Raw genomic sequence first — 230686 nt, 5'->3', positions numbered from 1 at the left:
GGTCATGAGTATTGTGCTTTATGATATACCTGTTGGTATTTTAGCGATTGGCATTCTCTATGCGTTATCGGGCATTTTCACGACGATTAAAGCAAAAGCAAAAGGGGCTGTCCTAGATAACTAGTTCAAACCCTGTTTTGCATAACCATTGTAAAATAAATAAAACTATTGAAGTGTATAAACCATTGGAATATCTCTACAATTTGATGTTTGCCAAGGCAGTGAGCAAGACCCTCGAAATAATCCTTGACCCATCCTCAAACCTGCGTATAATGCGTCCCAGTCGAAAGGGAAGTGGTGAGGAAGCTTAAGCGATTAAGTTATTTCAAACTAATTAAAAATACTTCTTGACTAAATAAATAAAGGGTCTATAATACGCCCTCATCAGACGGACTGGCAGTGAGAGATGTGTAGATTACACATTAATAACCCAGTTAACCTGGCGAAACAAATTATAAAAAGTCTTGACAATTCAAATCATTATGATAAGATAGTCGGCTCGCTAGATAGCTTAACCGGACACGGAAAAGGCAGATAGCATCAGTAATACCCTATATATCGATGACTGGACGACAGTGATTGAAACTATTTAAAAGCATAACTAAAGAACAACTTGTGTGGATTTTTGCTGATTCAGAATGCTAAAAAATAAAGTTGGTCGACTATCTTTTCGGTAGAACACCAACTATAAAAATTATCATTTAAGACAGCAGAAAAACTCAAAGTTAATTCATTACGAACATAATTACGAGCGATTTTGCCAGATTAAATGAGCCAAGATTAGAAGTCGTCTTACTATTTATAGTGAAGACTTCAAGCAAGATTAAACTGAAGAGTTTGATCATGGCTCAGATTGAACGCTGGCGGCAGGCTTAACACATGCAAGTCGAGCGGAAACGATGATAGCTTGCTATCAGGCGTCGAGCGGCGGACGGGTGAGTAATACTTAGGAATCTACCTAGTAGTGGGGGATAGCTCGGGGAAACTCGAATTAATACCGCATACGTCCTACGGGAGAAAGGGGGCAACTTGTTGCTCTCGCTATTAGATGAGCCTAAGTCGGATTAGCTAGATGGTGGGGTAAAGGCCTACCATGGCGACGATCTGTAGCTGGTCTGAGAGGATGATCAGCCACACCGGGACTGAGACACGGCCCGGACTCCTACGGGAGGCAGCAGTGGGGAATATTGGACAATGGGGGGAACCCTGATCCAGCCATGCCGCGTGTGTGAAGAAGGCCTTTTGGTTGTAAAGCACTTTAAGCAGTGAAGAAGACTCTTCGGTTAATACCCGGGGACGATGACATTAGCTGCAGAATAAGCACCGGCTAACTCTGTGCCAGCAGCCGCGGTAATACAGAGGGTGCAAGCGTTAATCGGAATTACTGGGCGTAAAGCGAGCGTAGGTGGCTTGATAAGTCAGATGTGAAATCCCCGGGCTTAACCTGGGAACTGCATCTGAAACTGTTAGGCTAGAGTAGGTGAGAGGGAAGTAGAATTTCAGGTGTAGCGGTGAAATGCGTAGAGATCTGAAGGAATACCGATGGCGAAGGCAGCTTCCTGGCATCATACTGACACTGAGGCTCGAAAGCGTGGGTAGCAAACAGGATTAGATACCCTGGTAGTCCACGCCGTAAACGATGTCTACTAGTCGTTGGGTCCCTTGAGGACTTAGTGACGCAGCTAACGCAATAAGTAGACCGCCTGGGGAGTACGGCCGCAAGGTTAAAACTCAAATGAATTGACGGGGGCCCGCACAAGCGGTGGAGCATGTGGTTTAATTCGATGCAACGCGAAGAACCTTACCTGGTCTTGACATACACAGAATCTTGTAGAGATACGAGAGTGCCTTCGGGAATTGTGATACAGGTGCTGCATGGCTGTCGTCAGCTCGTGTCGTGAGATGTTGGGTTAAGTCCCGCAACGAGCGCAACCCTTGTCCTTAGTTACCAGCACTTCGGGTGGGAACTCTAAGGATACTGCCAGTGACAAACTGGAGGAAGGCGGGGACGACGTCAAGTCATCATGGCCCTTACGACCAGGGCTACACACGTGCTACAATGGTAGGTACAGAGGGCAGCTACACAGCGATGTGATGCGAATCTCAAAAAGCCTATCGTAGTCCAGATTGGAGTCTGCAACTCGACTCCATGAAGTAGGAATCGCTAGTAATCGCGGATCAGAATGCCGCGGTGAATACGTTCCCGGGCCTTGTACACACCGCCCGTCACACCATGGGAGTTGATTGCACCAGAAGTGGTTAGCCTAACTTAGTGAGGGCGATCACCACGGTGTGGTCGATGACTGGGGTGAAGTCGTAACAAGGTAGCCGTAGGGGAACCTGCGGCTGGATCACCTCCTTATAGACAGCATTCGCTCAGCAAGAATTCACAACAAGTTGTTCTTTAGTTTAAGCTTACGTTTTAGGACGTATTAGGGTCTGTAGCTCAGCTGGTTAGAGCACCGTGTTGATAACGCGGGGGTCAGTGGTTCGAGTCCACTTAGACCCACCATTATTAATGTAGGTGAAAGAGCCCTAAGTAAATCCGCTTTAAGGGATTTCCTCTTGCGCTCGGATCGAAGCAGTGCTTCGATTGTATCCTCGCTCAGGGCCATAGCTCAGTTGGTAGAGCGCCTGCCTTGCACGCAGGAGGTCAACGGTTCGACTCCGTTTGGCTCCACCACTACATACAGCTAAGCTTAGCGTGCTAAATAAAATAGGTATCAAATAGAAACAAGTGATTTGCACACGATTACTTCTTTCTGTTTTATACAGAAAACTATGACTCGACGAGAGCATAGGAACTATTTAAAAACATAGATATGAGTCTGGGTTAGGATGAGCGTATTCACGCGCCCATCTTAACCTTAATAACTCACCTCTTAACGACATTGTTTGTTATCCCAGGGGTGAGTTATTAAAAAAGTAAAGAGAACTGAATCAAGCGTATAAACATAGGTGATATCGTTATCATAATTAGATTGTATGACACATAGAAGTCGAAAGACTACTTGGGGTTGTATGGTCAAGTAATGAAGCGCACATGGTGGATGCCTTGGCAGTCAGAGGCGATGAAAGACGTGACAGCCTGCGATAAGCTTCGGGGAGGCGGCAATATCCTGTGATCCGGAGATTTCTGAATGGGGAAACCCACCTACCATAAGGTAGGTATCCTAATTTATTAGGAAGCGAACGAGGGGAAGTGAAACATCTCAGTACCCTTAGGAAAAGACATCAATTGAGATTCCCCTAGTAGCGGCGAGCGAACGGGGAGAAGCCGATTAATGCTAATGTAGAAGAACAGCGTGGGAAAGCTGACCATAGTAGGTGATAGTCCTGTATTCGAAACATTAGCGTTAACATATTAAGTAGAGCGGGGCACGAGAAATCCTGTTTGAAGATGGGGGGACCATCCTCCAAGGCTAAATACTCCTGACTGACCGATAGTGAACCAGTACCGTGAGGGAAAGGCGAAAAGAACCCCTGTGAGGGGAGTGAAATAGAACCTGAAACCGTGTGCGTACAAGCAGTGGGAGCCCACTTGTTGGGTGACCGCGTACCTTTTGTATAATGGGTCAGCGACTTATATTCTGTAGCAAGGTTAACCGTTTAGGGGAGCCGTAGGGAAACCGAGTCTTAATAGGGCGACTAGTTGCAGGGTATAGACCCGAAACCGAGTGATCTATCCATGAGCAGGTTGAAAGTGCCGTAACAGGCACCGGAGGACCGAACCCACTGTCGTTGAAAAGCCAGGGGATGACTTGTGGATAGGGGTGAAAGGCTAATCAAACTCGGTGATAGCTGGTTCTCCCCGAAAGCTATTTAGGTAGCGCCTCGGACGAACACCATTGGGGGTAGAGCACTGTTTCGGCTAGGGGGTCATACCGACTTACCAAACCGATGCAAACTCCGAATACCGATGAGTGATATCCGGGAGACACACGGTGGGTGCTAACGTCCATCGTGGAGAGGGAAACAACCCAGACCGCCAGCTAAGGCCCCAAATTCCTAGTTAAGTGGGAAACGAGGTGGGAAGGCATAGACAGCTAGGAGGTTGGCTTAGAAGCAGCCATCCTTTAAAGAAAGCGTAATAGCTCACTAGTCGAGTCGGCCCGCGCGGAAGATGTAACGGGGCTCAAACTAGGAGCCGAAGCTGCGGATTTGAATTTGTTTTCAAGTGGTAGGGGAGCGTTGTGTAAGCCTGTGAAGGTGTGTTGTAAAGCATGCTGGAGGTATCACAAGAGCGAATGCTGACGTGAGTAACGATAATGGGTGTGAAAAGCATCCACGCCGGAAGATCAAGGGTTCCAGTCCAACGTTAATCGGGGCTGGGTGAGTCGACCCCTAAGGCGAGGCCGAAAGGCGTAGTCGATGGGAAATCGGTTAATATTCCGATACTTGTTTATGATGCGATGGAGGGACGGAGAAGGTTATGTCAGCCTGGCGTTGGTTGTCCAGGTGAAAGGATGTAGGTTTATAGCTTAGGTAAATCCGGGCTATTCTATACCGAGATCTGATAGCAAGCTGTACATGTACAGCGAAGTGGCAAATACCATGCTTCCAGGAAAAGCTTCTAAGCAATAGTTATAAACGAATCGTACCCTAAACCGACACAGGTGATCAGGTAGAGAATACCAAGGCGCTTGAGAGAACTCTGCTGAAGGAACTAGGCAAAATGGTACCGTAACTTCGGGAGAAGGTACGCTGTTGGTGGTGATAGGACTTGCTCCTTGAGCTGCTGGCAGTCGCAGATACCAGGCTGCTGCAACTGTTTATTAAAAACACAGCACTCTGCAAACACGAAAGTGGACGTATAGGGTGTGATGTCTGCCCGGTGCTGGAAGGTTAATTGATGGGCTTAGCGTAAGCGAAGGTCTTGATCGAAGCCCCAGTAAACGGCGGCCGTAACTATAACGGTCCTAAGGTAGCGAAATTCCTTGTCGGGTAAGTTCCGACCTGCACGAATGACATAATGATGGCAGCGCTGTCTCCAGCAGAGACTCAGTGAAATCGAAATCGCAGTGAAGATGCTGTGTACCCGCGGCTAGACGGAAAGACCCCGTGAACCTTTACTACAGCTTTACATTGAACTTTGACCTGACTTGTGCAGGATAGGTGGGAGGCTTTGAAACCGAGACGCCAGTCTTGGTGGAGCCATCCTTGAAATACCACCCTGGTCATGTTGGGGTTCTAACTCAGGTATCACAATACCGAGGACAATGTATGGTGGGTAGTTTGACTGGGGCGGTCTCCTCCTAAAGAGTAACGGAGGAGTACGAAGGTGCGCTCAGACCGGTCGGAAATCGGTCGAAGAGTATAAAGGCAAAAGCGCGCTTAACTGCGAGACCCACAAGTCGAGCAGGTACGAAAGTAGGTCTTAGTGATCCGGTGGTTCTGTATGGAAGGGCCATCGCTCAACGGATAAAAGGTACTCTGGGGATAACAGGCTGATACCGCCCAAGAGTTCATATCGACGGCGGTGTTTGGCACCTCGATGTCGGCTCATCTCATCCTAGGGCTGAAGCAGGTCCTAAGGGTATGGCTGTTCGCCATTTAAAGAGGTACGCGAGCTGGGTTTAGAACGTCGTGAGACAGTTCGGTCCCTATCTACCGTGGGCGTTGGAAATTTGAGAGGATCTGCTCCTAGTACGAGAGGACCAGAGTGGACGAACCACTGGTGTTCGGGTTGTCATGCCAATGGCATTGCCCGGTAGCTACGTTCGGATGGGATAACCGCTGAAAGCATCTAAGCGGGAAGCCCACCTCAAGATTAGATTTCCCTAAAGAGCCGTTCAAGACTAGGACGTTGATAGGCAGGGTGTGGAAGCACAGTGATGTGTGTAGCTAACCTGTACTAATTGCTCGTTTGGCTTGACCATACAACACCCAAGTGGTTTGTATCAAGTCTAATTAATCTATCTTGTATAGCCCAGGCTATAGAAACAGACAGAAACATTTCGATATCACCGTTAACCTTGATTCAGTTAGGGTAAGTGGTACTTATCAAAAGTCACACAAACAGACTCATATCTAACCCCCTTTGCTGACGACAATAGCGCGATGGCACCACCTGATCCCTTCCCGAACTCAGAAGTGAAACATCGTTGCGCCAATGGTAGTGTGGTTCGCCCATGTGAGAGTAGGTCATCGTCAGCTCCTTATTCCTGATTAGCCCCTTGATACGTTAGTATCAAGGGGCTTTTCTTTGCTTACGATATAGACTTATACTATTCAATTGATAAAAATTATTTTTAAAAGCTTTGAACTATAAAACATAGTTTTTTTTAAATCAAGGATGAAAAATGGATAGTTTTTTGGTTTCTTTAGTTGTAGGAATTAGTAGCAGCCTTTTTGCCACAGCTTTATTTATATTAGTTAGTGAGTTTTTTAGGAGAAAAGTTTTGCCTTGGTATGGCGACAAAATATATAGAGGAGTAAGAATTGATGGAGACTGGGAGGTATGCGAATTTAAGGGAGTAAATCTTAAAGACCTCAAAGATAGTGATGGTTTTATCAAGCTATCCCTTAAGCAAAGTGGTGATGTTGTTGAGGGTATATATTCTCATAAAGGAGGTGATGAAGAAATTGATCAGTATGTGCTTCAAGGTCGTATTAGGGATATGTACTTTCTTGCTACAGCAGTCCCAAAGTCTAATCGACATGTAGATGCTATTACATTACTTCTTTATATAACTAATAGTAAATCGCGACTAATTATGACTGGAGGGCTTACTCATAAAAGTACACCAGGTAAGGTTGACTGCACGTTAGGTGTTGAGTTTCAGTGGAAGAGAACCTAAAAATCCTATACTCTACAATACTTATCACATATTAATTTTATCTATTTTCTGTAATTGAATACATCGGCTGTATTGTATACATAATTTTCTCAATATTTATAAGTTTAGAGATTAATTTTCTACGTGAAAAATTCGAAGTGTTATGTATTTATCACAATTCTAATTCCTAAAACAACTCACCCATCTCAAACTTTTCTTCAAAATCAAATCCTAGCTGCTCATTTTTACGCAGCCGCATGAGCTCGATACGTAGTTTACGTCCTGCGATAAGCCTTAGCACCTCGCGTTGCTGCTCTGTCGTCATATCATGCCATCGTTGGCGCTCGGCTCGACTGCGCAGGCATCCAAAGCAATAGCCTTTTTTATTGCTTTGACAGACACCGATACAAGGGTTGTCAATGTCGAACAGCTCAAACTGTTGATTCATGGCGACTCCATTGCGATTACCGTCATTCCTTTGACTGGTACCGGACGATTATGACCATATTATTATGTCGCAAATATTGACTAATAGTGTGCCGTTTTATTGTTATTATTTTTGTGCATCGGGTGCTATGCTTAGCGTCACTGGTCTATATGAGACAATCATAACAAAATTAATAAGTGAGATGATACGTGAACCTGATTTATATCCATGGACTGGACAGCGATGCAAACTCGACTAAAGGGCTGCTGTTAGAAAAATATTGCCAGCAGTATCATCCTGATATCAATGTACTGCGTCCTGATTTGAATAAATCACCTGCGCAAGTGCGTGAGCAGTTATTGTCATTGGTAGAAGAACTAAGCAGTAGCAAAGACCAACAGACGGGATCGTCCAACACGGTATTGGTCGGTAGCTCATTGGGTGGGTATTTTTCTACCTTAATCAGTAATCAAATAGATTGTCCTGCATTGCTGCTAAATCCTAGCACGCAGCCTCACGTTACGCTACAGCGCTTTTCTGATAATTCAGCATCAAATCAAGATAGTAGTGATGAGTCATCGGATAATAAAGTCCTGCATACGACGGCAGGCGGTTGGCGTATTACGCCGTCAGATTTGCAATGGTTTGCAGATCATCGGATATCTCAAGTTATTTATCCCAATAAAGTTGCTGTACTGCTGAAACAAGGTGATGAGCTATTAAACGCTGAGTTGTCTCAGGCCTTTTATCAAAGTCAGGGCGCATCAGTAACCGTACAAGCAGGAGGAGACCATCGCTTTAGTGACTTTGGTGAGCAGCTACCGATGGTGATAGAGATGCTACGAGAGTTAGTAAGGTCTTAGATAGACGACATTATATGACGTGAACGATGGACTATTGACCTTAACGTCGCTGTTTTTGGTTATAATGGTTTTATAGAGTTAAACGCACATGAATAGTTAAGGATGCATTTGTGAGTCAATATAATGCGCAATCGTTAGAAGTTTTAGAAGGGCTGGAACCCGTACGTCGTCGCCCAGGTATGTATACCGATACTACGCGACCAAACCATTTGGCGCAAGAGGTCATTGATAACTCGGTGGATGAAGCGTTGGCGGGTTATGCCAAAACCATCAAAGTGCAGCTGCATAGTGATGGGTCGCTGTCTGTCGAAGATGATGGGCGCGGTATGCCAACCGATATTCACCCTGAGTTTGGTCAATCAGGGATTGAGTTGATTTTGACCCGTTTGCATGCGGGTGGTAAGTTCTCGACTTCTAATTATGAAGTATCGGGCGGTCTGCATGGTGTAGGTATCTCTGTCGTCAATGCGCTATCTACGCGCGTCGAAGTGACGGTATGGCGTGATAGCACCCAGTTTGATATGGCGTTCGAAAATGGCGCAGCCGTGACGCCGTTGACGGAATCAGTCAGCTCAAACAAACGCAAACGTGGTACCAGAGTGCACTTCTGGGCAGATGGTAGCTTTTTTGATACGCCCAAATTTAATGTTAAACAGCTCAAGCACAACTTGAAAGCCAAAGCGGTTTTGGCCGCGGGACTAACGATTGAGTTCACCGATGATATCAATGATGAAAAGGTCGTTTGGCAATTTACCGATGGGGTTGTCGAGTATCTAAGCGAGCAGCTAGACGGTCTTGAGACACTACCTGAAGCACCGTTTTATTATAATTATGATGCAAAAGCGGGCGAACGTGCGGGTGTGACCTTTGCCTTGTCTTGGCTGCCTGAGGGTGGTACACCGATTCAAGAAAGCTATGTCAACCTGATTCCGACAGCGCAGGGCGGTACCCACGTCAATGGACTGCGTACAGGTATCCTAGAAGCGTTGCGTGAGTTTTGTGATATTCATAATTTATTACCACGCAGTGTGAAGCTAACCGCAGAAGATGTGTGGGATGGGGTGAACTATATCTTATCCCTGAAGTTTTCTGAGCCGCAGTTTTCTGGTCAAACCAAAGAACGTCTCTCTAGCCGCGAAGCTGCAGCCGCTGTACAGACCTTGGCAAAAGATGCCTTTAGCTTGTGGCTAAATCAACATGCGGATATGGGCACGCAGATTGCTGAATTGGCGATTAATAAAGCAGGACGTCGCCTAAAGTCAGCCAAAAAAGTCGCTCGTAAGAAAATCACTCAGGGACCAGCGTTACCGGGAAAATTGGCGGATTGTCGCGGTGATTTGCGCGATGGCGCAGAGCTGTTCCTAGTAGAGGGTGACTCGGCAGGCGGTAGTGCTAAGCAAGCACGTGATCGTCACTATCAAGCGATATTGCCACTGCGGGGTAAGATTTTGAATACATGGGAAGTCTCTTCGGATACGGTACTATCAAGCCAAGAGATTCATGATATTGCTATTGCGATCGGTGTGGATCCTGCCTCTGATGATCTGTCCGAGCTGCGCTATGACAAGATATGTATCTTAGCAGATGCTGATTCTGATGGCCTGCACATTGCGACGCTGATCTGCGCGTTATTTGTGAAGCATTTCCCTGCGCTAGTGGATGCCGGTCATTTATTCGTTGCCATGCCGCCGTTATACCGTGTCGATGTGGGTAAAGAGGTGCATTACGCGCTAGATGAGCCAGAGCTTGCGCATATATTAGCCAAGGTACCGGGCAATAAAAAAGCGCAAATCACCCGCTTTAAAGGACTGGGTGAGATGAGTGCTGAGCAGCTACGTGAGACGACGATGAGCCGCGATACGCGCCGCTTGGTGCAGCTTGATATGGACGATATGGTACTGACCAATGGCATCATGGATATGCTACTCGCGAAAAAACGTGCCGCTGATCGCAAGTCATGGCTTGAGAATAAAGGTAACTTAGCCGATATTGCGTTATAGAGTTACAAAGTTTTTAAACGATTTTCACACAGGGATAAGCGTTAAGCGTTATCCCTTTTTTATGACTAAAATCTAGTCAAGCTATACAGATAAAGCAAAATATAAATAATAAGTTAGTCCGCTCAGGTTAATGCTATGATGGGGTATTCTCATTGTGTAGTGCTATTATGTCCTCAAACCCAAAAACCAGTCCCACTGCTAAACCTACTGCGAACAGACGCTCTAAAGTATTGCCTGAGCTTAATAAAAAAGATCTGGGCAACTTAATCCCTAAGCGCGGCGGTAAACTGACTCCTAAAATAGGTCGTATGCTGATGAAGTCGGCGGGCTGGAAGACCGTAGGCTCTATCCCTAATATCTCACAAGCGGTGGTCTTGGCTGTCCCTCATACCTCCAACATCGACGGGATATATGCGCTACCTTGCTTGTTTGCACTGGATCTCAAAATCAGTATTATGGGCAAGCATACGCTGTTCAAAATACCAGTGCTGGCGCAGCTCATGCGCTGGCTTGGTATCATACCTATTAATCGCGAAGCCAAAGGCTCAGTGCTACAAGCGAGTATCGATAAGTTTAAAAATAATAAGACTTTGTTTTTGGGTTTAGCGCCTGAAGGCACGCGCAAATATACTGACAGCTGGAAAACTGGGTTTTATTACTTGGCAGTAGGAGCCAATGTACCTATCTTACCAGTAGCGTTAGATTATAATACTAAAGAAGTGCGATTTTTGGAGATGGTTTACCCGACGGGTAATATCGAAGAGGATTTGCCAAAGATTTATGCCCAGTACGGCGGGGTAATGCCTTATCATCCTGAGCGGCTCTCACAGCCGCTACAAGATGTTAATCAAGCCTTCTTTAAAGGATAATCGTAGAGTATAGCAGGTTTAGAAATTAGGCTGTCCGTTCGAGGCGCTCACGCCGCCATCGACAGGCAAATTAACGCCCGTAATCATCGCCGCATCTTCGCTGGCTAAAAAGGTAATCGCGGCGGCGATATCTTCAGGAGTCACAAAGCGTCCTAGAGGGCAGCGTGCTAAAAATTTATCGACCTTTTCTTGATCTTCTCGCATGTCTTTGGTCATGTTGGTCTTAGTCGCGGTAGGGTTGACCGCATTGACGCGCACACCATCAGGGCCATGATCCATCGCTAACGTACGTGTCAAGTTGGTGACGCCTGCTTTGGCAGCGTTGTAAGCGGCCATGTTCCAATCACCGCCGATACCTGAGAGCGATGAGACATTGACGATATTGCCTTGTGTCTTGATGAGATGCGGCATTGCAGCCTGACAGACATAAAAAGTACCATTTAAATTGACATCAATAGCTGCGTGCCAATCCTCACTAGATAAGTCCGTTATTTTGCCTTCCATACCTTTGCCCGCATTATTGACGACGATATCGAGCTTTTCAAACCTCTCAATCACTCGTTTTACCATTTCTTGTACTTGGCTTTGTACACTAATATCACAGGTGATGGTCATGTAGTTGTCGGTATGAATCCATGTATGATCTTCTGGAAACTGTTTTGCGGTCTCCTCTAAAGTTTCAGAGGTTCGTCCCACTAGTACCACAGTCGCGCCTTCATTAGCGAAACGCAGAGCAGTGGCGCGTCCCATACCTGAGCCGGCTCCAGTGACAATGACGGTTTTTTCTTTAAAACGCTTCATAATGCTCAATCCTTGTTATTATATAGTGCTTATTAAAATTCGATAAACGTACCTGACATTGATACGTGAGCGCAGCTTATAATTATAAGATCTACGCACAAGCATTGCTGCTTTGATATCATCATAACAAGTCATTACGTTGAAAGCGACTGCGTCTGATAGTGCTTATGTAGCGTAATTTTACATTCGTAAAAATGTTGAAATGCTGATGACTATGTTTATAAATATGCCACCATTTTAATCAGCCAAAATGTCATTCATCACATATCATAAGATTATAAAGGGCTAGAATCTGTGTCTCATTCGTCTACTATAATATCCGATGGGGGCTACCTTGCTAGTGAGCTGGCCTGTTACTTACAGACAGCAGCGGTAGACATCGCTCTGGCTGATATGCAGACTACTGAACAGCAATATGATGCTCGCTATAGCGCACGCTCGTATCATTACCAGCTCTCGTCGGGCAAGCTGCAACTGCTGGCACTGACATTATACTTGCCAATGAGTACAAGCTCAGCTGATATTGAGCGAGCACGTATGACTGCTATAAAAGCTGCGCTGGCATGGCATAAATCTTCATTGTCTCAAAATGAACATGTTGCACAGACTCATGATATTTTGGTTTTCGATATTCAGCTGACTGATAATGTAGTAGATGGTCATAAGAAAAATACTGATAGTCAGGACAGCAAGCAATTAAATCACTTGCAACATGCTTTTGGTGCTCGTTATTTTTTGGAGGACTTGGTTGTAGACATGAGTGAGGGCGGGCAGCAATTGCAAGTCTTCAGCTGGCATGACTGGCACTCAATACTGGTTGCGGTACAGACACCCTGTGAGTTATGGCGGTTTTTGAATTATCACTTAGAGCAACTACAATATTCGGTTATCAGTCATGTCCCAAGTTTTGTATCAGAAGAAATGCTAGTCGCTGAATTTTTGCAAAGCGCCTCTTTATTCACACCTGCGATCACAGTAGACAATGCACTTATCAAGTACGACATTCAGGACAAACCTAATCCAGCGTTGGTGGCCATGGCGCTTGCATATAAGAATCAGAGCACGACTGCGCAGATGTACCAACAGCATATGCAGCAGGCAGCCACGCTATGGTCACAGCTCAGTACACAAATGATAGCAGCATATGCTGATAAGCAGACATCTAGTAATGACCAAGAATCATCAACTGAGCCGTTGGGGTTTCGTTGGCAGCAGCAACTATTAGATGAGTCTTTATTTTCGCGTCATGAGCTGATCCGTACGCTATATAGACATCCTAAGCAAAGTAAGACGCTGCAACAAGATGGTTATATCGTACATCAGCATTCCTACGAAACCTTGGGGCGGCATTATGTACTGATATTCTATGGACAAAACGCTCAAGCAAAGAATAGCAAAAATGTTATTCAACCGAATCTAGCAAAAATTGCACAGGATGTTGCGACTCGATTGCCAATAGCAGAGCTGCATCATATCGTTGTACTCGGTATCGACTTTATTACTGAGGCAAATGAAACGTTCATCGATATTGATGTGTGGATTCAGTCAGTGGACGCGATGACGCAAAGAGAGCGACAGCTAACCAAGCAAATACAACAATTAAAGAGCAAAAAGTCGCATCAAAATACGAAAGAGGTAGAGAAGCAAACTGCTCAAAACTCTGAAAGTCATCCTCAATCTGACAAGTTGCCTCAAGTACGTCTAAGCCTTTCTATACCAGCGCGAAAGAAATAATAAGCATGTAACATATTTTGAAAATCGAGCTGAGTATTCTGCTAGAAGCTGCTGTAAGTCTAACTTATACTGACACTCACAAAAAAAGACAGCCTAGGCTGTCTTTTTCTTATCTAAGAGTAGGTAATTATTGATACTTATTTATTGATGTCATCGTTAAGATCATTACCAGGAAGGATTTGATTACTGTTATAGATATCATTGGTATCAGTATCTACGCGAGGAGTGTCAATCACATCAGTGCGCAAATCAGTCGTTGACGTGCTAGCAGCTGAAGGTGTGTTGTCACGAACTGAATCAGCAACTTTTTCTTGCGTTGATGAGCTTGGCTGCAGCGTGGATTTTGCTTTTGCTTCGTCGCGCTCACGATCCATTTTATCTTGCATTTTACGTAGGAAACGTGCGGCTGCTTCTTGACCACCAAGACCAAATGATAGGGCAAAGGCGACGGCGACGGCACCTAGCGTTAGACCAAATGCTAGATTCACGATTGAATCTGCAATACCCATTGCTTTTAGACCCATAGCAAGTACAAGGCCCATAATCAATACACGCACAATGTTTGCTAAGAATTGTGAACCTTGTTCAGAACGCTCAACAACACCTGCAATAATATTGGCAAGCCAAAATCCGATGAACAGGATAATCGCACCTAAGATGATGTTAGCGCCAAATGCGATAAACATCGTAATAATAGCTGAGATAGGCTCGAAACCTAGTAAATCAGCAGCTGCGATAGCAGCAAATAGCATAGCAAAGAAGATAATCGCATAAGCAACTAAGTCAGAGATTCTCTTGTCACCCATAGTCTCTTGCAAGCCAACTTTGGCAGGCATTTGATTGATTTGAGTGTTTTCAAGCAATCCTTTGACGATATTTGCAACCATACGTACAACATAAAAAGTCACAAATAAGATAGCCACTGCCATGAAGATGTTAGGCAATGCTTCCATGATTTTATTCAACATATTGGTCGCAGGGCGAGCAATAACGTCGATTTTTAATGCGTTCAAAGCAGCAATAATCGTTGGGATAATAACCACTAAAAATGCTAGCGAACCGGCAATATTAGGTAGGCTGTTTTGTTCACTTAAGCCAGCTTTCGTCGCTAACTCTTGAACATTAAAAGTAGAAACAAGGTTGGTCACAATGCCGCGTACGACTTTGGCAATGATATAACCAACAACAAAGACCACACCAGCGATTAGGATGTTAGGGATAAAGCTGAAGATTTTGTCGACCATATTAGTCAATGGTGCAAACAAACCATCAAGCTCTAGCTGACCGAGTACCATGGTCAAAACAACCAATAGGATGAACCAGTAGACCATATCAGCGATGGTGCTGCTCATCGGTTTTACGCCTGCTTGTGTGCTTAGACGCTCGTCCATTGTCGTTTTAGAAAGTGCCGCATTGATTGTAGTGCGTGCGACAGTGGCGATAACCCAACCAATTACACCAAGCGCGATCGCACCGATGAGGTTAGGGATAAATGCCAATACTTGATTAACCATATTTGCAAATGGTGCCGAGATTGAGTTTAAGTTTAGTTGGCTAAGCGCCCCTGAAATAGCAATGATAAAGATAAACCAAAAAACAATCTTGGAGATAATTCCCTCAAGATCGTAAGTTTTACCGGTTGAAGAGTTCATGCGTTGATTAAGATTGACTTTAGAGAGCACACCGCGGACAAGTGCTGCGATACCAAGTGCGACTAGCCAACCAATGATAAATATCAAGATAGCGCCAATGATAGAACCGATAGGCCCACCAAGATAACCGTTAAAAGATGTATACATTGGGTTCATCTTATCCTCCTTGAATCATCCTATAGGTAACACTCAAAAGTATTGTGATTACAATCACTGTTGAATGAGACAAATATACAGATGGTTTATTATAAATAGTGTCTTTAAATTATAGTGTCTTTAAATTGAGTTATGGGAAGATATTATCATTTTCGAATAAAGGTAATTATCAAAAGTATCAGGCTGGTTTTTAGTTATCGCTTTGCTACTGACACTCATATATCAATGATAAATACCAACATTCGATTACTTATCTCCTTACCCAATCTAGCTTAGCCTATGTATTGATGGATTTAAAGATAGAAAGCTTTACCTGCCACTATATTTGTGTGATAACTTGTTATTATAATAGGAAATATTAACACAGACTGTACATTCGCCCGATAATTTCATGTAAAGCGTGGTTCCCAAAACTAAGATTTGTTATTATAGAGCAATGTGACATCTCGCCACTATTCTTACAATCAGAGAGTAATCTATGAAAAAAATCACTACTTTAAGCATTAGTGCCCTTGCTAGTGCTATGTTGTTAATGACAGGCTGTAGCACCAATAACGGCAGTCAAGAAACAGCTGCTCAAAGCGTTTCTATCACAGAGCAAAGCTCAGCAAGTGAAAAAGTGGGCTATAGCTTAGGATTCATGATGGCAGAAGGCAATAAAGAAGCTGTCAAAGATTTGAACCTGGATACTTTTGAAAAAGGTTTCCGTGATGGTTACGAAGGCAATGATTCAGCATTGACCCAAGAGCAAATGCAAGAAGTATTGATGACGTATCAAAAAGAGCAAGAAGAGCAGTTCGCAAAAGACATGCAAACCAAAGCAACAGAAAATAAAACTGCTGGCACAGCATTCTTAGCAGAAAATGCGAAAAAAGAAGGCGTGAAGCAAACGGATTCTGGCCTGCAATATAAAGTATTGAAAGAAGGTACAGGTAAATCGCCAAAAGCAACTGACGTGGTGGAAGTGAACTACGAAGGTAAATTGATCGATGGTACTGTATTTGACAGCTCATATGAGCGTGGTGAGCCAATTGAGTTCCCACTAAACCAAGTAATCGCTGGCTGGACGGAAGGTCTACAGTTGATGAAAGAGGGCGGCAAGTACGAGTTCTATATCCCATCAGACATCGCCTATGGCGAAGCGGGTAACGCTGGTATCGAGCCAAATAGCACGCTTATCTTTACGGTTGAGCTATTAAAAGTAAAGTAATGCGCGGCTGAAGCATTCATCTATAAAAAAAGCCTTCATAATGATTATGAAGGCTTTTTTATGCGCAGAGGTTTTATATCAGTTTGTCTATAAATTATAGGTTTTTTTGAAAGACTTTAGAGTTGCGACCATTGTGGTACTTCTCCAGACGTGCTGCTGGTAAGGCACTTGCCTCAACTTCCGCAAAGCCTTGCTCAACGAACCAATGGGCGGTACGCGTGGTCAGTACAAACAGTTTATGTAGACCATGACTGCGTGCTTGCTGCTCTAAGAATGCCAGCAAATCAGCACCGCGGCTACCATTGCGATATTCAGGACGTACGGCAACACAAGCGACTTCTGCGGACTCTGCGTCTAGCGTATGCAAGGCTGCACAACCCAAAATCATACCATCACGTTCGATGACGCTATAGTTGTCGATTTCTTGCTCTAAGCGTTCACGTGAGCGGCTGACTAAGATACCTTGCTCTTCTAGAGGGGATAACAGCTCGATAAGGCCAACGACGTCATCGATATTGGCACGGCGAATTTCTTCGTAAGGATCATGGCTAATTAGCGTACCAGAACCGTCACGAGTGAATAATTCTTCTAATAGTGCACCGTTTTTGGCATAGGAGATGATATGCGTGCGATGGACACCTTGACGGCAAGCCAAGCTTGCGCAGTTCAAGAAATAATTGATTTCACAGTTCAAATCACGGTCACGTAAGAAGCGATCCACTTCGTTAGGAATCATCTCATGTAGCAAACGATCACCATCATTGATACCTGCTTCTTCGCCCAAAAATATCAGCTTATCAGCACCCAGCTCTACTGCGGCGCTAAGTGCAACGTCTTCAGCGAGCAAATTAAATACTTCACCCGTCGCAGAATAGCCCATAGAGCCCAAAATCACGATATGGTCATGCAGTAGATTGTTTTTGATGGCTTCAACGTCAATAGAGCGCACTTCACCCGTCATTTGATAATCAATGCCTTCACGAATGCCATAAGGGCGCGCCGTGACAAAATTACCTGAGATGGCGTCAATACGTGAGCCGTACATCGGTGAATTGGCCAGTCCCATCGACAGCTGTGCTTCGATCTGTAAGCGAATCGCGCCAACCGCTTGTAGGATAGCGGGCATTGCAGCACGCGGCGTGATACGAATGTCTTGATGCAGCGGAGATTCAATATTATCGTCTTTTAGGTTTTTTTCGATCTGCGGTCGCGCCCCGTGTACCAGTACCAGCTTGATACCCAAACTATGGAGCAAGGCAAAGTCATGAATCAGCGTGCTGAAGTTAGGATGATTGACCGCTTCACCGCCAAACATAATCACGAAAGTCTTACCGCGATGCGTATTAATGTATGGGGCAGAGTTACGGAACCAATGGACGTATTCAGGGTTAATCTGTGGCATGGAACTAGTAGTCATAATGGGAGCAGTAGTCGTTAGAATAAGAAAAAGGGCGTAGCAAAAAAATGCCTAACGCTAAAGATTTACCATAGCAAAAAACGCGGTTATGAGCTATCTTTTATTTCAGCTGTGTTGAGGTCTTTTTATTGCCCATCGGTGATATACACAACCTCAACACGGGGTTAATGTACCCACAAATGCTTTTTGCTATGCTAAGCGCTATTGCTTTACTGTCAATGAACGAAGATAATCAATAAAAATAATGAATCTGATTCTTTTAATTATTGACTATGTGTTAAGAAAACTCAGTTTTTGCCATCTGTGCTTTACCGATATATCAATCAGGGATAATGAGAACTATGAAAAAAAGTAACCAATTTGCTAGCCCATTTAGTGCTTGGAGCGGTCATCGCTTATTTCACGTTGTTGCCGGTACGCTCATCGGTGCGATGGTAGTCACGCAGGCATCTGCCATGCTGCCAACACCAGAGCAAGCAGTTGATAGCTCAATGGCAGTTCAAGCCAATACAAATGCGAGCAGCAACTCAAGTGCTCAAGCGGTTAATAGTAAAATTACCGCGTCGTTGGTCAGTGTTGATGCCAATGGTCAAGAAGTACTCGTCCCTGTCGATACAAATACTCGTTTGCAATCAGGTAACGTATTGGAGTATCAAGGCTACTTTACCAACACCAATGCCGATCGCGTCCGTAAGATGACGGTCACCATGAGTATTCCGGATCAAGTAGAATTGCTTGGTACAGTGGCACCTGAGTTCCCATATGGGAGTGTCGATGGCAACAACTTCGCCCGTATGCCACTACGTACCAAGGTAGACAATCAACTACAAGATGTGGCACTAAAATACTATAAAGCGGTTCGTTGGGATCTTGAAGGTGTTGGTTTGAACGACACCGTTGCAGTGAAATATCGCGCGCGCGTAAAGTAACGCTAAGACTTTCATAGTAAAAAATTCGTCAGATAATGATGTTTATTATTGATAAAGCACCACCGTTTATAACGGTGGTGCTTTTTTATGCATTGGATCTAATGTCGCTTAACTCTTGTGATGAGTACGCAATAAATTTAATTAAAGCGTCGCATATTTGCTAGAAGATTTCTCTCGAATCAGCTGTTTGATGGCGTTGATTTGTGGCGTTGTGGCTTGTGCACCTGCTTCTATCAGCGTACGACGCTGCCTGGTATCTATTGAGCTATTACGACCGACATTAGGCGTAATGACAATGTCCGCGCGATCTCGTTCGCGGCTTATTGATGGGGAGCGATTGGTAGGGGATACGATATTGGTTTCGAGAAAGCCCCAAAAGTCGCTTAATGAGCTGATGGTTATTGCTCTATTATCAATAGGGCCATTGACTTGAGCGGCAGTCACATCAACAGCAATAACAATATCAGCGCCCAAGTCGCGTGCGCTGTCAACGGGTACGAGGCTGACCACGCCACCGTCAATATATTTTTTGCCGACTTTTTCTGGAATACGCGGGGCAATAAAAATATTGGGCACGCTACAGGATGCTTGGACAGCAAGCCCTGCGTTACCTGTGGTAAAGACGGCTTTTTTTAGGGTGTTTTTTTCTGCTGCAACGGCGGCAAAGGTAATTGGAAAGTCTTCTATGACTTGTCCGCGAACTTTTTCATTCACAAAGTTTTTGAGTTTGATGCCTTCGACAAAGCCTTGATTGGATAAGGTAAAGTCTGTCAACTGGCTATCGGTGGTGGTCAGTGCCAACTGCTCAAGCTGTAACGGCGCGTATCCACTGGCATACAGGCTACCGATTAAACTGCCGACACTCGTGCCGACGATCAGGGTAGGTTTGATGCCATTCTCTTCCAATGCCTTTATCACACCCACGTGGGCAAACCCTTTGGCACCGCCGCCACCCAAGACCAATGCGACGCTAGGTAACTTCACGATAGGCTCTGGCGTTTTAGGTGTTTGAGCAGTGGGTGTTAGGGTGCTGCAAGCACTGACGCATAACCCAACTATGGCAAGCATGCTAAGACGTAATATACTTAAACCTTGATGAGACGGTCGATATAGAGCAGAGTCTGACATAAAAAACACCTTATAAAATGACCGTAGTTTATAAAAACCATGATGCAGAAAAACCATGTTGTAGAAAATAAGACAGCTACTATTTATATAATAGATGTAAACAAGTTGTCTTAAAGGGTTTTGCAGTCATGACGGAATAGCTTAGCATAAGTCATTGACTGTTCAGCTATAATGAGATGAATCGATGTTTATATTTTGCTGTTTTTACGGGTCATTTTATGACAATCTTTCTTAGGTGAGTTATATTTAAAACAGCCGATGACATAGATAAAAATAATAAATAACCTTGTTAGGATCTTTGATGCCAGTATCGATGAATGTTTCTTCAGCCAATTCAGCAGACCATATAAGGCCTGACTTGCCACTCTCGGCGTTAGATATGCCAGTGACAGCGTTGGCAGGTGTTGGGACAAAGGTAGCGGAGCAATTGGCACAATTGAATATTAAGCGGATATTTGATTTGCTACTGCATTTGCCGCGTGATTATGAAGATCGCAGTCGACTGGTATCAATCGCAGAAGTGGCTCACGGACAGTCGGCTATGATTACCGGACGTGTGGTCCATGTCGATACTAAACGTAGCGGCATGACCGTAACTGTGAACGATGATACGGGCACCATAGCTTTGCGGTTTTTTAAAGTCTATCGCGGCCTTGCGCAGACCATGAATGTGGGGACGCGATTACAGCTGTTTGGTGAAGTCAAAGTCAGTCGTTACGGCAAACAAATACACCATCCTGAATATCAAGTTATCACAGATAATATAGCTACGACTGATACGGGTCTACAGCCCATTTATCCGAGTGTGAAAGGCTTACACCAAAATAAACTACGCACTTTGATCAAGCTGGCCCTGCAAACGGTTCGTAGTCAGGGTCTACCGATGACGTTGTTTACGAAGGAGGATTTTGCCGTCGTGGCTGACTTACCATTAGTACCTTTTGAGCCAGCCAAATCTTTACTGCTAGAGACAGAGTTTCCAGAAGATATTTTTTCGACATTGGCGCGAAGTGTGCCTGATCATGTGATTGGCAATAGTGTGAATAGGCCTACTGCGTCCGTTTACAACGTCAATAATGATAGCCATAGCGCAGCTGCTCGCATCGCTCATAGCAATGTTTATAACTTAACGATATTTGAAGCGCTAGTACTGCTACATACACCGCCCACCTACACCAACGCAAGCCAGCAATACAAACTGTTGACCCAACTGACTGCGCGTACTCACGCTGCCTGTCAGCGCTTGATTATCGAAGAGTTGACCGCCCATCAGCTTAGCCTGTTGTACCGTCGTCAGCAGCTGCATCAGCACAAAGCACCCAAATGTACAACCCACAGTCCGCTAGCTGATAAGCTGTTTGGTGCATTGCCGTTTGATCTAACAGGTGCACAAAAACGAGTGATGAAAGACATCACGACTGATATGGCAACCTCTATCCCAATGCTACGACTGGTACAAGGCGATGTGGGCGCTGGTAAGACTTTGATTGCCGCAGGAGCGGCGGGTTATGCGCTTGATAGTGGTTGGCAGGTGGCAGTCATGGCGCCGACTGAGATTTTAGCAGAGCAGCACCTCGTGAACTTTAAGCAATGGTTTGAGCCGCTAGGTATCGGTGTTGGTTGGCTCGCGGGTAAGCAAACTGCCAAACAGCGCCGCGAAGCATTGGAAGCGGTTGCGGAAAACACGGTACAAATTGTCGTTGGTACGCATGCCTTGTTTCAAGAGCAAGTACAGTTTGCCAAGCTAGGGCTCGTCATCATTGATGAGCAGCATCGATTTGGTGTTGAGCAGCGTATGGCATTGACCAATAAAGGCGTGGCCAATAGCACACCGCATCAGCTAATCATGACCGCTACCCCGATTCCACGAACGCTTGCCATGAGCGTTTATGGCGATATGGACACCTCCATTATTGATGAGTTGCCGCCGGGACGTACCCCCATTACCACAGTGACCATCGATCGCAATCGCCGCGATGAGGTGATCGAACGCATTGCCGTGAATTGCGAAGCGGGCAGGCAAGCATATTGGGTGTGCTCCTTAGTAGAAGCATCTAGCGTGCTCGATGCACAAGCAGCTGAAGCCACGTATGAAGATTTAAATGAGCGCTTAGACATTCGCATTGGCTTAGTACACGGCAAAATGAAATCTGCGGATAAACAAGCCATCATGCAGGCGTTCAAGGCGGGTGATTTGGATTTGTTAATTGCCACAACCGTGATTGAGGTGGGGGTTGATGTGCCTAATGCGTCGCTCATGGTGATCGAAAATGCGGAGCGTCTAGGGCTTTCACAATTGCATCAGCTTCGCGGGCGCGTCGGGCGCGGCTCAACTAAGAGCTTTTGTGTGTTGTTATACCAAAAACCATTATCAGAAACAGGCACAGAGCGTTTGAACGTGCTACGTGATAGCACTGATGGTTTTGTTATCGCTCAAAAAGACTTAGAGCTGCGCGGGCCGGGTGAACTGCTCGGTAAACGCCAGACAGGCAATGTTGGCTATTATTTGGCTGATCTTATCCGTGATGAGCAGTTATTTGCGATTGCGCAGCGTTTGGCCAAGCACTTGATTGCAGACCCTACCAGAACAGCGGATGTCAGCCAATTGATTCACCGCTGGATGCCTGAGGCGAGTCGTTATACCAATGCCTAGTTCATACATCAGTGAGGTAATCAGTTATGTAGTTAGTGCGGGCTTTCGTCATGACATTGAATAACATAAGATCATCCTGATACTGAGAGTAAAAAAGAGCAAAAAAAGAGGACAGCCATTGCTATCCCCTTCTATTTATTACAGCCAATTGCTACACCGTTTAAGCTATTTCATTTTTTTTGCTTTTTTCAATGCTTTCTTAAGCGCTTTGAGGTCTTTATTTTTTTGCTTAATCTTTGCTTTGGTGTCTTTAATTTCTTGTTTGAGCTTTTTTACTTCTGATTTATTAGCCATGATGGTTTCCTTTATTAATAGATTTAGAACCATAATGACAAATCCCCTCATAAATACAAGCCGAAACTGTAGGGCATCTGTATCGCTGGGTTTTATGACTAATGATTTTGAGAGGCGTTGTCTTATGTCATGCCATTCATCATCACGGTATGTTTGGTCATGAGTATTGACGATCTAAATGTGAAATAGCACGCTGTGAAGCGTTTAAGCCTAGAATTGATAGCGTCATATACCTACATCATCTGCTTTTATTTAACACTCGTATCATCGTTTTTAGTGATAATATCTTGATGAAGTTCAATATCTTAACAGCATCTTATGCTGGGTCGGCGGCTGACTATGCGGATACTTAACAGGATTGACCCCATTGAGCGTTAGTCTACAATATTAAAAGCGACTATCAACAAGATCTGCCTGCCCCACTTTGTTTCCTTTATACCTTTTACGGCGCTAGCGAGTACTGTGCTTATTTATAGAGACCGACTATGAGTGACTTTAAAGACCCTGATAATAAGCAAGAACCGACTAGCGGACAGCAAACCAATATTGAGACACCTCAACACGCTGAGCTACCACCGTATCGTCAATCTGATGCCTCATCTAAAAACTCTCCTGCAAAAATGCCACTATGGTTGTTGCCAGCATTGGTTGCGGTGCTGGTGATTGGGGTTATGCTTGGTAGATATTGGGGTAGTAGTGCAGACGAGTTACGAGAGGAGCCAGTCGCCTCTAGTGGTGTGGCAGGTGGCAATGAAGCTGATAGCACTGCGAGTACGGAGCAGTCTGTTTTGTCAGTAGAAACCGTCAACCCAAGCCAAGATGATATCGGTCGCACACTTAGCGCTGATGGCACCATCAACGCCAAAGATATCGCTAGTGTCAGTGCAAAAGTCAGTGGTGTGGCCATCGAGCGTGTATTGGTCGAAGAGGGCGACCGCGTGAGAGCGGGGCAAGTGCTCGCCATGTTTGATACCGATGCGATGGAGCAGCAAGTGCTGCAAGCTGAGGCCGATGTGGCAGAGGCAGAAGCCACCCTTGCCAATGCCAGTGCCGATGCCGCACGGGTCCTACCCTTGATAGACATCGATGCCATTAGTAGGCAAGAAGCCGATCGCTATCGCACCTCTGAGGTGCGTGCCCGCGCAGCGTTGCAAGCATCCAAAGCCCGTTTAAGCAATCAGCGTTTGACCCTTGATAATGCCACAGTAGTTGCGCCTGTCAGCGGTATTATTAGTGAAAAAATGATCGAGGTTGGACAAGTTGCAGGTGGTGAGCCATTGTTTACGATTATCAAAGACGGCATATTGGAATGGCGCGCTGAGTTAGATCCCAAGCTTGTCGGCGATATCAATATTGGTACACCTGTACGAGTCGCTCTACCCGGTGATGATAGTGTGATGGGACAGGTGAACCGTATCGCACCGACGGCAGATAATAATCGCCAAATCACGATTTATGCGAGCCTCGCGGCTAATTCAAAAATTCGCGCTGGCATGTATCAGACAGGCGAGTTCCTACTCGGTAGTGCCAGCACTCAGACGATTCCTAATAGCGCTATCGTCAGTAACGACGGTTATGACTATGTGATGATGGTCACACAAATCCGCACCGACCACGCAGCGCAAAAAATAGGCCGTATCAAGCAGCAGCGTGTGAGTTTGGGTGAGCGTCTCAGCGATAGTGTGGCGGTCACAGAGCCATTGCCAAGTGACAGCCGTATCGTAAAGCAAGGCGGTAGTTTTTTAAACGATGGCGATTTGGTGCGTATCGTTAATGGTGTGGGCCAAGGCAGTACCGCCGTCAATACAGCAGCGCAGGCACAATCATGAGCCTAAACGTCTCCGCTTATTCGATCAAAAATCCGCTCGTCGCAATCTTGCTATTTGTGCTCCTGACATTAGGGGGTATTTATGGCTTTATGAAAATGAAGGTGCAGCAGTTCCCTGACATTGATTTGCCTGCCGTGGTGGTGACCGTCACCCTGCCTGGCGCGGCACCTACCCAGCTCGAAAACGACATTGCCAAGAAAGTCGAAAATAAGCTGACCAGTATCGAAGGTGTCAAGCATATTCGCACCACCCTACAAACCGGCGCTGCCACCATGGTCACTGAGTTTGTCCTAGAAAAAGACATCCAAGAAGCGGTTGATGATGTGCGCTCAGCCGTCGGTGAGGTGCGAGGGGATCTGCCAGCCGCGGCCAATGATCCGATTATCACTAAGGTCTCAACCGCAGGGTTTCCGGTGGTGACTTATTCTGTCGCCGCAGAAAACATGAATGTGGCAGATCTGTCTTGGTTCGTTGATGATACGGTCACTAAGCGGTTATCTGATATCCCTGGTGTCAGTACCGTTAGCCGTATCGGTGGCCTGCAGCGTGAGATCACCGTAGCAGCGGACCCGATTGCGCTCAGTGGTTTAAAGTTTCCTATCTCTCAGCTATCGCAGCAAATCGCTGGGATTCAGCAGGACAGCTCAGGCGGTGAAGCCGAGGTCGGTAAAACCACGCAGACGATCCGTGTCCTTGGCGCCGTTGAGCGAGCGAATGAGCTTAACGATGTACAAGTCGCAGTTCCCACTGGCGGGACGCAAGCGCTCGGACGGATGGCACAAATCACTGATGGCGCCGCTGACCCAAGCTCTATTGCTAAGCTTGACGGTAAAACAGTAGTGGCATTTAATATCACTCGCTCGCGCGGTGCCAGTGAGGTCGATGTCATGGCGCTGGTTGATGATGAGCTTGCCAAGCTGACCGCTGATACTGGCAATATTAGTATCGAAAAAGTCTATGATCGAGCGACACCCATTGCTGAGGATTATGAAGCCTCTCTACGGATGTTGATCGAAGGTGGCATTTTAGCGGTCGTCGTCGTATTTTTATTCCTGCGTAATATCCGTGCGACCATTGTCGCCGCTGTTGCTTTACCTTTATCGGTGATTCCTACCTTTTTGGGCATGTATCTCTTTGGCTTTAGTCTCAATATTATCTCCTTACTGGCCTTATCACTCGTCATTGGCGTACTGGTCGATGATGCGATCGTTGAGGTCGAAAACATCATACGACATTTGCGTATGGGTAAAACCCCTTATGAAGCGGCGATGGAGGCGGCTGATGAGATTGGTCTGGCAGTGGTTGCTACGACCTTTACTTTGATTGCTGTGTTTTTGCCGACGGCCTTTATGGGCGGTATTGTTGGGCAGTTCTTCCGTCAGTTTGGCTGGACAGCGGCTTTATCGATATTTGCGTCCTTGATGGTAGCGCGACTGATCACGCCGATGATGGCAGCTTACGTACTGCGACCAGAAAAAAATCGCGTGGAAAAACAAAGCGCGCTGATGGATTGGTATCTTAAGATTGTTTCATGGACCTTACGACAACGCTGGATCACCATCGGCGCAACTTTGGTGCTGTTTGTCGCTTCATTGATGCTGGTGAAGTTGCTACCAACTTCCTTTATTCCTGACAATGATATCGATCAGACGCGTGTTGAGATTGAGCTGACGCCAGATGTGGCGCTCGAAGATACCGAGCGCGTGGCAGCGATGGCCAGTGAGCGTATCTTGGCCATGCCCGAAGTGACCAATATCTTTACCTCGGTAGGGGAGGCGCAGGCGTCGATGGGTGCGTCGGACGGTGGTGGCGGTAAAGCTGAAAACATCGCGGGCTTAGATATCGTACTTGCCCCACGTGCAGAACGAGGTACCAAGCAAGAGATCGAACGTAAAATTAGCCAGCTCATGACCGAAGTACCCGGTGCTCGCTTTACCGTTGGACTATCGAGCGGCGGGGAGAGTGGTTATAATTTTTCATTAACCAGTACCAATCCCCAATTGCTCGAGCAGACTGCACAAAAAATCATGACTGAGATACGAGGTTTGCCAAGTGCAGGCGCGGTGACCAGTGATCGCAGTTTGCCGCGTCAAGAGCTCACGGTGACGCCAGATAGACTAGCAATGGCTGACAAAGGGGTGACGACGCAAGACATTGCGACCACGTTGCGTGTGGCGACTGTTGGCGACTATGAGCAGCGTTTATCTAAGCTCAATCTTGATACGCGTCAGATTCCTATCGTGGTGCGTCTACCCGATGTCGCCAAGCAAAACGTCAGTCAGTTAGAAGGCTTATATGTGCCAAGTACCCTACCTGCTGGGCAAGGGGTACGGGTGGGCGAAGTGGCGGCGCTAGACTTTGGGACAGGGCCTGCGCAGATCAGCAGGCTGGATCGGGAGCGTGCGATTAGCATCACAGTGCAACCAGCAGATGGCGAGCTAGGTGATCTAGTACAAGCGGTCAAATCCGTGCCAACGATGCAGCAATTACCGCCTTCGATTACCATCATTGATCAAGGTCAAGCCGAAAATATGGCGGAGCTGTTTAGTGGGTTTATCATTGCGATGTCGGTGGGTGTGGTCTGTATCTTAGGCGTTCTTATTTTATTATTTGGCCGTTTATTACAGCCATTTACCATTTTGATGGCACTGCCGTTATCGATAGGCGGCGCGTTTGTGGGTTTGGTCATTACCAATAGTAGTCTGTCGATGCCGTCGATGATTGGCTTTATTATGCTTATGGGTATCGCAACCAAAAACTCAATCCTACTCGTCGATTACGCGCTGATTGCTCAGCGCCGCGGGCTGGCGCGTTTTGAGGCCATTATGGATGCCTGTCGCAAGCGTGCGCGGCCTATCATCATGACCACCATTGCGATGGGTGCAGGCATGTTACCCCTGGTCTTTGGTTGGGGTGATGCCGATCCTACGTTTAGGCGACCGATGGCGGCCGCCGTATTGGGCGGGCTGGTGACCTCAACGCTACTCAGTCTGGTGGTCATTCCAGTTGTTTATACGTTGATGGACGATGTGTCAGGATGGTTTGCCAAATGGCTGGTGCCACATGGGAAGAAGAGAAGACCACATATTTAACATACTGCAATACACAGTCATCATGATGATAATACACCCCATACGTGACTACCACGTATGGGGTTTTTTGATACATCTCACAACCAAACTGCTATAGAACGTGTATGCCTTTTTACTTATCGTTTAATTGTCTGATATATCAATGCGTTATAGTAATGACATTATCAAACAATATCTTATGATTTGTCGTTAGGAGGCACTCATGACGCTAACTGCCATCATTTTCAGTATGGTCGCCGCCTTATCACTAACCAGTTGTGCAACGCGGCAGGCAGCCAGTACCGACTGGACCCCATATCTCAAATCCATGCAAAAAGGCTGTGATTATCCTAACCCGACAACCAGCAGCTTACCCATACCTTATCAGCAATCGATTATCGATACCGATACACGTATCAAACCTTACAATTCGTCTGATGAGGAGCAACTGGAGCATTTGGACGAAACCATCACCACTTACACGCTAAATAACGCGACCGCCTTTGGTAAACAGCTCTCAAAAATTGAATATCTCAGCGGTTTTGAATGGTCGCATTTAAAGCTGTATTTTGCCAATAACCCACAGTCGCTACGCAGTGAATTCACGCTGCCTGTTGATAAACATGATATTAACACCGTAACCAAAAACGACAGTAGTGGCTATCAAGTGACGGGCGAGGGCTACAAGCATTTAACCTTTGATAAAAAAGACAACAGCATTACCTGTGGGTTTGGGGTGTAGCGAAGAGCAAGGTTTTTAGTGACCGATATATTTGAGCGTTTTCATACGTAAAGACTTAAGCCTCAAGATAGCAGTGCTGTTATCTTGGGGTTTCTTATATATAGAGATGTACTTTATTCAAAAAAACAAGCAGGTCATTTTCTTAACATGAATAAAATTCATCTTATACTAAGTTTATATCGTTTTTATTCATGTTAAAGATTTGCTTAAATACACCCATACAGACATTCAGTGTTATCTCAATTTGTAGGGTAGGAATCACCATGACTAAGCCTTTTGCATGTTCAATCAAGCACATTCGTTTTGATGAAAACTATCAGCCTGCCAGCAGCACGCGCATGACGACCAACTTTGCCAATCTGGCGCGCGGCGAGCAGCGTGAAGACAATCTGCGTAAAGCGTTGACCATGATTAACAACCGCTTTAACGCGCTGGCACATTGGGATAACCCCAATGCCGATCGTTATTCGGTCGAAGTGGACATCGTGTCTGCCAACATGGATATCGAAGGCAATGGCGATGCGTTCCCTGTGATTGAGATGCTGCAAACCACCATCGTGGACCACAAAGAAAACAAGCGCATCAATGGTATGGTCGGCAACAGCTTTTCTTCTTATGTGCGTGATTATGATTTTAGCGTGGTACTGCTAGAGCACTTTAACAAAAATCCAAATGCCAAAGCGCCTGACGACTTTGGCGACTTACACGGCAAATTGTTTCAATATTTATTGAACTCAGAGGCCTACAAAGCCAACTTTAACAAACAGCCTGTGATTTGCTTGAGTGTCTCAACCAGCAAGACCTATTACCGCACCACCAATGTGCACCCTGTGCTGGGCGTTGAGTATCAGCAAAACGAGTACTCCTTAACCGACGACTATTTTCACAAAATGGGCTTAACCGTGCGCTATTTTAAGCCTGAGGGCAGCGCGGCGCCACTCGCGTTTTATTTTGCGGGCGATTTGACCAGCGACTATACCGACCTTGAGCTGATCAGCGCGATCAGCACCATGGAGACGTTCCAAAAGATTTATCGCCCTGAGATTTATAATGCCAATTCAAGCGCAGGTCAGGTCTATCAGCCAAGCCTAAAATACCAAGACTATTCGCTCACGCAGATTGTCTATGACCGTGAAGAGCGTAGTCAGATGGCGGTCAAGCAAGGCAAATTTACCGAAACGCATTTTATCAAGCCTTACCAAGATATTCTTGAAGCATGGGCGGCCAATTACGCTGTAAACGAGAACGTCGCTTAAAAAATCCAAATATAAAAGCGCACGCTATAACACCTAAAATAGAGACATCTGAAATAGAGAAGATAATACGACATGACTTTATTATTACCAACATCGACCGCTGGCAGCTTGCCAAAACCCTCTTGGTTGGCAGAACCTGAAAAAATTTGGTCGCCGTGGCAACTTGACGGTGAAGAATTGCTTCAGGCAAAACAGGATGCGCTGCTAGTATCGCTACAAGAGCAAGTGCAAGCAGGCGTCGATATCGTCAGTGACGGTGAGCAGACCCGTCAGCACTTTGTCACTACCTTTATTGAGCACTTAGACGGCGTGGATTTTAACCAGCGCGAAACCGTGCGTATCCGCAATCGATATGATGCCAGCGTACCGTCAGTGGTGGGTGCCGTGAGCCGCCAAAAACCTGTGTTTGTAGAAGATGCCAAGTTTTTACGTAAGCATACTGACAAGCCGATCAAATGGGCATTGCCTGGGCCGATGACCATGATTGATACGCTGTATGACGATCATTATAAAAGTCGCGAAAAGCTGGCGTGGGAGTTTGCGACGATTCTTAATCAGGAAGCCAAAGAACTAGAAGCAGCAGGCGTGGATATCATTCAGTTCGATGAACCTGCATTTAATGTATTCTTCGATGATGTCAACGACTGGGGTATCGCTACGTTGGAGCGTGCTATCGAAGGCCTAAAGTGTGAAACAGCGGTGCATATTTGTTATGGTTATGGCATCAAAGCCAATAACGACTGGAAAAAGACACTGGGATCAGAGTGGCGTCAGTATGAGCAAGCCTTTCCTAAACTGCAGCAGTCCAATATCGATATCGTCTCATTAGAATGTCAAAATTCGCATGTGCCCATGGATTTGATAGAGCTCATTCGCGGTAAAAAAGTCATGGTTGGTGCAATCGATGTCGCCACTAATGATATTGAAACTCCTGAGGAGGTAGCCGATACGCTACGCAAGGCCTTACAATTTGTCGATGCGGACAAGCTGTATCCCTCGACCAACTGCGGTATGGCGCCGTTGTCTCGTGAGGTGGCACGCGGCAAGCTACATGCGCTGAGCGCTGGTGCGGCAATCGTGCGGCAAGAGCTGAGCGTTTAGCAAAACTTAACAAGTTTTGTCTTGTTTAAGCTTATGAGTGGCCTCAGTTAACAAGGTACTTATAGATTTAACGTTTCTCAGGATTGCAGTAATGATAAAAGATATGATTGAAGCCACTGATTTTAGAGATGCCATGGCGCTATTGCCCACGGCGGTCAATGTGATCACCACCAATGGTCCGTCAGGCACTCATGGGTTTACTGCCTCGGCGGTATGTAGCGTCACTGATACACCGCCGACACTGCTGGTATGTATGAATCAAGCCGCTCGCTCACATGGGCATTTTGTGGATAATAAAGTCTTGAGCGTCAATGTGCTTGGTGCCCAGCATGAACACTTATCCAATGCTTTTGCTTCTAAACTAAGCTCAGATGAGCGCTTCGAGCAAGGAGTTTGGACTGAGCTTGTGACAGGCGCGCCTATCCTGAAAGATGCGCTAGTGAGCTTTGATTGTGAGATTGAGCACATTCAAGAAGTGGGTACGCATAGTGTGCTGATGTGCCGAGTGGTCGCTATCAAACCTCCAGAATCCCCAAGCGGGCAAGATGAGAGTTTAGTGTATTTTAACCGTGCTTATCATTACGTCGGTCAAGTTGAGCTTGTATAAGTCATAACTGGCATTAATATAGAGCACTTGCTCAGAAAATAAATCTATATAAGAAGACACTATCCCGTGGAACTACTCATTTTTTTAATCATAGGTGCACTAGCAGGGTTTGCGGCCGGGCTTTTCGGCGTGGGCGGTGGCACCATTATCGTACCGCTGTTATTTATTGTCTTTACCCAAATGGGCTACGATGCCGATACCATTATGCATCTGGCTTTGGGGACGTCGCTTGCGACCATCATCGTCACTTCGATCAGCTCGCTGATGGCGCATAATAAAAAGGGCGGCGTCATGTGGCCGGTCTTTAAAAATCTAGCACCTGGTTTGGCGCTAGGGTGTTTTTTGGGAGCAGGGATAGCAGGGCAAATATCAGGGTTATATCTGCAGCTGATTGTCGGGGTGTTTTTACTGTGGGTCGCTTATAGAATGTTTACCGCTGGTAAAAGACGTACACATATGAGTGATGCGAGTCATACGCCTGTGGTATTACCGTCTAAACCCAAGCAACTTGCGGCAGGTGGTATTATTGGTGTGGCTTCGGCCATTTTTGGTATTGGCGGTGGCAGCTTAACGGTGCCGTATCTTACCCGTTATAATGTGGTTATGCAAAAGGCGGCAGGCACGTCGGCGGCGTGTGGTTTGCCTATTGCCATTGCTGGTGCGCTCGGCTTTATGTTCTTTGGTATGCAGCAGCAAGTTGATGTACCTAATACCATTGGCTTTGTGCATATTTATGCCTTTTTGGGCATTGCGAGTATGAGCTTTTTTACCGCTAAAGTTGGGGCAAAAGTTGCTCATATGCTCTCACCGCCACTGTTAAAGAAGTGCTTTTCGGTATTGTTATTCGTAGTGGGACTTTATTTTCTTTATAAAGGATTGTTTTGAGGGTTTGGAGTAGTGTGTTTAAAAGATTAAGTTCATGAATAAGCTAGTGCCTAATGTTGCCAATCACGTCTAATTTAATGGTCTACTATCTACTATAAGTGGTCTATTAATAGGTTTGAAGGGGTAGATAGCTGGTTTTTTTTGAGTTATAGTCTAATGAAGTTTCTTAAAATGAATTCACCAACATCCAGGTGTATTTATAATATAACTAGAAAGGAATATATACAATGAAAGTATGAAAAACAGGAGGTTAATAATGACTGTTAGAAAGTATAGTGAATGCAAGGATATTTTTTGGGACGAGAGTTCTTTTAACTACGCTTTAGATGAACTGCATATTTGGGATATTGAGAAATACTGGAGTCTAGAATATTTTTTAATTAAATTGTGTGCAAGCTTACAAGATAACGAGGTATTGGACAGAAAGTTCGCGGCAGATTTGTACTATCTTGGTCATAGCATAAATGACTTGATAACAAACCAAATTCATCCTTCAGAATGTTACATATTAGAGAAATTTAATGAAGACGAGGCATGCGAATGTCGTGACCGTTTTAATCATATTATGAGAATACTTTGGGGACGAATTCCCTTTGATTTTCATGACTATATGATAACTAGTAACACACTTATTCAAAAAGAGTTGAACTTAAGTAAGTGAAATTTATTATTAGACCTATCGTAAAAGTACTAGCTGTTTTACGAAACTCCCTTCTATATTGAGCTATTTTCGTAACACCATAAAAAATAGTTTAACAGTTATGCGCTTATTAAAATCGTATCTAATATGGTTAGTTCGACGCCTGTATAGCCCACCGATCATGATCAGAATACTTACGGTAAGTACACCATGAAGTGCACTACAGGTATCACAATAATTCAAAACTTTGACATCATTAGCTCGCACCTTAGCTTTCGAGTCCTCACTAGGGAAACAAACCTTTAACAGCCGTATTCTGGCTTCTTTCACTGATTACTTTAGATAAGCTTTAGCACTCTCCACCCAAGCAAACGCTTCTAAGATACCCATCCATTGATCGTCCAATCCTGCTTTTAGCAATAATGGCTCACCCGTAATCGGGTGATTGAGCGCCAACGCCTGAGCATGTAGCAGCATCCGCATACAGTCATATTGGGTGCGAAAAAATCGCGTGTGCCGTATGTCGCCATAGCTCGTATCACCGATGATGGGGTGAAAGACATGCTTCATGTGCCGACGCAGCTGATGCTTGCGTCCCGTTTCAGGGGTCAATTGCACAAGGCTATAGCGGCTGGTATCGTGCTTTTTTGAAACTGCGACAGGCAGCTCGATCTGTGCCAAGCATTGCCAGTGAGTTACCGCCTCTTGAGCAGGCTTGTCCCAATCGGCAAACTTATCCGCAATCGCATCGGGCTGAAAACTGAGTGCGTAGTCAATCGTGCCTTTATCTGGTATGAAGCCGCGCACGACTGCCAGATATTGCTTGGACACTTCATGCGCAGTAAACGTCTCAGTTAAGGTGCGCGCCACCGCTGAGCTTTTGGCAAATAATAATACGCCCGATGTCGGCCTATCCAAGCGATGTACGGGAAACACATGGCAGCCAACCGTATCACGGGTCAGCTGCATGGCAAAGCGCGCCTCGCCTTTATCCAGCCAGCTGCGATGCACCAGCAGCCCCGCTTCTTTGTTAATTGCGACCAAATACTCATCTTCGTAGATGATGTCTATGTCGTTTGCAACACTGCTTTGGATTTCCATACTCATATTACTCATATTGACGATATGGTAATGATATCAGCTATTGATGTTTTTCTGTTTGACTATGCAAAAACCTAGTACAGCGCCCTTTTTTCATTATCGAATATTCCATTATCAAATAGCTGCGTTCAAAATAATACGCCATTTCAAGAAACGCCTCTTTAGATTTCGCGCCTTAGGTATTATGATTGATAGTGTTAATGACAAATGTTGGCACTAAGTTTGCATCGATAAAATTGCAAACTAAAATTCATTAATTACTAAAGGTGTCTTATGACTAAAGTTCTCATTGAAGTTGATCTTACCCAATCCCCTTATGATAATGAAAACATACATAACCGCTGGCATCCTGATATACCGATGGCAGCGACCGTCAAACCAGGAGAAGATTTCATTTTGGAGTGCTTTGACTGGACTGGGGGACAGATATTAAATAATGATAGCGCGGAGGATGTGAGGGATGTAGACCTAACACAGGTTCATTTTTTGTCCGGACCTATTGGTGTAGAAGGGGCTGCACCAGGAGATTTACTAGAAGTTGATATTCTCGATATTGGTACTTTGGCAGGAAGCGAGTGGGGATTTAATGGGTTTTTCTCTAAGCAAAATGGCGGCGGATTTTTGACGGAGCATTTTCCTGAAGCACAAAAATCTATTTGGGATTTTAATGGTATTTATACCAAGTCGCGCCATATTCCTGGCGTGGAGTTTGCTGGCATCATTCATCCGGGGCTAATTGGCACATTGCCTTCCAAAAAAATGCTGGATGAATGGAATAGACGCGAAAAAGAGTTGTACGATACCGAACCTGATCGCGTCCCAGCACTGTGTAATTTGCCCTTTGCAAAAACGGCGCACATGGGCAGAATGACGGGTGATGACAAAGAAACAGCAGCGGCAGAAGGGGCGCGCACCGTACCGCCGCGTGAGCATGGTGGCAATTGCGATATCAAAGATTTAACGAAAGGCGCGAAGGTGTATTTCCCCGTATATGTCGAAGGAGCAGGACTGTCTGTCGGTGATTTGCACTTTAGTCAAGGCGATGGTGAGATTACCTTTTGCGGGGCGATTGAGATGGCGGGCTGGATTCATTTGCGTGTCAAGCTTATCAAAGATGGCATGGAAAGATACGCAATCAAAAACCCAATTTTTAAACCCAGCCCATTGACCCCAAGTTATAAAGACTATTTGATCTTTGAAGGTATTTCGGTCGATGAAAGTGGCAAGCAGCATTATCTAGACGTTAATGTCGCCTATCGGCAAGCCGTTCTCAATGCAATTGAGTACATGAAAAAATTTGGTTATAGCGGCGCACAGGCTTATTCGCTGTTAGGCTGCGCGCCTATACAGGCACATATTAGCGGTGTGGTAGATGTGCCCAATGCTTGTGCAACATTATGGCTACCGACAGAGATATTTGATTTTGATATCAATCCAGGCGGAGAAATGCCCAAGCGTCAGCCAAAAGACGAAGCAGATTTACCATTGGCCAAAAACCCGCCTCAACTTAAGCCTTTTGAAAAATAGAGTCTACCCGATAATACGAAATATGGAGATTTTGTGATGCCCATATACGACTATAAATGTCAAAAACATGGTTTATTTCATGAATTGGTAGAGATGAGTGACTCTGGAGAAAACAGACCTTGCCCTGAATGCCAGATACCGTGCCTGCAGGTCATCGTTGTTGCACCTAGCTTTTTAAATATGGATAGCCATAAAAGGCAGGCGTGTGCGTGCAACGAGCGTGCGCAACATGCACCACTAAAAAGCAGTCAAATAGAACATGCGCTATCAAGGAGCAATAAATTGCTCCTTCCTGATGCGTCAATGAGTAAAAGCAGTCGAACCTTAATCAATAACGACGGCACAAAAACTTTTATTGGTCAAAGGCCATGGATGATCAGTCACTAGAGGTTTGCTAGGGTTTCTTGAGCTGTGCTGATCATAAATAATCTGTTTTTGTTCGGCGTTACTCAAGCCGCTTTGCCTACTTCTAAGACCATAAAAAACCCCTGCTAAAGTTACATCAACTTTAGCAGGGGGTAATAATGGAATCAACAGTATGATACTTTATTACTCAGTATGATACTTTATTACTCGCAGACACACACGGTCAGCGAGTAATCACTGTTATTCCACCGTCACAGACTTGGCAAGGTTACGTGGCTGATCAACATCCGTACCGCGCATTACAGCCACATGGTAAGACAGTAGCTGTATGGGTACGCTGTAGACGATAGGAGCAAGCGTCTCGCAAACTGCTTTAACATATACTACATGTAGGCGGTCTTCAGCATTGATGTAACTATCTTCACTGGCAAAGACAAATAGCTCGCCGTGACGGGCGTGTACTTCTTGCATGTTGGCTTTGAGCTTATCGAGCATACTGTCTTTGGGTGCCAGCACGACGATTGGCATGTCTTTGTCAACAAGCGCTAGCGGACCGTGTTTGAGCTCACCTGCGGCGTAACCTTCAGCGTGGATATAAGAGATTTCTTTGAGCTTCAATGCGCCTTCTAGAGCGATAGGGAACTGTAGACCGCGCCCTAAAAATAAGCAGCTTTTCTTATCTTCAAAGTGCTCCGCCATCGCTTTGATCGGAGCATCAAGGTGCAAGCTGGCATAGAGTTGACCGGGCAGCTTTTGTAGCTCGCTAAGTAAGATGCTTAGGTTTGCGCTGTCGATACGCTGCTGCACTGCGCCTGTTTTTAAGACCAATAGCATGAGTGCGACCAGCTGGGTGGTAAAAGCTTTGGTCGATGCTACACCAATCTCAGGACCTGCAAGGGTCGGCAAGAATATGTCTGTCTCGCGAACCAAGGAGGAGGTAGGCACGTTACATAGTGCTAGACTAACCAGTCCTGCTGGATTTTGTTTTTTGATCTCACGCAGGGCTGATAAGGTATCGGCTGTTTCACCAGACTGAGAGATACAAATCACCAGCGAGTTGTCGAGTACTACAGGATTGCGATAGCGGAATTCACTAGCAACCTCAACAGAGCAGGATAGGCGCATCAAGCTCTCAAACCAATATTTAGCAACCATCCCCGCATGATAGCTAGTGCCGCAAGCGATGATTTGTACATGCTGTACGCCTGATAATTGCGCTTCATTGCGTGCTAAAAAGTCATCACGCAGGGCTGATGCTTGGCGGTTATCAATCGCCATCTCAAGCGTACGCGCGACTGCATCTGGCTGCTCATAGATTTCTTTGAGCATATAGTGCTTGAACTCGCCTTTGTCAGCATTATGCTGCTTGGCATCGATTTCATGCACTTCGCGGCTGACTTCCTCGCCATCGACATAGACTTTAATACTGTCACGGGTCAATTTGGCAATATCGCCTTCTTCTAGGTACATAAAGCGGTTGGTGACTGGCAGTAGTGCCAGCTGATCTGAGGCGATAAAATTTTCACCAATACCAACACCGATGACTAAAGGCGAGCCTAAACGTACCGCGACCAGCTCATCTGGCGTATCCACGTGAATGATGCCTAAAGCAAATGCACCATGCAGCTTAGGAATCACTGCGCGTACCGCTTCTAGCAAATCATTGGTTTGCTCATAAATGTCATGAATCAGATGCGCCACCACTTCGGTGTCGGTCTGTGAGGTAAACTCATAGCCTTTAGCGATGAGCTCTTTTTTGAGTTCAGCGTAGTTTTCGACGATACCATTGTGAACGACGGCAATCTTACCAGATACGTGCGGATGTGCATTGCGCTGTGCAGGTTCGCCATGCGTGGCCCAGCGAGTATGAGCGATACCAATATGCCCATCAAAAAAATCGGTACTGGCTTCAACCGCATCGACCAAGGCTTGAACCTTGCCCACTTGGCGCTCACGATGTAATTCACCATCACGAATGACGGTTAAACCAGCCGAATCGTAGCCCCGATATTCTAGACGCTTAAGACCTTCAAGCAAGATATTCGCAATATTGCGTTCAGCAACTGCGCCAACGATTCCACACATGGCTTTTCCTTAAATTTGTTTTTTAATAATTCAATATATGATGGTACAAGACTAGTAAGTGTCGTTAGCTACCAATGCTCAGTTATTAGCTCAAAAGTATGATGAAGCAGTACCACCAAGTTTGCCGTACTGCTTAGGTTTACTCAAGAATGACGGCGATTGATCAAACTTTCGATAAATCAGTTATTTTTTAGTCGGTCGTTGAAAGTCGTTTTTTTGTACCTGACGAGCTCGGCCAAATGCTAAAGCACTACTATCAACGTCTTTGGTAATGACAGAACCTGCAGCGATGGTAGCCGTGTCTCCGATGGTTACTGGCGCGACTAGGCTTGCATTGGAACCAATAAAGGCATTATCTCCAATGATGGTCTGCGACTTGTTGACACCGTCGTAATTACAAGTAATGACACCTGCACCGACATTGACGCCTGTGCCGACAGTTGCATCACCGATGTAGCTTAGGTGATTTACTTTACTGCCTTGACCGATTGTTGATTTTTTAATTTCAACAAAGTTACCGACTTTGCTGTTGTCAGACAATACCGTATCAGGACGCAGGTGTGCAAAAGGTCCTATGTCGACACCAGCTCCGATGTCAGCGCGATCAATCACACAGTAAGGCTTAATATAACAAGCATTACCAATCTGAGCGTTTTTGATGACGCAGCCTGCTTCAATATAGACATTGTCGCCTAAAGTGCAGTCGCCTTCAAATACCACATTGACGTCAATAAACACATCTTGTCCGGCAGTCAATGACCCGCGAATATCCACGCGCGTGGGATCGGCAAATTGAACGCCTGCTTCTTGTAGGTCGGCGACTATCTTGCGTTGCCACGTGCGCTCTAGGCTTGCGAGTTGTTGGCGGTTATTAACCCCTTCAATCTCAAACGTATGCTCAGGCTCAATCGCCGCAATCGTAATACCATCAGCGACGGCCATTTTGACGATGTCAGTGAGGTAATATTCTTGTTGCGCGTTATTGTTAGAGAGCTCTGGCAAATACTTATGCAGTAGGGCGTTGTCTACGCAATAGATACCACTGTTGATCTCTCTAATATTTTGCTCGTCAGCACTGGCATCTTTTTGCTCAACGATGGCTTCAATGTTGCCGTTTTGGTCACGTTTGATACGACCCAACCCGAACGGATTATCGACAGTCAACGTCAGCATAGACATACCATCAGTATTGGCAGCTTTTAAAGCAGCTAATGTCTGGCAGCTGACCAATGGCACATCACCATACAGAATGAGACTTTTCCCTGATTTCGGTAAATCAGACAATGTTACTTTGACCGCATGACCTGTTCCTAATTGCTCAGTTTGCGCAACCCAAGTAAACGTCGACTGTGTATATTGGTTGGTAATCTCTGACTTTACTTGATCGCCGCCAAAACCATGGACAATGATGGTTTCATCAACAGTGAGCTGATGACAGGTATCCAATACATGAGCCAATAATGACTTACCAGCTAGGGTCTGCAAAACCTTTGGCTTTGCCGACTGCATACGTGTGCCTTTACCGGCCGCTAAAATAATCACAGAAAGAGGAGATGTCATAATAAGCCTACAAATGTAACAAAATATAATGTTGAATTATAGCGTAAAAACTTGCACAAAAAAAATTATGACGTGCAAGCTTTGTAACTTGAATACCCAAAACTTAAGCAAGCAAAATCAAATACGTAAGATGGCTAAACCGAAGTAGGGCGTGTTGAACATTCGCAAATAGGCACTGCTGATCGCTAAAATTGTTCCAGACAAGGCACAAAGCGACGATAATGCAGATGCCTTAGCGAGATTTGTAACGCAGTATGGGGCAATTTTAGCATCAGCCCGCAGGGACAGGACTCTTTTTTGCCGCTTCATCGTTAAAAATAAGCGCTTAGAATGACTAAACTTATTATTTTTAACATCGAATCGCCTAAAAAATAGTCGCTGTCAGTGCCATGGTCGAATGTTCAACACGCCCTAATGATTTCCGCGGAATAATATTAAAAAGACATAAACATCATCACAATGATGTAAATAATCAACCAAATCACGGCTGCCATAATCCCTGCAATAATGTCATCCAACATTACCCCAAGGCCACCCGCAACCTTTTTGTCTGCCCAACCAATCGGTGGTGGCTTTAAAATATCAAATACGCGAAATAGGATAAAAGCAGTCGGTAGCCAGCCCCAAAACATCGGCAGCATCATTATCGACAAGGTATTTTCAGACGTAGGAAATACATATGATAATATATAAGATAACGGCAATAGGGTAATCCACATGCCAGCCCATTCATCCCACACAATATGCGGATCATCGTGTACTTGCATCAACTCAGACGTACGCCCGCAAATCCAAACACCAACCAAACACGACAAAATTGTCAAGATTAAAAAAGGAACGAAACCCAAGCTCATCAGTGGCACACCCACAATCAGACCACCAACCGTGCCCCACGTACCGGGCGCGCGTCGAGGTAGGCCGCTGCCCAAACCCAGTCCGAGCCAATAAACCATGCGGTCAAGCATACTGGCACCGACTGGTAGAGGTGGGCAGTCATTTGCTTGTCGGATATCAGGCTTAGATAGGTGTTGATCAGTCATGGATTAGCCTGTGAAATGTTGATAACCGGTGAGATTAGGCCACGTAGAGAAGGGGGCAGATTGAGTCGGCGTGACTGGCTGATTTTGATAAAACAACTCAAGACGTGAGTGATTAGGCGATTTGGCATCTGTCGCAATAGAATCTGCGAGCGCAACGATTTCTCCAATACAAGTGATAGGCGTATTAGAAGTAGGTGGTTCAATATGTGCAGGCAAGGTAAACGCCAATTCGTAGTCATCGCCACCCGCTAATTGACATAACAAACGCTCAGATAACTCTACCGTGGCTAGTGACTCGCTACTCGGTAATTGATCTAAATGAATACGCATACTGACTGAGCTTTGCTGACAGATATGTCCAAGATCTTGATAAAGACCGTCAGAGATATCGATCATCGCGGTGGCACCAGTTTTCGCTAATGCTGCACCCAAAGCGATGCGCGGCGTCGGCATGTGCAAGCGATGCGCCAGTTCTATGCCTTGTGCGCTGTCAGGATGCTGTAGCGCATAAGCGGCATCACCAAGGGTGCCTGAGACATAGATTTTATCACCAACTTGTGCCCCTGAGCGATAAACAGCTGGTGTGTCTGCGGCAAGCAATCCTTGCGCACTGACACTCAGCACTAGGCGCTCACTGCGCGTCGTATCACCACCAATCAGCGTTACGCCAAACAGCTGGCAGGCATGAAACAATCCTTTGGCAAATGTCGTGAGCCATTCATGATTCGCTAGACGCTCAGGCAATGCCAACGCTAGCAAAATACTATGTGGGGTAGCGCCCATCGCTGCAATGTCTGACACATTGACCGCGACCGCTTTATAACCAATTTCAAACGCAAGCTTATCTACTTGTGCAAAGTCAGCATGAAAGTGACGCCCTTGAACCAGTGTATCAATACAGCTCACCAAGCGTGATCTTGCTGGCAATGCCATCACAGCCGCGTCATCACCGATACCTTTTTCGATATCCGTTAATGGCGCATGCGTGGCCTGCATCTGTGAGAATATACGCTCAATCAGCTCAAACTCGTTCATAACTAGTCTTAGTCTTTGGTATCGTTAGCGTTTTTCTTGCTCGCCTTGAAGTCACTGATATTGGCACTGGCTTTACTGGCACTACTGCGTTTAACGTTAGCTTTGTTAGCACTGATACGTGGCTTGTTTGATGCAGTTGGTGCATTATCGATCGCGCTTTCTGTTTCAGCAGCCGCTTCGATATTGTCAGCTACCGTTACTTCAGCCGAACTCGCTTCAGCTTGTTTAGCCGCCGCTTTTTGTGACGTACGTAGATTGGCATTGGTATCTGCTTGTACCTCTAAAGCACGCAGCTCGCCAGCCATTTTATCCAGTACCGCATTAATCAGTTTGTGAGCGTCAGTCGCGCCAAAGTGATTATTTAGCTTCATTGCTTCATCGAGTACAACCTTATATGGAATCTCCATACGGTTTTGTAGCTCGTACGCACCAATAAGCAAAATAGCATGTTCAACCGTATCTAACTTATCAACCTCACGATCGAGATACTGACTGATAAGCGCATCTAACGCTTCAATTTGCTCTGGGATATCGCGCATCATTTCGTGATAGTAGCCGATATGGACGGTGTGCATGGCGTTGGTTGCGCGCGTGCGAGCCGCGATATCATGCGGCGCATTGTCTTTCCAGCCAAGCTTGCCATCGACATCAAAGCGGCGGTCGGTGATGAGCCACTCGTATAGACCTTGCATAGCAAAGCGGCGCGCCTTACGGATAGCAGTGTGACTGGTCTTATAAGAAGACTCACTCATATCGAAGGTTTGATCACCTGCACTACTGCTCGCTATACGGGTAGCTTCAGCTTGATTGGCTTGTGCGGTTTTCGCAGCGCTGATAGCGCGCTTGAGTTGGTCAGTCATAGGGGGTCTGTACCTAAATTTTTGAGATGATACCCAGTCAAAATATAAATTAACAAAGTAACTTTTTAGCTTTGTTTATTCAAAATTTTAAAGGGTATAGAAATACGGCGAAAATTCAAAAAATAGCCAGTGTGTTGATAGCTGGCCTGTGCTATAGAATGCTGCTATTACTCAATAGCAGCACCAGTTAGACTAATAAATTTGAGCCTTAAGGCTTAAGCTTCATCGATATCTTCGTCGATGTCTAGCTGTGACAAAACAGCGATCATCTCTAGCACAACCATCGCAGCTTCAGAGCCTTTGTTGCCCGCTTTTGTACCAGAGCGCTCGATAGCTTGCTCGATGCTGTCAGTAGTGATGATACCGTTGGCAACAGGGATATTATAATCCATTGCAACAGCGCTCAAACCTTTGGCCGACTCGCTGGCTACAATATCAAAATGTGGGGTGCTGCCACGGATGATTGCACCCAATGCCACAATGGCGTCAAAACGATCTGATTCCGCAGCGCGCTGGGCCACAAGTGGTAGCTCGAATGCACCAGGAACGCGGATAACAGTAATGTTACTACCCAATACGCCATGACGAAGTAGGGCATCAATCGCACCATCAACCAATGACTCAACGACGAAACCGTTAAAGCGACCGACAACGATACCAATGCGAGCATCAGCATTTTGATGTAGGTTACCATCGATATGAGTCACGTCGTTACGCTGCTGTTGTAAGTTCGACATAAAAAATCCTTTGCTTAATAAGCGTTCAATTAAAATATAGGCGTCAATAAATAGCTAAATAGTCTGATGCGTTCAATCGACTTGGCCGCCTATTGTTTTGGCGTTGCTCTAGTTAATTGAACGAAAATAAATGGTTAGCGCTATGATAGCATTTTTTTGGGTGTTATTTGTATTTTACGAGCGTACTAAAGACGCATCTGTATCCCTTGCGCTGCCATATATTCTTTGGCCTCTTGCACCGTATACTCACCAAAGTGAAAAATACTGGCGGCAAGTACGGCATCGACGCCGCCTTCTAATACGCCTTCTGCCAAATGTTGCAGGTTACCAACGCCGCCTGAGGCAATAACGGGTACATTAACGCGGCTCGTAATCTGCTGCATGAGTGCCAAATCGTAGCCTTTTTTAGTGCCATCACCGTCCATCGAGGTGACTAGTAATTCACCAGCGCCCAGTTCAGCCATTTTGCTCGCCCAAGCGACGGCATCGATACCGGTTGGCTTACGGCCACCATGGGTGAAAATCTCCCAACGCGGCACAGTAACCCCATCGACGTTTATATCGGCGACGCGTTTGGCATCGATGGCCACAACGATACATTGGTTGCCAAACTTCTGCGCAGCTTCACCGACGAACTCAGGCGTAAATACAGCTGCTGAGTTAATTGCCACTTTGTCCGCGCCAGCATTGAGCAAATTACGGATATCAGCGATTTTTCGCACGCCGCCGCCTACGGTGAGTGGCACAAAGACGCTCTCCGCCATACGCTCGACCGTATGATAAGTGGTATCGCGCTCGTCATTAGTCGCAGTAATGTCCAAAAAAGTAATCTCATCAGCGCCTTGTTCATTGTAGCGGCGGGCGACTTCGACAGGGTCGCCTGCATCTTTGATATCGACAAACTGTACGCCTTTGACCACGCGGCCATTGTCAACGTCCAAGCAAGGAATGATACGCTTTGCTAACATAGGGTCTTTCACCTTATAATCAATTCATAGGCGCTAGTCTAGCAAAATCACTGCTATTTCAGGCAGGTTTTCGCAAGATTATTACGCTTTTCACTGTCGTTTTATCGTGCGCGGTACAATTGCTGTCATTACCGCATCAATTTATTCTATCTAACCTCTTTACCCAATTGCTATAAGTGAGATGTCATGTCCGTCTATACCCAGTTAACCGATGATCAGTTTGCCGCCTTTTGCCAAAGCTTTGGCGTGTCATTCGCTCGTGCGGTACCGATCACCCAAGGTATCAAAAACTCAAACTGGTTTATTCAAACGACGGACGATGTCGATGGCGCGCATGCTTATGTGTTTACTTTGTTTGAAGAGCGCCCGCCAGAAGACATCGAAAAAATGGCAGTGATATTAAATCAACTAGATGGCAAGCTGCCGGTCGCTGCCCCGTTGGCACTGGTAGCATTAGGCGCTGATGATAACGCTGATACGAAAAAACGCTATGTCATTCATTATGAGGACAAAGCAATCACCTTGGTGCCGTGCTTGTCTGGCGCGCATCCGCAAGAGACCACGCCTGCGATGTGTCATGAGATTGGCGCGGCGTTAGCGATGCTGCATGAAACCCTGCAAGCGCTACAACCGGCACAAGACTACGGCGTGCCCCTCTATCCGTGGAGCGAGGTGCGCGACCGTGAAATGCAGTTTATGCCCGGCGATGAAGCCAAGCTCATGCGTGATATTTGGCAAGCTTACTCAAACCTACCCCTGACCGACTTACCAAAAGGCTTGTGTCATCTCGATATGTTCGCTGACAATACGCTATGGGACTTGACTAAAGGGCAGGAAAAGCTAACAGGTCTATTGGATTTTACTGAGGTCAGTGTCGAGCACTATGTGATGGATATCGCCATTACCATTAATGATTTTTGTACCACGTGGGGCGTTGCAGAACAAGGCGAATCCGTTAACTTTGACCGCAGTAAAATGGCAGCGTTCTTACAAGGTTATGAGTCGATCCGCCCGCTAAATAACGACGAAAACCGTGCACTACCTGTTATGCTAGCAAAAGCGGCCGTGATTTTTTGGTTATTGCGCCTCAATGTGATTCACTACAACCGTACCGAAGGCCGTACGGGTGATAATATCATGGTTAAGAATCCTGACTTGATGAAACGCTTGGCCGCTTATCATTGGGCGCATGTTGAAAAGTCGCAAAATACTGTATTTGTACTATTAACGAAACCAGACAATCAAATAGTCGGCGTGTTTAGCAGTATCACGCAAGCCGAGCAAGCGCAAGAAACATTAAATAGTAGTGAGTTTGCAATCAAAGAATATACGCTAGATCAATTATCGTAAGCGTTGCTTATTCATTTATTTTAGTACCAATGCTAGTACTAATTTTAGCACCAAAACCTTAGAGGCGACCCTATGACCGATCAAGTTGATAACTGGCACAAACTGGCGCGCTTTGATACCAATATGCAAGGAGAGCTGCATGCCAATCTATTACGTAATAACGGCATAACCGTGTCCTTGCAGCCGCTAAGCGCGATGCCAGGGATGAATTCAGGTATTGTGCTGTGGATACAAGATACCGAGCTGGCGCATGCCAAACGTATCTTGGACAGTATCGATACCGAAGGCGCGACGCCCTATGAGATGTTTGATGAAGGGGCAGAAAATGGCGCAAGCGCGACTGTACATCCTACAAAAAACGACGACCATAACGACAATCATGATGGTGATCTATAAATGTGTCAACTCTTAGGAATGAACTGTAATACCCCAACAGATATTGGCTTTAGCTTTGCAGGATTTCGCAAGCGCGGCGGTATGACGGACAGTCATGAAGATGGCTTTGGTATAGCGTTTTTTGAGCGCAGCGAATGCAGCAATAATGACAAAACCAATGATGAGACGGCAAATGACTCAACGGGTCTGCGTCTGTTTCATGATAATCGTCCAAGCCATTTATCGCCAGTCGCTGATTTGGTTAACAACTATCCAATCAAAGCCATGAACGTCATTGCGCATATTCGTAAAGCGACGCAAGGGCAGAACTGTTTGGCAAATACCCATCCATTCGTCCGTGAAGTCTGGGGCGAGCAGTGGGTATTTGCGCACAATGGACAGATGAATAGCGAATTTATCAAACGCTGTCAGCGCTTGCAAGACAACGGCAATGCCGCACATTGTCAGCCAGTAGGCAGTACTGATTCTGAAATGGCATTCTGCTATTTGGTCAATCGTCTAAAGAGTAGCTTTAAATCGCGTCCTGATGACAAGACGCTGTTTAACTTTTTGACCACGCAATGTCGCTATCTATCGGCCAATGGGCTGTTTAATTGCTTAATATCCAATGGCAGGTGGCAACTGGCGTATGCAGGTAGTTTGTTGTTTTATCTCACGCGCAAAGCGCCATTTGGTGAAGCCAAGCTCGCTGATGATGATATGGCGATTAATTTTAGCGATGTCACCACCGATACCGATAAGGTGACGATTTTGGTGACCGTACCATTGACTGAAAATGAGAAATGGCAGCAGCTCGCCGTCAATGAATGCTTAATATTTCAAGATGGTGACGTCATTTATAAAGACAGCCCAAGTCAGCGTAAATTTTTAACAGTGGACGAAGGCATTGCGATTGCACGGGAAGTTGGGGCGAGTGTTTAGAGGTCAATGGATATCTAACGTTGTTTAAATATAAGCCCCACAACACCGCTTAAATTTCTCACCAGAGCCGCAAATACACGGTTGCTTTTGCGTCACTGTCATCGCAACCGTCGGATCTAAAAAGTACCAGCGTGCATCTTGATTAGTTTTGTTTGTAACCTTTACGAAAGCAGACAACTCGTGGTGCGCTTGTATTTTTCCTGCTAAATCATTTGCATTATCTTTGGTATTAAAATAAGCCTTAAACTCAACCTGTGCATGTCTTTTACCAAGCTTTGGCTTGTGTTCTACAATCTCTAATCCTGCCCAGTCGGTCTCCATCGCCCAACTTTTAATTGCCTGAACGTCAAGCAAGCCTTGCTGCGCAGGTACTGTGGTCTTGACGATATAGTCTGGTTTAATCAATACAAAGGCACTATAGCGCGTACGCATGAGCCGTTCGGCTGTTTCCGCTTTTATATCATCTACTTCTTCATTATAAAAAGCATCATGATAGGGCTGACAGCAGTCTTGATAGGAAAGAGCCGCGTTTGCCGTCTCTGCTGTTGGATTGATTTGGCACGGGCAAGTATGTAGGGAAGGTTGCATGTTTTACTCTAATTTTTGTTTATGCTTAATGATCTTATGATAACTTTATTGCAGCATGCTTTTTATCAACTCTGGCAAGATACCGACTTTGAGCTGCGCCCATGCAGAAGGGTCGCTCAGTCGTAACCAAAACATCTCAAAAGGCGGGGCGACATATACCAGTAGAGCAAGGATAGTGTATAAGAGCAGGTACCACCATTTGTCTTTCGGCTGATAAAACTTCATCGCCGTACCCGATGAGCGCTTCATTTTCATATTGGACAAATTGACGCTATATAGCTCGTCCAATGACAAATGCACCATCGCGCCACCAAATAAAAACAGACCATAAAACCAACTGGTTGTCAGTGGTAGGTGCAGACCATAATAGCTTAGACAGGTTAACCCCAGTCCGAGTATCGCCATATAGGGCACAGAATGGATAACGCCGCGATGCACCGTCATGGTGGTAAAGATATGAAAGATCACATAACGCATAAAACCATACCCCGCGAGCCATAATGCGATCAATGCGAGCAAACTCAGATCGCTACGCCAATGCATGACCAGACCAAAAGCAAAGACAAACGAGGTGATATTAAAACCGAGCTTAATCGGTGTTGAATTATCTGAATCCAAATCTGGTAGTAATCCACCGATAGTACCAAGCGCCACGCATACTAAAAACCCTGAATCATCAATCAAGCCTGCCTTATAAACCGTCAAACTCAGAGTGCCGCTGACCATAAAAGCGACATTTAAGTGGGTATTAAAATTTGCCATAAAACTCATTCATCCATAGCGCTCAAAAAGTCCTTTCGAGCGGTGCATCTAGCTGTAAAAAAGCGCCCCATGATACCATAGAGTAGCCAGACATCTAACAGAGATAGCCTTTAAGAGATAGCGCTTATGCCTGCCAGTGATTTACCTACCAAACCTGATTCTACCGCCTGTATTGAGCCGCCGTCTAAAATAGAGGGCACACTTGATAACAGCTTTGCTGAGATTGATTGGCAAGCGCCGTGGCTGTTGCACATTACTCAACAACATTACTTGAGCACCACTATTGAGCGCCTTAGTAGACCAAGTCAGCAGATGAATAGCTTAAGTGAATCGGATAATTTAGATGAGCAGTATGTAGATGCTTCTTACATCAGCACGCCTGACACGATTGCCAACGTCTTAAAAACGGCGATGCAGCAGCAGGCCAATCATTTAGAACAGCCATTACCGCAGACCAAACCTACCCATAACCAAACGCCTCAAACGCTACAGTTTGTCTCTCAAAATGCATTGCCTGAAGGGGAGGCTTACGAGTATTTCATCGGTACAACTGGCAACATTCCGACGCGTGACAACTTGCATGACCTATTTAATGGCAGCATTTGGCTGACCTTTCCTAAGACCAAAGCAGTGCTGAATTATTACCACATGCTGGAAATCGCCAAACAAGGCATCAGTGAGCGCCGAGGGCGTGTGCGCGACACTATTACGGTGTTTGATGAGAATGGGGCAGTGCTGGTCACTGCAGACCCTAATATTGGTGAGGCATTGGTTGATTTCGACTGGCAGTCAAGTTTGGTGAGACCCCGTGATAAATGGGACGATCCAACACAGCCTGATGACAGCGCTCAGGCAGCCGTGTATATCTTTGGGCATGCCTTGCTAGAGCAGTTACTCTATCCGCGCAAACCCTTATGTGCGCACAGCATTGTCATCCATGTGAGCCAACGTTTCTTTACCCTACCATTAGCTGAGCGTATACGTTTTTTGGATGACAAAGTTGCCGAATACATGGACACATTATTATCAAAAGATGAGGTGACACCGCGTCAGCTTGCGCCATTGCCAATCTTAGGTGTGCCGCATTTCTGGGCAGAAAATGCAGTGCCTGATTTTTATGAAGACAGCTATGTATTTCGCAGTGGTCGACGCCAAAAAAATAAAAAGGAATGAGTCACTCAAGATTGGCTAGCCAAACCTTTGGTACGTTTACGATTGTGCCACGATTTGACAACGTCCAGACGTTAACAAAGCCTCATATGTTTGTTATGGTAAAAGGACGTTTCTGTTAAACAGGAAAGAGATGGTTATCTCTTTTGTTAACACAGAGTCACATCAGACCGTTTTATTAAACTGCTCTGCTGATTAAAGATATATCGATCATCTATTGAGCCACCCGTTATACATAAACTTATAATAATTTATGTCTAGGATCTATAACAACGATAAGGAAGCTATCATGAGTGATATTTTTAATGTAAAAGACACCCTTTCAGTTGCTGGCAAGGAACATGCCTACTACAGCCTGCCCAAACTTACCGAAACTTACGAGCATATCAAAACGCTACCATTTTGTATGAAGGTCGTGTTAGAGAATCTACTGCGTAACGAAGACGGTGGTCAGTCAGTCGGCAAAAACCATATCGAAGCGGTTGCCAATTGGGATGCAGGCGCCGAGGCGTCAAAAGAAATCGCCTTTATGCCAGCGCGTGTGGTATTGCAGGATTTTACCGGTGTGCCCTCAGTCGTTGATTTGGCTGCGATGCGTGATGCAGTGGTCGAGCTTGGAGGTCGTGCTGAGCAAATCAACCCCTTTATCCCCAGTGAGCTGGTCGTTGACCACTCGGTACAAGTGGATGCTTATGGCCGTGAGGATGCGCTGGATCTCAACGAAAAGATTGAGTTTAAGCGTAATAATGAGCGTTATGAGTTCTTACATTGGGGCCGTAATGCCTTTGAGAACTTTGTCGTTGTCCCGCCCGCGACCGGTATTGTGCATCAGGTCAACCTTGAGTATTTAGCGCGCGTCGTGATGGCAGCGGATGTTGATGGCGAGCTGATGGCGTATCCAGATACGGTATTTGGTACCGACAGTCATACCACGATGATTAATGGTATTGGCGTACTGGGTTGGGGTGTGGGTGGTATTGAGGCCGAAGCGGCGATGCTGGGTCAACCGTCATCTATGCTGATTCCGCAAGTGGTCGGCTTTGAGCTGACTGGCGAGCTAACTGAAGGTGTTACCGCGACCGATTTAGTATTACGTGTCGTTGAGATGCTGCGTGCACATGGCGTAGTGGGCAAGTTCGTCGAGTTTTATGGCGAAGGCTTGCACAGTATGCCACTTGCAGATCGTGCCACGATTGCTAATATGGCACCAGAGTACGGTGCAACTTGTGGTATTTTCCCAATTGACCAAATGGCGATTGATTATCTGCGTCTATCAGGTCGCGAAGAAGCGCAGATTGAACTGGTCGAAAAATATGCTAAAGCGCAAGGTTTATGGCACGATGCCGATACGCCAGCGGCGACTTATTCGAGCAAGCTAGAGCTCGATCTGTCCTCTGTCCAGCCAGCACTGGCAGGCCCTAATCTGCCACAGCAGCGCATTAACTTAGCGGATATGCACGAAAAATTCGGCGAAACGCTTAAGAAGATGACCAAGGACCGCAAGGCAGAAGTTGAAGGCAAAGTACGCTTTGATCAAGAAGGCGGCGAGCAAGAGCAAGCGGAACACTTGGCAGCTGAACCCAACATCGACGTTGATACCGAAACTGACGATAGCAAAGGCTACCAGCCAGCCAATAACGTGTTCTCAAGCGTTAATATTGACGACAAAGAGCACAAATTGCGCGATGGTTCCGTGGTGATTGCCGCTATTACCTCTTGTACCAACACCTCAAATCCAGCCGTTATGATTGGTGCTGGATTGGTCGCCAAAAAGGCCGCTGCCAAAGGCCTCAAAGCCAAGCCTTGGGTTAAGACCTCATTGGCGCCCGGCTCAAAAGTAGTGACGGATTACTTAGAAAAAACCAAACTGATGGATGAGCTAGAAAAAACAGGCTTTTATCTCGTTGGTTATGGTTGCACCACGTGTATCGGTAACTCAGGGCCGCTTCCTGATGTGATCGAAAAAGGCATCGAAGAGAACGATTTAGTCGCCTCAGCGGTGCTCTCTGGTAACCGTAACTTCGAAGGTCGTATTCACTCACACGTCAAGGCCAGCTACCTAGCATCGCCGCCATTGGTTGTCGCTTATGCCTTAGCAGGTACAGTCGATATTGACTTGACTACCCACCCACTCGGTCAAGATCAAGACGGCAACGATGTGTACTTAAAAGACATTTGGCCAACGTCAGATGAGATCAACGAGCTGATTGCCAATAATATCGATGCTGATATGTTCCGTAAAAACTATGGTGAAGTGTTCGATGGTAGTAAAGAGTGGAACGCGATTAGCTCAGCCGATAGTCAGCTATATCCATGGGATGAAGGCTCAACGTACATCAAAAACCCACCGTTCTTTGATGGTATGACCATGGAGCCAGAAGGTATCCCTGATATCGAAGGCGCGCGTATCTTAGGTCTATTCGGTGACTCAATCACCACCGACCATATCTCACCTGCAGGCAATATTGATCCAAATTCACCAGCAGGTAAGTACCTGCAAGAGCGCGGCGTCATGGAAGCGGACTTCAACAGTTATGGCTCACGCCGTGGTAATGATGCAGTCATGACCCGTGGTACCTTTGCCAATATCCGTATCAAAAACCAAATGATGGGCGGCAAAGAAGGCGGTTATACCTATTACTTCAAAGATGACAAGTCGACGCTACAAGATGGCGAAGAAATGGCCATCTATGATGCAGCGATGAAGTATAAAGAAGATAAGCGTCCACTCGTCGTCCTCGGTGGGGCGGAGTATGGCTCAGGCTCTAGCCGTGACTGGGCAGCGAAGGGTACGATTTTGCTTGGTGTCAAAGCGGTACTCACCACCTCATTCGAGCGTATTCACCGCTCAAACCTCGTCGGTATGGGCGTGCTGCCATTGACTTTCAAAGATGGCGAAGACGCTCAAACCTACAAGCTCGATGGCTCTGAAGTGCTGAGCATCACTGGCCTAAACAATGGCGAGAGCAAAACCGCTCAAGTCACTGCCACCCGCGCCGATGGCTCGACTGAAACCTTTGAGGTCAATGTCGGTCTACAGACACCAAAAGAGCGCGAATACGTACGTCATGGCGGCGTACTGCACTATGTATTACGTCAGCTAGCGGCGGAGAGTAAGAGCGCTGCTTAGTGGTTCGTTAGACTTACAACGAAAAAGCCCAGTCTCCTTAATGTAGGGGATTGGGCTTTTTTATGGGTAGTTAGATTTTATAGAAAGTAGCTTATTTGGACATTTATAGCAGCTTTTTTAACCCTTCTCAGTCAATAGCTTAACCCCCAAACCAATAAAAACCACGCCGCTTATTTTATTTAACAGAACTTCGATAGCTGGGTTTTTTCTTAAGTTGGCACTAAATCTTGATGCCAATAAAGCAAGGCACAAACACCATACAAAGCCCGTCAGCGCAAAACTCAATCCTAAGATCAGAAATGACAAGGCGCTATGAGCATAGCTAGGATCGATAAACTGCGGAAAAAATGCGAGGAAGAATAGCGCGACTTTTGGGTTAAAGACATTGGTTAATACGCCCTGTTTGTATATTTGCCAGTGCGCTATAGAGTTGGCAGGTGCAGATGGGCTGCTTTTTGGTAAATGATTTGCCAGTAAAGAAGGCTGCTTGCTCATCAGCATTTTTATACCCAGATAGCATAAGTAGCTGGCACCGATATATTTTACAACCGTAAAGGCCAGAGGCGAGTTGATCAAAATGATCGATAGACCCAATGCGGCGAATACCGTGTGTACCAAGATGCCTGAAATGATACCGAGGACAGAATAAAACCCTGCTGCGCTGCCATGTGAGACGCTGCGGGTAATGATATACATCGTATCGGTGCCTGGAGTGAGATTTAACAAAATCGCCGCCAAGACAAAGCCCAGATAGTTTTCGATACCGAACATGGCTCATACTTCCTTGTGATAGCAATAATAGGGGAGTGTTTTATTTATCGTTTATTTCGTAGTTTACCTGGTATCGGTCGTCATGAGCAGCTCATATCGATGATTTTTATAAACGACAAACGAAAAAAATCCCAGTCACTGGATGATGACTGGGATTTTTTAGTGTTCGCTTATTAGTCTAACCTGATGCTAAGCAAAAGTGCTAATAAGTGACGCCGAATAGTGGCGTCCCCAGGGGGATTCGAACCCCCGTTACCGCCGTGAAAGGGCGGTGTCCTAGGCCTCTAGACGATGGGGACGCATAGAGTGTTATAACCTATGGTTATAACGGTACTTCACAATATCAGAGCGCTTATTTATTAATAAGCCTTGCCTAGGTGCTGACATTGTTCTCAAAGCAATATTTATCCGTTGAGCGATAAATAGTATGGTGGAGCTAAACGGAGTCGAACCGTTGACCCCTTGCATGCCATGCAAGTGCTCTACCAACTGAGCTATAGCCCCTCGCTAAGAGTGTGCGTATTTTAGGTAAGACCAGCAGTCTTGTCAACCGATATTTTTAAAAAAATGCATAAATATGCAAAAAAAAGCGTTTTAGCCTATTTTAAAGGCCCAAGAAGTCCAAATTAGCGTAGATTTTGCTTAAGCGCGATCTCTTTAATGGCTTTATCGGTATAAAACTCTGCTTCGCTGCCATCAGACAAAATAATCGCACAGCATTCGGTTGGCACATATTGACCGCCTTTTTCTCGGATCGTTCTGATACTTTTGACCCCAATGATGTCATATTTGCCTAATTTATCTAGATTATGCTTGGTATAACCGCAGTAAGTGCGGTATATCCATTTTAAATCTTCAAAATCCCGACCTGTGGTTTGGGTAAGGTTTGTCTCAAAAAGCTCTTTTACGATGGCATCGTAGTATTTTTGCGCTTCTTTTAGAGTGTTAAACACATAATCTTTGCTTTCTATCGTGACGGTTTTGGCGGCCATGTTTATTTCCAATTAAAAATTTGATGATATGGAAGTAGCCGTATTGACTAACAACAAAAAAAGGGTCAGAGATGGCTTGACCCTTTTACATTCGACAAGTTTCGCTAATTAACTGTTTAGTAGATAAGTTATTCAGCTTCTGAATTACTCAGCAGCAGCCAAAAAATCTGGCAACTCTGCCGCCTGCTTCTCAAGTTTTTTCAGTTTCTTTTTGCCAAGACCGCCGAGTACATCAACCGCATGGCGCAAGCGCGTCAAGGTCATATCCGCACCGATAATCGCCATCGAGTTCATAACGGGCGTCGATGAGGTGCTACCCGCAATCGCGATAAAGAACGGCGCCATAAAATCGCGCATCTTGATATCGAGGTGAGCGGCGAGGCCTTTTAGCGTGGTATAGATGTTTTCCTCCGACCACGTCGGCAGGGTCTCAAGCTGCCAAAGCGCCAGTTGTAGCAGCTCGATGATTTGCTCAGGCTCAAGCGATTTATGGGTGAAGCTCTCAGCGGTGATGTCTGGCAGGTTTTGGAAATAAAAGCCGCCCCAGTTGACCGCGTCAGACAACAGCTCGATGCGTGGCTGAATCGCAGCGGCGATAGCGGTCAGCTTGTCACTGTTACTGGCCCATTCAAGGATTTTATTTTTTAGCTCTTCAGGGCTAAGCGCACGTAGCCACTCGCTATTGACCCAGTTAAGCTTTTCGATATCGAAGATAGGACCACCAAGCGACACACGCTGAATATCAAAGCTTGCAATCATCTCATCTAAGGTAAATTTCTCAGCATCATTGGGCATGGAGTAACCCATACGACCCAGATAGTTGAGCAACGCTTCAGGCAGCACGCCTGCATCACGATAGTAAGTGATAGAGGTTGGGTTTTTACGCTTAGACAGTTTTGATTTGTCAGGGTTACGCAGTAGTGGCATATGGCAGAGTGTTGGCATTTCCCAACCAAAATAATCATACAGCAGTTGATGCTTGGGCGCAGAGTTCAGCCACTCTTCACCGCGCATGACGTGAGTGATTTCCATCAAGTGGTCATCGACGACGTTGGCGAGATGATAGGTTGGCATACCGTCGGTTTTTAGCAGTACTTGCATGTCGACTTGGGTCCAAGGGAACTCAACTGTACCGCGTAGCATGTCTTGTACCTGACAGGTGCCTTCGGTCGGCACGCGCATACGAATCACGTGTGGTTTGCCCACGCTTACTAATTGCTCGGTTTTTTCTGGAGCAAGATGTGCGCAGCGACCGTCATAACGCGGCGTCTCGCCATTGGCCATTTGCTCAGCGCGCATGGCATCGAGCTCTTCAGGGGTACAAAAACAGCGGAACGCATGGTCTTTTTCTATGAGTATCTCGGCGTGTTTTTTGTAGATATCACTACGCTCGCTCTGACGATAAGGGGCGTGCGGGCCGCCAATATCTGGACCCTCGCTCCAGTCTAGGCCAACCCAGTGCAAGGCATCCAAAATCATTTGCTCTGATTGCTCAGTCGAGCGCGTCTGATCAGTGTCTTCGATACGTAGGATGAATTCGCCGCCATGTGCTTTGGCAAAAGCCAAGTTAAATAGGGCAATATAGGCAGTACCTACGTGTGGAAAGCCCGTGGGTGAAGGTGCGATACGCGTGCGTACAGGGCGCTTGCTGTCAGTAGAGGTTTGCATGATAAAAGTCTCAAAGTTTACTATCAATATAGGCTATTAGTATAAATAGCGATGAAAGATATGAAGAGGGTGCTAAGAAATAGCGTAAAATATAGCGCTAGTATAACAGAGACATGTGATATTTTTAATGAAAAGCCCTTCTAGTGCTTGACTACCCGTGTATCCTTGCGATAATAATGCTAGGCAAGTCATAACTTGTTTATTTTCATCCAATTACTGGCCAGTATGGTCGTCATCTATTGAGTTGTTTGTGTCCCTATCAAAGTCTACGCCAAAATCGAAAGCCAGTCTTGCTCCCACTGACCGCACTGAATCAGCGCCCAGTCCATTCTCTAATGAGGATGTCACCATGCAAGATGAACCCCTAAACCCGACTCAATCCGATAGTGAGCGTGATATCACGTCTGATGAATTAAGTTTTGTCCATGATGCGGTACTGCTAGAGGAGACCGTCGCTGCCGTGCTAGGGGTAAAATCCCTACCCAAGCAAAAAGACGGCGACCAAAATGGCTTAAATATAAGCGGTATATACGTTGATGCGACCTTTGGTCGTGGCGGTCATAGCAGGTTACTATTAAGTCAGCTTGCCGATGACGCCACACTGATTGTCTTTGACAAAGATCCGACAGCCATTAGTGTGGCGCAGGAATTGGCAAGTAAAGACAGCCGTGTGCATGTGGTTCATGACAGCTTTGCAACGTTGACAGATAGTCTGGCTGCTATGGGCATTAGTGAAGTGGATGGCTTGATGGCGGATTTGGGTATTTCATCACCGCAAATTGATGATGGTAGCCGCGGTTTTAGCTTTATGCGCGATGGGGCAGTGGACATGCGTATGGATACCAGTCGCGGCCAGTCAGTTGCCGAGTGGCTTGAGCAGGTTGACGATGAGACATTGGCCAATGTGCTTTATGAATTTGGTGAAGAGCGTCATAGTCGCCGTATTGCGCGCGCTATCAAACAGATGGAGAGCTACGAGTCTACGCTTGAGCTGGCAGAGGTAATCAAAGAGGCGCATCCCAATTGGCAACGCGGTAAGCACCCAGCCACGCAAAGCTTTCAGGCCATGCGTATTTTTATTAATAATGAGCTGGGCGATGTTGACGAATTTTTAGCGCAAAGTATTGCTATCTTGAAGTCAGGCGGGCAGCTTGCGGTCATTAGCTTTCATTCATTAGAAGATCGCCGCATCAAGCAGTTTTTGCAGCGACATAGCAAAGGGCAATATCCAGAAGATGAAAATCTACCGATGCTGCCCAATCGTCCGCGCTATTTTAGCAAGCCAAAACGCGTTGGCCCCAGCAAAGCTGAAACGAGCCAAAACCCGCGCGCGCGCAGTGCATGGTTGCGTATGGCAACTCGCACCGACACAGAGTATCAGCAGACAGTCGCGCCATAAATCATGGATGAAAACACTGAGTAAATCGCATATGATTGCTATTGTTTGTCTGAATGATGCATAAATGTCTTAATCGCTACGCCACTGTTAAAAAGCTGTAAATATTGTCTGTTAGGCTCAGCAAATAATTTTCCGTCATTTATTAGTTGAGAGTGTCTGAGATATCAAGCAACTCAATCATTCTTTACTCTAAAATAACGTGATTATTTATTCGACCTATTCGACTTTGCAAGATAGCAGGTTTAGTAAGACAGCAGGTTTTGATATGACATATCGCTATAGCGGTAGGCTGTTGCCGCTATAAGACGGTCATCTTTGGTTTTATTTTTATCAATGGTATGGCTGAGCAATGATGCGTTCATTGCTTGCAGACCATTATCTACTTTATCGTTTACGTTCACTTTTTGAGATCGTCATGGCAATATCTGACAAACCTGCAAACCGCCGCGCCGTCGCGCCCTATAACACCGATATCGGCGAGCTATTCGTGCGTCGGTTCAATGTGGTGAGCATTTATGTGGTCGTATTACTGCTCTTGGCAGCCGCAATCGTATGGAGCGGCATCAAGACTGCCGAAGCCGTTCAGCAATATCATCAGGATTATAAAACCTTGCAAGACATGAAAAAACAAGAGCGTAAGCTACAAATAGAACATCAGCGTCTATTGATTGAGCAGCAAACTTTTAGCGCCACGCCGCAAATCGCCAGTCGTGCAGTGGCGGAATTGGGTATGTACTCACCGACACTAAAGGATAAGCTGATTATTCAGCCTGGTGTCGCCACCGCCTTGGCACCAGTAGTCTCTGATGACGACGATGAGTTAGATTTAGATGTGGTCGGACCACGAGCCTCTACCGATATCTCCCCTGAAGAACCGGTAGCGGAGGCAGGACAATGAGCGACAAAAAACCTAAATCCACATCAGCAAAAAATACCAGTAAAAAACCAGCCAGTGGCAAGGTGACCAAACCATTACGCCGTGCGAGCGCTGCTAAATCTGGACAAACGAGTGATAAAGCGGCAGGCAGTCGTAAAGCCAAATTATTTGATCGTATCAAAAAGAGTGACACGAAAGGGACGCATGCTAGTGCCAGAAACCCAAAGAGCAAAAGAGGGTTTTTAGGTAAAGCCTCTGGCGCCTCGTCTCGTGGCGGCTTTGAGCAGGACAAAAACCGTTTTCGTACCGTTTGGGGTTTGGCGCTGGTTATATTGGTGCTATTGATTGGCCGTGCCTACTATATTCAGGTGGCCAACGCGCAGTTTTATCAAGACAAAGGTAATGAGCTCATTACCAGTGAGCGCACGCAAAAATCCTATCGCGGTATGATTACTGACCGTAATGATTTACCACTTGCAGTGAGCGCACCGCTGGCGACCGTGTCATTTAGCCCGCATGATTACGCGAGCGAATACTACGAGCTCAAACGTATTATCTTGACCAATCCTAATAGTCCACAATTGCAGGCGCGTATGCAAAAGCGTTTGGACAATATGGATCTGACGACGCTGGCTGCGGCTGCCAACATCTCTGTCGATGAGCTAAAAAAAGCCACGGCAATCGATGACAGTATTGATGTGACCGATGAAGCAGCAGTCAAAGCGGCGCTGCCCTCTGGTGCAGGCTCGCATTATTTACCCCTTCTCAATAAAGTCACACCTGAGATTGCGCAAAGTGTTAGCTCGCTTGATTTCCCTGGTGTCCATGAGAAAAATTTCTTTCAGCGTTATTATCCGCAGCCGCAATCTAACGCGCAGTTGTTAGGGTTTATGGGGCAAAACGCCAACGACCCTGAGGGTGGTTACGAAGGACGTGCTGGTATTGAGCGCCAGTATGAAAAAGATTTAGCAGGCGACGATGGCAAAGTGCTTGTTTTAAAAGATGCCAAACAAAACAGCTTAAAAGAGATCAAGCAACTTGAGCCTGAGATACCAGGCAAAGATGTGGCGCTGACGATTGATTCGCGGTTGCAATACTTGCTCTACAAAGAGCTAGAAAAAGCAGGGCGTCTGCAAAAAGCGCGCTGGTCGACGGGTATGATCGTCGACGTACAGACTGGTGAAGTACTGGCGCTCTCCACATGGCCATCATTCAACTCAAACAATCTCAATGAGATGACCGGTGAAAACCAGCGTAACCGTGCGCTATTGGATGTGTTTGAACCCGGTTCGGTGATGAAGCCGTTCACCGTTGCGGCAGCCTTAGATTCAGGCAAATATACGCCGACCACTTTAATTGATACCAATCCTGGCTCAATTCGCGTGCGTGGCTATACCATCCGCGATCATAATAATTTGGGCATGATCAACATGGCGACGCTATTACAGAAGTCTAGTAACGTGGCTTCAACTAAGATTGCGTTGTCGCTACCGCCTGATGCCATTACTAATATGCAACGACAGTTTGGCTTTGGTTCAAAAACGCCTTTACAGTTCCCAGGTGAGGGCAGTGGTCTGATTGTGACGCCAAAAGAGAAAGAAACCTCACGCCGTGCGACAGTCAGCTATGGTTATGGTTTACAAGTGACACTAGCGCAGGTAGCGCAGGCTTATTCAGCCCTCGCAGCAGGTGGCGTGATGCACCCGTTGACTTTGATCAAAGATGACAAACCGCAACCAAGCAAGCGTATTATGGCGCGCGAGCAGGCGATGTCTATTGTACAGATGCTTGAGAGCGTGACCGAGGCAGGTGGAACAGCTAAAGCTGCCGCCATTGACGGATACCGTGTGGCAGGCAAGACGGGTACCTCGCGCCGTATCAACCCAGAGGGTGGCTATTATTCTGACCAGTATCGCAATGTCTTTGCTGGTATGGCACCAGCGTCTAATCCAAAGCTTGTGGGCGTCATGCTCATTGAAGATCCGCGCGGTCAGATTTATGCGGGTCTAACGGTCGCACCTGTGTTCCACAACGTGATGAAAGAAGCGTTACGATTGTATAATGTGCCTTTAGATAAGCCGCTCAAAACAGAACCACAGTAGGCGTTCAATGATTTTAAGTAGTCAGCTCTTTAAGGGCTGATTTGTATTAACTGTTTAGGATTTGCTCATGACCATGCCTACCTTATCGCCAAATAGCGCCACTGTTACGACGGCCACTCTACAGCAGCTTATCCATACTAGCGATAATAGGCTGGCGCAACAGCTAACCGCGATGATCGCAGCATCGGTTCAACAGGCGTCGAGTCAGTCAGGGGCGGATCAGATTCAATCAATTGCTCATATTCCTTTTCAGCAGTTCCAACTAGACAGCCGTCAACTATCCAATAATGACGTATTCATCCTTTTAAAAAGCCACAATCCAAATTACCAAAAGAGCCGAAATTATTTGCTACAAGCCGCTGAGAAGGCTGCTTTTGTCCTCTCAGAGATGGATCCTGCTGCCTTGATTAGCGAAGCAAATACCCCTCTGAAGATGGATGGTGAGTCTAACGCACAGCAGCAATTAGCAGCGCTGCCGTGCCCAATCTTATACGTTCCTAATATTCGTGATTTCTTAGGCAGCTTAATCCAAGCATATTTGCAATATCAGCAGCCAGTGACCCTGCCAAAGGTAGTCGCTGTCACGGGAACCAATGGTAAAACCACCATCAGTCAATTGGTGGCACAGCTGACCCAATTAACAGGCATGAGCAGTGCAGTGATGGGTACGGCAGGTAATGGTCGCCTTGGCGCTTTGGTGCAAGCCAGCCATACCACTGGAGACGCTTTGGCTGTACAGCAGTTTTTATATCAAATGGGTACCGAGAATGCTGAAATATTGGCATTAGAGGCCAGCTCTCATGGTCTGGATCAGCAGCGTTTACAAGGCGTGCCAGTTAGCATTGCGATTTATACCAATCTGAGTCGTGACCACTTAGACTATCATGCTGATATGGAAGAATACGCGTCTGCCAAAGCCAAGCTATTTGATAAAGCTCACTTCCCAGATTTGACCCATGCCATCATCAACGTCGATGATGAACATGCTCAGATTATGTTGGATACAGCCACTGCTAGTGATTTGACGGTATGGACGTACAGTCTAGAGCCTGCAACATCTGCTACTTTTGTCGCTGCTGATATCGAGCCAAGTCTACAGGGCGTCAAGATAAGTCTGCGTACTGACTTTAATGATAAAACAGTTGGTGATGAGAAAACGGATATTATCGAGATTGTCAGTCCATTAGTCGGTCGCTTTAATGTTGCCAACTTGATCGCAGCGATGGCGGCAGCTGCGGCGCTCGGTGCTAAGTCAGACATCAGTACCGAGCATATTGCGACGACTGTTCCTAAGCTACAAGGTGCAGTTGGGCGTATGCAGCGCGTGCCATCGAATGATGGCTGTTTTATCGTTGATTATGCACATACGCCAGATGCCTTAAGTCAAGTGCTGGCGAGCCTGAAAACTCACTGTAAAGGTCAGCTATGGGCAGTGTTTGGTTGTGGCGGCGATCGTGATGCAGGTAAGCGCCCACTGATGGCGCAAGCGGGCCTCACAGGTGCTGATCAAGTTGTCTTGACCGCTGACAATCCACGTACCGAAGACCCTAATGCCATCTTACAGGATATGCAGGCTGGGATGAGTGCTGAGCAATATCAACGTACGCATATAGAACCTGCTCGCCAAAAGGCCATTGAATATGCCGTCAGTCAGGCAGGTCCAGACGATATTGTCGTCATCGCTGGTAAAGGCCATGAGACCTATCAAGAGATTAACAATGTCCGTTACGATTTTGATGACCGTGTGATTTTGCAGCAGGCGTTAGCGCAAGCGGGCCGTATATAGTCGAGTGATTATCGATACCCCTATTATCAAAAAATTAAACATTAAATATAAAAATTGAGTAGTCATTATATAAGGTAACCATTATGACAGCCGACAACGATAACACCATCCAGTCGCAAGGGCTTTATGTCTGGCAAATGGATAATATGCTCGAGGCGACAGCGTCGCTCGATGGTCACTGGCAACTGCCACAAGACTATACAGATGCAGGCCAGCCAGCCCTAGCCAGTCAGCGTATTGCGACCGACACTCGTACGATAAAGCCTGGTGATATCTTTTTGGCGTTACGTGGTGAGAACTTCGATGGTCATGACTATATCGATATGGCAGCATCAAAAGGTGCCATTGCTGTCATTGTGTCTCGTCCTATCTTATCTGAGTCAAATGCGATTCCGCAGCTGGTTGTCAGTGATACCCGTTTGGCGTTAGGGCAGTTGGCAAGCTATCGTCGTCAGCAGCATAAAGATCTGACCGTGATAGCGATTACTGGTTCTAGCGGTAAAACCACCTGCAAAGAAATGCTAGGCAGTATTTTTGGTCGATTGGCACCGACATTGATTACTCGTGGTAACCTCAATAATGATTTGGGTGTGCCAATGATGCTGCTTGAGTTATCAGACCATCATCGCTATGCCATTTTAGAATTGGGTGCCAACCACATTGGTGAGATCGCCTATACGACTGAGATTGTGCGCCCTGATGTGGCCTGTATCCTAAATATTGGTACGGCTCATCTGGGTGAGTTCGGTAGCCGTGAAGGTATTTGCCAAACCAAGGCGGAGATTTATCACACCTTAACGGATGCGCAGTTTGCGATTGTTCCTGATAAAGACGATTTTACCAATCAGTTACGCCGCATTGCTGAAAAGCACACGTCACATGTGATTGGGTTTGGTAATACCGATGTGAGCGCAAGCCATCTAGATGTAGAGCCTGAGCGTAGTGAGTTTAAGCTACATATCGGTAATCAGGTTCATGATATCAATTTGCCATTAGCAGGCGAGCACAATGTCAATAATGCTTTGGCTGCTGCAGCCTGTGCGCATGCATTAAATATCAACGTCAGTGATATTGTTATCGGCCTTGAAAACGCGCGTCCAGCCAAAGGTCGTCTGAACAGTCAGATACTGGGTAAGCACCGTCTGATTGATGATACTTATAATGCCAACCCACACTCGGTACGCGCCGCTGCCAAAGTATTGGCTGCACAAACGGGTACGCAAGTGATGGTGTTGGGTGATATCGGCGAGCTAGGAGAGGCGGCAGTTAGTGAGCATCAAAGCCTCGGCCGTACTATCGCGACCACAGGTATCGATGTGCTGCTCTGTGTTGGCGAATATGCCAAGGCCACCGTTGCTGGTGCGAAAGAGGTTGCTGATATCAATGCTCAGGCATTCGCAGACAAAGACAGCTTATTGCAGTATTTGCAGCCGTATTTACAAGCGCACCAAGCAAAACCTTGTACGGTGTTGTTCAAAGGCTCGCGTTCCATGACAATGGAAACACTTATTCATGCGCTAGTAGAGGAGTAGGCGGTGTTAGTTTGGTTGTTTGGCTGGCTTGGCCAGTATTATACACCGTTTTCTGCGGTTTCTTCGTTGACGTTGCGAGCGCTGCTTGCGGTTATCACAGCGCTTGTGTTTAGTATGTTTTTTGGCGGGCGGGTCATTCAGCATCTGCGTGCGCTCAAATACGGTCAGGCCATTCGCAATGATGGGCCGCAATCGCATTTGGTCAAGACCGGTACGCCAACCATGGGCGGGGTATTGATTCTCAGTGCTATTGGGGTATCGACTCTGCTATGGGCACGTTTGAACAATCCTTATGTGTGGATTTTGCTCGTTGTTATGGTGATCTTCGGTGCTGTAGGGTGGGCGGATGATTGGCTCAAAATCAAGTATAAAGATCCCAAAGGTCTGATTGCGCGCAAGAAATATTTTTGGTTGTCGATGGGCGCATTATTCGTCGGCGTCTCTTTATACTACATCGCCACACTACAGCCGGATATCAATACGACTCACGAGATGCAAGATCTGTTGGTGCCGGTTTTTAAAGATTGGATGATTCCATTTTCGGCAGTACCTTTTGGTATTGGTTTTATTATCTTTACCTACTTTGTGATCAATGGTGCGTCCAATGCGGTTAACTTAACTGATGGCCTTGATGGCTTAGCAATCCTACCAGTAGTGCTTGTCGCAGCAGGCTTGGGTGCGATGGCTTATGTGTCAGGCGATGTGCGCTTTGCGGATTATTTGCACGTTCCGTATATTCCCTATAACTCTGAAGTCATTATCGTTTGTGGCGCCATGGTCGGGGCGGGTCTTGGCTTTTTGTGGTTCAATGCGCATCCTGCACAAGTATTTATGGGTGATGTGGGCGCGTTGGCACTGGGTGCGATGCTCGGTACGATTGCCGTGATGACGCGACAAGAGATTGCCTTTGCCATTATGAGTGGTCTATTTGTCGCTGAAGCGCTATCAGTAATGCTGCAAGTTGGCTCTTATAAATTGCGCAAAAAACGCGTTTTCCGTATGGCTCCGCTACATCATCATTTTGAAGAAATTGGCTGGAAAGAAACGCAAGTGGTGACGCGGTTTTGGATTATCGCCATCATTCTCGTCATCCTTGGGCTAATGACTTTGAAGCTGCGTTAGAAAAACAAGCCTCAAACATACCTAACTTTCCTGCTTAGAAGCCATCTCGATGATTATTGAGGTGGCTTTTTATCGTCTAAGCAACACGAAATTTGTTAAAATGTGGGTCATATTGCTATGACGTTGAGATACCTGTGTCCTTATTTATTTGTCCCCTTTGCCAGTCACCCATGCAGCCTGCAGCCGATACGTGGCGCTGTGACGGTAGTTTGCACCCCAAAAACACCTCACACCCTTTTGATGTGGCTCGCCAAGGTTACGTCAACCTGTTGCCTGTACAGCAGAAGAAATCAAAAGCACCTGGCGACAGTCAAGAATCTATCAATGCCCGCAAGCGATTTTTGAACCATGGGCACTATGGGCCGTTACAGAATCTGATTAGCCAAAAGATGGCAGCGCTACTGTCAAAAAGTGAGGCCATAGAGGAGCAGGATACTCAGTCTGTGAATTGGCTTGATATTGGCTGCGGCGAGGGCTACTACACGCAGGCAATGGCACAACTTGGCTCAGGTATTATTGATAACTTACTCGCAGCGGATATCAGCAAACCTGCATTGGTGGAATTGGCTAAAGTCAGTAAGGCGGCAGGTCGTCTTTGGTATCAGCGCAATAATACTAATGCTGCCAAAACAACGGTGATTTATCCGCTAGTGACCAGCGCCGCGCATCTACCGTTACGCTCTCATAGTGTGACGGGTATTAGCAGTATTTTTAGTCCTATTTTACCTGAAGCGTTCGCTGAGGTATTGGCCGATGATGGTTATTTAATCATTGCCAAACCAGATGCCGGACACTTGGCGACGATGCGAGATGCCTTATTCGATGATGTGCGTGAGCATGATTCTGATAAGTTTTTACACGAGTTGGCGCCATACTTTACGTTGATGGGGACTGACCATGTTAGTACAGAGATGACATTATCAGCGGATGATTTGGCTGATTTAATGACCATGACCCCGTATGCCTACCGCGCACGTAGTGAAAAAAGACAAGCGTTACTGGAGCTTAGTAAGCACGCGCCATTTAATACAGAGGCCAAGTTTGTGGTTTATATTTTGCAAAAAAAGGCGTCCAGTTGAGAGCCTTTTAATATTTTTGTTACGGCATCCACTAATCAGTATTCTTGTAGTAGCTAACCGCTACCAAAGGCAAAATACTCTCGAAACCATGCATTGTAGCGAATAGACAGTGGGGTTGGGCTGGCAAGCGTGATTGGTTGCGTATAACCTTGATGGAGGGCAATGGCGGCTGCGCGGATGGTATGAAAGTCGCTGGTGACAATCGCAATCGGTACCTCTTTATCAATACCATGCTGTTCAAGTATGATTTGGCTGTACGCCAAATTCTCCTCAGTACTGGTACTTTTCCCTTCTTGATAGATACGATCTAGTGGAATGTCATGGGTTTGCGCCAAGTAAGTCGCCATGATGTCCGCCTCACTGCGCGTGTGCTCATAGCCCACACCGCCACTGGTAATAATCAATGCCTGTGGTTGCTGCTCAATCAGTGTTGCTGCCGTATCCAAGCGACTAGCTAAGGTAGGGGTCGGCTTGCCATCGACCGTCCCAGAACCGAGTACAATAATAGCTGCTACAGGTGGCAAATCTTGTCTGCCCTGGGCAATCTGCTGCTGCAATGAATAAACAAATACCAAAAAGCTTATGAACCATAACCCAAACGCTAGCCACAATCCGTACCAAATACGTCGCAGTAAAGGATTCTTAGCAAGTATTTTTATAATTAAAGGAGCACCTAGTCCATGCCCTACAAAAACCACGCCTATCAAAAAAGGCAGCACTGTACCAAAATTAACCTTATCTACGGCCATCAGAGCAGTACAGTCAATGATGAGTATGGATCCAAGCGCTATCAATACGATACGTAATAATCCAAACATAAATTTTTTATCCTGTCAGCACTGATAGATCAATCACGCTTTCTATATAAGTGTCAAACATTCAGCATCAAATATTAAACGCTACAGCCACATCAACAGCGACCAAAAGCGTTATACATACTTCTAGGTCTGCCCGTCTATTTACACCAGTGGCACAACTATACAACTGTCTGCAGTTTAGTGGACGAATATGCCAAATAAAGGTAACAATCGCAACCTTTCTTCAAGTTTCATAAAGCTACTTAATACGAGAACCAGTTATCATTTTCTTTGTCGATAGAGCGATGCTTTATCGTGATACTTCATAAGGTATCTTTAATCATCATTTATTAATATGAATTACATTAGGAAAAAACAATGAAAAAGATAATAGTAAGTTCGATTTTAGCCGCTACCGCTTGTTTATCTATGGTTGGTCAAGCCAACGCTGCACCTGACTACTCAAAATCTCATGCCGCTCAAGTACAGCATCAAAAGCATGATGCTAAAGCCAAAGTAGGTAGTAAACATAAAGTTGTCAAAAACAAGGCAAAGGTATCACAGCAAAAAGCAAAAATAGTGGCTGCCAAGCATAAAGCACAAGAAAAGCATCAAGACAAATATCAGGGCAAATATAAAAACGATAAACAAAGCAAAAACGACTACAGACACCGCTCTTAAAAGTGATATCTGATTATTTAAAAATGACGCCCTAAGTAGGCGTCATTTTTATGTGCAATGGTTTGGCTAGTAGTTGTGATATATCCGGTCTTGTATCTCTATTTGAAGAGATATTACGGTCTAGCAGGTATGCAAAACGCTCACACCTTAACGTTTCTTAAACTTTCATCAAGCTACTTAACATAGGAACTGGCTATGATAAGAGACAGTATTAACATCATCTGCGCGCGCTAGTTATCTCAAATAGTGCTTTTCAATCAAACCAGTGGTGTTAAATATTCATTGACTGTCCTAAATAATCATCTTAAAAATCGACTGAGAGCGCCCATGAGACAAACCTTGTTCGTACTATTTATCACCTTATTCAGTGTAATAGGCTACTCAGCCAACGCGATGGTACCAAGCATTGCTTTTGCAGAAGCAGTAAACGCGACTCCAAAACCAGTCATGTCTGCTGAAACGAAAAAAATCAGACGAGACTGCCGCATAAATTTGGGGTTGAACAAGTTACATATGAATCTAAGTGACAGTGAAAAAGAAGCAATAAAGAGATGTATAGGCAGTAAACAGCTGTAGATTTAGATATTAGCAGCAATAGAGCAGTGATATGAGCCAGCAATATTCTTTATTGGTGGTTTTTTTTGATAGATAGGATAAAAATCACCATTTAGGCAGCATTAGACGATCAGACTGACAGTCTTACTGTTAAGGTGTCTGGATTTTATTTAGGATAGAGTATGACAGTACAGAAAAACTAGTGCGTTTCTCAGAATAGATAAGATTGGCGGTGAAGGAGGGATTCGAACCCTCGATACGCGATTAACGTATACACACTTTCCAGGCGTGCGGTTTCAGCCACTCACCCACTTCACCGTTTTTTGAACGCCTAAGTATAGCGGATACCATTTAAAATGTCACGACTTGCGCGCTATCTTTCTTTATTGCTAACTGCCTGCTAGGATAGCAGATACGCAATGATGAGTATAAATGGTTGAAGATTGAATGATAAGTTTCCGTGAGCGCACATATGGGCTTAAACACAGCATACTAATGACTGTCATGACAGTTGCAATAGGTATCACTCAAGCGCATGCTGATAATTTCACGCAGTGTAGCCAATCTTTTTATGGTGGTATCTATCCTGAATTTACCAACACCAAGCTGAGTAATAAGACACAAACACTATGCATGGATGGCTTTGCCGTTATGTACTCTGGTGTATCACGGACACCGCTGTGGTCAGCAGAACATCTAGATCGTGCGCGTCTGCAGCAAGCCAAACAGATCGACCGTGAAGATAGCTTCCATGAAGAAAGCAAGCTCCCAGAATCAGCACGCGCGTCATTATCTGACTATTCAGGTTCTGGTTATGATCGCGGGCACCTAGCACCAAATGCCAATATGGCAACGCGCAGCCAACAGTATGATAGCTTCAGTCTGGTCAATATCGCGCCGCAGTCGCCGCGCAATAATCGTTATATTTGGCGCAATATCGAATCGGCTACTCGCTATTTGACCCAGCAATACGGTGAGGTTTATACCATTACTGGCGTCGCATTTACCAATACTAAGACCAAGCAGCTTGCCAATCGTGTGCTTGTACCCAGCCATTTTTTCAAAGCAGTGTATATACCCGCGACCAATCAGGCAGGGGTATATTACGCACCAAATGACGAATCTGAACGCATTGATGTTATTAGTATCGATGAGCTGACCGCTGAAACCGGTATCGATGTCTTGCCGATGTTGGACATTCAAACTAAGCGAGAAGCATTGGATTTGCCATTGAAGGCAGGGGAGAGTTCAGACACAACTGATGCGCCAGCTCAGGAGCCGGATTGGATGCTATTCGTCTGGGCTATTTTGGAGTGGTTACTTTCGCAGTTAAAGGCATAGAGCAAAACGTAGAATACTTTTTGAGTTTTAAATACACCATAAGGATGCACACATGATTGACCCATTCGCCAATGATCACCAAAGCATGCAGGTTGGTGATCTTGTTATTGAAAACCAAAAGGACAAAATCATCATCTATGGTGATCTAGACCTGACTTTGGATGCATCCGGATATGAACACGCTCAGCAATTGCATGAGCTAATGAGTCGGGTCATAAACATATTTGAAAGTAAAAACCTTTATAATAATAATGATGATAAGTCAAAGGAAAATGATGACCAATTGGGCAAAGATATCGACAATCCCTTCTTGTAAGTCTTTGATATGGTTTTATTTTATAGAAATAATAAAGTATAAAAAAATTACTAGGCAAAGTCGGAAAATTGATTATAATGAGTCAAGACATCGCTTATGTCGCTCAAAATCTTTGACAAAGAGTTATGAGCAATATCGATAACCTACGCTTTATAAGTAGAGAGTCGCAAAGCTTGTAATAAAAGATTCTAGCAAAGGATAAGCATAGGACATCAGAAACATAATGTTTCGAGCAATCATTGTATGAAGGGAGTCAATCTATGAAATTATTTACAAAAACCACGTTAGCCGTTGCTGGTATTGGTATTGCTAGTATGGCATTTGCTGCTGACCCATTAGCCAATACGACTTGGCAGACATATGATGAAGGCAAGCCAAAAGGTACGGTAAAAATTACTGAGTCAAATGGGGTACTGACAGGTACGCTCATTGCTACTAACTCAGCCAAAGGCAAAAAGCATATAGGCAAGACCATTATTAGAGGTCTAAAATCTGATGGTGGCGGTAAATACAGCGGTGGTACGATTACTGATCCTGAAAAAGGCAAAGATTATCGTATGACGGCAAATCTAAGTGGTAATACTTTGAAGCTAAGAGGCTATATTGGTCCATTCTCTCGTAGCCAAGAGTGGAAAAAGAAATAAGTCGATCAAGTAGTTTTTTATCAGATCTGTACTTAATAGATAAAATCCCGCACTACCGAAAGGTACTGCGGGATTTTTTATGTTTTATATTTTATTGTGTCAGTAAGGGGAGGTTACTCAATAAAATAATAAACGCTGACACTACGGTAAGTAGTATCAGCGTATCGAACGATAGGGTTTAGACTATTAAGAGATCTTATCTGATAAATTCTGGATAAGCTTCCATACCACACTCTGCAATATCAGCACCTTCGTACTCATCTTCTTCAGAGATACGGATACCGATGACAGCTTTGATGATGACCCAAACGATGAAGCTTGCAACAAATACCCAAGCAAAGATGGTCGCAGCGCCTGCAATCTGACCGATAAAGGTAGATGCTGGGTTGGTAATTGGTACGATTAGTAGACCAAACAGACCAACCACGCCATGAACTGAGATTGCACCCACTGGATCATCAATTTTGATTTTATCTAACGCTAAGATTGATAATACGACGATGACACCAGCGGCAACACCGAAAAGAGTGGCTTGTAGCGCAGAAGGGGTTGATGGCTCTGCAGTAATGGCGACTAGGCCGGCTAATGCACCGTTTAGGAGCATGGTTAGATCCGCTTTACCAAAGATGATACGAGCGATTAACAGAGCGCCTACAGCACCGCCAGCAGCAGCAGCATTGGTATTCAAAAAGACCATGGCAACAGAGTTGGCACTGGCGATATCGCCAAGTTTTAGTACTGAACCACCGTTGAAACCGAACCAACCCATCCATAGGATCAGCGTACCAAGCGCGGCTAGTGGAAGATTGGCGCCAGGAATCGCACGTATCTCACCGTTAGGACCGTATTTACCTTTACGGGGTCCTAGGAGTAATACACCTGCTAGAGCAGCAGCAGCGCCCGCCATGTGTACGATACCAGAGCCTGCAAAGTCAGAGAAACCCATGTCACCTAGGTTAAATAACCCAAAGACATCGTTGCCGCCCCAAGTCCAACTGCCTTCTAATGGATAGATAAAGCCCGTCATGACAACAGCAAATAATAAGAAAGCCCATAGCTTCATACGCTCAGCAACAGCACCTGAAACGATTGACATACAGGTTGCTACAAAGACAACTTGAAAGAAAAAGTCCGAGGCTGCAGAGTAGACGGAGTCACCACTAAAGCCATTTTCGGCAGAGGCTGCTAACGCGTCTTCTACCAAGGTGTCGCCGCCTGCAATTCCGCTCAAGAACAGATCGCCACCATACATAATAGCGTAGCCGCATATCATGTACATGATACTGGCGGTTGCAAATAGCGCGACATTCTTAGTTAAGATTTCGACCGTGTTTTTTGATCGGACCAATCCGGCCTCTAACATAGTGAAGCCAGCTGCCATCCACATGACCAACGCCCCACAGATCAAAAAGTAAAACGTATCGAGCGCATACTGGAGCTCAAAGATTTGACTTTCCATTTAAATTCCCCTTGAATTTACAATATAGATATCGGTATGACCGATAGATAAAAATGCAGTAAGAGCCTTTCTCTATAAATCGATGTTTATAGATATGGCCTCAAATCTAGATAGCATCAGGTCCGGTTTCGCCCGTACGGATACGAATGACTTGCTCAAGCGCAGTGACGAAGATTTTGCCGTCACCAATCTTGCCAGTGCTAGCGATACGAGTGATTGCTTCAATAGCAGGTTCAACCATCTCGTCGATCACAGCGACTTCGACTTTTACCTTAGGTAAAAAGTCCACCACGTATTCTGCGCCGCGATAGAGCTCTGTGTGACCTTTTTGACGACCGAAACCTTTGACTTCAGTGACGGTAACACCTTTAACACCGATGTCAGAAAGCGCTTCACGCACATCGTCGAGCTTAAACGGTTTTAAGATCGCAGTGATTAGCTTCATAAAAAATTCCTTATTTGTGTGATGCCGCAGATTGATAGAGGCATTATGGTGCATCGTCGTATCTCTGCTTTGCTTACGGTAAGTTATTCAAGAACTGTGCCAACCTACTCAAGGGGGAGGTAGAATTGGGTTTATTTATTCAAAAATAACCGCGGTTGCAACAGAGTATATGGGTGACGATGTAATGATGAGAGCCATCATTATAAACATAGTAAAAGCGAATTAACCTTTAGCGTTTGGTTAATGAAAACTTTATTATAACCAACTTTTTAGGTGCTTGGGGAGGCTATCCCTCTATTTCATGTGACGATTTGCTAACTTGAGTTTAGTAATAAAATGAACGTTTGATGACAGCTGATTAAAGCTAAATAGAGGAGAGGTCGCGGTAAGCGGCAGAGACCAAAAGAGTCATTGGTGCTCTGCGCTTATATAGATAGGCTATGTGTGTAGATAAAACGATGCTTAAGCCTTAGGAAAAAGGAGGTATGGTGTTTTGGTGTTGCCTAATAACTTCTTAGTATCGCTGCCTTGTAGCAACTCACGTAAACGCGATTGGCCAAACGCGCCTGTTATGAGTAGGCCGATATCGTTTTGGTTTTGGTAGTAATTTAAAGCCGCCGCAACATCACGGCAGTCTAATAATGTTTTTTTAGATTTGATACCTGCTTGCTTGAGCTTCGCGTATGCTTCACGTAGGGCGTCACAGTTATCAGAGGTTTCTTTACCGATCATGACAATATGAATGGTCAAGGCACGCACGAGCGGGGTTTTACACAACCAATTAAGTAACTTATGGCATGTTGGACTGTTGTCAAAAGCAAACAAAGCGGTAGTAGGGGGCAAAAATGGTGCATGTGTCACCAAAATGGGGCAGTGGCTGACTCTAATCAGTTGTCCTAATGTCGATTTGCACGTGACATGATGACCGATGACGATCAATTGTGCCTTGTCATCGACGTAATCGATACTCTGGTTCAGGTTTTCATGACGATGCAAGGTATAAGTTTTAAGCTTATGAGGCTTTTGCTCGCAATACGTGGTAGCTTGAGACAGTAATAGTCTGCCCTGTGCTTTTAGCTCACAGTTGCCCAAATGCTCTTTGGTTGTGAACTGCTCAAGCAAGGCATTTTCATCATCGATATTGAGACAACCTGAATAATTGATTGCAGCTTTTTGCTGTAAGCTTGGGACTGAATGCAGCAGTCCTACAGGCGCGCGCAAGCGAATAGAAGCCCACATGCTGGCCTCTAATACAGCTTGAACATGATCAGGACAGTCCAAGCAAGCAATGACACTATCTGGTTTTAAGTTACTCATAAAACGGCCACATCATTCTAATCATCAAAATCAGCCACTCAGCGTAGGGCTAAGGCATCACGTACATACCCAACTCTTTTGACCAACGCAGCTGTCTATTTATCCATCGATTCACAAATCACTCATCGATTCACAAAACCTTGCCATACATCAATGACAAGTTAGACGTAGATTTGCTTAATCTAATAAGCCAATATCTCGGCGATCGTGAATAGAGAAGCGGTCAATAAGGGTTCGACTCGCATTGTTGAGTCCTACCACTTTGACATTAATACCTTCACGTTGCAAGCGCATGACCAGCTTGTCCAAGGTATCAACAGCACTGATGTCCCAAAAATGTGCATGGCTGACGTCAATTTGAATGCTGTCTACCGCTTCTTTGGTATCAAAGCTATTCAAAAACTGTGTCGTAGAGGCAAAGAACACCTGTCCTTGAACATAATAATAACGGGTATTGCTACTATCATCGTACTCACTGAATATGGTTAAGAACTGACCAATCTTATTGGCAAATGCTAAGGCAGATAGCAACACGCCAACACCAACGCCATAAGCTAAGTTGTGCGTAAAGACAGTGGTCAATACCGTCGCTAGCATCACTATATTGAATGACATCGGATGGGTTTTGAATTCGCGAATAGATTGCCAGTTAAACGTGCCAATCGATACCATAATCATGACAGCAACGAGAGCTGCCATCGGAATTTGGCTGACCCATTCACTTAAGAATACCACCATGATAAGCAGTACTACACCTGCGATCAAGGTAGAAAGGCGCGTGCGTCCACCGGATTTTACATTAATCATTGACTGACCAATCATCGCACAGCCTGCCATACCACCGAAGAAACCTGACACCACGTTAGCTATGCCTTGACCACGGCACTCTTTGTTCTTATCACTTGGCGTATCGGTCAGCTCATCGACAATCGTCGCAGTCATCATAGACTCTAATAAACCCACAATGGCAAGCGCAATAGAATAAGGAGCAATAATCAACAATGTATTTAGGTTCAATGGAATATCAGGCAACAAAAACACAGGCAACGAATCTGGCAAATCACCCATGTTACCGACGTTACGAATATCAAGATTCATATACATGGCGACCGCTGTCAAACCAACGATACAAATCAATGGAGAGGGAATCACACGGCCTATTTTAGGGATAAGTGGAAACAGATAAATAATTGCCAAACCCACAGCCGTCATGATATATACCGTCATACCGACACGCTCAGTCATGGGATTTAATTCTGGTAACTGGGCGGCGAATATCAATATTGCCAGTGCGTTGACAAAGCCAATGACGACTGAGCGCGAGACAAAGCGCATCAAATTACCAAGCTTTAGGATGCCCATGACGACCTGAATGACGCCGCACAATAAGGTCGCAGCCAGTAAATAGCGCAAACCATGATCGGCAACCAAATCAACCATGACTAAGGCCATAGCACCCGTTGCTGCCGAAATCATACCTGGACGACCACCGACAAAACTGATCACCACAGCGATACAGAATGAGGCATATAGGCCGACTTTTGGATCCACACCTGCGATAATAGAAAAGGCAATGGCTTCTGGAATAAGCGCCAAGGCGACAACCAAGCCCGATAAAACGTCACCGCGAACGTTGGAGAACCACTCGTCACGCAAGTTATCAACAAAAGATATCATAAGTAAACTACATAGGGTTAGAGGCAAAAAAAGTAATCATTACTCATTTATAAAATGATCGTGTCACTAAAAATAGCTATTCATTTTTCTTTTACGTCAACATGCACAGGTCATGTTGCCGTGTTGGAATGTGAAAGGTCAATCATAAGTATGTCTACTGATTTTTTTGGTATCACAAATACGCTCATCAATATTCAAAAAGATGATAAGAGCAATAAAACTACCTAAAATATGGTTTGAACCAGATTGCTTAAAATAGGCTATAAAAAAGGCCTATCGTAAGACATAGAATCAGCAATCACTTGCTGCAGTAGAGGGTAATCAATAATCTGCCAGAAAAGAATGCGGGTCTGACATCCCATTGTGACACTTGAATCATTGCTAAAGAGACGTGACAATAGCGCGATTAATGTGACAACATGATAAACTAAAATGCTTGGGTGAACTGCTTTATCATATAGCAATGTCACGCATCAATTAAGTTAGCTATTATAGCATTAGCCACTGAATATAAAAATAGGCGAATAATAGCACAAACACATAAAAAATCAGTACCGAAATCTGAACGATACCGTTATGATGCTTGTCATCTCGACGGTGTCATTTGGAGTCGCTATCCGCATCAGTGTGCTTGATGACATCTCGCTCGTTCAATAGAAGGAATAGATATGACCGCTCATAACGCAACAGAAACCTTGATCCACAAGGGTAATGGTCTACAGGTCGTGGTTGGTTTGGGACAGTCTGGGTTATCGGTCGCGCATTATCTTGCCAAACAAGGCTATCAAGTGGCGGTAACAGATGCACAGGTCGCGCCTACACTGGCAGCACAACTGCCAGATGAGATTGAGGTTCGTCAGTTTGGTAACATTGATGCAGAATTATTGCAGCAAGCTGCCCGCATTATTATCAGTCCTGGTATCTCGCTTGACACACCTGCCATTGCAGCAGCTCGTCACGCAAATATTCCCGTCGTCAGCGACATTCAGCTTTTTTGTGAGGCTTGTACGGTGCCGATCGTGGCGATCACAGGCTCCAATGCCAAAAGCACCGTGACCACCTTAGTGGGGCAAATGGCAGCAGACGCTGGTATCAATGTGGGTGTGGGCGGCAACATAGGGATACCGGCACTCACTTTGCTGGATAATACGAACATGGAGCTGGCGGTGCTAGAACTATCTAGCTTTCAACTAGAAACCGTCACAAACTTGGGGGCAAAGGTTGCTACTGTCCTCAATATGTCGCCAGATCATCTCGATCGCCATGGTGATATGCTGGGCTACCATCAGGCCAAACATCGTATTTTCCAAGGCGCTAAGTCCGTCGTCATCAACCGTGAGGATGCACTCACCCGTCCATTGGTTGCAGACAATCTGCCAAGGATCAGTACTGGCATCCATGCGCCTGACAAAGGACAGTACGGCCTGATAACAGATGGGGAAGGTCAAACATTTATTGCGCGTGGTACAGAAAGGTTACTGTCCGCAGACAAACTGTTGATGAAAGGACGTCATAATCTGCTAAACGCGCAAGCAGCTTTAGCGCTCGGTGAGCTTGCAGGTTTGCCCCTTGAGAGTATGCTCGAAACGTTACAGCAATTCACAGGTCTTGAGCATCGCTGCCAGTATATAGGGAGCTTTGCTAATATCGACTATTTTGATGATTCTAAAGGCACCAATATTGGCTCGACCATGGCTGCTATCGAAGGGCTAGGCGCGGTCTATGCACCAAAAGATGGTAAGCTATTATTGATTTTGGGCGGGCAAGGTAAAGGTCAGCAGTTTGGCGAGTTGACGCCCTTTATCAATCAGTATGTCAGCCAAGTGCTGTTTATTGGTGAGGATGGCAAGCAGATTGAGCAGCATTTACGCGCAACGAAATTAAGCGACGATGTGGCATTGCATCAATGCCAAACATTAGAAAACGCCTTTGTCACTATTCAGCAAGTCACTGCCAGCAGCCTATCGCAAGTGCAAGCGGTATTGTTGTCACCTGCCTGTGCCAGTTTTGATCAATACAGTGGTTATGCGGCTCGCGGTGAGCATTTCAGTCGATTGGTTGCTCAGTTAGACACGGCACAATCAGATAGCACGATTATCAGTTAAAAGTTTTAAATGGCTATGGGCTCGAACAGATTAGCTTAGATAGTGTAGTAGCATGTGAGTTACTTATTAACCAAAGCAGCATTTCTCGTATAAATGATTGTTTTGCTTATAAATTGCTGCTACTGTCGATCGTAATGACTCTGGTTGCTAGATAAATGATTGCTCAAGCATTTTTTGATGATTGAGGGTTTTTATCATCGTCTATCTAGTAAGATTTACTTTATGATTTTTTAAACGGTGGCGTTTCATAGACGTCGTGTTTTTTCGTTTGTTAGTGTATATAAAATTATGGCGCTCTCTTCTTTTTTTCGTTCTTCGCCCAAAACCAAGCAAGCCTCTGGCTCAGATGGTGTGCTTTCTATGCCATCAGCGCGCGCAATTTTACTATCGAGCGTAGGTTGCATGATGGTACTTAGTCTGCTGATGGTGGCTTCTGCTTCTATTCCTTTTGCGCTCAGTCGCGGTATGACGGAGCTGTATTTTTTCAATAATCAGCTACTTTACATGACGATTGGGTTAATCGTCGCCATTATCCCTTATTATGGTGTGTCGTTACGGACGCTATATAAGACTGAAACGCAGTTTCTTTTGTTGGGTATTACTGGTATTTTGCTGGTGGCAACGCTGTTTAGTACACCCATTAACGGCTCTAAGCGCTGGCTCACGCTGGGAGGCTTTAACTTTCAGGTAGCCGAGTTGGCTAAGCTTGTCATGATTGTGTTTGTCTCTGATTTTGTGGTGCGCCGCTCTTTTGAGGTTCGTAATGGCCTAGACGGCTTTTTACGCATTATGCTAGTGGTGGTACTGATAACGATACTGCTATTGTCGCAGCCAGATTTTGGTTCTTTTGTCGTTATTTTGGGGACGCTATTTGCGATTTTTTATATCGCTGGAGCACCTTATAAGCATTTCTTAGCATTGGGTGCGGCAGCCGTTGGTGGCGCAGTGTTGATGGTGACCACGGCAGAGTATCGATTGGTACGTGTGATGTCGTTCATGGATCCGTTTGATGATGTGCAGGATACCGATTATCAGCTGGCACGTAGTCTGATTGCTTTTGGCCGTGGACAGTTTACCGGGGTTGGTTATGGCGAAAGCGTGCAAAAACTGTCGCATTTGCCTGAGGCGCATACTGACTTTTTATTGGCGATTACGGGTGAAGAATTGGGTTTTGTTGGTGTCAGTATGGTATTGATACTTGAAGCATTGATTATCGGTAGTGCGATGCGTATCAGTTACAACGCGCTAAAACGTCGCCAAATGCGCATGAGCTATACCGCGTTCGGTATCGGTGTGGTGTTTATTGCGCAGACGATTATTAATGCGGCGATGAACATGGGTGCCATTCCTACCAAAGGTCTCACCATGCCATTCTTTAGTTATGGCGGTTCTTCAATGTTGATTAGCTTGATGATGGTGGCTTTATTATTAAAAATATATAAAGAAAGTCCTGAGATTGAAAAGAGCCAATGCCGCTACTACTAAAAAGTTTAAATTAGTCTATACATTCTATGATCAAGCACTAAAAAAGCGCCGCAAACAGTGGCGCTTTTTGCTATCTATTTTTTTTGTGAGTTGCTTTTTAGTTATCTTCAATAAGGCGAATTCAACTGCTGCTTCCCTCGTAGCGGCGTATTGTCCCATTGAGCAATTGCTTGCTTGAGCATATTGGCTGGTGTGTCGATATCGACCTTTGGTTGCTGGAGTAGCTCTAATCCATGAGTAATGAGACGGCTTGGGTCTGAGGTATCAATTGGCTGCGCAAGATTTTGCTTAGAGAGCTTTTGACCGTCAGCATTATTGATTAATGGTAAATGATACCAATGGTCGATGGTTGGCAGTTGTGCCGCCTGCATGATACTGATCTGTGCTGTGGTCATGGGTAAAATGTCCAAACCACGCATGATATGAGTTACCTGTTGTAGGCCGTCATCAATGCTGGCTGCCAGTATATAATTGATCATACCGTCTTGACGACGAGCCACCATATCTCCTAGTGTCTGCTGCGGATTGTCCCATTGCAGTCCTTGGATACCATCGTGAAAGCCAATTTTATAGTCTGGCAGCTGTATACGTAATTTATGCTGTTGCCTATCAAGGCCAGATGCAACACAGCGTCGTGGGTAACGCTGTCTGTTTGGCTGCGTTTGATTGCATGGTTGTGTTAAGTTAGCATTATTGTGATGTCTATTAATTTCCTCTTGCGCCCAATATTGCTCTAGGTATTTGCGTGAGCACTGGCAGCCGTAGGTCAATGGGCGTAACGATGAAGACAAGTATTCGTTATAAATATCAATACGTTCAGACTGATAAATGACATCACCGTCCCAGTGCAACCCAAGCACCTCTAAGTCCATCAAAATCTGTTCAGTAAACTGTCTATCACAGCGCTCGGTGTCGGTATCTTCGATACGCAGCAGCCACTGTCCACCGAGCGATTTGATATGGCAAAAGCTTGCAAGTGCCGTGGTCAAAGAACCAAGGTGCAACTCACCCGTTGGTGAAGGGGCAAAGCGGCCAATAGGCTGGGATGATTTGGTGTGAGATGGCGTATCAGTAGGAATAGTTTTCACAATAAATGGCTATCGATAAAAATAATACAGATAGAATAATAAAAATCAGGTCCAAAAGATATTTATTAAATGAGATTGTTTCGTGAGGAAAGGCAACATTTCACCAACGCTCCCTCTACTCAACACAGAGTAGGGGGAGCGTTTGCGTGAAGAGGCAGTCATCTAAACGGTCGTCTAAAATGCAAAAAGCGACCACTCATAGGGTCGCTTTGTTTTACAGTCATCTTAGTTCTATCTGATTTAAGCGCCTTGGTTTTGGCGTTCTTTAATCTCAGACAAGGTCTTGCAGTCGATACATTGGGTTGCGGTTGGACGTGCTTCTAGACGGCGCAAACCGATTTCTACGCCACAAGTTTCACAAAATCCATAGTCATCATTTTCGATTTCCAATATGGATTTGTCGATTTTGCGGATAAGTTTGCGTTCACGGTCACGTGTGCGTAAAGCAAGGGCAAACTCTTCTTCTTGAGTGGCACGATCATTGATATCAGGCATGGCGCTTGATTCGTCTTGGATGTAGCTTTTGGTACGATCCGCTTCGCCAATCAGTTGGTTTTTCCATTCCAACAAAATCGCCTTAAAATGCTCTAACTGTGCATCAGACATATACTCTTCGTCTGGGGCTGGCACATAAGGAGTAAACTTGACTTCACTTGGATTTGTGGTCACGGTGCTCATATAGGTATCCTACTTTTTCAAATTAATTCAATAAAACGACGTATCAAAAGACAAGACGTTATCAGTTTTACAAACGCTATAATTTGTCCTTTTATCAAACGTTTTACCACTTGGTAACACAAGTAACACAGCTGATCAAATAATATCGTTATGCTGGTCTATCGGTATCGACACACCATTGCTTAGGTATACTGCGATGCAAAATTTTCGTTCAATAGCATGGCTGCAATCATGTGGTAAATGACTGACTGTGAAAAACGATTTTAGCTACTATATTGCTGACTAATGTGAGATATCAGGTCATTTCGCTTCATTTTACAAGTTGTATCATTGTTTTTAATAATAATGAAGTTATTTTTTATCCTGATCTCATTTTTGCTTAATCTACTCTCTAGTGCCACTTCAGTTAATAGGTGCTAAATCCTTGACGTGTAAGCGCTATAGCTATTTTATGCACCAATAAATATGGGCATTAAGTATCCAGTCTTTCAATCCAGCTTGCAACCTTTCCATTGTTGGCTAATTGCAACCAGCGGTAACCAGGCAAGCAAGCTTCATCGTAAGCAAAATCATGCGAATAAGGTTTAAATTGATAGCAGGTAGATGGTGTGCTATAAACAGTCACACCTTGACGATGACGAATCTGCTCTTGGTGAGTATGACCGCTAATGATTACCTGTAAATGCTCAAAAGGCGCCATATACTCCCAAAAAGTTTCAGCGTTTTGCGCCATATGGGTGTCAATCCAGTCAGAATCTACTGGGATGAGGTGATGGTGTAGGGCGATAAGCGCAGGCTTATCACATGCCTCAAGCCGTTTGCATAACCAATCAATATCTGTAGTGGTTATCTCACCTGCCACTTTCCCTGTGATAGACGAGTCTAATAACAGTAGCTGCCAGTGATCACTCTCAATGATGTGCCGACTGAGTAAGCGTGAGTCAGCAGGCTGGGCAATGAGTGTCCGCTGAAAAAACGGCAAGTCTTCACCATTCTCATCAGTCACATCGTGATTGCCAGCGATACATACAAAAGGAATTTGAGTTGCCTGTAGTACGGCAAAAATATGGTCATAGGTGGCGGGCTTTACTTTACTGACCAGATCGCCAGTCACGATAATCAAATCACAGCGAATATCTTCACTCAGTGCTTGCTGCAGTACAGCTTCAAAATTACGCTGACAATCACCCACTTCATTGACATGACTACTGTCAGTATCAGCAGCGACAGGCGTAGATAGATGCAAATCAGTGATTTGTAAAATATTTATCTGTTCATCGGACGTGCTGATTTTATTGACGGGATAGTTCGGCATTGGGTCGGTCCCTTATCGAATCAAAACAATGGTCATTGTGAGAACGAATATGGATAAATGATCTACTATTTTCAAAATTATATTAGGGCGTGTTGAACATTCGACCATGGCACTGACAGCGACTATTTTTTAGGCGATTCGATGTTAAAAATAATAAGTTTAGTCATTCTAAGCGCTTATTTTTAACGATGAAGCGGCAAAAAAGAGTCCTGTCCCCTGCTTTTATCGTTGGGACTGATGCTAAAATTGCCCCATACTGCGTTACAAATCTCGCTAAGGCATCTGCATTATCGTCGCTTTGTGCCTTGTCTGGAACAATTTTAGCGATCAGCAGTGCCTATTTGTGAATGTTCAACACGCCCTAATCTATTATTAACACTAATTAATGACGAGTCATATAGTGAATCGGTACAAATAATGGCAAAGCAAGTTTATAACATAAAGCCAATGAAAGCTCTAGTGATATCAATGAAATAAAGTTGACTAAAGCAGATGTATAATGCTGCTATAGCCTATATATCAGCACGCTAGCGCGCTGACCGAAATTTTATTTTGGCTAGCTTCGAAATCATTAGCGCGATAAAAAACAATATCGCTAATATCAATACGATAGAGAGTCCAGTCTGGATATCTAGCCAGATACTTCCCCACACGCCAAGCGTCACGCCGAGCTGCGCAATGATAAACGCTGTGATCACCATTTGTTTTGGTGATGAAGACCATAAGCGTGCCGTTAGTGCAGGTAATACCAATAAACCACTGATCAATAAGCTTCCAACAGCTTGTAGCGCAATCGCACAGAACCCTGCAAGAACACCCATAAAAAATAGTCGCTGGCGGGTCGGGTTAATGCCTTGAATGCGAGCTAATGCTTCATGAGTTGCAAGTTTTATTTGAGCGGGCCAAATATACAATAGTAGCCCCAACCCAGCCAGTACACTACCAGCGAGTAGTGGCAAATCCGCCCAGTCCAGTTCAAGTAAATTGCCAAATAAAAACCCCAAGACATTGGCTTGTTGATTGGTCAGCTGCGTTAAAGTCAATAGCCCCAAACACAACAGCGTGACGGCTACCACCGCAAGCACGGCATCAGCTGGCAGACGGTCATCATCCATCAGTACCAGACACAGCACCACCGCTGCACTAACCAATGCCACACCTATACCCATGGGCAACTGCCACCAAGCAGCAAGTGCGACTCCAAGCAAGGTACCATGTGCTAAAGCATCGGCAAAGAATGCCATGCGTCGCCACAAGACTAAGCATCCTAAAGGCGCTGATAGTAGGGCTAAAATACTGCCAGCGATCCAAGCAGGTGCAATAATGGCTAACCAAGCGGTCATAAGAAGTGTCCGTAAAATTTTTATAAGAAAAGTTAGTGCTGTCTATCGGTCTGGTAACGCTGGCTTTAACGAATTTGATGTTAGCTATTTTCGATTTAGTTCATCATTGTTTTTGGTCATTATCGTTATAGCTCGCTTGGTGCATGATGCTCGCAAGCATGTGGCTGATGCACATATGGCTGCTCATAATGATGACCAAATAGCTTTTGAAACTCAGAGCTCATAGCAAGCTCGCTTGGTTGTCCTTCACAGCAAATGTGCTTGTTGAGACAAATGACACGGCGACTGCCTTTCATTACCCAGTGCAGATCATGTGATACTACCAGCATCGCACAGCGCAAAAACTCCGGCAACTCATCGATAAATTGATATAACCAAACCTCGGTATCAGGATCGAGACCCTGCATCGGTTCATCTAGAATAAGTAAATTGGGCTTATCTAATAGCGCCCTTGCCAGTAGCACTCGCTGCGTCTCACCACCTGATAATTGCAGCATTTGTCGTGACAATAAATGCGTTAGTGATAAATTATCAAAGATAAACTGTCGCTGCTCAGCGGTAAGGCGTCTCTTATCTGCTTGTCCCAACAAATCGCAGACGCGCAGCGGCAATATGGGTGGCACAGCGAATCGCTGCGGTACATAGCCAAACTGTAGCTGTTGATGAGCTGTGATACTGCCTTTTGTGGATTCGATCAGACCCAAAATAAGCTTGACCAACGTTGACTTACCCGCACCATTAGGTCCGATAATACTGACGGTCTCATTGATTGCAATATCGATATCAATATGTGAGAGCAAACGTTGGTGGCCGATATGGTAGCTGACGTCGTTCAAGCTCAGCAGTTTGCCAGCTTCATTCGTGGTACTACTATTCACAATAGCAGTAGTCGACTGGTTAGAGGGTGAGGTAGACAGGCTCATAGGATAACAACGAATAGGTAAATGGATAATACAAATAAACAATCAAGGACAGCGACGTACTTTTCAGGCAACCAAAGAGCCTCAATAAATCTTACTGGCAAACTTGGCAACGACCACTCAGCTCAATAACACTACGCTCAACCGTAAAACCGACATCTTGTTCAGCGAAACTCATCATTTCTTGTACTGGTAAGCTGCTACATTCTTGAACTCGCTGGCACTGATCGCAGATTAAAAAGGCAGCTGTGTGCTGTGCTCTGGGATGGCAGCAAGGAACATAAGCATTGATAGACGTTAATTGATGAATCAACCCTTCACTTAGTAAAAACTCTAAGCTGCGGTAAACCGTCGGCGGCGCAACATTTTTTGGCGCTCGCTTTTTGGTTGATGGTTTTTCTACAGATTGCTTTGATAAGCCAGATGCTTTTAGCGTATCACTATCATCCATCTCAAAGAGGCGCATTTGCTGCAATTGCGTGATTAAGTCATAAGCACCAACAGGTTGATCAGACTCTAAAACCAGCTGATATATTTGCTGGCGCAAAGGGGTAAAACGTGCCCCACTTAGACGACAGTGCTCTTTTGCTGCTGCTAAGCGTTCAATAACGTCATGCGGAGTCAAATCTTGCACATCATGTAAATGTTCGCAATTCGATGAGGTAGTAGACATAGTACAGGCTCCCAAAATAGCATGGTAATCGCATGACGTTTTTTATGATAGCGTTTTCTATTGTTATAGTATAACATAATAAACGTGAAATCGAATCAGTTGTCTCACATCGCTTATATATATTGATCATTTTTTATCCAATGATGCGGCACGACACTGTGACTCATAACTTTGTTACTCATTGATTAAAGAGCTTACCATGAACTCTGCTTTTACTTATTTACGACGCTCAATCATTACGTTACAGCGCTTACTGATTACAGGATTGGTAGTCTTAGGCTCTTTTACATTAAGCGCGCACGCAGCAACGGTCAGTGTCAGCAATCATCCCATGTTTTTACTCAGTCAAGCCGTAACGGAAGGCACACCTTCTGCTAACCAAATTTTACAAGCTGGCGATGTGGGGCATCATGGCAGTATTAGTCCAAGTGATAAGAAAGCCATTCAAGACAGTAAATTTGTGGTTTGGTTTGGTCCCTCATTAGAAAACAGCCTGACTGGCAGTTTAGAGATGGCACCTAATGCCATTGACTTATTTGCTTTTGATGCTTTTACTCGGCATCCTCTTCGTGATATTCAAGGAAAGCCTATTGCGGGCACGTTTGATCCACATATCTGGCTCGATCCTGAAAATGCAAAGGCCATTACTCGTGCCTTAGCTGTTATTCATAGCCATGCCAATCCAGAGTATAAAAGTACCTACCAAGCCAACGCCAAAAAATTTGCACAGCGTATGGACAATGCTGTAGCGAAAATACAGCAATCCACACAAAAACAGCGTCCTTATTGGGCCTATCACGATGCCTATCAATATATTGAAAATGCCACAAAAATAAAGCTGGCAGGTAGCTTAAGCCCAGACCATCACCTTGCTCCAAAAGCAAGTCAATTGCGCTGGCTTAATGATAATCGTCCAACCAAACAAATGTGCTTAGTCAATCAGAGCACCGCTAGCAAAGGATTGCTTGTCAAATTGCAGCCTATCAATACCACTGTCCAAATCGAAGACATGAGCGATAGCGAAGACTTTGTAGAAGGATGGACAGAAATGGCTCAGCAAATCCACCAATGTATATCCTAGAATAGGAATCTATTCGTTAGGGTTGTTCTATAAGCTAAAGTTTTAAAAAGAGTGAGACAGCTGTTTTTCAAGTATCTGGTACGGCTACGTAACATAGCAATACTAGTGGGTTGCGTTAGGTGACTGATAAAAGTCATATTTTACTTGCTTAATAGTGGCTGTCTCCTTATAATAAGTGGCGTTTTATTTTGGTTTAAAGATAATGCCTGTAGAGTAAGTCATTTACGGATAAAAGTGATGTAAGTATGCTATATTATCCCAATGCTGAAAGGCTATAGGAATATCGATGACCAAGCCTGCCAAACGCACGCAAAAAGATAAAATAGGCATCTATATCAAACGGCAAGCATGGATATTGTTTATCCTTATCATTATTGCTTGGATTATAGATACGATTTGGTTACGTAGTGAGCTTACTGTAGCAAAAAGCGCCGCCATTGGTGCGCTGCTCAGTTTTACGACTCAAGTTGTTTTTGCTTTTTTTATCTTTTGGTACACTGGATATCGCGCGCGCCAACATATCGTTAGCCAGCTATATCGAGGTCAGATGGCTAAATGGCTATTGACTGTGTTTGGTTTCGCACTAATTTTTATTACCGTACAACCCCTATCGGCACCTGCGCTATTTATCGGTTTTATGGTAATGCAAATTAGTCACAGTTGGATGTTGTGGCATATACGCTAGCGCTAATAAATGATCACTACATAGATAATTTATTCATAGTAATGGCAAGTCACCCTGCCGTCCAACTTCTCTATGACTAGTTCAAAAAGTCAAAGTACAAAACTGTCCCATGACAGCACCATTGATTATAAAAATCGAAGTATGAGCCTTTATATGAGGCGTAGTATGCAACGACACAATGATAGGGTAGAGTCAATTTAGCTACTAATATCATTGATGATTAAATTTTTACAGTTTAGTTATGGACGACTAACTATATTAGTAGCCGTTATTGTCAGCTAACTTATTCATACATTGGATAATAAAATCATAATTGACTTTACACGAATACTACGCTGCATTAATATAGACAGCTAAATATTTTGTTTATAAGCGCTGCACTAAGCGCCGGTCGTAAAAAACGGCCAGTAGACAAGCACATATATAATAATTTTGCGTATACATGCAAGGGCTATTACTGAGTTATCATAAGCCCTTTTTTGATAGCTAAAATTTATGTCAAGTTATCAAATATAGCATTAGTAATAGAACTATGGGTTGGATGTTGTTGGTTACATGGGTGCTTTTAGTATGATTTATTTGTTTGCTTAATTGCAGGGCAAATAGAAATAACAAACCCCATCAGATGACAACCATATTTTTGGTAGTTGATTAAATCGTTGATTAATAAGAAGCTTACATTATGGCATCCGAGCAAACATCATCAGAATATATCTCTCACCACTTAACGAATTGGACGTACGGTTATCTGCCGGGCGAAGGTTGGAAAGTCGCTCATACTGCTGAAGAAGCAGCGCAAATGGGCTTTAACGCTATCCATCTTGATTCTATGCTCTGGTCAGTGGGTCTGGGTATTTTATTTTGTACCATCTTTTGGATGGTTGCCAAAAAGGTTACTTCAGGCGTACCAAGTAAAACTCAAGCAGCGGTTGAGATGATCGTTGAGTTTGTTGATAACAACGTTCGTGATTCTTATAGTGGTACATCAAAATTGATCGCGCCATTGGCGTTGACTATTTTTGTTTGGATCTTCTTGATGAACTTGATGGATTTGATCCCTGTTGATTTTATTCCAGGTTTAGCTGGCCAAGTTGGCGCTGCTATGGGTCATGATCCCCATCATGTTTTCTTTAAGATTGTTCCAACGACTGATCCTAACATCACGCTTGGCATGTCGTTCTCTGTCTTTGCACTGATTATCTTTTATAGCATTAAAGAAAAAGGGTTGGGCGGCTTTATCGGTGAGTTAACACTGCATCCATTTAGTGCCAAAAACCCAATCGTACAAGCGATTTTGATCCCGATCAACTTCATCCTAGAAGCAGTTACCTTAATAGCAAAACCTGTATCACTCGGTTTGCGTCTGTTTGGTAACATGTATGCTGGGGAATTGATTTTCATACTGATTGCTCTAATGCCGTTTTGGATTCAATGGGCGTTATCGGTACCGTGGGCTATCTTCCACATCTTAGTTATTACACTTCAAGCGTTCGTATTCATGATGCTGACGATAGTTTATATGTCGCTTGCATCATCAACTGAACATTAATTAGACATTCAATAGGTAAATGAGGATACATCAATGGATCCAGTATTAGGTGGTTACACAGTTATCGCAGTAGCACTACTTATCGGTCTTGGCGCACTTGGCACAGGTATTGGTTTTGCTATTCTAGGTGGTAAATTCTTAGAAGGCGTTGCTCGTCAACCAGAGCTTGGCTCACAGTTGCAAACTCGTATGTTCATCGTAGCAGGTCTTTTGGATGCTATTCCGATGATCGGTGTTGGTATTGCTATGCTATTGTTGTTCGCTAACCCTCTAGCAGGTTAATCCGAAAGCTCAGTTGTACATGTTTGGTGCTCAAGGGTTTTCTATTAAATATAGTCAAGATTTGACTACCAAACATGATCAATGAAACTGGTTTTTCATTAACAAAGAGGTGATCACGTGAATATCAATTTTACCCTCGTCGGTCAAGCCATTGCTTTTGCAATATTTGTGGTTTTTTGCATGAAATTCGTGTGGCCACCACTTATCGGTGCCATCAATGAGCGTCAGCGCAAAATCTCTGAAGGTTTGAATGCCGCAGAAAAAGCAAAAGCAGATTTGGCAACCGCGGAGCAAAATGTCCAGCAGGAACTTGATCTTGCAAAGACCAAGGCTGCCGCTCTAATCGAGCAAGCAAACAAGAGTGCCAATCAGCTCATCGAAGATGCAAAATCGCAAGCCCAAGCGGAAAGCGAGCGCATTCGTCAACAAGCGCAAGCGTCTATCGACCAAGAAATCAATCAAGCGCGTGAATCATTACGTGCCCAAGTTGCTGAACTGGCTGTACTTGGTGCAGAGAAGATTTTGCAAGACAAAGTCGATGTGCAAAAACATGCCAGTATGTTAGACCAACTGGCGGCGAAGCTGTAATTGTGAGGATATAATGGCTGACTTATCAACCTTAGCACGACCGTACGCTAAAGCCGCGTTTGACTATGCCAATGAAAACGGCGCTGTAAACGAGTGGGAAGATTTCTTACTTGTCGCTAGCACTGTTGTCAATGACAAGTCGTTCAGTACTTGGCTAGACAATCCAGCTGTTTCTGCTGAGCATAAGTCAGCTGCTTTGGTCGATCTTTATGGCTCACAAGTAGCCGGTGATAGCGACTCTGCTTTTAAACAGCTACTGGGCGAGAGCAAAGGTTCTCGCTACGGTAACAGTATTAGCTACCCTAAAGTATCACCCCAGCTCAATAATTTTGTTAAGCAGTTGGCGCAACAAGAGCGTCTGGCGCTGCTTCCTGAAGTTTATGAGCATTATCGCCGTCACAAGGCAATAAGCTTAAAGCAGCTTGACGCATATGTGACTTCTGCCTACCCATTGACCCATGAACAGCGTCAAATGCTGCAAACGCGTCTTGCTACATCACTAAATGCAAGCATAGTCATTCATGAATCAGTGGATCCAAGCTTATTGGCAGGCGCTACAATCAAAGTCGGTGACAAAATCATTGATGATTCGATGCGCGGCAAGTTACAACAGTTAAAAACACAGCTAACTGCCTAATGCCATTTATCGACGCAGTCATATAATGTCTGCGTGACAGTAAGAGCATTTGAGTCAGTGGGCGGGTTATCATAAATTAAAGGAAACAAGGCAATGCAACAATTGAATCCAGCGGAAATCAGTAACCTGATTAAGCAGCGTATTCAAGACCTTGATGCGGGTGCAACTGCAAAGAATGAAGGCACGATTGTCAAAGTATCTGACGGTATCGTGCAGATTCATGGTCTTGAAGATGCCATGTACGGCGAAATGATTGAGTTTGAAGGTGAAGTCTACGGAATGGCGCTTAACTTAGAGCGTGATTCTGTTGGTGCAGTAGTACTAGGTGACTTCCTAAAATTACAAGAAGGTCAAAAAGCCTATTGTACTGGTCGCATTCTTGAAGTACCCGTAGGTCCTGAGCTGCTAGGCCGTGTTGTTGACGCTTTGGGTAATCCTATTGATGGCAAAGGTCCTATCGATGCCAAGATGACTGACAAAGTTGAAAAGATCGCCCCTGGTGTTATCGATCGTCAGTCAGTAGATCAGCCAGTGATGACTGGTTATAAAGCCGTAGATACTATGATCCCAATCGGTCGTGGTCAGCGTGAGCTTATCATTGGTGACCGTCAGACTGGTAAAACAGCAATGGCTATCGATGCGATCATCGCACAGAAAGCTTCAGGCATTAAGTGTATATACGTGGCTATCGGTCAGAAACGTTCGACCATCGCTAACGTGGTACGTAAGCTTGAGCAAACTGGCGCACTAGAATACACCACTGTTGTGGTAGCTTCAGCGTCGGAGCCTGCAGCACTACAGTATATCGCGCCTTACTCAGGTTGTACGATGGGCGAATACTTCCGTGACCGCGGTGAAGATGCACTGATTGTATTCGATGATTTATCAAAGCAAGCCGTTGCTTATCGTCAGATTTCACTATTGCTACGTCGTCCGCCAGGTCGTGAAGCCTATCCTGGTGATGTATTCTATTTACACTCACGTTTACTTGAGCGTGCATCACGCGTAAACGCGGATTACGTAGAAAAGTTCACTAACGGTGAAGTGAAAGGTAAAACTGGTTCTTTAACCGCACTACCAATCATCGAAACACAAGCTGGTGACGTATCTGCATTCGTACCAACCAACGTCATTTCGATCACTGATGGTCAGATCTTCCTAGAGTCTAGCTTATTCGCCTCAGGTATCCGTCCAGCAGTCAACGCTGGTATCTCGGTATCGCGTGTTGGTGGTTCTGCTCAGACTAAGATCATCAAAAAGCTCTCTGGTGGTATTCGTACCGCACTGGCTCAGTATCGTGAATTGGCAGCATTTGCTCAGTTTGCCTCAGATCTTGATGACGCCACTCGCGAACAGCTTGATCATGGTGAGCGTGTGACTGAATTGATGAAGCAAAAGCAGTATCAGCCAATGTCAATCTCTGAGCAAGCAGCGGTTATCTATGCATCAAACGAAGGCTTTTTAGCTGACGTACCAGTCGAGAAGATTGGTTCTTTTGAGGAAGCCTACTTGCGTTATATGCATGATGAACAAAGTGAATTGATGCGTGAGATTGATGACACTGCGAACTACAATGATGATATCGCAGGTCGTTTAAAGTCAGCGTTAGAGACCTTTAAACAAAATCACAGTTATTAATTTAACGGGTTAAGCCGAAGTGGTTATGACTGTCGTTAGAAAAGTGGCGCGTTGTCTGACTAGATATTGGCGCCACTGTCTTAACCATGACCGGTATTAGATCGCGTAATGCCACAAGATATAAAATGTTATTCTATAAAAGTGATGTTGTATATCAAATGATTGTTGCATGCGCCAATGCTTTTTAACCCTCTTATATTGGAATCATTATGGCAAGCTTAAAAGAGATACGTGCCAAAGTCACCAGTATTAAAAGCACCCAGAAAATCACTCGTGCCATGCAAATGGTAGCAGCGAGTAAGATGCGCCGTGCTCAAGAGCGCATGGAAGTGGGTCGCCCGTATGCTGATAGTATGCGCCGGGTTATTTCACATTTGGTGCATGCCTCATCAGACTACAAACATCCGTATATGGTATCGCGTCCAGTCAATAAGGTTGGCTATATTGTCATCACCTCTGACCGTGGCCTAGCGGGTGGTTTGAATATTAACTTATTCAAAGCTTTAACTAAAAGTATCCAAGATTATCAAGATCAGTCAGTACAAGCTGAGTTTGCAGTCATCGGTGCCAAAGGTGTCAGCTTCTTCAAAAACTTTGGTGGTAATGTTACATCGGCTGTGACCGATTATGGTGACAAACCAACGTTTGAGCAATTAAATGCACCGGTTCAAGCCATGCTTGAGGACTACAGTAACGGTAAACTTGACCGTATCTATGTGGTCTATAACCGATTCGTCAATGCGATGACTCAGAAGCCAACTGTTAATCAGTTGGTACCTCTACCAGAGCAGTCATTTGGTGATGAAGACAGTGGTCTACAGACAGAACTTAGCTGGGATTATATCTACGAGCCTGACATCAAGACGTTGATTGATGAATTGCTTGGTCGCTATATCGAGTCGATTGTTTATCAAGCGGTAATGGAAAACATTGCCTCTGAGCAGTCGTCACGTATGGTCGCGATGAAAGCGGCAACAGATAATGCTGGTGACCTTATTAACGATTTACAGTTGGTTTATAACAAGCTGCGTCAAGCGGCGATTACCCGAGAAATCTCGGAAATCGTTGGCGGTGCTGCTGCTGTTTCATAATTGACTACACCTATATATAGAAGTTCAAGGAGAACGCAATGAGTAGCGGTCGTATTGTACAGATTATTGGCGCGGTTCTTGACGTTGAGTTCAACCGTAATGAAGTTCCTCAAATTTTTGATGCCTTGCAAGTAGATGGTACCGAAACCACCCTAGAAGTACAGCAACAGCTAGGTGATGGTATCGTACGTACTATTGCAATGGGTTCAACCGAAGGTTTAAAGCGTAACCTACCTGTTACTAATACTGGTGCACCGATTTCTGTGCCTGTAGGTACTGGTACGCTAGGTCGCATCATGGATGTTCTTGGTCGTCCTATCGATGAAGAAGGTCCTGTTACTGCTGATGATAAATGGTCTATCCACCGTGAAGCACCAAGTTATGCTGAGCAATCAAACAGCACTGAGCTACTAGAGACGGGTATTAAAGTTATTGATCTACTTTGCCCGTTTGCTAAAGGTGGTAAAGTTGGTCTGTTCGGTGGTGCTGGTGTTGGTAAGACCGTTAACATGATGGAGCTGATCAACAACATCGCTCTAAAACATGAAGGTTTATCAGTATTTGCTGGTGTTGGTGAGCGTACTCGTGAGGGTAACGATTTCTATCACGAAATGCAGGAAGCTGGCGTTGTAAACACTGAAGACTTTAGTAAGTCTAAAGTAGCAATGGTATATGGCCAGATGAATGAGCCACCAGGTAACCGTTTACGCGTTGCACTGTCTGGTTTGACCATGGCTGAGTACTTCCGTGATACCAAAGATCCTGTTACTGGCAAAGGTCGTGACGTACTGTTGTTTGTTGATAACATCTACCGCTATACACTAGCGGGTACAGAAGTATCGGCACTACTTGGCCGTATGCCATCAGCGGTTGGTTATCAGCCAACACTCGCTGAAGAGATGGGCTTACTGCAAGAACGTATTACGTCAACGCAGTCAGGTTCGATTACTTCAGTTCAAGCCGTTTACGTACCTGCAGATGATTTGACCGATCCATCACCTGCTACAACGTTTGCTCACTTGGATGCAACAGTCGTACTAAGCCGTGATATCGCATCACAGGGTATCTATCCTGCGGTTGATCCATTAGATTCGACGTCGCGTCAGCTAGATCCACAAGTTATCGGTGAAGAGCATTACAACGTTGCTCGTGGTGTTCAGGAAGTATTGCAGCGTTATAAAGAGCTTAAAGACATCATTGCTATCTTGGGTATGGATGAGCTATCAGAAGAAGATAAATTGGTTGTTTATCGCGCTCGTAAGATTCAGCGCTTCTTGTCTCAGCCATTCCACGTCGCTGAAGTCTTTACGGGTGCACCTGGTAAATACGTACCACTACGCGATACCATTGCTAGCTTTAAAGCAATCATCTCAGGTGAGTATGATGACCTGCCAGAACAAGCATTCTACATGGCTGGTAGCATCGATGAAGTTGTTGCTAAAGCTGAAAAAATGAAGTCTTCTGCAGCGTAAGTTGTATGAGCATGAGTTAATGAGTAGGTATAATATAAATTTTATATCTACTCTTTAGTAACGCATCGCAGTGTTTACTGTTTTTTGATTGCGCTTTGATGGTAAGGAGTTAAGTATGGCAACGTTACAATGTCGCGTCGTAAGTGCTCGTGAAGAGTTGTATTCAGGCGAAATTAGCATGTTAATAGCTACTGGTACCGAAGGCGAGATTGGTGTATTGCCAGGTCACACACCGCTGATTACTTTGCTAAAACCGGGTGCAATGCGAGTGCAAAAAGCAAACGGCGAAGAAGAAATCATTTATGTTTCAGGTGGTGTACTAGAAGTACAACCAAAAATGGCAACTGTATTGGCTGATACCGCTATGCGTGCGCACAATCTTGACGAAAGCAAAATCGTTGAAGCACGCAAAAAAGCAGAGCAAATGCTGGTCAATCAGTCTGATACACTACAAACCAATGCAGCTTTAGCGTCGCTTGCAGAATCAGTCGGACAATTACAAACTATTCGCAAGTATAAAAACCGCGCGTAAAGCAGAGTTTTGGTTAGATATTTTTAGCTTGGATTCTCAAGCAACAATAAGACAGTCCTTTATGGACTGTTTTTTTGTGCCTATGGATTTTTTATTGTCAGTCTTTTTTAAGCTAAATTCACTAAATTCAAATAGATGAATCCATCATTCATGTCTTCTTTAAAATATAGCCACTCATCCATTGTCACATAAAATAATATGAGAATTTGTCCAAAAGTGACTGGCGACAATCGTAATATGTCGTTATATTAGACAATGAAACATTGTAAATAGGGAGTGATGATTGAGCGCATGTAAGCTTAATGTATCACTCATTTTGACAATTTATATGTATTTAGGCAGTGATTGGCAAATCAGAATAAAACGATTAGCCAGTAGAGGATAAATCACTTTATTCTTGGACGTAAACTAAAGTTTTATTCGGTATAGTTTATAGGTTTTGTTAACGACTATCAGCTATAGTATAGCAAGCGATAGGTTTAATAGTATACTGTGCTGCTAAGTTTGTAACAGCTATACGAACATCGATTGTGCCACTTTATGGTGCTATTAATTTTTACCGCTCTTACTTTTACTGCTTTTAATTTAGATGTATTAGAGGATATAACAATGACAACGACTGAAGAAGACAACACCCCCCGAATCTTGATTGTTGAAGATGATGAGCGTCTGGCCATGTTGACTCAAGATTACTTGGTCAAAAATGGTTTAGAAGTAGCAATTGAAACTGATGGTAACCGCGCTATTCGCCGTATCGTCAATGAGCAACCAGACATGGTCGTACTTGATGTTATGCTTCCTGGTAGCGATGGTCTGACCGTATGCCGTGAAGTGCGTCCGCATTATCAAAATCCAATTCTGATGTTGACTGCCCGTACTGAAGACATGGATCAAGTACTCGGCCTTGAGATGGGTGCTGATGATTATGTTGCCAAACCCGCCCAGCCGCGCGTACTATTAGCTCGTATTCGTGCGTTATTGCGCCGCTCAGAAAATGCACCATCAGAAGATGTGCCACAGCGTCTAGAGTTTGGTGAGTTGGTCATCGATAACGGTGGTCGTTCAGTCACGCTTAGTGATGAGCTGGTAGATTTTACTAGCGCCGAATATGATTTATTATGGTTACTTGCATCGAATGCTGGTCGCATTTTATCGCGTGAAGATATCTTTGAGCGCCTGCGCGGTATTGAATATGATGGTCAAGATCGCTCTATTGACGTACGTATCTCGCGTATCCGTCCAAAAATCGGTGATGATCCAGAGAACCCAAAACGTATCAAAACAGTACGTAGTAAAGGCTACCTGTTCGTGAAAGAAGGTAACTAGGTCGAACTGATTCATATAGTCATGAAATATTGAGAATCACTTCACAAAAAAACCAGCCATTATGCTGGTTTTTTTGTGGCTAAATTTTAATTTTTAAACTTAAATGCGGTGTTATGTGGTTTAATTAAGCAATTATTATAGACGCTGATTAAATACATAAACTATTTGCACGTTTTTTATGGAACATAATGGTATATGAACTTGAGTATATTATTTGGCGTTTAATCATTCTATTCTACAGAGCTTGATATTAGTAATATAGCAGTGCTCATAGGCTATAAGATATCAGCAGTTTTTATTTATTAAGTTGGTCACGGCACGTATGTCATTAGTCTCTTCTTTAAAACACAGTATTTTTGTTCGTATCTATGCTGGACTACTCATAGTCTGTTTGTGCGTAGCATTGTTTGCGCAGTTATTGATGGGTACTATCAATAAGGAGCGTGTACAGTCCTACCGTGAAAACATGGCAATGGGGGCTTTTCATTTGGTGAGCGAAGGTATTTCTCACCAAAACACTGCAGAAGAGCGTGAATACTGGTTGTCTGATGCAAGTAGTTTGTTCGGGGCAAATTTTAAAATCATACCTATTGATGACATAGATTTTACCGCAAGCGAGCTACGACGCTTTAAAAATGATAATACTGTCGTTCGTTACGTCGAACAGCCTGTGTATGCAGATGTTTATTATCGCTTGCCGGATAATGAGAATGTCCTAACAGCACGGATATCGGAGGTTACGGAGCAGCAAGTCAGAGCAATTGCTGTCTTTTTATTGGACGATTTGTCTTATGAAGTCACCTTGTCTGATAAACGTGCACGCTTGGCCGAACTTGAGGAGAAATTTTCTTTTCCTCTGGCATTTGTGCCTGTTAACACGCTCGATTTAGATTCAGATCAAATGTCACGCCTACGCCGCGATGAAGTGGTCATCTCATTACAAGACCCTAATAGTAGTACCAGTAGCTCGGCCATCAAGATAGTGGTTCCGTCTGAAATCAATGATATGGCAGTCTTGATAGGGCCTGTACCCTTATTTAACTGGTTTCCACTTAATTTGATTATTAGTATGATCCTGATTAGTATGTTTTTAATCAGTTTGGGTGTTTATGCGCTTATTTTCCCACTTGAGCGCAAGCTACAGCTGATTCAAGTTGGTGTTAATGAGGTGAGTAAAGGCAACCTTGATATTCAAGTACAAGTCATTGGTCAAGATGAGATCGCACGTTTATCAGCCACCTTTAACGCAATGACGTCACATATAAAGCGTTTGATTGAGTCGCAACGAGAGCTCACGCGAGCCGTATCACATGAGCTTCGTACGCCAGTTGCTCGTATTCGATTTGCGGTAGATATGCTGGCTGATACTGATGACGAAGATTCACGGTTTATGCAGCGTGACTATATCGATGAAGATATCGAATCACTTAATGGCTTGATTGATGAGATTTTGACTTATGCCAAGCTCGAAGAAGGCTCGCCAAAATTAGATTTAGAACCAGTAAATCTCAGAGAGCTGCTACAGCAGATTGAGCGTGAGACCAATGCACTAGGTAAGCCGATTAAAATAGTGACCAACTTGCCAAATGCGAAAGTAACCGCGATTGCTGATCGACGCTATCTGCACCGTGTGATTCAGAATCTTGCAGGTAATGCTTTACGTTATGCTGAAACTACTATTATCGTGAGTGCTGGTGTTAAGAAGGGCAATGCTTTCGTTAGCGTCGAAGACGACGGTCATGGTATTCCTGAGGCTGATCGTGAAAAAGTATTTATACCGTTTTCGCGCTTGGATGATAGCCGTACACGAGCATCAGGCGGCTACGGCCTAGGTCTGTCTATTGTATCGCGCATTGCCTTTTGGTTTAATGGTAGTATGAAAGTAGATGAGAGCCGAGAACTTGGCGGCGCAAGATTCGTAATGACATGGCCTATCAAACCATTGACACAAGTTTTGGCTGCTGATGAATTGACGCAAGAAAAAAGCGAACGCGATTTTGATACTAAATAACAATGCTGAACAATGATGACAAGTAAAAAGTTGTCATCATTAAACGAACCTGATTACCAATATTTTGATAATCAGGTGTCATGCTTGCAGCAGCTTATTCTAGGATAGTTTGACAATACAGGAGGCAAAGGATGCCATATTTATTTGGTGGCTTGGTGCTATTGAATGCGATTACGCTGGGTTACTACTTGTTTCTAAAGCAGCCATCAACAACCCAAACGCTAAAGACAGCCAAAGAAGAAATTACTCAGCCATTAGCATTTACTAATAGTGCTGAATATATTCCGCCTATCATTGGTAGCAAAGATTAATTTATCCACGCAGGGTTTGTCTGAGCTATAGTGTTAAGAGTTGTCTGCATTCGATGTAATACTATCGACTGTAGATGTGTCATCGACTGCATCAGCAGCCAAAGTATTGTCTCCAGCAACTTTAGAGAGTAGAGGTATACGCACACATACTTGCAACCCACCATCGGGATGATTGATGGCCTCAACTGTGCCATGATGTAATCGTGCAATGCGGTCTACAATGGCTAGCCCTAGACCGCTACCTTGGGTAGTACGTGCGGTCTCCCCACGCTCAAATGGCTGCATGATACGCTCCAATTGATCCTCTGCCACACCGTCACCGCAGTCACGCACACAAATCATCAGTTGCTCTTGTGCTTCTTTATTGACAACGTTCTCACTGACGACATCGCTATCTTCTTCTTCAACCGTTTCTATAAATGTTGGTATCACCGTGGCTGATAGATAAATCGGCGGTTTGCCATAACGATTGGCGTTATTGATCAGGTTGATGATGAGACGCTTGATGGATAAGGGGCGTACAGGAATGACCTTGTGACACTCTGATTGATAAACGAACTTCATGGGTGCGAACTGCACCATGATCTCATTAAATATCGTGTCCAAATTGGTCAAGCTAACTGGCTCATCGGAGCCGTCTTTCATAAATGAGATGAACTGCTCTAAAATCGCATCCATATCCTCAATGTCGTAAATTAGCCCTTCACGAAAAAAATCATCTGGTAGCATCTCAGCAGTCAAACGCATACGAGTCAATGGCGTACGCAAGTCATGTGAGATACCAGCGAGCATGATGGTTCGCTCTTTTTGGGCTTGATTTAATGTTGTAAATAGACGGTTGAAAGCCATGTTTACTTGACGTATCTCGGTAGGGCCTTTTTGCGTTGGCAGTGTGGTCGCATGACCCAGACGAATATAGTTAGTCGCTGCACGTTGTAGATAACGTAAAGGGCGGTTCAATTGCCTAGCTAACAAAATAATCGTTAGCAGCGATAAGATAGGCAAACCAATCAAAAACAATATGAGCAATGTTGGGCTGTACTGCGAGTAATAAACCACTGGCTCACGAATCCAGAAACTGTCATCGCGGCTGTCTTGTACCCAAAGCTGCGGTGTTGGTTTGAACTTGAAATAAACTTCGACAGGTCGACCCAGCTGTGCACCAATCTCATACTGCAGCACATCAGTAAAGAAGCTCACAAATGCTTTGTCAGCCACCTCTGGAAAGTCACTGGGGTTGTTCACCACCACGACATGAGAATGTTGATACACCCATTGGCGGATATCAGGACGATATTGCCAGTCTTCGTTTACGCTATTGATTAATCGCAGCTCACTTGTCAAATAACGCGCATGGTTTTTGAGTTCTGGCAGATAAAGACTGCGCCAAAAGAATAAAATCGACAAACTCACACTTATGAGAACAATAAAAGCGACCATCAAGGTTGTCAGCCAAGTATTGGAATAAGAACGTGGCAGCCAACCTTTGCGACGGGGCTTTGAGTTTGGAGTAATCATATAAATCCAGCAGATTAAGAAAATGTCTGATTAAATTTGGTTTTGAGTTAAGCCGCAATTGTATTTTGGAGAAAGAGCAGGTTATTTCTAAACATGGCGGCTGAGAGTAGGGTGTGCCAGTCTATTTCAACACACCATAGAATAGCATAATCGATGAATCTTACTGTGACGCTATTCATTTAAGCAGTTTGTTATGTGCCTCTCCAATATTTTAATAATACCAAATCTAAAGCGCGGTATATTTTAGTAACTGATTAAAATAGAGAGTCCTTAATAATTGTATAAAACGTACGGTTATGCTCGATTATGTTTTACATAGACGGGTATTTAAGCTATTGTTAATAAATAATTAAATAAGCACAGTTTATGTTTTCAATAAATCAAGACTGTGATATAATTATGCCCTTTTTGGTATACCTGCGAAAGAGAGAATTCACATGGTTGTTATTCGTTTAGCACGGGGCGGTGCCAAGAAACGCCCATTTTATCAAGTAGTTGTTGCTGATCAACGCCGCGCGCGTGACGGTCGCTACATTGAAAACATCGGCTTTTTTAACCCACTCGCTAAAGAGTCTGAAGAAGCAGTACGCCTAAACATGGAAGCGTACAATGCGTGGATCGCAAAAGGTGCACAACCTTCAGATCGCGTTGCTTCATTAGCAAAAGCTTACAACAAGTCTGCAGCACAAACTGAAGCAACTGCTTAAGTTTCCGTTGTTATTGAGTCGCTCGTAGTCTTATTACAAGCTGATTCAGTAGACTTTAGAACACATAGCGTAACTGGTCTGACCAGGGTGCGCCATTAACTGTTTATCGCTTTTGACACAATTGTTTTTGCAATTGTTGTTGTAATCATTGTTAGGTTAGCTGCTATGTCATCCACTCCAAACGCTAGTGATCTCATGAAAATTGGTCAACTCAAGAAGCCCTATGGCATCAAAGGTTGGCTTTGGGTATTTAGCGATACGGATGATCGTACAGCAATATTCGACATGAAGCCGTGGTGGATGAAAACTGCTACTGGCATGAAACCTTTGACTGTGAAAGCTTGGCGTGAGCAAGGCACAGGACTTGTGGCTCAATTTGAGCAGATTCCTGATCGCAATGTTGCTGAGACCATGAACGGTGTGACCGTTTGGGTCGAACAAAATGTCTTGCCGGAAACAGCTGAAGACGAATATTATTGGTCGGATTTGGTCGGTATGCGCGTGATGAACGAGCAGAACGAGTATTTAGGCAATATCACTGAAATGTTTGAAACTGGTGCCCATGACATCATGCGCGTGGCAGCCAATTCAGACAGTTTGGATAATGAAGAGCGCCTAATTCCATGGCATAAGCAAACGGTGATAGAAGTCGATACGACTGAAAAAACCGTACTTGTGGCATGGCCAAGTGATTATTAATATTGCCTCTGGTGATATCGCTTCTGGCTTTTTAGTCAGAATTTATTATCAGAATTTATTAATAGTCACACCGATTGTTTTAGCCTCAATGTAAGTAGACATCAGATGTATTTTGCCGTCATTAGTATTTTTCCTGAGATGTTTGCCACGATTCGTGAGTTTGGAATCACGGGACGGGCAGTGACTCAGGAGCAAGTTACGATTGAATGCATTAATCCACGTGATTATACCACTGATAACTATCGCCGTATTGATGAGCGCCCTTATGGTGGCGGTCCTGGGATGGTGATGATGGCTGAGCCATTGTCAAAAGCCATTGAGGATGCACGCTTGCGTGCCAAGGAATACGGTTGCCGTGTCGATAGTGAGCATTGTCCGGTGATTTATATGTCACCGCAAGGGCAAACGCTTAGTGAGAGTAGTGTCGTCGGTATGACTTATTATGATGGCATGATTTTATTATGCGGTCGTTATGAAGGCATCGACGAGCGCCTACTGTCACAATATGTCGATATGGAAGTATCATTAGGCGATTATGTGTTGACTGGTGGTGAGCTACCAGCAATGGTGCTGATGGATAGTGTGATACGTCGTTTGCCCGATATCATGGGGGATGACAAGTCAGCAGAGCAGGACTCGTTTGTCGATGGCTTGCTTGATTGTCCACACTATACCAAGCCGCATGAGTTTGCGGGTATGGCGGTTCCTGAAGTGTTACTGTCAGGACACCATGCCAATATCGCTAAGTGGCGTTTTGCTCAGCAAGTCAGTCGTACGCAAACGCGTCGTCCGGATTTGTGGCAAGCGTTTACTCCGACGGTAGAGCAAGCGAAATGGCTTGAAGCACTAGCAAAAGCAGATAAAAAGTAGGTTGTTGATACCTGACTTTATCGTCATTAAGCTTGATAAACAGTTAACAAATAGAATTTTGAGCAATAATAAAACGAGTCATCGCATAGTGGCCGTTGGTTATAACCCATTTACGTTGTGTCTTATTATAAAGAGATACAATTAATTATTACAAACAGGTGATATGCGTAAAGCCTCTATTATCTAATGTGAGGAGATAACTCTCATGAGCAACAAGCATCCATTGGTTCAGGTCATCGAAAACGCTCAATTGCGTGAACACCCAAACTTTGCACCCGGCGATACCGTTGTGGTACAAGTAAAAGTACGTGAAGGTGAGCGTGAGCGTTTACAGGCTTTTGAAGGCGTTGTAATTGCTAAGCGTAATCGCGGTCTAAACTCAGCGTTTACCGTACGTAAAATCTCAAGCGGCGTTGGTGTTGAGCGTGCATTCCAGCTGCACTCACCACTGATCGATAGCATTGAAGTGAAACGCCGCGGTGCTGTTCGCCGTGCGAAACTGTACTACTTACGTGAGCGTTCTGGTAAATCAGCACGTATCCGCGAAAAACTTGCGCCACGTCCAGCTCAGAAAAAGACTGACGCTGGTGTACCTGATGCCGTTGATACTGCACCTGGTATCTAAGTACAAGTTTGCCGTTTTGAGTTGATTGTATGGTTTTAGAATTGACTCAAATAAGGTAATAGTAGATACAAGCCCTTATTCATAGGTTTATTTATAAATAAGCGGGCCATACCAAAAAAGACAAAACCCCAATCTATGCGAATGCTAGATTGGGGTTTTTGTATGTGCGCGCTTATCAATTTAAATTTGCTGGGTGTTAACTGGATATTCACAGCTGATAGATACTATGCCTTGTCATTAGTCAAAAAGCCTTACCAGTAAAGTAGCCAAAAACTATTCAGTATGGGGTGTTTCAATTCGGCTGGCTTGCTCTTTAGATTTGCTGTATTTGCGTAGTCTGATATATAAGGTTTTGGTGACGGTAGCAATGAGCTTTTGCTGGTCGTCGACGATATCGACTTGGTATTCCCGAAATACAGCTTCACCGTCTTTTGCCAACTCTTGAATGGTAATCACCTCAGTGCTAGGTATTTTCATTCGTGCGGTGACTTTACTATTACCAGGGGCGATAAAATCAATATTTGAGCTTTTGTCCCAGACCACATAGTTGCTACCTAATTGATGCATCAGCATGAGCATATAGAAGGGATCTACCATGGAGTATAAACTACCACCGAATTGAGTACCGACGATATTTTTGTTGAGAGTGGTCAGTTCCATGCTGACCACGCACAATCCCTGATCGAGGCTGATGTGGTCGATTTTGATGCCTGCACCGATATAGGGCGCGTAAGTATTGAGTCGCAGCTTTAAAAGATGCGGGGTCAGTAGCGGCATGATACTTTGCTTGGCTCGACGCTTCAAAGTCTCAAAATTGCTGGGTAGCACACTCATAAATCTATCCTGTTGCTTTTATTGATTTTTCAGTGATATGGGTAGCGCTGTTTCTTAGTGCTTGCTATTAGACGATAAACGACAAAGACATTTATCATAGTTAAAAATGACTGCGCTCGCTAGTTTCAAAGCGTAACTAAGCATAGTCTTTATAGTTATCGCAAAGCAATATTTAATATGACTATCTTTAGTATTTAGTTATATGATAAAAAATGTTTAGATGTCAGTTATTCTTAAGAAAATTGGCCTTTAATTTAATTTTATGTCCAAATTAGCGCTGTTTATTCCCAATAGTTTCCTAGTAAGTTTATTATTGTATCCAATGAAAACTTTAATTTATTTTTTATAACGATACATGTAGTCTTTTTAATTCATCTTAAATTCGCATTTCCTTATGTCTTAACATACAATGGTTTTCCGCTTATCATGACCGATTGGTCATTTAGCTAACGCCAAACCAAAAAAGTATTCAATCAAAACCTAATCGACACAAGGAAATGTGATGAGTAACCCTCAGACCCCCTCTTCAGGGTCTAATCCGCCGACCTCGAACGTAAACCACGACAGTCAAGTACAAGGCAGTTATGTAGATTTGCATAAGCCCAGTTCTAGTTTTGACAGTCGTGATGCTTATTTAAACCATGAATTACAAATCATGCAGCCGAAACGCTGGCGTCCTAATTTACCATTCCGTGATTACCGTTTTGAATACGAAGATACTATTCCAGCAATGGCCGCGACCATCGGTAAAGTTGTTATGGTGGGCGCCATTGCAGCAACCTTTGCAGGTCCACTCGGCTTAGGTGATGCGTTTGTTTTAGAAAACGTGCGCTACGAGCTATTGATCGTCTCCTTCTTTATTATCTTATTTTCGGGCTTTCTATTGCCAACGGCCAACCTTGCAGGTACTCACGGCCCACTTATTCCTCTGATTCCTATTGTGGTAGCAGCTGGTGGACACCCGATGGCTTTTGGTTTGCTTATCGGAGCTTTTGGTCTGCTCCTTGCGATTAGTAAAGGGGGGAGTTTGCTGGCTAATTTGACCAGTAAAGGTGTGTGCGGTGGCCTCTTGATTTACTTGGGCTTTATTGGTACCACTTCACAGGTCAAAAATCTCTTTGCTTGGGCAGAAGGGATTGGCATGTCGCATATCGCTTTCTTTATTATTTTGGCGACTATCCTGCTGTATGCATTGCTTGAGCATTGGCAAAAACGCTGGCTCGCGGTTCCGCTAAGCTGTGTGTTGGGTGGTGGTCTTGCCTTTGCATTGGGCGCACCTTTTGAGTTCAAAACAGCACCAGGTCTACCAAACATGAATCCAATGTATTGGTGGGGCGAAAACACAGGTTGGATGTTAGGTCTGCCGACGATTGAAAGCTTCGTTGTAGTATTGCCGTTTGCTATTTTGGCCGTGGCAATGTGGTCACCAGATTTCTTAGGCCATCAGGTATTCCAAAAAATCAGCTATCCTAAACGTACTGAAAAAGTGCTTATGGATATTGATGATACGATGACTAGCGCTTCATTTCGTCAGGTAGTCGGCTCTGTATTGGGCGGCTCCAATTTTGCGTCATCTTGGGGAACGTATATTGTTCCTGCGGCGATTGCTAAACGTCCAATTCCTGCCGGTGCTTTATTGACGGCTCTATTTTGTATTATCGCAGGGGTTTGGGGCTATCCAATGGATTTAGCCATCTGGCAACCAGTGATGTGTGTGGCCTTGATCGTTGGGGTGTTTATTCCATTACTAGAAGCTGGTATGGAGATGACGCGTGAAGGCAAAACCACGCAGTCTGCTGCGATTGTGGTGTTTGCCTCTGCATTGGTGAATCCTGCCTTTGGTTGGTCGCTCACGTTGTTGCTTGATAATTTGGGCTTGATTGGCTCTAAAGAACGTAGTGCCAACTTGACTAAGATGAGCCGCTGGATCATACCGGGTATTATGTTTGTGGTACTGACAGGCGTCATGGCTATCGTCGGTATGCTGCCGGGTATCCCAGCATTGATGGCTAACTTCCGTCATTAGTAGTATGTGATTGCATAAACGATAATAGAACAAACTAAGCCGGCGAAAGCTGGCTTTTTTATGGGTAGCGCTGCGATAATAATTGGCTTGTAAAACAATGACTCCCGCCCCATAACTAGCAGTATTACTAAGGTTTTTAAGAGCAATACATTCTATGGTTAATGTCTCAGAATCGAGTCCTGTCGATGATAAAAAAGCCCGTCTTAAGCATTTGATTAAACGCCTGCCTAATTTACCAGGGGTGTATAAGATGCTGGGTAAGAACGGTGATATATTATACGTTGGTAAAGCTAAGTCGCTAAAAAGTCGGGTAAATAGCTATTTTGCCAAAACGATAGATCATCCAAAGACACGGGCGCTAGTGGCGCGGATTCATAATATTGAGACCATTATCACGCGTAGTGAGACCGAGGCGTTGTTGCTCGAGCAGAACTTAATTAAAGAGTATCGCCCGCCTTATAACGTCTTGCTACGTGATGATAAGTCGTATCTATACGTGTTTATCTCAGCGGATAAGCCTTATCCACGTTTGGCGTATGGACGCGGCAAAGGCAATCATCAAAAAGGTCGTTTCTTTGGCCCATTTCCCTCTGCCCATGCAGCAAAAGAAACGCTGGTGTTGATGCAAAAAATGTTTCAAATGCGCCAATGTACCAATACCTTTTTTAAGCAGCGCCAGCGCCCTTGTCTGGAGTATCAGATTAAGCGTTGCCGTGCGCCTTGCGTAGGATTGGTATCGCCAGAAGAGTATGCAGAAGATGTGAATAATACCATTCGCTTTTTGAAGGGCGACTCTAGTGATATTCATAGTACGCTGATCGAGAAAATGGAAGGCGCTGCCGAAGCGTTAGATTTTGAAAAGGCGGTATTGTACCGTGATCAATTGTCGATGCTACGTGAAGTGCAGGCAAGGCAAGCTGTCTACACGGTGCAAGGTGAGGCAGATGTGATAGCCATTGCCAGTCAGGCGGGCATGACTTGCGTCAACGTGCTGACCGTGCGCGGTGGTCGCGTGTTAGGCGGTAAAAACTATTTCCCTGATGTGGACAGTAGCGAGCCGCTAGCAGATAACCTATCAGCTTTTATTACCTCGTTTTATTTTCAGGTGACGGACGATCTGCCAGCAGAGATTATATTAAGCCATGAGATTCCTGATCAGGTAGCAGTAAGCGAAGCACTAGCAACGCATTTTGGCAGCAAAGTAGTCATCAAAACCAATGTGCGTGAGCATCGCTCAGAGTGGCTGGACTTAGCAACACTCAATACCAGCAATGCCCTAAAGACTAAGCTTAGTGATTATTTAGAGCTGCACGCACGCTTTGGCGCACTAAAAGATGTATTATCAGATGTGACAGACAGAACGGTCGATCGCATTGAATGTTTCGATATCTCTCATACCATGGGTGAGGCGACCATCGGTAGCTGCGTCGTATTTGATCAAGGCGGTGCGCGCAGGCGTGACTACCGTCAATATGCCATTCATGATATCCAAGGCGGCGATGACTATGCAGCAATGAAGCAAGTGCTGACAAGGCGATATAAGAAGCAGCCGTTGCCTGATTTGTTGCTTATCGATGGTGGTAAGGGTCAGCTGAGTATGGCAAAAGAAGTGCTGGTTGAATTGGGCATTCTTGGTGATACGTTGCTCATTGGTGTTGCCAAAGGGGAAGGGCGTAAGGCGGGACTTGAAGTCTTGCACTTTTTGGATCATGAGCCATTAGATTTGCCCATGGATAGCAAAGCATTACATTTACTGATGCATATTCGCGATGAGGCGCATCGTTTTGCGATCACCGCGCACCGCAAAAAACGCGACAAGCGCCGCTCCTCATCGGTACTTGAGGTCATTCCAGGTCTGGGTGAAAAACGCCGCCGTGATTTACTCAATCACTTTGGCGGTATGCAGCAACTGCTTGGCGCGTCACAGCAAGAGTTGGCAGGCGTACAAGGGATTGGCCCTGTACTGGCAAAGACGGTTTATAAAGTATTACACGAGTAGATTTGTAACGCTAAAACGATAGTAAATAAAAAAGGGTCAGCTTTGATAAATATACATATCTGAAGCTGACCCTTTTTTTTGAGTCAATCAAATACTATTGGTCAGTCTTCTCTACTTTATAGGTCGTAAATTTGAAGCTCAAATCACTTTTTTCATCGTGCATTTGCTCAGATTCTTCTGCTACTTTGAAGCGATCTGGTAGCTCAGGATAGAACGCATCGCCATCCGTAATATCAGTATCTACGTGGGTCAGCTCAATGCGGTCGGTATACATCAGTGCTTCGCTAAAGACGCGCTCACCGCCAATCACCCAGATCGTCTCCAGATGTAGCCCATGTGCCAAACTTGCGGCATGAGTAAGGGCATCATCTAAATTATGCACCACATGCGCGTATTCATGTCCGACCAGTCCTTGCTGTTCTGCATAGTCCATTTGGGTAGAGATGATAAAGCACATACGCTTTGGTAAAGGCTTGCTACCCATGGATTCAAATGTCTTGCGACCCATGATGACGATGCCCTGAATATCGCTACTCGAGGCCGTATTTTGCGGGTCACGTGTGGTCATTTTTTTGAAGTGCTGCAGGTCTTGTGAGATATGCCACGGCAGCTCGTTGTTTTTACCGATACAGCGATTGCTACTTATGGCGGCGATTTGGGCAACTTCAGTGTGGGCATAGCTCATAATGGGTCCTTTCTATTATATTTTTAAACGTCTGTATTTTAACTCACAGACTTATTTATTATCGTGCATGAAACATATTTTAAACGGCAACTTTGGCTTTGATGGTCGGATGAGACTCATAGTTATTGACGCTAATATCGTCGTATTCAAAGGCAAAAATATCTTTCACCTCTGGGTTCAGGGTCAATGTTGGCGGTGTATATAGCGAACGTGTCAGTTGTAGCTCAGCCTGCTCGCGGTGGTTTTGGTAAATGTGGCAATCACCACCTGTCCAAACAAATTCACCAACTTCTAGGCCGCAAACCTGCGCGACCATATGCGTCAATAACGCATAACTGGCAATGTTAAAGGGCACACCTAAAAAAAGATCAGCCGAACGTTGATACAGCTGGCAAGAGAGCTTACCATCCGCCACAAAAAACTGAAACAGTGTATGACACGGGGGTAGTGCCACTTGCTCTGCCTCTCCTGGATTCCAGCCAGAAACAATCAAGCGGCGCGAGTTGGGGTTGGTCTTGATTTGCTCAACGACCTGTGCGATTTGATCGACACCATCATCGTTGTAGCTGCCGTCCGCGTCTTTACTTGCACCATAGTTACGCCATTGATGACCGTAGACAGGGCCCAGCTCACCTTCAGGACGATTGAAACGTGCGGTTTGCTCCGCTGTCGCCCACTCATTCCAGATACGCACGCCATGGTCCTGCAAATATTGAACATGGGTGCTGCCACTCAAAAACCATAGTAGCTCATAAGCAATGGACTTAAAGTGGACTTTTTTGGTCGTCAATAATGGAAAACCTGCCGCTAAGTCAAAACGCAGCTGCGCGCCAAAATGACTCAGCGTACCCGTACCCGTGCGATCGCCTTTTTCAGTGCCATTGTCTAAGACGTGGCGCAGCAAATCAAGATACGCTTGCTCGTTGTTACTTTGGGTGCCATTGCTCATAAAAGTGCTCTTTAATTACTGCTGACAGCGTCCACAGATTAGGCTAATAATCCACATAGAAGCTGTCATTGTTAAAAGTATTGCTAGGGTAGGCGTTATGAGGCGTACCCTCTTATTCAAGTGATTAATCGTTTTATCGGTAAGGCGATAGCCTTAGTAAGCGGCATGCTTACCCCAATCGTAGATGCCGCGCTTGTAAGCGTAACCGATTAAAAACAGACCAATAATAATCATAGGCGTGCTCAATATTTGCCCTTTGGTCACCCAGCCTAACAAAATAAACCCTTGGTCAACATCAGGCTGACGGAAGAACTCAATGATGAAGCGGCTCAAGCCATAGCCCAGCATAAAAACACCAGTTACTGCCATGCGCGGACGAGGCTTTGATGAGTACCACCACAGGAACAAGAATAACAGCAGACCTTCAGCAAAGGCTTCATACAGCTGTGACGGATGACGAGGCAATAAATACTGACCATTGACCTCGGTCATCACCTCTTGTAGCGCAGGATTGGCTTGTAGCTGCTGCATATCAAAGCCAGCCGCTTGGGGAAAGTAGGTGAGCCAATTGTAGCCACCATCAGAGACACGGCCCCATAACTCGCCATTGATATAGTTGCCAATACGCCCAAACAATAAGCCCGTCGGCACGCAAGGCACGATAAAATCGAGCACTTGAAACGGAGTCTTTTTATATTTGCGAGCAAAGTACAGCATCCCAAGCATGACACCAATCAGGCCACCATGGAATGACATGCCGCCTTCCCAAACCTTGAAGAGGTAGGCTGGGTTTTGTAGCAGCTCGCCAAACTGATAAAACAACACGTAACCGACACGGCCACCCAAGATAACGCCCAGTGCACCAAAGAACACAAGATCTGAGACCATATCTGTTGTCCAGCCCTCACGCTTGGTGCTGCGATACCATGCCAGACCGTAAGCGGCAGCAAACGCCAATAAATACATGAGGCCATACCAGTGGACTTCGACGGGCCCAAGTGCCAAGGCGACAGGATCGTACTGAGGATGAATCATCATAAGAGTGTCATAATATCGATAATAAAGTGCTGACTATAATAGCAAATTTCAAGCGCTGGTCATACACAATTGCTATCAAGGCAAGCACGCGGTATTGACGATTTAGGGCATTGATTTGATGCCCTAGATATGGATGATAGAAGAGAGGCGAGCGGTTTAGACCGATCATAAAGAGTTTCTCATGATGCACAGCGTAAGATAGAGACACAATTATCAGTGGCAAAGAGCAAGCATGACTATCTAAGTATGAGAAAGAGTCATCAAATGGCGACCAAATCTTGTACCTTGTTGTCGACCATCGTATCGCCTGCACCTTGAGAGATGACCTTGCCACGCGAGAGCACGGTGTAATTGTCAGCAAGCTCTTCGGCAAACTCATAAAACTGCTCAACCAGTACAATCGCCATGTCCCCTTTGTCAGCCAAGTCGCGAAGCACACGACCGATATCTTTGATAATAGACGGCTGAATACCTTCGGTTGGCTCATCCAAAATAAGGACAGACGGCTCGGAGGCGAGCGCACGAGCAATGGCAAGCTGCTGCTGCTGACCGCCAGACAAATCACCACCGCGGCGATGTTTCATCTCATCAAGCACTGGGAAAATATCATATAAATGCTTGGGTACTTGCTTGGCTTTAGCGCGTGAAAACTTTGCCATACCAATTAAGATATTTTCTTCTACCGTTAGTGTCGAAAAGATATCACGTCCTTGCGGCACATAAGCCAAACCTGCTCGCACGCGCTGCTCGGGGGAGAGTTTGCTGATGTCTTGGTCATTGAGCAAAATTTGTCCTGATTTGATCGGTAATATCCCCATCAGGCATTTGAGTAACGTGGTTTTGCCCACGCCATTACGTCCAAGTACCACACTGCACGCGCCTACAGGCGCTGTAAACGAGACATCTCGTAAAATATGACTGCCGCCGTAATATTGATTGATACCATTGACTTGTAACATGACGGTCTCCTAATCTTTCAATGATTTTTAATATTTGCAGGGTTTCGCATTTGCATAGTTTCGCGGTTTATGGGCTAATGATGTACTGAGTCATTGTCCAACTATCGACCCAGATAGGACTCAATCACCGCTTCATTGGCTTGCACTTCCGCCAAGGTACCTTCGGCCAATATCGCCCCTTGAGCCAATACGGTGACTTTTTCACTAATCGCATCGATAAAAGTCATGTCATGCTCGACCACCACTAAGGTATGGTTCTGTTTGAGGCGCAGGCACAGCTCGGCAGTATGCTCAGTTTCGGCATCCGTCATACCAGCCACAGGCTCATCGAGCAAAATGAGCTTGGGGCTTTGCATCAACAGCATACCAATCTCTAGCCATTGCTTTTGACCATGAGAGAGTAAGCCTGCTGGCTTATTGATTTTGTCCGTCAAGCGGATTTGCTCAAGGGTCGAATTGAGGGTATCGCGCGTATCGGCATCGAGTTTGTTGAACAAGCTTTTGACCACGCGCTTGTCTTTTGGCGCAGCAAGTAGCAAATTATCCATTACCGTAAAATTTTCGAACACGGTGGGTTTTTGAAACTTACGCCCGATACCCGCTTCAGCGATTTCTTCGGTAGATAGGTTGGCAAGATTATGCGTTTGACCAAAAAACACACTGCCTTCGGTAGGTCGAGTTTTACCAGTGATGACATCCATCAGCGTGGTTTTACCCGCGCCATTGGGGCCGATGATACAGCGCAGCTCACCTTCCTCAATATAGAGCGACAGATTGTTGAGTGCGCGAAACGAGTCAAACCAAACGCTCACCTCTTCTAGATATAGCGCAATGCCATGGCTAAAATCGACGCCTGCTGGCTTTGGGTGGCTGCGACCCGTACCACCATGAGTACGCCCATACTCATGGTTCGACTGCTCAGATGGTGTTGATTTATCAGTTAGCATTACTGTTTCTCCTTTTTGAAGCGATCGAACAAGCCCATGATGCCATTGGGCAAAAATAAGGTGACTACAACGAACAGCCCGCCCAATATCAATAGCCAAAACTCAGGATAGGCAACCGTGAAATAGGTTTTTACTGCATTCACCACACCTGTTCCCAAAATCGCACCCACCAAGCTGCCTCGACCACCAGTGGCTACCCAAACGGCCATCTCAATTGAGTTCACAGGGTTCATCTCACTTGGATTGATAATGCCGACTTGCGGCACATAGAGCGCACCTGCGATACCAGCAATGACGGCGGACAATACCCAAGCGGAGAGCTTGTACCACAGCGTGCGATAGCCTAAATACTGCAAGCGGTTTTCGCTATCACGAATTGCGCCTAGCACTCGCCCGTACGGCTGATTCATCAAATAACGCAGACCCATGTAAGAGAGGAGTAATGCCAAGGCGGTAACAAAACACAGCATAGAACGGGTTGAGGCAGCAGTAATGTCATAACCTAAGAGGGTAGTAAAGCCCGTGAATCCATTATTGCCACCAAATCCTGTTTCGTTACGAAAGAACAGTAAGGCGGCGGCATAGACCATGGCCTGAGTGATGATAGAAAAATAAACACCTTTGATTTTTGAGCGGAAAGCAAAAAAACCAAAGATAAAGGCAATCACACCTGGCACCAAAACCACCAATGCCATCGCCCACCAAAAATGCTGCGTGCCGGCCCAATACCATGGCATCTCAGTCCAGCTCAAAAAGCGCATAAAATCAGGCAGGCCATCGCCAGCAGTCTCACGCGTTAAGTACATGCCAAACGCATAACCACCCAGTGCAAAATATAAACCATGCCCCAAGCTCAAAATACCAGCGTAGCCCCAGACCAGATCTAGTGCCAAGGCCACCATTGCCAATGCCATGATTTTGCCAATCAGGGTAATCCAGTAGGCAGAGAGATGAAAGGGTGACGTCTCTGGCATTAAGTGTAGCCAAGGGAGTATCAATAGCACGGCAAAACACAAACCGATTAAAATGGCGCTGCGCCTTGTATCAGACAGTAATTTGGTCAGTATCATAAGAGTCTCCTTATTCGACAAAGCGGCCTTTGAGGGCAAATAAACCTTGTGGCCGCTTCTGAATGAACAGAATCACAAGAACCAACAACACAATCTTGGCTAATACCGCGCCAATGCCAATCTCAAGCACCGTACCACTGACACCCAATCCCAAGGCGGCCAAAACCGCGCCCCATACTTGTCCGACCCCGCCAACGACGACGACCAAAAAGGTATCAATAATATACGTCTGACCCAGATCAGGACCCACGTTGCCCACTTGAGCAAGCGCGCAACCAGCCATGCCAGCCAGTCCAGAGCCCAAACCAAATGCCATCATATCGATGCGCGCAGAAGGGATACCAACGGCACGTGCCATTTGACGGTTTTGAGTGACGGCGCGTATAAATAATCCGAAGCGAGTCTTATTGAGCAAGTACACCAGTAGCGCCACGACAATGACGGTAAATACGATGATGGCAATACGGTTATAAGGCAGTACCAAACTTGATGAGACTTGATAGGCACCGCTGAGCCACGCCACATTGCTGACTTCAACGTTTTGCGCGCCAAAAATCATCCGCACCAATTGCATTAAGATTAGACTGACGCCAAAGGTTGCCAATAGGGTTTCTAGTTCACGACCATATAGCGGACGAATCACAATGCGCTCAATAATCATACCGATGATGGCACTGACCAAAAATGCAGCGGGAACCGCCGCAAGCAAATACCAGCCAACCATATCTGGCAGATAAGCTTGAAATAAGTTTTGCACCATATAAGTGGTATACGCACCAATCATAATCAGCTCACCATGCGCCATATTAATCACGCCAAGCAAGCCAAAAGTAATCGCAAGGCCAAGTGCCGCGAGCAATAAAATGCTGGCGGTACTCATGCCAGTGAAAATATGACCTGTCCATGTGCTTATCTCAATACGGCGTGCCACGCTATCTCTGGCATCACTGAGCGCCGCCTCAAGCGTCGGATCCAAGTTGTCAGATGCAAGGGCAGATTCAAGATCAACCAATACCTGCGGATTATCGCTATCAGCAAGTAGGTTCACAGCCTCAATCTGAGTGGGTAAATCGCCATTTTTGAAATCAATACGAGCCTGTAGAGCCGTTAGTGCTTTTTGAACGTTGGCATTGTCCTCATTTGCGGCAGCGGCTGTGATAATGGCTGGATCGACTTGGTCAATGTTATCTGCCAAAATCTCCACAGCCTGCAAGCGCTGTGCTGGCTTGTCAGATTCGAGCTTTACCTTGGCCTGTCCAAAGATAAGCGCCGAGCGTAAGGTATTGGTCAAGGTGACTTGGGACAAATCGCTTGGCCAATCAGACGTTTCGGTTTTGTCGGGATATGTGAAGAGCTGATCCTCTGCATTGAGCAAATACGTTTGCCCACGGTTGCCTTGATACAGCTCATCATTGGCAATCAACTCGACCAGATTGTCCAAACTCTCAACCGATCCTGGCCAAGCACTTAGCATGGCTTGGCGCTGACTAAAATCGCCCGCCACAAATTGTTGAATAGCATCGCCTGATACTGCCGTCGTAGGCTGTGTCGGGGTAGTCAATGACTGCTCATTATTGGTGCGCAGCGTGTCACTACCATCGGTCATCGACTCTGAGGTCACAGTGGCGATATTTGCCGATTGAGCATCGTCATCTGCATGAACGATGGTGGTGAAGGCCGCTAACAGTAAGGCGATTAATACCAGCAGCCGTCGCGGCACAACCATTGAGATACTAGACGCGTATGTCTTTGCTAATGCTTGCTGATCATTGTTGCTTTTGGATAATATCTGCCCCAACAATGGGCGTAAAGTATGGTGCTGCATGTGCGGCTCCCTGTTTTTACAGACAACAAATCCTTGTCCTCTATTACTCAACGCAGTAAGTCATAGAAGCCGTGATAAGGTTTGGAGGTACTTAAAATTTTGAGAATAAGTGCTGAACTTCAAGATAGCGGGTAGGCGGTGGCTCGTTCATTGATATAGTCTATTGGTCGACTATTCATACTTGCTACCACCAAGCGCTTTTCAGCACCTATTTATTGAGGGAGCCATTTATTTCGGGATATACTCGCTCCATGGCTGCGCTCGGATGACCTCTGGTGTTTTAAAAATCGTATCAAACTGACCATCGGCGCGAATTTGACCAATCATGACAGGCTTCCATAAGTGATGGTTTTCTTCATCCATCTTGAGGGTGTAGCCAGAGGGCGCATCGAATGTCTGTCCAGCCATGCTAATACGGACTTTATCAACATCGGTGGTGCCAGCATCTTCCACGGCTTGTTTCCACATATTGATACCCACATAAGTGGCTTCCATAGGATCGTTGGTCACGACCTTATCGGCATTTGGCAGGTTTTTGTCCAAGGCGTACTGCTTATAGCGTTTGGTAAAATCGTTATTGACGGGATTTTTGATCGACATAAAGTAATTCCATGCCGCCAAGTGTCCTTGTAGCAAGCTGGTATCGATACCGCGCAGCTCTTCTTCGCCAACTGAGAATGCCATGACGGGAATATCCGAGGCTTTGATACCTTGGTTGGCAAGCTCACGATAGAATGGCACGTTTGAGTCGCCATTGATGGTAGAGATCACCGCCGTCTTTTTGCCTGTTGAGAATTTTTTAATATTCGAGACGATGGTTTGATAGTTGCTAAAACCAAATGGCGTGTACTCTTCCATGATGTCTTCATCAGCCACGCCTTTTGATTTCAAAAATGCCTTTAGAATCTGGTTGGTGGTTCGTGGATAGACGTAATCGGTACCCAATAATACAAAGCGCTCTGCACCGCCGCCTTCTTCGCTCATCAAATACTCAACTGCTGGAATGGCCTGCTGGTTGGGCGCCGCGCCAGTATAAAAGATGTTTTCTGATTGCTCTTGTCCTTCATACTGAACGGGATAAAACATCAAGCCGTTGAGCTCTTCAACCACGGGTAAGACAGACTTGCGCGAGACCGAGGTCCAACCACCAAAAATCACATCGACTTTGTCTTGAGTGAGCAGCTGACGCGCTTTTTCGGCAAACAACGGCCAGTCAGAGGCAGGGTCAACAACGACAGGCTCTAATTGCTTACCAAGCACACCGCCATTGGCATTGATTTCGTCAATGGTCATCAGTGCGGTATCTTTTAGCGAGGTCTCAGAGATGGCCATGGTGCCAGATAGCGAGTGCAAGATGCCTACTTTGATCGTGTCGCCATCAGCGGCAGGAGTGGTCGTTGTCTCTGTTGTGGTTTCAGTCGTTGTCTCTGTCGATGTCGCAGTTTCGGCAGGCTTTTGACAGCCAGCTAGACTGAGGCTACCAACGACGGCAATCGCTAATAATGAAAAACGTGTTTTGATTTTGCCGTGTAGGTGAGCGTCAACAAACTGAGGATTGGCTAAAGTGGGTAACGAAAACATGGACATCTCCTAAATAGACACAAAAGATAAAGTATGGCTCCTGAACAGTTATTAAGCGTTCAAGTTCCGTGCCAAGTCAAAAATGCCAATAATCGTATAATATTTGAGCAATAAAAAAATATTTTCTATGATTTTCGTTAATTTAGTGCACGATTGTTAATAGAGCGCACCATAACGGGGAAGGAGATAAAAAATTGGTGCAATGTAAAAACAAAGTCACGCCATAGAGAAGAGCTTATGTAAGTACAGAGGTTGCGAAAAGCGCTTATTGCTAAAAATCTGCAAAACGGCTACGGTAATGCCTATAGAATAGACATTATTTCACATACGTATCTCATGAATAGATTACGCTGACGCCATGATTAATCACACCCCCAAGGAAAGATATATGAACGCATACTCAACCCAGTGGTCTGGCCTAACGGCTCATGCTCGCACAGCAGCACCGCGTCCGAACCGTGCGCGCTTTATCGTTTTGCCGTTTGTGCTTGGTGGCAGTACGGTATTAGGCTTACCCGTTGCCCAAGCGGCAACGAGTAGTATCGAGCAAGTGATTGTCTATCAAGGCTTGGCAAGTGTGACACGCTCATTGCCCATTACTGGTAGCGGTGAGCAAACCGTGGTATTTTCGTGCCTATCACCTTATATGGATAAAGAAAGCCTCAGCGTGCAGGCGGTGGGTAATGTCAATATTGGTGAAATCAGTATTGAAGAGTTAACAGGAGAGCAAGCAATCCAGTGCCAATATCAAGGCGATGCCGAGGTACAAACACAGCAAAATACTTTAGCTAGTATTAATGCGGAATTAGAAGCGGCGCGCTTAGCAAAAACCTATTTGCAAAATTTGACTAAGGCCACGCAAGTCAATACCGAAGGGACTATTGCTAGCAACGCACGCGATATAGAGGCGCAAGCGACCCGTATTAACCAAAAGATTTTGGACATTCAGCAGCGCCAAGCACGCGCCCAAGATACACTGAATCAGATGATGGCAAGCAGTGTCACGTCAACTGCGAGTAATGTGACCCAAGTGAGTGTACGCACTGCCAGTCGCGCGCCAAGTAGCATTAAATTGCATTATCAAGTGCAAGGCGCAGGGTGGGAGCCTACGTATCAGGCGCGTCTCAATACCAATAGCGAGCAGCTAAATATCATCGCTTCTGCGATTATCGCCCAACAAACGGGCGAGAATTGGACCAACGTTCCTGTCACTCTCAGTACAGCCAACCCCAACCAGCGCGCGACAGGACGACTGCCTCATGTGCCGCGCCTATCACTTTATGAAGAAAACCAAAAAGTGCATCGTGTAACGCCTATGGAAGAGAGCTTACCTGTTGTAGTATCTGCCAGAGAAGGTTATAGCGACGATTCTAGAGCACCAAATATGGCACCACTGCCGAACTTTACGGTCAGTAGCCAAAATAAAAACGGTATTATTGAATATCGCTTGCCGCAGCGAGTGACGATACCCAGTGGTGGCAGGCGAGTGCGTACTGTCATTGGCGAGCAGTCTGGCAGCAGTAAGCTGTGGGTTCGTAGTACCCCGAGCGTTGAGACGGCCGCTTATTGGTACGCATCAGCACCATTTCTGACGCCAGAGTGGGTGGACGGCTCACTACAGCTGTACCGTGATGACAACTATGTTGGACAATCGCGCTATAACTATCAAATGCTAAAAGAGCAAGGGATTGGTTTTGGTCGTGATCCTAGCATGATGGTCAAAGCGCTAATTAATGAAGACAAGCAAGGGGAAAAAGGCGTGCTCAACCGCACCCAAACCTTAACAACCACCCAAGCCTATGAATTTACCAATCAGCATAACCGCACTGTGCGCCTGCAAGTATTGGGGAGCGAGCCTATTAGCCGTGATGACAGTCTCAAAGTCGCCGTCACCCACACGCCGCCTGTCACCGAGCGTAATTGGAATGACAATCAAGGCATGGTAGCGTGGGAGTTCAACGTGCCGAGTAAACAGTCACAGGTGATACGTACAACATCCCAAATCAGTTACCCTGCCAATAAGATATTGACTGGTGATCGATAAATGATACTTGCTCAGCAAATCAGTTTTAAGCGATGATGTTTATTTTTACCAAAAATCTCGCGCCCCATAAACGTTTATCAAAGGAATACTATGTGTATTGTCGCCATTGCTTGGCAGTTGTTTGACGAGCTGCCATTAGTGCTATTGTCTAATCGCGATGAGTTTTTGCAGCGTCCGACAGAGAAGCTGCATCAATGGTCTGATCAGCCGATTTATGCAGGGCGTGACCGTCAAAGCGGCGGTACATGGCTAGGTATTCATCAGCAGTCGCTAACAGATACAGTAGGCGAGGATGACACTATTTATCAGCAAAATGGACGCTGGGCGGCCGTATTGAACTTTCGGGACGGTGTGCAGGCAAGTGCCAATGAACGTTCGCGCGGTGAGTTGGTAACGCGTTTTTTGACCAGTACGCTCAGTCCGATGGCGTTTGCACGACAGATTGATTTGCGCAATTATGCAGGCTTTAATCTGATCGTCGGTGACGCTCGGCAAGCAGTCATTGTTAATAATCGCGGTCATGCCCCCACGCCGCTACATACAGGATTGCATGTGATTTCAAACGGTCAGCCAGAGGACAGCTGGTTTAAGACTGAGCGGTTGCGTGGGCGTTTACGCCAAGAGGTGTTGCCATTGATTGCCGAGGACAGCGCGGCTAGCTACTGGCAAGCAGCTGCATTCAATGTGTTGTCAGATAATACCAAGGCACCGGATGATCAGTTGCCAGATACAGGGATGAGCACTGAGCTTGAACAGACCTTATCCTCTGTTTATATTGAGCCTGTAAGCTTTGGCAATGCTGACACCAGCAAGCCTACTTATGGAACACGAACCCAGAGTATTTTGACCTTGAGCAAAAATGGCGGGGTAGATTCAGAGATCACCGCTCACATTGTCAGTCGAGAGTATCCACATTCAGTGGCTAGTGAGTAAAAACTTATTATTCAATGTCAGTGATAACTTCTACTGATTTCACGAGAACCTATACATCATTATTAAAACCATTCACACAAAAAAGCCTGCATCATTGGATACAGGCTTTTTGTAATATGACAAACAATAAAAGTACGTTTTACTGATTAAGACTGAATCAAATGATTGCTTTGCTCAGGCAAGATCAGCTCTTGCTTTAAGGGTAGCTCACGTACCAGCTCTTGTAGGGCGCGACGATACACGCCTCGTTTGAAGTGAATCACTTGTCCGAGTGGATACCAGTAGCTGACCCATTGCCAATGGTCAAATTCAGGTTTCCCTTCATCAAAGCGGATGTGTTGGGTATTCGGCTCATCTAAGCGTAGCAAAAACCATTTTTGTTTTTGCCCAATACATAAGGGGTGCTGGCCATGGCGTACGTAACGTTTTGGCAGACGATAGCGCAGCCAGTCTTGAGTGACTGCCAATAAGTCCACATGACGCGGGTGTAAACCGACCTCTTCCCAGAGCTCGCGATACATTGCATCCATCGGCGTCTCCCCGCGGTCGATACCACCCTGCGGAAATTGCCAAGCGTTGTGACCAATACGTTTTGCCCACAGAACCTGCCCTTGTGTATTTGCCAAGATGATGCCGACATTGGCGCGAAAGCCGTCTGCATCTATCATGACTAAACCTTTTTAATTTGTTTAAAAATAGCCTGTTTTCATCTGATACTGCGATAGCAATCATAATTATTATAAGGTGATGGTTATCAATATCAGCTAAAAACAAGATTCATTACCGTCATTAAACCAAGAAACAAGCAGAATGTGTAACAGTATTTTGCTATAAAATGTTTCACGAGTTTTACCTTTTAAAATCAATTATTTATAAACAGACTTTTGTGGGTTTTTCAAATAAAAATTTGATAAATATCGATGCGAGTAACGATAGCTTCATAGTGCTCAAATCATTTATTGAAGAAGAGAGTAAAACCAAGAAATTGTTTTCTTACGACACGATAGCCAAACAATGGCTTTATAAAATCTTGCTTTGGCTTATGCTACACTAGCCAAGCTGCATATATTTCAAACAATAAAAATAGGCTTATGCCAATTACAGTAAGGAACATTTACAATGTCAGAATCAAAAGCAAGCGTTACATGGCAAGAGAACAAAGCGTTCATAGGCGTGTCACCGTCAGGACACAATGTACAAATCGATGCGGACAAAGAAAAAGGCTCAAGCCCAATGGAGCTAGTCTTACTAGGGCTGGGTGGTTGTGCCAGCTACGATGTGGTGTCAATCCTCCAAAAGTCGCGTCAAGATGTCACGGATGTACGCTGTGAGCTGACCGCCAAGCGCGCCGAAACCGTACCAGCTGTTTATACCGATATTCATCTGCATTTTGTAGTCACAGGTCAAGACATTAAAGAAAAACAGGTCGAAAAGGCCATTCATCTATCAGCAGAGAAGTACTGCTCAGCCAGTCGCATGCTGGTCGCAGGTGGGGTCAATATTACCCATGATTTCGAAGTGATTGCAGGCTAAGGATTTATACGATGATCAGTGCATTTTTTGACTTGGTTTCTGATAAAGTTGCGTCTGCCATTTGGGCGATGGTGGTAGCGAGCCTACTACCATGGGCGGTATCAATAGTGGCAAAAGTATCTGGCGGCTTTAGGGTCAGAAATAATGCACATCCTCGCGATTTTTTTCAGCACACAACTGGAATGGCTGCACGTGCCAATGCTGCGCAGCAAAATAGCTATGAAACTCTGCCAGTGTTTTTGGCGGCCGTGTTGGTGGCTATGCTGTTCTTTGTACCACAATCGATTATCAATGTGTTGGCATGGCTGTATGTGATCATTCGAATTGGTTATTGCACCGCTTATATCACCAACTTATCGACGTTTCGCTCTATTCTCTGGGTGCTATCCATGGCATGCTGTATGATGCTGTTTTATCTGGCGATACGAGTCAGTGTATAGCGTTACCCATCTATATTTACCAAGTAGACCACATATGATCAGGTGATTATTATTGTACGCTTGCTTGTAGTGCATTGATAATCACCGCTTTGTTTTTCTCTCGCTTGATACTCTCCCACACTGTTTGCGCCTCAGCATAGCCTTTGGTGAGCATCCCCAGCCACTGTTTATAACGCCCAACCAATACCACATCGTTCTTTGCCTCACCTTTCAAAAACTTAATTTGATGCGCGATCAAGTCTTGCCATAACAAGGTTGCCGTGTTTTTTCCGCTGTCATCATGATTTTCAGTATGGTTATCGACTTGCGCAACCAAATCAGGTCGTGTGACTGCGCCGCGACCTAACATGAGATGTGACGTGCCTGCCTGTGTCATACAGTCATTTGCTTGCGCGGCGCTCCATATCTCGCCATTGGCAATCACAGGAATATCGAGCGCGTTAAAACTTTGGATTTTGTCCCAATAGGCAGGCGGCTTATAGCCTTGGGTTTTGGTGCGTGCATGGATGGTCAACCAGTCAGCGCCACTTGCAGCAATTGCACCGCGAATGTCATCCATCCGTGAGGTGTTGGTATAGCCCAAGCGAATCTTGGCCGACACAGGAACATGTGCGGGTACCGCTTTACGTACCGCACTGATAATCTGATACATGGTCTCGGGTTCATCAAGTAGCACCGAGCCGCCGCGATGGCTATTAACGGTCTTAGCAGGGCAACCAAAATTGATATCAATCGCAGGCGCGCCAAGCTCGGCAGCATAAGCAGCGTTTTCTGCCATCAGCTGCGCGTCGCTACCCAAAAGCTGCACATGAATCGGCGTGCCAGAAGCCGTTTTGGCATCATGATGTAACTCTGGTACATATTTATAAAACACATGGGCTGGCAAGACATGCTGGGTGATACGAATAAATTCACTGACTGACCAATCATAGGGACGACCTAAGTCTGCTGCAATTTGCGTTAAGATCTGGCGCATCAAGGGATCGGTTAAACCTTCCATGGGTGCGAGGAGTCGGACGGGATTGGCAAATAACTGATGCATGGTATTTTGATGTGCTTGGTGTTGCTGAATATTATTCATACTTGTGATGCACTGTTAAAAGGTCGTTATAATGTGAAGTGGATTGAGGCGTTAGGTTGGCAACCAAAAAAGTGGTTAAGTATTGCCAAAAATCACTTTTTTCCCTGTCTGTAATCCTGATATCAAGTCTTTAATATTATGAATGTCCAAATTGCTCTGCGCCCGCGTACAAGCAACATAAAGCAGGCGTAATTCTTCTGGACTTATCTTGACCGCACTGGTCGTCACATCGTAGTAAAAATCATTATCTAGCTGTACTTTGCCCCACTCAAGCCCTTTGGCCTTATGCGCAGTAGAGATGACATAATCCGCATTTTCGATACTGGTGAGACTATTGACCGCTTGGCTTAGTACATTAGTGCCGTGATCATCGACCAGTTTGACCAGTGTTTTAAGATCACTGCCTTCATTGGTTTCAGCGTACTCTTGTACATCGCCCCAATTATAAAAATAAGCCAGCTCGGGTACACCATAAGCCGATTTACCATTTTTTAAGTTTTCTGCTGCTTGACAGAATTTGAGCATGCGATCGGTATCTGCTTGTAGCGCTACACGGTGCCCGTGCTTTAACCCTGTGAGTAATTGCGACATCGCCGCAGCATTGGTCCGGCATAAAATGGCGTCTTTTTTACTGTGTACCATACCTTTATCAGTAGAAGACTGTTTGTTTGGATTGCCCTTTAGCGGTACATCTTCTTGCAGCGCTTTTAGTAAGGTATTGGCGACTTCTGCAATCGGTTCACCAAAGCGAAAGGATTGCGTCAATAGTGTCTGCGGTAGCGGCAGCTTTTTCATGGCATTCACAGCGCCGCGCCATTCATAAATCTGCTGGTGCGCATCGCCCACATAGATGACTTGTCTTGATTGCTGGGTCAAGATACCCATCATCAATGGATCAGCATCTTGCGCCTCGTCAAATAAAATAAAGTCCGCAGGGATACTCGGCTTGGACAATGCCCACAGCTTGAGATAAATATCATGCCCGATGCCCGCAGGATGACGCGCATCGATCGACTGTAGCCAGCGCTGCTCAACGGCAGGGTAGAGCATCTCGCGTAATTGCTCGGCGTCTGAATCATCGAGCCAGCTTGGAAACAGTATGTGCCTTGGCGCAGGGTAGCTGGCATGTGTACTACAAAAATTACTTACTGCGTCACTGACGAATCGAGACAACCGTGCTGGTGTCAGCGTAATGTATTTATTAACCCCATCCATTTGCCGACGCACTTGCACAGGTTGCAAGCCCAAATCATCACCGAGGCGCTTAGGTGAAAAGCGCGGCAAAGACAGCTTGGCGGTAATATCACGAGCAACATGACGATAAGCTAATGAGTGAAAAGTACGGCACTCGACATGTGGTGGAAACTTTGAACGAGCATCATTGGCAATCGCTTTGTTAAAGGCCAGATACAGTCCGCGACCTCGCAAACGCTCACCGATTAGCTTGAGCGTTGTGGTCTTACCAGCGCCTGCGTACGCCACCACTTTAAATGATTTTTGGTCCATCGCCATATTCAGCGCGGCGAGCTGCTCATCAGTGGGATCGCTCATATAAGCTGGCATCGATGCGGACATAATAAAGCTACCTAAATACAAGAAGTGATTAAAAACACAAGGGGCAAAAAAAGCCACTGGATAAACAATGGCTCATAGATGGTGGTACTCAATCGTGACAATAAGCACTAAGCTTACGCGTGGGGCAAGAAGAAAACAAGATAAGTCAGACGGGTAAATGCTTTATTCTTTGATTGTTGATATCAGGTCAGTACTAGGTTCTTCTTTGATCAAGATTTTTGCCAAAAATAACCCAAGCTCAAACAGTAACCACATCGGGATTGCTAGCATCAGCATGGATACCCCGTCAGGTGGCGTAACCACGGCAGCCACAGCAAAACAGCCCACAATGATATAACGACGCTTTTCCTCTAGACTCTGAATGGAGACAATCCCTGCCAATATCAATAGCAAGGTCACAACTGGAATCTCAAAGGTCAAGCCAAACACCATAAATAGCTTTAAAGCAAAACTCAGATAACTGTCGATATCGGTCATCGGTAGTACGTTTTGCGGGGCAAACATAATAAAAAACTTTAATACCCCTTTGAGCACAATAAAATAAGAAAACGCCACACCTGCATAAAACAAAAATATAGAAGACAGCAGCACTGGGATAGCGATTCTCTTTTCTTTTTTATATAAACCTGGCGCAACAAATGACCATATCTGATAAAGAATATAAGGCATCGCCAAAAAGGCAGCAACGAAGACCGTCAAACGTATCGGTGCCATAAAGTTCGAGGTGATATCTGTGGCAATCATGGTCGAATTGGCAGGCAACTGTGCCACCAATGGATCCGATAAAAAGTTATACAGCTCACGTGAGTAACCGACCAACCCCAAAAATATGATCAAAACAGCCACGCACATTTTGATTAGATGGCGGCGTAGTTCAATCAAATGCTCAGTGATAGGCATATCGCCCAATGCGCTTAAAACATCCTCTGATGATTCATTTTGAGTGCTATCAGTTGTTGCTTTACCGTCTTGATTAATGCCATTTAAAGCAGGAATATCTGAATCAGTGAGTTTTTCTTGGCGGCTTTTTTTGCGTTTGAGTAGTTGCATCAGTCAGTCCCCTGCTTATTATCAGAAGTCTGCGTACTTACCGAGCTATTTAGTAAGGTATCGGCTTTATAGTTCGGTAGATAAGGTGGCATTGGGAGGCGACGAGCTTTATCGTAAGCACCCAAACGGAACCACATATTTTCCCACGGTCGGGTATTAAGGATTTGAGTAACGGGCGCGGCCATATCACTATCATCGTTGCTGTTACCGTGCTTTGATAACTGACCCTTCTCTAAAGTATCTTGTGGCTCGTCAGTTGCATAAGAGTAGTCGAATGCTTTTGGTATGGCTGATTGCTGATGATTTTTTGTGTCGTCAGCTTTGTTATCTCTATCACTCGCGACCGTTTCATTTGATGCTTTTAGAGAATGGTTTTGTGAGCTTTCAAAAGCCTTCATATTGCCGCGCATCTCCGCCATCTCACGCCTCATATCGGCTTCGGTTTGACGAATTTTGGCCAGCTCTTTTTGCATTTGTTGGCGTGTCTCAGCCAAGTCTAGCTCGGCCTCTATTTCAGACTGTAATGTGGAGACGGTGCGGCGAATTTTGGCATACCATTGCCCAGCCGTACGCGCTGCCTGTGGCAGTTTTTCTGGGCCCAAGACGATTAGGGCGATTACGCCAAAGAGAAGTAGTTCAGAAAACCCGATATCAAACATAATGGTCCGCTATCACTGTCTAGATGCTATACATTATGCTTGTCATCAACCTTAGTGGTTGCTGGGCGCTCGTCGGTATGGGCCGTGCCATCATGGTCAAGCACCACGCGTTTTTTGGCATGCTCTGTATTTTCATCTTTGACCGCTTCTTTAAAGCCTTTAACCGCACCGCCCAAATCTTTGCCCGCGTTTTTTAGTTTTGCAGTGCCAAATACGACAACGACGACGACCAATAGTATCAGCCAATGCGTAATAGAAAAACTACCCATAATGGTATCCTTGTGACCTGGTTTTGTGACTTAGTTTTCAGTCTTCATATGTCTGCTTTGTGTTGATAAAGCCTGCTTTGAATTGATAAAAAAGTTATGTATCAAAAAAAGCATCACATATAATTCGAGATAAAACAGAGCTATATTATAACCTGCAGTTATTACAAATAGGTGAAATCAACAATAATCAAACAGGGTCGATGCTTTTTTTTGTATCTTAATAACTATCTAGCCGCTTTTTCGTCGATACCTGATAAGCCAAACCGTCTACCTAGCTCATTTAGTACAGCGTCTGACTCTATGTCAAACCATGCCAGTCCGACTAAAGTATGGAACCAGACATCTGCCACTTCATAGATCAGCTCGTGGCGCGCCGCCTCAAAAGCAGCTTTGTCTTTATTTTCATCACAGTGAGCAAAATCTTTGGCAGCAATGATGCTCTCTGTACTCTCTTCACCGACTTTTTCTAATATTTTATTCAAGCCTTTGGCGTATAGGCTGGCGACATAAGAGCTGTCGGCATCGGCTTGTTTGCGCTCTGCCAATACCTGATCGAGCTGTTGTAGCACAGAGCCTTTATCGACTTGCGCTTGAGTGTTATTAGAGTCGATGGTCGCGCTAGCATTTTCGTTTTCAGCATTGGTGCTAGCAGATTTATCAGAATGATAAATATCCGCAGGGTCTTTCAATACTTTATCGACTGTCTGCCATTCAGGTGTTTGGCCTGATAGATCTAAACGCTGATAAAAACAAGACTCACGGCCTGTATGACAAGCAATACCGCCCGCTTGAGTCACGCTTAGCACAATCACGTCTGCGTCACAGTCTAGACGAATATCGTGGACGGTTTGCGTATGACCTGATGATTCGCCTTTGTGCCACAATTTGCCACGCGAACGCGAAAAATAAACCGCGGTCTGCGTTTGTACGGTGAGCTGTAATGCGTCTGCATTCATCCAAGCCATCATCAAAATACGGCCTGACTTGTGATCTTGAGCAATTGCAGGAATCAAACCATCAGCATTAAAAGTTATGGCAGTCAGCCAAGCAGGTAGAGTCATAATGTATGTGTCGTCTTATAGTTAGAGAGTAAAAATATCAATAAGTAATTATACTACTTATGATTGGAGCGAGGAGATTGTCTAAAATGCTCTGAAATATGATGTCATATGAAAGCTGCGCGAGCATTAAAATGAGAAAGGTGATATTGACTCGCTATTTTACAGCCTAAATAAATGAGGATATAGAGCCTCTTTGGTCGTGTTATCGAGCTTAATCACTTTATTGAGATTAAAATCATAATTCCTAAAATGTTGTCTTGCTTTGGCGACCACTTCACCTGTGTGCATACGTGTGATCTTTATCACGATGCTACCGCCATTATCATATATTGGCTCAACACCGACTTCAAACAAAAGCTCTTCGCATACTCGTATACGACTCAAAATAACCAACTGCAATGTATCAATAATTAAGCCCTGGTTATCTGAATTGATTTCTTTAATACCTTTAGCGTGTAGAAACCTTAGTCGCGCTTCGGACAGAAGGGCAGTCAGAGATTCGATGGTCACATGCTGTCCCAAGTCGATTTCGGTATGACGCACGCGCATCACTGTCTCAAAAACAAATAAATAATCCTCAAATACCAACTCTTGCTTTGACACACTATCTCCTAAAGTGGTGGCAAACAATTATGCTACTTATCATGCGATAGGTTGGCAGAATCATAATAATGATGAACAAATAAAAGGCTGTATACACTTAATAAATGAGTGTGCTTTCATGACACTCATATTATGATGTAACTTAAGTATCTACTTAAGCACAGCTTCAGCTGACATTCAATCTATTTGGATGAAAATTGACCATTTTTATGAGGTTTTTAAGAGCTGCGCTGTAGCGCTACTCATGCTGGCTAACGGTCTTTATTGCCAAGTAAAGGTTAGCCAAAACTTTACTTGGCAAAACAAGGCACTATCTGCTAAAATACCGCCTCCCACCTCGAGGCAAATAGAGGTTTAGTGGTTATTTATATAGCGATTATTCGGTATGACTATTTGACGACCAGGTTCTAAAACAGAAAAAGAGGCAAATCATCATGAAAGTTAAGATGAAAACCAGAAGCGGTGCCGCTAAACGCTTCAAAAAAACAGCAAACGGCTTTAAACGTAAACAAGCATTCAAAAGCCATATTTTGACCAAGAAATCACCTAAGCGTATTCGCCAGTTGCGTGGTCTTAAGTTGGTACATAAATCTGACGAAGCAGCCATTCGTCGTATGTGCCCATACATCTAATAGCCTACTGTCATCTATCTTTGATTGAAAACTATCTGATGAAATGATAGTTGACTTTGCAATCTGACAATGATGTTTGTTATTTGACAGCATCATCACTCGCTTAACAGTGATTACAAAATCTTGGAGTAAATTATGGCCCGTGTAAAACGTGGTGTACAGGCAAATCGCCGTCACAAAAAAATCTTAAAACGCGCAAAAGGCTACTACGGTGCCCGTTCACGTGTTTACCGCGTAGCGGTACAGGCAGTGACCAAAGCTGGTCAATATGCTTATCGTGACCGTCGCAACAAAAAACGTACTTTCCGTCGTCTTTGGATTGCACGTATCAATGCTGGTGCACGCTTAAACGGCTTAAGCTATAGCCGCTTTATCAATGGCTTGAAAAAAGCAAACATCGCAATCGATCGTCGCGTTCTAGCAGACATCGCTATGCATGATGCAGCGACTTTCACAGCATTGGTCGAAAAAGCAAAAGCGGAACTAGCATAAATATTAACTACTCTTTAGAGATTAAGTAGATATAAAATTTATCTAAGTAAGCGTCTAAACGAATAGAACTAATATTGATTAATAGTACGATATTAATAAAAGCTACCGCTGGTCGGTGGCTTTTTTTATTTTAAATTATGGTGTATTTACTTAGTCTGAGTGGATACCAGCACCTGCTCTTTATCTGTCTAAATATTCAAGCCTTTTAGACCACTTATCTTTATGAAGATAACGGGATAAATGGTTTGCAATATTTGGTCAAACCCCTACAATTAATAGTCCGTTCAAATCAGGAATAATGCGTCTTATGACTAACCCTGCTGCTACCAACGACTTGTCGGCGCTACCGACCTTGTCTTCAGAGCTAAACGAGCTCAATGAAGCTCAGCTTACCGACTTTGCGAGTGCTGCTGAAGCTTTGATTCTACAAGTAACTGATGCGCGTACCTTGCAAGACTTGCGTGTGCAATTGACTGGCAAAAAAAGCCCATTGACGGGCTGGTCAAAGCAGATGGGCAAACTCGATGCTGATGATAAAAAAACCTACGGTGGCTGGTTGCACGAGGTGCGTAGCCGCATTCAGCAAGCGCTGAGCGATCAACAGCAGCAGTTAGAAGTCGCCGCGCTCAACGCCAAGCTAGAAGCAGAGAGCATTGATATTACGTTGCCAGCTCGCGGTGGTCAAAAAGGTCATCTGCATCCAGTAACGATGATTACTCAGCGTATGCAGCAGTACTTTATTCAAGCGGGCTTCAATGTTGCCACCGGCCCTGAAGTTGAGAGCGATTACTATAACTTTGAAGCGTTGAATATCCCGTCGCACCATCCTGCACGCGCGATGCATGATACATTCTATTTCGATGCGCATTATCTACTGCGTACGCATACCAGCCCAGTGCAGATTCGTACCATGGAAAAGAACGATCCGCCGATTCGTATTATCTGCCCAGGCCGTGTTTATCGTAACGACTCAGACCAAACCCATTCACCGATGTTCCATCAGTTAGAAGGCCTTATGGTCACAGAGTCGAGCACTTTTGCTGAGCTAAAAGGTCTGATTAGTGAGTTTCTAGAAGCATTTTTTGCCAAAGAGCTGACCGTACGTTTCCGTCCTTCATTTTTCCCATTCACTGAGCCGTCTGCAGAAGTAGATATCTTAGATGATAACGGCAAATGGCTTGAAGTGATGGGCTGCGGTATGGTACATCCACAAGTATTGACCAATTGCGGTATTGATAGCGACAAATACACAGGCTTTGCATTTGGGATGGGTATCGAGCGCTTTGCGATGTTGTATTACGGTATTGATGACTTACGTTTGTTTTTCCAAAATGACGTGCGCTTCTTAAAGCAATTTGGCTAACGTGCTTTTGTTGATATAAAAGTGCTCCTTGTTAATACAACAAGTTAATTTGCCAAGCTTTACTCCAACATCTTTATTATAAAATTCTGATCCGAGATATTTATGAAAATTAGCGAACAGTGGCTACGTCAATGGGTAAATCCCCAAAATACCAGCGAACAGTTGGCTGAACAGCTGACGATGGCAGGGCTTGAGATTGATGACCGTTACGCAGTTGCCCGTGCATTTAGCGGTGTGGTCATCGGTGAAGTTATCAGCGTTGAGCAGCATCCAGATGCAGACAAACTGCGTGTCACGCAGGTAAATATTGGCGACGCTGAGCCGCTGCAAATTGTCTGCGGCGCACCTAATGTGACCGTCGGTATGAAAGCACCGGTTGCTACCGTTGGTGCGATACTACCAAGCGATGACGCAAAAGGTTTTAAGATTAAGAAAAGCAAGCTACGCGGTGTTGCCTCAAACGGCATGCTATGCGGCGCCTCTGAAATTGACTTGGTAGATGATATAGATGGACTGCTTGAGTTGCCTGAAGATGCACCAGTTGGTACCGATATCCGTGAGTATTTAGGTCTAGATAATCAGATATTAGATATCTCTATCACCCCAAACCGTGGTGATTGCTTTAGCGTTCGCGGTATCGCTCGCGAGATTTCAGTCATCAATGACTTGCCTGTACAGTTGCCAGAGATTCCTGACTATGTAGTCGCTTCTGATAATGGTGCAACGCCCGCTGTAACTGTTGATGCGGTAGAGGCGTGCCCTCGCTATCTGTTGCAATCGATTAGCAATATTGATCGTAGCATCGATACTCCAAAATGGATGCAAGATGCATTGGTACAGTCAGGACTACGTTCACACAACTTCTTGGTCGATGTGACCAATTATGTGTTGATGGAATTGGGGCAACCGCTACACGCTTTTGATGCCGATACCATCGAAGGTGATATCGTTGTGCGTTTGGCACAGCCTGATGAAACCATTACTTTGCTCAACGAGCAAACGGTTACGCTAACCGGTGATGAGCTTGTGATTGCTGATGACAAAGGTGCCTTGGCACTGGCTGGCATTATGGGTGGTCAGCGTAGCAGTGTCACCGATAGTACGACCAATATCGTGGTAGAAAGCGCTTTCTTTAATCAACTGGCTATCGCTGCGCGCGCACGCCGTTTTGGATTGCATACCGATGCATCACAGCGTTTTGAGCGTGGGGTCGATTTTGAATTGCCGGAACTTGCCTTGGCACGAGCTTGTGACTTGATCACAAGCATCACGGGCGGCGAAGCAGGTCAAATAGTCACGGCCGAAAACCTTGAGCATCTGCCAGCACGCGAACCGATTACATTGCCAATCGCGAAAGTACGTGATGTTATTGGTATTGATATCGAGCCATCAGAGATGGTACGTATCTTAACTCAATTAGGTTTTGAGGTAGAGCAGCAAAACGACGCATTGATTTGTAAGCCGCCGTCTTACCGTTTTGATATGAGTATCAAGGAAGACCTCATCGAAGAAATTGCCCGTATCTATGGCTATGACAATATTCCAAGCGTATTGCCATATTTGCAAGTCAGCATGGATTATGACGATACTGCAGATTTGACTCATGGGATGAAGCTAGCACTGGTCGATAACGGTTATATGGAAGCCATCAGCTTTAGCTTTAGTGATGCAAAATTAGAAGCATTGCTTGATGATGAAGCGCTAGGAGAGGTGTTGGCACTGGCAAACCCTATCTCTAGTGATTTGGCGGTCATGCGTCGTACCTTGCTGTCAAGTTTACTGCCTTGCGTGCAATATAACTTGAATCGTCAGCAGCCACGCGTACGTTTCTTTGAGACGGGTCTTAGCTTTGTTGGACAAAGTATCAGTGATTTGGTGCAAACCCCAAGCATTGCATTGGTCGCAGTGGGTGATGTATGGAGTGAGCAGGCTTATCAAAACCGCGTCTTAGATTTTTATGATCTCAAACATGATATTGAACAGTTATTACCAGCGCAGATCGATAGCGCCCGTATTCGCTATGAGCGTAGTGCGCTGAGCTTCCTGCATCCAGGACAAAGCGCTGAGTTATATATCGATGATATCTATGTTGGTTGGTTGGGTCAGCTACATCCAAATACTGCTAAGCAGTTGGATCTGCCAACGACATGGGTTGCCCAATTGTCACTGGCACCGCTATTGACGATTGCTCGTGAGCAGCATTCGATTACGACGCCTAGCAAGTTCCCACAAGTGCGCCGTGATATTGCTATTTTAGTAGACAGTGATATCAGTTTGCAGACTTTAGAGTCAACGGTACGAGCTGCGGCAGGTGATTTGTTGACTGATCTGTGGCTATTTGATGTGTATCAAGGCGATAAAGTACCGACTGGTCAGCGCTCATTGGCGTTTGCACTTGTATGGCAAGATGCTACACAAACCCTATCAGATGAAGCTGTAAAAACTGCCACTGATAAGGTTGTACAGGCATTAACGGATCAACACGCAGTCCAGTTACGTGACAGCTAATATTTAGTCTTTAAAAGACCCAATGCCCTATAGCCTCTTCAGTTATGAGGCTATGGAGCATTGCTATTCGTAAAAACTATTATTTATAACCCTTTTACTTGTAAAACAAGTTAAGTCATTATTAATAAAGGATTTTAATGTATAGTTTATTAAAAACTACTCAAAAAACCTTTATAATAATTAGACTTAACCCTCATACCGCTAAACCATGATATTCGACATCACGACATAGCATAGGAGTCGTACTGTGAGCACCTTAACCAAATCTGACATAATTGAGCACTTAATGAGTCATCTAAATCTGACACGCCAAGAAGGTCGCTGTCTGGTGGAGAACTTTTTTGATGAGCTGTCAGATAGTTTGATTGATGGCAAAGAGGTCAAGCTTTCAGGCTTTGGCAACTTTGAGCTTAAAGACAAAAACAGCCGTCCAGGCCGTAACCCTAAAACAGGAGAGCCTGTCGCCGTATCCGCGCGCCGCGTGGTGACTTTCAAGACAGGACAAAAGTTTCGTCAGAAAGTTGATGAGCGTTTATTTGATACTTAGTGTGTTATTGAGTATGACAGCTTGCTTGTTTTCGCTATAGCCTTGTAAAACTATTGATATATGTTTGCACATGACTGCGATTATGATTCTCTATATCTTACGCTACATGTATCTTGTATAGCCAATAAATACCAAGTATGGTTATAGGTAACTAGCTATCATAAATTGCAGGCATAAAAAAAGAGAGCATAGGCTCTCTTTTTTTTATTACCGTTTATTTATTGTATGAACAATAAATTACTGAGCTGGCTCTTCAACAACAACTTCGTCAGAAGCGTCAACAGCAGCAGTATCAGCAGTAGCAGTATCAGTTTCGCTAGCTACGTCAACGCTAGTAGTAGTGCCGTCTACAGGAACTTCAGCGTCCATTTCGTCAGTAGCAGTTGCCACTTGAGCGTCAGCGATGTCAGCTTCAGCGTCAGCAACAGCAGCGTCAGCATCAGCAGGGATAGCTTCACCGTCAGCAGCGCCTTCAGCTAGCTCTTCTTGTGCGTCTTGCACTTCTTCTTGCGCGTCAGATAGATCTTCAGCAGCGTTTTCTTTGTTGCTGTCACAGGCAGTTAGGCCCATAGTTGCAGTCATGATACCAGCTAGAGCAAGTAATTTAAGTTTCATAAGGTTTTCTCCGGAAAAATGAAATGAGCAGTAGCAGCAACAAAGGACGAATTCCGAGGTTTCTCAGAATTCAATTAGTCTTAGTTACAGCTACTCAGCTTCCACGCATTCTATATGTTTTATATGAAAATGGAAATAGGGTTGTACAATTAAGTAACAATAATATTTAAAATAATATTTTACTTCATCTGTTCGATAGTATTTTTAATACAACAAACCTGATTAATCGACGTATAATCAATGACATCAGACTGTTACGGCACAATATGCAGTCCTACTTTTGGTTGTAATTTAACGTATGTATGGTGTTTAGTTAAGTAAAATTAGAGCCGATTGTCTCGTCTAATGAGGCACAAGTACGCCATTAATATGGGACAAGTAAATATGGGACAAATAAGCCATGATAATTAGCGCTATTTATATTAAGAAAAATTGCTTGTGAGTGAGCAAACCAAAAATCAAATCAACGTATTGAGCGGCATACTGTACAACATGAATAATGAACAATACGAGTGATTATATCTCGTATATTTGAGGAATAAACTATGAAATGGCAAGGCAGACGAGGCAGTTCTAATGTTCGCTCTAGTACGGGCGGCGGCAAAATGATAGGTGGTGGTATTGGCGGTATTATCATCGCAGGCATTTTATGGTTGGTATTTGGGGTAAATCCTATGACTGCGCTGCAAACAGGTCAGGTAATCGCTGGTGGTGGTAGTAATGGAACTTCCAGCGAACCTGCGATAAGTGACGATCGAGATACCCAGTTTGTCAAAGTTGTGCTGGCGGATACTGAAGAGGTCTGGCATCAGATATTTAACGAAGCGGGTAGTACTTATAAAGAGCCCTCGCTAATTCTGTTCAATGGTCAAGTAAATTCGGCTTGCGGTAGTGCCAGCGCGGCGACAGGGCCTTTTTATTGCCCAGGCGATCAAACGGTCTATTTAGACACATCATTTTTTGTGGAGATGCGTCAAAATCTGGGTATCGCAGGGGATCAGCAAGGCTCTGGGACTCAGGAAAACCAAGGTAAAGCGGGGGATTTTGCGCAGGCTTATGTTATCGCACATGAGGTGGGTCATCATGTTCAGACGCTACTAGGTATTAGTCAGCAGGTCAATGAAGCCCGTCGGCAAGTGACCCAAGCACAATCCAATAAGTTGTCAGTGTTACAAGAGCTGCAGGCAGATTGCTTTGCTGGCGTTTGGGCGCAGCGTAACCAAGAGCGTGTACAGTTTTTAGAAGCGGGTGATATTGATGAAGCCATCAATGCGGCTGGTCAAATCGGTGATGATCGATTGGCACAGGCGAGTGGTAGAGCGGTTGCGCCTGATAACTTTACGCATGGTACTAGCCAGCAGCGTGTTGAGTGGTTCACGCGGGGCTTAGAGAGCGGTAATGTACAATCTTGCGATACCTTTAGTGGTGCGCTTTAAAAGTAAGATTATTTTTTGCAACTCCGCCTATGGGTTATCAGTACAACAATAACCACGCAAAAATTTGACATAAAAAAGCCTGCAATCAATTGCAGGCTTTTTTATTATCTTCTATCTGATATGACTCAACGCATTATTAAGAAATATCAGTGTAGAAGTTTTTAGTTGTTATCAAGAATGTAACCACCAGCGCCGCCAATAGCTGCACCAGCCAATGCACCACGAGCGATGTCTTTGCTGTCGCCTTTACTTCTGATAAGTGCGCCAGCTGCGGCACCTGCTGTTGCGCCTTTAGCGGTATTGCTCATACCACCATATGAATTACAACCAGTCATGATGAGTGCTGAGCTCGTAATTGCTGTCATTGCGATCGTCTTAGCAAATTTCACATTATCACCTATTTATTCGTCAAGTTTGAAATATAATACCTTTAAAAAAACAATGTCCATGATATTTTCAAATGTATTCCTACTGTCTGCCATAATAGTGGGTTAGTAGATAGTTAGTCGTAGTAAAAACGCTAAACTTTGCAAACGACATGTAATTGATGTTGCCGCACTGTATCATAAAACGGGTACTTTCTTATATGAGGTACTTAGCGCAAAAATAGGTAGGAGAGTATTTTGGCAATCGGAAATAAAAAAGACCACCGATCGGCAGTCTTTATATTAAGCAAACAATGGCATGCTTGGAAAAAATATGCGTAAATTAGTTCTGTGATTTGCGTTTCATTTGCTCAAAGAACTCGTCATTGGTTTTCGCTTCTTTGAGACGATCTAACAAGAATTCAGTAGCTTGGACGCCATCCATCGGCTGCAGCAGTTTACGTAAAATCCAGACTTTACGTAGTTTATCTTCGTCCAACAAGCGCTCTTCGCGGCGTGTGCCTGATTTTTTGATATTGATTGCAGGGAAGACACGTTTTTCGGCCAAGTCGCGCTCAAGGGTGATTTCTTGGTTGCCCGTCCCTTTGAATTCCTCAAAAATCACGCTGTCCATCTTACTACCAGTATCAATCAGCGCACTGGCAATAATCGTCAAACTGCCACCTTCTTCGACATTACGCGCAGCGCCAAAGAAACGCTTTGGACGCTCAAGCGCATTGGCATCCAAACCACCGGTCAATACTTTGCCTGATGATGGTATAACGGTGTTATAGGCACGTGCCAGACGAGTGATCGAGTCTAATAAAATCACCACATCTTGCTTATGCTCGACCAGACGTTTGGCTTTTTCGATGACCATCTCAGCCACTTGTACGTGACGCTGAGGTGGCTCATCAAAGGTAGAGGCAACGACTTCACCGCGCACGGTACGCTCCATCTCGGTGACTTCCTCTGGACGCTCATCAATCAACAGGACGATTAAGTAGCATTCAGGATTATTGCGAGTGATGGACTGAGCAATAGATTGCAATAACATCGTTTTACCCGCTTTTGGCGGTGCGACAATAATAGAGCGCTGACCTTTACCAATTGGTGCGATCAAATCAATGATACGCCCTGTCAGATCTTCAGTAGTACCATTACCAAGCTCAAGCTTTAGCTGCTCAGTAGGGAATAGCGGTGTTAGGTTCTCAAAAATCAGCTTATGACGTGAGCGATCTGGCGTATCAAAGTTGATTTCACCAACTTTTAGTAGCGCAAAATAACGCTCAGAATCTTTTGGTGGGCGAATCGTACCAGCGATACTGTCGCCCGTTTTTAAGCTGAAGCGGCGAATTTGACTAGGGCTGACATAGATGTCATCAGGACCTGCTAGATAAGAGCCTTCTGATGAGCGTAAAAAGCCAAAACCATCAGGAAGAACCTCAAGCACACCGTCACCATAGATGGCTTCACCGTTGCGGGCATGGGTTTTTAAGATAGCAAAGATAATGTCTTGTTTACGGCTACGCGCCATGTTATCAAGACCCATTTCCTTGGCAATAGCCAACAGCTCAGAGATTGATTTTTTCTTTAATTCAGTTAGATTCATAGATAGGTCATTAGCAATTGATCAGATGAGAGATGCCATTAGCAGCACAAGTCACGACAGTGAGTAAAACGACAGTAATATGATGATAGAAGGTATTTGTACAGCGCAATGGCTTATGTAGTGTTGGTATTGCATGTCTGCTTATAGACGCATTGCTATCGCTGGATGCAAGGTCATAAGAATTAGGAATAAAAAAGGCTACATAAGAGTCTGCGTCAAAAACTCAATATCAGTCATTGCGTTTAGTCATTTCGTTTAGCAATGGTGTTTATAATGACGATTGTGTTTTTGTTGATAAACACGAGGAGAATAGCGACAAGATACTAGGAAAACAGATGGTTTTCTCTTGTCAGCAGACTATACGGTCTTCACAATAGCGTTGTCAATAAATTTTGCCAAAAAATTCGTATAATCAAGTTTTTTGCACAAAAAACAAGCAAAAAGCCATTATCGTTATCAGATAATGGCTTTCTTTATCGCTTTAGCTCATTGATTCAAAAAACTTTGAAATGAGAACATTCAACTTATAAATGCTTGTCCAATACTTTGGCCAATTCAGCTTTTGGCTGTAGACCCATCACTGAATCTACTTTTTCGCCGTCTTTGAAGACAAATAAAGTTGGGATGTTGCGGATACCAAAACGGCTCGCTGCTTGTGGGTTGTTATCCACGTCAACTTTAACGATCTTAACTTTACCTTGGTACTCAGTCGCTAAATCTTCTAAAATAGGCGCAATCGCTTTACAAGGACCACACCAAGTTGCCCAAAAATCTACCAATACAGGAAGATCTGATTCTAGAACGTCTTGGTCAAAGTTTGTGTCGGTAGTATTAACAATAAGGTCTGACATAATTTTATCTCTCTTGTTTTATTTATTCTGTCACCAAACACCAGCTGTCATATTTATCTAATAATAAGTGGGTCAATGGTCAAAGAATCGTTTAGAAGTGGTGAAAATGTGCCATTATATTAACATGTTTGCTCAGTCTTGACAGATTCAGGCTGGTTAAATTGTTCAACAATTACGATTAGCACAATAAATCGAAACAGAATGACACAGGTTGGGTTTTCTCTGTTACGTGTGAGCATTGCTTTGCTAAAACATATTTTTTGAGCACTTTTAGCCGTCTGTTTTTACATTGAATTATCCCACTTTTACTCTCAATAAATAGGGCGCTACTGTGCCAAAATAACAGCCGCCAAAGCCCCATATTACGTTTAATTTATATAAGTAGTTAAGTTTATGCCTTTTACTGATGAAGAAGTCGACGCTCTCAACGCGCAAGAAAATGCCTATCCACTTGAGTTTTTCAAGGATTTTGCGCAAGAGATTACCGTTTACGAAGATGATGATATTTGGGTAGTAGATAAACCGGCAGGGCTGTTAAGTGTCGATGGCAAGACCCTCAAGGTAAGCCTGCTTGCTCGGCTTGAGCGTGCCAATCCAGCGGTAAAACTGATTCATCGATTGGATATGGACACGTCAGGTCTGATTATTTTTGCAAAAAATGCCACCGCCCAAACCAATATCAGTAAACAGTTTATTGAACGCTTACCGCAGAAAAAATACCAAGCACGAGTTTTTGGGCAATGGGAGCAGGTGGGCGCAGCGGGTGAGATATCGGTGCCAGTACGCTATGAGCCGACGACCAAGCCGCGTCACATCGTTGATCATGACTGGTCAAAGCATGCTTTAACACTGTATGAAGTCATAGCGCACGAAATGTGTGATGGTCAACCAGTTACCCGAGTGATGCTTAAACCCGTTACGGGTCGCAGCCATCAACTACGCGTGCATATGGTGCATGCAGGTCATGTGATGATTGGCGACCCGATATATGCTGAAGGCGTGGCACTCAAGATTGCGCCAAGGCTAAATCTACATGCGCAGCAATTGCGCTTAAAGCATCCAGTATTGGGTGCTTGGATGGACTGGGAAAGTCCATGCCCATTTTGATGCATTAGCTGCCTGAATATGAAGTCGAAGCGCGCGATTAATAGAAGCACTAAGGCTATCGCTGATCATGTAAACACAAGGATGAGAATATGCTTGATATCGCTACTACCAAACAGGCGATTAAAAGTCGCCTCGCACGTAGACAGTCGCAAAGGGATAAGCCTGCCGATTATGAAGTGCTGATTATTGGTGCAGGTATTGCTGGTATCGGTATGGCCTGCCGTTTACAGCAACTAGCGCATAAAAATTTATTTGGTCATAAAGGTGCAAAAAAACAAAAACAGACAAAAACGCAGCGTTTTGTCGTATTAGAAAAACGTGCTGATTTGGGCGGGACGTGGGATTTATTTACCTATCCTGGTATCCGCTCGGACTCTGATGCCTTAACCTTTGGCTATAACTTTAGACCGTGGCTAGATTATAGAATGCTGGCAGCAGGTGGCGATATCAAGCGTTATATCGCTGATACGGCGCGCGAGTTTGGTATTACTGAGCATATTCGCTATGAGCATGAAGTTCAGCAAATATCATGGTCGAGTATGGATCAGTTATGGACAGCAACCATAAAAAAGCATACCAGCGGAGAAGTGTTCGTTAAGACGGCAAAGTTTATCGTCGGTGCTACGGGCTACTACGACTATGAGCAAGGCTATCGACCTCATTTTGCGGGAGAAGAAGGTTTCCGCGGTCGTATTGTCCATCCGCAGCATTGGGATGATTTAGACTATAATGACAAAAAAGTGGTCATTATTGGCAGCGGTGCCACTGCAATGACGCTATTGCCGGCACTGGTAGATGAAAGCAGCGAGCAGTGTGCGCGTCATGTCACGATGCTACAGCGGACACCCACTTATGTGGCAAGCGTACCGGGCGATGATCATGCTATCGACTGGCTATCAGGCAAGTTTTCACCTTTATCAAAAGAGCAGGCCTATACGGTACTGCGAGCGCGCAACGTGTTGCGGCAGCAAGGGCTGTATAAATTAGCCACTCACGCGCCCAAGCTGATGAAAGCTGTGCTAAAAGGCGGCGTGACAAAAGAGTTAAAAGGTAGCGGCGTTGATGTCGAACATTTTATGCCCGACTACAATCCGTGGGATCAACGCGTATGCGCTGTGCCAGACAGTGACTTATTTAAGTCTTTGCACGGTGAGCGTGCAGCAGTGGTCACCGATCAGATCGACCACTTCACTGAAACCGGTATTATGCTGCAATCAGGCGAGCATCTTGAGGCTAATATCATCGTCACAGCAACCGGATTGAAGCTGCAAATGCTAGGCGGAGCAGCGGTATATATCGACGGGCAGGCCATTGATATCGGTACGCGCATGACGTATAAGGCAGTCATGATCGAAGGCGTGCCTAACATGGCGGCCTTATTTGGCTATACCAATGCCTCATGGACGCTAAAGATTGATCTGGCGTGTCGATATGTGGTGCGGCTGTTGAGTTATATGCACAAAAACCGCTACCAAGTCGCGCTGCCACAGGCACAGGCGGCGAATGCTACCGCCTACGCCCAAGCAGATACGGTGATGGGCTCGCTATCGTCTGGATATGTCAGGCGTGCCCAAGACAGACTGCCGAAGCAAGGCGATCGCTACCCGTGGTACGTGACCAACAACTATCTTAGCGACCGTGTGATGCTCAAATACCGCAAAATAAAAGACGACTGGTTGCGGTTCAGTCGTTAGGTTTTAATTGATCGATAGTCGCTATTGATGCTGATTATCGATAAAGTCAGCAACTTGTTTGCTTAATATCTGCCACAAGGTCTCTTGGGCGCTTTTGCTGCCCCAAGCATTGTGCGGGCTAAATATGACGCGTGGATGGTCGCTGAGACTGAGTAATGGGTCATCGTTCGCGATGGGCTCTTGTGCAAATACATCACTGGCATAACCGATGATTTGCTCGTTGTTAATCGCATCAGTCAATGCTTGGCTATCAACGACGCCGCCACGAGCGACATTGACGATGAGCGGTTGTTTGCTCATTTTTGCCAAGGTATCTTTATTAATGAGGTGTTCGGTTTGTTCAGTCAATGGACAATGCAAACTGAGGACATCTGCACGAGCTAATACCTCATCAAATGCCGTATAATCGTCGTTGCGCGGCGTGCGTCCTTGATGCTCCGCCCATAGAACTGTCATACCAAATGCACGCGCGATTTCGGTTACGCGCTTGCCAATGGTGCCAATACCAATGATGCCTAGCGTCTTGTCTTCCAAATCTATCAGCGGAATATCCAGCAGACAAAAATTCCCGTTTGCTAGCCATGTGCCATCAGCGACTTTTTGATGGTAATGAATACCGGCACGCATCGCAGTCAGCATGAGCATAAAGGTATGCTCAGGCACGCTTTTTACCGCATATCCCGCCACATTATAAAGTGCTACGCCATGTTTATCGCAAGCCTCATGATCGACGTTATTCATGCCAGTGGCGGTCAGTTGAATCAATTTTAGCTTGGGTAGGCCAGCGATCACCTCTGCGCCAATTTGCACTTTATTGGTGATGATGATATCGGCATCTTTACAGCGCTCAATAATGAGGTCCGTGTCTTTTGGCGTATCGTTATAAGTGACGTAATCGCTTATGCCTGCTGGTGCAGGTAAGTCAATACCATCAGAAAAAGTGCCTTTATCCAAAAAAACGGCTTGCATCATGATTCCTTATTTATTGTTGTCCTATAGATAGAAATAGTTGTCAAATGAATCGTTATGGGCTTAATGTAGCACGTTGGAGTTTTTAGTCAAAAACGAATCCATTAAATATTGGCTAAGTGGTGATAAGCGTTTAAAAACAAAGTAATTTATATCATGAGCGGATTTACTGAGCATGATTGGGCCCAAAGACCTTATAAAGTCATGGGTATCATAAGCCGCCTCTTGAAAATTGAACTTAACGCACTCATCTAGCCGCTAACGTTATATAATGGTAAGGCTTGGCTATTGGTTTCACTAAGATTATGACACTGCGTTTGCATCTATTGATGATTTGCCTCATTTTTAACCTGACTGCTATCGCAAGCCACCATTGCTATCTAATTTTTAATTATCTGAGTACAAAAGACATCGCCTTATGACTATCTCTATTGCTTCATTGCACAGTACTGAATTCGCCGTTGGCCAACGTTATTTATCTGATACGGAGTCTGAGCTTGGCTTAGGTGTGGTGATCGACGTCGATGATCGATGTGTGCATATTTTATTTCCACAAAGTGAAGAGACGCGCGTCTACGCAAAAAACTCTGCGCCACTATCGCGTGTGGTGTTTAAGGTTGGCGATACGATCTATGACCAAGATGGCAAAAGCTATACAGTCAATGCTGTCGATGAAGTCATGGGTGTGCTCAAATATGGCGTCGATGAACACGAGGGCGGCCCTGCTTCTAAAGGAATAATGGAGACGCGCCTTGCTGCCAATATCACGCTAGCCAAGCCACTTGAGCGCTTGCTCGCTGGTCGTATCGAGCGCGGCGATTGGTACGAGCTGCGCCAAGATATCTTACGTATGCAATCAGCGTTGGCAGGCCATCCACTCAAAGGGTTGATGGGTGCGCGTGTTGATATCATCGAGCATCAGCTCTATATCGCACACGAAGTCGGTAAGCGTATCGCGCCGCGTGTCCTGCTCGCTGATGAAGTGGGCCTTGGTAAAACCATCGAAGCGGGCATGATTATCCATCAGCAGCTACTAACGGGTAAAGCTGAGCGTGTTTTAATTTTGGTGCCAGACAGCTTGCAATATCAATGGATGATTGAGCTGCGTCGTCGTTTTAATCTGAATTTTGCATTGTTTGATTTGGTGCGCACTGCTGCGATCAAAGAACATGATCCTGAGCAAAATGTCTTTGCCACTGAGCAGTGCATCATCGCCGGTATGGACTTGTTGATTGACCATCCTGATTTGTATGATCAAGCGATGGAGGCAGGATTTGATCTATTGGTCGTGGACGAAGCGCATCATCTGCATTGGGATGAGGCGCAAGGCGGCAATGATAAATATGATCTGGTGGCAGACTTTGCAGAAGAGACGCCAGGCGTGATGTTATTGACGGCAACGCCAGAGCAGCTTGGCGCGCAAAGTCATTTTGCCCGTTTGCGTCTGCTTGATCCAGATCGCTTCGATGATCTAGATGAGTTCATTGATGGTCAAGAAGCGTTTGCGGAGACGGCAGCAGTCGCTGGTGTATTAATAGAAGACAAACCGCTCAATAACGGTCAAATCACCGCATTGAGCAATTTATTAGACATCAGGATGGATGAGCTGTCTACGATTAATGAAGACGACAAACTGCGTACCTATGCGCTCAACGAGCTATTAGATCGTCACGGTACTGGTCGTATTTTGTTCCGCAACACGCGCGAGAGTGTCAAAGGGTTCTATGGTCGTAGCAGTCAGCCGCATCCACTGCCGCTCCCTGACGCGTGGAAAGACAGCTATCAAACCAATGGCAAATTGCGTGAGCAGCTATGGGGCGAAGAGAATCAACCAGATGGGGGCTGGCTAGAAGATGACCCACGCGTCTCTTGGTTGGTTGATATCTTACGCGGTGAGCTTAAGCAACAAAAAGTGCTATTAATCGCTCGCAGTGGCGCGACAGTAGAGAGCTTAGAGGCTGTATTGCGTCTGCATGCCGGCATCAAAACCGCTATATTTACTGAGCAGATGACCCTGCTTGAGCGTGACCAAGCAGCAGCATTTTTCGCGGATAGTGAAGGCGCACAAATATTATTGTGCTCAGAGATTGGCTCTGAAGGTCGTAACTTCCAGTTTGCAAGCCAGCTGATACTCTGGGATTTACCAGCCAATCCAGATACTTTGGAGCAGCGTATTGGACGTCTAGATCGTATCGGTCAGACACAGCAGATCATGCTGCATGTGCCTTACGTACAGGGCACGGCGCAAGAGCGTCTGTATCATTGGTATAACGATGCGCTGAATATGTTTAACCAAATATCACCAACGGCACAAAGCGTGCAAGAGCAGTATATCCAAGAGCTCAAGCCTGTACTTGAAGGCGCGGATACTGCGGATAACAATGCTATCTTACAAGACATCATTGATGAGGCGCTACAGACGCGTTTGGGCCTAGAGGCGCAGCTACAAGCGGGCCGTGATCGTCTGCTAGAGTACAACTCGTGTCGTCCGCGTGTTGCTGGACGTATTGCGGATGCCATGCGTGACTTTGATGGCAATAATTTGTTGCCGCATTTCATTGAGCGCTTCTTTGCCTCTGCCAATATCGACCATAATATCCAGCGTGATGGCTCGTGGGTCATCGCACCGATTGATAGCACTGAGATCAGCGACTATATCGATGGCTTGCCGCTTGGTGATGAAGATGGTATGAGGTTGACTTTTGAGCGTGAGCAAGCGCTTCAGCGTGAAGATATCGATTTTATCACGCACGAGCATCCATTGATGCGCGCTATCTATGAGCTGGCCAGTACCAGCACCTTTGGGAATACGACAGTGGCTATGCTAAAAAGCGCCGCTGTGCCGCAGGGGATGGTATTGTTAGAAGTAAACTTCCGTGTCGAAGCCATCGCCCCAAAAGTGCTCAATCTGCCAGCGACCTTGACCACGCAAAATATCCGTGTCTTTATTAGTGAGCAGGGTAGTGACTTGTCGGCTCGTATCAGTGCTGATATGATCATGCCGCATGTGGAACGCTTGGACAAAAACCGTGCTCGTCAAGTGATCAAAGTGCGCGGCGATGTGATCGAGCAGCGTTATTACGAGGCTGAAGACATCGCACGTAAGCAAATCGCGGAGATTGGTGAACAAGCAAGTGCGCGCTTTAGTCAGCAGTGGTCACGTGAGATCAAACGTCTCAAGCATCTGCAAACCATCAATCCAAATGTACGCCCCGAAGAGATTGAGCGCCTAGAGCAGCTCAAAGCCCAAGGGGAGCAAGCGCTTGGTAACTTATCGCTAGTGCCGGACTCTATTCGCGTACTGGTAGCAGTAAAGCCATAAACTTTTAGATGATAGTCAAAAACGAGATGTTGTTAGACATCTCGTTTTTTTATGAATGAGATTGCTTGGACGAGTAAAGTAGATGCGATTTTTTATCGCAAATCGTTAAGCAATACTTATGAGTAAGCTGACAGTAACTAGTCAAAGCCAACAATATTGGGTAAGATATTTACCTTTTCTATCGAAAATGAACAGATAGCCATGGCCTGGTGAGCTATGGCTGTGTGTTTGTTCTAAAGTCTCTCTTGTATATATTAGCAAGCGATCTCATATTATTTTAAATTCAAGCGCAGCGGCTATATGGCATCGAGATTGTTAGATGCTTACTTTTGGATGCTGAGCGTGTTTGATAAAAATAAGGAAACATATTGTCATGTCCGATAATTCACAACTGATTGATGAGCTGCTAGCTACAATCGCGCTTATTGAGGTTACCCCCGATGTCTTTGAGGGTAAGAGCCATGATTATGTGGGCAGTCGTATATTTGGCGGGCAAGTATTGGCCCAAGCGATCATGGCAGCAGCGCATACATTAGATCAAGACAAGCCTTGTCACTCGTTGCATGGGTATTTTTTGCGTGGTGGTGATATCAATCAACCAGTGATCTATCAAGTGCGCCGTCTGCGTGATGGTCGCAGTTTATCCGCGCGTGAAGTGACGGCTATTCAGTACAAAGAAGTACGCGGTAAAGCGCCTGTTGAGCAAGTGATATTTTCGATGATTGCGTCGTTTTCTCCCATGGAGGATGGCCTTGCGTATCAAGAAGACATGCCTGTTTATCCACCGCCAGAAGATCTATTGACCGAGCAAGATTTAAAAGAAGAGTACGTGGGCAAAGTACCAGATGCGCTCAAAGCACGGTTTATGCGCCGCCGTCATGTCGAGATAAAGCCTGTCAAACCGCGTAATCCGATCAATCCAGAACCGATGAAACCTAAGCAAGCCAACTGGCTGCGTATTCGCGAGCTGGGCAACCAGCCGGTGGCGATTCAGCAAGCGCTATTGGCATTTTCGTCTGATTTTTACTTGGTGGGCACGGGGCTTATGTCACATGGCGTGAGCTTTATGACCAGCGGGTTGCAAGCTGCTAGTATCGATCACTCGATGCACTTCCACCGTGAGTTTGATTTGAATGACTGGCTGCTCTATGACATGTGGAGCGATACCACGTCCAATGCGAAAGGGCTGAACCATGGGCAGTTTTGGCAAGATGGCAAACTGGTTGCCACCGTGCAACAAGAAGGCCTAATGCGCTTGCGTGTGCCAAAGTCCTAACCCTAGCCTTAGCGCTATTTATTGTTGGCTACTGTCATCTTGTGATCATAAAAAAGGGACTCACTATTGATAATGAGTCGCTTTTTTTTATGCCAGTTTTTTACACTAATTTTTATTCTAAGATTTTAATCATCGCACGAGGCAATCCTAGACTGTCTTGTGCTGTTTGTTCGGTGAGCCATTTAAAATCAATCTCAGCTGCTGCTAGTTTCTCGTTGAGTTCTATCGTTTGCGCAGCATCGACAGTGAGTTTGCGCGGTGTTAAATACCAATGGAAATGCGTCAATGAGTGCTTGATAGGGGCGTCATCTAATAAGGTATTGCTAACTGATTCGGTTACCAGTTCATTCTTTATTAGCCATTCGTTGATAATTTGCTCAGCCGTGGTGAACTCTGTCTCGTATATTTTTTCATTACTGCGCACGCCACTTGCCAAGCTTGATGACTTATCGTCGCTCGTGACTGATTTATTAGCAGTAGTTTTGCCAGTTATCTTGCTATTTGCTTTACCATCAATTTTTTCTACGAACTGTAAAGGCAAGCTCCATAGGCCACCCCAAATGCCATTATCAGGGCGTTGTAGCCACAATATCTCACCGTCTATATTTTCTATCAGCAATGCATCGCTAAACTTGCTCGGTTTGGGCTGTTTTTTCGCTTTGACAGGATAATCAGTCTCGCGCCCCTCAGCATGTGCCAAGCAATCTTCTTGTAGCGGGCATAATAGGCAAGCAGGTTTGCTACGCGTACATAACGTTGCGCCCATATCCATCATGGCTTGTGCGAACAGTCCTGAGTTCTCTGTCGGTGTTAAACGCTCCGCTAATGCCCATAACTCTTTCGTCGTAGCAGATTTAGTGATATCGCCGTCAATGGCTGCCCAGCGCGTCAATACCCGTTTGACATTACCATCACAGATGACGCCATAATGATGCAATCCCATCGCCATAATCGCCCCAGCCGTTGATGGGCCAACGCCAGAAATCGCTTCCCAACCTGCGAGTGTCTGCGGGAACTCGCCCGTCTCCTCGATTACTGCAACCAGCTGCTTTGCCCCTTTATGCAAATTACGCGCGCGTGCATAGTAGCCAAGCCCCGCCCAATGCTCGGCGACCACATCCCAGTCGGCAGCGGCCAAATCCTGCACGGTCGGAAACGTCTCCATAAAGCGTGCAAAGTAGGGCAGTACTGTGGTCACTTGTGTTTGCTGAAGCATCACTTCGGATAACCAAACGATATAAGGATTGGGCGTGTCAGTTTGGTGCTGTTGCCACGGCAAATCATGGCGACCATTTTCGGCAAACCAATCGAGTAGGCGCGGGGCAAAGGAGTTTAGAGATGACTCAGGTTGAGAGAATAAAGTAGGCAAGAATAATCCTTGTCAATTAATAAAAAATATTAGACCATAAAAGGTTAACTAATTTATGGGGTGGGCTGACTCGCTATGCAATGGTTTGTTGTTTTTAAGGAAAAGCATTAGTTAGTTATTACGTGTTCTTCACTTTCAGTTTAATAATAAGTAAAACCAATGTTTTCATTAATAGTTTAGGAGATAGTATCTTGTCAGCACAAACCTTTTTCGTTTGGGATATCCATCAAATTACTTGTACACCAAGTAAAGACAGCTCATGGGAACAAGCAACGCACGACTTTGAAGCTTTGCGCCAGCAGCTAGTGGATACTATCAGCTCAAATATCATTGAGCTAGCAGATCGTCTCGTGGACGAAGCCAGAACCTCGGATTATTCAGAAGTCTTTTATGAAGCCTACGTAAATACAAATTTAGAGATGAAAACTCATTCTAAAACCGCTTGCGTAGCCATACCCACACCTGAAGCACTGCACGGTGAAGCGTTAGATGTTATCACCCCTCTATGTGAAGAGTTAGGGCTAGTGTTTTATGACACTCGGGGTATGGTTGCCTATCCAGATGGTACGATCTATCCGCCTAACATCGCAAGAGGTATGGCACTGCTAAAAGAAAAGCGGGCGCTGGCAAAACAGTCTGCTGATATTTATAAGCCAGAGGCACAGGTTCCTAGAGATAGAGAGGACTTTGAAAAAATACTGCACCCATTCATGCATGATTGTTTAGAACGTTATGGTTATCAGTGTAGTCAAGTAACAAGCGCTAACGTTAATGACTCTCTTGAAGTCGATGGTTGTACCAAGGCCATGCCTTATGGTCATGTGCGTCTAACCGGAGGAGCGGAAGGTAAGAACGGCTATTTTAGATTAAAAATTCATGCGTATTTTGTATCACCAGCGTTTGAAGAGATTTACGATAAAGTAACGCTGCCAACTGAGCTTACTCGGCAATCTCCTTATTTAAAGCTAGATTACATTAATGTATGCGATAAAAACTTTGCAGATAAGCAAAAACAGATTACTGAATTTATTAATACTGAGTTTGCCAGTAAACTGGATGAAGTAGATAAAATAGACAGCTACAATCAGCTTTTTTTGTTACTGCATGATAAGATTGCAAGAGGGCACAGCCATGGTGAAAGAGTGGATAAACAACTTATTCTAGCCAAACTTGCAGGTCGAGAGGACTATGATGATTTGATCATACAGTATCGTGAACTTATTGATAACTCACCAAACGACTATGTTAAGAATAGAATGAATGAGCGCTGGGATAGACTTTTAGAGATTTTATCTACCGTAGAGCCATTGGAGTAGCTGATTATGACTGAATACGCTTTGTTTTATGTTTGGGATGCAAGTTTGGGTGATGGCGATGAGTATCTGCCTATCTCTTACGATAGTGCAGGTGTATTACTACCGCAGCTTATAGAGATAGAAGTCAGCGCTCATAGCGAAAACATATTCGAGTTTGCCACTGAGCTACAACAACTGGCTCAGGAAGGTGATTTATCATTTGAGCTTTCATTAGCATTCGGGGCAACGGTCGCTCATGTACAGCTACAGAATACATTTGCTGTCTCTCTGCCGCTGCCAGATAATAACATGCAAGAAGCTGCTAGAGTAATTGCACCATTGGCAAAGAAACATGGGTTGGTGTTTTATTATTTGCTAGGGTTAGTTTCTTTGCCTGACGGGAAAATTTTCACTTCTACATGATTGGTCTTACGTTTATTAAATCTACTTCCGATTCTTCCGCGTTTTTAGACGACGTAAGCGTTTTTCTTCCTCGCGGGCTTTTTTCTTTTCTTCAGCAGCGATGCGTTGTTCGGCGACGACGATTTCTTCTGCCTCAATCATAGCTGGGGTCTCAAGCGTGATACGCCCGATCTTTGCGCTACGTAGCTCGTTAATGAGAATCTCAGACATACGGTAGGTATCGACTTGATTGCCTGCGCGTACACAGCCGCGATTGCGTCCTGCCACTTCAAAGAACTCCCAATCGGTCTTGGGTAACTCGTCAATTTTATAGCGGGTTTTTAGCGACTCAGGATAGGCGTGCATCAAGTACTCAGCGGTATAGCTTGCGACATCAGCAAAATCAAAAGCAGTATCACGGATACCGCCTGTCGCTGCTAGACGATAGCCAGAGTTTTCATTTTCAACTTTCGGCCATAGCATACCGGGCGTGTCATAGAGCATGATGTCATCGTCGAGCTTAATCAGCTGCTGCGACTTGGTTACCGCTGGCTCGTCACCTGTCTTTGCCACGGCGCGACCTGCTAGCGTATTGATCAGCGTTGATTTGCCCACATTTGGAATACCCATAATCATCGCTTTGATTTGACGACCAGTCCCGACTTTATTGGGTACGAGGTGTTTGCAGATGGCAATGATGCGTTTTACGTCATTGGCTTTTTCAGTATCGCACGCAATGGCTTTGACTTGGCTTTGCTGCTCAAGATGATCCATCCAGATTTGGGTCAATTCAGGATCGGCAAGGTCAGCTTTATTCAGGATTTTAATCACAGGTTTTTCGCCGCGTAGGGCTGCGACCATTGGGTTTTCGCTGCTATAGGGGATACGTGCATCGATGACCTCGATGACCACATCCATCTGCGGCATGATTTCTTTGATTTCGTTGCGGGCTTTGTTCATATGCCCAGGGAACCACTGAATACTTGCTCTCTTATCCATCTGCTTTTATAACCTTGTTATTCATAAATGTCGCGCAAAAGACATGGCGCTATGTTGGCATTGTCTGTTGTCATGGGATCCAGTTTACTACAAACCCGATGTATCCATGGGACAATTTCACCTGACCTACTTACCTGACCAGATGCGCCGTTACGATTGAGGGGGATCTCCTATCTCTTCGTTGGCTGGCGGCAACGGCGCAAGATACCCAATCAATAGTATTAAACTGCCGGCACCAATGAACGAGATCACGCGCCAAATTGCCTCGGTCTGTGATAAGTCAACTAAGACCAGTTTAATCACAACGATGCCTAACAACCCAATACCCATAAACCACAGCGCGCGCTGCCAGTAGCGGCTGGCGACAATAGTCGCGACCAAAGCCAAGAGCGTCCACAAGATGGTCAGTCCTGTCTGTACTTGTTCGCTACTCCAAGCGCCGCCCTGAGCGCCGTCCCAAAGCGGTGTACCGATAAAGGCATGTAGGCTGCGTACCAAAATACTTGAGAGCCACCAAAAGGCAATCAAAGCCAATATGATCAGCGTATGGCGATAACGCTCGGTAAAGACCGTATTGGGCGCACGCACTTGTTGAAGCAGTCGTAATAATAGCAAGGAAGCAGCTATTACCAACCCCATACTGACATCAATGATGCTCAGCACTGGCAAATATGGCAGCTGCCAGACCGCGCCGTCGCTATAATAATTACTGAAAACGACCCAAAACAAAGCAATAGGCAGCAATGCTTTGCCAGTGCCTATCAGCGCATGTGGCAGGTTGAGCCAAGCAGGAGCGCGCGCGATCAGCGTCTGTTTGCGCTCAGATGCGTACGTACTGATTTGCTTGTAAGTTAGATAGAGAGGGATGACATATAGTAGCGCGACCAGTAGCATCGGCGGCGCGATATGCTCAGCATTTGACCGTAGCGCTAAGGTATAAAACAGCACAGACAACGCGGTGATCAGTAGACTGGTTGGATCCACATACCGCTGTTCGCCTGCTTGATACCAGCGTTTGAGCCATAGTAGTGCAACGCCTAATACCATAAGCGCGCTGATAATAAAGTATCGCCATTCAATGTTATCCCACCGATGGGAAAATATAATGATAATGGGTGTGAGAGTGACCATAAACGTATACAGAGCGAGCAATATCGCACGGTTGATACGGCGTGCCTGTGCCCACGGCGTTTTGCTATCGATAAGCCAAAAGCCAAGACTGTGTATGATGACGGTCAATATAAACAGCGTCGTTACTGACACTGCTAACCACAACTCAAAGGCGATATACGTCGCCCAAATACTCCAACAGGTAGCCAGTAGTGAAAAAGCATATATCAACCAGCGACGTTGCCAATGGGCAATTTTGGTTTGATTCCATTTGCTGATTGCATCAAACAGTGAAAAATGCCGTAGTAAATACGCACTGACCAGCGGCAACCATGCCACCAGTAGCCACACTAACATAAGGGAGGTGTCACCTGCAGATAACCGAGACGGAATATCGAGCAACCATAACCAAGCCACACTCAGCACATGCAGACCCAGCCCAAAATAGACGGACCAAGTCCGCTTTGAGCGCTCGCCCAGCCAGACCAACGCTAAGGCTTGTATCGACCAGCCACAGGTCATCCAATTAGCGTCCAACGCCAACGCCACCATAATCGCCAAAAACCCAGCACCCAACGCCAGCATACTCTCGGTCACCAGTAGATAACGCGGGCTTTGTTTGACAAAGACATATCCTGTGCCTAAGTACAGCAATGCCAAAATACCAGCAGTAATCGTCAATCCATGCGACACGCCATCAAGCAAGGCGGCCAGCACCCCAAAGGCCAGTACGGGTGCTGAAAATAGTAAGCTGGTATCTATGGGGAAAATTGCTTGCGATGATGAGTTGGCTAAAGATAGCCTGTCGGGCGCTTGATCATTAGTAGTACTGGCAGTGTTGTAGTCAATAACATGCTGCGCATAGCGAATGACCACAAACAAGTACAGCAGCACATGCAGCGCAGTGATCATTACCAGCGACCAGCGCTGCGTCTTAATAATGGCGGGCAAGTCTTCGGTCAAGCCCCAATAGTAGGCCAGTCCAAACGTGACAGTTACCCCAAGCAGATTTAGGACTTTCCATGGGCGATAGTGGGCGATGACAGCGATGGTGATATTGAGAAGCAGATAATAACCAAAAAGCGCCGTCAAACTTCCCGTACTCTCACTGGTCAAAATCGGCGCAAAAAAACCACCAGATAACGCTAACAACGCGAGCGGAAAAGCGTTTTGACGTACGGCGAGGGCGATAGTGATGGCAGATAATATTCCAAGCCCAATAAAGCTCGGTACACTTGGCATGATTTCATAGACACTATAAGCAAAAAAGGTGCTCAAATATGTAATCGCTAAGCCTGCGCCCTGTAGCGTAATACCATACGAAAAGCGTTTTGCGGTGAGTTTGAATCCCAGTGCTGCCAATGCCAAACCTGCAGCACCGATGGTGACAAGCTTTGTGGTAATTGAGATCTCGATATATTCGCTAAGCAAGCGCAGCAGCAGTACCACACCCACCAGCAGTACCAATACGCCAACTCGTACGACGAGATTGCCACCAAAAAACCAGTTTTTGATTGAGTGCATGAGCGAGGTGACGATAGGGAGTGAGCGCTCATCTGGTTCAATGGGGGTATTTTTGTCGTTGTTTTTTGCTGCTATTGGGTCAAGAGGGGCTACGGATTTCTGATCAGAAGCGTCTGATTTTATATCATTGGTTGGTGTCGAGTCAGTAGTAGGTAGTGGCGGTGGCGACGATATAGGAATTCGACGGTTTGAGTCAACGATGAGGTCTTTGGTAGCGTTATCCCTAGTGCCAGCAATCGTATCCGTTTCAGTAACGGCATCAGTGTCTTTAGAAAAATTCTTGCGTGTATGGGCACCGTCATCAACCAACTGCGTGGCAGAGGATGTTACGCTACGTTTTGCTTGCTGCTCAAGTTCAGCCTGTAGTTTTGTTACATCGCGGCGCAAATACGTGATTTCTCGCTTTATTTTGGTGTATAAAGCGACTACTACAATCAATAAAACTGTAAAAGCCAGCCAACCTAACTGGGTCATCCATAGGTATAACATTTTGTTGCTCAATCCAGCTGATAGTAATGTGATAATGACGCGATTTGCTAAGAAGTACAAGACCGCTCTGATTACTTACCCAAAAGGTCATTGGTAAAACAAAACCCAAAATAAAAGGGCAGCTTAATAGTTAAGCTGCCCTTCTTTATGAGTTTTATATCAGAAGTTTTTTATGCCAATCTATGCCAAATTGGCTTTCATAAACTCAAGCATATTTTCCCAACTTTGCTTAGCAGCGGCTTCGTTATAGCCAAGGTCCACTTCATTTTTTTCAGCACGCTCATCGGCATGTGGATTGGTAAAGCCATGCTTAGCATTGTCATAGACATCGATAGTGTAATCTACGTCAGCTGCGTCTAGCTCTGATTTTAGGCCTTCGATGGCATCCATTGATACCATTGAGTCATCACGGCCATGCGCGACCAGTACTTTTGCAGTGAAGTTTTTGTCTGCTGGTTGTTTTGGCGTTGGGTTACCATGGAAGGTAGCGACCGCTTTTAGTGGCATGCCTTCGCGAGCCATGTCTAGGACGACTTTACCGCCGAAGCAGTAACCGATTGCCGCGAGCTTGTCACCGTCAACTGATAACTGATCGCTAAAGTCGTTCAAAATCAAGCGGCAGCGTGCCATCAGCATGTCTTGATCAGCAAGCACTTGCTCCATCCACATGTTGGCCTGAGCCGCATCGGTAGTGAGTTTTCCTTCGCCATAGACGTCCATTGCGACCGCTGCATAACCAGCTTCTGCCAAACGCTCTACTACTGATTTTGGATGATCGACCACGCCCCACCATTCTGGTGCGACCAAGATACCTGCTGCTGGATTATCATCAGAAGCGTTTTCTGGTAGTGCCACATAGCTGATAAGTTCAACGCCATTTTCGGTAGTACTGATTAACTCGAAAGTCTTAACTGACATAGGATTGTCCTTTTTTATATTATGAGTTTTGATTATTCGTCGTGTTGATTATTTGTCATTGTGATGGTTCGTTTTCTAACTCGTACTACCTTAACGCCCATATCTAGCAAAAACAGCTATAATAGTGTAACGCTCTTTATCAAAATGCTACTGCGACCCTATGACTATAAATTTCTTAAACAAAAATGATGAACAATCAGATTTGCATTCAGGCGTCAATCCAGCTGGTAAGCTTACGCAGTCGGTAAGTTTGTTTCCTAACACTGACTCTAGATCTGAGCCACTGCGTCCGCAGTTTTGGTCGCGGTTTGCCTTAAACGAGCTAAACCATAGCGAATGGGAAGCGTTGTGTGATGGCTGCGGCAGCTGCTGCTTGATCAAATACATCGATAATGATGATGACGAAGAGCTGGTCGAGTATACCGATGTGACGTGTCAGCTGATGGACTGCGCGACAGGCTATTGCCAACATTATGCGACACGCCAAGAGCATGTACCAGATTGTATTCAGCTGACCATGGACAACTTGCCCAACATGATGTGGCTGCCATCGCATTGCGCCTATAAGCGTTTGTATAAAGGGCAGGGGTTACCAAGCTGGCATCTGTTATTGACTGAGGATGCGGTAGTCACCCAGCACGAGATGCGTGCGGCCAATGTGGGTGTCGCTGGCCGCTGTGTGTCGGAGATTGGTATGTCTGATGAAGAAATGGAAACGCGCGTGGTTAATTGGGTGAATCCATAACTGCTATAGGGTAGATTATCGCGCTAATGAGATGCCTGTGCAGTCGATTTGGCTTTTGCTTCAGCGCTAGCTTGAGAGTCAGCCAATGGTGGTGTCGGAATATCTTGACGAATTTGCCGAGAGAACTGACGGCTATTGGCAATAGAGTGTAGGTTATTGAAGCCCATAGATTTTGGATTGATATGGGTGCGCTCATACCACGTATCCATCGACCAAGGCTGGTTTTGTTTTTCAGGCACAGCATCCAGCATGCCAACATCATATAGATAGTTTGGTAGCCAACCAGAGACCCAAATTCGATAATCCCACGGCAGGCGATCACCACTAACGATACGCGCCATATAAAAGATAATATTAGTACAGTTACTCGTCAACGTGTTGTACCAAGCAGGCTTGGTATTCAGCTCATCCATTGCCGTTAGGTAAGATTCAAACAACGATCTCACCTCATGTTGCTGCAAATTGCTGATAGGAAACAGATAGACTTGCTCACCGCGCGCGTTGCTACGCGTATAGATAATATCGCGCTCTTCGGCGGCAATCAGACTCAGCTCATACCGTCTAAAAAAACCAGCCAGTGCCGAAAATGCCTCGCCTTGCTCTTTACGAATCTCAAATGAGAAGGCAAGTGGTCTATCGTCTTCAAAGCGAAAACTGACCAAAGTATGAGCAATCAGTGGCCCCATCCAATAAGAGTTGGTTACATCAACGCCAGAGAGTTTAGATAAATCAATCGTGCGCGTCTCCCAATGCTCTGTGGCGTCCTTGTCTGTGCGCCAATCAAAATTACGGACATTGGTTAAGGTAATCAAATCAGGGTTGGTTGCATCGCGCTCATAAGCCACTTGCTGCTCGACCTCAGCCATCCAGTCGCGATTTTTCTGGGGTTCGATAGAAAAAAACCAGCCTAGACCTATGAGCCAAGTTGCTCCATATAAGCCAATGAGGTATCTAGTCGCTGTGTTTTTATGAATTGATTTTTTATTAGACAATGAGACACTGAGCAGTATCTTTGTGACTGTATGCCAATAACGCATACTTAGCAGCGCAGCTAATATACCCACGATGATGAGTGTTGCAAGCCAAGTGAGTACAGAGCTTATCCCGTACTGATACCAAATCGCTAATAGCAACCATATTGCTGATAGCAATATTGTGATAGCAATCAAAAAAATAACAAGACGATGTCGCCATGTCGGTCTTGGTGGTTTGTTATCTGCTGATCTGTTGTCCAAATCGCGACTGACAGAATGGCTATCTGCAAGCTGGCTGCGTGAACGCGACGATAATAAGCGGTAAAAAACGGAGCGTAGCGACATAAGGTTTGTTTTGATAAATAATGGCTTTGACCATAGCAAAGTTTATAACACACTGACAATACAATTTGAGTGAATTTGTCGTTGAATGTCGGTGAGGCTTGCGATAAAGTGAAGCTAAATTGTGCTGGTATGTCTGTTGTTTGCTACACAGATAATGATAAGCTCGCTGTTTTATTTGGCGCTTTTGTCCCCATCTAGGCTCTACTTATTTTATGAACGGTTATTCTAATTGCCATTAACTAAAGAGGTTAAATCACACCACCATGTCTGACGACACTCCCAGCCCGAGTAGTTGGTCGATGCGCGGCTTAAAACGCTGGCTATCGACCGCCCCCGAAACCCGTGATGAATTGATTCGTCTGGTACAAGACTCGCGCCAGTTTTTAGAGCCCGATACGGTCGATATGTTAGAAGGCGTGCTCGATCTGCCGGCGACACAAGTGCGCGAAATCATGACACCAAGGCCACAAGTGATTGGTCTGCACGAAAGCACCAGTCTCCCTGAAGTGATGGACATCATTCTTGATACGACGCACTCGCGCTATCCTGTTTTTGATAGTCAAGATGATGATGCCGTTATTGGCATCCTATTGGCAAAAGATTTGATTCCTATTCTGGTGCACATGGTACGCAATCAAGAAGACAAAATCGATAGCAAACGTCTAAAAGACTTGGTGCGCCAGCCATTATATATCAGTGAAACAGCTCGTTCAGATACTCTGCTGCGCTCATTGCAGCGCACGCAAGTGCATATGGCGATCGTCGTTGATGAGTTTGGCAACTTTGGTGGTGTCGTTACCATGGAAGACTTGTTAGAGGAAATCGTTGGTGACATCGTTGATGAGCATGATGACTTTGATGAAGACAGCGATATTAATAATATCGTCCCTGATCCTGAAAAGCCAAACACATGGCGTGTCCAAGCATCCACGGTGATTGAAGACTGTAATGAGGAGCTTGGCAGTCGTTTTGATGATACCGATGTCGACACGATGGGCGGTCTGGTCATGCAAGCGCTCGGTTTCGTTGGTGATTTAGAGGGTGAGAGCGTGGTGATAGATGATTGGCAAATCACCATCACTGATGTGGAAGGGCGCTTTATCCAAAATCTAGAGCTGACCAAAACCAATGGGGACCAGCAGATATTGATAGGCAGCCATTAACCTTCTTATCATGACATGACGCAGCAACGGAGTATGAACTTAGTACTCAATCAAATTTATGAGTAAATTGAAAAACACGATGAACCATCGTGTTTTTTGCTTTCTGCCTTTTGCATTTTGGTATGAGACTTTCGCGACGCAAATTTACCCACTGATGGGTTTTGACTGGTATCATGGGTGGATTTTATTTATGGTCCTGCATAAAGCATTATGCAGTCAGTTTTTGCTTGGGTTTTGTCTCAGTGCTGAGCTGTAAAATTTTGAAAATATGGTTTTGGATAACTGCTATGCGTCTGTCTACTGTTGATTTACAAAAACGCCTGAACCCTGAACAGCCAAAAGGCTTACATCTGGGACTGACGGTAATAATAGCTTTGCTGGCAGGAGGCGCTTTTATACTTGCACTGGCACCTTATGGTATTTGGCCAGTTGCATTAGTATCACCTGCCATTTTATATGCGTTGTTGATGCCGGATATGACAGGTCGCCGCGCCTTTCTAATTGGTCAGGCATACGGTACGGGGCTTTGGTGTGTGGGTGCGTTTTGGCTGTACACATCTATCCATGTCTATGGTTCGACGCCCGTATGGCTTGCGCTGATTATGATTGCGCTGATGGGTCTCGGCATGGGGTTGTTCCATGGCTTTTTGGCGCTGATTTTTAATCGAGTGGTTGGCAAACAGCCATTATCTTTTGCTGCGCTTTGGGTACTCCAAGAGTGGATGAAAACGTGGCTATTCACCGGCTTCCCTTGGCTATTCGTCGGTTATGCATTTACTGAGCAATATTGGTTGTCATCCTTGGCGCCTGTTGCGGGTGTTTTCGCGGTTTCTTTTGTGGCGGTATTATTGGGAGCCAGCGTCGTTGAGCTACTACGTCGCCGCGCAGGCTATATGATTCCGTCGATAGCTTTGCTGGTTGTTAGCTGCTCGCTATGGTTGATCAATCCGCAGTGGACCAAACCAAAAGGCACGCCTGATCTATCAGTGTCTTTGATTCAAGGCAATATCCCGCAAGATCTAAAATGGCTTACTGAGTATCAAATAGAAACCCTAAAAATCTACGCAACCTTGACTCGCGATGAGTGGGGGCGTGACATTGTGCTGTGGCCTGAGTCATCGATTCCGATGTTTCAGACAGAAGCGGTTGGTTTTATCAATGAAATGGTCAAAATGGCCAAAGAGACGGACACGGCATGGGTGACGGGCATCCCTTATAAGGACGAAGCCGCGTTTGATGCCAGTAAAGATAAATATGCGCCGTTTTATAATAGTGTGGTGGCGCTAGGGGCTCAGGCAGATGGCTTGTATAAAAAACAGCGTCTGGTACCCTTTGGTGAATACATTCCATTTGAAGGGGTGCTTGATATCCTGCCAAATCTGGCAGGTAGCCAAGATATCATGAGCTATAGCCGCGGTAGTGATCATCAGTCACCGCTACGAGTGCGCGGTCATAATTTGGGCGCGGCTATCTGCTATGAAGTGGCGTATCCAGATACCACACGCAAAAACGCGATTGGTACAGACTTTTTATTGACCATCTCAAACGATGCGTGGTTCGGTACGTCGGCAGGCCCGCTACAGCATCTACAGATGGTACAGATGCGCGCGCTCGAAAATGGTCGCTGGTTTATGCGTGCGACCAACACGGGGGTGACAGCTATCATCGACCATAAAGGTCGCATCGTAGCGCGTGCTCCGCAGTTTGAGCGCACCGTACTACGCGGTAATATACAGGCGCGCGTTGGTAATACGCCGTTTATGCGATTTGGTCAATATCCTATTTTATTTATCATGGCACTGTTATTGGTATTGAGCTATTTGGGCAAACGCTCAAAAACGTCAGTGCGCTTGGGTAAGTCATAGGCATATTGATTAAAGGTTGCAAGACCATGCTCGTCGGTTAGGTAAGTAGGTGTCGATAATACCAAAAGCTGATATAAAATTGTCGATAATAATCCCTTTAAATACTTAAGGGTTTTCACAAAACGGTATAAATTACGATATAATAGGTCAATATTTCAAATATTTTGTGCAAGGTGGATAAGGTATGTCAGAAGGTATCGTCAATAACAATCCAAAAAAAGAGCTGTTATATGCTTTAGGCGGCATTGCCTTGTTTTTAGGCATTGTCTTACTTATTGGTATTTCTGCGTTTTTGCGTCCAGCAGGCGAGCACATCACGGCGACGCCAACGGAAGCATCAGAAGCGGCTGATGAGGCAGAAGTCGTGGCGACTGAAGACACGGCTATTGAAGCAGATACGGATGTTGCAACCGCAGAAGCCGCGGCGCCCGATGCACCCGCAGATGCCACTGTGACGCCAGCACCTGATGCGGCGGATAGTGCAGTTGTGACCGCAGAAGCAGGTACAGCGACCGCTTCTGGTACAGTAAGCCAAGCGGCAGTTGCCGATGCTGATTTAACTGCTGAGCAAGCGGATGGTGACTTAGATGCTGGGGATGCTGGCACCGCCGCTGATGACACAGCAGTAGCGCAGTAATTTTTGACGGGGCTGTCCTAGATAACTAGTTCAAACCCTGTTTAACCCATTGTTTTAATTGTAGTAATTGCGACTTTGGGTCACTGTGATTAAAACGCCTCTCACATTCCTTTAAATAGAGGTGAAAATGCTCTTTTGGAACCCCGTTAAACTTACGTAGATGCCGTTTAGCTTGGTTCCAAAAGTTCTCTATACCATTAATATGATTCTTATCATTAACAAAGGTTTTGGAGTGGTTGATACGATAATGAGTAAACTCACTGACATCTAATGCGTTATAGCTTTTAAATGAGTCAGTATAAACAATGCTATCAGGCTTAACTTTTTCTCTTATGATGGGGATCAAAGTATCTGCTTTAGCATTGGGTATAATACAAGCGTAAACCTTGCCATTACGCTTTAATAGGCCAAACACGGGCACTTTGCTACCAGCACCTCGCCCTCGCTTGCCTTTACGAGTTCCACCAAAGTATGATTCGTCTACTTCGATTTCGCCTTCAAATAGACCAGGGTCTTGACTATTCTCGTAAATAAGCACTCGCAGCCTATGAAAGTAATAACTGGCTGTGGTTTTATTAACACCAATTAGGCTTGCTGCTGTTCTCGCGGTAGAACCAGCAACAAATAACTCGATGAGTCTGTTTTGTTTATACCAACTTAGTTTACTCTTTCTCATAGTGCTATCCTAAATAATTTTACTTATCTAGGACAGCCCCTTTTTGACATTGCAATTTATTGTTTATATAGCAAAAAACGACTCTTAAATGAGTGGTTATCAAAGTCTCTACTAGCAGTAATATCAATACGATAGGACTGCATTGAAGACCACAAAAAAGCTCGTTCTCAGCGATTGAGAGCGAGCTTTTTTGTGGGTATTTGTGTAATTTTTAGCCAACTTTTTCTTTACTTGGGTATAACCAAGTGAAACAATGTTCCGCCTATATGACCGCTTATCGGAATAATTAGGCATTTGGTCATTACCAAAATAACCTTTAAAGGAATAAAGTTGTGAGTACACAATCAAAATCAGAAGCTAGTGCGGCTGAGCTGCAAGCACTAGACAATGGCTTTATGGGTCATCCTGCGCCATTACGCTCGTTGTTTTTTACTGAGATGTGGGAGCGTTTCTCTTACTACAGTATCCGCCCGCTACTCGTGCTATTTATGGTGGCAACTGTGAGCAGTGGTGGTTTTGGGTTCGATGAAGTCACGGCGTCTGCTATCTATGGTATTTTTGCCGGTTCCTTATATTTGGCAGCCGTACCGGGCGGTTGGCTAGCAGATAACTGGCTGGGTCAAGAGCGTGCCCTGTGGTGGGGCAGTATTGTGATTGCCCTTGGTCACTTATGTATTGCGCTTTCTGCCATGTTTGGTATGACGCTGTTTTTTGTCGGTTTGATCTGTATTGTCTTGGGTTCAGGACTGTTCAAAACCTGTATCTCAGTGATGGTTGGCGCTTTGTATCCTAAGGGTGACGCTCGCCGTGATGGCGGTTTTACCTTATTTTATATGGGTATCAATATTGGCGCGCTATTGGCGGCGCTCATCGTTGGCGTATTCAAAGAAAAAGGCATGTGGCATGTCGGCTTTGGCGTTGGTGGTTTAGGGATGCTCGTATCCTTGCTTACCTACCGCTTTATCGCCCGCAAGAACTTGACGCGTTATGCGCAGGCCAAAGGTGTCGATGCTGAGTGGGAGCAATCCAATGATCAGTACAAAAACATTGGCCGTTGGGTAGGTGGTTTTGTGGCATTGTTGGTCGCTGCGGTGCTGTTAATCTCTACGGGTATGGTGTCATTCAATCCTGAGATGGTGGCGGAGTATATGACCTATATCATTGCAGCCGTTGTCATCCTTTACTTTGCCATTATGTTTATTTCACCGCGATTGGATAAGACGGACAAACTGCGCTTATTGATTTGTTTTATTTTAATCATTGGTTCTACGCTATTTTGGTCAAGTTTTGAGCAGCAGCCAACCTCTTTTAACCTATTTGCCGATCGTTATACAGACCTGAATATTATGGGGTTTGAGATACCAAGTATTTGGTTTCAGTCACTAAACCCACTATTTATCTTAATATTGGCACCGATCGTTAGTATCATTTGGGTCAAGCTAGGAAACAGAGGCCTTGAGCCGAGCAGTATGGCGAAATTTGCACTTGGTATGCTACTTGCCGCCGCTGGTTTTGCCTTGATGATTTTTGCCTCAAAAAGCATCTTAGTGCCTGGTGCTGGTTTAGCGTCGCCCTTATGGTTGGTAGGAAGTCTGCTGTTATTGACTCTTGGTGAGCTTGCGCTTAGCCCGGTAGGTCTGTCATCAATGACCAAGCTTGCGCCAAAAGGCATGCAAGGTCAGATGATGGGGCTTTTCTTTGCTTCTATTGCGATGGGTAATTTGGTTGCGGCATTCTTTGGTGGTCATGTTTCAGCGGACAAAATCGAAGGTTTGCCGACTTTATTTACCACTATGACGATTTTCTTGGTAGTCTCTGCCGTGATACTGTTGGTATTGGCTAAGCCTATCAATAATATGCTGCAAAAAAGCGAGCACGCTGACGAGGTACGCCAATAAAGACAGATAACTGGTGTATGCAAATCCTCTATCATGCCCTTAGAATCAGTCCATAACTCATGATAAGACGTGTTACCATAACTGGCAGCACGTTTTATTATTTCAATCAGTGAGATATTTTTTAGGCTATTGAAAGCCTACATTCTGCCCAAACATCTAGTTATGTTCTACTGCAATACTATCAAGCAGCATCTAATAAGACGACTATTCATAGTTGCTACTCACCTCTCGATTTCTAAATAATTTATCTAAAATAAATAAGGACACATTCAATGAATAAACAAATTATCCAAGCGCGTATCGATACGCTACGCAAAACACTAGTGGCTCAAGATCTCACGGCGATTATCGTGCCCTCTGCTGATCCACATCTGTCTGAGTATTTGCCAGAGTATTGGCAAACCCGTCAGTGGCTATCAGGATTTACAGGTTCAGTAGGCACTTTGGTTGTGACGGCTGATTTTGCCGGTCTATGGACGGATAGTCGTTATTGGGTACATGCCGCTGAGCAGCTAGAGGGTACGGGTATCACGTTGGAGAAGTTGGCACCTGGTCAGCCAAACCATATCGACTGGCTGGCCGATCATTTGCAAGAGGGCGATAGCGTCGCCATAGACGGTAATGTGCTCTCTATCGCTGAGCAAGATCGACTATTGAGTGCATTTGATGCCAATGATATTACCTTGATCACTGAACGTGACGTATTGACGAGCGTTTGGACAGATCGTCCTGCGCTGCCAGATGCCAAATTGTATGCACATGATGAGCAGTTTGTTGCGCAGTCTGCGACCTCAAAGCTTGCAGCAGTACGCGCAGGTATGAAGGATGCTGGCGCAACCCATCATCTGCTCTCAAGCTTAGATGACATCGCTTGGCTGACGAACTTGCGCGGTGCTGATGTTGATTACAACCCAGTGTTCTTAGCACATATGCTGATTGATGCAGACAGCGCAACATTGTTTGTTGATACTGATAAAGCGTGCGAAGATATTGTACAAAGTCTAAAAGATAGCGGTATCACATTGGCTGATTACTCTGCTGTACAAGATGCATTGAGTTCATTAACACCAGAAGATCTATTGCTGTTAGACCCAAATAAAGTTGCCGTTGGGACACTCTCCAAAATGGCAGACAATATTGGCTTTATTGAGCAAATGGCACCAAGCACACTGCTCAAGTCTGTCAAGTCTGACTCAGATATCGATCATGTGCGTGAGGCCATGCGTCAAGACGGTGCGGCTTTAGCAGCGTTCTTTTCTGAGTTTGAACAGCGTCTAGCAGCAGGCGAGCGCCTGAGTGAGCTGGATGTAGATAGTATGCTGATAGAGGTGCGTAGCCGTCAGCCGCATTATGTATCGCCAAGCTTTCCAACTATCGCAGGTTTCAATGAAAATGGGGCATTGCCACATTACCGCGCGACGCCAGAGAAATTCAGTTATCTTGATGTGGCTGAGGGTGAAGGTGGTTTACTACTCATTGACTCAGGTGCTCAGTACCAAAACGGTACGACAGATATCACTCGCGTGGTCGGTATTGGCCAAGTTACCGCTGAGCACAAACGTGACTTTACGACCGTACTCAAAGCCCATATTGCACTCGCTCATGCCCATTTCCCTGATGGTATCGCCTCTCCATTAATTGATGCGATTTGCCGCGCCCCATTGTGGCAAGCTCAGATGGACTATGGTCATGGTACTGGTCACGGTGTTGGTTATTTCTTAAATGTGCATGAAGGCCCACAAGTCATTGCTTATAGCGCGAGCACACCAAAAGAGCGTGCGATGAAAGTCGGTATGATCTCAAGCAATGAGCCAGGTCTATACCGTGAGGGTAAGTGGGGCATCCGTATCGAAAACTTGGTTGTGAATACACCAGTTGCCAATCCTACTGAGACAGAATTTGGTCAATTCTTACACTTCGAAACCATCACTTATTGCCCAATCGACACGCGTCTGATTGAGCCATCACTACTGGATCAAGTCGAGATCGATTGGTTAAATAGCTATCACAGTCAAGTCTATGCAGAGTTAAATGATCGCGTAGAAGGTGCCGCCCTTGAGTGGTTGACTGAACGTACCAAAGCCATTTAATACCAAGATCAAAACATTAACTAAAAGTACTAAAAAGCCCCGTAAATAATTTACGGGGCTTTTTAATGTTTGTGCTGCAAGGCTTTTTAGAAAATAGAAATTGTTGCCATTAGTGAATATTTTTCTTAGGCGCGTTTTCAGTGGTAGCTGACGTATTTTGCTCACTGAAATGCTGTGTCATCTCGGCACGTAGCCAAGATTTTAGGTTTTCAGACATGAGCATCATTTGCTCACTCAAGTAGTCGTCGATTTGGTTTTCAAGCTCACGAATCAGTGTCTGATCCGTCGCATCCAGCTCACTGTCTTCTAGTACCAAGTTGATCGTGGTATTGGCGTTGTCTGGTATATTTTTGATGGGTTTATCACTCAGGGTAGCAGCCTGTTTGCTAATCGTCTGACTGTCAGTGCTGTTGTTATTCTCACCACTTGCTGCGCCCGTGCTGACCTTCTCAGTTTTTAGGTGATCCACCGCATCGTCTACAGCCTCTTGTTCGGTTAGATTGTCTTTTTTATTATGGGTTTTATTTGCAGCCAGCTCCTCATTTTTTTCTTGTTCTTTTTGAGCTGCTTCTGCTTTGCGCGCCGTCTCTTCGGCCTCTTTCTTCTGGGCTTCTTCCAACTGCTGCTTTTCAGCCGCCGCGCGTTCTTGTTCTTGTTTGTCTATGATCGCTTTGGCAATGGCTTGCTTGGCATTATAGTTGTCATACAGCTCATCCACATACGCATCCAAATCATGTGTATTGAACTCAAAGCTCTCAAATACAGTCTCTGCTTGTAATAGGGTCGTGATGTCTTTTAGCTCTTGGGTAATGGCTGCGCGTACGGTCTCAGGTGCACACGTCCAATGCTGATAAAACTGATGGGAAAATGAGTAGCTTGACATGGTATCTTCCATAAATGTTCCAAAAATTACCCCTTATCATACGCAAGTACGATAAGGGGCTGCAAGTGGACAAACGTAGCCAAACTGACACCAACGTTACAACGTGGCAAAGTGGCGAAGCGACAAAGTGATCATACGATAAAGCGGTATCGTATCGCACGATAGGCTTTTGGCTACGAGTTATTGATTGACAGGCCAGCGTGCAAATATCAAGGATCCATTGGTACCGCCAAAGCCGAAGCTGTTGGATACAGCATATTGCAGGTTATCGACCTTACGTGATTGGTTGGCCACATAGTCGAGATTGCAGTTGTCCTCAACCTCTTCTAGGTTAATCGTCGGTGGTACGTGCTGATGCTGTAGGGCAAGCACCGTAAATATGGCTTCCACGCCGCCCGCTGCACCAAGTAGGTGTCCTGTCATAGATTTGGTTGAGCTCACCAAAATGCTGTCTTTCACTGGCGAAAATACGGTTTCGATAGCAATTGATTCAGCGACATCACCTGCAGGTGTACTGGTACCGTGCGCATTGACATAACCGACGCTTGCGGGTTCAATCCCAGCATCATTGAGGGCATTGCGCATGGCTTTTGCAGCGCCGCTACCATCTTCTGGTGGTGCGGTAATATGATTCGCGTCATCGCTCATGCCAAACCCGACCAGCTCTGCCAGTATGGTGGCACCGCGCGCTTTGGCGTGAGCAAGGCTTTCTAAGACGACCATGCCAGCACCGTCACCCAATACAAAACCGTCACGGCCTTTATCAAACGGACGTGATGCTTTGGTTGGCTCATCGTTACGTGTGGAGAGGGCATGCATGGCACTAAAGCCTGCTATACCAAGCGGGCTTGAGCCTTTTTCACTACCACCAGCCAACATGACATCGGCATCACCGTAGGCGATCAAACGCGCTGCCAAACCCATGGCATGAGTCGCAGTGGTACAAGCCGTTGATGTCGCAAAATTTGGCCCTTTTAAATTGTGTTTAATCGCGACCAACCCTGCTGCCATATTGACAATAGATCCTGGGATAATGAAAGGTGATACTTTGGCTGCGCCTTTTTCACGTAGGGTATCTCGGCTGTTTTCGATGGTTTGGATACCACCAATACCTGAACCCAAGATAATACCAAAGCGATCTTGGTCAACCCCTTGTACAGGTGCATCAGCGGCACTGACTTCATCGATAAACCCTGCATTCTTCAATGCCATAGAAGACGCTGCAATCCCGTAATGTATAAACTCATCATAGCGGCGCGCATCTTTGGCGCTCATGTATTGTTTGGCATCGAAATCTTTGATCACGCCTGCGATTTGTGCGCGGTAGCCAGTCGCATCAAAATGGGTGATCGGTGAGATACCGCTGTCGCCATTGAGCAATTTGGTCCATGAGCTATCCACGTCTAGACCAAGCGGGGTGATGGCACCCATACCAGTCACCACCACACGCGTATCATCAGAGCGCTCATAATGAGGGGGTTTTTGACGCGATTTGTATACAGGAGCTGCGGTCATATTATTTGTGTCATCATTGGTGGCTTGGTCGATAGGTGAAGTGCTGTGTTGGCTCATGCGATATGTCCTATACTTACGGGTCCTAAGAGGATGGCGTTTTTAAAGTTATTATAAAACACATTGGTGCACGTATGTAAACTAAAATCTAACTGGTCAGGCAAAGCAAACTTGCCCCAATACCACGCCTTTATTGGCACCAGTTACAGCGGGTAGATTACCAGTTTCACCCATCAATGTTTGTCGGGCTAACCATGCAAAAGCGACTGACTCTACCCATGTTGGTGCCAGCCCTAAATGATCTGTGGTCATCACTGTAGAGTAGGGTAGATGGGCTTGCAGACGCGTCATCAAATAGTCATTTAATGCACCGCCACCGCAGACAGACACCGAGCTATTTTTATCAGTAGTTATAAAATTATTGATCTGCGCGCTTGCACTGATGGCAGTTAGCTCAGTCAAAGTGGCTTGTACATCTGCAGATGAGTAGCGGGTATAGACAGAAGCCTGATCGAATGTTTGTAGCTCATCTTGTAGCCAAGCTAAGTTGAAATCTTCGCGGCCAGTGCTTTTTGGATGAGGCTGAGTAAAGAACGGATGTGCCAACAGCTGATCGAGTAGCGGCTCGATAATTTTCCCAGACTGCGCCCAAGCGCCACCTGCGTCATAAGAGTTATCTGTATGCAACGCTGTCCACGTATCCAACAATAAATTGGCAGGTCCCGTATCGTAGCCAACAACCTGATCTTTTCCATCAGCAGGCAAGACGGTTATATTAGCAATACCGCCCAAATTTAATATCACGCGTGTGTTATCGGATGTGCCAAACAGTGCTTGGTGGAAGGCAGGCACCAAAGGCGCACCTTGACCACCAACTGCCATGTCACGGCGGCGAAAATCACTGACAACGCTAATACCAGTACGCTCAGCGATGATATTGGCATCGACCAATTGCAAGCTAAAACCCATCTGCGGACGATGGCGTACCGTTTGCCCATGACAGCCAATCGCCAGTACTGATTCAGCATCGATATCTGCTTGCTGTAATAAGGTATTGACTACTTCGCTGGCAAATTCCGCATATTCGCGGCTTGCCCAACCAAACCAGTCAAGCTCGCTAGTTGGCTCATCGGCCTCTGGTACGAGTTGATTCACACCATTGGGCTGACATAATGCCAGTAGGACCTCACGCAATCGTGGTGGAAAATCTTGACTATACGTCGCCAGCAGCTGCATTGGTGGTTGGCTGCTGCCTTCATCACTGATGCTTTCTTTGTTGGTAGTTTCTTTATCGCCCATGTCATGATTAAACTGACAAATAACCGCATCCATCCCGTCCAAACTGGTGCCTGACATCATGCCGATATATAAACCATCATCGAAGCTTTCAAACACCGTTTGCTCAAGCGCGTCGGTCAGTGTGGCATAGTTCGAATTATCATCGGTCAAATCATCAATATCGTCTGAGCCATTACCCAAACCATTATTCATAAGTAAGTCGGCGATAGCATTGTGTTCAGTGTCAGCAATGGATGCGGGGTTGGTCATGGCAATTTACCTTAAAAAACGCTAGTATATCCGTCAAATTCTAGCATTTTTTCTAACCCTTTGAGCTTCTAAACGTCATAAGGGGTTGCGCCAGTAACCAATATTCCTAAAAATCCCAATTCAAGCGATATATAGAGAGCATCATGACCGATCAAACCTACACCCTAGAAGAACAACTGGCCCTAATTCAGCGCGGTACGCAAGAGATATTATCTGAAGACGACTTAGTGGCTAAGCTAAAGCTCAACCGTCCGCTACGTATCAAGGCAGGCTTTGATCCTACCGCGCCTGATTTGCATTTAGGTCATACGGTACTGATCAATAAACTCAAGCATTTTCAAGATTTGGGTCATGAGATTTATTTTCTAATCGGTGACTACACCGCTAAAATTGGTGACCCTTCTGGTAAAAATAGCACGCGTCCGCCATTGACTGATGAGCAAATCAAAGCCAATGCTACGACCTACGCTGAGCAAGTATTCAAAATCTTGGACAAAGAAAAAACCCGCGTGGTCTTCAACTCTGAGTGGTTCAGTGACATGAGCGCCGCTGATATGATTCAGCTTGCGAGCCAGCAGACGGTCTCGCGTATGCTTGAGCGCGATGACTTCTCGAAACGTTACGCATCGCAAACACCTATCTCAATTCATGAGTTTCTCTACCCATTGGTACAAGGCTATGATTCTATCGCCCTAAAAGCGGATGTTGAGCTAGGTGGTACAGATCAGACCTTTAACTTATTGATGGGTCGTACGTTGCAAGGCCGTTATGGTCAAGAGCCGCAAGTGTGTATTACGGTGCCGATCTTAGAAGGTTTGGACGGTGTCAATAAAATGTCTAAGTCGCTCGGCAACTATGTTGCTATCTATGATGCACCAGGCACCATGTACCAAAAAATTCTGTCGATGCCAGATACCTTAATCCAACGCTATTTTGAGTTTTTGAGCTTTAAGCCAATGGACGAAATCGAAGGCTTGATGGCGGAAATGGAAGCTGGTCGTAATCCACAAGAAATCAAACGTATCCTAGCCGAAGAATTGATTGAGCGTTTCCATGATGCGGATGCCGCTGCCAACGCGCATAAATCAGCGGGCAATGTCCTAGCAGATGGTGAGTTGCCCGTTGATTTGCCAGAAGTGACATTGACGCTTGAAGAGGGTCAAGAGGCCTTGTTTATCACACAGATATTAAACCAAGCAGGTTTAGCAAAAAATAGTGCAGCGGCAAAAGACATGATCAAGCGTAATGCAGTCAAAGTCGATGGTGAGGTGGTCAATGCTGGCTTTAGCTTAACCTCAGGTCAAACAGTTGTGATTCAAGCTGGTAAAAAGGCTTATGCAAAAGTGACGGTTGCTTAAGCGCTTGCCCATATCAATAATGGCTTGAGGAGAGATAAATGCTAGAACAGGTTACCTTATCGGGTAATGGCATTATCCTTGAGCCATTAACGCACGCTCATGCTACTGACTTGATTGAGGCTTGCCAAGATGGTGCGCTGTGGCAGATAAACGAGACGTCTATACCTGAGCCAGACAAGGTCATGGATTATATTAATGTTGCAGATTCAATGACGGATAGGCAAGCTTTTGCCGTCATTGATGAGCGTACTGGTAAAGCGATTGGCTCAACCAGCTTCCATGACATTTTGCCGACTACCAAAAGATTAGAGATTGGCTATACTTGGTATGCCAAATCTTACTGGCGCACGCATGTCAACACAACCTGTAAGCTCATACTGCTCACTTATATATTTGAAACGCTACAATATCAAACCGTAGGCTGGCGTACAGATGTCGATAATCATCGCTCACAACAAGCCATCGAGCGCTTAGGTGCCAAAAAGGATGGTGTGATTCGTGGCAATCGAGTACGCCGTGACGGCGTTATTTCAGATACCGTGATGTATAGTATGGTCTATTCTGAATGGGCGGGTATAAAACCCAAGCTTGCAGCAAAAGTACAAAGCATCTTTTAATTATCAATATAAATGAGTGGTTTATGTCTCAAAAAAATCAAAATTCGGTAGCCCAAGGCATTTACCGACACTATAAAGGCAATCTTTACCAAGTATTGCATACCGCGCATCATTCCGAAACCGAAGAAGCTTTAGTCGTTTATCGTTGTCTTTATGGTGAGTACGGCGTATGGGTACGACCGCTGTCGATGTTTGCTGAAACTGTGATGCGTGATGGCACAGAAGTGCCTAGATTTGAGCTGATAAAACCCCTAGTGGATTAACTCATGAACTTGGCAGCATCTCCTAAAAAAGCGACTTTACTAAGTCGCTTTTTGGTTGCGACTCGTAAATCATTCTCACAAAACTTCTTTAACACCTTATGAAAACCAATCGGCTCATCCATAGGGACGGCATGTCCTGAGCGCGGTAGGATGACGTCACGAGCATTGGGTAGCATACGTGTGATTTCTTGCTGCCAATTGGGATCATAGAGTTTTGATTGACCACCAATGAGACTGACCACTGGGATGGTGACGTTTTCTATACCTGCCCGAAAATCATAAGGTATGGCAAGATACGCCTGCAGGCAGCGCATTTTGTGTTGCCATGTTTGGTGATTATAAAATGCCAGCTTATGATCGTTTTGATGAGTAAGTGCTTGTACGACAGCTTTTGAGCGTGGACGGCTGACAGACAGTAAAGAAAACAATCTTTCAACATCGGTCACGCGGCGCTTGAGAGAAAACGGCAAGTGCGTAAAGTGTTCAACGTGCGCGTACGGCAGTGTCCTATCGACAATTTCTTGAAACACGGCAAACCTCTCTTTTTGCCGATCCCCAAACAATCCGCCTTGCCAATCTGGTTGATTGTGAATCACAGGGCTTTGATCAATATTTAGATAGCGACTGACTCTGGCTGTACCAAAACGTTCAAAATATGACCACATCACAAGCGCACCCATCGAAATCGCGGCAATGGGTAATGACTCTACGTGACGACTCAGGCAGATGTGCTCAATCACTGTATCAATATCCTCAGCATACTGATGCACGAAATCAAACTGCGTCAACTCAATATTTTTTGCCGCACCAAAACCTCGAAAATGTGGCAAGTAAAATTCATATTTACCAATCAGTGGCAGTATAAAAGGTAAAAACTCACGCGCATCCATGCCATAAGCATGCATCATCATGATGGGTTTACCATTCCCAATGACAGATATGGGTAGCGCCGTACCATCAGCTGTCTTTATATCGATTGTTCGTAATCGATATGATGCGGGTAGAGAAAAAAGGAGGTTTTTCATAGAATGACATCACTTTTGGTTATCAAGCCATCTTGGTTGAGTGGTCAAGATGTATTTTTACAAACGTATTCATACCGCGAATAAAAGACTGTTATATTGAAGCAGTCATCTGACCATAGCATAGAATTTAGCTAACGGTAAAAGCAGTAGCGATAACTGATAAGGGTAGAAGGGTATGAGCAAATCGATATTGTCGTCATTGGATAGTAGCTTGTATCCACAGGTCTGGGAGCAGCAGACATTTACCAGTCCACAAGCGCTTTTATTGTCGATGTTGGATAATGAGGTCACGATAGATGCCAATACTTTTACCAAACGACTACTGGCGAACGATATTTATCAAGAATGGATCAATACCACAGTATTCGGACGGTATTTGCATCGCAACTTTACCGCGTTTTATCAACAAACAGAAGACAGTTTTAATGTAGAAATGCCCGCTTTGTTTCGTCAAGAGCTGACCCGCCATGCGCAATATATGCCATTAGGTCAGGTATTATTTTTTGCAGGAGAGATGCCAAAAGTGGTACGACAAACAAAGCTACTCACCACCACCGTCAATCCAGCCACGGCAATCATTAACGCACAAAAAATGGCAACTCATCAGGTTTCTCATTCAAAGGTAATCGTTAATCAAATCACCATCGTCGGTAAGCAAGTATTAGGGTTTCCCATACGTCATAATAAGCGCACTAGCGAGCGCCTGCGTAATGAAGTATTGATTATGGACTTTCAGGACTTACGCTTGGTAAATGAGGTAACAATTGAGGACATAAAAAAAAGCAATATAGAGTCATCTATATTGCTTCGGTCTTACGAGTTACGTTGATTGTTAAATAGATGCGCTTTTAACGGTCTTTTTTAGCCACCGTTAGACCGTTATAGGTTTGCGCGACTGGCATCACTTCCAAACGATTGACATTGATATGCGCAGGCGACTCAATCAACCACAGTAATATATCGCCGATATCTTCACCTGTCATGGTCTTAAAGCCATCGTAGACTTTAGCTGCTTTATCGTCATCACCATGGTAGCGCACGTTTGAAAACTCAGTACCCGCGACTACGCCCGGTTCGATATTGGTCACACGCACCTGCGTACCGACAAGGTCAGCACGTAAATTTAAGCTGAACTGTTTGACAAACGCTTTAGTTGCGCCGTACACATTGCCACCAAAGTATGGCCAGCTACCAGCAATCGAGCCGACATTGATGATATATCCGCTATCGCGCTCGACCATCGCTGGCAAGACTGCATGAGTCAATGACATTAGACCTTTAACATTGGTATCGACCATTTGCATCCAATCATCGAGACTGGCTTTGTGAGCAGGCTCTGTACCCAGCGCCAATCCTGCATTATTAACCAAGACATCAATGTGTTTAAAGTCATCAGGCAAGTCAGCAACGATTTGCGGAATAGAATCCGTATCACTCACATCCATCACCACAGGTAAAAAGTTCTCACCTAAAATCTCTGCTAAAGCATTCAGCTTATCGATACGTCTAGCGCAACCAATCACGCGATGACCATTAGCCACCAAACGCTCTGCCAACGCTTTGCCAAAACCCGCGCTCGCTCCTGTAATCAATACGTTCATGATCTATCCTTATTATTGATGTTGTCTGCTGTTGCCATAACCTTGATGACGGCTTTATTTACCCTAATGAGACTTATCTATTTGATAACTGCTTACCAAAGATTTTATCGCCCGCATCGCCTAGACCTGGGATGATGTAACCGTGCTCATCCAAATGGCTGTCTAACGCAGCGGTATAGATAGTTACGTCAGGATGTGCTTCGTTTACCAAACGTACGCCTTCAGGTGCAGCCACCAATACCAATGCTTTGATATTAGTACAGCCATTTTTCTTTAGCATCTCGATGGTCGCAACCATTGAGCCACCCGTAGCTAGCATTGGATCAATGATTAGCGCAGGACGCTTGTCCATGTGACTGACAAATTTTTCAAAGAATGGTACTGGCTGCAGCGTTTCTTCATCACGCTGCAAACCGACCACAGAAATCTTAGCAGTAGGGATCAGATCGAGCACCCCATCAAGCATGCCAATACCTGCACGCAAAATCGGCACGATAGTCGCAGTCTTACCGATGATTTGCTCACCCGTGATTTCGCCACACCAGCCCTGCATTGGGAAGGTCTCAATTTCAAAATCACGGCTTGCTTCATAAGCCATCAAGCGTGCAAGCTCTTTAGTCAATGTACGAAATTTATAAGTACTACAGTCTTTTTCGCGCATGAGGCTGAGTTTATGACGGACCAATGGATGATCAATGACCGTAATGTTTAAATCGTTGTTTAAATCACTCATAAGTATTCTCTTGGTTTTTTGTCTGATGCGTGCGCAGTCATTGCGGTTGCTATTAATATAAAAAGATACAAACACTTACCCCACTTTAACTCTGTTTGGTCTCATTGATAGTAAAATAAAAACCTCAATGACCATGCAAATCAAATAAACGTGCTACTTGTATAAGAGTGTAATGTCACCAAAAGTGATCAGTTAGACACTCACAATTGGCAGCCAAGCCTAAACCGCTCAGGCTAAGCGACTATATTATTGTCATATTGTCGCACTATTTGAATCGACTAAGTTTGACTGTATAAAATTATCATAAGTGCAGTAGTGTCTAGGCTTGCTATGATACCAAAAAAACCGCTTTTCTGATGAAGAATATCATGACTATAACACCATCAAACACCCAAGAAGACGCTAATAACAAGGCTAATAACGAGATAGTAGCAACCGAGAGCTCATCAGGAGAAATTGAAAATCATCCTTTTGCGCCTGTTTTACCACCAAATGCGACTATCATGATGATGGGTACGTTTCCGCCGACTAGCGATAAATGGGCAATGAGCTTTCATTATCCCAATTTTTATAATGATATGTGGCGTATCTATGGCCGAGTGTTTTTTGATGACGCTAACTATTTTAGAGTCGGCGATGAGAAGCGCTTTGACCCTGAGCGCATACGCAATTTTATGTTCGAGCGTGGCATCGCTTCTTGCCCGACAGTCAAGCAGGCTATTCGAGAGACTGGCAATGCTTCGGATAAAAACCTAACCGTGGTGACGCCAGTTGATTTGGATAGTATCTTGCCGCAAGTGCCAAAGGTAGCGACATTATTCACGACAGGAGGCAAGGCGACCGAAGTGCTACTTGGGTTATTAGATAAGCCAATTGCCAAATCAAAACATCCAAAAACCAATCAAAGTATGGATTACCCTTATCAATGGCAGGATGCAGATAATAAAAAAATGGATGTTAATGACTTAACCTTATATAGATTACCATCGACCTCACGCGCCTATCCCTTATCGTTGGATAAGAAAGTCGCGGCGTATCAAGCGTTTTTTGAGAGGATGGGTAAGTTGTAAAGTATAACTATAGAGAGGACTGTTCCAATATAGAATGAAGCTAAAAGGTGGTAAAACGCATCTATCTACTGGAACTAAATATTTTTACTAGGATAAAACATAATCAAGGGCACATATCTACTCATCTCTAGTGCATCAAAAATAACCAACTCCAACCCATTGAAAAAACTACCATTTTATATTCCACTAAAATAATTCCAAAAACATCAACAAAACAGGTTGACACAAAAATTAAACCCTCTATAATACGCCCTCATCAGACGGACTGGCAGTGAGAGATGTGTAGATTACATATTAATAACCCAGTTAACCTGGCGAAACAAATTATAAAAAGTCTTGACAATTCAAATCATTATGATAAGATAGTCGGCTCGCTAGATAGCTTAACCGGCAACAGGGAAGGCGAAAAGCGTAAGTAATACCCTATATATCGATGACTGGACGACAGTGATTGAAACTATTTAAAAGCATAACTAAAGAACAACTTGTGTGGATTTTTGCTGATTCAGAATGCTAAAAAATAAAGTTGGTCGACTATCTTTTCGGTAGAACACCAACTATAAAAATTATCATTTAAGACAGCAGAAAAACTCAAAGTTAATTCATTACGAACATAATTACGAGCGATTTTGCCAGATTAGATGAGCCAAGATTAGAAGTCGTCTTACTATTTATAGTGAAGACTTCAAGCAAGATTAAACTGAAGAGTTTGATCATGGCTCAGATTGAACGCTGGCGGCAGGCTTAACACATGCAAGTCGAGCGGAAACGATGATAGCTTGCTATCAGGCGTCGAGCGGCGGACGGGTGAGTAATACTTAGGAATCTACCTAGTAGTGGGGGATAGCTCGGGGAAACTCGAATTAATACCGCATACGTCCTACGGGAGAAAGGGGGCAACTTGTTGCTCTCGCTATTAGATGAGCCTAAGTCGGATTAGCTAGATGGTGGGGTAAAGGCCTACCATGGCGACGATCTGTAGCTGGTCTGAGAGGATGATCAGCCACACCGGGACTGAGACACGGCCCGGACTCCTACGGGAGGCAGCAGTGGGGAATATTGGACAATGGGGGGAACCCTGATCCAGCCATGCCGCGTGTGTGAAGAAGGCCTTTTGGTTGTAAAGCACTTTAAGCAGTGAAGAAGACTCTTCGGTTAATACCCGGGGACGATGACATTAGCTGCAGAATAAGCACCGGCTAACTCTGTGCCAGCAGCCGCGGTAATACAGAGGGTGCAAGCGTTAATCGGAATTACTGGGCGTAAAGCGAGCGTAGGTGGCTTGATAAGTCAGATGTGAAATCCCCGGGCTTAACCTGGGAACTGCATCTGAAACTGTTAGGCTAGAGTAGGTGAGAGGGAAGTAGAATTTCAGGTGTAGCGGTGAAATGCGTAGAGATCTGAAGGAATACCGATGGCGAAGGCAGCTTCCTGGCATCATACTGACACTGAGGCTCGAAAGCGTGGGTAGCAAACAGGATTAGATACCCTGGTAGTCCACGCCGTAAACGATGTCTACTAGTCGTTGGGTCCCTTGAGGACTTAGTGACGCAGCTAACGCAATAAGTAGACCGCCTGGGGAGTACGGCCGCAAGGTTAAAACTCAAATGAATTGACGGGGGCCCGCACAAGCGGTGGAGCATGTGGTTTAATTCGATGCAACGCGAAGAACCTTACCTGGTCTTGACATACACAGAATCTTGTAGAGATACGAGAGTGCCTTCGGGAATTGTGATACAGGTGCTGCATGGCTGTCGTCAGCTCGTGTCGTGAGATGTTGGGTTAAGTCCCGCAACGAGCGCAACCCTTGTCCTTAGTTACCAGCACTTCGGGTGGGAACTCTAAGGATACTGCCAGTGACAAACTGGAGGAAGGCGGGGACGACGTCAAGTCATCATGGCCCTTACGACCAGGGCTACACACGTGCTACAATGGTAGGTACAGAGGGCAGCTACACAGCGATGTGATGCGAATCTCAAAAAGCCTATCGTAGTCCAGATTGGAGTCTGCAACTCGACTCCATGAAGTAGGAATCGCTAGTAATCGCGGATCAGAATGCCGCGGTGAATACGTTCCCGGGCCTTGTACACACCGCCCGTCACACCATGGGAGTTGATTGCACCAGAAGTGGTTAGCCTAACTTAGTGAGGGCGATCACCACGGTGTGGTCGATGACTGGGGTGAAGTCGTAACAAGGTAGCCGTAGGGGAACCTGCGGCTGGATCACCTCCTTATAGACAGCATTCGCTCAGCAAGAATTCACAACAAGTTGTTCTTTAGTTTAAGCTTACGTTTTAGGACGTATTAGGGTCTGTAGCTCAGCTGGTTAGAGCACCGTGTTGATAACGCGGGGGTCAGTGGTTCGAGTCCACTTAGACCCACCATTATTAATGTAGGTGAAAGAGCCCTAAGTAAATCCGCTTTAAGGGATTTCCTCTTGCGCTCGGATCGAAGCAGTGCTTCGATTGTATCCTCGCTCAGGGGCCATAGCTCAGTTGGTAGAGCGCCTGCCTTGCACGCAGGAGGTCAACGGTTCGACTCCGTTTGGCTCCACCACTACATACAGCTAAGCTTAGCGTGCTAAATAAAATAGGTATCAAATAGAAACAAGTGATTTGCACACGATTACTTCTTTCTGTTTTATACAGAAAACTATGACTCGACGAGAGCATAGGAACTATTTAAAAACATAGATATGAGTCTGGGTTAGGATGAGCGTATTCACGCGCCCATCTTAACCTTAATAACTCACCTCTTAACGACATTGTTTGTTATCCCAGGGGTGAGTTATTAAAAAAGTAAAGAGAACTGAATCAAGCGTATAAACATAGGTGATATCGTTATCATAATTAGATTGTATGACACATAGAAGTCGAAAGACTACTTGGGGTTGTATGGTCAAGTAATGAAGCGCACATGGTGGATGCCTTGGCAGTCAGAGGCGATGAAAGACGTGACAGCCTGCGATAAGCTTCGGGGAGGCGGCAATATCCTGTGATCCGGAGATTTCTGAATGGGGAAACCCACCTACCATAAGGTAGGTATCCTAATTTATTAGGAAGCGAACGAGGGAAGTGAAACATCTCAGTACCCTTAGGAAAAGACATCAATTGAGATTCCCCTAGTAGCGGCGAGCGAACGGGGAGAAGCCGATTAATGCTAATGTAGAAGAACAGCGTGGGAAAGCTGACCATAGTAGGTGATAGTCCTGTATTCGAAACATTAGCGTTAACATATTAAGTAGAGCGGGGCACGAGAAATCCTGTTTGAAGATGGGGGGACCATCCTCCAAGGCTAAATACTCCTGACTGACCGATAGTGAACCAGTACCGTGAGGGAAAGGCGAAAAGAACCCCTGTGAGGGGAGTGAAATAGAACCTGAAACCGTGTGCGTACAAGCAGTGGGAGCCCACTTGTTGGGTGACCGCGTACCTTTTGTATAATGGGTCAGCGACTTATATTCTGTAGCAAGGTTAACCGTTTAGGGGAGCCGTAGGGAAACCGAGTCTTAATAGGGCGACTAGTTGCAGGGTATAGACCCGAAACCGAGTGATCTATCCATGAGCAGGTTGAAAGTGCCGTAACAGGCACCGGAGGACCGAACCCACTGTCGTTGAAAAGCCAGGGGATGACTTGTGGATAGGGGTGAAAGGCTAATCAAACTCGGTGATAGCTGGTTCTCCCCGAAAGCTATTTAGGTAGCGCCTCGGACGAACACCATTGGGGGTAGAGCACTGTTTCGGCTAGGGGGTCATACCGACTTACCAAACCGATGCAAACTCCGAATACCGATGAGTGATATCCGGGAGACACACGGTGGGTGCTAACGTCCATCGTGGAGAGGGAAACAACCCAGACCGCCAGCTAAGGCCCCAAATTCCTAGTTAAGTGGGAAACGAGGTGGGAAGGCATAGACAGCTAGGAGGTTGGCTTAGAAGCAGCCATCCTTTAAAGAAAGCGTAATAGCTCACTAGTCGAGTCGGCCCGCGCGGAAGATGTAACGGGGCTCAAACTAGGAGCCGAAGCTGCGGATTTGAATTTGTTTCAAGTGGTAGGGGAGCGTTGTGTAAGCCTGTGAAGGTGTGTTGTAAAGCATGCTGGAGGTATCACAAGAGCGAATGCTGACGTGAGTAACGATAATGGGTGTGAAAAGCATCCACGCCGGAAGATCAAGGGTTCCAGTCCAACGTTAATCGGGGCTGGGTGAGTCGACCCCTAAGGCGAGGCCGAAAGGCGTAGTCGATGGGAAATCGGTTAATATTCCGATACTTGTTTATGATGCGATGGAGGGACGGAGAAGGTTATGTCAGCCTGGCGTTGGTTGTCCAGGTGAAAGGATGTAGGTTTATAGCTTAGGTAAATCCGGGCTATTCTATACCGAGATCTGATAGCAAGCTGTACATGTACAGCGAAGTGGCAAATACCATGCTTCCAGGAAAAGCTTCTAAGCAATAGTTATAAACGAATCGTACCCTAAACCGACACAGGTGATCAGGTAGAGAATACCAAGGCGCTTGAGAGAACTCTGCTGAAGGAACTAGGCAAAATGGTACCGTAACTTCGGGAGAAGGTACGCTGTTGGTGGTGATAGGACTTGCTCCTTGAGCTGCTGGCAGTCGCAGATACCAGGCTGCTGCAACTGTTTATTAAAAACACAGCACTCTGCAAACACGAAAGTGGACGTATAGGGTGTGATGTCTGCCCGGTGCTGGAAGGTTAATTGATGGGCTTAGCGTAAGCGAAGGTCTTGATCGAAGCCCCAGTAAACGGCGGCCGTAACTATAACGGTCCTAAGGTAGCGAAATTCCTTGTCGGGTAAGTTCCGACCTGCACGAATGACATAATGATGGCAGCGCTGTCTCCAGCAGAGACTCAGTGAAATCGAAATCGCAGTGAAGATGCTGTGTACCCGCGGCTAGACGGAAAGACCCCGTGAACCTTTACTACAGCTTTACATTGAACTTTGACCTGACTTGTGCAGGATAGGTGGGAGGCTTTGAAACCGAGACGCCAGTCTTGGTGGAGCCATCCTTGAAATACCACCCTGGTCATGTTGGGGTTCTAACTCAGGTATCACAATACCGAGGACAATGTATGGTGGGTAGTTTGACTGGGGCGGTCTCCTCCTAAAGAGTAACGGAGGAGTACGAAGGTGCGCTCAGACCGGTCGGAAATCGGTCGAAGAGTATAAAGGCAAAAGCGCGCTTAACTGCGAGACCCACAAGTCGAGCAGGTACGAAAGTAGGTCTTAGTGATCCGGTGGTTCTGTATGGAAGGGCCATCGCTCAACGGATAAAAGGTACTCTGGGGATAACAGGCTGATACCGCCCAAGAGTTCATATCGACGGCGGTGTTTGGCACCTCGATGTCGGCTCATCTCATCCTAGGGCTGAAGCAGGTCCTAAGGGTATGGCTGTTCGCCATTTAAAGAGGTACGCGAGCTGGGTTTAGAACGTCGTGAGACAGTTCGGTCCCTATCTACCGTGGGCGTTGGAAATTTGAGAGGATCTGCTCCTAGTACGAGAGGACCAGAGTGGACGAACCACTGGTGTTCGGGTTGTCATGCCAATGGCATTGCCCGGTAGCTACGTTCGGATGGGATAACCGCTGAAAGCATCTAAGCGGGAAGCCCACCTCAAGATTAGATTTCCCCAAAGAGCCGTTCAAGACTAGGACGTTGATAGGCAGGGTGTGGAAGCACAGTGATGTGTGTAGCTAACCTGTACTAATTGCTCGTTTGGCTTGACCATACAACACCCAAGTGGTTTGTATCAAGTCTAATTAATCTATCTTGTATAGCCCAGGCTATAGAAACAGACAGAACATTTCGATATCACCGTTAACCTTGATTCAGTTAGGGTAAGTGGTACTTATCAAAAGTCACACAAACAGACTCATATCTAACCCCCTTTGCTGACGACAATAGCGCGATGGCACCACCTGATCCCTTCCCGAACTCAGAAGTGAAACATCGTTGCGCCAATGGTAGTGTGGTTCGCCCATGTGAGAGTAGGTCATCGTCAGCTCTCTATTCCTGATTAGCCCCCAACTTAGTGTTGGGGGCTTTTTTTGTCTTAAACTTATCTGACTTCCCTAGAAAATCTCTTTATTTAAATGGTTTTATCTTTCGCTCGCATCAAAGCAGTTCTCCAACTCTTTCCTTGCCCAAATCATCACTAGCCTCTTATACCTAAAAGCCCCCGCTCACTCGAAAGAGGGCTTTTTTATTGGCTTATTTATTGATAATAATTTATAACTATAGATGGTCAACTGAAAGTTTATTGAGATAATCTGATGATATTAGAAGAAACGGATAAATTGTATTTATATGACAGCTATGAAGATGCATATCTCATCGATAAAGAAAGCAGCGATATCTTATTTATTGATAGTTTTTACGATGGTCTATCTTGTGCTTTAATTGATCCAAATAACAAATATGCAATCGTAGCTGGTAAGCATTTAACTTTTTGGGACTGTTATGAGGGAAATAATAAGCTCACAAAATTTAAAACAGAACAGTTTTGCTGGATAGAAAGACTAAGGTTAATCAATGAAGATACTATTCAAATATTATTAGATCCATGGTTCCAATACAGTGCTATATGGGAATTAACAGTTTCTAATAAGTCCTTATTTAAAATTTCAGATTTTATCAAGTATAAAAACCTACTTTATACTGATAATATAGTTTGGTGATTCATTATAAAACCACTATTTGAACCTTATAGTGGATTGTATATTTCTGAATTTTAGCTTAGGAAAGAACCTATGACTACCTCAAAAGTAACCTACCAAGGCGATTTGCGCACTACCGCCATTCATTTGCAATCAAATAATGAAATCATCACCGATGCCCCAACGGACAATCAAGGCAAGGGCGAGGCGTTTTCACCGACTGATTTGCTAGCCACCAGTTTGGCCAGTTGTATGTTGACCATTATTGGTATCAAAGCCCGTGACATGGATATTGACCTTGTAGGCACCACGGCTGAAGTGACCAAAGTTATGGCCGCTGATCCAAGACGCGTGAGCGAGATCCATATCATCGTGACCTTTAATAAGGAGCTTGATGATAGAACGCAAACGATCTTTTATAACACCGCATTGACTTGTCCAGTCGCCAACAGCATCCACCCTGATATCACGCAGAACTTAACGTTCCGTATTGCTCGTGGCCTTTAATGCTATGGCAAAAACGTTATTGATTGTCGCTCATGCGCCGTCACCCAATACTGAGAAGTTGGCGCAAGCGGCGTATGGTGGTGCCAATCATCCTGATCTAGATATCAATGTGATTTTGAAGTCGCCGCAGGACACGCAGCCTGAAGATGTGTTGGCTGCTGATGCTTTGCTATTAGGCACGACTGAAAATCTGGCGTATATGGCAGGGCTGACCAAAGACTTCTTTGATCGCTGTTATTATCCTGTGCTAGAAGAAAAGCAAGGCATGCCATTTGCACTATATATACGTGCAGGGCATGATGGTACGGGTACCAAGCTTGCAATAAAGACGATCACGACGGGGCTGCGTTGGTCGTGGATTCAAGAGGCGCTGATACTACAAGGTGAGTGGCAGGACAGCTTTGCTGACCAAGTAAAAGAGCTTGCCATGACGTTAGCCGCTGGCGTTGAAGCGGGTATTTACTAGTAGCATATTTTGCCAATAATTCGCGAAAGATACTGCAAAGGTAACGGGCAGTCTGAGGAGAGTATCCGTGCAAAACGATCATCTAAACAGCCAAGTGGATATCGACGCGTTGCCATTCTCTCAAGCGTGCGAGAACAATAAGCAGCCTATCCTAGAAGTATTGCAAAACGAGCTACAAGGCTTTAAGCACGTGCTAGAGATTGGCTCTGGAACGGGTCAGCATAGTGTTTACTTTGCTCCTCGTTTACCTGAGATACAGTGGCAAACCAGCGATGTCACGAGCAACCATCGTCATATAGCGGCTTGGTATCATGCTTATCCTGCGCCCAATCTATCTCTACCATTAGCGTTTGATTTGGCTTACGATTCTCTACCTATCAATAGTCAGTCAGTAAATAGCAATATAGCCAAGCCCTATGATGCGATATTTACGGCAAATACGCTACATATCATCAGTTGGGCGTTGGTCGAAAAATTATTTGCACTGGCTGGTGATGCGTTACCTGTGGATGGTAAGCTGATTGTCTATGGCCCATTTAACGAACATGGCAGCTATACCAGTACGGGCAATCAGCGATTTGATATCAGTCTGAGCCAGCGCGACCCAAAAAGCGGTATCCGTCATAAGGAAGATATTGTCAGTTTGGCCAATACTAATTATTTAGCGCTTAGCAAAACTTATACGATGCCTGCCAATAATCAGCTATTGGTCTTTCAAAAACATTAAATACTCGACGCAAAAAAAGACACCCCAACAGGTCATGAAAAGATCGCAATTGAGGTATCTTTCTTGATTACTTATATAGTGCCTGAGATACGCTACCGGATATTTTTTAGGCTGCTAGATTATTTATATTCATCTGCCAAAAAGTCCAAATAACGTTTCCAAGAGCGCTCATCGGCGCGTGCATCATATCTGTCACTACCAAATACGCTAAAGGCATGGGGTGCACCGCTATAGGTAATCATCTCGTGCGGTACGTTGGCGGCCTCCAAGGTCTTGCCTAGCGTTGCAAAGCTCTCTAGAGAGACAGACTGGTCAGCTGAGCCGTGGAATACCAATATCTCGCCAGTGGTCTTGTCATAACTTTGACCAGTCGGAGTATCAAAGGCACCATGGAAGGGGACAAAGGCTTTTTGCGGGAAGCCTGAACGTGCTAACTCTAATGCAACCGTACCACCGAAACAGTATCCCATGGTCGTGCCGTTGCGCACATCATTGCCCTCCAGTCGTCCAGCATTCAATGCACCTTGTAGTATGCGGCGCATTTTGTTGCGATCGTCATACAATTCGCCTGTTAAACGCTTATTTTCTTCGACAGAGGTCGGACGAATGCCTTGCCCAAACATGTCTGCTGCCAGTACGTTGTAACCTTCATTCGCTAGCATATCAGCGCGTTTGCGCTCATAGTCGGTTAGACCATCCCAGTCATGAATCAACAAGATAAAAGGAGCGTAGGGCTTATCGGCTTTGGCGTAATAGCCCTCGTATGCTTGGTTATCCACTGTATAAGTGACGTTCTTGGTCGTGATAGCGGCAGCGGTTTGGCTGATGGTCAATGCCAGGAGCCCCATTGATGCACCCGCCAATAATGAGCGGTAAGGTTTTTTGGACGAGAAATTCGAAGTTGGTAACATAGTCGATAGCCTTATAGTTATATAAAAAAGAGATAAATATATGGCTAAAAACCATGCCAATGTTATTTATCGATGATCTCTAGTACGCCATAAAGCATACCTTAAAGAATAACTAAATTACAAGATTGGATTGTTAACGTTTAGGCTGGCTCAAAAGCCGTCAAGCGGTTGAGTGACTGCGCACGTAAACTTTAACCAAACATCAACAACTTTCACTATATACGCAACTATAAGCGACTTAGTTTTTGGGTAAGATAAACCGTATGCCTTTTATTCCTTTATCTTTTTTAATAATTGGTCATGCAGCATCACAGACAGATAATCGACAGATGAAGTCAGTATTATCCCAAAGGATACAACACCTGTGTAAGCACATTTTTAATGGTCTTAGAAGAGACTATTTTACTCATTAGATAGGATGTTTTATGAATAATAATATCGATCATACCGACCCAGCCAAAGATATGAATACTGAACGCGGCAATGGGGGCGAAACCCATCAGCGCGCAGGTGATGACACCAAAGTATTGACTACCCAACAAGGCGTGGCTATCAGCGACAATCAAAACTCACTAAAAGCAGGCGCACGCGGTCCTACGCTATTAGAAGATTTTGTACTACGTGAAAAGATCAACCACTTTGACCATGAGCGTATCCCTGAGCGTATCGTCCATGCGCGTGGTAGTGCGGCACACGGTTATTTTGAGCTGACCGAATCATTAGAAGAGTATACAACGGCCAAAATTTTGACTGAGACGGGTAAACAAACACCACTTTTTACCCGTTTTTCGACCGTTGCCGGTAATAAAGGCTCAAAGGATACGCCCCGTGACGTACGCGGATTTGCAGTCAAGATGTACACAGAAGAAGGTAATTGGGATTTAGTCGGTAATAATATGCCGATCTTCTTTATTCAAGATGCCATTAAGTTTCCTGATCTCATTCATGCAGTCAAGCCGGAGCCGGATCGCGGGTTTCCGCAAGCGGCCTCTGCACACGATACCTTTTGGGACTTTGTCTCGCTAAGCCCAGAGACGATGCATAACCTGATTTGGCTGATGAGTGATCGTGCATTGCCGCGTAGCTTTAGCATGATGGAAGGTTTTGGTATTCATACCTACCGTTTGCTCAACAAAGAAGGTAAGAGTACTTTCTTCCGTTATCATTGGAAACCAGTAGCAGGTGTACAGTCGCTTATTTGGGATGAAGCTGTAAAAATATCTGGTGCTGACCCTGATTATAACCGCCGTGACATGTATGAAGCGATTGAAAATGGTATGTATTTTGAGTGGGAGCTTGGTGTACAGCTCTTTACCGAAGAAGAGGCCAATGAGTTTCCATTTGACCACTTAGATGCCACTAAGCTGATTCCAGAAGAGCTAGTGCCCGTGAAAATCATCGGTAAAATGGTACTGAACCGTAACCCAGATAATTTCTTTGCAGAAACTGAGCAGGTAGCCTTCTGTCCATCGCATATACCACCTGGTATCGACTTTAGTAACGATCCCTTATTACAAGGCCGTCTATTTAGTTACTTAGATACTCAGTTGTCACGATTGGGCTCACCAAACTTTGTTCAGATTCCTATCAATGCGCCTAAATGCCCATTTGCAAATAACCAGCAAGACGGTCATATGCAAATGCAAGTGCCTAAGACTCGTGTCCTTTATGAGCCTCAAAGTCTAGATCTAGACCGTCCACGTGAAAGTCCTCAAAAAGGTTTTAACTCGTTTCATGAAAAACTGGACGATGGCGTAAAAGGTCGTATCCGTGCTGAGAGCTTCGCTGATCACTATAGTCAGCCACGTATGTTCTATCGTAGCCAAACCCCAGCTGAGCAGGCACATATTGCGACGGCCTACGCATTTGAGCTGGGCAAAGTAGATACTCCTCATGTACGTACCCGTATGCTCAGTCACCTTATCAATATTGATGAAGATCTAGCTAATCGTGTTGCCAATGCCTTAGGTATGGAGCTACCAGAAGCGGCAGAACCAGCAGCACCAGTACAAGATATGGACACCTCTAAGCCTCTGCAAACGATTGGTCGTACGCCTAAATCACTAAAAGGCCGTTTGGTTGGTATCTTAGTAGCTGAAGGATCAAACCATGAGCAAGTTAAGAAGTTTGAAGAGGCTATTAACGCTCAAGGCGGTATGGTCAAAATTGTTGCTCCTAGCAAAGAAGTCAAGCTTGACGACGATACGCGTATCCAAGCAGATGAGCGTGTCGCTGGTGCACCATCAGTATTCTTCGATGCGGTAGTGAGTATCATTATGCCGGATCAAGCTAAGAAACTGGCGGAGGATAGCTCAACGCTAGATTGGTTCACTGATGCTTATGTACACTGTAAAGCCATTGCTTATTGCGGTGCAACGGATGAGTTTATCTTAAGTAAACTTCCTGTAGAAAAAGATGAGTTTATCACACCGCTCGCTGAGCTTGACAGCTTTGTAGAAAATGCAAAATCTCGTCTATGGGAGCGTGAGCCTAAGGTCCGCGACCTTGCATAGTTGATAGCGTAATTGATGGGATAAGCTTTAAATCTATAAAGTAAATGCTTAATTTAGAAGACCCAGCCTAAGCGCTGGGTTTTTTGCGTTTTTACTTGAAGTATAAACGTCGTCATTAATGATGTTACGAATTATGCGACTATTATCAACCTTATCTATAGCCACAAGCGTTCACTGAAAACGATTTGTTTTGTATTGATTATCGCTATACTAAAAATACAAAGACACTAGGATCAAATGATCAGGGATGATAAATGAGTTCGTGTGAAATTGTACGTCTAGAGGGCTATATCCAAAGTAGCTACCTTGCGGTGTATCCAGATAAAATCATGCTACTAGACGGCTGCTGCCGTGCCGATGTGCCAATGGTACTTGGGTATATCAAAGATACTCTAAATAGGCCGATAACAGACCTAAAAGTGGTGGTGGTCACCCATATGCATCCGGATCATGCGGGTGGTGCGCGCAAGTTTCGCCAAGAGACTGGCTGCCGCATTATCTCTGCTGACAAGAAAAGTCAGTGGTACGGCGGTATTGGTGGACGAGCGATGCATTTTGTCGATATGAATCTTGCGTACTATGTGGCGCGGCGGCAAGGTCGCCCATTCAAAAGTCTGTACTATTCGGCAAGCCTAAAGCCAGACATTACTGTCACAGACGGTGACTTTGTCCCAGAGTTTGATGAATGGCAAGTGTTAGAGACGCCTGGGCATACGGATCGTGATCTGTCTTTATTTCATTTGCCCAGTCGTCAGGTATATACGGCTGATCTCATCATCAAATTGCGCCATAAGTTTGTGGCGCCATTTCCTGTCTATGATCCCAAGGCTTATAAGCAATCGTTAAAAAAAATCAGAGATTTAAAACCATCAATGGTAATGATGGCACATGGTCGAGAGCGGGCGATGAGTGAGGTAGAGTTTGATGCGTTCATCGCTCAAGCACCCAAGTATCCGCGCACGATTAAAGATACGATCACACATAAATTGTTATGGCGTAAGAAAAACGATTTTAACCTCTTTAAACGTCGCAAGAGTAAATAGAGATAAAATAACGATCAAAAACCCCAGACGAAAAAAACCCCAGTTACTGTTATAGTAGTAACTGGGGTTTTCAAATATGGTGGGCTGTCCGCGACTCGAACGCGGGACCAATTGATTAAAAGTCAACTGCTCTACCAACTGAGCTAACAGCCCTGAGAAGCGTGTAAAAATTGCACTGCAATTTTAGCTTCGCAAGAGTAATTCATTTAAAAAAGAGCTTTTTAAACTTAACTTTATTAAACAACTACCGGATAGGGTAGAACGATGAATAAAGGTTAAACTAAAATATGGTGGGCTGTCCGCGACTCGAACGCGGGACCAATTGATTAAAAGTCAACTGCTCTACCAACTGAGCTAACAGCCCTAACGTTTGAAGTGTTTGTATCCCTAAACGTGAGAGCACATTATATATATAATTCTGACAATTACAACCCCACAGGATAAAAAAAGTGTAATTCTCTTATAAAATTGCCAATTTATTCCAGTTTCTTTAAATTTTGCCATTATATCGATATTGACTGCTCTATTTTTGGCTAAAGCGAGTCAATACTCAATTATTAGTCTCGAGAAAGCGCCTCAACAGGATCTAGTTTGGCAGCATTACGTGCTGGCAAGAATCCAAATACTACGCCAATCAATGTCGAGCAAACAAATGCGGCAATAATAGAAGTCGGTGAGTAGATGACTTTGAAACTGTCACCGCCCACACTATTAATCAGCTCACCAATGGCAAATGCCATTCCAATACCAATCAGTCCTCCTAGGATACAGACTAGAACGGCCTCAATGAGAAATTGCTGCATGATATCGCTTTGACGCGCACCTACTGCCATACGAACACCAATCTCATTAGTGCGCTCGGTGACAGAGACTAGCATGATGTTCATGACCCCAATACCACCAACAATCAACGAAATAACTGCAACTGATGAGATAAGTAGGGTCATCGTACCTGTCGTCGACTCAATGGTTTGACGGATAGAGTCTGAATTTCGTAGCTCAAAGTCATCTTTGCCATGGCGACTTTCTATCAAGTCAGAGATGGCCGTCTCTGCGGCACTAGAAGAGATACTATCATCTAACAACGCCACAAAGCGGTCGATGTTGGTACTACCGGTGACGCGCGACATCACTGTCGTATAAGGCATATAGATAGTAGGCGTCGTTACACTGGGACCAAAGCCACCATCGCTCTCTTCAAGTACGCCAATCACGCGTCCAGGCACACTACCAACCAATATTACCTCGCCAACAGGGTTATCAATATCTGAGAAAAAGGTCTGTTTAGCGTTGTCATCGATGATGATATCTTGACTACGTAAAGTAATGCTTTTTGCATCAAATCCTTGGCCAAGTGCTAATGTCTCACCAGTGACGGTTAGATAGTCTTCACCAACGCCATTGACAGTAGCATCCTCTTGTATATTACGATAGCGGACACTAGAGCTGGCACTTACCTGAGGGCTGACACTGATAATATAGGGCTGATTGCCGACCGCCTCTGCATCTTCTGGTGTCAAATTGTCATCGTTATAGCGGCGTCTAGGATCGCCTCTAGGGTAGCCATCATTGACGGTAATGGTATTGGTACCTAATGAGCTGATATTGGCAAGGATTTGCTGCTGAGAGCCTTGTCCAAGACCTACGATAGATACGACTGCGGCAATACCGATGATAATGCCGAGCATCGTTAGTAGAGTACGCATCTTATGCGCGCGCATGGCAAGCAAAGACATTTTGAACGCTTCAAGCAGTCGATCAATAAAACTACCAAAGGCACTTTTGCGATGCTCGCCAAGGATAGATTCTGGTTTTTTGTCTGTGTGCTTATAATGCTCAGTTTGATAGTCAGCGATGATATGGCCATCTTTGAGCTCAATCACACGCTCTGCTTGTGCTGCTAGTTTTGGATCATGAGTGACCATGATAATGGTATGACCTTGTGCGCTGAGGTCATGCAAAATCGCCATGACATCTTCGCCAGACTTACTGTCTAGGGCACCAGTTGGCTCATCTGCTAAGATAACATCGCCACCATTCATCAGTGCACGAGCGACAGAAACACGCTGCTGCTGTCCACCTGAGAGCTGATTGGGACGATTGTTGACCTTATTGCCAAGGCCGAGGTCAGTTAGTAGCTTCTCAGCACGATTGGTGCGTGCCTCGGTATCCATGCCCGCATACACGGCAGGGACGGCGACGTTGTCTTTGGCACTGATATCACCAAGCAAATGATAGCGCTGAAAAATAAAACCAAAGTGCTCACGGCGCAGTTCTGCTAGCTGATCGGCATCAAGCTTACGAGCGGATTGACCATAAATCTTATAATCACCAGCAGTGGCTTGATCTAGACAACCCAAGATATTCATCAAGGTGGACTTACCAGAGCCTGACTGTCCAATGATAGCGACCATCTCACCTTGGTGAATCGTCAGACTGATATCATGCAAGACGCGAATGGTTTGCTCACCAGCAGGGAACTCTCTGATAATGCCAGATAGTTCCATAATGGGCTTGCCTGATGCAGAGTGGGTAGCGGTATTGGTTTTTGCTGAGTTGTTTGAGCGATTAGCAGAAGTGTGTGACCCTAAGTTTTGAGCCGTGCTACTTTCAGAGCTATCTTCAGTCGACGGTTTAGGAGATTGAGATATAGTCATAGCAGTGTCTTTAATAAAGGCTAATAAGCGTTATAGTGTTGTTATGAAAGGGCTGCTATGTTTAGCAAGCCTTTCTTACTCAACATAGTCAAAGCACAAGTTACATTCGAGGTCCGCCAGGTACGCGGCCGCTATCTGATTTCTTACCGCTCTCTTCACTGATGATTACTTCTTCCCCTTCTTTCAAACCACTTAAGATTTGCGCATTTACTCGGTTATCAATACCGACTTCTACAGTACGCTCTTCTACGGTTCCGTCATCTTTTAATACACGTACAAACTTGCCCGTTGTTGATTTGCCTTTCTCTTTAGCTCGCTTTTCTTGTATCACTGTTGATGGTACTAATAGAGTGTTTTTGGCTTCGTTGACGATGATATATATCTGTGCCGTCATATCGATTCGGAACAAGCGGTCAGGGTTTGGTACTTCTACGTAGCCGACGTAATAGATAGCAGCGTCTGTCGAGCTGGTGCTACTGATCTGCTCTGGGGCAGGTTCGATAGCGGTTAATGTCGCATCATACTGTTTGTCTGGATTACCGATAATATTGAAATAAGCAGGCATACCAGCACTGACGTTAATGACATCAGCTTCTGAGATTTGCGCGTTGATACGTACGGTCGATAAATCTGCTAACGTCACCAATGTGGGCGCCGTTTGGTTAGCATTGACCGTAGTACCTTGCTCAGTCGTAATAGAAACGACTGTACCTGATATTGGTGCACGAATCGTGGTATAGCTTAGATCTTCTTCAGCAGTACTGACGTTAGTTCGTGATTTGCGTAATGCTGCTTGCTGACTGTTGATATTGGCTTCTGTGGTCGCAATTGCGGCTTTAGCTGTGTCGATAGCCGCACGTGCATTGGCAACGGCTGCTTTTGCTGTCTCGACACTGGTCGCCTGCGTGTCATATTCTTGTTGTGAGATAGCATCGATAGCGACTAAGTCTTGCAAACGCGCAAAATCAGACTGTGCTTGTTTGAGCTCAGATTGGCGGCTAGCAAGATCGGAATAGGCACTTTTTAGTGCTGCCTGTTTGCTGAGCGACTCTGCTTGCGCGCTTTGTAGCGCGGCTTCACTTTGCTCAAGGCTGGCTTGTTCGTTGCTCAGGTTGTTTTTTTGGGTCACTTGGTCAATCTGTGCGATCAAATCGCCTTTTTGTACCTCGTCACCGACTTCAACGTACAGGCGTTTTACCTCGCCAGATACCTGCGCGCCGACATCAACGGTATTTAACGCTTTTACTTTACCAGACGCCATGACATTGTTTTCAATATCACCGACTTCAACGGTTGCGGTTAAATAGTTAGGTGCGGTTTCTTCTGGTTTTAAAAAAGTATAGGCCAAAGCCCCTAATGCTACGATAATTAAGGTGATGACACCCCATTTAATAGCAGATTTTCTGCTTATTTTGCGCATGACAACAATCCAATCACAATTAAATCAAGTGTAGATATAGTAGAGACTTCATGTACGAAAGGGAATGATAATTAGTTTACGAAAGGTTAAGACCTATGTAGTACAGATAACATGACAGAAAATAAGTGGCTGCTAATGGTGGGATATTAGAAAGAATATATTTAGCAATGGATAACAAAGGGGTGTGTTTTAGAAAATGTTTTCAGTAGGATGACTTTGACAAAAAAGTAATAGAAAGGGGAAAAAATAGAAAGGCATGCCCAATCATTAGCGACTCGTCTATCGCATCGCAAACAAGCGCTTACCAGCTAGCTCCAATGCTGCTTGCAATAACAGCTCCCATGCTGGCTGGCGAATAAGGCCTTTGATGGCTTGGTCACAGCGATAGAGCAGAGCAGGCCATTCGCTCGTTTGTTCTTTTGACTGACGGCGGCACGCTTGTTGGTATAACCCTTGCTTACTACGCCAAATGCCTAATGCTTGAGGGTCTTGACCATCCAGCAGTTGCATAATTTGACGCATGTCTTTGCTAATAGCCCAGAGTACTAAAGTAGTAGGCTCATCGGTCGACTTTAGCTGAAACATAATTTTGGCAACCTGCGTGCTATTACCCGCGAGCATCGCATCAGACAAATCAAACACACTAAATTGCGCGTCGCTGACTAAGGCTGCTTGTAAGTCTGCAATATCCAATGCCACATTATTTACCGGCTGTGTAAAACTATTAGAGTGCTCGTTATCTTCATTATTATCACTATTGCTAGTAGCTAATTGCGGTGCAAACAGATAAGACAGGCGCCATAGCGTTTGATAAGCACTGAGTAAATGGTGCTCAGTGTGTGACATAAGAAGTTGCCACGCTTCTTGTGACAGTCGTAATCCAAACTTCTGAGCTTGTATTTGCAACAACTGCTGGCGCTGCTGCTCGTTGTATAAATTGCAATCAATGACAGTGCCGTATTGAGCAAAAGGGGCAAACCACTTGCTGCTCTGACTGCGTTTGTCTTGCTTAGGTGTTAGCCATAATACGCTATGACTGTGCGCACCTGTTTGCGCCTCAACAGCAAAGCGCTCAAGCTCAGCAATAACTGCTTTATCAGGTTTATGATTGCCAGTCACGATTACCGCACTCGCATCATCAAATAGAGACTGGCTACCAAGCTCTGACAATACTTCTTGCCAACTCTTCACCGATATCAGCTCTATACGTTTGATGGCGTAGTTTTGCGCGCGCCAATGTGGACGCAGCGCATCAATCAGCCATTGACTGAGTAGTGGCTCGTCACCATGCGCCAGCCACAAGCCAGCTACCGCAACCGAAGATTGCAGGAGTTTTGGATAAGCTTGTATAAAGGTGTTTTGCATAGCGTGGTAGGACACAGGTTGGTAAGCAGATGATAGCATTTGTAAAAATATGACGAGCGCTGTCGAACTTGCTTAGCTGACTAAGTTAGTGCGTACGCTCGTTGTTCTTCATACTTAAATGGCTGCAAATGATAGAGCTTAATAACAGTATTTGTTAAAAGTTACTTCTCAGGTACGACGACAACCGTTGGCGTTGCGCCTTTATTCATCAGTACAGACTGCTTGGCAGCAGGTGCAACTTTTGGCAAGGAGATCGCCACATATTGATCCGTGATACGGCGTGCTAAGCTGTCATAGAGCCAATCACGAACCTGGTCGCCTTGCTGGTCATCAGTACTGACGGATGCTTCATTGTATTGATAGCTACGCTCGACTTGAATGGGATTGGTAAGCGTGACGGGCTTGCCATTCTCGATCGTCTGGTAGCTGACATCAGCAGAGAGTACCAAGCGAATCTCTGTCAATACACCCACCAACTCGTAACGTTTAAAACGCACGTTACTGATATCGATCGCTGCAATCGGTTTAGCACCAGCTTGTTGATTGCTGCGAATCACATCATCAACTGTCATATTATCAATGACATCGACACCTAACGTGGTTAGGCGACTCGTCAATGGCAATTTTAGAGGAAATGAGGTGCGATTGTCTTCGATAATGACGGCTGTTTTGTTGGCATTGAGCAGCATTGGCGAATCATAGCCGCGTAGCTGAAAACCGCAACCACTTAGACCTGCCGTTGCACCCAATATCGCAAACATAGGTAATGCTGTGAGCAATGCCGTCGCAATCTTCTTTCCACCAGATTGTTTTGTACCAAAGTGCAGTGCGCTTGGCGTTGGTTGTGATTGCCAAGCTCGATGCTTATACGACATAAACGCTATCCTCATATGATAAAAAGGCTTAGAGCACTAAGCCTAGGCGACTAGCCTGCAACCACGATATTAACCAGCTTGTTGGGTACGACGATTTCTTTTTTGATCTCGCCTGTGATGAACTTTGCTACGCTTTCCATCGTTCGAGCTTGCTCTTTTAGTTGCTCAGGATCGCTGTTGGGTGCGACATCCATCTTACCACGCATTTTACCATTGACCTGAACGACCATTGTGATCATGTCCTGTACCAGCGCACTTTCATCAACAGTTGGGTAATCTAAGGTTAAAGTATCAAGGCCGAGCTGCTCAAGCAAATGCTCACCAACGTGCGGCGCATAGACAGAAAGCATAATCAGCAGATTGGTCAACGCCTCGTGTTTAACGTGTAGCTCTTGCTCGCTACTGGCGTTAAAGGCAGTCAACTCGTTGGCAAGTTCCATCAGGCTTGATACTGGAGTGTTGAGTGCTAAACGATCACCCAAATCACTATCAATCTTGGCGATGGTTTCGTGCGTTTTACGGCGTAAGTTTTTGGCTTCTTTACTCAGACCCTCTTTGTTCAATGTCGCACCGTTCAGCGTATCAATACTGATATTAGCTGCCGTTAGCGCTTGCATGTGATCATTAGCGATGCGCCATACTTTTTTCACAAAGTTGTAAGGGCCTTTTAGCGCGTCATCTGACCATTCAAGCGTCTGATCGGCAGGTGCGGTAAATAGTGTATATAGACGAACCGTGTCCGCACCGTATTTATCAATAGTCAGCTGTGGATCGACACCGTTGTTTTTTGATTTAGACATTTTTTCGATTTTGCCAATCGTGACTGGCTGACCATCCAGCTTTAAGGTCGCTTTGATCGGCTGTCCACGGTCGTTGTAGTCGATATCGATGTCTTCTGCAAAGTAGTAAGTGGTACTGCCATCCGCGTTGACACGGTAGAAGGTGCCAGCGAGTACCATACCTTGCGTCATTAGGTTGGCAAATGGCTCGTCGCCAGTGACCAAGTTTTCATCTCGCATGAGCTTATGGAAGAAGCGCGCATACAACAGATGCATCACTGCATGCTCAACACCGCCCACGTATTGATCGACTGGCAGCCATTTATTGGCAGCAGACTTGTTGACCATGTTTTGTGTGTCAGTTGGACTAGCAAAGCGGGCGTAATACCAGCTTGACTCCACGAATGTGTCAAAGGTATCGGTCTCACGCTCAGCAGGATTACCACATTTAGGACAAGTGGTATTGACAAACTCTGGTATATTCTTGAGTGGATTACCACGACCATCAGGTACGACGTCGGTTGGCAACACAACGGGCAAGTCTTGCTCTTCAACAGGAACCGTACCACAATGCTCACAGTTGATCATTGGGATAGGGCAGCCCCAATAGCGCTGGCGCGACACGCCCCAATCCCGCAGGCGGTATTGGATTTTTTTCTTGGCAAGCGATTTTGGCTCAAGTTTGGCAAGCATGGCATCAAACGCCTGCTCAAAATCTAAACCGTCAAACTCACCTGAATTGACCAGAGTGTTGCGCTCGGTATAAGCAAGATTGACTTCACTATCATTTGCCTTAGCATCTGCTTTTAAATCATCAAAATAGCCATCAGGGGTATTGATGACTTGTTTAATCGGTAGGTTGTACTTTACCGCAAATTCATAATCACGCTCATCGTGAGCAGGCACGGCCATCACTGCACCTGAGCCGTAGCTCATCAGTACATAGTTGGCGACCCAAACAGGCACTTCTTCACCAGTCAGTGGATGAGTGACGGTCAGGCCGGTATCCATACCGATTTTCTCGGCTTTGGCGAGATCGGCCTCAGCCACTGAACCTTTTTTGCACATCGCACAGAATTGGGCAATCATGTCGTCTTTTTCAGCAGCGTACTGTGCGAGTGGGTGTTCTGCGGCAACGGCGACATAAGTCACGCCCATCAAAGTATCAGGACGAGTGGTGAACACATCTAAGGTGTTTTCTTCGCCAGCAATCTCATAAGGGAAATGTACTTCCATACCGGCACTACGACCAATCCAGTTGCGCTGCATGGTCAATACTTCAGAAGGCCAGTGACCTTCTAGTTGATCCAAATCGTCGAGCAATTCATCGGCATAGTCAGTGATGTTGAAGTAATACATGGGGATGTCACGTTTTTCGACTGCCGCACCACTACGCCAGCCTTTACCATCAATGACTTGCTCGTTTGCTAAGACAGTATTATCAACGGGATCCCAGTTGACCGTCGATAGCTTTTTGTACACTAGGCCTTTTTTGTACAACTGCAAGAATAGCCACTGCTCCCACTGATAGTATTCAGGGCTACAAGTGGCAAACTCGCGTGACCAATCAATAGACAGGCCTAGCAATTTAAGCTGCGCGCGCATATTGTCGATATTGGCAAACGTCCATGCAGCAGGTGGCGTTTGATTGGCAATCGCGGCGTTCTCAGCTGGCAAGCCAAAACCATCCCAGCCCATTGGCTGCATGACCTCATACCCTTTTAGGCGATAATAACGGCTTAAGACGTCAGAAATCGTATAGTTACGTACGTGGCCCATATGCAGCTTGCCGCTTGGGTAAGGGAACATCGACAGCATGTAACGACTTGGCTTGTCGCTTGGCTCATTGCTGACTTCAAAGCGCTTGTCAGTGGCCCATTTGGTCTGCTGAGCGGCTTCGATCGCTTGCGGGTTATAATGATGGTTGTCGGTTTGGTCTGCTGTCACGGCGTTGCTCATAGTCGGCTCGAAATTGGTTGATACTGATTTATTTAATACGGATTTGTTTAATACTGTTCAAAATAGGTGGAATTTGACAATGCCATAGCATAGCGTAATTTGGCAAAAATTGCGACGATATGATGCATTTGCTCATCAGGTTTGACGATTAAAAGTGAGGTATTTTTTATATCCAGTCAGCCTCCGGTATAATAGAAACGTTCACCAGTATTTATGAGTAATGATAAGGAGTCATCATGACCATCACCGTTTACGGTATCAAATCATGTAGCACGATGAAAAAGGCGTTCAATAAGCTTGACGAGCTAGGCGTTAGCTATGAGTTTCATGATTATAAAAAACAAGGTATCGATAAAGATACAGTACAGCGCTGGGTAAATGCGTTAGGGGTTGATAAAGTGCTTAATAAGCGTGGTACGACATGGCGCAAACTTGATGACGCTCAAAAGCAAGCGGCTGACGCCAGTATAGACAATGCCATTGAGCTATTGGTTGAAAACACCAGTATGATCAAACGTCCGATTGTAGAAGGTCAATTAGCAGATAAAGATCAGCCGATATTGCTGTACGGTTTTGATGAAGCGGAGTTTGAGCGTGTGTTTGGTTAAAAACGGGCATAAAACGCCCAAGCTAATAATTAAATCTTAGCTCGGGCTTGATAACGCCAACAATAAACCAAATCACACTAAAGCCCTAAATAATGAGCACATAGAGGCGGATTTGCTCCGCTGTCCAATCAAGGGCAAACCAGTCAATCATAAAAAACGACTTCCAGCCCTCTATCCACTTTGCGCCGCCATAGCCTATAATCCACCAACAATAGACCGTTTCTAATATAAACAGCATAAACCACAGCGACAAGGGCATGATTTACTCATTTCTATGATTGGCTCAAAGCGGCGTCTATCTCACGGCTAATCAGTGTACCAACCCCTTCGTTAGTGAAAATTTCCAGTAACGTGGCATGAGGCACACGGCCATCAACGATAACGGCACTTTTAACACCGCTACGCACGGCATCAAGCGCACACTGTATTTTGGGAATCATACCGCCTGAGATCGTCCCATCTTCGATTAAAGCATCGACTTTCTTGGGTGTTAGCCCAGTCACTACCTCGCCGTCACGGCCCAATACGCCTTTGATATTGGTCAATAGCATCAGTTTCTCTGCTTGTAAAAACTCAGCCACTTTACCAGCGACTAGGTCTGCATTGATATTATAAGTATTGCCTTCTTTATCGACACCAAGTGGTGCGATAACGGGAATGAAATCAGAGGCAATGAGCATATTGATGACGTCTTTATTGACACTGACTACGTCGCCCACAAATCCTAAATCGACAGGCACCGCGACACCGTCGTTACCGTTTTTTTCCATCATCAGTTTTTTGGCACGGATCAAGTTGGCGTCTTTGCCCGTGAGGCCAATTGCGCGACCGCCGTGCTTGTTAATCAAACTAACAATCGATTTGTTGACACTGCCGCCAAGCACCATTTCTACGATATCCATCGTGCTTTTGTCAGTCACACGCATCCCATCGATACGATCAGACTGACGCCCCAGCTCTTTTAGTAAGTTATCAACTTGTGGGCCACCACCATGTACAACGACTGGATGTATACCGACCGTTTTTAGCAAGACGATATCGCGAGCAAATGAGCTTTCGAGTTCAGGATCGGTCATGGCATTGCCGCCATATTTCACCACGATGAGTTTATCAACAAAGCGCTGAATATAGGGCAGTGCGGTGGTTAATACTTCAGCGGTGTTTTTGGCGTCATCTAAATTAAGTGTCATTCCTAACTCCTAAAGGGCGGGTTTTAAATGGGTTGTTCTTTTTAGCATATTTAATCGATACAGGTTTAATGCCGTTATTCAGCAGGCATGGCGATAATCTGTGTTGCCAGCTCTGCATCAAATGGGCGACACAACGTGGCAAAGGTTGCTTGAATGTCTTTTAGATCATCCATGCTGTCACCAGCGAAGCGCGCAGTCAGGCTATTACTGGTATTTGATTGACGCAACACGCCAAAGCCGTGCGCAAAATCCAAGCGGACACCATCAATGCAGCTAAGTCTAGTGCCTACTGGCAATAAAGACTTGGCTTGTTCGACAGCTATATGGGGTCTGATAGTGGAGCAAGTACAGACTGGTGACGCACATAAAGCCGTTGGTAGATTGGCGGCGTCTAGTCGGTAATCAGAAATATCAAACGAATCAGCATGAGTCGTCACGCTCGCTAGCTGCTGCAAGTAGGTACAAACCCTGGTTAATTGCTCCATGATTGAGCAATCTGTCCTAGCAGTCTGCGGCACCGGCAAATAATGATCTGCTGTACTGACCATGGCGGGCAAGCGTTGGAGAATATCTGATAGTGCATTTTTATCATCTAAGATATTACGAGACTTGACAAACCAATGCAGTAAGCGCAATGCAGCATATATGGCATCATCATAAGGGATAAAGCGGCCATCATTAAAAATAAAATGCCCTGATAGCTCACCTGCAAAGACAATTTGACTATCAGGATGCTGTACCTGTTGGCGCATAAAGCTGCTACCGGTTTTGCTAATCACTGGCATCGCGCCAAGATCCGCCAGTAGCTTTGGCAGATGATGCGCGCATTTAATATCAAATAGCACCTCAGACGCTAAGGAGCTGGTCAAAGAATCCGGACGTTCTGTTATGGCAATGCGTGCTAACAAGTAGAGTAGGTGATCAGGCATGACCACTTTGCCGTTATTATCAACGATCATCAGACGATCACCATCACCATCAAATGCCAGACCAATATCGGCACAATGAGAAGCAACAGCTTGCTGCAGCGCTGTCAGACGGTTGGGCTCGGCTGGATCAGGATTACCAAGAGGAAAACTGCCATCTGGCGTGTCATTGAGCACAATGACATGCTGGCAAAAACGGTCAAATAAGCGCTGAGTGATGTTGCCAGTGGCACCGTGCATACAATCAATAACCACAACCAAATCAAGCTTAGACGCTGTTTTTCGGTTGTTTGTAGGTGCTGTCTGATTATCCTGAGTCAACTGGCAAAAGACTTGCTCAATAGCCGCGATATAGACATCTGCTACTTGCTTGGCAAGCAGCTCTTTAAGCAAAGCTCTAGACAATTCAGTATTGCTGCTAATATTTATATAGTGTGAGTCTGGTTCTGAGTCTAAGGTTGCTTGCTCGACCTGATTTTTAGATAAGTAATGAGTATGAGAGATTAATTGTTGATAAAGGGCTTGTATCTCTAAGCTACTAGGAGATTTATGATTGACCAACCACTTGATACCCAATATGTCTTTGGCAGAGTGGCTGGCGGTTACAATAATGCCATGACCTTGATACTGCTTTGCCCAAAACGCCATCATGGGTGTAGTAACAAGACCGAGCTGGATAACGCATAAACCCTGTTGGGCTAATACAGTAGAGAGTGTACGTGCAATCGATTCGCTGCCATGACGCATATCGTAGCCGATCACCACGATAGTTTCGGCTACTGTATCCTCTTGAACATTCATGGTGCTATCGGGAGGGCAAGTAACATCAGTAGCAGCATGGGCATTACTATTTTTTGTGAATAGGCTGCGTTGAGGGCCATAGAGCTGAGCAAAACGATGGCCCAGCGCTTGTACAAACTCATCGGTGAAATGCGTGTTTGTACCACGGATGTCATAAGCACGAAATAAGGATTGCTGCGCCGCAAAAGATGGCATGGCTTATTCTCCTTATTGACGTGGTAAATAGGTAATTATGAATACAAAACGGGTAGCGTAACATTCTATTAATGTAAACAATTACTCTTAGTCGCCATCCCAATAATTATTTTAGCCACTAAACTGGCACTGCTAACCTGAAATCGCCACCTCAACGATCATTAATTGAGCGAATAATTACTGACGGCCTGAATGTCCAAATCCGCCAGCACCGCGCACGCTTTCATCACTGAATTCTGCAACCACTTCAAACTCAGGACGGGCAACAGGCACCACGATATACTGTGCCATGCGATCGCTTGGGTTGAGAACAAAGTCTTCGTTACTGCGATTCCAAATACTGACCATCAGCTCACCTTGATAGTCGGCATCAATCAGCCCAACCAAGTTACCCAAGACGATGCCGTGCTTATGGCCAAGGCCTGAGCGTGGCAATATCATACCGGCATAATTAGGGTCTTGAATATAAACAGCAAGGCCCGTACCGATCAAGTGGGTTTCGCCTGCTTTGATCGTTAAAGGCTCATCAATACAAGCGCGCAGATCGATACCAGCACTGCCATCGGTAGCGCGAGTCGGTAGAGAAAATGCTTCATCTTCAATAATTTTAGGATTGACTACTTTCACTTGTACAGCTTGCATAACACACTCACTTAACGATTTAGAAGTTTTATAAATTAAGACTATTTAACAATATTTTATAAACAACAATGATATATGAATAGCAATGCTGTGTTTTTATTGGATACTTTATTATTTAGCAATTCACTAGAGTATTAACACACTCGCCAAGCCTAAAAATGACATAAAACCAACAATATCCGTCACGGTGGTCAAAATCACCGAGGCAGACAAGGCTGGGTCAATGTTCATGCGCTTAAGTAACAGCGGTATACTAATTCCCGAGACATTCGCCGCCGTCATGTTGATCGCAATGGCAAAGCCAATGACAGCACTAATTTCGATGTCATGAAACCATAATTGGGCAATAAATGCCATGATGATCGCCCAAATGATACCGTTTATCGCGCCAACCCACAGCTCTTTATTAAGGAGCCAGACTCGGTTAGAACCACCGATTTGACCCATTGCCATCCCGCGGATAACGACGGTCAAGGTTTGCGAGCCTGCAATACCGCCCATGCTGGCGACCACAGGCATCAATATCGCCAGCGCCACCACTTGTGCCAAGACTTCCTCGAATTGTCCAATCACCGCGGCTGCCAAGAGCGCGGTACATAGATTGATACCCAGCCAAACACTACGGCTTTTGGCACTGGTCAAAATAGGCGCAAACAGCTCTTCGTCTTGACTGACACCAGCAAGATTTTTCATAGTGCTATCGACATCATCTTGGATAATCTCCATGATGTCCTCGCCATTTAGCTGTCCAACCAGCTCGCCATAGCTATTTGTCACGGGGGCGAAACGAATGTCTTCTGAACGAAAAATCGCTGCAGCATCTTGGATATCTAGGCGATCATTGATGGTGATAGCCGTATCAATCAGTTCTGAGACTAGGGTGTTTTGATCATGTTTAATCAGATCTACCAGACTCAATAGCCCAAGTAATTGCTGGCTTTGATCGACAACAAGCAGTTCTTGGCTTTCGTCATCGAGCAGATCCTCGTTTTCGCGTAGCCAATCCTGTACATCCGCCAGACAGATATCATCCCGTATTTGGATAATATCGGGATCCATGTAGCTCCCAACTTCCCAGTCATCATACGTATCAAGTTTATTGACTTGGACGCGCGTTTCTTCATCGAGCGTTGCCATGACTGAGGTACGTACGCTCTCAGTGACAGTATCCAAAATCTCAGAGATGTCTTGGGCATCAAGATCTTGGGTAAATAGCGAGATTTCTTGAGAAGAAATATTCTCTAATAATGGCTGGCGGGTATCGTACTCGAGCTCAGCAAGTACCTCACCTTTAATGCTCTCTGGTACTTGCTCCCAGATGAGTAGGCGGTTTTGAGTCGGGAAAGACTCTAGTAGGCTTGCAATTTCATACTCAGACTGCTTTTCTAAAAACTCTGTAATCGCCTCATATGCTTTATCAGCAACCAAATCCTGCAAATACAGCAGTTTATATTCGGCACTGTATTCAGCCGGATTATAATCTCCTGGTAGCACTGATGGTCGTTCCTGATCGGGCATCGAGGTAGGCATAAGGATTCCAATATCTTTTATAAAGTGTTAATAATAGCAAATGGCAAAACGTCGGGTTAGCGTTTGCCGAGTCAGTTCTTTTTGGCATCAGCACTGTCAATATTGATGTTAGCGCTTACCCAATAAAGCGCGAATATTGGCTAAGTACTCATCAGCGACCGCTTCTGGGTCTTTGATGGCTTTTTTCTTTTTGGCCTTGGCGGGCCAGTCAACATGATCTTCAGGTAGCTCGTCCAAAAATCTGGACTCTGAGGTCACGCGCATCTGACCACCGGCACGGCGCTGGGCCGCAAGCGTCAAAGTCAGCTCACGACGCGCGCGGGTGATGCCTACGTACATCAGACGACGCTCTTCTTCGATCGTCTCACTCATAATAGAGTTACGATGCGGTAGCATCTCTTCTTCAAGCCCCATGATATAAACAAAATCAAACTCCAAACCTTTTGCAGCATGCAAGGTCATTAGATTGACTTTGTTGGTGTTCTCTTCTTCTTGCTGCTGCTCGAGCATATCGAGCAAGACCAGCTTACGAATGATGGTATCAATCGTGCGGTCTTCGTCTTCTTCTGCGCGATTAATGAGAGATTGGATACTGGTATAGAGCATATCGATATTATCAATACGGTTTTTTTCTTGCTGCGGGGTTTTGGCATCGCTACGGACAAAATCTATATAACCCGTCTCATCAATCATTTGGCGTACGATTGGCACAGGATCAGGGTGTTGATCGAGCTCACGTGTATAGTGCTCGATGAACTCGCCAAACTCTTTGATCGTGCCATACGCTTTTGACGGCAACACATGAGCCAAGCCGGCATGAGTACAAGAAGCCAGTAGCGAGATACTATGCTCTTGAGCAAATAAGCCAAGCTTTTCTAGCGTAGCAGGTCCCATACCGCGCTTGGGTGTATTGATAATACGTAAAAACGCGCTGTCATCTTCAGGGTTCAAAATCAAGCGTAGATAGCCCATGATGTCTTTGATTTCACTACGCGCAAAGAACGATTGACCGCCTGATAGCTTATAAGGGACTTGTAGCTGGCGCAATTGTGCCTCAAGCATTCGTGCCTGAAAGTTACTGCGGTAGAGTACTGCATACTGCTCCCACTCATTACCAAAACGCAATTTGTGCGTGACGATTTCTTTGGCGACGCGCTCAGATTCATCATCATCATTACGGCAGTTGATAATCCGAATTTTTTCGCCTTGACCTTTATCTGACCACAGTTTTTTTTCAAATAAATGCTCGTTGTTCAGAATAACGGCATTGGCAGAGGTCAAGATACGGGTGGTTGAGCGATAATTTTGCTCAAGCATGACGATTTTTAGTTTTGGGAAATCTTCTTTTAGCAGTGCCATGTTTTCAGGCTTCGCCCCGCGCCACGCATAGATAGATTGGTCATCATCACCTACCACGGTAAAACGACCTTGCGGACCAACCAGATGCTTAATCATTTCATACTGGGCGGTATTGGTATCTTGATACTCATCGACCAATAGATAACGAATACGGTTTTGCCATTTGTCTCGCAGCTCTCTATTTTCACGCAAGATTTTGGTCGGCAGTACAATCAAGTCATCAAAATCGACGGCATTATACGCACGCAAGTTACGCTCATAAAGCGCATACAAGGTCGCAAAAATCATGTCTTCTGGATCGTCTAACGTCTCCATCGCCTTGTCAGGCTCAATCAAATCGTTTTTCCAATCAGAGATCATCTTGATGGCTTTACCAACCAGCTCACGACTTTCAGCGCCACTCAAGTTGTCGCGCATCATCAGCTCCATCAAGAGGCGCTTACTGTCATCGCTGTCCATGATAGAGAAGTTGCCTTTTAGTGGCGTATGCATCAGCTCATAGCGCAAAAACTGCAGGCCAAATTGGTGAAAGGTCGATACAGTCAAGCCGCGCGTTTTTTCGCTTGGGAGCAGTTTGCTCACACGGGCTTTCATTTCACGTGCCGCCTTATTAGTAAAGGTCACCGCTGTGATGCGCTCGGCTGGCATGTCGCACTCTTGAATCAGATACGCAATTTTACGCGTGATCACCGAGGTCTTACCGGAGCCAGCACCTGCGAGCACAAGTAGTGGGCCGGATACGTAGAGCATGGCTTCTTGTTGTTTGGGATTGAGTTGACTCATAACGTGACCTGTAAGACAAAAGCAAAAAGAGGGTAGCGCTGATATAGCACAATTGATATCTTAATAATGTTTTTTATAAGGATAATAGAATTTAAGGTTTGATGATGACATATCGTAAAATTAGGTGGGTCATTATAAAGCAAAAACGGTCACTTTGGGGGAGGAGTTGGGTGATGAAAATAGGGTATGAGCGCACTTGATTTCTGGTAAATAGCGTGACAGCGTTTGCGTATCGAACAAAGCATGGATTTGGGGTTAATATAAGGTAACGTCTATATCATAATTTTTGGTAAAAAAAACACATTTTGTTTCATAGAAAATGACCGTCGAATACAGTTAAAAACTAGCTTTTAGGCACTGATATGCGTATAGTACATAAATAATTTATGCCAGTTGTCACGTCATTATTAACCACGTGTAATGAGCTATTAAATCAATTAAGTACGCAGTCAGATATGATATTGATTTAATACGTTGATCTTACGTTGTTAGAAGATGCGTTGGGCGACCAGCCTTTATCCGCGTGCATACCGGAATCTCTACCGTTGGTCAGGTCTGACATCGTCGTTAATAAGCTTGATAATTGGTTATTACCAGCAAAATACCTAACATGTGACTCAATGACAGTTACTTAAACACAGTGTCAGTGAATGACAACTGCTTTGTGTTTTCGTCTGCGTTATACCTGTCGTGAGGCGGCCTTAATGGGTCAGTGCCTGCGCTGTGTCTAACACTCGATTGGGTGAGGAGCACGTATTATCATGTCTGCTTTTAATTGGTCAGCAGTTGCTTTTATCTTAGCCGCCATTGGGCTAGTTGTCTTTATGCTGGTGGTACCGCGTTTACTTGGCGGTCGCTCTCAAGGCTTACAAAAAGAAGAGATATTTGAAGCGGGTGTTGTCGGATCTGGCAACGCCCGTATTCGTTTGTCTGCTAAATTCTATTTGGTCGCGATTTTCTTTGTGATTTTCGATTTAGAGGCGCTGTATCTCTACGCGTATTCTGTGTCAGTACGAGAGGCCGGCTGGCTTGGTTTTGCCGCTGCTGCTACCTTTATCACTATTCTGATTATCGGTTTGATTTATGAGCTGAGCTTGGGTGCGATGAACTGGGCACCTGCTGACAAGCTGCGTAAAAAGGCACGCTTATATGCCGCGCCTGCTGGCTTTAACTTAGCAGATATCACCAAGTTTGATGGTGCTCATGAGCTGATGGTCGATCCTACTGGTAAAGTACCCGCGCAATCATCCGGTCAAATCAATGTCTCAAACAATATTGAGACCAATCGCCGTCATCTACAAAACATCGATCATATTAATACCACAGGTAATGTGACGTCTGTGGACTTTGCGACGTCTAGTCAAAAAGATAGAGCTGCGCGTTAATGCCAGTTGATGGTTGTAGACTATAGTATCTGTAAAGACAGGCAGCACGAGATAAAGACAGCAGTCTGTTTATATCGATGATCGCTGATGATTAGCCCCTTATTAATAACGAAATTTTTGGCGACAGCGTATACAAGATGAGTATGACGCCAAGCCTAATATAAAGGTTGTATGTTATGAAATACACATTAACAAAAGCCAACCCTGATGCAGATACCTACCCTGCACAGACCCGCCAAACGGTCAATGATCCTATCGAAGATGAAGTCAATAAAAACGTCTTTATGGGTCGTCTCGAAGACCTCGTTCATTCGACAGCAAACTGGGGGCGCAAGCACTCGCTCTGGCCATTTAACTTTGGTACGTCTTGCTGTTATGTTGAATACGCCACTACCTTAACCGCCGTTCATGATTTGTCACGCTTTGGGGCCGAAGTTATCCGTGCCTCACCCCGTCAGGCAGATGTGATGATCGTTGCTGGTACATGTTTTGTCAAAATGGCCCCTGTTATTCAGCGTCTTTATGAGCAAATGCTTGAGCCAAAATGGGTCATCTCTATGGGTGCTTGTGCCAACTCGGGCGGCATGTATGATATCTACTCGGTCGTACAAGGGGTGGATAAAGTGATCCCTGTTGATGTGTATGTGCCAGGCTGTCCGCCGCGTCCAGAAGCATTGATTCAAGGCTTGATGTTGCTACAAGAATCTATCACCAAAGAGCGTCGTCCGCTGGGCATCCATGTCAATGAGCAGGGTATCTATCAACCGCAAATGACGCCTGAGCGTGACCGTAAACAAGCAGATCGTATCGCTGTAAAAAACTTGCGTAGCCCAGACAGCATCTAAGTTTAGACAGCATCTAAATTTAGATAGCATGTAGATTTAGCAACCTCAATATTTTATGCGCTCATCATGGTTTGGTTATGACTGACATAGCCTCACTGTGATTGACATCGCTCAGTTATGATTAATGAAGGAATACATCATTCATGGTCACGGTAGTCGAAAACACAGATCCTAAGATCAAGCCCGTCCCAGCCGTCATTACAGAGCTGGAGCAAAAGTATGCTGGTAAATTTGTCGTACAGCACACTGTGGATGAGATTCCAACAGTCTGGGTGGCGCGTGCAGATTTATTAGACGTGCTTTTATTTTTGCGCAAACTGCCCAAGCCCTACGTCATGCTATTTGACTTGTCAGCGATAGATGAGCGCTTGCGTCAGCATCGTGCGGGTTTGCCTGACAGTGACTTTACGGTGTTTTATCACCTGATGTCGCTTGAGCGCAATAGTGATATACGTGTCAAGGTCGCACTGAGCGAAGATGACCTCAATGTCCCAAGCGCGACCAATATTTGGCCAAATGCCAACTGGTATGAGCGCGAAGTGTGGGACATGTTCGGTATTGTCTTTACAGGTCATCCGCATTTGACCCGTATTTTATTGCCAAAATACTGGGAAGGTCATCCGCTGCGTAAAGAATATCATGCGCGTGCGACTGAATTTACCCCGTATTTCTTGAATACCGCCAAGCAGCAATACGAGCAAGAAAACCTACGTTTTGTCCCAGAAGAGTGGGGCATGAAGCGCTCAGGTCGTGACGAAGACTTTATGTTCTTGAACATCGGTCCTAACCATCCCTCCGCTCACGGTGCGTTTCGCTTGGTACTACAGTTGGATGGCGAGGAAGTCGTCGACTGTATTCCAGATATTGGCTATCACCATCGCGGCGCAGAAAAGATGGCTGAGCGTCAAACATGGCACTCATTTATTCCTTATACCGACCGTATCGATTATTTAGGCGGTGTGATGAATGAGCTGCCTTATATCATGTCAGTCGAAAAGCTCGCTGGGATTACCGTCCCACCTCGCGCCGAGACTATCCGTGTGATGATGAGCGAGTTTTTCCGTATTACCAACAATTTGCTATACGTCGGTACATTCATTCAGGATGCAGGTGGTATGACCCCTGTATTTTATATGTTTACCGATCGCCAAAAAGCCTATGACGTCATCGAAGCCGTGACAGGCTACCGTATGCATCCGGCTTGGTTCCGTATCGGTGGTACGGCGGCTGATCTGCCACGTGGCTGGCAGCGTTTGGTGCGTGAGTTCTTAGATTGGATGCCTAAGCGCCTGGACGAGTATGTCAAAGCAGCACTACAAAACAGCGTGCTCAAAGGTCGTACCCAAGGCGTCGCTCAGTACAATGCCAAGCAAGCATTGGCTTGGGGCGTGACGGGCGCTGGTCTGCGCGCGACAGGCGTGGATTTCGATATGCGTAAAGCGCGTCCTTACATGGGCTATGAGAATTACGATTTTGCAGTGCCAGTTGGTTACAACGGTGACGCTTATGATCGCTGTATGGTCAAAGTTGAGGAGATGCGTCAGTCATTACGTATCATTCGTCAATGTATGGACAACATGCCACAAGGCCCTTATAAGGCAGATCATCCACTGGCCGTACCACCGCCGAAAGACCGTACACTGAACGATATCGAAACGCTGATTAACCACTTTATCTCCGTATCATGGGGTCCTGTAATGCCAGCGGGTGAGTGTACGACGATTGTCGAGGCGACCAAAGGTCTGAACAGTTATTATATTACCTCAGACAAAGCCACAATGAGCTATCGTACGCGTATCCGTACGCCAACGTTTGCTCATATACAGCAGATGCCATCGGTCATTAATGGCTCACTGGTTTCTGATGCCATTATGTATTTGGCATCGATTGATATTGTGATGGCGGACTGCGATCGTTAAGATTTTGATCTTTAAGGTTAAACCGCTGCTTAAAAAGTATTTGTTCATCAATATATTATTGCCTGATGGCACACCAAAATGCTGTCGCTTGTCGATATAACCACGGTTTTAAGTAGACTGATATTGGCTTGTGATAGAGCAGGATGAGTGAGGAAAGACAGAAGATTATGAAAATTGTTTCCGACAAAATGCCAAAAGTAGATGTGGAAAGCATCCTCACCACTGAGGAAATCGCTGCCATTCATGAGTTTATGCACCATTACCCACAGGCGCGTGCTGCCTCATTAGATGCGCTAAAAATTGTGCAAAAGCGCAACGGCTGGGTCGATGATGCGCAAGCAAACGCTATTGCCAACATCCTAGACATCCCGATGTCAGACATGGATGGGGTCGCCACTTTCTTTAACCGTATCTATCGCCAGCCTGTCGGTCGCCATGTGATTCTCATCTGTGACTCCGTGGCTTGTTATTTGACAGGTTATGAAGCGTTGTCAGCTGAGATCAGATCACAGCTGGGTATTGAGTATGGTCAGACAACTGCTGATGGACGTTTTACGCTATTGCCAATTTGCTGCTTGGGCAACTGTGATAAGGGGCCAGCGGTACTAATTGATGAAGACACTTACGGCCCTGTCCAGCCCTCCGAGGTCGCGCAATTATTGGAGCTATACGCATGAGTTTAACGATTTCAGAGCAGATTGCTCGTCGCGGTCAAGGCCAAGCGCCAAGCCAGCTAAATGCACAGCGTGTTCCAATTTATGGCGATAAAGCGACAGCCACTAGCGAAACCAAGCCATTGACTTGGCGTTTGGCGCATCATGATGCGGTGCTTGATTTAGCCACTTATGAGTCTCTAAAAGGCTTCACTGGTCTAAAAGAAGCGCTATCTAAATCGCCAAAAGACGTCGGCAATATGATTAAAGCCGCCAATGTCCGAGGTCGCGGCGGTGCAGGTTTTAACGCGGGTCTAAAGTGGTCGTTTATGTCGCCGCCGGACGGTTTGCCGCGTTATCTTATCTGTAATGCTGATGAAATGGAGCCGGGTACTTTTAAAGACCGTCTATTAATGGAGCGTTTACCGTTTCAGTTGATTGAAGGTATGCTTATTACCGCGCATGCGATTGGTGCCACTGACGGTTATATCTTTATCCGCGGTGAGTATATCTTGGCCGCTGAACGTTTGGTCGCTGCTATCGAAGAATGTTTGGCCAACAATCTCATGGGCGACAATATTTTAGGCTCAGATTTTAGTTTTAATCTGCATGTGCATACTGGCGCTGGGCGTTATATCTGCGGTGAAGAAACCGCATTGATTAACAGCTTAGAAGGTCGCCGTGCTAACCCACGTACCAAACCCCCTTTCCCGCAAATCTCTGGTGCATGGGGTCGTCCAACCGTTGTTAACAACGTTGAGACTTTGTGTAATATGCCAGCGATTTTGAATCACGGCGTTGAGTGGTATCAGTCGTTATCTGAAATTAAAGGCAAAAGTAAAACGCCAGGCACCAAACTATTCGGCTGCTCAGGTTTAGTTAATGATCCAGGCCTTTGGGAATTACCGTTTGGTTATACAGCTCGCGAAATCATTGAAGATTTAGCCGGTGGTATGAAAGATGGTAAAACGCTCAAAGCTTGGCTGCCGGGCGGCGCATCGACTGACTTTTTGACTGCAGAGCATTTGGATGTGGTAGTAGATTTTGACACCATTCAAAATGCTGGTAGCCGTATGGGTACTGGTCTCATTATGGTCGTCGATGAATCACAAGACATGGTGCCGTTACTTCGTAACCTTGAGATTTTCTTTCAGCGTGAGTCATGCGGTTGGTGTACACCATGCCGTGATGGTCTGCCATGGGGCGTTAAACTGCTTACCGCTATTAATAATGGTGAAGGGCAAGTGGGCGATGTAGAAAAACTAGAAGGCCTGACGCGTGACTTATGGATTGGTAAAACATTCTGTGCGCATGCTCCAGGTGCGATGGAACCACTAATGAGTGCGATTAAATATTTCCGTCCAGAGTTTGATCAAAAAATCGCGCAGGCGGTTGGTGTCGATGTGATTGATGCGGCAGCCAACCAACAGCCAGCAGTGAAATAAGGAGAGCGGCATGGCAGTCATACATATTGATGGAACCACTGTCGAAGTAGATAGCGCAGACAACTTACTACAAGCCTGCTTATCACTCGGCATTGATGTGCCGTATTTTTGCTATCATCCAGCCCTAGGCTCAGTAGGCTCGTGCCGTCAGTGCGCGGTCAAGCAATTCCAGAATAAAGACGATATGGAAGCAGGTCGTGGTCGTCTCGTCATGTCATGTATGGTCGCCCCTGGCGATGACATGTACATCTCTGTGACTGACGATGAAGCCAAAGCATTCCGCAAGTCGATGGTTGAGCTACTCATGACCAACCATCCACATGACTGTCCAACCTGTGAAGAGGGTGGACATTGTCATTTGCAAGACATGACTTATATGTCAGGTCATAGCCGTCGTCGCTATCGCTTTACCAAACGCACGCATCAAAACCAAGAGCTTGGTCCATTCATCGCGCATGAAATGAACCGCTGTATCGCTTGCTATCGTTGTGTACGTTTTTACAAAGACTACGCAGGCGGCGAAGATTTGGGTGTTTATGGCTCAAACAACCGCGTGTATTTTGGTCGTGATAAAGATGGTCAGTTTGAAAGCGAATTTTCAGGCAACTTAACCGAAGTGTGTCCAACTGGGGTATTCACTGACAAAACGCATTCTGATCGCTACAACCGTAAATGGGACATGCAGTATGCGCCAAGCATCTGTCATGGTTGCTCAGCGGGCTGTAATACCTCACCGGGCGAGCGTTATGGTGAATTGCGCCGTATCGAAAACCGCTACAACGGCGACGTAAACCGCTATTTCTTATGTGACCGTGGCCGCTTTGGTTATGGTTATGTCAACCGCGCTGATCGTCCAACCCAAGCGCTTGAACGTATCAATGATAAGCATGTCAAAATCAATATTGACTACGCACTTGATGAAACCATCAAACGTATCAAAGATAAAAAAGTTATCGGGATTGGCTCACCACGTGCCAGTTTAGAGACCAACTTTGCGCTAAAAAATCTGGTTGGATTTGATAACTTTTCAACCGGCCTCAATCATCAGCAGCAAGCACTGGTCAATAAGTGCATCGAAGTGCTTAGCACTGAAGGCATTTATAACCCTAGCATGACTGATATCGAGACGCATGATGCAGTGCTCGTATTAGGTGAAGATATCACGCAAACGTCATCACGTGTCGCGCTGTCAGTACGTCAAGCCGCAAAAAATGAAGGTTTGAAAATGGCAGCGGCGCTGCAAACGCAACCTTGGCTTGCTGAACCCGTCAAACGTATCGCTCAAGATGCGCTAAGCCCAGTCTATGTCATCGATGTAACCCAAACCAAGCTAGAAGACATCAGTAAAGTGAGCGTAGTGGCAACCCCTGAAGACATCACTAAACTTGGCTTCAAAGTCGCTGATGAGATTGCGAGCTTCGCTGATGACTTAGCAGACATAGCAGATCCACAAGCAGCTGAACAAAATGCTGATGTTAGTACTGAGACTGATGGTATGCAAGCGTTGGCCAAACAAATCGCTTATGACTTGATTCAAGCTGATAAGCCGTTAGTTGTCTCGGGTAGCAGCTTATCTTCTACCGCATTGATAGAAGCAGCAGCACAGATTACCCAAGCGTTGACCCAAAAACGTGCAGCAATCAAAGCGACTGAGCAGCAGCAAGTTGAGGCACATAATGCCAAAGTACAGGCAGCGCAAGCGAAAGCGGCTAATGACCAACCTGAAGAAGACCAAGATTTATCTGCTAAGCCAAACAAACCGGAAACGGGCGTAAATACAGAAGCGCAGGATAATGTCGAACGCCCACCTGCTGAAAACCTTGAGTTAAAAGAAGTGAACGCACAGTATCAGGCACAAGCAGGTATCTATCTAACGGTTCCTGATGCCAATAGCATGGGCGTTTGTATGCTTGGCGGTCAGTCAGTTGAAGAGCTGCTAGCCTCTGATTACGATGTGGTTGTGGTTGCAGAAAACCAGCTAACAGATGCGATTGATGCCAATAAACTCACGCAGCTACTGACTGATAAAACGGTCATTGCGTTAGATCATCAGCTGCTTGATTGGCATAAGGACGTCGATATCGTACTGCCAGCGGCTAGCTTTGCAGAAGCGGATGGCACATTGATATCAGCTGAAGGTCGTGCGCAGCGTTTCTTCCAAGTTTATGATAACGAATACTACCATCCGATGAGCAGTATTAAAGAAGGCTGGCGCTGGATACATGCTGTGCATAGCAGTATTGAAGGTCGTGATGTCGACTGGACGCAGCTAGATGATGTTATCAATGCATTGATTGCCACCCATCCTAAACTTGCAGGTATCAAAGGCGCTGCGCCTGAAGCGGACTACCGTATGACTGGTCTGAAAATCGCGCGTCAACCGCGCCGTTACTCAGGTCGTACTGCTATGCGTGCGCCAATCTCAGTGCATGAGCCGATGCAGCCAAAAGATTTGGACACTGGTTTGACCTTCTCAATGGAAGGTTATAGCGGTAAAGAAGCACCAAGCTCGATGATTCCTTTTGCCAATGCGGCAGGTTGGAACTCACCACAAGCATGGAACAAATACCAAGACAAAGTCGGCGGACATCTGAAAAATGGTGATCCAGGGGTGCGTTTGTTCGATCAGCTAGAGCGCCTAGCCACTCGTCAATATGTGGCGCCAGAAGCCATGTCTTCGAATACAACTGACCTACAGCAAGGCCAAGCGAAGCTAGTACCGATTCATAATATCTATGCCAGCTCAATGATGGCATCACGTAGCCCAATCGTCGCAGAGCAGCTGCCAGTTGCAGCATGGCGTATCGGTATAGATGATGCCAAAGACTGGAATATTGCTGCTGGTGATTACTTGGCGATTGAAATTGATAAGCAACAAATCACCTTGCCAGTACAGCTGGTTGGTTATTTGGCAGAAGGCTGTATCGGTTACCCAGTCGGGCAGGTGAGTATTATTCACCCATCAATGCCAGCGTCGGTACGTAAAGTAGACGCACCAGTAACGATGATGGGTAGCATGGCTAACGATATGATGAACAATAACGACACAGCGCAAATGAACGCAGCGCCGACCACCACACAGGAGGTGTAATATGCAAGTTACCCGTATTATCCCTGATGTGCCAAGCTTTTTGGCGGGTAGCATGAGCTTTGATACTTGGTCTATTCTGTTTTTGGTGGGTCAATCGCTAGTCATCTTTTTGGTCGTGGTATTGGTTGCCGCAATGATGATTGTCTATGAGCGCCGCATGCTGGCATTATGGCAAGATCGTTATGGTCCAAACCGTGTTGGGCCTTTTGGTTCGTTGCAGTTAGTCGCTGACATGCTCAAAATCTTTTTTAAAGAAGATTGGACACCAAACTTTACTGATAAGTTTATGTTCACCTTGGCACCTGCGGTCGCAATGTTCACGGCACTGGCTTCATTTGCCATTATTCCTATCTCGCCAACACTTGGCGTGGTTGATTGGGATATTGGTATTTTGTTTTTCTTTGCCATGGCGGGTATTGCTGTTTACGCCGTGATGTTCGGTGGTTGGGCATCTGCTAACAAATTCTCGCTACTCGGTGGTTTGCGCTCAGCTGCACAGACGATCAGTTACGAAGTGTTTTTAGGTTTGTCGTTGATGGGCGTTGTTGCACTGACAGGTTCATTTAACTTACGCGCCATTGTTGAGTCACAAGTCGACGGCTGGTATATCATTCCGCAGTTTTTTGGGTTTTTAACCTTTGTGGTCGCGGGTGTGGCGGTTACGCACAGACATCCATTTGACCAACCAGAAGCAGAGCAAGAACTGGCTGAAGGCTATCATGTCGAATATTCGGGCATGAAGTTTGGTATGTTCTTCATTGGTGAGTATGTCAACGTTGTCTTGATTTCTGCCTTGATGACTTGCTTGTTCTTTGGCGGTTGGCTTGCGCCGTTCAATTTAGATATCCCATTTATTCCACCAGTTTTTTGGTTCATGATTAAAACGCTGTTCTTTATGACCATGTTTATTTTGGCTCGAGGCTCACTCATGCGTCCGCGTTATGATCAGGTGATGAACTTTGGCTGGAAAGTATGTCTGCCAGTAACGCTGATTAATCTATTAATCACTGCTGCGGTCATTTTGATCTTTTCCCCAACGTTATAGTCATTACTAGCCATCACTGATGAACTAGGGTAAAGCTGATAAGGATAATAATCCCATGTTTACTACCATAAAAAAGACCGTCATTGGTATATTTACCATTGTCCGCAGCATGTGGATGGTCAATAGTCATGCACTCAGACCGCGTGACACCATCCTTTATCCTGAAGAGCCGGTACCTGTGCCGCCGCGTTTTCGTGGACGTATTGTCCTTACGCGTGATCCTGATGGAGACGAGCGCTGCGTGGCTTGTAACTTGTGTGCGGTGGCATGTCCGGTAGGGTGTATCTCATTACAAAAAGCCGAGCGTGAAGATGGACGCTGGTATCCAGAGTTTTTTCGAATTAACTTCTCACGCTGTATCTTTTGTGGATTGTGTGAAGAAGCCTGTCCAACGACAGCGATTCAAATGACCCCAGATTTTGAGCTGGGTGAATATAAGCGCCAAGATTTGGTCTATGAAAAAGAGCATTTGCTCATTTCAGGACCAGGTAAATACCCTGATTATAACTATTATCGTGTGACAGGTATGGCGGTAGCAGATAAACCAAAAGGTGCAGCACAAAACGAGTCTGCACCGATTGATCTAAGGAGCTTGCTACCATGATGAATATTTTGAACCATCCTGAACTGGCTGGGTTTTATTCACTGGCGGCAGTGGCGATATTTGCCAGTCTGCGCGTCGTGACTCAGGCCAATCCAGTGCATGCTATCTTATCGATGATTGTATCGTTGCTGGCAATTGCTGGGATATTCTTTGTATTAGGAGCGCCGTTTGCAGGTGCGCTAGAGATTGTTGTTTATGCTGGTGCCATTATGGTGCTATTTGTTTTTGTTATCATGATGCTGAACTTGGGCATGAGTAATGAAGAGCGCGAAGAGCGTTGGCTCGATGCTGGTACTTGGGCGATACCGACAGGATTGACGATAATCGTTGCCGTTGTGCTCTATGCAATGATTGGTATGGGTCATGATGAAGCCGTTATGATGGGTGGCACGACTATCTCTGCCAAAGCAGTCGGTACGGTGCTATTTACCAAATATATCATGCTGGTTGAAATTGCAGCTTTGTTACTATTAGCGGCTTTGGTTGCCGCTTATCACTTAGGTAAAGAGTCGATTGATGAAGAGATCGTCGGTCATGCGAGTCAAGACGTTCAGCCAAGTGTAGGCAGTATCAAACAATATGACAATGACAGTGCGCTTACACAGCATGATGGCGTAGAAATGGCTAAGCCTTATGAATATAAAGATGTTGACCCGCATGACTATGTTGGTATGAAGGTAGGCATGAGAACAGGTGCGAACAAAGTGACGCGCAAGGAGGCAGACTAATGGTACTAGCAGCAAGCGTGGCACAAGAGGTGTCAAACGTGCCGTTTGCCCACGAGGTGGCAGGCTTAGTACAGCCAGTTGCTGAGGCGCAAAATGTACTGGGTATGATACCCATGAGCCATGGACTGATTTTGGCAGGTATTTTATTTGCTATTGGTCTGTGCGGCGTCATGGTACGACGTAACTTCTTATTTATGCTCATGAGTCTTGAGATCATGATGAATGCGGCAGCACTAGCATTTGTCGTGGCAGGTAGTCGCTGGGTCGATCCAGACGGGCAGATTATGTTTATCTTTATTTTGACCTTGGCCGCGGCTGAAGCGTCAATTGGTCTGGCAATATTATTGCGTTTTTATCATCAGCGTGGGCATCTCGATGTCGATAGCGCCAATGAGATGAAAGGATGATGTCATGAGTTTATTACCATTAACCTTTATATTCCCGCTCATTGGCTTTTTGATTTTAGCCTTTATGCGCGACAAATTATCAGAGACGGTCGCAGCGATTGTCGGCGTGGGTAGCATGCTGTTATCAGCATTATGTACGCTAGTCGTTAGCTATACCTTTTTGACTACCAATCCAGCTGGAACGGTAATTGAAGTTCCGCTATGGACATGGTTCCAAGTTGGCGACTTTGCGCCGCATTTTGGCTTGAGCTTTGACGGTTTGGCATTGACTATGACAGGCGTCATTACTGGGATTGGCTTTTTGATTCATCTGTTTGCCTCTTGGTATATGAAAGGCGACACTGGCTTTGCCCGTTTCTTTAGCTATATGAACTTGTTCGTTGCCAGCATGCTGTTACTGGTACTCGCAGATGATTTGTTCTTGCTATATCTTGGCTGGGAAGGCGTGGGTATCTGTTCGTACTTATTGATTGGTTATTATTACCATGACAGAGCCAACGGTCGCGCCGCGATGAAAGCCTTTACCGTCACGCGTGTCGGTGATGTGTTCTTAGCCTTTGGTTTGTTCTTATTATTCCGCGAATTCGGTACGCTTAATATTCAAGAGATTATTACGCGCGCACCAGAAGTGTTCGATGTAAATAACCCAACGATGATGCTTACCACGATGATGTTGGTTGGCGGCGCGATGGGTAAATCAGCGCAGTTGCCACTACACACATGGCTTGCTGATGCGATGGCAGGTCCAACACCCGTATCGGCATTGATTCACGCGGCAACAATGGTAACGGCTGGCGTTTATCTGATTGCCCGCTTGCATCCATTGTTTGAGTTGACCCCAGGCATCTTATTATATTGGGTTGGCGGCGTCGGGGCATTGACGTTGGTCGTTGCTGGATTCTGTGCGCTCGCGCAAACAGACATTAAACGTATCCTTGCGTATTCAACCATGAGTCAAATTGGCTATATGTTCTTAGCGCTTGGCGTGGGTGCGTGGCAAGGGGCAATCTTCCATTTGATGACCCATGCTTTCTTTAAAGCATTGCTATTCTTATCATCAGGTGCGGTTATTCTTGCGGTACATCACGAGCAAGATATCTTTAAGATGGGCGGTCTGCGTAAAAAGATACCATTGGTATTTTGGTGTTATATCATTGGTGGCGGTGCACTCGCTGCGATACCTTGGGTTACCGTTGGTTTTTATTCTAAAGAAGCGATTCTTTGGGAAACTTATGCCACAGGTCACTTAGTACTATTCTATATGGGTGTGTTCGGCGCATTCTTAACCGCAATCTATACGTTCCGTATGATTTGGATCATATTCTTCGGTGAAGAAAAAACCCATGCGCACAAGCTATCAGGGGTGTCGTACTGGTTACCTTTGACGGTATTACTTGTATTGTCTACCGCTGTTGGTGCATGGATTACGCCGCCACTACAAGGTGTATTGCCAGAGAGCGTGGGTCATCTATTAGAAGTCGCGGGTCAAGACCATGCTAAGCACACCGCAGAGTATATCGCGATGGGTGCGATGGTGGCCGGTTTGATATTGGCAGCACTATTATATGTCGTCAATAAAGGTCGCATGCTCATGAGCTTTAAGCGCTCACGTATTGGCGGGGCGCTATATCATTGGTGCTATCACGGTCTAGGTTTTGATGCGCTATACGATATAATTTTTGTAAAACCCTTTTTGTTCATCGGCCGCTTATTAAAAGCCGACCCTATCGATAAAACGTGGTATATCTTGCCTAAGCTGGCTTCGGCAGGTAATAAAGTATTGTCTGCGACGCAAACAGGGTCTCTTCGAGGTTATGCCACAAGCTTTGGCTTGGGTATGGCTGTATTGCTGGTGCTGGTAATGATAACGGTGGTGTAAAGATGATGGAGTTACAACAAACGTGGATGCTGCCAGCATTAATCGCAATTCCTTTTATTGCAGGATTGCTATGCTGGTTGGTGGAGCGATTTAATAAACGTCTGCCGCGCTGGATTGCCTTGATCGGTATGATGTTGACCTTTGCTTTGTCATTAGTACTTTGGCAGCAGGGTGATTTTAGCGGTATGAGTAAGCAGGTCATCGCGCCAGATGCTGCCGTGCCTTGGGTCGCTGAATTTAGTGTGCCGTGGATACCGAGCTTTGGTATTAGCTTTCACTTGGCGCTAGATGGTTTGTCACTGCTGATGGTAGCCTTAACAGGCTTGCTTGGTGTGGCAGCTGTTGCCTGTTCGTGGAATGAGATTCAGCGCCGCGTTGGCTTTTTCCACCTAAACTTGCTATGGAGTTTGGGCGGCGTTATCGGGGTTTTCTTAGCGATTGATCTGTTCTTATTCTTCTTCTTTTGGGAGATGATGCTGGTTCCTATCTATTTCTTGATCGCGCTTTGGGGTCATGATGTGGTTGGCAAAACCAAAGAATACGCCGCAACCAAATTCTTTATCTATACCCAAGCGTCTGGGCTTATCATGCTCATCGGTATTTTGGTATTGGTCATTATCAGCTACGCACAAACTGGGGTGGTCAGCTTTAACTATAATGACTTGCTCGGTACGTCACTTGGCGGCTGGGAATATCCCATCATGCTGTGCTTCTTCATTGGTTTTGCGGTGAAGTTGCCTATTGTACCTTTTCATGGCTGGTTGCCAGATGCGCATGCGCAGGCACCAACGGCAGGTTCGGTGGATTTGGCAGGTGTGCTCATTAAAACTGCTGCCTATGGTTTGATTCGTTTTGTCTTACCATTATTTCCAGCCGCGTCACAAGAGTTTGCACCGATTGCGATAACCTTAGGTACGATTGGTATCTTCTACGGTGCTTGGCTCGCGTTTATGCAGACCGACATGAAGCGTTTGCTAGCGTATACCAGTGTCTCGCACATGGGCTTTGTGGTACTAGCAATCTATGCTGGAACATTACTCAGCTTACAAGGTCTGATGATTCAGATGCTTGCGCACGGGCTTAGCTCGGCGGCACTATTTATCATGGCAGGGCAGCTATATGAGCGTCTGCATACACGTGATTTGACCTTGATGGGTGGTATGTGGGGACAGTTCCGTTACTACGCACCGATCTTGATGTTCTTCTGTGCGGCGCTGCTTGGTATTCCAGGTACAGGTAACTTCATTGGCGAGTTCATGATTTTGTTTGGCTCCTTTGCTCAGTATCCTGTGTTTGTGGTATTTGCGACATTCAGCTTAGTGTTTGCAGGTCTATACTCACTTATTTTGATTCATCGCGCGTTATTTGGTGAAAACAACATCGCTGCATTGGCAGAGCGAGAGACTAAGTCACATGGTTTGCCTGCACGTCGATTAAAAGATTTGGGCAAGCGCGAGCTGTCATTGCTATTGATGTTAGCGGCTGGTTTGGTATGGCTCGGTTTATATCCACAGCCGTTCCTTGATACCTCAAGTCACGCGATGCAGTGGATCAACAATGCATATATATACAGTCAAGTGACACAGGTAGATGCGTCGCAACTGCTTGATGTAATGGAGGCACGTTAAGTCATGAATGAGATTACAATGAATGATTTGATAGGGCTTGTGCCTTACGCGCCGATTATCGCCGTAGTGATTACGGTACTCGTGGTGATGATTGCCATCACTATCAAGCGCTCGCATATGGTTACTGGTACAATCACCGTAGTCGGTTTGAATATTGCTCTGGTTACGTTACTTGGGCAAATGACGGGCTTTATTGAAAGCGGTGCTATTGCGCCAAATGCTGAGCAGTTATTTGTGATTGATAACTTTGCTCAGTTCAATATGGTGATAGTTCTAGTTTGTGCCTTGGCGTGTTGTACGCTATCCTATGCGTACTTGGCCGATCTAAAAGACAATAAAGAAGAGCTATACTTGCTCATGCTGCTATCGACCATTGGTGCATTACTCATGGTAAGTGCGCAGCATATGGCATCATTCTTTATGAGTCTTGAGATGCTGTCAGTGCCTTTATATGGTTTGCTCGCTTATACTTATATGCGTAACCGCTCGCTTGAGTCAGGACTAAAATATCTAGTATTGTCGGCGACAGCGTCAGCGACTTTACTCATGGGTATGGCCTTTATCTATGCAGAAGTAGGCTCGTTGGCATTTAAGCCAATCAGCATGGTATTGGGTAATATTTTTGAATCGCCACTGCTGATATTGGGTGCGGCGATGATGATGTTTGGTATCGCCTTTAAACTCTCGGCTGCTCCCTTTCATATGTGGACACCAGATGTTTATGAAGGCGCGCCTGTCCCTATTGCGACCTTTTTGGCGTCTGTCTCAAAAGTTGCCATGATGGCGCTGGCGGTTCGATTCTTAATCGATACCTCTTTATTAGCATTGCCATCGGTGCAAATGTTATTAATGGTGATGGCAACCTTGTCTATCTTGGTAGGTAACTTGTTGGCTGTGCGTCAGACCAGCCTCAAACGTCTATTGGGTTATTCATCCATTGCCCATATGGGTTATGTGATGATCGTTATCGTCAGTATTGGCGCTGCTGCTGATAGCATTTCTAGTATGTATATGGCGGTGTATGCCTTTACGTCTATCGGTGCCTTTGGTGTGGTGACATTGATGTCGAGTCCATATCGCCTATCTGGTGAGGCCGATGAGTTGACACATTATCAAGGGCTATTCTGGCGTCGTCCAGTATTGACGGCTGTGATGACTATCATGATGCTGTCGCTGGCTGGTATTCCATTGACCGCAGGCTTTATCACCAAGCTATTTGCGATATTGGCTGCTGTACAAGGAACCAACTGGTTCTTAGCAGCGATGATTATCCTAGGTAGTGCGATTGGTCTATTCTACTACTTGCGCGTGTTACTCACACTGTTCAAGCGTCCTAAGCAGTTCATCGAGTTTGACGTGTCCGGACAATGGGGTATTCGTACCGGCGGTATTATGGTTATTGCGGTGACGGCCATTATCCTGTTCTTTGGTATTTTGCCAAATAGTATGATCGAATGGGCAAGCTTAGCTCGTATTTGGTAGATTCAATGATTTATGCGATAAGATAAGCCATTTGTTGCTTATCTGTTGTTACGGTTAAAAAACCAAGATGCGCCCGCTTTATGATAAGCTTGGCGCATCTTTTTTTGCTTAATTTTTGTCTTTGGCAAACTTATCTTATAAAAATACCATTTAATAAAATATGAGTGATGAACAGTTATGAGTGATAATATTCAAACGGTAACGGTGCTCAGCAAAACCACATGGACGCCAAATTTATTTAGCTTTACCGTCAGCCGTCCTGATAGTTTTAAGTTTACTGCCGGACAGTTTGTGCGCTTGGGCGTCAATCCGAGTCAATTAAAATATTACCAACAGGTTGAGGCAAGTGATGAAGCATTGAATGAAGATATCTTTCGAGCGTATTCGATTGTGTCTTCGCCATTCGATGAGGTGCTAGAGTTTTTCTCCATTGTGATTCCTGATGGTGCCTTTACCTCACAGCTGCAACATCTACAAGTGGGCGATGAGTTACTGCTTAATACCATGCCATTTGGATTCTTAACGTTAGCGCGTTATCAAAAACCATTGCCAAAGGATTTGTGGCTGCTCGCGACAGGGACTGGTCTTGCACCATTTTTGTCGATGCTACAAGACCTAAAGACATGGGAAGATTACGAGCATATCGTGCTAGCCTATAGCGCACGCTCGACGGATGAGCTTGCGTACGTTGAGCAAATCGAGCGCTTGCAAGACGATTTTGGCTCGCTGGTTGATAATCCTGCAAAGCTGATCTTTATTCCTATCGTCACCCGAGAGACTGTCGACGGCGCGTTATCAGAGCGTCTGCCAAAGCTGTTATTAGAAGGCACGTTGCAAGCGCGTGCGGGTATCGATTTGGATGTCGATACGACGCATGTCATGCTATGTGGTAACCCAGATATGGTAGATGATACCAAAGAGGCATTAAAGACATTGGGTCTGGTCATGAATCGACGCGGTGAGGGTAATATCGCTGTTGAGAACTATTGGTAGGGGCAGTTGACGATTGTCTCATTTAATAAAAAACGCTGCACCTATCAGGCTAACAACCTGTGAGATGTAGCGTTTTTTATGGAGACATCGTTTATGGATCGTTATTCTTGGCTGGGTTCGGTGGCATCGTCTACAGGGTTGATGGGGCCTTGCATCAATTGCGGCTCATCATCGTCGCTAATGATATCTTCGTTATTGCTTGAGGCCAATAAGTCACGGTAGTTAATCTGCGCCTTCAAAACCATTTGCTCTTCTTCAAGCTTTCCATAGTTGACCTGTACTTTATACAACGTACTCATGATCTTTTTGTTGTTTTTTAGCCAGCGGTTAATATCGAGGTAAATCACTTCATCTTTTGGGCGAGCAATATTGACGTAGGAGAGAATAAAGCCCAATGGGTCTTTTTTGAGGACGCTATGATAAAACCAAATAGCAAGCTTGATCCCTTGGCGCTTAACAAAAGACTCGCAGCGTAGATTTAATATATCGGTATACGTCTGCTGACCAAACACAAAACGTTGGACATTACGATCGAGCTGCACATGTATCAAACTAAAGTTACTGGCCACTTCAGCGTAAATACCGCCAGCATCAACCGTACAGTATAAGCGAAACCAGTCATCATGCATTTCAACGCGCAGCTCTAGTATGGCTTTTACATTATCCGTCACAAAGCTTTGTAGCGCCTCGTTGACGTATTTTTGTGCGACTGGTAGGGATATCTCATCTTCGAGTTTGTCTGTCGTTTTATGATAGATGTCTTTAACCGATTGAGCGATACGCTCCCAACCACTATCAAGTGACTCGTCAAAACGATAGCCGATGTTCTCAAAGAACTCGTCAAAACTGTCTGAATTATTCACGTTATCAAAGTCGCTCAAACTTATTATCCTTATAATTATAGGGCTTAGCATTACCATTCTAAAACAGTATATAACAAATACCGTGGCTTCAAAATGGACACATGCGTTTTATGACAATTCATTTGATATCATAAAGACGATATCTGTTTTATAACATTTTTAGTGATAGGGATTTGTTTTAAGTAGATGAAAGGTTGTAAACACTGACTGATTAGCGCCATCTCTCGACACTATCGGTTGGGCTAGCGACATAGTTTTATGTCATGTTATGATAGCGCCGACATATATCGTGCATATCACTACATGCTCATTTATAAATCATACGCCTTACCTATCAGCTGAGACCCATTGTGGCCTATATCAAAGACTCACAGAGCTACCATTTTTCGGCGCAGCCTCCCAAGCGTGATGTGAGCTTACCTGTAGCGATTGTCATTGCGGTCGCCATACACGTATTGATTATTTTTGGCATCAGCTTTTCGATGGGTAAAGACCCTGCGGCCATGATGCAAGATGTGGCAAAGGCGCTCACCGATAATATGAAGCCAAACGAAGACGCGCATTTTATTGCCAACGCCTCACAAGAAGGCGGCGGCACCATAGATGAGCGGCTGAGACAAGAGAATGACCAAGTGAGTCCATTGTCTGCTGAGCAAATGAGCGAGACACAAGACGTCATCAATCTACAGCGCCAAGTTCGACAGCAGCGCTATCAAGAGAGCTATCTGCGCACCACGTTAAGCTGGCGTCGGGCGAGCGTAGAGTCGGATAATGATAGCAAACAAGCACAAGATGACATCATGGCACAAGAAGCGCGTCTGCGTAAGCAAATCGCTACTTTAGAAGCGCAATTGTCTCAACGTCAGCAAGTCTATGCGACCAAATCCAAAGTGGTCACTATGGATAGTAACTCGACCACGCGCGGGGCAGCAGCTGACTATATCAATACCTTCCGTGAGCATGTCGAGCGTGTCGGCAATCTGCATTATCCTGTGCAAGCACGGGCGCAAGGCATTACGGGTGAAGTGCGGCTCATGGTCATCATTAGTAATAATGGCAATATCAAAGCCATTCGTCTGCTAGAAAGCTCAAATTCGACGATACTGGATGAGGCCGCAAAACAGTCAGTACGACAAGCAGCACCTTTTGGACAATTTACCAAAGAGATGAGTGATATTGTCGAGTTACGACTGATACGTACTTATCGCTATAGCGACGAAGTGGATGTTACCTACTAACGCCACAAAACGAAAACTACAAAACTAAAGCGATAAAAAATCAGTGACACGATAAATAAACATAGAATATCAACGAATACGTCATAATATTTGACGACAATAATTAAGATTAATCCGCAATTAAGATTAATCGACACCCAAATTTATAACACACCGCTATCGAGTAAAGAGTTAGTATGGAATTTTTAGGTTTTACAGTAGATGTTGCAACGCTCACCAGCAATGCATTAGAGATAGTCATCAAGGTGGCTTTGGCAATACTTATATTTATCGTTGGGCGCTGGCTTGCCAAAAAAGCCGTCGACTTTTTTGGCCGTCTCATGGCGCGTAGTCATTTAGATGAAACAGTCTCTGGCTTTTTAAGCCGTCTGTTGTATGGCGTGCTATTGGTTGTCGTAGTCTTAGCCGCACTTAGCAAAGTTGGCGTACAGACCACCTCGGTCGTTGCTATCTTGGGCGGTGCCGCGGTTGCAGTTGGTTTGTCACTAAAGGATCAATTATCAAATTTTGCCGCTGGCATTATGATCGTGACTTTTCGCCCATTTGTACGCGGTGATTATGTGCAAATCAGCAGCTATACGGGTACAGTGACCGAGATTACCTTGGTCAACACGCATCTAACGACCATTAACAATCATGACATCATTATTCCTAACAGCGACATCACAACCTCAGCGGTGGTCAACTATACAGCACTACCCAATCGCCGCGTCGATATCACCGTGGGCATTGGCTATGATGCAGATATCAAAACGGCCAAAGATCTGATGCTGAGCCTCGCCAGAAATAACCCGTTGTCTTTCACCGATCCTGAGCCTATTGTACGAGTGACCAATCTTGGTGACAATTCAGTTGATTTGACATTGAACGTGTGGACAACCAATGCTGACTGGTGGACCATGCAGTGCCAGTTGCTTGAGCAGTTCAAACACGCATTGGATGATGAGAATATTGAGATTCCATTCCCGCAGCGCAGTATCCATGTCAAAGGCTTGGATCAAATGATCAATCAAATGGGTCAAGCACAAAAGCTGCCGACCACTAAAGATTGATTAAGACCGAATCAAAGATAAGGGTTTGGTAGGTTTAGGCCTGCCAAAATCTCAATCTCAAAGCGCTCCATCTCATCTTGCTCGGCCTCTCCGAGCTCATGATCAAAACCCAGTAGGTGCAGCACGCCATGTATCAGTAAATGACTGATGTGCTGTGCCACGGTTTTGTCTTGCTCTTGTGCCTCACGTACCATGACCTCATGACAGATAATAAGCTCACCAAGAGACAGTGTTGGCATTAGTCCGATGATGGCGACAGGCAACTCACTTGGATAAGACAAAATATTGGTCGCATAGTCCTTACCGCGTGCCTCTAAATTGAGGGCTTGGCCTTCGATTTCATCTGTAATATATATATCCAAGGTTTTAGGTTTTTCTTGCCACAGCTCAGAACCGATATCTGCAAAGTAGGGTAGTGTCAGACCTTCATTGATGCGCGCGTTCATATAATCTAAAGTTGCCATCATGACAGATAATAGATACTTACGATCATAAAACGTATCAAGCGTCTCATCATCGATACTATCGGCTGCATTAATATCCAGTGCTACCAAGCTGTCATCATCATTAGTGGTACTATGATCTTGGTGGCTATTATTACTGTCAAATTGGTTCATATCGGTGTCCTGTTTTATTATAAATGGGCGTGTTTAGTTGGCTATACTCAATCTAGACCATGCCTCACCCAAGTAATGCTAAACCTAAGCAATCTCTGCCAAGAAAAAACCGGACTACTTTAGTAATCCGGTTTTTCTATGCAATATAAATCTTTATAGTAAATTGTTCTAGCGTTATTATAGTTGATCCAATTTAAGAGCGGTACAAGGCAACCGAGTGCAGATGTATATGTCATACTTCAAGCGAAGTTAACGCTATAACGCTTTTATAGTGGATTGACTATATTATAGTTTGGCAGCAGCATTAGCCACAGCTTGTCTACGTTCTTGTTCTTTGATACGTTCAAACTTACGTTTTTCTTCTAGAGCCATTTGCGCTTCATCGTACACGTCATACGCTTCAACGATTTGTTGTACCAACTGATGGCGTACCACGTCTTTTGAATCAAATTTGGTGATATGAATCTCTTCGATGTCTTTTAAGATCTCCATCGCTTGCGCGAGACCTGACTTATGACCGCGCGGCAAATCGACCTGCGTGATGTCGCCAGTAATCACAGCCCGTGAGCCAAAGCCCAAACGTGTCAAAAACATTTTCATCTGTTCAGGCGTGGTGTTCTGTGCTTCATCCAAAATGACAAAGGAGTTATTGAGCGTACGACCACGCATATACGCAAGCGGGGCGATTTCGATGATTTGTTTTTCGATCATCTTGCCAACTTTCTCAAAACCTATCATCTCATAGAGCGCGTCATACAATGGACGCAAGTAAGGATCAATTTTTTGCGTCAAATCACCAGGCAAGAAGCCTAGTTTTTCGCCAGCTTCTACAGCTGGACGCACGAGCAAGATACGCTCAATCTCGTTACGTTCTAGCATATCGACTGCACAAGCGACCGCAAGATAGGTTTTACCAGTACCAGCAGGGCCAATACCGAACGACACATCAGAGCTTAAGACGTTTTTTACATAGCGCTGCTGGTTGCCACCGCGCGGTATGATGCGACCTTTGCGCGTACGCAGACTGACGGGCGTAAACTCATTGGCCTCATCTGATTCTGCATCCTCGATATCATCATCCTGCTCATCGTCGTCCATATCCTCATCACGCGAGATGCTAGATTGGATAATCAGATGCAGCTCTTCTGCGCTGATATCCTTGGTGTTTTGGGCTTCATCGACCATCTTGTAGATGATGCGCTCACCGCGCTCGACAGCGGTCACATCGCCACTTAAGCAAAAATCGCCTTGGCGTTGCATGATTTTGATATCGAGGCGTTCTTGGATGTATTTCATGTGATTGTTATATTCACCAAGCACGGTTTTGAGCTGTGCTGGCGTTAGGGATTCAAACTTTATACGGCGGCTCATGGTATCAGTCAAGCGATTATCCTTGTATTGTATGCCCGGCGCTGTGATTTCATTTTGATAGCGTCACGGGTTTCAGAGATAAAGTAGTTAGTAGCGTTATATGGGTGTTGAGTAGTTATAGTAGATACTAAAAATGACGGTAATATTATTGTTGGTTTTGTAGAAGATAATAAATAAAAGTCTTGCCTTCATTATGGTAGAGAATTTTTAAAATTCAAGCGATACATTGAGCAGATAACGTTGTTTTTGTATGTCGATTGCAATCAACATACAGGCCTACTCCAAATCGAGTCAACAGCATGTCTATTAAGTTCATTTATCAGTTAGATAACATCATCAGGGAAAAGTAACGCTCGCATTGAGATATTGATAAGTTGAGTTTTTACCGATATAAACCTTCTTGCGATGAGGATGGACGAACGATTTGTCTACGGTTAAGAGCGCAGCATGATAGGCAATTTGTGGTAATCTATGAGCGATATTACAGCACTTTACGATTGAGTCAGAAGCGGCCTTTACCAGATAAAGGCTATCCAATAAAACGACTATCAATCGCTAAAGACGTGTCTGCCCAACAATTATAATAGGAACAACAACGATGCAAGAGACAGGTTCACCTTTATCCAATTCTAAAAGCCTACCTGAAAGAAGAGAAGCAATCACCGACCAGCAAGTGCTTATCGTCGGTGGCGGTCATGTCGGTTTGTCTTTTGCCTTACTACTGGCGCATCACGGCATTGCTAGCACGCTATTAGAAAAAAACCGTTATCCAACCATCAGTCCGACCGATGACCGTACGCGCAGTCATTATTTGGACAGTCGTAATACAGCGTTATCTCGGCGTACGGTACAGATCTATCAAGAGATTGGATTGTGGGATGAATTGCAAAGCCATGCGTGCCGAATTGATAGCGTGCAGATTAGCGAGCAAGGTAGCTTTGGTCGCGCACAGCTCAACAAAGCCGAGGAGAAAGTAGAGTCTTTTGGACAAGTCATTGAAAACGCGTGGCTCGGGCGTAAGCTTTTATTAGCCGCGCAGCAGTCGCCACTTATTACCTTGATTGATAATGCCAGTGTCAACGCCGTTGCCCAACAAGCGGATGGCGTGATGCTGAGCTTTAGCAACGATGACGCAGCAGAAAACGAGCAACAGCTACAAGCCAGCGTGTTAGTCGCTTGTGATGGGCGCGATTCTACGGTACGTCAGTTGTTAAATATCGGCACCACAACCTATGACTATCAGCAAACCGCTATCGTTGGTGTGGTAGAGACCGATAGACCGCATGAGCATGTCGCCATTGAGCGCTTTAGTCCAGCAGGGCCGCTAGCTGTGCTGCCACTGACAGATCCAGAGGGCGACGGCAATGATAAATATCAACACGGTTATAGACGATCTGTGGTTTGGGTCTGTCCAACAGGTGAAGAAACCAAATATCTAGAAGACGACGCGCATTTCTTGCAGACGCTACAGCAAGCGTTTGGACAACGCGCTGGCAAATTCGTTGCTGCTGGTCGCCGCGGCGCGTATCCGTTATCGCGTGTGCTAGCAGATAAGCAGGTCGAGGGTCGCTGCGTTATCATGGGCAATGCCGCTCATACTTTGCATCCTGTCGCGGGTCAAGGCTTTAATCTTTGTATGCGAGATGCTCATGTATTGGCGCAAATGATGAGCGCACAAGTGCTCAAAGGCGAGGACATCGGTAATGCACAACTACTAAAGCGCTATGAAAAAGCGCGTCAAACGGATCAAAAGCGGGTGATTCGATTCTGTGATGCCGTGGTACATGGCTTCACGCATCCTAATCCCGCCATTAAGTTTGTACGTAATATGGCATTACTGGCCTTTGATAAATTGCCAAACATTAAGCCATTGGTGGCAACCTACGCGATGGGTTTAAAGTCATAGCGCTATAGTTAATCCTCTTTAAAAGAGTGACAGCGTTAACCTCGCTTGCAGTATTGCCTATACATCTGCACTCGGTTGCCTTGTCTCTCTTTTAAACTGAATCAACTATATGTA

At 45.3% G+C, this 230686-nt stretch carries 184 protein-coding genes, 8 tRNA genes, 6 rRNA genes and 4 pseudogenes (1 of these 202 only partly in view); 116 read left to right on the top strand and 86 right to left on the bottom strand.

Annotated elements, in window-relative coordinates; translation table 11 throughout:
- The 6 genes from pssA to PSBA01_RS02835 all read left to right on the top strand — a co-directional run.
- Positions 1 to 124 carry the 3' portion of a CDP-diacylglycerol--serine O-phosphatidyltransferase gene (gene pssA / locus PSBA01_RS02860; RefSeq protein WP_186475415.1) on the top strand. It extends 701 nt beyond the left edge of the window, so the window shows 124 of its 825 coding nt (coding positions 702-825); its start codon lies beyond the left edge, outside the window; its stop codon occupies positions 122 to 124.
- A gap of 701 nt (positions 125 to 825) precedes the next feature.
- Positions 826 to 2362 (top strand): 16S ribosomal RNA (locus tag PSBA01_RS02855).
- 73 nt (positions 2363 to 2435) lie between these two features.
- Positions 2436 to 2512: transfer RNA gene (locus tag PSBA01_RS02850), tRNA-Ile, on the top strand.
- Positions 2513 to 3023: 511 nt separating this feature from the next.
- A 23S ribosomal RNA gene (locus PSBA01_RS02845) occupies positions 3024 to 5879 on the top strand.
- Between the two features lie 163 nt (positions 5880 to 6042).
- A 5S ribosomal RNA gene (gene rrf, locus PSBA01_RS02840) occupies positions 6043 to 6156 on the top strand.
- Together the 16S, 23S and 5S rRNA genes with 1 tRNA gene alongside form the textbook arrangement of a ribosomal RNA operon.
- Before the next feature lie 146 nt (positions 6157 to 6302).
- On the top strand, positions 6303 to 6800 hold the full coding sequence (locus tag PSBA01_RS02835; protein WP_186474997.1) for a hypothetical protein: 498 nt from the start codon (positions 6303 to 6305) through the stop codon (positions 6798 to 6800).
- A gap of 166 nt (positions 6801 to 6966) precedes the next feature.
- On the opposite strand, the gene PSBA01_RS02830 is transcribed toward PSBA01_RS02835, so the two are convergent.
- Entirely contained in the window at positions 6967 to 7227 is a 261-nt protein-coding gene (locus tag PSBA01_RS02830; RefSeq protein WP_071002718.1) for a DUF1289 domain-containing protein, read from the bottom strand.
- Positions 7228 to 7415: 188 nt separating this feature from the next.
- Between PSBA01_RS02830 and PSBA01_RS02825 the strand changes: the two genes are divergently transcribed.
- From PSBA01_RS02825 to PSBA01_RS02815, 3 genes are all read left to right on the top strand, one after another.
- Entirely contained in the window at positions 7416 to 8069 is a 654-nt protein-coding gene (locus PSBA01_RS02825) for a YqiA/YcfP family alpha/beta fold hydrolase (protein ID WP_186474996.1), read from the top strand.
- A gap of 110 nt (positions 8070 to 8179) precedes the next feature.
- A complete protein-coding gene (parE, locus tag PSBA01_RS02820; protein WP_186474995.1) occupies positions 8180 to 10069 on the top strand; it encodes a DNA topoisomerase IV subunit B in 1890 nt (629 codons plus the stop codon).
- A 167-nt stretch (positions 10070 to 10236) separates the two neighbouring features.
- Positions 10237 to 10938, top strand: coding sequence for a lysophospholipid acyltransferase family protein (locus PSBA01_RS02815; protein ID WP_093070053.1), 702 nt, complete (start codon positions 10237 to 10239; stop codon positions 10936 to 10938).
- 18 nt (positions 10939 to 10956) lie between these two features.
- Here the strand turns inward: PSBA01_RS02815 and PSBA01_RS02810 are convergent, their stop codons facing one another.
- Positions 10957 to 11739, bottom strand: a complete 783-nt coding sequence (locus PSBA01_RS02810) for an SDR family NAD(P)-dependent oxidoreductase (protein WP_093070056.1) — start codon at positions 11737 to 11739, stop codon at positions 10957 to 10959.
- A 294-nt stretch (positions 11740 to 12033) separates the two neighbouring features.
- On the opposite strand from PSBA01_RS02810, the gene PSBA01_RS02805 reads away from it, so the two are divergent.
- A complete protein-coding gene (locus PSBA01_RS02805; protein WP_228724624.1) occupies positions 12034 to 13473 on the top strand; it encodes a hypothetical protein in 1440 nt (479 codons plus the stop codon).
- Positions 13474 to 13610: 137 nt separating this feature from the next.
- Here the strand turns inward: PSBA01_RS02805 and PSBA01_RS02800 are convergent, their stop codons facing one another.
- Positions 13611 to 15281, bottom strand: a complete 1671-nt coding sequence (locus tag PSBA01_RS02800; RefSeq protein ID WP_186474994.1) for a mechanosensitive ion channel — start codon at positions 15279 to 15281, stop codon at positions 13611 to 13613.
- A 478-nt stretch (positions 15282 to 15759) separates the two neighbouring features.
- Between PSBA01_RS02800 and PSBA01_RS02795 the strand changes: the two genes are divergently transcribed.
- Positions 15760 to 16491, top strand: coding sequence for an FKBP-type peptidyl-prolyl cis-trans isomerase (locus PSBA01_RS02795; protein WP_058025059.1), 732 nt, complete (start codon positions 15760 to 15762; stop codon positions 16489 to 16491).
- A gap of 94 nt (positions 16492 to 16585) precedes the next feature.
- Here the strand turns inward: PSBA01_RS02795 and argA are convergent, their stop codons facing one another.
- Positions 16586 to 17908 (bottom strand): amino-acid N-acetyltransferase, encoded by a 1323-nt coding sequence (gene argA / locus PSBA01_RS02790; RefSeq protein WP_071002725.1) that lies wholly within the window; start codon positions 17906 to 17908, stop codon positions 16586 to 16588.
- Between the two features lie 341 nt (positions 17909 to 18249).
- Here argA and PSBA01_RS02785 point away from each other — a divergent pair, with 341 nt between their 5' ends.
- Positions 18250 to 18837 carry a hypothetical protein gene (locus PSBA01_RS02785; RefSeq protein ID WP_058025061.1) on the top strand — a complete coding sequence of 196 codons (588 nt, stop codon included), beginning with the start codon at positions 18250 to 18252 and terminating at the stop codon, positions 18835 to 18837.
- A 141-nt stretch (positions 18838 to 18978) separates the two neighbouring features.
- On the opposite strand, the gene PSBA01_RS02780 is transcribed toward PSBA01_RS02785, so the two are convergent.
- On the bottom strand, positions 18979 to 19965 hold the full coding sequence (locus PSBA01_RS02780) for a patatin-like phospholipase family protein (protein ID WP_071002726.1): 987 nt from the start codon (positions 19963 to 19965) through the stop codon (positions 18979 to 18981).
- 301 nt (positions 19966 to 20266) lie between these two features.
- On the opposite strand from PSBA01_RS02780, the gene recG reads away from it, so the two are divergent.
- On the top strand, positions 20267 to 22618 hold the full coding sequence (gene recG / locus PSBA01_RS02775; protein WP_186474993.1) for an ATP-dependent DNA helicase RecG: 2352 nt from the start codon (positions 20267 to 20269) through the stop codon (positions 22616 to 22618).
- Positions 22619 to 22783: 165 nt separating this feature from the next.
- Here recG and PSBA01_RS13370 read toward each other — a convergent pair whose 3' ends face one another.
- On the bottom strand, positions 22784 to 22912 hold the full coding sequence (locus PSBA01_RS13370) for a hypothetical protein (RefSeq protein WP_256714007.1): 129 nt from the start codon (positions 22910 to 22912) through the stop codon (positions 22784 to 22786).
- 485 nt (positions 22913 to 23397) lie between these two features.
- Between PSBA01_RS13370 and PSBA01_RS02770 the strand changes: the two genes are divergently transcribed.
- From PSBA01_RS02770 to PSBA01_RS02740, 7 genes are all read left to right on the top strand, one after another.
- Positions 23398 to 24741: an efflux RND transporter periplasmic adaptor subunit gene (locus tag PSBA01_RS02770; protein WP_186474992.1), complete on the top strand. Its 1344-nt coding sequence runs from the start codon at positions 23398 to 23400 to the stop codon at positions 24739 to 24741.
- Positions 24738 to 27833, top strand: a complete 3096-nt coding sequence (locus PSBA01_RS02765; RefSeq protein ID WP_186474991.1) for an efflux RND transporter permease subunit — start codon at positions 24738 to 24740, stop codon at positions 27831 to 27833. The genes PSBA01_RS02770 and PSBA01_RS02765 overlap by 4 nt, the downstream gene beginning before the upstream one ends.
- Positions 27834 to 28035: 202 nt before the next feature.
- A complete protein-coding gene (locus PSBA01_RS02760) occupies positions 28036 to 28554 on the top strand; it encodes a hypothetical protein (protein WP_058025066.1) in 519 nt (172 codons plus the stop codon).
- A gap of 263 nt (positions 28555 to 28817) precedes the next feature.
- Entirely contained in the window at positions 28818 to 29810 is a 993-nt protein-coding gene (locus PSBA01_RS02755; protein ID WP_058025067.1) for a DUF1852 domain-containing protein, read from the top strand.
- A 72-nt stretch (positions 29811 to 29882) separates the two neighbouring features.
- The gene (locus PSBA01_RS02750; RefSeq protein ID WP_186474990.1) at positions 29883 to 30911 is read left to right on the top strand and encodes a methionine synthase; all 1029 of its coding nucleotides are present in this window, start codon (positions 29883 to 29885) and stop codon (positions 30909 to 30911) included.
- Between the two features lie 103 nt (positions 30912 to 31014).
- Positions 31015 to 31518 (top strand): flavin reductase, encoded by a 504-nt coding sequence (locus PSBA01_RS02745; RefSeq protein ID WP_025646795.1) that lies wholly within the window; start codon positions 31015 to 31017, stop codon positions 31516 to 31518.
- A gap of 66 nt (positions 31519 to 31584) precedes the next feature.
- A complete protein-coding gene (locus tag PSBA01_RS02740) occupies positions 31585 to 32403 on the top strand; it encodes a sulfite exporter TauE/SafE family protein (RefSeq protein WP_186474989.1) in 819 nt (272 codons plus the stop codon).
- 973 nt (positions 32404 to 33376) lie between these two features.
- Here the strand turns inward: PSBA01_RS02740 and truC are convergent.
- Complete coding sequence (truC, locus tag PSBA01_RS02735; protein WP_416383511.1) at positions 33377 to 34150, bottom strand: tRNA pseudouridine(65) synthase TruC; 774 nt, start codon at positions 34148 to 34150, stop codon at positions 33377 to 33379.
- A gap of 267 nt (positions 34151 to 34417) precedes the next feature.
- Between truC and fmdA the strand changes: the two genes are divergently transcribed.
- The 3 genes and pseudogenes from fmdA (at position 34418) to PSBA01_RS02725 (ending at position 36058) form a co-directional block, all read left to right on the top strand.
- Positions 34418 to 35671 (top strand): formamidase, encoded by a 1254-nt coding sequence (gene fmdA, locus PSBA01_RS02730; RefSeq protein ID WP_186474988.1) that lies wholly within the window; start codon positions 34418 to 34420, stop codon positions 35669 to 35671.
- Between the two features lie 36 nt (positions 35672 to 35707).
- A pseudogene (locus PSBA01_RS13435) lies at positions 35708 to 35761 on the top strand (hypothetical protein); the annotation flags it as partial.
- Positions 35762 to 35764: 3 nt separating this feature from the next.
- Complete coding sequence (locus PSBA01_RS02725) at positions 35765 to 36058, top strand: hypothetical protein (protein WP_267448537.1); 294 nt, start codon at positions 35765 to 35767, stop codon at positions 36056 to 36058.
- A gap of 219 nt (positions 36059 to 36277) precedes the next feature.
- Here PSBA01_RS02725 and glmS read toward each other — a convergent pair whose 3' ends face one another.
- The 7 genes and pseudogenes from glmS to hisF form a co-directional block, all read right to left on the bottom strand.
- Complete coding sequence (glmS, locus tag PSBA01_RS02720; RefSeq protein ID WP_186474986.1) at positions 36278 to 38122, bottom strand: glutamine--fructose-6-phosphate transaminase (isomerizing); 1845 nt, start codon at positions 38120 to 38122, stop codon at positions 36278 to 36280.
- 183 nt (positions 38123 to 38305) lie between these two features.
- On the bottom strand, positions 38306 to 39682 hold the full coding sequence (gene glmU / locus PSBA01_RS02715) for a bifunctional UDP-N-acetylglucosamine diphosphorylase/glucosamine-1-phosphate N-acetyltransferase GlmU (RefSeq protein WP_186474985.1): 1377 nt from the start codon (positions 39680 to 39682) through the stop codon (positions 38306 to 38308).
- Positions 39683 to 40116: 434 nt separating this feature from the next.
- Positions 40117 to 40722, bottom strand: a complete 606-nt coding sequence (locus PSBA01_RS02710; protein WP_186474984.1) for a phosphatidylglycerophosphatase A — start codon at positions 40720 to 40722, stop codon at positions 40117 to 40119.
- 3 nt (positions 40723 to 40725) lie between these two features.
- On the bottom strand, positions 40726 to 41757 hold the full coding sequence (thiL, locus tag PSBA01_RS02705; protein ID WP_186474983.1) for a thiamine-phosphate kinase: 1032 nt from the start codon (positions 41755 to 41757) through the stop codon (positions 40726 to 40728).
- A 29-nt stretch (positions 41758 to 41786) separates the two neighbouring features.
- Positions 41787 to 42617, bottom strand: a pseudogene (gene nusB, locus PSBA01_RS02700) (transcription antitermination factor NusB); the annotation flags it as partial.
- Positions 42618 to 42832: 215 nt separating this feature from the next.
- Entirely contained in the window at positions 42833 to 43354 is a 522-nt protein-coding gene (ribE, locus tag PSBA01_RS02695) for a 6,7-dimethyl-8-ribityllumazine synthase (protein WP_186474981.1), read from the bottom strand.
- 185 nt (positions 43355 to 43539) lie between these two features.
- On the bottom strand, positions 43540 to 44322 hold the full coding sequence (gene hisF, locus PSBA01_RS02690) for an imidazole glycerol phosphate synthase subunit HisF (protein ID WP_186474980.1): 783 nt from the start codon (positions 44320 to 44322) through the stop codon (positions 43540 to 43542).
- A 186-nt stretch (positions 44323 to 44508) separates the two neighbouring features.
- On the opposite strand from hisF, the gene PSBA01_RS02685 reads away from it, so the two are divergent.
- The 3 genes from PSBA01_RS02685 to PSBA01_RS02675 all read left to right on the top strand — a co-directional run bounded on the left by PSBA01_RS02685 (position 44509) and on the right by PSBA01_RS02675 (position 46989).
- Positions 44509 to 45672 (top strand): homoserine kinase, encoded by a 1164-nt coding sequence (locus PSBA01_RS02685; RefSeq protein ID WP_186474979.1) that lies wholly within the window; start codon positions 44509 to 44511, stop codon positions 45670 to 45672.
- A 72-nt stretch (positions 45673 to 45744) separates the two neighbouring features.
- Positions 45745 to 46068 (top strand): hypothetical protein, encoded by a 324-nt coding sequence (locus PSBA01_RS02680; RefSeq protein ID WP_228724623.1) that lies wholly within the window; start codon positions 45745 to 45747, stop codon positions 46066 to 46068.
- Complete coding sequence (locus PSBA01_RS02675) at positions 46069 to 46989, top strand: class II glutamine amidotransferase (protein WP_186474978.1); 921 nt, start codon at positions 46069 to 46071, stop codon at positions 46987 to 46989.
- A 24-nt stretch (positions 46990 to 47013) separates the two neighbouring features.
- Here PSBA01_RS02675 and PSBA01_RS02670 read toward each other — a convergent pair whose 3' ends face one another.
- Together PSBA01_RS02670 and PSBA01_RS02665 are read right to left on the bottom strand one after the other, a co-directional pair.
- Positions 47014 to 47577 (bottom strand): YchJ family protein, encoded by a 564-nt coding sequence (locus PSBA01_RS02670; protein WP_186474977.1) that lies wholly within the window; start codon positions 47575 to 47577, stop codon positions 47014 to 47016.
- 45 nt (positions 47578 to 47622) lie between these two features.
- Positions 47623 to 48339: a metal-dependent hydrolase gene (locus PSBA01_RS02665; RefSeq protein ID WP_186474976.1), complete on the bottom strand. Its 717-nt coding sequence runs from the start codon at positions 48337 to 48339 to the stop codon at positions 47623 to 47625.
- 126 nt (positions 48340 to 48465) lie between these two features.
- On the opposite strand from PSBA01_RS02665, the gene PSBA01_RS02660 reads away from it, so the two are divergent.
- Both PSBA01_RS02660 and acnA read left to right on the top strand, forming a co-directional pair.
- The gene (locus PSBA01_RS02660) at positions 48466 to 49512 is read left to right on the top strand and encodes a DUF3025 domain-containing protein (protein ID WP_186474975.1); all 1047 of its coding nucleotides are present in this window, start codon (positions 48466 to 48468) and stop codon (positions 49510 to 49512) included.
- Between the two features lie 286 nt (positions 49513 to 49798).
- Complete coding sequence (gene acnA, locus PSBA01_RS02655; protein ID WP_186474974.1) at positions 49799 to 52639, top strand: aconitate hydratase AcnA; 2841 nt, start codon at positions 49799 to 49801, stop codon at positions 52637 to 52639.
- Positions 52640 to 52756: 117 nt separating this feature from the next.
- Here acnA and PSBA01_RS02650 read toward each other — a convergent pair whose 3' ends face one another.
- The 5 genes from PSBA01_RS02650 to gltX form a co-directional block, all read right to left on the bottom strand.
- Positions 52757 to 53410, bottom strand: a complete 654-nt coding sequence (locus tag PSBA01_RS02650; RefSeq protein ID WP_186474973.1) for a LysE family translocator — start codon at positions 53408 to 53410, stop codon at positions 52757 to 52759.
- A 223-nt stretch (positions 53411 to 53633) separates the two neighbouring features.
- Positions 53634 to 53709 (bottom strand) — tRNA-Glu (locus PSBA01_RS02645).
- A 129-nt stretch (positions 53710 to 53838) separates the two neighbouring features.
- A tRNA-Ala gene (locus PSBA01_RS02640) sits at positions 53839 to 53914 on the bottom strand.
- Positions 53915 to 54036: 122 nt separating this feature from the next.
- Complete coding sequence (locus PSBA01_RS02635; RefSeq protein WP_186474972.1) at positions 54037 to 54402, bottom strand: hypothetical protein; 366 nt, start codon at positions 54400 to 54402, stop codon at positions 54037 to 54039.
- Positions 54403 to 54546: 144 nt separating this feature from the next.
- Positions 54547 to 56073, bottom strand: coding sequence for a glutamate--tRNA ligase (gene gltX, locus PSBA01_RS02630; protein ID WP_186475412.1), 1527 nt, complete (start codon positions 56071 to 56073; stop codon positions 54547 to 54549).
- Between the two features lie 346 nt (positions 56074 to 56419).
- Here gltX and rsmH point away from each other — a divergent pair, with 346 nt between their 5' ends.
- On the top strand, positions 56420 to 57469 hold the full coding sequence (gene rsmH / locus PSBA01_RS02625; protein WP_071002755.1) for a 16S rRNA (cytosine(1402)-N(4))-methyltransferase RsmH: 1050 nt from the start codon (positions 56420 to 56422) through the stop codon (positions 57467 to 57469).
- 242 nt (positions 57470 to 57711) lie between these two features.
- Here rsmH and PSBA01_RS02620 read toward each other — a convergent pair whose 3' ends face one another.
- A complete protein-coding gene (locus PSBA01_RS02620; protein ID WP_156770989.1) occupies positions 57712 to 57870 on the bottom strand; it encodes a hypothetical protein in 159 nt (52 codons plus the stop codon).
- Between the two features lie 14 nt (positions 57871 to 57884).
- Between PSBA01_RS02620 and PSBA01_RS02615 the strand changes: the two genes are divergently transcribed.
- The 6 genes from PSBA01_RS02615 to PSBA01_RS02590 all read left to right on the top strand — a co-directional run bounded on the left by PSBA01_RS02615 (position 57885) and on the right by PSBA01_RS02590 (position 65967).
- Positions 57885 to 58367, top strand: coding sequence for a cell division protein FtsL (locus PSBA01_RS02615; RefSeq protein WP_071003736.1), 483 nt, complete (start codon positions 57885 to 57887; stop codon positions 58365 to 58367).
- Positions 58364 to 60448, top strand: coding sequence for a peptidoglycan D,D-transpeptidase FtsI family protein (locus tag PSBA01_RS02610; protein WP_186474971.1), 2085 nt, complete (start codon positions 58364 to 58366; stop codon positions 60446 to 60448). The genes PSBA01_RS02615 and PSBA01_RS02610 overlap by 4 nt, the downstream gene beginning before the upstream one ends.
- 67 nt (positions 60449 to 60515) lie before the next feature.
- Complete coding sequence (locus PSBA01_RS02605; RefSeq protein ID WP_186474970.1) at positions 60516 to 62234, top strand: UDP-N-acetylmuramoyl-L-alanyl-D-glutamate--2,6-diaminopimelate ligase; 1719 nt, start codon at positions 60516 to 60518, stop codon at positions 62232 to 62234.
- 83 nt (positions 62235 to 62317) lie between these two features.
- Positions 62318 to 63766 (top strand): UDP-N-acetylmuramoyl-tripeptide--D-alanyl-D-alanine ligase, encoded by a 1449-nt coding sequence (locus PSBA01_RS02600; protein ID WP_093070127.1) that lies wholly within the window; start codon positions 62318 to 62320, stop codon positions 63764 to 63766.
- Between the two features lie 3 nt (positions 63767 to 63769).
- Positions 63770 to 64888 (top strand): phospho-N-acetylmuramoyl-pentapeptide-transferase, encoded by a 1119-nt coding sequence (mraY, locus tag PSBA01_RS02595; protein WP_186474969.1) that lies wholly within the window; start codon positions 63770 to 63772, stop codon positions 64886 to 64888.
- A 170-nt stretch (positions 64889 to 65058) separates the two neighbouring features.
- Positions 65059 to 65967: a putative RNA methyltransferase gene (locus PSBA01_RS02590; RefSeq protein ID WP_228724622.1), complete on the top strand. Its 909-nt coding sequence runs from the start codon at positions 65059 to 65061 to the stop codon at positions 65965 to 65967.
- Between the two features lie 53 nt (positions 65968 to 66020).
- Here PSBA01_RS02590 and PSBA01_RS02585 read toward each other — a convergent pair whose 3' ends face one another.
- Entirely contained in the window at positions 66021 to 66785 is a 765-nt protein-coding gene (locus tag PSBA01_RS02585) for a YdcF family protein (RefSeq protein WP_186474968.1), read from the bottom strand.
- Positions 66786 to 67142: 357 nt separating this feature from the next.
- Here PSBA01_RS02585 and PSBA01_RS02580 point away from each other — a divergent pair, with 357 nt between their 5' ends.
- Complete coding sequence (locus tag PSBA01_RS02580; RefSeq protein ID WP_071002761.1) at positions 67143 to 67445, top strand: hypothetical protein; 303 nt, start codon at positions 67143 to 67145, stop codon at positions 67443 to 67445.
- 782 nt (positions 67446 to 68227) lie between these two features.
- On the opposite strand, the gene PSBA01_RS02575 is transcribed toward PSBA01_RS02580, so the two are convergent.
- A tRNA-Ser gene (locus tag PSBA01_RS02575) sits at positions 68228 to 68318 on the bottom strand.
- Positions 68319 to 68504: 186 nt separating this feature from the next.
- On the opposite strand from PSBA01_RS02575, the gene PSBA01_RS02570 reads away from it, so the two are divergent.
- The 3 genes from PSBA01_RS02570 to PSBA01_RS02560 all read left to right on the top strand — a co-directional run bounded on the left by PSBA01_RS02570 (position 68505) and on the right by PSBA01_RS02560 (position 70301).
- Positions 68505 to 69341 (top strand): DNA/RNA non-specific endonuclease, encoded by an 837-nt coding sequence (locus tag PSBA01_RS02570; RefSeq protein ID WP_228724621.1) that lies wholly within the window; start codon positions 68505 to 68507, stop codon positions 69339 to 69341.
- A 52-nt stretch (positions 69342 to 69393) separates the two neighbouring features.
- Entirely contained in the window at positions 69394 to 69657 is a 264-nt protein-coding gene (locus tag PSBA01_RS02565; RefSeq protein ID WP_186474967.1) for a hypothetical protein, read from the top strand.
- A gap of 260 nt (positions 69658 to 69917) precedes the next feature.
- Positions 69918 to 70301: a DUF2147 domain-containing protein gene (locus tag PSBA01_RS02560; RefSeq protein ID WP_071002789.1), complete on the top strand. Its 384-nt coding sequence runs from the start codon at positions 69918 to 69920 to the stop codon at positions 70299 to 70301.
- 196 nt (positions 70302 to 70497) lie between these two features.
- Here the strand turns inward: PSBA01_RS02560 and PSBA01_RS02555 are convergent, their stop codons facing one another.
- The 4 genes from PSBA01_RS02555 to PSBA01_RS02540 all read right to left on the bottom strand — a co-directional run bounded on the left by PSBA01_RS02555 (position 70498) and on the right by PSBA01_RS02540 (position 75199).
- Positions 70498 to 71760, bottom strand: coding sequence for an ammonium transporter (locus PSBA01_RS02555; protein WP_186474966.1), 1263 nt, complete (start codon positions 71758 to 71760; stop codon positions 70498 to 70500).
- Positions 71761 to 71866: 106 nt separating this feature from the next.
- Positions 71867 to 72205, bottom strand: coding sequence for a P-II family nitrogen regulator (locus tag PSBA01_RS02550; protein WP_010197981.1), 339 nt, complete (start codon positions 72203 to 72205; stop codon positions 71867 to 71869).
- A gap of 462 nt (positions 72206 to 72667) precedes the next feature.
- Positions 72668 to 73522, bottom strand: coding sequence for a universal stress protein (locus tag PSBA01_RS02545; protein WP_186474965.1), 855 nt, complete (start codon positions 73520 to 73522; stop codon positions 72668 to 72670).
- A 177-nt stretch (positions 73523 to 73699) separates the two neighbouring features.
- The gene (locus PSBA01_RS02540; protein ID WP_071002792.1) at positions 73700 to 75199 is read right to left on the bottom strand and encodes a SulP family inorganic anion transporter; all 1500 of its coding nucleotides are present in this window, start codon (positions 75197 to 75199) and stop codon (positions 73700 to 73702) included.
- Positions 75200 to 75867: 668 nt separating this feature from the next.
- Here PSBA01_RS02540 and murD point away from each other — a divergent pair.
- Positions 75868 to 77304, top strand: a complete 1437-nt coding sequence (gene murD, locus PSBA01_RS02535) for a UDP-N-acetylmuramoyl-L-alanine--D-glutamate ligase (RefSeq protein ID WP_186474964.1) — start codon at positions 75868 to 75870, stop codon at positions 77302 to 77304.
- Positions 77305 to 77592: 288 nt separating this feature from the next.
- Positions 77593 to 78789, top strand: coding sequence for a putative lipid II flippase FtsW (gene ftsW / locus PSBA01_RS02530; RefSeq protein ID WP_186474963.1), 1197 nt, complete (start codon positions 77593 to 77595; stop codon positions 78787 to 78789).
- Between the two features lie 107 nt (positions 78790 to 78896).
- Here ftsW and gluQRS read toward each other — a convergent pair whose 3' ends face one another.
- The 6 genes from gluQRS to PSBA01_RS02500 all read right to left on the bottom strand — a co-directional run bounded on the left by gluQRS (position 78897) and on the right by PSBA01_RS02500 (position 84806).
- Positions 78897 to 79877: a tRNA glutamyl-Q(34) synthetase GluQRS gene (gene gluQRS, locus PSBA01_RS02525; RefSeq protein WP_379542900.1), complete on the bottom strand. Its 981-nt coding sequence runs from the start codon at positions 79875 to 79877 to the stop codon at positions 78897 to 78899.
- Positions 79878 to 80117: 240 nt separating this feature from the next.
- A complete protein-coding gene (dksA, locus tag PSBA01_RS02520; RefSeq protein WP_071002794.1) occupies positions 80118 to 80555 on the bottom strand; it encodes an RNA polymerase-binding protein DksA in 438 nt (145 codons plus the stop codon).
- 472 nt (positions 80556 to 81027) lie between these two features.
- On the bottom strand, positions 81028 to 81870 hold the full coding sequence (locus tag PSBA01_RS02515) for a metallophosphoesterase (protein WP_071002795.1): 843 nt from the start codon (positions 81868 to 81870) through the stop codon (positions 81028 to 81030).
- A 527-nt stretch (positions 81871 to 82397) separates the two neighbouring features.
- Positions 82398 to 83213 carry a metal ABC transporter permease gene (locus PSBA01_RS02510; protein ID WP_071002796.1) on the bottom strand — a complete coding sequence of 272 codons (816 nt, stop codon included), beginning with the start codon at positions 83211 to 83213 and terminating at the stop codon, positions 82398 to 82400.
- A gap of 125 nt (positions 83214 to 83338) precedes the next feature.
- Entirely contained in the window at positions 83339 to 84136 is a 798-nt protein-coding gene (locus PSBA01_RS02505; protein ID WP_083328917.1) for a metal ABC transporter ATP-binding protein, read from the bottom strand.
- Between the two features lie 91 nt (positions 84137 to 84227).
- The gene (locus tag PSBA01_RS02500) at positions 84228 to 84806 is read right to left on the bottom strand and encodes a Fur family transcriptional regulator (protein ID WP_058023499.1); all 579 of its coding nucleotides are present in this window, start codon (positions 84804 to 84806) and stop codon (positions 84228 to 84230) included.
- Positions 84807 to 85005: 199 nt separating this feature from the next.
- On the opposite strand from PSBA01_RS02500, the gene PSBA01_RS02495 reads away from it, so the two are divergent.
- The 13 genes from PSBA01_RS02495 (at position 85006) to PSBA01_RS02435 (ending at position 98009) form a co-directional block, all read left to right on the top strand.
- Positions 85006 to 85887, top strand: coding sequence for a metal ABC transporter solute-binding protein, Zn/Mn family (locus PSBA01_RS02495; protein ID WP_071002797.1), 882 nt, complete (start codon positions 85006 to 85008; stop codon positions 85885 to 85887).
- Between the two features lie 286 nt (positions 85888 to 86173).
- Positions 86174 to 86572, top strand: a complete 399-nt coding sequence (locus tag PSBA01_RS02490) for an ATP synthase subunit I (RefSeq protein WP_071002798.1) — start codon at positions 86174 to 86176, stop codon at positions 86570 to 86572.
- A 682-nt stretch (positions 86573 to 87254) separates the two neighbouring features.
- Positions 87255 to 88121 carry a F0F1 ATP synthase subunit A gene (gene atpB / locus PSBA01_RS02485; RefSeq protein WP_058023502.1) on the top strand — a complete coding sequence of 289 codons (867 nt, stop codon included), beginning with the start codon at positions 87255 to 87257 and terminating at the stop codon, positions 88119 to 88121.
- 33 nt (positions 88122 to 88154) lie between these two features.
- Positions 88155 to 88403, top strand: a complete 249-nt coding sequence (gene atpE / locus PSBA01_RS02480) for a F0F1 ATP synthase subunit C (RefSeq protein ID WP_010197960.1) — start codon at positions 88155 to 88157, stop codon at positions 88401 to 88403.
- A 117-nt stretch (positions 88404 to 88520) separates the two neighbouring features.
- Complete coding sequence (locus PSBA01_RS02475) at positions 88521 to 88991, top strand: F0F1 ATP synthase subunit B (RefSeq protein WP_071002799.1); 471 nt, start codon at positions 88521 to 88523, stop codon at positions 88989 to 88991.
- Between the two features lie 13 nt (positions 88992 to 89004).
- Positions 89005 to 89628, top strand: a complete 624-nt coding sequence (locus PSBA01_RS02470; RefSeq protein WP_093070149.1) for a F0F1 ATP synthase subunit delta — start codon at positions 89005 to 89007, stop codon at positions 89626 to 89628.
- 93 nt (positions 89629 to 89721) lie between these two features.
- On the top strand, positions 89722 to 91266 hold the full coding sequence (gene atpA, locus PSBA01_RS02465; protein WP_071002801.1) for a F0F1 ATP synthase subunit alpha: 1545 nt from the start codon (positions 89722 to 89724) through the stop codon (positions 91264 to 91266).
- A gap of 209 nt (positions 91267 to 91475) precedes the next feature.
- The gene (gene atpG / locus PSBA01_RS02460; RefSeq protein ID WP_058023506.1) at positions 91476 to 92357 is read left to right on the top strand and encodes a F0F1 ATP synthase subunit gamma; all 882 of its coding nucleotides are present in this window, start codon (positions 91476 to 91478) and stop codon (positions 92355 to 92357) included.
- Between the two features lie 38 nt (positions 92358 to 92395).
- Positions 92396 to 93829, top strand: a complete 1434-nt coding sequence (gene atpD, locus PSBA01_RS02455; RefSeq protein WP_071002803.1) for a F0F1 ATP synthase subunit beta — start codon at positions 92396 to 92398, stop codon at positions 93827 to 93829.
- Positions 93830 to 93944: 115 nt separating this feature from the next.
- Complete coding sequence (locus tag PSBA01_RS02450; protein ID WP_093070152.1) at positions 93945 to 94361, top strand: F0F1 ATP synthase subunit epsilon; 417 nt, start codon at positions 93945 to 93947, stop codon at positions 94359 to 94361.
- Between the two features lie 609 nt (positions 94362 to 94970).
- Positions 94971 to 95687, top strand: coding sequence for a response regulator (locus PSBA01_RS02445; RefSeq protein WP_071002805.1), 717 nt, complete (start codon positions 94971 to 94973; stop codon positions 95685 to 95687).
- Positions 95688 to 96009: 322 nt separating this feature from the next.
- Positions 96010 to 97698 carry an ATP-binding protein gene (locus tag PSBA01_RS02440; protein ID WP_186474962.1) on the top strand — a complete coding sequence of 563 codons (1689 nt, stop codon included), beginning with the start codon at positions 96010 to 96012 and terminating at the stop codon, positions 97696 to 97698.
- A 131-nt stretch (positions 97699 to 97829) separates the two neighbouring features.
- Positions 97830 to 98009: a hypothetical protein gene (locus PSBA01_RS02435; RefSeq protein ID WP_058023511.1), complete on the top strand. Its 180-nt coding sequence runs from the start codon at positions 97830 to 97832 to the stop codon at positions 98007 to 98009.
- 33 nt (positions 98010 to 98042) lie between these two features.
- On the opposite strand, the gene PSBA01_RS02430 is transcribed toward PSBA01_RS02435, so the two are convergent.
- On the bottom strand, positions 98043 to 99527 hold the full coding sequence (locus PSBA01_RS02430) for an ATP-binding protein (RefSeq protein WP_093070157.1): 1485 nt from the start codon (positions 99525 to 99527) through the stop codon (positions 98043 to 98045).
- Positions 99528 to 99964: 437 nt separating this feature from the next.
- Between PSBA01_RS02430 and rpsP the strand changes: the two genes are divergently transcribed.
- From rpsP to rplS, 4 genes are all read left to right on the top strand, one after another.
- Positions 99965 to 100234, top strand: a complete 270-nt coding sequence (gene rpsP, locus PSBA01_RS02425) for a 30S ribosomal protein S16 (protein ID WP_021812802.1) — start codon at positions 99965 to 99967, stop codon at positions 100232 to 100234.
- 165 nt (positions 100235 to 100399) lie between these two features.
- The gene (gene rimM / locus PSBA01_RS02420) at positions 100400 to 100933 is read left to right on the top strand and encodes a ribosome maturation factor RimM (protein WP_058023513.1); all 534 of its coding nucleotides are present in this window, start codon (positions 100400 to 100402) and stop codon (positions 100931 to 100933) included.
- A 105-nt stretch (positions 100934 to 101038) separates the two neighbouring features.
- Entirely contained in the window at positions 101039 to 101803 is a 765-nt protein-coding gene (gene trmD / locus PSBA01_RS02415; protein WP_093070159.1) for a tRNA (guanosine(37)-N1)-methyltransferase TrmD, read from the top strand.
- A gap of 205 nt (positions 101804 to 102008) precedes the next feature.
- On the top strand, positions 102009 to 102428 hold the full coding sequence (gene rplS / locus PSBA01_RS02410) for a 50S ribosomal protein L19 (RefSeq protein ID WP_058023515.1): 420 nt from the start codon (positions 102009 to 102011) through the stop codon (positions 102426 to 102428).
- A gap of 273 nt (positions 102429 to 102701) precedes the next feature.
- On the opposite strand, the gene PSBA01_RS02405 is transcribed toward rplS, so the two are convergent.
- The gene (locus PSBA01_RS02405; protein WP_186474961.1) at positions 102702 to 103262 is read right to left on the bottom strand and encodes a DUF4442 domain-containing protein; all 561 of its coding nucleotides are present in this window, start codon (positions 103260 to 103262) and stop codon (positions 102702 to 102704) included.
- A gap of 502 nt (positions 103263 to 103764) precedes the next feature.
- Here PSBA01_RS02405 and PSBA01_RS02400 point away from each other — a divergent pair.
- Positions 103765 to 105288: a DUF3360 family protein gene (locus tag PSBA01_RS02400; RefSeq protein WP_186474960.1), complete on the top strand. Its 1524-nt coding sequence runs from the start codon at positions 103765 to 103767 to the stop codon at positions 105286 to 105288.
- Positions 105289 to 105442: 154 nt separating this feature from the next.
- Positions 105443 to 107287, top strand: a complete 1845-nt coding sequence (uvrC, locus tag PSBA01_RS02395; protein WP_186474959.1) for an excinuclease ABC subunit UvrC — start codon at positions 105443 to 105445, stop codon at positions 107285 to 107287.
- A gap of 94 nt (positions 107288 to 107381) precedes the next feature.
- Here the strand turns inward: uvrC and PSBA01_RS02390 are convergent, their stop codons facing one another.
- From PSBA01_RS02390 to urtA, 8 genes and pseudogenes are all read right to left on the bottom strand, one after another.
- Positions 107382 to 107972, bottom strand: a complete 591-nt coding sequence (locus PSBA01_RS02390; RefSeq protein WP_058023519.1) for a dihydrofolate reductase — start codon at positions 107970 to 107972, stop codon at positions 107382 to 107384.
- A gap of 79 nt (positions 107973 to 108051) precedes the next feature.
- Complete coding sequence (locus PSBA01_RS02385; RefSeq protein WP_186474958.1) at positions 108052 to 108921, bottom strand: thymidylate synthase; 870 nt, start codon at positions 108919 to 108921, stop codon at positions 108052 to 108054.
- 153 nt (positions 108922 to 109074) lie between these two features.
- The gene (gene lgt, locus PSBA01_RS02380) at positions 109075 to 109959 is read right to left on the bottom strand and encodes a prolipoprotein diacylglyceryl transferase (protein WP_186474957.1); all 885 of its coding nucleotides are present in this window, start codon (positions 109957 to 109959) and stop codon (positions 109075 to 109077) included.
- A 260-nt stretch (positions 109960 to 110219) separates the two neighbouring features.
- Positions 110220 to 110918 (bottom strand): urea ABC transporter ATP-binding subunit UrtE, encoded by a 699-nt coding sequence (gene urtE / locus PSBA01_RS02375; RefSeq protein WP_058023522.1) that lies wholly within the window; start codon positions 110916 to 110918, stop codon positions 110220 to 110222.
- Between the two features lie 101 nt (positions 110919 to 111019).
- A pseudogene (urtD, locus tag PSBA01_RS02370) lies at positions 111020 to 111781 on the bottom strand (urea ABC transporter ATP-binding protein UrtD); the annotation flags it as partial.
- An 83-nt stretch (positions 111782 to 111864) separates the two neighbouring features.
- Complete coding sequence (gene urtC, locus PSBA01_RS02365) at positions 111865 to 112935, bottom strand: urea ABC transporter permease subunit UrtC (protein WP_071002819.1); 1071 nt, start codon at positions 112933 to 112935, stop codon at positions 111865 to 111867.
- A gap of 10 nt (positions 112936 to 112945) precedes the next feature.
- Positions 112946 to 114541 carry an urea ABC transporter permease subunit UrtB gene (gene urtB / locus PSBA01_RS02360; RefSeq protein ID WP_186475410.1) on the bottom strand — a complete coding sequence of 532 codons (1596 nt, stop codon included), beginning with the start codon at positions 114539 to 114541 and terminating at the stop codon, positions 112946 to 112948.
- Between the two features lie 447 nt (positions 114542 to 114988).
- Positions 114989 to 116341, bottom strand: coding sequence for an urea ABC transporter substrate-binding protein (urtA, locus tag PSBA01_RS02355; RefSeq protein ID WP_186474956.1), 1353 nt, complete (start codon positions 116339 to 116341; stop codon positions 114989 to 114991).
- Positions 116342 to 116729: 388 nt separating this feature from the next.
- On the opposite strand from urtA, the gene PSBA01_RS02350 reads away from it, so the two are divergent.
- Together PSBA01_RS02350 and PSBA01_RS02345 are read left to right on the top strand one after the other, a co-directional pair.
- Positions 116730 to 118385 carry a mucoidy inhibitor MuiA family protein gene (locus PSBA01_RS02350; RefSeq protein ID WP_186474955.1) on the top strand — a complete coding sequence of 552 codons (1656 nt, stop codon included), beginning with the start codon at positions 116730 to 116732 and terminating at the stop codon, positions 118383 to 118385.
- A gap of 90 nt (positions 118386 to 118475) precedes the next feature.
- Positions 118476 to 119318 carry an NRDE family protein gene (locus PSBA01_RS02345; protein WP_186474954.1) on the top strand — a complete coding sequence of 281 codons (843 nt, stop codon included), beginning with the start codon at positions 118476 to 118478 and terminating at the stop codon, positions 119316 to 119318.
- 146 nt (positions 119319 to 119464) lie between these two features.
- Here the strand turns inward: PSBA01_RS02345 and PSBA01_RS02340 are convergent, their stop codons facing one another.
- Complete coding sequence (locus PSBA01_RS02340) at positions 119465 to 119986, bottom strand: RNA pyrophosphohydrolase (RefSeq protein ID WP_058023527.1); 522 nt, start codon at positions 119984 to 119986, stop codon at positions 119465 to 119467.
- 451 nt (positions 119987 to 120437) lie between these two features.
- Here PSBA01_RS02340 and PSBA01_RS02335 point away from each other — a divergent pair, with 451 nt between their 5' ends.
- A complete protein-coding gene (locus PSBA01_RS02335; RefSeq protein ID WP_186474953.1) occupies positions 120438 to 120851 on the top strand; it encodes an OsmC family protein in 414 nt (137 codons plus the stop codon).
- Between the two features lie 11 nt (positions 120852 to 120862).
- Positions 120863 to 121291, top strand: a complete 429-nt coding sequence (locus PSBA01_RS02330; protein WP_416383510.1) for an MAPEG family protein — start codon at positions 120863 to 120865, stop codon at positions 121289 to 121291.
- Positions 121292 to 121340: 49 nt separating this feature from the next.
- Here PSBA01_RS02330 and PSBA01_RS02325 read toward each other — a convergent pair whose 3' ends face one another.
- The 7 genes from PSBA01_RS02325 to PSBA01_RS02295 all read right to left on the bottom strand — a co-directional run bounded on the left by PSBA01_RS02325 (position 121341) and on the right by PSBA01_RS02295 (position 127589).
- Entirely contained in the window at positions 121341 to 122372 is a 1032-nt protein-coding gene (locus tag PSBA01_RS02325) for a tRNA dihydrouridine synthase (RefSeq protein ID WP_186474952.1), read from the bottom strand.
- A 75-nt stretch (positions 122373 to 122447) separates the two neighbouring features.
- On the bottom strand, positions 122448 to 123947 hold the full coding sequence (locus tag PSBA01_RS02320; protein ID WP_186474951.1) for a UvrD-helicase domain-containing protein: 1500 nt from the start codon (positions 123945 to 123947) through the stop codon (positions 122448 to 122450).
- A 162-nt stretch (positions 123948 to 124109) separates the two neighbouring features.
- The gene (gene tatC / locus PSBA01_RS02315; RefSeq protein WP_186474950.1) at positions 124110 to 124997 is read right to left on the bottom strand and encodes a twin-arginine translocase subunit TatC; all 888 of its coding nucleotides are present in this window, start codon (positions 124995 to 124997) and stop codon (positions 124110 to 124112) included.
- Positions 124997 to 125656, bottom strand: a complete 660-nt coding sequence (tatB, locus tag PSBA01_RS02310; protein ID WP_186474949.1) for a Sec-independent protein translocase protein TatB — start codon at positions 125654 to 125656, stop codon at positions 124997 to 124999. The genes tatC and tatB overlap by 1 nt, the downstream gene beginning before the upstream one ends.
- 26 nt (positions 125657 to 125682) lie before the next feature.
- Entirely contained in the window at positions 125683 to 125925 is a 243-nt protein-coding gene (gene tatA, locus PSBA01_RS02305) for a Sec-independent protein translocase subunit TatA (RefSeq protein ID WP_075106429.1), read from the bottom strand.
- Positions 125926 to 126149: 224 nt separating this feature from the next.
- Complete coding sequence (hisIE, locus tag PSBA01_RS02300) at positions 126150 to 126986, bottom strand: bifunctional phosphoribosyl-AMP cyclohydrolase/phosphoribosyl-ATP diphosphatase HisIE (RefSeq protein WP_186474948.1); 837 nt, start codon at positions 126984 to 126986, stop codon at positions 126150 to 126152.
- A gap of 159 nt (positions 126987 to 127145) precedes the next feature.
- A complete protein-coding gene (locus PSBA01_RS02295; RefSeq protein WP_093071233.1) occupies positions 127146 to 127589 on the bottom strand; it encodes a thioesterase family protein in 444 nt (147 codons plus the stop codon).
- A 434-nt stretch (positions 127590 to 128023) separates the two neighbouring features.
- On the opposite strand from PSBA01_RS02295, the gene rpmI reads away from it, so the two are divergent.
- The 5 genes from rpmI (at position 128024) to PSBA01_RS02270 (ending at position 133131) form a co-directional block, all read left to right on the top strand.
- A complete protein-coding gene (rpmI, locus tag PSBA01_RS02290; RefSeq protein ID WP_058023536.1) occupies positions 128024 to 128221 on the top strand; it encodes a 50S ribosomal protein L35 in 198 nt (65 codons plus the stop codon).
- A gap of 135 nt (positions 128222 to 128356) precedes the next feature.
- Complete coding sequence (rplT, locus tag PSBA01_RS02285; RefSeq protein ID WP_071002829.1) at positions 128357 to 128713, top strand: 50S ribosomal protein L20; 357 nt, start codon at positions 128357 to 128359, stop codon at positions 128711 to 128713.
- 307 nt (positions 128714 to 129020) lie between these two features.
- Positions 129021 to 130076 carry a phenylalanine--tRNA ligase subunit alpha gene (pheS, locus tag PSBA01_RS02280; protein WP_093071232.1) on the top strand — a complete coding sequence of 352 codons (1056 nt, stop codon included), beginning with the start codon at positions 129021 to 129023 and terminating at the stop codon, positions 130074 to 130076.
- A 102-nt stretch (positions 130077 to 130178) separates the two neighbouring features.
- Complete coding sequence (pheT, locus tag PSBA01_RS02275; protein ID WP_186474947.1) at positions 130179 to 132584, top strand: phenylalanine--tRNA ligase subunit beta; 2406 nt, start codon at positions 130179 to 130181, stop codon at positions 132582 to 132584.
- Positions 132585 to 132831: 247 nt separating this feature from the next.
- Positions 132832 to 133131 (top strand): integration host factor subunit alpha, encoded by a 300-nt coding sequence (locus tag PSBA01_RS02270; protein WP_186474946.1) that lies wholly within the window; start codon positions 132832 to 132834, stop codon positions 133129 to 133131.
- A gap of 237 nt (positions 133132 to 133368) precedes the next feature.
- Here the strand turns inward: PSBA01_RS02270 and PSBA01_RS02265 are convergent, their stop codons facing one another.
- Positions 133369 to 133746, bottom strand: coding sequence for a hypothetical protein (locus PSBA01_RS02265; RefSeq protein ID WP_075106425.1), 378 nt, complete (start codon positions 133744 to 133746; stop codon positions 133369 to 133371).
- A gap of 545 nt (positions 133747 to 134291) precedes the next feature.
- Here PSBA01_RS02265 and PSBA01_RS02260 point away from each other — a divergent pair.
- Complete coding sequence (locus PSBA01_RS02260) at positions 134292 to 135182, top strand: neutral zinc metallopeptidase (RefSeq protein WP_071002832.1); 891 nt, start codon at positions 134292 to 134294, stop codon at positions 135180 to 135182.
- A gap of 161 nt (positions 135183 to 135343) precedes the next feature.
- On the opposite strand, the gene PSBA01_RS02255 is transcribed toward PSBA01_RS02260, so the two are convergent.
- The 3 genes from PSBA01_RS02255 to trxA form a co-directional block, all read right to left on the bottom strand.
- Positions 135344 to 135547: a glycine zipper 2TM domain-containing protein gene (locus tag PSBA01_RS02255; RefSeq protein WP_227517137.1), complete on the bottom strand. Its 204-nt coding sequence runs from the start codon at positions 135545 to 135547 to the stop codon at positions 135344 to 135346.
- 343 nt (positions 135548 to 135890) lie between these two features.
- The gene (gene rho, locus PSBA01_RS02250; protein ID WP_058023543.1) at positions 135891 to 137159 is read right to left on the bottom strand and encodes a transcription termination factor Rho; all 1269 of its coding nucleotides are present in this window, start codon (positions 137157 to 137159) and stop codon (positions 135891 to 135893) included.
- A gap of 524 nt (positions 137160 to 137683) precedes the next feature.
- Positions 137684 to 138010 (bottom strand): thioredoxin, encoded by a 327-nt coding sequence (gene trxA / locus PSBA01_RS02245; protein ID WP_058023544.1) that lies wholly within the window; start codon positions 138008 to 138010, stop codon positions 137684 to 137686.
- Between the two features lie 393 nt (positions 138011 to 138403).
- On the opposite strand from trxA, the gene PSBA01_RS02240 reads away from it, so the two are divergent.
- Together PSBA01_RS02240 and PSBA01_RS02235 are read left to right on the top strand one after the other, a co-directional pair.
- A complete protein-coding gene (locus PSBA01_RS02240) occupies positions 138404 to 139117 on the top strand; it encodes an RluA family pseudouridine synthase (RefSeq protein ID WP_186474945.1) in 714 nt (237 codons plus the stop codon).
- 89 nt (positions 139118 to 139206) lie between these two features.
- Positions 139207 to 140811, top strand: coding sequence for a flavin-containing monooxygenase (locus PSBA01_RS02235; RefSeq protein ID WP_186474944.1), 1605 nt, complete (start codon positions 139207 to 139209; stop codon positions 140809 to 140811).
- Positions 140812 to 140832: 21 nt separating this feature from the next.
- Here the strand turns inward: PSBA01_RS02235 and PSBA01_RS02230 are convergent, their stop codons facing one another.
- The gene (locus tag PSBA01_RS02230) at positions 140833 to 141780 is read right to left on the bottom strand and encodes a D-2-hydroxyacid dehydrogenase (RefSeq protein WP_186475408.1); all 948 of its coding nucleotides are present in this window, start codon (positions 141778 to 141780) and stop codon (positions 140833 to 140835) included.
- A 418-nt stretch (positions 141781 to 142198) separates the two neighbouring features.
- Here PSBA01_RS02230 and rapA point away from each other — a divergent pair, with 418 nt between their 5' ends.
- Both rapA and PSBA01_RS02220 read left to right on the top strand, forming a co-directional pair.
- Entirely contained in the window at positions 142199 to 145102 is a 2904-nt protein-coding gene (gene rapA, locus PSBA01_RS02225) for an RNA polymerase-associated protein RapA (RefSeq protein ID WP_186474943.1), read from the top strand.
- Between the two features lie 373 nt (positions 145103 to 145475).
- Positions 145476 to 146378, top strand: coding sequence for an acyl-CoA thioesterase (locus tag PSBA01_RS02220; RefSeq protein WP_071002837.1), 903 nt, complete (start codon positions 145476 to 145478; stop codon positions 146376 to 146378).
- Positions 146379 to 146490: 112 nt separating this feature from the next.
- Here PSBA01_RS02220 and mutY read toward each other — a convergent pair whose 3' ends face one another.
- A complete protein-coding gene (gene mutY / locus PSBA01_RS02215) occupies positions 146491 to 147747 on the bottom strand; it encodes an A/G-specific adenine glycosylase (RefSeq protein WP_071002838.1) in 1257 nt (418 codons plus the stop codon).
- A gap of 191 nt (positions 147748 to 147938) precedes the next feature.
- Between mutY and PSBA01_RS02210 the strand changes: the two genes are divergently transcribed.
- Positions 147939 to 149063: a hypothetical protein gene (locus PSBA01_RS02210; protein ID WP_071002839.1), complete on the top strand. Its 1125-nt coding sequence runs from the start codon at positions 147939 to 147941 to the stop codon at positions 149061 to 149063.
- A 6-nt stretch (positions 149064 to 149069) separates the two neighbouring features.
- Positions 149070 to 149465, top strand: a complete 396-nt coding sequence (locus PSBA01_RS02205) for a hypothetical protein (RefSeq protein ID WP_186474942.1) — start codon at positions 149070 to 149072, stop codon at positions 149463 to 149465.
- Positions 149466 to 149486: 21 nt separating this feature from the next.
- On the opposite strand, the gene ylqF is transcribed toward PSBA01_RS02205, so the two are convergent.
- From ylqF to PSBA01_RS02190, 3 genes are all read right to left on the bottom strand, one after another.
- The gene (gene ylqF, locus PSBA01_RS02200; protein WP_071002841.1) at positions 149487 to 150443 is read right to left on the bottom strand and encodes a ribosome biogenesis GTPase YlqF; all 957 of its coding nucleotides are present in this window, start codon (positions 150441 to 150443) and stop codon (positions 149487 to 149489) included.
- A gap of 150 nt (positions 150444 to 150593) precedes the next feature.
- Positions 150594 to 153551 carry a DUF2339 domain-containing protein gene (locus tag PSBA01_RS02195; RefSeq protein WP_186474941.1) on the bottom strand — a complete coding sequence of 986 codons (2958 nt, stop codon included), beginning with the start codon at positions 153549 to 153551 and terminating at the stop codon, positions 150594 to 150596.
- Between the two features lie 195 nt (positions 153552 to 153746).
- Positions 153747 to 154484 (bottom strand): dienelactone hydrolase family protein, encoded by a 738-nt coding sequence (locus tag PSBA01_RS02190; RefSeq protein WP_071002843.1) that lies wholly within the window; start codon positions 154482 to 154484, stop codon positions 153747 to 153749.
- A 160-nt stretch (positions 154485 to 154644) separates the two neighbouring features.
- Between PSBA01_RS02190 and PSBA01_RS02185 the strand changes: the two genes are divergently transcribed.
- Positions 154645 to 155229 (top strand): YcgN family cysteine cluster protein, encoded by a 585-nt coding sequence (locus PSBA01_RS02185; protein WP_186474940.1) that lies wholly within the window; start codon positions 154645 to 154647, stop codon positions 155227 to 155229.
- Positions 155230 to 155252: 23 nt separating this feature from the next.
- On the opposite strand, the gene PSBA01_RS02180 is transcribed toward PSBA01_RS02185, so the two are convergent.
- Entirely contained in the window at positions 155253 to 156548 is a 1296-nt protein-coding gene (locus PSBA01_RS02180) for a DUF4105 domain-containing protein (protein WP_186474939.1), read from the bottom strand.
- A 263-nt stretch (positions 156549 to 156811) separates the two neighbouring features.
- Here PSBA01_RS02180 and PSBA01_RS02175 point away from each other — a divergent pair, with 263 nt between their 5' ends.
- The 3 genes from PSBA01_RS02175 to PSBA01_RS02165 all read left to right on the top strand — a co-directional run bounded on the left by PSBA01_RS02175 (position 156812) and on the right by PSBA01_RS02165 (position 160213).
- Complete coding sequence (locus PSBA01_RS02175) at positions 156812 to 157711, top strand: CBS domain-containing protein (protein WP_186474938.1); 900 nt, start codon at positions 156812 to 156814, stop codon at positions 157709 to 157711.
- Positions 157712 to 157998: 287 nt separating this feature from the next.
- Positions 157999 to 159576 carry an apolipoprotein N-acyltransferase gene (gene lnt, locus PSBA01_RS02170; RefSeq protein WP_186474937.1) on the top strand — a complete coding sequence of 526 codons (1578 nt, stop codon included), beginning with the start codon at positions 157999 to 158001 and terminating at the stop codon, positions 159574 to 159576.
- 184 nt (positions 159577 to 159760) lie between these two features.
- Entirely contained in the window at positions 159761 to 160213 is a 453-nt protein-coding gene (locus PSBA01_RS02165; protein ID WP_186474936.1) for a hypothetical protein, read from the top strand.
- 25 nt (positions 160214 to 160238) lie between these two features.
- Here PSBA01_RS02165 and PSBA01_RS02160 read toward each other — a convergent pair whose 3' ends face one another.
- The gene (locus tag PSBA01_RS02160; RefSeq protein ID WP_186474935.1) at positions 160239 to 160889 is read right to left on the bottom strand and encodes an IS1595-like element ISPssp3 family transposase; all 651 of its coding nucleotides are present in this window, start codon (positions 160887 to 160889) and stop codon (positions 160239 to 160241) included.
- Positions 160890 to 161284: 395 nt separating this feature from the next.
- On the opposite strand from PSBA01_RS02160, the gene PSBA01_RS02155 reads away from it, so the two are divergent.
- Together PSBA01_RS02155 and PSBA01_RS02150 are read left to right on the top strand one after the other, a co-directional pair.
- Positions 161285 to 162787 carry a peptide MFS transporter gene (locus tag PSBA01_RS02155; protein WP_186475407.1) on the top strand — a complete coding sequence of 501 codons (1503 nt, stop codon included), beginning with the start codon at positions 161285 to 161287 and terminating at the stop codon, positions 162785 to 162787.
- A 272-nt stretch (positions 162788 to 163059) separates the two neighbouring features.
- On the top strand, positions 163060 to 164877 hold the full coding sequence (locus PSBA01_RS02150) for an aminopeptidase P family protein (RefSeq protein ID WP_186474934.1): 1818 nt from the start codon (positions 163060 to 163062) through the stop codon (positions 164875 to 164877).
- A gap of 109 nt (positions 164878 to 164986) precedes the next feature.
- Here the strand turns inward: PSBA01_RS02150 and PSBA01_RS02145 are convergent, their stop codons facing one another.
- The 3 genes from PSBA01_RS02145 to PSBA01_RS02135 all read right to left on the bottom strand — a co-directional run bounded on the left by PSBA01_RS02145 (position 164987) and on the right by PSBA01_RS02135 (position 168820).
- A complete protein-coding gene (locus PSBA01_RS02145) occupies positions 164987 to 165772 on the bottom strand; it encodes a hypothetical protein (protein WP_186474933.1) in 786 nt (261 codons plus the stop codon).
- A gap of 168 nt (positions 165773 to 165940) precedes the next feature.
- Positions 165941 to 167191, bottom strand: coding sequence for a beta-ketoacyl-ACP synthase II (gene fabF, locus PSBA01_RS02140; protein ID WP_416383514.1), 1251 nt, complete (start codon positions 167189 to 167191; stop codon positions 165941 to 165943).
- Positions 167192 to 167428: 237 nt separating this feature from the next.
- Entirely contained in the window at positions 167429 to 168820 is a 1392-nt protein-coding gene (locus tag PSBA01_RS02135) for an anhydro-N-acetylmuramic acid kinase (protein WP_186474932.1), read from the bottom strand.
- A 143-nt stretch (positions 168821 to 168963) separates the two neighbouring features.
- On the opposite strand from PSBA01_RS02135, the gene tyrS reads away from it, so the two are divergent.
- From tyrS to PSBA01_RS02120, 3 genes are read left to right on the top strand one after another with little or no spacing between them, the layout of a single operon-like run.
- Positions 168964 to 170178 carry a tyrosine--tRNA ligase gene (gene tyrS, locus PSBA01_RS02130; protein WP_186474931.1) on the top strand — a complete coding sequence of 405 codons (1215 nt, stop codon included), beginning with the start codon at positions 168964 to 168966 and terminating at the stop codon, positions 170176 to 170178.
- 38 nt (positions 170179 to 170216) lie between these two features.
- On the top strand, positions 170217 to 170795 hold the full coding sequence (locus tag PSBA01_RS02125; protein WP_186474930.1) for a GNAT family N-acetyltransferase: 579 nt from the start codon (positions 170217 to 170219) through the stop codon (positions 170793 to 170795).
- A gap of 23 nt (positions 170796 to 170818) precedes the next feature.
- Complete coding sequence (locus PSBA01_RS02120; protein WP_186474929.1) at positions 170819 to 171058, top strand: DUF1653 domain-containing protein; 240 nt, start codon at positions 170819 to 170821, stop codon at positions 171056 to 171058.
- Here the strand turns inward: PSBA01_RS02120 and PSBA01_RS02115 are convergent.
- Complete coding sequence (locus PSBA01_RS02115; protein WP_186474928.1) at positions 171055 to 172083, bottom strand: alpha/beta fold hydrolase; 1029 nt, start codon at positions 172081 to 172083, stop codon at positions 171055 to 171057. The genes PSBA01_RS02120 and PSBA01_RS02115 overlap by 4 nt on opposite strands.
- A 175-nt stretch (positions 172084 to 172258) precedes the next feature.
- Between PSBA01_RS02115 and PSBA01_RS02110 the strand changes: the two genes are divergently transcribed.
- On the top strand, positions 172259 to 172912 hold the full coding sequence (locus PSBA01_RS02110) for a hypothetical protein (RefSeq protein ID WP_186474927.1): 654 nt from the start codon (positions 172259 to 172261) through the stop codon (positions 172910 to 172912).
- Positions 172913 to 172931: 19 nt separating this feature from the next.
- Here PSBA01_RS02110 and PSBA01_RS02105 read toward each other — a convergent pair whose 3' ends face one another.
- Positions 172932 to 173684 carry an SDR family NAD(P)-dependent oxidoreductase gene (locus PSBA01_RS02105; protein WP_186474926.1) on the bottom strand — a complete coding sequence of 251 codons (753 nt, stop codon included), beginning with the start codon at positions 173682 to 173684 and terminating at the stop codon, positions 172932 to 172934.
- A 73-nt stretch (positions 173685 to 173757) separates the two neighbouring features.
- Positions 173758 to 174417, bottom strand: a complete 660-nt coding sequence (gene upp, locus PSBA01_RS02100; protein WP_058023728.1) for a uracil phosphoribosyltransferase — start codon at positions 174415 to 174417, stop codon at positions 173758 to 173760.
- 368 nt (positions 174418 to 174785) lie between these two features.
- On the opposite strand from upp, the gene PSBA01_RS02095 reads away from it, so the two are divergent.
- The 10 genes from PSBA01_RS02095 to PSBA01_RS02050 all read left to right on the top strand — a co-directional run bounded on the left by PSBA01_RS02095 (position 174786) and on the right by PSBA01_RS02050 (position 183865).
- The gene (locus PSBA01_RS02095) at positions 174786 to 175487 is read left to right on the top strand and encodes a DNA glycosylase (RefSeq protein WP_228724620.1); all 702 of its coding nucleotides are present in this window, start codon (positions 174786 to 174788) and stop codon (positions 175485 to 175487) included.
- Positions 175488 to 176184: 697 nt separating this feature from the next.
- Positions 176185 to 177721 (top strand): 16S ribosomal RNA (locus tag PSBA01_RS02090).
- 73 nt (positions 177722 to 177794) lie between these two features.
- A tRNA-Ile gene (locus tag PSBA01_RS02085) sits at positions 177795 to 177871 on the top strand.
- A gap of 96 nt (positions 177872 to 177967) precedes the next feature.
- Positions 177968 to 178043: transfer RNA gene (locus PSBA01_RS02080), tRNA-Ala, on the top strand.
- Positions 178044 to 178383: 340 nt separating this feature from the next.
- Positions 178384 to 181237 (top strand): 23S ribosomal RNA (locus PSBA01_RS02075).
- A gap of 162 nt (positions 181238 to 181399) precedes the next feature.
- Positions 181400 to 181513, top strand: a 5S ribosomal RNA gene (gene rrf / locus PSBA01_RS02070).
- A 268-nt stretch (positions 181514 to 181781) separates the two neighbouring features.
- Positions 181782 to 182186: a hypothetical protein gene (locus PSBA01_RS02065; RefSeq protein WP_186474924.1), complete on the top strand. Its 405-nt coding sequence runs from the start codon at positions 181782 to 181784 to the stop codon at positions 182184 to 182186.
- Between the two features lie 72 nt (positions 182187 to 182258).
- Positions 182259 to 182672 (top strand): OsmC family protein, encoded by a 414-nt coding sequence (locus tag PSBA01_RS02060; RefSeq protein WP_093071462.1) that lies wholly within the window; start codon positions 182259 to 182261, stop codon positions 182670 to 182672.
- A gap of 4 nt (positions 182673 to 182676) precedes the next feature.
- Complete coding sequence (locus PSBA01_RS02055) at positions 182677 to 183138, top strand: flavodoxin family protein (protein ID WP_071003252.1); 462 nt, start codon at positions 182677 to 182679, stop codon at positions 183136 to 183138.
- A 67-nt stretch (positions 183139 to 183205) separates the two neighbouring features.
- Positions 183206 to 183865, top strand: a complete 660-nt coding sequence (locus tag PSBA01_RS02050; protein ID WP_201587827.1) for a DUF938 domain-containing protein — start codon at positions 183206 to 183208, stop codon at positions 183863 to 183865.
- 119 nt (positions 183866 to 183984) lie between these two features.
- On the opposite strand, the gene PSBA01_RS02045 is transcribed toward PSBA01_RS02050, so the two are convergent.
- Positions 183985 to 184776, bottom strand: coding sequence for a dienelactone hydrolase family protein (locus PSBA01_RS02045; protein ID WP_186474923.1), 792 nt, complete (start codon positions 184774 to 184776; stop codon positions 183985 to 183987).
- A 425-nt stretch (positions 184777 to 185201) separates the two neighbouring features.
- Here PSBA01_RS02045 and PSBA01_RS02040 point away from each other — a divergent pair, with 425 nt between their 5' ends.
- Positions 185202 to 187289: a catalase gene (locus PSBA01_RS02040; protein WP_186474922.1), complete on the top strand. Its 2088-nt coding sequence runs from the start codon at positions 185202 to 185204 to the stop codon at positions 187287 to 187289.
- A gap of 254 nt (positions 187290 to 187543) precedes the next feature.
- Positions 187544 to 188332, top strand: coding sequence for an MBL fold metallo-hydrolase (locus PSBA01_RS02035; RefSeq protein ID WP_186474921.1), 789 nt, complete (start codon positions 187544 to 187546; stop codon positions 188330 to 188332).
- A gap of 77 nt (positions 188333 to 188409) precedes the next feature.
- Here the strand turns inward: PSBA01_RS02035 and PSBA01_RS02030 are convergent.
- The 7 genes from PSBA01_RS02030 to leuS form a co-directional block, all read right to left on the bottom strand.
- A tRNA-Lys gene (locus tag PSBA01_RS02030) sits at positions 188410 to 188485 on the bottom strand.
- Positions 188486 to 188620: 135 nt separating this feature from the next.
- Positions 188621 to 188696 (bottom strand) — tRNA-Lys (locus PSBA01_RS02025).
- Between the two features lie 193 nt (positions 188697 to 188889).
- Positions 188890 to 190839, bottom strand: coding sequence for a MacB family efflux pump subunit (locus PSBA01_RS02020; RefSeq protein WP_228724661.1), 1950 nt, complete (start codon positions 190837 to 190839; stop codon positions 188890 to 188892).
- A 250-nt stretch (positions 190840 to 191089) separates the two neighbouring features.
- Positions 191090 to 192409, bottom strand: coding sequence for an efflux RND transporter periplasmic adaptor subunit (locus PSBA01_RS02015; protein WP_186474919.1), 1320 nt, complete (start codon positions 192407 to 192409; stop codon positions 191090 to 191092).
- Between the two features lie 279 nt (positions 192410 to 192688).
- Positions 192689 to 193774 (bottom strand): DNA polymerase III subunit delta, encoded by a 1086-nt coding sequence (locus PSBA01_RS02010; RefSeq protein WP_186474918.1) that lies wholly within the window; start codon positions 193772 to 193774, stop codon positions 192689 to 192691.
- 161 nt (positions 193775 to 193935) lie between these two features.
- Positions 193936 to 194649, bottom strand: a complete 714-nt coding sequence (locus PSBA01_RS02005; RefSeq protein WP_228724619.1) for a hypothetical protein — start codon at positions 194647 to 194649, stop codon at positions 193936 to 193938.
- 50 nt (positions 194650 to 194699) lie between these two features.
- Positions 194700 to 197387 (bottom strand): leucine--tRNA ligase, encoded by a 2688-nt coding sequence (gene leuS, locus PSBA01_RS02000; RefSeq protein WP_071003262.1) that lies wholly within the window; start codon positions 197385 to 197387, stop codon positions 194700 to 194702.
- A 236-nt stretch (positions 197388 to 197623) separates the two neighbouring features.
- On the opposite strand from leuS, the gene PSBA01_RS01995 reads away from it, so the two are divergent.
- Positions 197624 to 197995, top strand: a complete 372-nt coding sequence (locus tag PSBA01_RS01995) for an arsenate reductase (RefSeq protein WP_186474917.1) — start codon at positions 197624 to 197626, stop codon at positions 197993 to 197995.
- A gap of 85 nt (positions 197996 to 198080) precedes the next feature.
- Here PSBA01_RS01995 and PSBA01_RS01990 read toward each other — a convergent pair whose 3' ends face one another.
- The 6 genes from PSBA01_RS01990 to PSBA01_RS01965 all read right to left on the bottom strand — a co-directional run bounded on the left by PSBA01_RS01990 (position 198081) and on the right by PSBA01_RS01965 (position 205421).
- A complete protein-coding gene (locus PSBA01_RS01990) occupies positions 198081 to 198254 on the bottom strand; it encodes a hypothetical protein (protein WP_186474916.1) in 174 nt (57 codons plus the stop codon).
- Positions 198255 to 198267: 13 nt separating this feature from the next.
- Complete coding sequence (argB, locus tag PSBA01_RS01985) at positions 198268 to 199185, bottom strand: acetylglutamate kinase (RefSeq protein WP_186474915.1); 918 nt, start codon at positions 199183 to 199185, stop codon at positions 198268 to 198270.
- Between the two features lie 74 nt (positions 199186 to 199259).
- Positions 199260 to 201107: a phosphomannomutase gene (locus tag PSBA01_RS01980; RefSeq protein WP_186474914.1), complete on the bottom strand. Its 1848-nt coding sequence runs from the start codon at positions 201105 to 201107 to the stop codon at positions 199260 to 199262.
- Positions 201108 to 201284: 177 nt separating this feature from the next.
- On the bottom strand, positions 201285 to 201749 hold the full coding sequence (dut, locus tag PSBA01_RS01975; protein WP_071003269.1) for a dUTP diphosphatase: 465 nt from the start codon (positions 201747 to 201749) through the stop codon (positions 201285 to 201287).
- Positions 201750 to 201875: 126 nt separating this feature from the next.
- Entirely contained in the window at positions 201876 to 203267 is a 1392-nt protein-coding gene (gene mgtE / locus PSBA01_RS01970; protein WP_167669402.1) for a magnesium transporter, read from the bottom strand.
- Positions 203268 to 203387: 120 nt separating this feature from the next.
- Positions 203388 to 205421: a UvrD-helicase domain-containing protein gene (locus PSBA01_RS01965; RefSeq protein ID WP_071003273.1), complete on the bottom strand. Its 2034-nt coding sequence runs from the start codon at positions 205419 to 205421 to the stop codon at positions 203388 to 203390.
- 761 nt (positions 205422 to 206182) lie between these two features.
- On the opposite strand from PSBA01_RS01965, the gene ndhC reads away from it, so the two are divergent.
- The 14 genes and pseudogenes from ndhC to PSBA01_RS01895 all read left to right on the top strand — a co-directional run bounded on the left by ndhC (position 206183) and on the right by PSBA01_RS01895 (position 223525).
- Positions 206183 to 206806: an NADH-quinone oxidoreductase subunit A gene (gene ndhC, locus PSBA01_RS01960; protein WP_186474913.1), complete on the top strand. Its 624-nt coding sequence runs from the start codon at positions 206183 to 206185 to the stop codon at positions 206804 to 206806.
- A 176-nt stretch (positions 206807 to 206982) separates the two neighbouring features.
- A complete protein-coding gene (locus tag PSBA01_RS01955) occupies positions 206983 to 207651 on the top strand; it encodes a NuoB/complex I 20 kDa subunit family protein (protein ID WP_058024548.1) in 669 nt (222 codons plus the stop codon).
- 143 nt (positions 207652 to 207794) lie between these two features.
- Entirely contained in the window at positions 207795 to 209570 is a 1776-nt protein-coding gene (gene nuoC, locus PSBA01_RS01950; protein ID WP_186474912.1) for an NADH-quinone oxidoreductase subunit C/D, read from the top strand.
- A 167-nt stretch (positions 209571 to 209737) separates the two neighbouring features.
- Positions 209738 to 210247, top strand: coding sequence for an NADH-quinone oxidoreductase subunit NuoE (nuoE, locus tag PSBA01_RS01945; protein ID WP_058024550.1), 510 nt, complete (start codon positions 209738 to 209740; stop codon positions 210245 to 210247).
- A complete protein-coding gene (gene nuoF, locus PSBA01_RS01940; protein ID WP_186474911.1) occupies positions 210244 to 211668 on the top strand; it encodes an NADH-quinone oxidoreductase subunit NuoF in 1425 nt (474 codons plus the stop codon). The genes nuoE and nuoF overlap by 4 nt, the downstream gene beginning before the upstream one ends.
- 10 nt (positions 211669 to 211678) lie before the next feature.
- A complete protein-coding gene (gene nuoG / locus PSBA01_RS01935) occupies positions 211679 to 214759 on the top strand; it encodes an NADH-quinone oxidoreductase subunit NuoG (protein WP_186474910.1) in 3081 nt (1026 codons plus the stop codon).
- Between the two features lie 52 nt (positions 214760 to 214811).
- Positions 214812 to 215804, top strand: coding sequence for an NADH-quinone oxidoreductase subunit NuoH (gene nuoH, locus PSBA01_RS01930; protein ID WP_186475404.1), 993 nt, complete (start codon positions 214812 to 214814; stop codon positions 215802 to 215804).
- A gap of 55 nt (positions 215805 to 215859) precedes the next feature.
- Positions 215860 to 216408 carry an NADH-quinone oxidoreductase subunit NuoI gene (nuoI, locus tag PSBA01_RS01925; RefSeq protein ID WP_010198902.1) on the top strand — a complete coding sequence of 183 codons (549 nt, stop codon included), beginning with the start codon at positions 215860 to 215862 and terminating at the stop codon, positions 216406 to 216408.
- Positions 216405 to 216947, top strand: a pseudogene (gene nuoJ, locus PSBA01_RS01920) (NADH-quinone oxidoreductase subunit J); the annotation flags it as partial. The gene nuoI and the pseudogene nuoJ, both read left to right, overlap by 4 nt.
- A 287-nt stretch (positions 216948 to 217234) precedes the next feature.
- Positions 217235 to 217543: an NADH-quinone oxidoreductase subunit NuoK gene (gene nuoK / locus PSBA01_RS01915; RefSeq protein ID WP_025653102.1), complete on the top strand. Its 309-nt coding sequence runs from the start codon at positions 217235 to 217237 to the stop codon at positions 217541 to 217543.
- 4 nt (positions 217544 to 217547) lie between these two features.
- Positions 217548 to 219422 carry an NADH-quinone oxidoreductase subunit L gene (nuoL, locus tag PSBA01_RS01910; RefSeq protein ID WP_186474908.1) on the top strand — a complete coding sequence of 625 codons (1875 nt, stop codon included), beginning with the start codon at positions 217548 to 217550 and terminating at the stop codon, positions 219420 to 219422.
- Positions 219423 to 219427: 5 nt separating this feature from the next.
- The gene (nuoM, locus tag PSBA01_RS01905) at positions 219428 to 221050 is read left to right on the top strand and encodes an NADH-quinone oxidoreductase subunit M (protein ID WP_186475403.1); all 1623 of its coding nucleotides are present in this window, start codon (positions 219428 to 219430) and stop codon (positions 221048 to 221050) included.
- A 3-nt stretch (positions 221051 to 221053) separates the two neighbouring features.
- On the top strand, positions 221054 to 222532 hold the full coding sequence (gene nuoN / locus PSBA01_RS01900; protein WP_071003293.1) for an NADH-quinone oxidoreductase subunit NuoN: 1479 nt from the start codon (positions 221054 to 221056) through the stop codon (positions 222530 to 222532).
- Positions 222533 to 222709: 177 nt separating this feature from the next.
- A complete protein-coding gene (locus PSBA01_RS01895) occupies positions 222710 to 223525 on the top strand; it encodes a ferredoxin--NADP reductase (RefSeq protein ID WP_075106358.1) in 816 nt (271 codons plus the stop codon).
- 101 nt (positions 223526 to 223626) lie between these two features.
- Here PSBA01_RS01895 and PSBA01_RS01890 read toward each other — a convergent pair whose 3' ends face one another.
- Positions 223627 to 224406: a hypothetical protein gene (locus PSBA01_RS01890; protein ID WP_227674292.1), complete on the bottom strand. Its 780-nt coding sequence runs from the start codon at positions 224404 to 224406 to the stop codon at positions 223627 to 223629.
- A gap of 332 nt (positions 224407 to 224738) precedes the next feature.
- Between PSBA01_RS01890 and PSBA01_RS01885 the strand changes: the two genes are divergently transcribed.
- Together PSBA01_RS01885 and PSBA01_RS01880 are read left to right on the top strand one after the other, a co-directional pair.
- Positions 224739 to 225626 (top strand): energy transducer TonB, encoded by an 888-nt coding sequence (locus PSBA01_RS01885; protein WP_186474906.1) that lies wholly within the window; start codon positions 224739 to 224741, stop codon positions 225624 to 225626.
- Between the two features lie 176 nt (positions 225627 to 225802).
- Positions 225803 to 226678: a mechanosensitive ion channel family protein gene (locus tag PSBA01_RS01880; protein ID WP_071003298.1), complete on the top strand. Its 876-nt coding sequence runs from the start codon at positions 225803 to 225805 to the stop codon at positions 226676 to 226678.
- Positions 226679 to 226689: 11 nt separating this feature from the next.
- On the opposite strand, the gene ybeY is transcribed toward PSBA01_RS01880, so the two are convergent.
- A complete protein-coding gene (gene ybeY / locus PSBA01_RS01875; RefSeq protein WP_186474905.1) occupies positions 226690 to 227295 on the bottom strand; it encodes an rRNA maturation RNase YbeY in 606 nt (201 codons plus the stop codon).
- Positions 227296 to 227580: 285 nt separating this feature from the next.
- A complete protein-coding gene (locus PSBA01_RS01870; RefSeq protein ID WP_186475402.1) occupies positions 227581 to 228666 on the bottom strand; it encodes a PhoH family protein in 1086 nt (361 codons plus the stop codon).
- Between the two features lie 598 nt (positions 228667 to 229264).
- Between PSBA01_RS01870 and PSBA01_RS01865 the strand changes: the two genes are divergently transcribed.
- Positions 229265 to 230572 carry a UbiH/UbiF/VisC/COQ6 family ubiquinone biosynthesis hydroxylase gene (locus tag PSBA01_RS01865; protein WP_186474904.1) on the top strand — a complete coding sequence of 436 codons (1308 nt, stop codon included), beginning with the start codon at positions 229265 to 229267 and terminating at the stop codon, positions 230570 to 230572.
- Positions 230573 to 230686 lie beyond the last annotated feature (114 nt).

The sequence above is a fragment of the Psychrobacter sp. KCTC 72983 genome (assembly GCF_014280455.1).
Classification (GTDB): domain Bacteria; phylum Pseudomonadota; class Gammaproteobacteria; order Pseudomonadales; family Moraxellaceae; genus Psychrobacter; species Psychrobacter pacificensis.
This window is presented reverse-complemented; position numbering and strand designations above follow the sequence as displayed.

Coding starts and splice junctions, on each gene's coding strand:
- PSBA01_RS02385 (WP_186474958.1), bottom strand. CDS start 108,921: ATGAGCAATGGCACCCAAAGTAACAACGAGCAAGCGTATCTTGATTTG.
- pheS (WP_093071232.1), top strand. CDS start 129,021: ATGACTAACCCTGCTGCTACCAACGACTTGTCGGCGCTACCGACCTTG.
- PSBA01_RS02015 (WP_186474919.1), bottom strand. CDS start 192,409: ATGCGCAAAATAAGCAGAAAATCTGCTATTAAATGGGGTGTCATCACC.
- atpE (WP_010197960.1), top strand. CDS start 88,155: ATGGATCCAGTATTAGGTGGTTACACAGTTATCGCAGTAGCACTACTT.
- PSBA01_RS02795 (WP_058025059.1), top strand. CDS start 15,760: ATGAAAAAAATCACTACTTTAAGCATTAGTGCCCTTGCTAGTGCTATG.
- PSBA01_RS02195 (WP_186474941.1), bottom strand. CDS start 153,551: ATGACCCAGTTAGGTTGGCTGGCTTTTACAGTTTTATTGATTGTAGTA.
- PSBA01_RS02185 (WP_186474940.1), top strand. CDS start 154,645: ATGACTATAAATTTCTTAAACAAAAATGATGAACAATCAGATTTGCAT.
- PSBA01_RS02810 (WP_093070056.1), bottom strand. CDS start 11,739: ATGAAGCGTTTTAAAGAAAAAACCGTCATTGTCACTGGAGCCGGCTCA.
- PSBA01_RS02010 (WP_186474918.1), bottom strand. CDS start 193,774: ATGCAAAACACCTTTATACAAGCTTATCCAAAACTCCTGCAATCTTCG.
- PSBA01_RS02160 (WP_186474935.1), bottom strand. CDS start 160,889: ATGAGAAAGAGTAAACTAAGTTGGTATAAACAAAACAGACTCATCGAG.
- PSBA01_RS02540 (WP_071002792.1), bottom strand. CDS start 75,199: ATGATATCTTTTGTTGATAACTTGCGTGACGAGTGGTTCTCCAACGTT.
- PSBA01_RS02255 (WP_227517137.1), bottom strand. CDS start 135,547: ATGACAGCAATTACGAGCTCAGCACTCATCATGACTGGTTGTAATTCA.
- PSBA01_RS02235 (WP_186474944.1), top strand. CDS start 139,207: ATGCTTGATATCGCTACTACCAAACAGGCGATTAAAAGTCGCCTCGCA.
- urtB (WP_186475410.1), bottom strand. CDS start 114,541: ATGACCGATGGTAGTGACACGCTGCGCACCAATAATGAGCAGTCATTG.
- PSBA01_RS02145 (WP_186474933.1), bottom strand. CDS start 165,772: ATGGAAGATACCATGTCAAGCTACTCATTTTCCCATCAGTTTTATCAG.
- glmS (WP_186474986.1), bottom strand. CDS start 38,122: ATGTGTGGAATCGTTGGCGCAGTTGCTGAACGCAATATTGCGAATATC.
- PSBA01_RS02035 (WP_186474921.1), top strand. CDS start 187,544: ATGAGTTCGTGTGAAATTGTACGTCTAGAGGGCTATATCCAAAGTAGC.
- glmU (WP_186474985.1), bottom strand. CDS start 39,682: ATGACATCTCCTCTTTCTGTGATTATTTTAGCGGCCGGTAAAGGCACA.
- PSBA01_RS02440 (WP_186474962.1), top strand. CDS start 96,010: ATGTCATTAGTCTCTTCTTTAAAACACAGTATTTTTGTTCGTATCTAT.
- PSBA01_RS02105 (WP_186474926.1), bottom strand. CDS start 173,684: ATGAACGTATTGATTACAGGAGCGAGCGCGGGTTTTGGCAAAGCGTTG.
- nuoE (WP_058024550.1), top strand. CDS start 209,738: ATGAAAATTGTTTCCGACAAAATGCCAAAAGTAGATGTGGAAAGCATC.
- recG (WP_186474993.1), top strand. CDS start 20,267: ATGCCAGTATCGATGAATGTTTCTTCAGCCAATTCAGCAGACCATATA.
- PSBA01_RS02585 (WP_186474968.1), bottom strand. CDS start 66,785: ATGTTTGGATTATTACGTATCGTATTGATAGCGCTTGGATCCATACTC.
- PSBA01_RS02660 (WP_186474975.1), top strand. CDS start 48,466: ATGCCTGCCAGTGATTTACCTACCAAACCTGATTCTACCGCCTGTATT.
- PSBA01_RS02755 (WP_058025067.1), top strand. CDS start 28,818: ATGACTAAGCCTTTTGCATGTTCAATCAAGCACATTCGTTTTGATGAA.
- hisF (WP_186474980.1), bottom strand. CDS start 44,322: ATGTTAGCAAAGCGTATCATTCCTTGCTTGGACGTTGACAATGGCCGC.
- PSBA01_RS02330 (WP_416383510.1), top strand. CDS start 120,863: ATGATCAGTGCATTTTTTGACTTGGTTTCTGATAAAGTTGCGTCTGCC.
- rpmI (WP_058023536.1), top strand. CDS start 128,024: ATGAAAGTTAAGATGAAAACCAGAAGCGGTGCCGCTAAACGCTTCAAA.
- PSBA01_RS02560 (WP_071002789.1), top strand. CDS start 69,918: ATGAAATTATTTACAAAAACCACGTTAGCCGTTGCTGGTATTGGTATT.
- ndhC (WP_186474913.1), top strand. CDS start 206,183: ATGTCTGCTTTTAATTGGTCAGCAGTTGCTTTTATCTTAGCCGCCATT.
- PSBA01_RS02605 (WP_186474970.1), top strand. CDS start 60,516: ATGACCATGCCTACCTTATCGCCAAATAGCGCCACTGTTACGACGGCC.
- trxA (WP_058023544.1), bottom strand. CDS start 138,010: ATGTCAGACCTTATTGTTAATACTACCGACACAAACTTTGACCAAGAC.
- PSBA01_RS02120 (WP_186474929.1), top strand. CDS start 170,819: ATGTCTCAAAAAAATCAAAATTCGGTAGCCCAAGGCATTTACCGACAC.
- PSBA01_RS02115 (WP_186474928.1), bottom strand. CDS start 172,083: ATGAAAAACCTCCTTTTTTCTCTACCCGCATCATATCGATTACGAACA.
- PSBA01_RS02745 (WP_025646795.1), top strand. CDS start 31,015: ATGATTGAAGCCACTGATTTTAGAGATGCCATGGCGCTATTGCCCACG.
- urtE (WP_058023522.1), bottom strand. CDS start 110,918: ATGTTACAAGTCAATGGTATCAATCAATATTACGGCGGCAGTCATATT.
- PSBA01_RS02785 (WP_058025061.1), top strand. CDS start 18,250: ATGAAAAAAAGTAACCAATTTGCTAGCCCATTTAGTGCTTGGAGCGGT.
- uvrC (WP_186474959.1), top strand. CDS start 105,443: ATGGTTAATGTCTCAGAATCGAGTCCTGTCGATGATAAAAAAGCCCGT.
- PSBA01_RS02175 (WP_186474938.1), top strand. CDS start 156,812: ATGTCTGACGACACTCCCAGCCCGAGTAGTTGGTCGATGCGCGGCTTA.
- PSBA01_RS02570 (WP_228724621.1), top strand. CDS start 68,505: ATGACAGTTGCAATAGGTATCACTCAAGCGCATGCTGATAATTTCACG.
- PSBA01_RS02435 (WP_058023511.1), top strand. CDS start 97,830: ATGCCATATTTATTTGGTGGCTTGGTGCTATTGAATGCGATTACGCTG.
- atpG (WP_058023506.1), top strand. CDS start 91,476: ATGGCAAGCTTAAAAGAGATACGTGCCAAAGTCACCAGTATTAAAAGC.
- pheT (WP_186474947.1), top strand. CDS start 130,179: ATGAAAATTAGCGAACAGTGGCTACGTCAATGGGTAAATCCCCAAAAT.
- urtA (WP_186474956.1), bottom strand. CDS start 116,341: ATGTTTTCGTTACCCACTTTAGCCAATCCTCAGTTTGTTGACGCTCAC.
- PSBA01_RS02220 (WP_071002837.1), top strand. CDS start 145,476: ATGTCCGATAATTCACAACTGATTGATGAGCTGCTAGCTACAATCGCG.
- PSBA01_RS01870 (WP_186475402.1), bottom strand. CDS start 228,666: ATGAGCCGCCGTATAAAGTTTGAATCCCTAACGCCAGCACAGCTCAAA.
- dksA (WP_071002794.1), bottom strand. CDS start 80,555: ATGAGCACCGTGACCACAAATCCAAGTGAAGTCAAGTTTACTCCTTAT.
- PSBA01_RS02005 (WP_228724619.1), bottom strand. CDS start 194,649: ATGTCGTATAAGCATCGAGCTTGGCAATCACAACCAACGCCAAGCGCA.
- PSBA01_RS01995 (WP_186474917.1), top strand. CDS start 197,624: ATGACCATCACCGTTTACGGTATCAAATCATGTAGCACGATGAAAAAG.
- tyrS (WP_186474931.1), top strand. CDS start 168,964: ATGACCGATCAAACCTACACCCTAGAAGAACAACTGGCCCTAATTCAG.
- truC (WP_416383511.1), bottom strand. CDS start 34,150: ATGAGTATGGAAATCCAAAGCAGTGTTGCAAACGACATAGACATCATC.
- nuoC (WP_186474912.1), top strand. CDS start 207,795: ATGGTCACGGTAGTCGAAAACACAGATCCTAAGATCAAGCCCGTCCCA.
- nuoI (WP_010198902.1), top strand. CDS start 215,860: ATGTTTACTACCATAAAAAAGACCGTCATTGGTATATTTACCATTGTC.
- PSBA01_RS02405 (WP_186474961.1), bottom strand. CDS start 103,262: ATGAGTGTGCTACCCAGCAATTTTGAGACTTTGAAGCGTCGAGCCAAG.
- PSBA01_RS02515 (WP_071002795.1), bottom strand. CDS start 81,870: ATGCCGAACTATCCCGTCAATAAAATCAGCACGTCCGATGAACAGATA.
- tatB (WP_186474949.1), bottom strand. CDS start 125,656: ATGTTTGATATCGGGTTTTCTGAACTACTTCTCTTTGGCGTAATCGCC.
- PSBA01_RS01980 (WP_186474914.1), bottom strand. CDS start 201,107: ATGCCATCTTTTGCGGCGCAGCAATCCTTATTTCGTGCTTATGACATC.
- PSBA01_RS02260 (WP_071002832.1), top strand. CDS start 134,292: ATGAAATGGCAAGGCAGACGAGGCAGTTCTAATGTTCGCTCTAGTACG.
- PSBA01_RS13370 (WP_256714007.1), bottom strand. CDS start 22,912: ATGGCTAATAAATCAGAAGTAAAAAAGCTCAAACAAGAAATTAAAGAC.
- PSBA01_RS02510 (WP_071002796.1), bottom strand. CDS start 83,213: ATGACCGCTTGGTTAGCCATTATTGCACCTGCTTGGATCGCTGGCAGT.
- PSBA01_RS01895 (WP_075106358.1), top strand. CDS start 222,710: ATGAGTGATAATATTCAAACGGTAACGGTGCTCAGCAAAACCACATGG.
- PSBA01_RS02450 (WP_093070152.1), top strand. CDS start 93,945: ATGGCAACGTTACAATGTCGCGTCGTAAGTGCTCGTGAAGAGTTGTAT.
- PSBA01_RS02190 (WP_071002843.1), bottom strand. CDS start 154,484: ATGTCAGTTAAGACTTTCGAGTTAATCAGTACTACCGAAAATGGCGTT.
- nuoH (WP_186475404.1), top strand. CDS start 214,812: ATGAGCTTTGATACTTGGTCTATTCTGTTTTTGGTGGGTCAATCGCTA.
- PSBA01_RS01880 (WP_071003298.1), top strand. CDS start 225,803: ATGGAATTTTTAGGTTTTACAGTAGATGTTGCAACGCTCACCAGCAAT.
- fabF (WP_416383514.1), bottom strand. CDS start 167,191: ATGGGTGCCATCACCCCGCTTGGTCTAGACGTGGATAGCTCATGGACC.
- PSBA01_RS02670 (WP_186474977.1), bottom strand. CDS start 47,577: ATGCAACCTTCCCTACATACTTGCCCGTGCCAAATCAATCCAACAGCA.
- PSBA01_RS02610 (WP_186474971.1), top strand. CDS start 58,364: ATGAGCGACAAAAAACCTAAATCCACATCAGCAAAAAATACCAGTAAA.
- PSBA01_RS02600 (WP_093070127.1), top strand. CDS start 62,318: ATGACAGCCGACAACGATAACACCATCCAGTCGCAAGGGCTTTATGTC.
- PSBA01_RS02110 (WP_186474927.1), top strand. CDS start 172,259: ATGAGCAAATCGATATTGTCGTCATTGGATAGTAGCTTGTATCCACAG.
- PSBA01_RS02400 (WP_186474960.1), top strand. CDS start 103,765: ATGAGTAACCCTCAGACCCCCTCTTCAGGGTCTAATCCGCCGACCTCG.
- PSBA01_RS02180 (WP_186474939.1), bottom strand. CDS start 156,548: ATGTCGCTACGCTCCGTTTTTTACCGCTTATTATCGTCGCGTTCACGC.
- PSBA01_RS02060 (WP_093071462.1), top strand. CDS start 182,259: ATGACTACCTCAAAAGTAACCTACCAAGGCGATTTGCGCACTACCGCC.
- PSBA01_RS02490 (WP_071002798.1), top strand. CDS start 86,174: ATGACCAAGCCTGCCAAACGCACGCAAAAAGATAAAATAGGCATCTAT.
- rplT (WP_071002829.1), top strand. CDS start 128,357: ATGGCCCGTGTAAAACGTGGTGTACAGGCAAATCGCCGTCACAAAAAA.
- PSBA01_RS02665 (WP_186474976.1), bottom strand. CDS start 48,339: ATGGCAAATTTTAATACCCACTTAAATGTCGCTTTTATGGTCAGCGGC.
- PSBA01_RS02580 (WP_071002761.1), top strand. CDS start 67,143: ATGAAAAAGATAATAGTAAGTTCGATTTTAGCCGCTACCGCTTGTTTA.
- PSBA01_RS02680 (WP_228724623.1), top strand. CDS start 45,745: ATGACCGATCAAGTTGATAACTGGCACAAACTGGCGCGCTTTGATACC.
- PSBA01_RS02750 (WP_186474990.1), top strand. CDS start 29,883: ATGACTTTATTATTACCAACATCGACCGCTGGCAGCTTGCCAAAACCC.
- ybeY (WP_186474905.1), bottom strand. CDS start 227,295: ATGAACCAATTTGACAGTAATAATAGCCACCAAGATCATAGTACCACT.
- murD (WP_186474964.1), top strand. CDS start 75,868: ATGACCGCTCATAACGCAACAGAAACCTTGATCCACAAGGGTAATGGT.
- ribE (WP_186474981.1), bottom strand. CDS start 43,354: ATGTCGAACTTACAACAGCAGCGTAACGACGTGACTCATATCGATGGT.
- lgt (WP_186474957.1), bottom strand. CDS start 109,959: ATGATGATTCATCCTCAGTACGATCCTGTCGCCTTGGCACTTGGGCCC.
- PSBA01_RS02230 (WP_186475408.1), bottom strand. CDS start 141,780: ATGCAAGCCGTTTTTTTGGATAAAGGCACTTTTTCTGATGGTATTGAC.
- ftsW (WP_186474963.1), top strand. CDS start 77,593: ATGGCGCTCTCTTCTTTTTTTCGTTCTTCGCCCAAAACCAAGCAAGCC.
- rho (WP_058023543.1), bottom strand. CDS start 137,159: ATGAATCTAACTGAATTAAAGAAAAAATCAATCTCTGAGCTGTTGGCT.
- PSBA01_RS02725 (WP_267448537.1), top strand. CDS start 35,765: ATGAGTGACTCTGGAGAAAACAGACCTTGCCCTGAATGCCAGATACCG.
- PSBA01_RS01865 (WP_186474904.1), top strand. CDS start 229,265: ATGCAAGAGACAGGTTCACCTTTATCCAATTCTAAAAGCCTACCTGAA.
- PSBA01_RS02345 (WP_186474954.1), top strand. CDS start 118,476: ATGTGTATTGTCGCCATTGCTTGGCAGTTGTTTGACGAGCTGCCATTA.
- PSBA01_RS02710 (WP_186474984.1), bottom strand. CDS start 40,722: ATGACTGATCAACACCTATCTAAGCCTGATATCCGACAAGCAAATGAC.
- PSBA01_RS02760 (WP_058025066.1), top strand. CDS start 28,036: ATGACGCTAACTGCCATCATTTTCAGTATGGTCGCCGCCTTATCACTA.
- PSBA01_RS02325 (WP_186474952.1), bottom strand. CDS start 122,372: ATGAATAATATTCAGCAACACCAAGCACATCAAAATACCATGCATCAG.
- PSBA01_RS02445 (WP_071002805.1), top strand. CDS start 94,971: ATGACAACGACTGAAGAAGACAACACCCCCCGAATCTTGATTGTTGAA.
- rsmH (WP_071002755.1), top strand. CDS start 56,420: ATGCAAGATGAACCCCTAAACCCGACTCAATCCGATAGTGAGCGTGAT.
- PSBA01_RS02265 (WP_075106425.1), bottom strand. CDS start 133,746: ATGAAACTTAAATTACTTGCTCTAGCTGGTATCATGACTGCAACTATG.
- PSBA01_RS02150 (WP_186474934.1), top strand. CDS start 163,060: ATGAATAAACAAATTATCCAAGCGCGTATCGATACGCTACGCAAAACA.
- PSBA01_RS02390 (WP_058023519.1), bottom strand. CDS start 107,972: ATGAGCTATGCCCACACTGAAGTTGCCCAAATCGCCGCCATAAGTAGC.
- hisIE (WP_186474948.1), bottom strand. CDS start 126,986: ATGACTCTACCTGCTTGGCTGACTGCCATAACTTTTAATGCTGATGGT.
- nuoM (WP_186475403.1), top strand. CDS start 219,428: ATGGAGTTACAACAAACGTGGATGCTGCCAGCATTAATCGCAATTCCT.
- PSBA01_RS02800 (WP_186474994.1), bottom strand. CDS start 15,281: ATGAACCCAATGTATACATCTTTTAACGGTTATCTTGGTGGGCCTATC.
- atpB (WP_058023502.1), top strand. CDS start 87,255: ATGGCATCCGAGCAAACATCATCAGAATATATCTCTCACCACTTAACG.
- PSBA01_RS01990 (WP_186474916.1), bottom strand. CDS start 198,254: ATGCCCTTGTCGCTGTGGTTTATGCTGTTTATATTAGAAACGGTCTAT.
- PSBA01_RS02615 (WP_071003736.1), top strand. CDS start 57,885: ATGGCAATATCTGACAAACCTGCAAACCGCCGCGCCGTCGCGCCCTAT.
- argA (WP_071002725.1), bottom strand. CDS start 17,908: ATGACTACTAGTTCCATGCCACAGATTAACCCTGAATACGTCCATTGG.
- PSBA01_RS02040 (WP_186474922.1), top strand. CDS start 185,202: ATGAATAATAATATCGATCATACCGACCCAGCCAAAGATATGAATACT.
- PSBA01_RS02545 (WP_186474965.1), bottom strand. CDS start 73,522: ATGAGTAACTTAAAACCAGATAGTGTCATTGCTTGCTTGGACTGTCCT.
- nuoF (WP_186474911.1), top strand. CDS start 210,244: ATGAGTTTAACGATTTCAGAGCAGATTGCTCGTCGCGGTCAAGGCCAA.
- tatA (WP_075106429.1), bottom strand. CDS start 125,925: ATGGGTAGTTTTTCTATTACGCATTGGCTGATACTATTGGTCGTCGTC.
- lnt (WP_186474937.1), top strand. CDS start 157,999: ATGCGTCTGTCTACTGTTGATTTACAAAAACGCCTGAACCCTGAACAG.
- rimM (WP_058023513.1), top strand. CDS start 100,400: ATGTCATCCACTCCAAACGCTAGTGATCTCATGAAAATTGGTCAACTC.
- PSBA01_RS02320 (WP_186474951.1), bottom strand. CDS start 123,947: ATGTCCGCATCGATGCCAGCTTATATGAGCGATCCCACTGATGAGCAG.
- PSBA01_RS02340 (WP_058023527.1), bottom strand. CDS start 119,986: ATGATAGATGCAGACGGCTTTCGCGCCAATGTCGGCATCATCTTGGCA.
- PSBA01_RS02165 (WP_186474936.1), top strand. CDS start 159,761: ATGTCAGAAGGTATCGTCAATAACAATCCAAAAAAAGAGCTGTTATAT.
- PSBA01_RS02135 (WP_186474932.1), bottom strand. CDS start 168,820: ATGACCAACCCCGCATCCATTGCTGACACTGAACACAATGCTATCGCC.
- PSBA01_RS01965 (WP_071003273.1), bottom strand. CDS start 205,421: ATGAGTCAACTCAATCCCAAACAACAAGAAGCCATGCTCTACGTATCC.
- fmdA (WP_186474988.1), top strand. CDS start 34,418: ATGACTAAAGTTCTCATTGAAGTTGATCTTACCCAATCCCCTTATGAT.
- PSBA01_RS02430 (WP_093070157.1), bottom strand. CDS start 99,527: ATGATTACTCCAAACTCAAAGCCCCGTCGCAAAGGTTGGCTGCCACGT.
- PSBA01_RS02555 (WP_186474966.1), bottom strand. CDS start 71,760: ATGGAAAGTCAAATCTTTGAGCTCCAGTATGCGCTCGATACGTTTTAC.
- PSBA01_RS02045 (WP_186474923.1), bottom strand. CDS start 184,776: ATGTTACCAACTTCGAATTTCTCGTCCAAAAAACCTTACCGCTCATTA.
- PSBA01_RS02350 (WP_186474955.1), top strand. CDS start 116,730: ATGAACGCATACTCAACCCAGTGGTCTGGCCTAACGGCTCATGCTCGC.
- PSBA01_RS02835 (WP_186474997.1), top strand. CDS start 6,303: ATGGATAGTTTTTTGGTTTCTTTAGTTGTAGGAATTAGTAGCAGCCTT.
- acnA (WP_186474974.1), top strand. CDS start 49,799: ATGAGTGATATTTTTAATGTAAAAGACACCCTTTCAGTTGCTGGCAAG.
- PSBA01_RS02240 (WP_186474945.1), top strand. CDS start 138,404: ATGCCTTTTACTGATGAAGAAGTCGACGCTCTCAACGCGCAAGAAAAT.
- dut (WP_071003269.1), bottom strand. CDS start 201,749: ATGCAAGCTGTACAAGTGAAAGTAGTCAATCCTAAAATTATTGAAGAT.
- PSBA01_RS02565 (WP_186474967.1), top strand. CDS start 69,394: ATGATTGACCCATTCGCCAATGATCACCAAAGCATGCAGGTTGGTGAT.
- PSBA01_RS02335 (WP_186474953.1), top strand. CDS start 120,438: ATGTCAGAATCAAAAGCAAGCGTTACATGGCAAGAGAACAAAGCGTTC.
- PSBA01_RS02205 (WP_186474942.1), top strand. CDS start 149,070: ATGACTGAATACGCTTTGTTTTATGTTTGGGATGCAAGTTTGGGTGAT.
- PSBA01_RS02055 (WP_071003252.1), top strand. CDS start 182,677: ATGGCAAAAACGTTATTGATTGTCGCTCATGCGCCGTCACCCAATACT.
- rapA (WP_186474943.1), top strand. CDS start 142,199: ATGACTATCTCTATTGCTTCATTGCACAGTACTGAATTCGCCGTTGGC.
- PSBA01_RS02065 (WP_186474924.1), top strand. CDS start 181,782: ATGATATTAGAAGAAACGGATAAATTGTATTTATATGACAGCTATGAA.
- upp (WP_058023728.1), bottom strand. CDS start 174,417: ATGAGTGATTTAAACAACGATTTAAACATTACGGTCATTGATCATCCA.
- PSBA01_RS02500 (WP_058023499.1), bottom strand. CDS start 84,806: ATGTCTACTACCTCATCGAATTGCGAACATTTACATGATGTGCAAGAT.
- PSBA01_RS02590 (WP_228724622.1), top strand. CDS start 65,059: ATGCAGCCTGCAGCCGATACGTGGCGCTGTGACGGTAGTTTGCACCCC.
- rplS (WP_058023515.1), top strand. CDS start 102,009: ATGAGCAACAAGCATCCATTGGTTCAGGTCATCGAAAACGCTCAATTG.
- PSBA01_RS01955 (WP_058024548.1), top strand. CDS start 206,983: ATGAAATACACATTAACAAAAGCCAACCCTGATGCAGATACCTACCCT.
- PSBA01_RS02125 (WP_186474930.1), top strand. CDS start 170,217: ATGCTAGAACAGGTTACCTTATCGGGTAATGGCATTATCCTTGAGCCA.
- PSBA01_RS02495 (WP_071002797.1), top strand. CDS start 85,006: ATGAACTCTGCTTTTACTTATTTACGACGCTCAATCATTACGTTACAG.
- PSBA01_RS02815 (WP_093070053.1), top strand. CDS start 10,237: ATGTCCTCAAACCCAAAAACCAGTCCCACTGCTAAACCTACTGCGAAC.
- atpD (WP_071002803.1), top strand. CDS start 92,396: ATGAGTAGCGGTCGTATTGTACAGATTATTGGCGCGGTTCTTGACGTT.
- ylqF (WP_071002841.1), bottom strand. CDS start 150,443: ATGGATAAGAGAGCAAGTATTCAGTGGTTCCCTGGGCATATGAACAAA.
- thiL (WP_186474983.1), bottom strand. CDS start 41,757: ATGAACGAGTTTGAGCTGATTGAGCGTATATTCTCACAGATGCAGGCC.
- nuoG (WP_186474910.1), top strand. CDS start 211,679: ATGGCAGTCATACATATTGATGGAACCACTGTCGAAGTAGATAGCGCA.
- PSBA01_RS02550 (WP_010197981.1), bottom strand. CDS start 72,205: ATGAAGCTAATCACTGCGATCTTAAAACCGTTTAAGCTCGACGATGTG.
- leuS (WP_071003262.1), bottom strand. CDS start 197,387: ATGAGCAACGCCGTGACAGCAGACCAAACCGACAACCATCATTATAAC.
- PSBA01_RS02155 (WP_186475407.1), top strand. CDS start 161,285: ATGGGTCATCCTGCGCCATTACGCTCGTTGTTTTTTACTGAGATGTGG.
- mgtE (WP_167669402.1), bottom strand. CDS start 203,267: ATGCCCGATCAGGAACGACCATCAGTGCTACCAGGAGATTATAATCCG.
- PSBA01_RS02685 (WP_186474979.1), top strand. CDS start 44,509: ATGTCCGTCTATACCCAGTTAACCGATGATCAGTTTGCCGCCTTTTGC.
- argB (WP_186474915.1), bottom strand. CDS start 199,185: ATGACACTTAATTTAGATGACGCCAAAAACACCGCTGAAGTATTAACC.
- PSBA01_RS02020 (WP_228724661.1), bottom strand. CDS start 190,839: ATGGAACTATCTGGCATTATCAGAGAGTTCCCTGCTGGTGAGCAAACC.
- urtC (WP_071002819.1), bottom strand. CDS start 112,935: ATGATACTGACCAAATTACTGTCTGATACAAGGCGCAGCGCCATTTTA.
- PSBA01_RS02470 (WP_093070149.1), top strand. CDS start 89,005: ATGGCTGACTTATCAACCTTAGCACGACCGTACGCTAAAGCCGCGTTT.
- PSBA01_RS02675 (WP_186474978.1), top strand. CDS start 46,069: ATGTGTCAACTCTTAGGAATGAACTGTAATACCCCAACAGATATTGGC.
- PSBA01_RS02635 (WP_186474972.1), bottom strand. CDS start 54,402: ATGGCCGCCAAAACCGTCACGATAGAAAGCAAAGATTATGTGTTTAAC.
- PSBA01_RS02765 (WP_186474991.1), top strand. CDS start 24,738: ATGAGCCTAAACGTCTCCGCTTATTCGATCAAAAATCCGCTCGTCGCA.
- PSBA01_RS02780 (WP_071002726.1), bottom strand. CDS start 19,965: ATGTCAGACTCTGCTCTATATCGACCGTCTCATCAAGGTTTAAGTATA.
- PSBA01_RS02770 (WP_186474992.1), top strand. CDS start 23,398: ATGAGTGACTTTAAAGACCCTGATAATAAGCAAGAACCGACTAGCGGA.
- nuoN (WP_071003293.1), top strand. CDS start 221,054: ATGAATGAGATTACAATGAATGATTTGATAGGGCTTGTGCCTTACGCG.
- tatC (WP_186474950.1), bottom strand. CDS start 124,997: ATGCAACTACTCAAACGCAAAAAAAGCCGCCAAGAAAAACTCACTGAT.
- PSBA01_RS02650 (WP_186474973.1), bottom strand. CDS start 53,410: ATGTTCGGTATCGAAAACTATCTGGGCTTTGTCTTGGCGGCGATTTTG.
- PSBA01_RS02505 (WP_083328917.1), bottom strand. CDS start 84,136: ATGAGCCTGTCTACCTCACCCTCTAACCAGTCGACTACTGCTATTGTG.
- trmD (WP_093070159.1), top strand. CDS start 101,039: ATGTATTTTGCCGTCATTAGTATTTTTCCTGAGATGTTTGCCACGATT.
- PSBA01_RS02095 (WP_228724620.1), top strand. CDS start 174,786: ATGACTATAACACCATCAAACACCCAAGAAGACGCTAATAACAAGGCT.
- nuoL (WP_186474908.1), top strand. CDS start 217,548: ATGAGTTTATTACCATTAACCTTTATATTCCCGCTCATTGGCTTTTTG.
- PSBA01_RS02830 (WP_071002718.1), bottom strand. CDS start 7,227: ATGAATCAACAGTTTGAGCTGTTCGACATTGACAACCCTTGTATCGGT.
- rpsP (WP_021812802.1), top strand. CDS start 99,965: ATGGTTGTTATTCGTTTAGCACGGGGCGGTGCCAAGAAACGCCCATTT.
- atpA (WP_071002801.1), top strand. CDS start 89,722: ATGCAACAATTGAATCCAGCGGAAATCAGTAACCTGATTAAGCAGCGT.